The sequence below is a fragment of the Variovorax terrae genome, from assembly GCF_022809125.1.
Lineage (GTDB): Bacteria > Pseudomonadota > Gammaproteobacteria > Burkholderiales > Burkholderiaceae_C > Variovorax_A > Variovorax_A terrae.
In genome coordinates this window covers 551,018-766,607 of record NZ_JALGBI010000003.1, presented here as the reverse complement: position 1 = coordinate 766,607, position 215,590 = coordinate 551,018, and the positions used below count along the sequence as shown (strand labels likewise).

208 protein-coding genes, 3 tRNA genes and 1 pseudogene are annotated in these 215,590 nt (G+C 67.7%); 68 read left to right on the top strand and 144 right to left on the bottom strand.

Translation table 11 applies throughout. The features are described from left to right. From MMF98_RS23030 to MMF98_RS23015, 4 genes are all read right to left on the bottom strand, one after another. Window positions 1-370, bottom strand: a 370-nt coding sequence (locus tag MMF98_RS23030) for a GTP-binding protein (RefSeq protein WP_243308722.1), incomplete at its 3' end; no start/stop codon positions are given. A gap of 79 nt (window positions 371-449) precedes the next feature. Further along, window positions 450-524: transfer RNA gene (locus MMF98_RS23025), tRNA-Thr, on the bottom strand. Window positions 525-556: 32 nt separating this feature from the next. After that, a tRNA-Gly gene (locus MMF98_RS23020) sits at window positions 557-630 on the bottom strand. Between the two features lie 110 nt (window positions 631-740). Beyond that, window positions 741-826, bottom strand: a tRNA-Tyr gene (locus MMF98_RS23015). A gap of 149 nt (window positions 827-975) precedes the next feature. On the opposite strand from MMF98_RS23015, the gene MMF98_RS23010 reads away from it, so the two are divergent. Next, entirely contained in the window at window positions 976-2,049 is a 1,074-nt protein-coding gene (locus MMF98_RS23010; protein WP_243309668.1) for a patatin-like phospholipase family protein, read from the top strand. Window positions 2,050-2,060: 11 nt separating this feature from the next. Here the strand turns inward: MMF98_RS23010 and MMF98_RS23005 are convergent, their stop codons facing one another. The 11 genes from MMF98_RS23005 to trpE all read right to left on the bottom strand — a co-directional run bounded on the left by MMF98_RS23005 (window position 2,061) and on the right by trpE (window position 10,643). Next, window positions 2,061-2,918, bottom strand: a complete 858-nt coding sequence (locus tag MMF98_RS23005; RefSeq protein ID WP_243309667.1) for a class I SAM-dependent methyltransferase — start codon at window positions 2,916-2,918, stop codon at window positions 2,061-2,063. 132 nt (window positions 2,919-3,050) lie between these two features. Next, on the bottom strand, window positions 3,051-3,803 hold the full coding sequence (locus tag MMF98_RS23000; RefSeq protein ID WP_243309666.1) for a uracil-DNA glycosylase: 753 nt from the start codon (window positions 3,801-3,803) through the stop codon (window positions 3,051-3,053). A 26-nt stretch (window positions 3,804-3,829) separates the two neighbouring features. After that, entirely contained in the window at window positions 3,830-4,633 is an 804-nt protein-coding gene (gene trpC / locus MMF98_RS22995) for an indole-3-glycerol phosphate synthase TrpC (protein WP_243309665.1), read from the bottom strand. Window positions 4,634-4,636: 3 nt separating this feature from the next. After that, window positions 4,637-4,906 carry a type II toxin-antitoxin system RelE family toxin gene (locus MMF98_RS22990; protein WP_243309664.1) on the bottom strand — a complete coding sequence of 90 codons (270 nt, stop codon included), beginning with the start codon at window positions 4,904-4,906 and terminating at the stop codon, window positions 4,637-4,639. 9 nt (window positions 4,907-4,915) lie between these two features. After that, entirely contained in the window at window positions 4,916-5,155 is a 240-nt protein-coding gene (locus MMF98_RS22985) for a CopG family transcriptional regulator (RefSeq protein ID WP_243309663.1), read from the bottom strand. Window positions 5,156-5,255: 100 nt separating this feature from the next. Continuing rightward, entirely contained in the window at window positions 5,256-5,744 is a 489-nt protein-coding gene (locus tag MMF98_RS22980; RefSeq protein WP_243309662.1) for a hypothetical protein, read from the bottom strand. Then, complete coding sequence (gene trpD / locus MMF98_RS22975; protein WP_243309661.1) at window positions 5,741-6,772, bottom strand: anthranilate phosphoribosyltransferase; 1,032 nt, start codon at window positions 6,770-6,772, stop codon at window positions 5,741-5,743. Before trpD ends, MMF98_RS22980 begins: the two co-directional genes overlap by 4 nt. A 17-nt stretch (window positions 6,773-6,789) precedes the next feature. Next, complete coding sequence (locus tag MMF98_RS22970) at window positions 6,790-7,455, bottom strand: LysE family translocator (RefSeq protein ID WP_243309660.1); 666 nt, start codon at window positions 7,453-7,455, stop codon at window positions 6,790-6,792. A gap of 9 nt (window positions 7,456-7,464) precedes the next feature. Then, a complete protein-coding gene (ltaE, locus tag MMF98_RS22965) occupies window positions 7,465-8,505 on the bottom strand; it encodes a low-specificity L-threonine aldolase (RefSeq protein ID WP_243309659.1) in 1,041 nt (346 codons plus the stop codon). A 60-nt stretch (window positions 8,506-8,565) separates the two neighbouring features. Next, window positions 8,566-9,138: an aminodeoxychorismate/anthranilate synthase component II gene (locus tag MMF98_RS22960; RefSeq protein WP_243309658.1), complete on the bottom strand. Its 573-nt coding sequence runs from the start codon at window positions 9,136-9,138 to the stop codon at window positions 8,566-8,568. A 5-nt stretch (window positions 9,139-9,143) separates the two neighbouring features. After that, a complete protein-coding gene (trpE, locus tag MMF98_RS22955) occupies window positions 9,144-10,643 on the bottom strand; it encodes an anthranilate synthase component I (RefSeq protein WP_243309657.1) in 1,500 nt (499 codons plus the stop codon). 398 nt (window positions 10,644-11,041) lie between these two features. Between trpE and MMF98_RS22950 the strand changes: the two genes are divergently transcribed. After that, on the top strand, window positions 11,042-11,626 hold the full coding sequence (locus MMF98_RS22950) for a chalcone isomerase family protein (RefSeq protein WP_243309656.1): 585 nt from the start codon (window positions 11,042-11,044) through the stop codon (window positions 11,624-11,626). Between the two features lie 15 nt (window positions 11,627-11,641). On the opposite strand, the gene gph is transcribed toward MMF98_RS22950, so the two are convergent. Beyond that, complete coding sequence (gene gph / locus MMF98_RS22945) at window positions 11,642-12,280, bottom strand: phosphoglycolate phosphatase (protein WP_243309701.1); 639 nt, start codon at window positions 12,278-12,280, stop codon at window positions 11,642-11,644. 141 nt (window positions 12,281-12,421) lie between these two features. Here gph and MMF98_RS22940 point away from each other — a divergent pair, with 141 nt between their 5' ends. Continuing rightward, window positions 12,422-12,616, top strand: a complete 195-nt coding sequence (locus tag MMF98_RS22940) for a type 2 periplasmic-binding domain-containing protein (protein ID WP_243309655.1) — start codon at window positions 12,422-12,424, stop codon at window positions 12,614-12,616. A 70-nt stretch (window positions 12,617-12,686) separates the two neighbouring features. On the opposite strand, the gene MMF98_RS22935 is transcribed toward MMF98_RS22940, so the two are convergent. Together MMF98_RS22935 and rpe are read right to left on the bottom strand one after the other, a co-directional pair. After that, complete coding sequence (locus MMF98_RS22935) at window positions 12,687-13,397, bottom strand: glutathione S-transferase N-terminal domain-containing protein (protein ID WP_243309654.1); 711 nt, start codon at window positions 13,395-13,397, stop codon at window positions 12,687-12,689. Between the two features lie 246 nt (window positions 13,398-13,643). Then, window positions 13,644-14,330 carry a ribulose-phosphate 3-epimerase gene (gene rpe / locus MMF98_RS22930; protein ID WP_243309653.1) on the bottom strand — a complete coding sequence of 229 codons (687 nt, stop codon included), beginning with the start codon at window positions 14,328-14,330 and terminating at the stop codon, window positions 13,644-13,646. A gap of 30 nt (window positions 14,331-14,360) precedes the next feature. Between rpe and apaG the strand changes: the two genes are divergently transcribed. The 6 genes from apaG to thiL all read left to right on the top strand — a co-directional run bounded on the left by apaG (window position 14,361) and on the right by thiL (window position 21,596). Further along, window positions 14,361-14,750, top strand: a complete 390-nt coding sequence (apaG, locus tag MMF98_RS22925) for a Co2+/Mg2+ efflux protein ApaG (RefSeq protein ID WP_243309652.1) — start codon at window positions 14,361-14,363, stop codon at window positions 14,748-14,750. A 12-nt stretch (window positions 14,751-14,762) separates the two neighbouring features. Continuing rightward, window positions 14,763-16,736 (top strand): site-specific recombinase, encoded by a 1,974-nt coding sequence (locus MMF98_RS22920; RefSeq protein ID WP_243309651.1) that lies wholly within the window; start codon window positions 14,763-14,765, stop codon window positions 16,734-16,736. A gap of 202 nt (window positions 16,737-16,938) precedes the next feature. Beyond that, the gene (locus tag MMF98_RS22915) at window positions 16,939-18,192 is read left to right on the top strand and encodes a cation:proton antiporter (RefSeq protein ID WP_243309650.1); all 1,254 of its coding nucleotides are present in this window, start codon (window positions 16,939-16,941) and stop codon (window positions 18,190-18,192) included. After that, complete coding sequence (locus MMF98_RS22910; protein ID WP_243309649.1) at window positions 18,182-19,300, top strand: YbdK family carboxylate-amine ligase; 1,119 nt, start codon at window positions 18,182-18,184, stop codon at window positions 19,298-19,300. The genes MMF98_RS22915 and MMF98_RS22910 overlap by 11 nt, the downstream gene beginning before the upstream one ends. A gap of 93 nt (window positions 19,301-19,393) precedes the next feature. Beyond that, entirely contained in the window at window positions 19,394-20,629 is a 1,236-nt protein-coding gene (locus MMF98_RS22905; RefSeq protein WP_243309648.1) for a cation:proton antiporter, read from the top strand. Beyond that, window positions 20,622-21,596: a thiamine-phosphate kinase gene (gene thiL / locus MMF98_RS22900; RefSeq protein WP_243309647.1), complete on the top strand. Its 975-nt coding sequence runs from the start codon at window positions 20,622-20,624 to the stop codon at window positions 21,594-21,596. Before MMF98_RS22905 ends, thiL begins: the two co-directional genes overlap by 8 nt. Before the next feature lie 36 nt (window positions 21,597-21,632). Here thiL and MMF98_RS22895 read toward each other — a convergent pair whose 3' ends face one another. Next, window positions 21,633-22,088 (bottom strand): hypothetical protein, encoded by a 456-nt coding sequence (locus MMF98_RS22895; RefSeq protein WP_243309646.1) that lies wholly within the window; start codon window positions 22,086-22,088, stop codon window positions 21,633-21,635. Window positions 22,089-22,278: 190 nt separating this feature from the next. Here MMF98_RS22895 and MMF98_RS22890 point away from each other — a divergent pair, with 190 nt between their 5' ends. The 5 genes from MMF98_RS22890 (at window position 22,279) to MMF98_RS22870 (ending at window position 27,428) form a co-directional block, all read left to right on the top strand. Then, window positions 22,279-23,388: a hypothetical protein gene (locus tag MMF98_RS22890; RefSeq protein ID WP_243309645.1), complete on the top strand. Its 1,110-nt coding sequence runs from the start codon at window positions 22,279-22,281 to the stop codon at window positions 23,386-23,388. After that, on the top strand, window positions 23,379-24,551 hold the full coding sequence (locus MMF98_RS22885; protein ID WP_243309644.1) for a hypothetical protein: 1,173 nt from the start codon (window positions 23,379-23,381) through the stop codon (window positions 24,549-24,551). Before MMF98_RS22890 ends, MMF98_RS22885 begins: the two co-directional genes overlap by 10 nt. Before the next feature lie 82 nt (window positions 24,552-24,633). Beyond that, window positions 24,634-25,266, top strand: coding sequence for a hypothetical protein (locus tag MMF98_RS22880; protein WP_243309643.1), 633 nt, complete (start codon window positions 24,634-24,636; stop codon window positions 25,264-25,266). Between the two features lie 70 nt (window positions 25,267-25,336). Beyond that, window positions 25,337-27,007: a CsgG/HfaB family protein gene (locus MMF98_RS22875; RefSeq protein ID WP_243309642.1), complete on the top strand. Its 1,671-nt coding sequence runs from the start codon at window positions 25,337-25,339 to the stop codon at window positions 27,005-27,007. Between the two features lie 73 nt (window positions 27,008-27,080). Next, window positions 27,081-27,428, top strand: coding sequence for a hypothetical protein (locus tag MMF98_RS22870; protein ID WP_423837677.1), 348 nt, complete (start codon window positions 27,081-27,083; stop codon window positions 27,426-27,428). Between the two features lie 127 nt (window positions 27,429-27,555). Here MMF98_RS22870 and MMF98_RS22865 read toward each other — a convergent pair whose 3' ends face one another. Then, window positions 27,556-29,595, bottom strand: coding sequence for an ATP-binding protein (locus tag MMF98_RS22865; RefSeq protein WP_243309641.1), 2,040 nt, complete (start codon window positions 29,593-29,595; stop codon window positions 27,556-27,558). Window positions 29,596-29,993: 398 nt separating this feature from the next. Then, window positions 29,994-30,917: a LysR family transcriptional regulator gene (locus MMF98_RS22860; protein ID WP_243309640.1), complete on the bottom strand. Its 924-nt coding sequence runs from the start codon at window positions 30,915-30,917 to the stop codon at window positions 29,994-29,996. Window positions 30,918-31,047: 130 nt separating this feature from the next. On the opposite strand from MMF98_RS22860, the gene MMF98_RS22855 reads away from it, so the two are divergent. Together MMF98_RS22855 and MMF98_RS22850 are read left to right on the top strand one after the other, a co-directional pair. Further along, window positions 31,048-32,040: a Bug family tripartite tricarboxylate transporter substrate binding protein gene (locus MMF98_RS22855; protein WP_243309639.1), complete on the top strand. Its 993-nt coding sequence runs from the start codon at window positions 31,048-31,050 to the stop codon at window positions 32,038-32,040. An 18-nt stretch (window positions 32,041-32,058) separates the two neighbouring features. Beyond that, on the top strand, window positions 32,059-33,741 hold the full coding sequence (locus tag MMF98_RS22850; RefSeq protein ID WP_243309638.1) for an FAD-dependent oxidoreductase: 1,683 nt from the start codon (window positions 32,059-32,061) through the stop codon (window positions 33,739-33,741). Between the two features lie 30 nt (window positions 33,742-33,771). Here MMF98_RS22850 and MMF98_RS22845 read toward each other — a convergent pair whose 3' ends face one another. Then, window positions 33,772-34,191, bottom strand: a complete 420-nt coding sequence (locus tag MMF98_RS22845) for a tautomerase family protein (RefSeq protein WP_243309637.1) — start codon at window positions 34,189-34,191, stop codon at window positions 33,772-33,774. A gap of 1 nt (window position 34,192) precedes the next feature. Then, window positions 34,193-34,399 (bottom strand): hypothetical protein, encoded by a 207-nt coding sequence (locus tag MMF98_RS22840; protein ID WP_243309636.1) that lies wholly within the window; start codon window positions 34,397-34,399, stop codon window positions 34,193-34,195. A gap of 124 nt (window positions 34,400-34,523) precedes the next feature. Between MMF98_RS22840 and MMF98_RS22835 the strand changes: the two genes are divergently transcribed. The 4 genes from MMF98_RS22835 to MMF98_RS22820 all read left to right on the top strand — a co-directional run bounded on the left by MMF98_RS22835 (window position 34,524) and on the right by MMF98_RS22820 (window position 37,901). Continuing rightward, window positions 34,524-35,432, top strand: coding sequence for a LysR family transcriptional regulator (locus MMF98_RS22835; protein ID WP_243309635.1), 909 nt, complete (start codon window positions 34,524-34,526; stop codon window positions 35,430-35,432). Between the two features lie 5 nt (window positions 35,433-35,437). Beyond that, window positions 35,438-36,010: a phosphatidylglycerophosphatase A family protein gene (locus MMF98_RS22830; protein WP_243309699.1), complete on the top strand. Its 573-nt coding sequence runs from the start codon at window positions 35,438-35,440 to the stop codon at window positions 36,008-36,010. A 31-nt stretch (window positions 36,011-36,041) separates the two neighbouring features. After that, on the top strand, window positions 36,042-36,512 hold the full coding sequence (locus tag MMF98_RS22825) for a CinA family protein (protein ID WP_243309634.1): 471 nt from the start codon (window positions 36,042-36,044) through the stop codon (window positions 36,510-36,512). A gap of 117 nt (window positions 36,513-36,629) precedes the next feature. Further along, a complete protein-coding gene (locus tag MMF98_RS22820; protein ID WP_243309633.1) occupies window positions 36,630-37,901 on the top strand; it encodes an Hsp70 family protein in 1,272 nt (423 codons plus the stop codon). 38 nt (window positions 37,902-37,939) lie between these two features. Here MMF98_RS22820 and MMF98_RS22815 read toward each other — a convergent pair whose 3' ends face one another. After that, on the bottom strand, window positions 37,940-38,590 hold the full coding sequence (locus MMF98_RS22815) for a TetR/AcrR family transcriptional regulator (protein WP_243309632.1): 651 nt from the start codon (window positions 38,588-38,590) through the stop codon (window positions 37,940-37,942). Window positions 38,591-38,712: 122 nt separating this feature from the next. Here MMF98_RS22815 and MMF98_RS22810 point away from each other — a divergent pair, with 122 nt between their 5' ends. From MMF98_RS22810 to MMF98_RS22800, 3 genes are read left to right on the top strand one after another with little or no spacing between them, the layout of a single operon-like run. Further along, window positions 38,713-39,126, top strand: a complete 414-nt coding sequence (locus tag MMF98_RS22810; protein ID WP_243309631.1) for a VOC family protein — start codon at window positions 38,713-38,715, stop codon at window positions 39,124-39,126. A gap of 14 nt (window positions 39,127-39,140) precedes the next feature. Next, entirely contained in the window at window positions 39,141-39,944 is an 804-nt protein-coding gene (locus MMF98_RS22805) for an SDR family NAD(P)-dependent oxidoreductase (protein WP_243309630.1), read from the top strand. A 29-nt stretch (window positions 39,945-39,973) separates the two neighbouring features. Next, window positions 39,974-41,431 carry a DHA2 family efflux MFS transporter permease subunit gene (locus MMF98_RS22800; RefSeq protein WP_243309629.1) on the top strand — a complete coding sequence of 486 codons (1,458 nt, stop codon included), beginning with the start codon at window positions 39,974-39,976 and terminating at the stop codon, window positions 41,429-41,431. A 22-nt stretch (window positions 41,432-41,453) separates the two neighbouring features. Here MMF98_RS22800 and MMF98_RS22795 read toward each other — a convergent pair whose 3' ends face one another. Continuing rightward, a complete protein-coding gene (locus MMF98_RS22795) occupies window positions 41,454-42,359 on the bottom strand; it encodes a DMT family transporter (protein WP_243309628.1) in 906 nt (301 codons plus the stop codon). Window positions 42,360-42,550: 191 nt separating this feature from the next. After that, window positions 42,551-43,564: an NAD-dependent epimerase/dehydratase family protein gene (locus MMF98_RS22790; protein ID WP_243309627.1), complete on the bottom strand. Its 1,014-nt coding sequence runs from the start codon at window positions 43,562-43,564 to the stop codon at window positions 42,551-42,553. A 95-nt stretch (window positions 43,565-43,659) separates the two neighbouring features. On the opposite strand from MMF98_RS22790, the gene MMF98_RS22785 reads away from it, so the two are divergent. Together MMF98_RS22785 and MMF98_RS22780 are read left to right on the top strand one after the other, a co-directional pair. Beyond that, window positions 43,660-44,544: a LysR family transcriptional regulator gene (locus tag MMF98_RS22785; protein ID WP_243309626.1), complete on the top strand. Its 885-nt coding sequence runs from the start codon at window positions 43,660-43,662 to the stop codon at window positions 44,542-44,544. Window positions 44,545-44,564: 20 nt separating this feature from the next. Continuing rightward, window positions 44,565-45,458 (top strand): alpha/beta fold hydrolase, encoded by an 894-nt coding sequence (locus MMF98_RS22780; RefSeq protein WP_243309625.1) that lies wholly within the window; start codon window positions 44,565-44,567, stop codon window positions 45,456-45,458. Window positions 45,459-45,501: 43 nt separating this feature from the next. On the opposite strand, the gene MMF98_RS22775 is transcribed toward MMF98_RS22780, so the two are convergent. Beyond that, window positions 45,502-46,308 carry a YecA/YgfB family protein gene (locus tag MMF98_RS22775; protein WP_243309624.1) on the bottom strand — a complete coding sequence of 269 codons (807 nt, stop codon included), beginning with the start codon at window positions 46,306-46,308 and terminating at the stop codon, window positions 45,502-45,504. Window positions 46,309-46,398: 90 nt separating this feature from the next. Between MMF98_RS22775 and MMF98_RS22770 the strand changes: the two genes are divergently transcribed. Continuing rightward, a complete protein-coding gene (locus MMF98_RS22770; protein ID WP_243309623.1) occupies window positions 46,399-48,018 on the top strand; it encodes an FMN-binding glutamate synthase family protein in 1,620 nt (539 codons plus the stop codon). On the opposite strand, the gene MMF98_RS22765 is transcribed toward MMF98_RS22770, so the two are convergent. Together MMF98_RS22765 and MMF98_RS22760 are read right to left on the bottom strand one after the other, a co-directional pair. Then, on the bottom strand, window positions 48,008-48,442 hold the full coding sequence (locus tag MMF98_RS22765; protein WP_243309622.1) for a putative toxin-antitoxin system toxin component, PIN family: 435 nt from the start codon (window positions 48,440-48,442) through the stop codon (window positions 48,008-48,010). The genes MMF98_RS22770 and MMF98_RS22765 overlap by 11 nt on opposite strands. After that, window positions 48,420-49,649, bottom strand: a complete 1,230-nt coding sequence (locus MMF98_RS22760) for a THUMP domain-containing class I SAM-dependent RNA methyltransferase (protein WP_243309621.1) — start codon at window positions 49,647-49,649, stop codon at window positions 48,420-48,422. The genes MMF98_RS22765 and MMF98_RS22760 overlap by 23 nt, the downstream gene beginning before the upstream one ends. A gap of 301 nt (window positions 49,650-49,950) precedes the next feature. On the opposite strand from MMF98_RS22760, the gene MMF98_RS22755 reads away from it, so the two are divergent. Genes MMF98_RS22755 through MMF98_RS22740 form a run of 4 tightly spaced genes read left to right on the top strand, consistent with a single transcriptional unit; the run spans window position 49,951 to window position 53,721 of the window. Continuing rightward, entirely contained in the window at window positions 49,951-50,481 is a 531-nt protein-coding gene (locus MMF98_RS22755; protein WP_243309620.1) for a MarR family winged helix-turn-helix transcriptional regulator, read from the top strand. Further along, window positions 50,478-51,665: a mandelate racemase/muconate lactonizing enzyme family protein gene (locus MMF98_RS22750; protein WP_243309619.1), complete on the top strand. Its 1,188-nt coding sequence runs from the start codon at window positions 50,478-50,480 to the stop codon at window positions 51,663-51,665. Before MMF98_RS22755 ends, MMF98_RS22750 begins: the two co-directional genes overlap by 4 nt. A gap of 41 nt (window positions 51,666-51,706) precedes the next feature. Continuing rightward, window positions 51,707-52,675: a D-2-hydroxyacid dehydrogenase gene (locus MMF98_RS22745; RefSeq protein WP_243309618.1), complete on the top strand. Its 969-nt coding sequence runs from the start codon at window positions 51,707-51,709 to the stop codon at window positions 52,673-52,675. 44 nt (window positions 52,676-52,719) lie between these two features. Further along, the gene (locus MMF98_RS22740) at window positions 52,720-53,721 is read left to right on the top strand and encodes a Bug family tripartite tricarboxylate transporter substrate binding protein (protein WP_243309617.1); all 1,002 of its coding nucleotides are present in this window, start codon (window positions 52,720-52,722) and stop codon (window positions 53,719-53,721) included. Window positions 53,722-53,818: 97 nt separating this feature from the next. On the opposite strand, the gene MMF98_RS22735 is transcribed toward MMF98_RS22740, so the two are convergent. The 6 genes from MMF98_RS22735 to argS form a co-directional block, all read right to left on the bottom strand. Continuing rightward, window positions 53,819-55,372 (bottom strand): RNA polymerase factor sigma-54, encoded by a 1,554-nt coding sequence (locus MMF98_RS22735; RefSeq protein ID WP_243309616.1) that lies wholly within the window; start codon window positions 55,370-55,372, stop codon window positions 53,819-53,821. Window positions 55,373-55,466: 94 nt separating this feature from the next. Beyond that, complete coding sequence (lptB, locus tag MMF98_RS22730) at window positions 55,467-56,237, bottom strand: LPS export ABC transporter ATP-binding protein (protein WP_243309615.1); 771 nt, start codon at window positions 56,235-56,237, stop codon at window positions 55,467-55,469. Beyond that, window positions 56,234-56,857, bottom strand: coding sequence for a lipopolysaccharide transport periplasmic protein LptA (gene lptA / locus MMF98_RS22725; RefSeq protein ID WP_243309614.1), 624 nt, complete (start codon window positions 56,855-56,857; stop codon window positions 56,234-56,236). The genes lptB and lptA overlap by 4 nt, the downstream gene beginning before the upstream one ends. Before the next feature lie 97 nt (window positions 56,858-56,954). Beyond that, window positions 56,955-57,605, bottom strand: coding sequence for a thiol:disulfide interchange protein DsbA/DsbL (locus MMF98_RS22720; protein ID WP_243309613.1), 651 nt, complete (start codon window positions 57,603-57,605; stop codon window positions 56,955-56,957). An 84-nt stretch (window positions 57,606-57,689) separates the two neighbouring features. Next, complete coding sequence (locus MMF98_RS22715) at window positions 57,690-58,334, bottom strand: SPOR domain-containing protein (protein ID WP_243309612.1); 645 nt, start codon at window positions 58,332-58,334, stop codon at window positions 57,690-57,692. 8 nt (window positions 58,335-58,342) lie between these two features. Continuing rightward, the gene (gene argS / locus MMF98_RS22710; protein ID WP_243309611.1) at window positions 58,343-60,028 is read right to left on the bottom strand and encodes an arginine--tRNA ligase; all 1,686 of its coding nucleotides are present in this window, start codon (window positions 60,026-60,028) and stop codon (window positions 58,343-58,345) included. 116 nt (window positions 60,029-60,144) lie between these two features. Between argS and MMF98_RS22705 the strand changes: the two genes are divergently transcribed. From MMF98_RS22705 to MMF98_RS22695, 3 genes are all read left to right on the top strand, one after another. Continuing rightward, complete coding sequence (locus tag MMF98_RS22705; RefSeq protein ID WP_243309610.1) at window positions 60,145-60,426, top strand: PsiF family protein; 282 nt, start codon at window positions 60,145-60,147, stop codon at window positions 60,424-60,426. A 111-nt stretch (window positions 60,427-60,537) separates the two neighbouring features. After that, window positions 60,538-61,563 (top strand): glycosyltransferase family 2 protein, encoded by a 1,026-nt coding sequence (locus MMF98_RS22700; RefSeq protein WP_243309609.1) that lies wholly within the window; start codon window positions 60,538-60,540, stop codon window positions 61,561-61,563. Beyond that, window positions 61,563-61,928 (top strand): GtrA family protein, encoded by a 366-nt coding sequence (locus tag MMF98_RS22695; RefSeq protein WP_243309608.1) that lies wholly within the window; start codon window positions 61,563-61,565, stop codon window positions 61,926-61,928. Before MMF98_RS22700 ends, MMF98_RS22695 begins: the two co-directional genes overlap by 1 nt. Here the strand turns inward: MMF98_RS22695 and MMF98_RS22690 are convergent. The 8 genes from MMF98_RS22690 to MMF98_RS22655 form a co-directional block, all read right to left on the bottom strand. Beyond that, window positions 61,845-63,440: an ArnT family glycosyltransferase gene (locus MMF98_RS22690; RefSeq protein WP_243309607.1), complete on the bottom strand. Its 1,596-nt coding sequence runs from the start codon at window positions 63,438-63,440 to the stop codon at window positions 61,845-61,847. The two genes, MMF98_RS22695 and MMF98_RS22690, sit on opposite strands and share 84 nt — an antisense overlap. A 94-nt stretch (window positions 63,441-63,534) precedes the next feature. Continuing rightward, complete coding sequence (locus tag MMF98_RS22685; RefSeq protein ID WP_243309606.1) at window positions 63,535-64,365, bottom strand: ChbG/HpnK family deacetylase; 831 nt, start codon at window positions 64,363-64,365, stop codon at window positions 63,535-63,537. After that, window positions 64,362-64,814: a DUF2214 family protein gene (locus tag MMF98_RS22680; protein WP_243309605.1), complete on the bottom strand. Its 453-nt coding sequence runs from the start codon at window positions 64,812-64,814 to the stop codon at window positions 64,362-64,364. Before MMF98_RS22680 ends, MMF98_RS22685 begins: the two co-directional genes overlap by 4 nt. Window positions 64,815-64,817: 3 nt before the next feature. Beyond that, on the bottom strand, window positions 64,818-65,798 hold the full coding sequence (locus MMF98_RS22675; protein WP_243309604.1) for a LysR family transcriptional regulator: 981 nt from the start codon (window positions 65,796-65,798) through the stop codon (window positions 64,818-64,820). Window positions 65,799-65,867: 69 nt separating this feature from the next. Further along, window positions 65,868-66,815 (bottom strand): hypothetical protein, encoded by a 948-nt coding sequence (locus MMF98_RS22670; protein WP_243309603.1) that lies wholly within the window; start codon window positions 66,813-66,815, stop codon window positions 65,868-65,870. A 152-nt stretch (window positions 66,816-66,967) separates the two neighbouring features. Next, complete coding sequence (locus MMF98_RS22665) at window positions 66,968-67,954, bottom strand: Bug family tripartite tricarboxylate transporter substrate binding protein (RefSeq protein ID WP_243309602.1); 987 nt, start codon at window positions 67,952-67,954, stop codon at window positions 66,968-66,970. 5 nt (window positions 67,955-67,959) lie between these two features. Beyond that, window positions 67,960-69,192, bottom strand: a complete 1,233-nt coding sequence (locus tag MMF98_RS22660) for a CaiB/BaiF CoA transferase family protein (protein ID WP_243309601.1) — start codon at window positions 69,190-69,192, stop codon at window positions 67,960-67,962. Next, entirely contained in the window at window positions 69,185-70,126 is a 942-nt protein-coding gene (locus MMF98_RS22655) for a hydroxymethylglutaryl-CoA lyase (RefSeq protein ID WP_243309600.1), read from the bottom strand. The genes MMF98_RS22660 and MMF98_RS22655 overlap by 8 nt, the downstream gene beginning before the upstream one ends. An 89-nt stretch (window positions 70,127-70,215) precedes the next feature. On the opposite strand from MMF98_RS22655, the gene MMF98_RS22650 reads away from it, so the two are divergent. Together MMF98_RS22650 and fabV are read left to right on the top strand one after the other, a co-directional pair. Beyond that, window positions 70,216-70,944, top strand: coding sequence for an IclR family transcriptional regulator (locus MMF98_RS22650; protein ID WP_243309599.1), 729 nt, complete (start codon window positions 70,216-70,218; stop codon window positions 70,942-70,944). A gap of 91 nt (window positions 70,945-71,035) precedes the next feature. Further along, window positions 71,036-72,232, top strand: coding sequence for an enoyl-ACP reductase FabV (gene fabV / locus MMF98_RS22645; RefSeq protein ID WP_243309598.1), 1,197 nt, complete (start codon window positions 71,036-71,038; stop codon window positions 72,230-72,232). A gap of 36 nt (window positions 72,233-72,268) precedes the next feature. Here the strand turns inward: fabV and MMF98_RS22640 are convergent, their stop codons facing one another. Both MMF98_RS22640 and hisC read right to left on the bottom strand, forming a co-directional pair. Next, entirely contained in the window at window positions 72,269-73,240 is a 972-nt protein-coding gene (locus MMF98_RS22640) for a Bug family tripartite tricarboxylate transporter substrate binding protein (RefSeq protein ID WP_243309597.1), read from the bottom strand. A gap of 97 nt (window positions 73,241-73,337) precedes the next feature. Continuing rightward, on the bottom strand, window positions 73,338-74,375 hold the full coding sequence (gene hisC, locus MMF98_RS22635) for a histidinol-phosphate transaminase (protein ID WP_243309596.1): 1,038 nt from the start codon (window positions 74,373-74,375) through the stop codon (window positions 73,338-73,340). Between the two features lie 157 nt (window positions 74,376-74,532). Between hisC and MMF98_RS22630 the strand changes: the two genes are divergently transcribed. From MMF98_RS22630 to MMF98_RS22610, 5 genes are all read left to right on the top strand, one after another. Further along, window positions 74,533-75,282, top strand: a complete 750-nt coding sequence (locus tag MMF98_RS22630; RefSeq protein WP_243309595.1) for a haloacid dehalogenase type II — start codon at window positions 74,533-74,535, stop codon at window positions 75,280-75,282. A gap of 36 nt (window positions 75,283-75,318) precedes the next feature. Further along, the gene (locus tag MMF98_RS22625; protein WP_243309594.1) at window positions 75,319-77,562 is read left to right on the top strand and encodes a malate synthase G; all 2,244 of its coding nucleotides are present in this window, start codon (window positions 75,319-75,321) and stop codon (window positions 77,560-77,562) included. Between the two features lie 276 nt (window positions 77,563-77,838). Beyond that, window positions 77,839-80,316: a DUF1631 family protein gene (locus MMF98_RS22620; protein ID WP_243309593.1), complete on the top strand. Its 2,478-nt coding sequence runs from the start codon at window positions 77,839-77,841 to the stop codon at window positions 80,314-80,316. Window positions 80,317-80,437: 121 nt separating this feature from the next. After that, window positions 80,438-80,662: a cysteine-rich CWC family protein gene (locus MMF98_RS22615; RefSeq protein ID WP_243309592.1), complete on the top strand. Its 225-nt coding sequence runs from the start codon at window positions 80,438-80,440 to the stop codon at window positions 80,660-80,662. Window positions 80,663-80,785: 123 nt separating this feature from the next. Then, window positions 80,786-81,781, top strand: coding sequence for an AraC-like ligand-binding domain-containing protein (locus tag MMF98_RS22610; protein WP_243309698.1), 996 nt, complete (start codon window positions 80,786-80,788; stop codon window positions 81,779-81,781). 7 nt (window positions 81,782-81,788) lie between these two features. Here the strand turns inward: MMF98_RS22610 and MMF98_RS22605 are convergent, their stop codons facing one another. From MMF98_RS22605 to MMF98_RS22425, 37 genes and pseudogenes are all read right to left on the bottom strand, one after another. Further along, window positions 81,789-82,526, bottom strand: coding sequence for an ABC transporter ATP-binding protein (locus tag MMF98_RS22605; RefSeq protein WP_243309591.1), 738 nt, complete (start codon window positions 82,524-82,526; stop codon window positions 81,789-81,791). Further along, window positions 82,523-83,233: an ABC transporter ATP-binding protein gene (locus MMF98_RS22600; RefSeq protein ID WP_243309590.1), complete on the bottom strand. Its 711-nt coding sequence runs from the start codon at window positions 83,231-83,233 to the stop codon at window positions 82,523-82,525. The genes MMF98_RS22605 and MMF98_RS22600 overlap by 4 nt, the downstream gene beginning before the upstream one ends. Next, complete coding sequence (locus tag MMF98_RS22595) at window positions 83,230-84,339, bottom strand: branched-chain amino acid ABC transporter permease (RefSeq protein WP_243309589.1); 1,110 nt, start codon at window positions 84,337-84,339, stop codon at window positions 83,230-83,232. The genes MMF98_RS22600 and MMF98_RS22595 overlap by 4 nt, the downstream gene beginning before the upstream one ends. A gap of 14 nt (window positions 84,340-84,353) precedes the next feature. Beyond that, the gene (locus MMF98_RS22590; protein ID WP_243309588.1) at window positions 84,354-85,223 is read right to left on the bottom strand and encodes a branched-chain amino acid ABC transporter permease; all 870 of its coding nucleotides are present in this window, start codon (window positions 85,221-85,223) and stop codon (window positions 84,354-84,356) included. 42 nt (window positions 85,224-85,265) lie between these two features. Next, complete coding sequence (locus MMF98_RS22585; protein ID WP_341481340.1) at window positions 85,266-86,534, bottom strand: ABC transporter substrate-binding protein; 1,269 nt, start codon at window positions 86,532-86,534, stop codon at window positions 85,266-85,268. A gap of 71 nt (window positions 86,535-86,605) precedes the next feature. Continuing rightward, complete coding sequence (locus tag MMF98_RS22580) at window positions 86,606-88,108, bottom strand: aldehyde dehydrogenase family protein (RefSeq protein WP_243309587.1); 1,503 nt, start codon at window positions 88,106-88,108, stop codon at window positions 86,606-86,608. A 46-nt stretch (window positions 88,109-88,154) separates the two neighbouring features. Next, window positions 88,155-88,556, bottom strand: a complete 402-nt coding sequence (locus MMF98_RS22575) for a nuclear transport factor 2 family protein (protein ID WP_243309586.1) — start codon at window positions 88,554-88,556, stop codon at window positions 88,155-88,157. 9 nt (window positions 88,557-88,565) lie between these two features. After that, window positions 88,566-89,354, bottom strand: coding sequence for a MoaF C-terminal domain-containing protein (locus MMF98_RS22570; RefSeq protein WP_243309585.1), 789 nt, complete (start codon window positions 89,352-89,354; stop codon window positions 88,566-88,568). Between the two features lie 31 nt (window positions 89,355-89,385). Continuing rightward, a pseudogene (locus MMF98_RS22565) lies at window positions 89,386-90,221 on the bottom strand (SDR family NAD(P)-dependent oxidoreductase). A gap of 53 nt (window positions 90,222-90,274) precedes the next feature. Next, window positions 90,275-91,909 carry a GMC family oxidoreductase gene (locus MMF98_RS22560; RefSeq protein WP_243309584.1) on the bottom strand — a complete coding sequence of 545 codons (1,635 nt, stop codon included), beginning with the start codon at window positions 91,907-91,909 and terminating at the stop codon, window positions 90,275-90,277. A gap of 451 nt (window positions 91,910-92,360) precedes the next feature. Then, a complete protein-coding gene (locus MMF98_RS22555; protein ID WP_243309583.1) occupies window positions 92,361-92,606 on the bottom strand; it encodes a DUF2274 domain-containing protein in 246 nt (81 codons plus the stop codon). Next, window positions 92,603-93,889 carry a TraB/TrbI/VirB10 family type IV secretion system protein gene (locus MMF98_RS22550; protein WP_243309582.1) on the bottom strand — a complete coding sequence of 429 codons (1,287 nt, stop codon included), beginning with the start codon at window positions 93,887-93,889 and terminating at the stop codon, window positions 92,603-92,605. Before MMF98_RS22550 ends, MMF98_RS22555 begins: the two co-directional genes overlap by 4 nt. Window positions 93,890-93,891: 2 nt before the next feature. Continuing rightward, window positions 93,892-94,884 (bottom strand): P-type conjugative transfer protein TrbG, encoded by a 993-nt coding sequence (gene trbG, locus MMF98_RS22545; protein ID WP_243309581.1) that lies wholly within the window; start codon window positions 94,882-94,884, stop codon window positions 93,892-93,894. After that, window positions 94,881-95,585, bottom strand: a complete 705-nt coding sequence (gene trbF / locus MMF98_RS22540; protein ID WP_243309580.1) for a conjugal transfer protein TrbF — start codon at window positions 95,583-95,585, stop codon at window positions 94,881-94,883. Before trbF ends, trbG begins: the two co-directional genes overlap by 4 nt. Window positions 95,586-95,597: 12 nt before the next feature. Next, complete coding sequence (gene trbL, locus MMF98_RS22535; RefSeq protein WP_243309579.1) at window positions 95,598-96,959, bottom strand: P-type conjugative transfer protein TrbL; 1,362 nt, start codon at window positions 96,957-96,959, stop codon at window positions 95,598-95,600. Continuing rightward, window positions 96,956-97,288, bottom strand: a complete 333-nt coding sequence (locus tag MMF98_RS22530; protein ID WP_243309578.1) for a hypothetical protein — start codon at window positions 97,286-97,288, stop codon at window positions 96,956-96,958. The genes trbL and MMF98_RS22530 overlap by 4 nt, the downstream gene beginning before the upstream one ends. A gap of 12 nt (window positions 97,289-97,300) precedes the next feature. Beyond that, on the bottom strand, window positions 97,301-98,026 hold the full coding sequence (trbJ, locus tag MMF98_RS22525) for a P-type conjugative transfer protein TrbJ (protein WP_017677040.1): 726 nt from the start codon (window positions 98,024-98,026) through the stop codon (window positions 97,301-97,303). After that, window positions 98,023-100,476 (bottom strand): conjugal transfer protein TrbE, encoded by a 2,454-nt coding sequence (gene trbE, locus MMF98_RS22520; RefSeq protein WP_243309577.1) that lies wholly within the window; start codon window positions 100,474-100,476, stop codon window positions 98,023-98,025. The genes trbJ and trbE overlap by 4 nt, the downstream gene beginning before the upstream one ends. 12 nt (window positions 100,477-100,488) lie before the next feature. After that, window positions 100,489-100,761, bottom strand: coding sequence for a VirB3 family type IV secretion system protein (locus MMF98_RS22515; protein WP_003103993.1), 273 nt, complete (start codon window positions 100,759-100,761; stop codon window positions 100,489-100,491). Next, the gene (locus tag MMF98_RS22510; RefSeq protein WP_003103996.1) at window positions 100,758-101,141 is read right to left on the bottom strand and encodes a TrbC/VirB2 family type IV secretion system protein; all 384 of its coding nucleotides are present in this window, start codon (window positions 101,139-101,141) and stop codon (window positions 100,758-100,760) included. Before MMF98_RS22510 ends, MMF98_RS22515 begins: the two co-directional genes overlap by 4 nt. Beyond that, complete coding sequence (trbB, locus tag MMF98_RS22505) at window positions 101,138-102,190, bottom strand: P-type conjugative transfer ATPase TrbB (protein ID WP_243309576.1); 1,053 nt, start codon at window positions 102,188-102,190, stop codon at window positions 101,138-101,140. The genes MMF98_RS22510 and trbB overlap by 4 nt, the downstream gene beginning before the upstream one ends. Continuing rightward, the gene (locus MMF98_RS22500; protein WP_003111089.1) at window positions 102,187-102,651 is read right to left on the bottom strand and encodes a ribbon-helix-helix protein, CopG family; all 465 of its coding nucleotides are present in this window, start codon (window positions 102,649-102,651) and stop codon (window positions 102,187-102,189) included. The genes trbB and MMF98_RS22500 overlap by 4 nt, the downstream gene beginning before the upstream one ends. Further along, window positions 102,648-104,654 carry a conjugal transfer protein TraG gene (locus tag MMF98_RS22495; protein WP_243309575.1) on the bottom strand — a complete coding sequence of 669 codons (2,007 nt, stop codon included), beginning with the start codon at window positions 104,652-104,654 and terminating at the stop codon, window positions 102,648-102,650. Before MMF98_RS22495 ends, MMF98_RS22500 begins: the two co-directional genes overlap by 4 nt. Window positions 104,655-104,889: 235 nt before the next feature. After that, window positions 104,890-105,168: an EexN family lipoprotein gene (locus MMF98_RS22490; RefSeq protein WP_243309574.1), complete on the bottom strand. Its 279-nt coding sequence runs from the start codon at window positions 105,166-105,168 to the stop codon at window positions 104,890-104,892. Beyond that, window positions 105,165-106,109, bottom strand: a complete 945-nt coding sequence (locus MMF98_RS22485) for a LysR family transcriptional regulator (RefSeq protein WP_243309573.1) — start codon at window positions 106,107-106,109, stop codon at window positions 105,165-105,167. The genes MMF98_RS22490 and MMF98_RS22485 overlap by 4 nt, the downstream gene beginning before the upstream one ends. A gap of 340 nt (window positions 106,110-106,449) precedes the next feature. Continuing rightward, entirely contained in the window at window positions 106,450-107,613 is a 1,164-nt protein-coding gene (locus MMF98_RS22480) for an MBL fold metallo-hydrolase (protein ID WP_243309572.1), read from the bottom strand. Window positions 107,614-107,649: 36 nt separating this feature from the next. Further along, the gene (locus MMF98_RS22475; protein WP_243309571.1) at window positions 107,650-108,714 is read right to left on the bottom strand and encodes an SMP-30/gluconolactonase/LRE family protein; all 1,065 of its coding nucleotides are present in this window, start codon (window positions 108,712-108,714) and stop codon (window positions 107,650-107,652) included. A gap of 11 nt (window positions 108,715-108,725) precedes the next feature. Beyond that, on the bottom strand, window positions 108,726-109,469 hold the full coding sequence (locus MMF98_RS22470; RefSeq protein WP_243309570.1) for an SDR family oxidoreductase: 744 nt from the start codon (window positions 109,467-109,469) through the stop codon (window positions 108,726-108,728). Window positions 109,470-109,524: 55 nt separating this feature from the next. Continuing rightward, window positions 109,525-110,292, bottom strand: a complete 768-nt coding sequence (locus MMF98_RS22465; RefSeq protein WP_243309569.1) for an SDR family NAD(P)-dependent oxidoreductase — start codon at window positions 110,290-110,292, stop codon at window positions 109,525-109,527. Between the two features lie 53 nt (window positions 110,293-110,345). After that, a complete protein-coding gene (locus tag MMF98_RS22460; protein WP_243309568.1) occupies window positions 110,346-110,987 on the bottom strand; it encodes an SDR family oxidoreductase in 642 nt (213 codons plus the stop codon). Then, the gene (locus MMF98_RS22455; RefSeq protein ID WP_243309567.1) at window positions 110,984-111,703 is read right to left on the bottom strand and encodes a dihydrofolate reductase family protein; all 720 of its coding nucleotides are present in this window, start codon (window positions 111,701-111,703) and stop codon (window positions 110,984-110,986) included. Before MMF98_RS22455 ends, MMF98_RS22460 begins: the two co-directional genes overlap by 4 nt. Before the next feature lie 26 nt (window positions 111,704-111,729). Continuing rightward, a complete protein-coding gene (locus MMF98_RS22450; RefSeq protein WP_243309566.1) occupies window positions 111,730-112,071 on the bottom strand; it encodes a cyclophilin-like fold protein in 342 nt (113 codons plus the stop codon). A gap of 230 nt (window positions 112,072-112,301) precedes the next feature. Beyond that, window positions 112,302-113,432, bottom strand: coding sequence for an MFS transporter (locus MMF98_RS22445; protein ID WP_243309697.1), 1,131 nt, complete (start codon window positions 113,430-113,432; stop codon window positions 112,302-112,304). 195 nt (window positions 113,433-113,627) lie between these two features. Continuing rightward, the gene (locus tag MMF98_RS22440) at window positions 113,628-114,620 is read right to left on the bottom strand and encodes an aldo/keto reductase (RefSeq protein ID WP_243309696.1); all 993 of its coding nucleotides are present in this window, start codon (window positions 114,618-114,620) and stop codon (window positions 113,628-113,630) included. 251 nt (window positions 114,621-114,871) lie between these two features. After that, on the bottom strand, window positions 114,872-115,231 hold the full coding sequence (locus MMF98_RS22435; protein WP_243309565.1) for a cyclophilin-like fold protein: 360 nt from the start codon (window positions 115,229-115,231) through the stop codon (window positions 114,872-114,874). A 305-nt stretch (window positions 115,232-115,536) separates the two neighbouring features. Next, window positions 115,537-116,031, bottom strand: a complete 495-nt coding sequence (locus MMF98_RS22430; protein ID WP_243309564.1) for a hypothetical protein — start codon at window positions 116,029-116,031, stop codon at window positions 115,537-115,539. A 68-nt stretch (window positions 116,032-116,099) separates the two neighbouring features. Further along, window positions 116,100-116,660 carry a hypothetical protein gene (locus MMF98_RS22425; protein ID WP_243309563.1) on the bottom strand — a complete coding sequence of 187 codons (561 nt, stop codon included), beginning with the start codon at window positions 116,658-116,660 and terminating at the stop codon, window positions 116,100-116,102. Between the two features lie 191 nt (window positions 116,661-116,851). Between MMF98_RS22425 and MMF98_RS22420 the strand changes: the two genes are divergently transcribed. Together MMF98_RS22420 and MMF98_RS22415 are read left to right on the top strand one after the other, a co-directional pair. Further along, window positions 116,852-117,766: a LysR family transcriptional regulator gene (locus tag MMF98_RS22420; protein WP_243309562.1), complete on the top strand. Its 915-nt coding sequence runs from the start codon at window positions 116,852-116,854 to the stop codon at window positions 117,764-117,766. Window positions 117,767-117,867: 101 nt separating this feature from the next. Beyond that, window positions 117,868-118,938, top strand: coding sequence for an alkene reductase (locus tag MMF98_RS22415; protein WP_243309561.1), 1,071 nt, complete (start codon window positions 117,868-117,870; stop codon window positions 118,936-118,938). A 283-nt stretch (window positions 118,939-119,221) separates the two neighbouring features. On the opposite strand, the gene MMF98_RS22410 is transcribed toward MMF98_RS22415, so the two are convergent. The 9 genes from MMF98_RS22410 to MMF98_RS22370 all read right to left on the bottom strand — a co-directional run bounded on the left by MMF98_RS22410 (window position 119,222) and on the right by MMF98_RS22370 (window position 126,551). Further along, window positions 119,222-121,195 (bottom strand): relaxase/mobilization nuclease domain-containing protein, encoded by a 1,974-nt coding sequence (locus tag MMF98_RS22410; protein ID WP_243309560.1) that lies wholly within the window; start codon window positions 121,193-121,195, stop codon window positions 119,222-119,224. Window positions 121,196-121,583: 388 nt separating this feature from the next. Then, window positions 121,584-122,183, bottom strand: a complete 600-nt coding sequence (locus MMF98_RS22405; protein ID WP_243309559.1) for a S26 family signal peptidase — start codon at window positions 122,181-122,183, stop codon at window positions 121,584-121,586. Further along, window positions 122,180-122,713: a DUF2840 domain-containing protein gene (locus tag MMF98_RS22400; protein WP_243309558.1), complete on the bottom strand. Its 534-nt coding sequence runs from the start codon at window positions 122,711-122,713 to the stop codon at window positions 122,180-122,182. The genes MMF98_RS22405 and MMF98_RS22400 overlap by 4 nt, the downstream gene beginning before the upstream one ends. Continuing rightward, window positions 122,710-122,994, bottom strand: a complete 285-nt coding sequence (locus tag MMF98_RS22395; RefSeq protein WP_243309557.1) for a chromosome partitioning protein ParB — start codon at window positions 122,992-122,994, stop codon at window positions 122,710-122,712. Before MMF98_RS22395 ends, MMF98_RS22400 begins: the two co-directional genes overlap by 4 nt. Next, on the bottom strand, window positions 122,991-123,629 hold the full coding sequence (parA, locus tag MMF98_RS22390) for a ParA family partition ATPase (protein ID WP_243309556.1): 639 nt from the start codon (window positions 123,627-123,629) through the stop codon (window positions 122,991-122,993). The genes MMF98_RS22395 and parA overlap by 4 nt, the downstream gene beginning before the upstream one ends. A 253-nt stretch (window positions 123,630-123,882) precedes the next feature. After that, complete coding sequence (locus MMF98_RS22385; RefSeq protein ID WP_036193270.1) at window positions 123,883-124,740, bottom strand: replication initiator protein A; 858 nt, start codon at window positions 124,738-124,740, stop codon at window positions 123,883-123,885. Window positions 124,741-124,766: 26 nt separating this feature from the next. After that, the gene (locus MMF98_RS22380) at window positions 124,767-125,048 is read right to left on the bottom strand and encodes a helix-turn-helix transcriptional regulator (RefSeq protein ID WP_003107109.1); all 282 of its coding nucleotides are present in this window, start codon (window positions 125,046-125,048) and stop codon (window positions 124,767-124,769) included. 83 nt (window positions 125,049-125,131) lie between these two features. After that, the gene (locus tag MMF98_RS22375) at window positions 125,132-125,893 is read right to left on the bottom strand and encodes a DUF2285 domain-containing protein (protein WP_243309555.1); all 762 of its coding nucleotides are present in this window, start codon (window positions 125,891-125,893) and stop codon (window positions 125,132-125,134) included. 307 nt (window positions 125,894-126,200) lie between these two features. Further along, on the bottom strand, window positions 126,201-126,551 hold the full coding sequence (locus tag MMF98_RS22370) for a DUF2958 domain-containing protein (RefSeq protein ID WP_243309554.1): 351 nt from the start codon (window positions 126,549-126,551) through the stop codon (window positions 126,201-126,203). Between the two features lie 240 nt (window positions 126,552-126,791). On the opposite strand from MMF98_RS22370, the gene MMF98_RS22365 reads away from it, so the two are divergent. After that, a complete protein-coding gene (locus MMF98_RS22365; protein WP_243309553.1) occupies window positions 126,792-127,100 on the top strand; it encodes a helix-turn-helix domain-containing protein in 309 nt (102 codons plus the stop codon). 75 nt (window positions 127,101-127,175) lie between these two features. On the opposite strand, the gene MMF98_RS22360 is transcribed toward MMF98_RS22365, so the two are convergent. Then, window positions 127,176-128,555, bottom strand: coding sequence for a hypothetical protein (locus tag MMF98_RS22360; RefSeq protein WP_243309552.1), 1,380 nt, complete (start codon window positions 128,553-128,555; stop codon window positions 127,176-127,178). 155 nt (window positions 128,556-128,710) lie between these two features. Here MMF98_RS22360 and MMF98_RS22355 point away from each other — a divergent pair, with 155 nt between their 5' ends. After that, the gene (locus tag MMF98_RS22355) at window positions 128,711-129,547 is read left to right on the top strand and encodes a pirin family protein (protein ID WP_243309551.1); all 837 of its coding nucleotides are present in this window, start codon (window positions 128,711-128,713) and stop codon (window positions 129,545-129,547) included. 190 nt (window positions 129,548-129,737) lie between these two features. Here the strand turns inward: MMF98_RS22355 and MMF98_RS22350 are convergent, their stop codons facing one another. The 5 genes from MMF98_RS22350 to MMF98_RS22330 form a co-directional block, all read right to left on the bottom strand. Continuing rightward, on the bottom strand, window positions 129,738-130,052 hold the full coding sequence (locus MMF98_RS22350; RefSeq protein WP_243309550.1) for a DUF736 domain-containing protein: 315 nt from the start codon (window positions 130,050-130,052) through the stop codon (window positions 129,738-129,740). A gap of 809 nt (window positions 130,053-130,861) precedes the next feature. Next, window positions 130,862-131,680, bottom strand: a complete 819-nt coding sequence (locus MMF98_RS22345) for a hypothetical protein (RefSeq protein ID WP_243309549.1) — start codon at window positions 131,678-131,680, stop codon at window positions 130,862-130,864. A 237-nt stretch (window positions 131,681-131,917) separates the two neighbouring features. Continuing rightward, window positions 131,918-132,127 carry a hypothetical protein gene (locus MMF98_RS22340; RefSeq protein ID WP_243309548.1) on the bottom strand — a complete coding sequence of 70 codons (210 nt, stop codon included), beginning with the start codon at window positions 132,125-132,127 and terminating at the stop codon, window positions 131,918-131,920. A gap of 117 nt (window positions 132,128-132,244) precedes the next feature. Further along, window positions 132,245-134,317 carry a ParB/RepB/Spo0J family partition protein gene (locus tag MMF98_RS22335; RefSeq protein WP_243309547.1) on the bottom strand — a complete coding sequence of 691 codons (2,073 nt, stop codon included), beginning with the start codon at window positions 134,315-134,317 and terminating at the stop codon, window positions 132,245-132,247. Between the two features lie 78 nt (window positions 134,318-134,395). Beyond that, window positions 134,396-135,220 (bottom strand): DUF932 domain-containing protein, encoded by an 825-nt coding sequence (locus tag MMF98_RS22330; RefSeq protein ID WP_243309546.1) that lies wholly within the window; start codon window positions 135,218-135,220, stop codon window positions 134,396-134,398. Between the two features lie 309 nt (window positions 135,221-135,529). Between MMF98_RS22330 and MMF98_RS22325 the strand changes: the two genes are divergently transcribed. Next, on the top strand, window positions 135,530-138,073 hold the full coding sequence (locus MMF98_RS22325; RefSeq protein WP_243309545.1) for an ATP-binding protein: 2,544 nt from the start codon (window positions 135,530-135,532) through the stop codon (window positions 138,071-138,073). A 68-nt stretch (window positions 138,074-138,141) separates the two neighbouring features. Here MMF98_RS22325 and radC read toward each other — a convergent pair whose 3' ends face one another. The 3 genes from radC to MMF98_RS22310 all read right to left on the bottom strand — a co-directional run bounded on the left by radC (window position 138,142) and on the right by MMF98_RS22310 (window position 141,336). After that, window positions 138,142-138,648: a RadC family protein gene (gene radC / locus MMF98_RS22320; protein ID WP_243309544.1), complete on the bottom strand. Its 507-nt coding sequence runs from the start codon at window positions 138,646-138,648 to the stop codon at window positions 138,142-138,144. Window positions 138,649-138,973: 325 nt separating this feature from the next. Continuing rightward, entirely contained in the window at window positions 138,974-140,134 is a 1,161-nt protein-coding gene (locus tag MMF98_RS22315; protein WP_243309543.1) for a PDDEXK nuclease domain-containing protein, read from the bottom strand. Further along, window positions 140,131-141,336 (bottom strand): tyrosine-type recombinase/integrase, encoded by a 1,206-nt coding sequence (locus tag MMF98_RS22310; RefSeq protein WP_243309542.1) that lies wholly within the window; start codon window positions 141,334-141,336, stop codon window positions 140,131-140,133. Before MMF98_RS22310 ends, MMF98_RS22315 begins: the two co-directional genes overlap by 4 nt. 252 nt (window positions 141,337-141,588) lie before the next feature. Here MMF98_RS22310 and MMF98_RS22305 point away from each other — a divergent pair, with 252 nt between their 5' ends. Beyond that, window positions 141,589-143,067, top strand: coding sequence for an MFS transporter (locus tag MMF98_RS22305; protein WP_243309541.1), 1,479 nt, complete (start codon window positions 141,589-141,591; stop codon window positions 143,065-143,067). Between the two features lie 4 nt (window positions 143,068-143,071). Next, a complete protein-coding gene (locus tag MMF98_RS22300; protein WP_243309540.1) occupies window positions 143,072-143,836 on the top strand; it encodes a class II glutamine amidotransferase in 765 nt (254 codons plus the stop codon). A gap of 39 nt (window positions 143,837-143,875) precedes the next feature. Here MMF98_RS22300 and MMF98_RS22295 read toward each other — a convergent pair whose 3' ends face one another. The 7 genes from MMF98_RS22295 to MMF98_RS22265 form a co-directional block, all read right to left on the bottom strand. Then, window positions 143,876-144,322, bottom strand: a complete 447-nt coding sequence (locus tag MMF98_RS22295; RefSeq protein WP_243309539.1) for a MaoC family dehydratase — start codon at window positions 144,320-144,322, stop codon at window positions 143,876-143,878. A 58-nt stretch (window positions 144,323-144,380) separates the two neighbouring features. Beyond that, complete coding sequence (locus tag MMF98_RS22290; protein WP_243309538.1) at window positions 144,381-145,547, bottom strand: dihydrodipicolinate synthase family protein; 1,167 nt, start codon at window positions 145,545-145,547, stop codon at window positions 144,381-144,383. A 39-nt stretch (window positions 145,548-145,586) separates the two neighbouring features. Continuing rightward, on the bottom strand, window positions 145,587-146,360 hold the full coding sequence (locus MMF98_RS22285) for an enoyl-CoA hydratase/isomerase family protein (RefSeq protein WP_243309537.1): 774 nt from the start codon (window positions 146,358-146,360) through the stop codon (window positions 145,587-145,589). A 20-nt stretch (window positions 146,361-146,380) separates the two neighbouring features. Then, on the bottom strand, window positions 146,381-147,340 hold the full coding sequence (locus MMF98_RS22280; RefSeq protein ID WP_243309536.1) for a Bug family tripartite tricarboxylate transporter substrate binding protein: 960 nt from the start codon (window positions 147,338-147,340) through the stop codon (window positions 146,381-146,383). A 90-nt stretch (window positions 147,341-147,430) separates the two neighbouring features. Next, entirely contained in the window at window positions 147,431-148,249 is an 819-nt protein-coding gene (locus MMF98_RS22275; RefSeq protein ID WP_243309535.1) for a shikimate dehydrogenase family protein, read from the bottom strand. A 29-nt stretch (window positions 148,250-148,278) separates the two neighbouring features. Then, a complete protein-coding gene (locus tag MMF98_RS22270; RefSeq protein WP_243309534.1) occupies window positions 148,279-149,439 on the bottom strand; it encodes an acyl-CoA dehydrogenase family protein in 1,161 nt (386 codons plus the stop codon). A gap of 20 nt (window positions 149,440-149,459) precedes the next feature. Continuing rightward, the gene (locus MMF98_RS22265; protein ID WP_243309533.1) at window positions 149,460-150,992 is read right to left on the bottom strand and encodes an acyl CoA:acetate/3-ketoacid CoA transferase; all 1,533 of its coding nucleotides are present in this window, start codon (window positions 150,990-150,992) and stop codon (window positions 149,460-149,462) included. Between the two features lie 238 nt (window positions 150,993-151,230). On the opposite strand from MMF98_RS22265, the gene MMF98_RS22260 reads away from it, so the two are divergent. Next, window positions 151,231-152,262 carry a LacI family DNA-binding transcriptional regulator gene (locus MMF98_RS22260; protein WP_243309532.1) on the top strand — a complete coding sequence of 344 codons (1,032 nt, stop codon included), beginning with the start codon at window positions 151,231-151,233 and terminating at the stop codon, window positions 152,260-152,262. 33 nt (window positions 152,263-152,295) lie between these two features. On the opposite strand, the gene gshB is transcribed toward MMF98_RS22260, so the two are convergent. The 15 genes from gshB to MMF98_RS22185 all read right to left on the bottom strand — a co-directional run bounded on the left by gshB (window position 152,296) and on the right by MMF98_RS22185 (window position 170,272). Further along, window positions 152,296-153,243, bottom strand: coding sequence for a glutathione synthase (gene gshB / locus MMF98_RS22255; protein ID WP_243309531.1), 948 nt, complete (start codon window positions 153,241-153,243; stop codon window positions 152,296-152,298). Beyond that, a complete protein-coding gene (locus MMF98_RS22250) occupies window positions 153,240-154,424 on the bottom strand; it encodes a benzoate/H(+) symporter BenE family transporter (protein WP_243309530.1) in 1,185 nt (394 codons plus the stop codon). The genes gshB and MMF98_RS22250 overlap by 4 nt, the downstream gene beginning before the upstream one ends. A 91-nt stretch (window positions 154,425-154,515) precedes the next feature. Further along, window positions 154,516-156,384: a potassium transporter Kup gene (locus MMF98_RS22245; protein WP_243309529.1), complete on the bottom strand. Its 1,869-nt coding sequence runs from the start codon at window positions 156,382-156,384 to the stop codon at window positions 154,516-154,518. Window positions 156,385-156,603: 219 nt separating this feature from the next. Then, a complete protein-coding gene (gene gshA / locus MMF98_RS22240) occupies window positions 156,604-157,899 on the bottom strand; it encodes a glutamate--cysteine ligase (RefSeq protein ID WP_243309528.1) in 1,296 nt (431 codons plus the stop codon). Between the two features lie 100 nt (window positions 157,900-157,999). Next, entirely contained in the window at window positions 158,000-159,292 is a 1,293-nt protein-coding gene (locus tag MMF98_RS22235; RefSeq protein ID WP_243309527.1) for a glutamate-5-semialdehyde dehydrogenase, read from the bottom strand. Between the two features lie 41 nt (window positions 159,293-159,333). Then, window positions 159,334-160,293: an alpha/beta hydrolase family protein gene (locus MMF98_RS22230; RefSeq protein WP_243309526.1), complete on the bottom strand. Its 960-nt coding sequence runs from the start codon at window positions 160,291-160,293 to the stop codon at window positions 159,334-159,336. Between the two features lie 90 nt (window positions 160,294-160,383). Further along, window positions 160,384-161,448, bottom strand: a complete 1,065-nt coding sequence (gene holA / locus MMF98_RS22225) for a DNA polymerase III subunit delta (protein WP_243309525.1) — start codon at window positions 161,446-161,448, stop codon at window positions 160,384-160,386. Between the two features lie 11 nt (window positions 161,449-161,459). Next, window positions 161,460-163,697, bottom strand: a complete 2,238-nt coding sequence (rocD, locus tag MMF98_RS23760) for an ornithine--oxo-acid transaminase (protein ID WP_341481333.1) — start codon at window positions 163,695-163,697, stop codon at window positions 161,460-161,462. A gap of 131 nt (window positions 163,698-163,828) precedes the next feature. Further along, window positions 163,829-164,299: an Lrp/AsnC family transcriptional regulator gene (locus MMF98_RS22215; protein ID WP_243309524.1), complete on the bottom strand. Its 471-nt coding sequence runs from the start codon at window positions 164,297-164,299 to the stop codon at window positions 163,829-163,831. Window positions 164,300-164,430: 131 nt separating this feature from the next. Then, a complete protein-coding gene (locus tag MMF98_RS22210; protein ID WP_423837675.1) occupies window positions 164,431-164,925 on the bottom strand; it encodes an LPS-assembly lipoprotein LptE in 495 nt (164 codons plus the stop codon). A gap of 2 nt (window positions 164,926-164,927) precedes the next feature. Further along, complete coding sequence (gene leuS / locus MMF98_RS22205; protein WP_243309522.1) at window positions 164,928-167,561, bottom strand: leucine--tRNA ligase; 2,634 nt, start codon at window positions 167,559-167,561, stop codon at window positions 164,928-164,930. 73 nt (window positions 167,562-167,634) lie between these two features. Further along, the gene (locus MMF98_RS22200; RefSeq protein ID WP_243309521.1) at window positions 167,635-168,069 is read right to left on the bottom strand and encodes an ExbD/TolR family protein; all 435 of its coding nucleotides are present in this window, start codon (window positions 168,067-168,069) and stop codon (window positions 167,635-167,637) included. Window positions 168,070-168,079: 10 nt separating this feature from the next. Further along, window positions 168,080-168,718: a MotA/TolQ/ExbB proton channel family protein gene (locus tag MMF98_RS22195; RefSeq protein WP_243309520.1), complete on the bottom strand. Its 639-nt coding sequence runs from the start codon at window positions 168,716-168,718 to the stop codon at window positions 168,080-168,082. 132 nt (window positions 168,719-168,850) lie between these two features. Further along, the gene (gene dapB, locus MMF98_RS22190) at window positions 168,851-169,648 is read right to left on the bottom strand and encodes a 4-hydroxy-tetrahydrodipicolinate reductase (RefSeq protein WP_279343771.1); all 798 of its coding nucleotides are present in this window, start codon (window positions 169,646-169,648) and stop codon (window positions 168,851-168,853) included. A gap of 72 nt (window positions 169,649-169,720) precedes the next feature. Further along, window positions 169,721-170,272 (bottom strand): outer membrane protein assembly factor BamE, encoded by a 552-nt coding sequence (locus MMF98_RS22185; protein ID WP_243309519.1) that lies wholly within the window; start codon window positions 170,270-170,272, stop codon window positions 169,721-169,723. An 85-nt stretch (window positions 170,273-170,357) separates the two neighbouring features. On the opposite strand from MMF98_RS22185, the gene fur reads away from it, so the two are divergent. Next, on the top strand, window positions 170,358-170,798 hold the full coding sequence (gene fur / locus MMF98_RS22180; protein WP_243309518.1) for a ferric iron uptake transcriptional regulator: 441 nt from the start codon (window positions 170,358-170,360) through the stop codon (window positions 170,796-170,798). 196 nt (window positions 170,799-170,994) lie between these two features. Here the strand turns inward: fur and hprK are convergent, their stop codons facing one another. The 3 genes from hprK to hpf all read right to left on the bottom strand — a co-directional run bounded on the left by hprK (window position 170,995) and on the right by hpf (window position 172,963). After that, the gene (gene hprK / locus MMF98_RS22175) at window positions 170,995-171,945 is read right to left on the bottom strand and encodes an HPr(Ser) kinase/phosphatase (RefSeq protein WP_243309517.1); all 951 of its coding nucleotides are present in this window, start codon (window positions 171,943-171,945) and stop codon (window positions 170,995-170,997) included. 79 nt (window positions 171,946-172,024) lie between these two features. Continuing rightward, the gene (locus tag MMF98_RS22170) at window positions 172,025-172,492 is read right to left on the bottom strand and encodes a PTS sugar transporter subunit IIA (protein WP_243309516.1); all 468 of its coding nucleotides are present in this window, start codon (window positions 172,490-172,492) and stop codon (window positions 172,025-172,027) included. 141 nt (window positions 172,493-172,633) lie between these two features. Continuing rightward, complete coding sequence (hpf, locus tag MMF98_RS22165) at window positions 172,634-172,963, bottom strand: ribosome hibernation-promoting factor, HPF/YfiA family (RefSeq protein ID WP_243309515.1); 330 nt, start codon at window positions 172,961-172,963, stop codon at window positions 172,634-172,636. Window positions 172,964-173,332: 369 nt separating this feature from the next. Between hpf and MMF98_RS22160 the strand changes: the two genes are divergently transcribed. Both MMF98_RS22160 and corA read left to right on the top strand, forming a co-directional pair. Continuing rightward, window positions 173,333-174,535: a patatin-like phospholipase family protein gene (locus tag MMF98_RS22160; RefSeq protein ID WP_243309514.1), complete on the top strand. Its 1,203-nt coding sequence runs from the start codon at window positions 173,333-173,335 to the stop codon at window positions 174,533-174,535. A gap of 174 nt (window positions 174,536-174,709) precedes the next feature. After that, on the top strand, window positions 174,710-175,696 hold the full coding sequence (corA, locus tag MMF98_RS22155) for a magnesium/cobalt transporter CorA (RefSeq protein ID WP_243309513.1): 987 nt from the start codon (window positions 174,710-174,712) through the stop codon (window positions 175,694-175,696). A 159-nt stretch (window positions 175,697-175,855) separates the two neighbouring features. On the opposite strand, the gene MMF98_RS22150 is transcribed toward corA, so the two are convergent. From MMF98_RS22150 to MMF98_RS22105, 10 genes are all read right to left on the bottom strand, one after another. Further along, the gene (locus tag MMF98_RS22150; protein ID WP_243309512.1) at window positions 175,856-176,554 is read right to left on the bottom strand and encodes a 5'-methylthioadenosine/adenosylhomocysteine nucleosidase; all 699 of its coding nucleotides are present in this window, start codon (window positions 176,552-176,554) and stop codon (window positions 175,856-175,858) included. 73 nt (window positions 176,555-176,627) lie between these two features. After that, window positions 176,628-178,256: an ABC transporter substrate-binding protein gene (locus MMF98_RS22145; protein ID WP_423837669.1), complete on the bottom strand. Its 1,629-nt coding sequence runs from the start codon at window positions 178,254-178,256 to the stop codon at window positions 176,628-176,630. Between the two features lie 78 nt (window positions 178,257-178,334). Continuing rightward, window positions 178,335-179,300, bottom strand: coding sequence for a dipeptide ABC transporter ATP-binding protein (locus MMF98_RS22140; protein ID WP_243309511.1), 966 nt, complete (start codon window positions 179,298-179,300; stop codon window positions 178,335-178,337). Next, window positions 179,297-180,322, bottom strand: coding sequence for an ABC transporter ATP-binding protein (locus MMF98_RS22135; RefSeq protein WP_243309510.1), 1,026 nt, complete (start codon window positions 180,320-180,322; stop codon window positions 179,297-179,299). Before MMF98_RS22135 ends, MMF98_RS22140 begins: the two co-directional genes overlap by 4 nt. 125 nt (window positions 180,323-180,447) lie before the next feature. Beyond that, entirely contained in the window at window positions 180,448-181,359 is a 912-nt protein-coding gene (locus MMF98_RS22130; protein ID WP_243309509.1) for an ABC transporter permease subunit, read from the bottom strand. 1 nt (window position 181,360) lies between these two features. Continuing rightward, on the bottom strand, window positions 181,361-182,377 hold the full coding sequence (locus tag MMF98_RS22125) for an ABC transporter permease subunit (protein WP_243309508.1): 1,017 nt from the start codon (window positions 182,375-182,377) through the stop codon (window positions 181,361-181,363). Between the two features lie 268 nt (window positions 182,378-182,645). Next, window positions 182,646-184,322, bottom strand: coding sequence for a long-chain-fatty-acid--CoA ligase (locus tag MMF98_RS22120; RefSeq protein ID WP_243309507.1), 1,677 nt, complete (start codon window positions 184,320-184,322; stop codon window positions 182,646-182,648). Window positions 184,323-184,469: 147 nt separating this feature from the next. Further along, on the bottom strand, window positions 184,470-185,894 hold the full coding sequence (locus tag MMF98_RS22115) for an NAD(P)(+) transhydrogenase (Re/Si-specific) subunit beta (RefSeq protein WP_243309506.1): 1,425 nt from the start codon (window positions 185,892-185,894) through the stop codon (window positions 184,470-184,472). Beyond that, the gene (locus MMF98_RS22110) at window positions 185,891-186,217 is read right to left on the bottom strand and encodes an NAD(P) transhydrogenase subunit alpha part 2 (protein WP_243309505.1); all 327 of its coding nucleotides are present in this window, start codon (window positions 186,215-186,217) and stop codon (window positions 185,891-185,893) included. Before MMF98_RS22110 ends, MMF98_RS22115 begins: the two co-directional genes overlap by 4 nt. 2 nt (window positions 186,218-186,219) lie before the next feature. Further along, a complete protein-coding gene (locus MMF98_RS22105) occupies window positions 186,220-187,335 on the bottom strand; it encodes a Re/Si-specific NAD(P)(+) transhydrogenase subunit alpha (RefSeq protein WP_243309504.1) in 1,116 nt (371 codons plus the stop codon). 144 nt (window positions 187,336-187,479) lie between these two features. Between MMF98_RS22105 and MMF98_RS22100 the strand changes: the two genes are divergently transcribed. Next, entirely contained in the window at window positions 187,480-187,959 is a 480-nt protein-coding gene (locus MMF98_RS22100) for an NUDIX hydrolase (protein ID WP_243309503.1), read from the top strand. 65 nt (window positions 187,960-188,024) lie between these two features. Here the strand turns inward: MMF98_RS22100 and tcuB are convergent, their stop codons facing one another. The 5 genes from tcuB to MMF98_RS22075 all read right to left on the bottom strand — a co-directional run bounded on the left by tcuB (window position 188,025) and on the right by MMF98_RS22075 (window position 193,407). Continuing rightward, window positions 188,025-189,185 (bottom strand): tricarballylate utilization 4Fe-4S protein TcuB, encoded by a 1,161-nt coding sequence (tcuB, locus tag MMF98_RS22095; protein ID WP_243309502.1) that lies wholly within the window; start codon window positions 189,183-189,185, stop codon window positions 188,025-188,027. Further along, entirely contained in the window at window positions 189,172-190,575 is a 1,404-nt protein-coding gene (gene tcuA / locus MMF98_RS22090; RefSeq protein ID WP_243309501.1) for an FAD-dependent tricarballylate dehydrogenase TcuA, read from the bottom strand. The genes tcuB and tcuA overlap by 14 nt, the downstream gene beginning before the upstream one ends. A 14-nt stretch (window positions 190,576-190,589) precedes the next feature. Beyond that, on the bottom strand, window positions 190,590-191,585 hold the full coding sequence (locus MMF98_RS22085; protein ID WP_243309500.1) for a Bug family tripartite tricarboxylate transporter substrate binding protein: 996 nt from the start codon (window positions 191,583-191,585) through the stop codon (window positions 190,590-190,592). A 45-nt stretch (window positions 191,586-191,630) separates the two neighbouring features. Beyond that, window positions 191,631-192,386: an SDR family oxidoreductase gene (locus MMF98_RS22080; RefSeq protein ID WP_243309499.1), complete on the bottom strand. Its 756-nt coding sequence runs from the start codon at window positions 192,384-192,386 to the stop codon at window positions 191,631-191,633. Window positions 192,387-192,468: 82 nt separating this feature from the next. After that, window positions 192,469-193,407: a LysR family transcriptional regulator gene (locus MMF98_RS22075; RefSeq protein ID WP_243309498.1), complete on the bottom strand. Its 939-nt coding sequence runs from the start codon at window positions 193,405-193,407 to the stop codon at window positions 192,469-192,471. A 66-nt stretch (window positions 193,408-193,473) separates the two neighbouring features. On the opposite strand from MMF98_RS22075, the gene mnmA reads away from it, so the two are divergent. Continuing rightward, entirely contained in the window at window positions 193,474-194,658 is a 1,185-nt protein-coding gene (gene mnmA, locus MMF98_RS22070; protein WP_243309497.1) for a tRNA 2-thiouridine(34) synthase MnmA, read from the top strand. Between the two features lie 65 nt (window positions 194,659-194,723). Here the strand turns inward: mnmA and MMF98_RS22065 are convergent, their stop codons facing one another. Further along, complete coding sequence (locus MMF98_RS22065) at window positions 194,724-196,118, bottom strand: MipA/OmpV family protein (protein ID WP_243309496.1); 1,395 nt, start codon at window positions 196,116-196,118, stop codon at window positions 194,724-194,726. A 232-nt stretch (window positions 196,119-196,350) separates the two neighbouring features. Between MMF98_RS22065 and MMF98_RS22060 the strand changes: the two genes are divergently transcribed. The 4 genes from MMF98_RS22060 to MMF98_RS22045 are packed head-to-tail and all read left to right on the top strand — an operon-like array spanning window position 196,351 to window position 200,604. Continuing rightward, window positions 196,351-197,196, top strand: coding sequence for a shikimate dehydrogenase family protein (locus MMF98_RS22060; protein ID WP_243309495.1), 846 nt, complete (start codon window positions 196,351-196,353; stop codon window positions 197,194-197,196). 13 nt (window positions 197,197-197,209) lie between these two features. Continuing rightward, window positions 197,210-198,487 carry an FAD-dependent oxidoreductase gene (locus MMF98_RS22055; RefSeq protein WP_243309494.1) on the top strand — a complete coding sequence of 426 codons (1,278 nt, stop codon included), beginning with the start codon at window positions 197,210-197,212 and terminating at the stop codon, window positions 198,485-198,487. Window positions 198,488-198,526: 39 nt separating this feature from the next. After that, the gene (locus MMF98_RS22050) at window positions 198,527-200,242 is read left to right on the top strand and encodes an FAD-dependent oxidoreductase (protein WP_243309493.1); all 1,716 of its coding nucleotides are present in this window, start codon (window positions 198,527-198,529) and stop codon (window positions 200,240-200,242) included. A 41-nt stretch (window positions 200,243-200,283) separates the two neighbouring features. Next, window positions 200,284-200,604, top strand: a complete 321-nt coding sequence (locus MMF98_RS22045) for an NIPSNAP family protein (protein WP_243309492.1) — start codon at window positions 200,284-200,286, stop codon at window positions 200,602-200,604. Between the two features lie 89 nt (window positions 200,605-200,693). Here MMF98_RS22045 and MMF98_RS22040 read toward each other — a convergent pair whose 3' ends face one another. Continuing rightward, the gene (locus MMF98_RS22040) at window positions 200,694-201,665 is read right to left on the bottom strand and encodes a Bug family tripartite tricarboxylate transporter substrate binding protein (RefSeq protein WP_243309491.1); all 972 of its coding nucleotides are present in this window, start codon (window positions 201,663-201,665) and stop codon (window positions 200,694-200,696) included. 198 nt (window positions 201,666-201,863) lie between these two features. Between MMF98_RS22040 and MMF98_RS22035 the strand changes: the two genes are divergently transcribed. Together MMF98_RS22035 and MMF98_RS22030 are read left to right on the top strand one after the other, a co-directional pair. Next, entirely contained in the window at window positions 201,864-202,772 is a 909-nt protein-coding gene (locus MMF98_RS22035) for a LysR family transcriptional regulator (RefSeq protein WP_243309490.1), read from the top strand. 227 nt (window positions 202,773-202,999) lie between these two features. After that, entirely contained in the window at window positions 203,000-204,568 is a 1,569-nt protein-coding gene (locus MMF98_RS22030) for an ABC transporter substrate-binding protein (protein ID WP_243309489.1), read from the top strand. Here the strand turns inward: MMF98_RS22030 and MMF98_RS22025 are convergent. Continuing rightward, window positions 204,565-205,515, bottom strand: coding sequence for a LysR substrate-binding domain-containing protein (locus tag MMF98_RS22025; protein WP_243309488.1), 951 nt, complete (start codon window positions 205,513-205,515; stop codon window positions 204,565-204,567). The two genes, MMF98_RS22030 and MMF98_RS22025, sit on opposite strands and share 4 nt — an antisense overlap. 82 nt (window positions 205,516-205,597) lie before the next feature. Here MMF98_RS22025 and MMF98_RS22020 point away from each other — a divergent pair, with 82 nt between their 5' ends. The 6 genes from MMF98_RS22020 to MMF98_RS21995 are packed head-to-tail and all read left to right on the top strand — an operon-like array spanning window position 205,598 to window position 211,570. Next, complete coding sequence (locus MMF98_RS22020; RefSeq protein ID WP_243309487.1) at window positions 205,598-206,563, top strand: ABC transporter permease; 966 nt, start codon at window positions 205,598-205,600, stop codon at window positions 206,561-206,563. A gap of 9 nt (window positions 206,564-206,572) precedes the next feature. Beyond that, a complete protein-coding gene (locus tag MMF98_RS22015) occupies window positions 206,573-207,454 on the top strand; it encodes an ABC transporter permease (RefSeq protein ID WP_243309486.1) in 882 nt (293 codons plus the stop codon). 4 nt (window positions 207,455-207,458) lie between these two features. Next, a complete protein-coding gene (locus tag MMF98_RS22010) occupies window positions 207,459-208,445 on the top strand; it encodes an ABC transporter ATP-binding protein (RefSeq protein ID WP_243309485.1) in 987 nt (328 codons plus the stop codon). Continuing rightward, window positions 208,442-209,446, top strand: a complete 1,005-nt coding sequence (locus MMF98_RS22005) for an ABC transporter ATP-binding protein (RefSeq protein ID WP_243309484.1) — start codon at window positions 208,442-208,444, stop codon at window positions 209,444-209,446. Before MMF98_RS22010 ends, MMF98_RS22005 begins: the two co-directional genes overlap by 4 nt. Before the next feature lie 3 nt (window positions 209,447-209,449). Continuing rightward, entirely contained in the window at window positions 209,450-210,637 is a 1,188-nt protein-coding gene (gene argE, locus MMF98_RS22000; RefSeq protein WP_243309483.1) for an acetylornithine deacetylase, read from the top strand. Between the two features lie 12 nt (window positions 210,638-210,649). Next, entirely contained in the window at window positions 210,650-211,570 is a 921-nt protein-coding gene (locus MMF98_RS21995) for a glutaminase (protein WP_423837666.1), read from the top strand. A 66-nt stretch (window positions 211,571-211,636) separates the two neighbouring features. Here the strand turns inward: MMF98_RS21995 and MMF98_RS21990 are convergent, their stop codons facing one another. Next, entirely contained in the window at window positions 211,637-212,596 is a 960-nt protein-coding gene (locus MMF98_RS21990) for a LysR family transcriptional regulator (protein WP_243309482.1), read from the bottom strand. A 112-nt stretch (window positions 212,597-212,708) separates the two neighbouring features. Here MMF98_RS21990 and MMF98_RS21985 point away from each other — a divergent pair, with 112 nt between their 5' ends. The 3 genes from MMF98_RS21985 (at window position 212,709) to MMF98_RS21975 (ending at window position 215,387) form a co-directional block, all read left to right on the top strand. Beyond that, complete coding sequence (locus MMF98_RS21985; RefSeq protein ID WP_243309481.1) at window positions 212,709-213,683, top strand: Bug family tripartite tricarboxylate transporter substrate binding protein; 975 nt, start codon at window positions 212,709-212,711, stop codon at window positions 213,681-213,683. A 61-nt stretch (window positions 213,684-213,744) separates the two neighbouring features. Next, the gene (locus MMF98_RS21980) at window positions 213,745-214,986 is read left to right on the top strand and encodes an aconitase X (RefSeq protein WP_279343798.1); all 1,242 of its coding nucleotides are present in this window, start codon (window positions 213,745-213,747) and stop codon (window positions 214,984-214,986) included. Continuing rightward, window positions 214,983-215,387 (top strand): aconitase X swivel domain-containing protein, encoded by a 405-nt coding sequence (locus MMF98_RS21975; protein ID WP_243309479.1) that lies wholly within the window; start codon window positions 214,983-214,985, stop codon window positions 215,385-215,387. Before MMF98_RS21980 ends, MMF98_RS21975 begins: the two co-directional genes overlap by 4 nt. The last annotated feature ends 203 nt before the right edge of the window (window positions 215,388-215,590 follow it).

Here is a 215,590-nt window from a genome sequence, read left to right as displayed (position 1 = left end):
GGGCCAGCAGGATGTGCTCGCGGGTCTGGGGCATGGGGCCGTCAGCGGCCGAGCACACCAGGATGGCGCCGTCCATCTGGGCTGCGCCGGTGATCATGTTCTTCACATAGTCGGCGTGGCCGGGGCAATCCACGTGGGCGTAGTGGCGATTCGCCGTTTCGTATTCCACGTGGGCGGTGTTGATGGTGATGCCGCGGGCCTTTTCTTCCGGGGCCGCGTCGATCTGGTCGTAGGCCTTGGCTTCGCCGCCGAACTTGGCCGCCAGCACGGTCGCAATCGCCGCCGTCAGGGTCGTCTTGCCATGGTCCACGTGTCCAATCGTGCCCACGTTCACGTGCGGCTTGGTACGCTCAAATTTTCCTTTTGCCATTTTTTCGACTCCGAAAAAAAATAACTAAACCAATACAACCAGGAACTCAGGCGCATCCTCCGGGGATGCGCCACCAATCTGGTGCCCATGGCGGGAATCGGACCCGCGACCTCTCCCTTACCAAGGGAGTGCTCTACCACTGAGCCACATGGGCAAAACCGTTCGCCTCGCGAAACAACCGACTTGTGGAGCGGGAGACGGGAATCGAACCCGCGTCATTAGCTTGGAAGGCTAGGGTTCTACCATTGAACTACTCCCGCATCGACCACCCCGAAGGCGGACCCGAAGCTCGGCCAGCCCACCGGGCCGGCAAATTCAAGCGCTCTACAAATCAATTCTTTCGCCGCCCCGAGAACACTCTCGAAGCTGTTGGTGGAGGAGGCTGGATTCGAACCAGCGTAGGCGTAAGCCAACAGATTTACAGTCTGCCCCCTTTAGCCACTCGGGCACCCCTCCGGCGAACCTCGAAATATAGCACGGTTTTATGTCACTTGCCATCTGCGGTTACTGGAAAATTGCATTTATCCACGACTTGGCGCATCGGCTTGCGCTGGCCGCCGGGACGCCAGAGCCCGCCGGCCCGCATTCCTTGCCACAATCCCCGCATGAACGCCGTCACCACCCCTGTCACGCGCCCCATCAACCTGGCCCTGCAGGGCGGGGGCTCCCACGGGGCGTTCACCTGGGGCGTGCTGGACGCGCTGCTGGCCGACGAGCGGCTGAGCATCGACGGCATCAGCGGCGCCAGCGCCGGCGCCGTCAATGCCGTGGCCCTGGCGCATGGCTACGCGCAGGCGCTGCAGGAGCAGCGCGACCCGCGCCAGGGCGCGCGCGATGCGCTGGGCCGCCTGTGGGGCGAAATCACCGCCATGGGCAGCCTTGGCGAGATGCAGAAGAACCTGCTGAAGCTGCTGACAGGCGGATTTTCAGAACAGCGAGCGCACACTGACATTCTGACGGGAACGCTGAGCCAGTGGGTGTCGCCCTACCAATCCAACCCGCTGGACATCAACCCGCTGCGCTCGCTGCTGGAGCGCGAGATCGATTTTGCGGCGCTGGCCAAGCTCGCCAGCCCCAAGGTGTTCGTCTCGGCCACCCATGTGAACACCGGCAAGGCCGAGATCTTCCACGGCAAGCGGCTGAGCGCGCAGGCCGTGATGGCCTCGGCCTGCCTGCCCATGCTGTTCCAGGCCGTGGAGATCGACGGGCAGCACTACTGGGACGGGGGTTATTCGGGCAACCCGGCGCTGCTGCCGCTGATCAACCTGTGCGGCAGCCGCGACATCGTGCTGGTGCAGATCAACCCGCTGCGGCGCGACGAGACGCCGCAGACCGCGCACGACATCCTCGACCGCGTGAACGAGCTGACCTTCAACGCCAGCCTGCTGTCGCAGATGCGCACCATCGATTTCATCAACCGGCTGCTGGCCGACGGCCGGCTGCAGGAGGGCGAGAAGTACAAGCGCCTGCTGCTGCACCGCATCGACGGCGGCGAGGCGCTGGAGGAGCTGCCGGCGTCGAGCAAGATGTCCACCAATGGCGCCATGGTGGAAAAGCTGTTCGCGCTGGGCCAGGAGGCCGGCCAGCGCTGGCTGGGCCGCCATTTCGAGGCGCTGGGCCAGCAGAGCACCGTCAACATCCGGCGCGACTACGTGGGCGAGCTGCCGCGCGGCTTCTAGCGGGTCCGCGCTCAGGCCGTCGCGACCAGCAGCTCCTCCGAGTTGTCCGGCGGGCGCAGGCCATCGGCGCGGCCCGCGAAGTAGCGCCGGGCCAGCTCGGCCGCCGGGACATGCTGCACCGCGGCGAAGCCGGCCTCGCGCGCCAGCGCCAGCATCTCGGGCGGCGTGAAGAAGCTGATGAAGGGCGTGCCGCTGGCGCGGGCGCCGGCCGCCGCCCGCTCGACGCCGGGGCGCACCTCGGGGTCGAGCAGCTCGATCGGCAGCATGAACGACATGACCAGCGTGCTGCCCGGCGCCAGCGCCGCCACACGGCGCAGCGTGGCCATGATGGCGTCGCGGGTCAGGTACATGCTGACGCCGGTGGACGCCACCAGCGCCGGCCGCCCGGCGTCGAAGCCCGCCGCCGCCAGCCGCTCCCACCAGGCGTCGCCGGCCTCGAAGTCCACCGGCACGAGGCGCAGGTTCGGCGCCATGCCCCAGCCGAGCGCGGCCAGGCGCTGGCGCTTCCAGGCCTGCGGGCCGGGCTGGTCGATCTCGTACACCTTGAGCCGCGCGGCCAGTTCCGGCCGGCGCTGGACGAAGGTGTCCAGCCCCGCGCCGAGGATCACGTACTGCGCGATGCCCCGCGTCGCCTGCTCGGCCACGAGGTCCTCCACGAAACGGGCGCGCGCCAGGATGGAGGCGCGGAACGGCCGCGTGAACGCGCTCATGTCCGGCCGCTGCTGCCAGCCGGCCTCCGGCGCCGCGAGCTGCAGGCCGAGCCGGTCGTCGAACACATGCGGCGGCGCGTCGGCCTCCACGTGCAGCGCCCGCCACAGGGCGGTGCGCACGGCCGTGGGGTCGGGGGCGGCGACAGGCTCGGTCGGCATGGCGGTCTCCTGGCTCGGGGAATCGGGCTGGCAGTATAGGCCGCGGGCCCGGTGGCCGCCCGCACCGGCCTCCCCCACTCTTTTCACCTTCGAATCAGGCCAATGTCCAGGTCAGGTGGTGATTGTTTGCTATTAAAAAGTGAGCGATTCGCCGCGCTCGGCGAGCCAGGCCCGGGCCCGGGAGAAATGCCCGCAGCCAATGAAGGGCTCGGGCGGCCGCAGCGCCGACAGCGGCGAGGGATGGTTGGCCGTGAGCACGAGGTGTCGCTGTGCATCGATCAGCCCGCGCTTGGCCTGCGCATGTGCGCCCCAGAGCATGAACACCACCGGCTGCGGCCGTGCCGACACGGCGCGGATCACGGCGTCGGTCAGCACTTCCCAGCCCTGTTTGGCGTGGCTGGCGGGCTGGCCGTCTTCCACCGTGAGGCTGGTGTTGAGCAGCAACACGCCCTGGCGCGCCCAGCCGGCCAGCGAGCCACTGGCGGGAATGGCACGCCCGTCTTCGCGCTGCAGTTCCTTGAAGATGTTGCGCAGCGAGGGCGGCAGCCGCACACCGGGCGCCACCGAGAACGCCAGCCCCTCGGCCTGGCCCGAGCCGTGGTACGGGTCCTGGCCCAGGATCACGGCCTTCACGTCCTGCGGCGCCGTGAGTTCGAGGGCGCGGAACGGCTGCGGCGGGTAGACCACGGCGCCGGCTGCCAGCCGGGCCTGCACGAACGCGCCGAGCTGCCGGCCGGTCGCGCCGTCCAGAAACTCGCGGACGAGGGGTTGCCAGCCCTCGGCCACCGGCCACTGCGCCGGGTTCCAGGCCGTCAGGCGCCCGGCCGCCGGCGGGGACAGGGTTTCAAAGGCAAAAACAGCCTGATGTCCAGGCGAGGCGGTCATTTCAAGCTATCAAATTAGTAGCGAATTCAGGCCTTGAATAGGCCCGCCAGCGCCAGCCCCGGGTCGGGCGCGCGCATGAAGGCCTCGCCCACCAGGAAGGCATGGATGTCGGCGTCGCGCATGCGCTTCACGTCGGCCGGCGCCAGGATGCCCGATTCGGTGACCAGCAGGCGGTCGGCCGGCACGTCCTGGCGCAGCGCCAGCGTGGTTTCGAGCGACACCTCGAACGTGCGCAGGTTGCGGTTGTTGATGCCGATCAGCGGCGTCCTGAGCTTCAGCGCGCGCTCCAGCTCGGGCCGGTCGTGCACCTCCACCAGCACCGCCATGTCCAGGCTGCGGGCGATGGCTTCGAGCTCGGCCATCAGCGCATCCTGAAGGCAGGCCGCGATCAGCAGCACGCAGTCGGCGCCCATGGCCCGCGACTCGTAGATCTGGTAGGGGTCGACCATGAAGTCCTTGCGCAGCACCGGCAGGTCGCAGGAGGCGCGGGCCTGCTTGAGGTAGTCCGGCTGGCCCTGGAAGAACTGGCGGTCGGTCAGCACCGAGAGGCAGGCGGCGCTGGTCTTGCCGTCGCCCTCGGCATAGCTTTGCGCGATGTCGGCCGGGATGAAGTCGTCGCGCAGCACGCCCTTGGACGGGCTGGCCTTCTTGATCTCGGCGATCACCGCGGCCTGGCCGGCGGCAATCCTGGCACGCAGCGCGCCGGTGAAGTCGCGCGTGAGCACGCGGCTCTCGGCGTCGGCGCGCATCGCGGCCAGCGGTTTCTTGGCGAGCGCCGCCGCGATTTCTTCGCGCTTCACGGCCACGATCTGGTTGAGGATGTCGGACATGGATCAGAGCTTTCGGTAGATATCTTTGCGATGGCCGATCATGACGACGGTGACCAGCACCACATCGTCCTGGATCTCGTAGACCACGCGGTAACTGCCGCTTCGCACGCGGTACAGGTCCACCTGGCCAGACAGTTTTTCACAGCCCTGCGGACGGGGATTTTGCGCCAGCGCCCCGATGCGTTCCACCAGGCGCTGCCGGTCCGGCTTGCGGCCTATGGCTTCGAGCTCTTTCGCCGCGCTGGCCTTGATGACGATGCGATAGGAAGCCAAGGCGCGGGTTCAGATTTTGCCGCTGGCCTTGAGCGAAACGACCAGATCGGCAAAATCCACCACGGGCTCCAGGGCGCGGTCGCGGTGCGCCTGCACATCGTCAGCATCTTCCGCCAGCGCCGCGCTGACGGCGCGGTTGACGAGGTCGGAGATGCTCAGGCCCGAGGTGGCCGCCTTCAGGCGCAGCGCCTGATGGAGCTCGCCGTCGAAGTAGACAGTGGCGCGCGTGGACGTGGCTGAAGCTTGCATCAAGTCACTATAGCGTCAAAGCGGCAAAACGTCAAACAACAGTCCTGTCCTCAGGGTGGTGCGGCGGTCTTCGCCACCGGTTGCCCCAGCCCAGGGTCTGTCAGCCATTTCTTGAATCCTTCAGCAAGGCCAGATGGTGGCAGGTGCGCCACCAGAACCAGGCCTGGATACCATTGAAAATCACGAAATTCGCCACCTGCCACGCCAGCGAAGGATCGCGGAACGAGCGGTGGTCGAACACCAGCGGAAAAAGCTGCCAGCTCGCCCAGTACAGCGCCTGGCTGGCCAGCAGCACCACGACGCCCAGCGGCACGCCCACCAGCACCACCCTGCGCACGAAATCCTGCCCCGCCGGCCCGCCGTTCGCCTTGAATGCCTCGTTCAGGCCGATCCACAGGATCGCGACGGCGACGGCCACGTCATACAGCACGAACCAGTTGAGCTGCAGGCCGACCCAGCCGGCATGATAGAGGTAGAACAGCCAGATCAGCGACGACAGCAGCCAGTAGCGCAGCTCGTCGCGCTGCGAGACGGCGCCCTCGCGCAGCGCCTCCCGCGTGCGGCGGGCCGACAGCGGGTGAAAGCTCACGGCGCCAGCGCCTGGGTCTTCGCCACCAGTTGTTCGAGCCGGGCCCGGGCCGCGCCCGATTCGATGGCCGTGCGTGCGCGCTCGACGCCGGCCTGGATCGACTCCACCACATTCGCCGCATACAGCGCGGCGGCGGCGTTGAGGATCACGATGTCGCGCGCGGCGCCGGGCTGGTTGTCCAGCACGCCCAGCAGCATGGCCTTGGACTGCTCAGGCGTATCCACCTTGAGCGCGCGGTTGCTGGCCATGGGCAGGTTGAAGTCCTCGGGATGGATCTCGTACTCGGTGATCTCGCCGTTCTTCAGCTCGCCCACCTGCGTGGCGGCGCCCAGGCTGATCTCGTCCATGCCGTCGCGGCCGTAGACCACCAGCGCGTGCTCGGCGCCCAGGCGCTGCAGCGCGCGGATCTGGATGCCCACGAGGTCGGGGTGGAACACGCCCATCAGGATGTTGGGCGCGCTCGCCGGGTTGGTCAGCGGGCCCAGGATGTTGAAGATGGTGCGCACGCCCAGTTCCTTGCGCACCGGCGCCACGTTCTTCATGGCCGGGTGGTGGTTGGGCGCGAACATGAAGCCGATGCCGACCTCGGCGATGCACTGCGCAATGGCCTCGGGCGGAAGGTTGAGCGCGATGCCCAGGTTCTCCACCACGTCGGCGCTGCCGGACTTGCTGGACACGCTGCGCCCGCCGTGCTTGCTGACCTTGGCGCCGGCCGCGGCCGCCACGAACATGGCGCAGGTCGAGATGTTGAAGGTGTTGGCGCCGTCACCGCCGGTGCCCACGATGTCCACCAGGTGCGTCTTGTCGGCCACGTGGACCTTGGTGGAGAACTCGCGCATCACCTGCGCGGCAGCGGTGATCTCGCCGATGGTTTCCTTCTTGACGCGCAGGCCGGTGATCAGCGCCGCCGTCATCACAGGCGAGAGCTCGCCGCTCATGATCAGGCGCACGATCTTCAGCATCTCGTCGTGGAAGATTTCGCGGTGTTCGATGGTGCGCTGCAGCGCTTCCTGGGGGGTGATGGACATGGCGTCTCCTCGAAAATTCAGATGCCGGACGCCGTGCCCGGCGCGTCCGACAGGGCCAGCTTCAGGCCAAAACCGATGAACAGCGCGCCGGCCGCGCGCTCCAGCCAGTGCATGCCGCGGCGCACGGCGCCCACGCGGGCCGCAGCCCAGGCCGCCACCAGCGCCCAGCCGATGTTGACCCACAGGCCGTTGAAGTTGAACAGCAGCCCCAGCAGCAGAAAGGACAGCGCCTTGTGCTCGGCCCCGGGCGCGATGAACTGCGGCAGGAAGGCCAGGAAGAACAGCGCCACCTTGGGATTGAGCGCATTCGTCCAGAATCCCTGGAAAAAGATGGTTTTCAGGCCCAGGGTCCGCGCCGGTGGGTCATTGGATGCTACAAAATCAATAGCATCGGGCGACTGGCGCGACAGCAGCATGCGCACGCCCACCCACACCAGGTAGGCCGCGCCGGCCCACTTGAGCACGGTGAATGCCGTGGCCGACGCCGCCATCAGCGCACTCACGCCGATGGCCGCCGCCCCGATGTGCACGAAGCAGCCCGCCGTGATGCCGAAGGCGGCCACCACCCCGGCCCGCGCGCCGCGGCGCAGCGCATGCGTGACGATGTACAGCACGTCCGGCCCCGGCGTGAGGTTGAGCAGCAGGCCGGCGGCGATGAACAGCAGCAGATGATCGATGCCCATGATCGGTTCCTAGGCGTTGAAGAATTCGCGGATGGCCGCGGCGGCGCGGTCCACGCCGGCCGCATCCACGTCCAGATGGGTCACGAAGCGCAGCCGGTACACCCCGGTGGTCAGGATGCCGCGCGCCTGCAGGTGCGCCCGCAGCGCCGGCGCCTGCTCGCGCGACTCGCCCACCAGGTCGGCGAACACGATGTTGGTCTGCGGCGGCTCCACCCGCAGCCCCGCGATGCCCGCCACGCCCTCGGCCAGCCGGCGCGCCAGTGCGTGGTCGGCGGCCAGCCGCTCGACATGGTGGTCCAGCGCATACGAGGCGGCCGCCGCCAGCAGGCCGGCCTGGCGCAGGCCGCCGCCGGCCATCTTGCGCACGCGGTGGGCGCGCGCGATGAACTCGCGGCTGCCGCACAGGGCCGAGCCCACGGGCGCGCCCAGGCCCTTGCTGAAGCAGACCGAGACGCTGTCGAAGCATTGCGCGATGCGCCGGGCCTCGGCGAAGGCATCGCCGCCCGGCCCGGCCTGCGCCACCGCCGCGTTGAACAGCCGCGCGCCGTCCAGGTGGCGACCCAGACCCCGGTCCTGCGCCAGCTGCGTGGCCTGCTGCACGTAGCCGAACGGCAGCAACTGGCCGCCCAGCGTGTTCTCCAGCGCCAGCAGCCGGGTGCGCGCGAAATGCGCGTCATCGGGCTTGATGGCGGCCTCGATGTCGGCCAGCGCCAGCGTGCCGTCGGGCTGGTGCGCGATCGGCTGCGGCTGCACGCTGCCGAACACCGCGCCGCCACCGCCTTCCCAGCGGTAGCAGTGCGCCATCTGGCCGACGAGGTACTCGTCGCCGCGCTGGCAGTGCGCCAGCAGGGCGCAGAGGTTGCTCTGCGTGCCCGTGGGCACGAACAGCGCGGCCTCGAAGCCCAGCAGCGCGGCGATCTTCTGCTGCAGCGCGTTGACGCTCGGGTCGTCGCCGAACACGTCGTCGCCCAGCGGCGCGGCCGCCATCGCCGCGCGCATGGCGGGCGTGGGGCGGGTGACGGTGTCGCTGCGCAGGTCGATGTCAGCCATGTCGGTCTCCGGGAAAGGTGGAACGGGCGCGGGCAGCGATCCCTGTGATCGCCGCCGCCTTCACGCGCGCTGCTCCAGGAAATTCTTCAGCAGGGCATGCCCATGCTCGGTGAGGATGGACTCGGGATGGAACTGCACGCCCTGGATGGCAAGCTCCCTGTGGCGCACGCCCATGATCTCGCCGTCGTCGGTCCAGGCCGTCACCTCGAGCACCTCGGGGCAGGTGGCGCGCTCGATCGCCAGCGAGTGGTAGCGGTTCACGGTGAACTGCTCGGGCAGGCCGGCGAACACGCCCTGGCGCGTGGTGGTGATGACGCTGGTCTTGCCGTGCATCAGCTGCTGCGCGCGGATGATGGTCCCGCCGAAGGCCGCGCCGATGCTCTGGTGCCCCAGGCACACGCCGAGGATTGGCAACTGGCCGGCAAAGTGCCGGATGGCCGCGACCGAGATGCCCGCCTCGGCCGGCGAGCAGGGCCCGGGCGAGACCACCAGGCGGTCGGGGCGGCGCGCGGCCACGCCCTCGACCGTGATCTCGTCGTTGCGGAACACCTCGACCTCGGCGCCGAGTTCGCCGAAGTACTGCACTAGGTTGTAGGTGAAGCTGTCGTAGTTGTCGATCATCAGGATTTTCATGGCGCTCACTCCAGTCCTTCCTCGACCAGCTCCGAGGCGCGCAGCAGCGCGCGCGCCTTGGCTTCGGTTTCCCTCCATTCGAGCTCGGGCACCGAGTCGGCCACCACGCCCGCGGCGGCCTGCACGTACAGCACCTGGTCCTTGATCAGGCCGGTGCGGATGGCGATGGCCACGTCCATGTCGCCGGCATAGCTGAGGTAGCCGCAGGCGCCGCCATAGAGGCCGCGCTTGGTGGGTTCGAGCTGGTCGATCAGCTCCATCGCATGCACCTTGGGCGCGCCGGTCAGCGTGCCGGCCGGGAAGGTGGCCTTGAGCACGTCGATGGCGGTCATGCCTTCGTTGAGGATGCCCTCGACGTTGCTCACGATGTGCATCACGTGGCTGTAGCGCTCGACCGCGAAGGCCTCGGTCACCTTGACCGTGCCGGTGCGGGCGATGCGGCCGATGTCGTTGCGCGCCAGGTCGATCAGCATCACGTGCTCGGCGCGCTCCTTGGGGTCGTTGATGAGTTCCACCTCGGCCGCCTTGTCCTTCTCGGGCGTGGCGCCGCGCGGGCGCGTGCCGGCCAGCGGGCGGATGGTGATTTTCTGGCCCTCTTCCACCTGCTCCTGGCGCACCAGGATCTCGGGCGAGGCCCCCACCACGTGGAAATCCCCGAAATGGTAGTAGTACATGTAGGGGCTGGGGTTGAGCGAGCGCAGCGCGCGGTACAGCGACAGCGGGCTCTCGGTGTAGCGCTTCTTGATGCGCTGGCCCACCTGCACCTGCATGAAGTCGCCGGCGGCGATCAGCTCCTTGGCGCGCTCGGCCGCGGCCAGGTAGTCGGCCTTGGCGAAATCGCGCTCGGCCGGATAGGCCTGCGAGGGCTTGACCACCGGCGCGCTGACCGAGTACTTGAGCTGCTCCTTGAGCTCGCGCAGCCGCTTCTTGGCGTTGGTGTAGGCCTCGGGCTGGGCCGGATCGGCGTAGACGATCAGGTAGAGCTTGCCCGAGAGGTTGTCGATGACGGCCAGTTCCTCGCACTGCAGCAGCAGGATGTCGGGGCAGCCCAGGGTGTCGGGCGGGCAGCTCGCCTCCAGCTTCTTCTCGATGTGGCGCACGGTGTCGTAGCCGAAGTAGCCGGCCAGGCCGCCGCAAAAGCGCGGCAGGCCGGGCCGCAGCGCGACCTTGAAGCGCTTCTGGTACTGCGCGATGAAGTCCAGCGGATTGCCCGGCGCGGACTCCACCACCTGGCCGTCACGCACCACTTCGGTCACGGCCTGGGCGCCGAAGCCGCTGGCGCGCACCAGCGTGCGTGCCGGCAGGCCGATGAAGCTGTAGCGGCCGAAGCGCTCGCCGCCCACCACGGATTCGAGCAGGAAGCTGTGCTTGCCGCCCTCCTTCGAGTGGGCCAGCTTGAGGTACAGGGAGAGAGGGGTTTCGAGGTCGGCAAACGCTTCCGTCATCAGCGGGATGCGGTTGTAGCCGGCCTGGGCCAGACTTTTGAATTCGAGTTCGGTGATCACAGATTGAGCCTCCAGCTCAGCGGCACCGTGATTCAGGGAAAAGGTGCCGCGTTCATTCTTCGATGTCGGCCCCGCAGGGGCCACGGGCGCACGGCAGCGCCGTGCAATCAGGAACGCACAGAATCAGGCTTGCGCCAGGGCCAGGCTCCCCGGTCGCTCAAACCTGTGATGGTGGTGCGGTGAATGAACATGGAAGGCAGTGTATCAAACAAAAAAGCCGGCGCCGCCATTCCGCTGGCGTCGGCGCGGGAATGGATGGACCGCCGCCACAGGCGGCCTGTACCATGGCGCTGCACAGGGAGGAACGGACTCCGGCAAAACCCTGTTGCCAGCCGATCCGGCGGCCGTAACAATCCCGTAACAAAAAATGCACGATCGTTCTATTTCAGGAGACAACGATGAGATTGCTTGACCAATGGGTGTTGGCCGTGGGCGCCTGCCTGATGGCCGCGAGCGCGGCGGCCGCCACGGTGGAGGTGGGGGGCGTCAAGCTCGAGGACAGCATCGAGGTGCGCGGCACCAAGCTGCAGCTCAACGGCGCCGGCGTGCGCTACAAGGCGATCTTCAAGGTCTACACCGCCGGCCTGTACCTGACCAAGAAGGCCGGCACGCCCGAAGAGGTCTATGCCACGCCCGGCGCCAAGCGCATGAGCATCACCATGCTGCGCGACATCGACTCCGCCGAGCTCGGCAAGCTGTTCTCGCGCGGCATGGAAGACAACATGGACAAGGCCGCGTTCTCCAAGGTGGTGCCCGGCGTGCTGCGCATGAGCCAGCTGTTTTCCGACTGCAAGAAGCTCAACGCCGGCGACAACTTCACCATCGACTGGATTCCCGGCACCGGGACCCTCATCACCGTCAAGTGCAGCCCGCAGATCGAGCCGTTCAAGGAGCCCGAGTTCTTCAATGCCCTGATGCGCATCTGGCTGGGCTCCCAGCCGGCCGACTGGAAACTCAAGGAAGCGCTGCTGGGCAAGTCCTGACGCGCGCGGCCCGGCTCAGGGCAGCGCCATCTCGGCCAGCGAGTCGACAAAGCCGTCGGCGTCCACGGCGCGCACCGGCTCGCCGTGGTTGTAGCCATAGGTCACCAGCACCACGGGGCAGCCGGCGGCGCGCGCGGCCTGCGCGTCGTTGCTGGAGTCGCCCACCATCAGCGTGCGCGCCGGCGCCACGCCCAGCGCCTCGCAGGTTTTGAGCAGCGGCAGGGGATCGGGCTTCTTGCGCTCGAACGCATCGCCGCCGAAGACCCGGCTGAAGAAGCCGTCGAGCCCCTTGGCTGCAAGCAGCGGCCGCGCGAACGCCGCGGGCTTGTTGGTCAGGCAGGCCAGCGCCAGGCCCCGCGCGCGCAGGCGCTGCAAGCCCTCGACCACCCCCGGGTACACCACGGAATGCCGGCCGTTGACGGCCAGGTAATGCCGCTGGTAGCTGTGCCAGGCGGGCTCCAGCATTGCTTCGATATTGATAGCACCAGAAGACCGCCCCGCCTGGACATCGACGTGATGGAGCACGGATTTGATGAGATGCTCCGAGCCCTTGCCGACCAGCCGGCCTACCACCGCCCGGTCCACGCCCGGCAGCCGCAGGTCCTCCAGCATCAGGTTGAGCGCCGCCACGAAATCGCCGAGCGTGTCCACCATGGTGCCGTCGAGGTCGACGATGGCCGCATCAATCGACGACGAGTCCAGGGCCGGCGTGTTCTGGGCAAAGGAATGAGGTTTCAAGCAGGCACCGGGTTCTGGGCAAAAACAAGGGGCGAAGTGTAGAACAAGCCCTCCGTCGTGCTCGACCTGATGGCCTCCGGCCTGGGCCTGGCCATCGTCCAGGCCTCGCTCCAGCGCATCGCGCCACCCGGCGTGCGCCTGCGGCCGCTCCCGAAGCAATTTTCCCTCCGCCTCGACATCCATGCCGTGTCGGGCAGCGCTCCGAATGCGCTGGCCCGGCAGTTGCTGGCGCTGCTCCCTGCCGCGGGATAACAGGCCCCCATGGATTGGGGGCAAAGGGACAAAGCCGTGCAGCGGCCCGGCGCGAGGGCTTGCGCCCCGCCTACGCCGGCTCCTGCCGAGGGATCGCGAGGCCTCTGGCCACCGCGGGGCGCGCCACGAACTGTTCAAGGGCGCGGGTGACATGCGGAAAGTCCGCGATCCCCACCAGGCCGCCTGCCTCGTAGAAGCCGATCAGGTTGCGCACCCAGGGAAAGGTAGCGATGTCGGCGATGGTGTAGGCGTCGCCCATGACCCAGGCGCGGTCGGCCAGCCGCTGGTTCAGCACGCCCAGCAGGCGCCTGGATTCCGCCACGTAGCGGTCGCGCGGGCGCTTGTCTTCGTAGTCCTTGCCGGCAAACTTGCTGAAGAAGCCGAGCTGCCCGAACATCGGGCCGATGCCGCCCATCTGGAACATCAGCCACTGGATCGTCTCGTAGCGGCCGGCGGCGTCCTGCGGCAGGAACTGCCCGGTCTTCTCGGCGAGGTAGAGCAGGATCGCGCCGGACTCGAACAGCGCCAGCGGCTGGCCCCCGGGCCCGTTCGGGTCGAGGATGGCCGGAATCTTGTTGTTCGGGTTGAGCGACAGGAATTCGGGCGACATCTGGTCCTGGGTGTCGAAGCCGACGCGGTGCGGCTCGTAGGGCAGGCCCGTTTCCTCGAGCAGGATCGAGACCTTGACGCCGTTGGGCGTGGGCAGCGAGTAGAGCTGGAGCCGGTCGGGATGCCGGGCCGGCCATTTGCGGGTGATGGGGAAATCGGACAGAACAGTCATGTGGAGTGCTTCGATCGGGTGAGTCGGCTGCGGCGCGGTGGCGCCGCGACGAGTATGGCCGACAAACGGCAACCCTGCTGAGCGCCGCCCTTCCCGCCAGGAGAGGGGCCCGGCCCCTGCTCAAAACGCAGGCATTCCAATGCAGGCCGCGCCAGCCATGGCGCCGCGGCGCTTGTCCCGCGCGTCATCAACAAGCTTATCCACACGAAGCAGGGACAACTTGGGCGCCGGCGCGCCCCGCCGCCCTCAGGCCGCTGCCAGCGCGCCGCGCATGGCGTCGATCACGGCCCGGTAGTCCGGCTTGCCGAAGATGGCGCTGCCGGCCACGAAGGTGTCGGCGCCTGCGTCGGCCACGCGGCGGATGTTGTCGGTCTTGATGCCGCCATCCACCTCGAGCCGGATGTCCTTGCCCGAGGCCTCGATCCGCTTGCGGGCAAGCTCGATCTTGCGCAGCGCGGAGTCGATGAAGCTCTGGCCGCCGAAGCCGGGGTTCACGCTCATGATCAGGATCAGGTCGATGTCGTCGATCACCCAGTCGAGCACGTCCATGGACGCCGCGGGGTTGAACACCAGGCCGGCCTTGCAGCCCTTGGACTTGATGGCCTGGATGCTGCGATGCACGTGGGCCGAGGCATCGGGATGAAAGCTGACGTAGTCGGCGCCAGCCTCGGCAAACGCCGAGGCCAGGGCATCCACCGGCTGCACCATCAGGTGCACGTCGACCGGCACCGCCTGGCCGGCCGCCGTGCGGGCGTGCGGCTTGAGCGCCTGGCAGATCATCGGCCCGAACGTCAGGTTGGGCACATAGTGATTGTCCATGACGTCGAAATGGATCCAGTCGGCGCCGGCGGCAATGACGCTTTTCACCTCGTCGCCCAGGCGGGCGAAATCGGCGGACAGAATCGAGGGGGCGATGCGGAAATTTCGGCTCATGCCGCGATTGTCGCAGTTACCATACCTGCCATGCCGAAATACCAGTTCAGCGTCGACGTCGAACCCCGGTACCTGCCCGAGCAATCGTCGCCGGAGCAGCAGGCCTATGGCTTCGCCTACACCGTGACCATCAGCAACACCGGCGAGGTCGCCGCGCAGCTGATCTCGCGCCACTGGATCATCAGCGACGCCAACGGCCACACCGAAGAAGTCAAGGGCCTGGCCGTAGTCGGCCACCAGCCGCTGCTCAAGCCCGGCGAGTCGTTCCAGTACACCAGCGGCTGCCGCCTGCGCACGGCCAGCGGCACCATGCACGGCAGCTACTTCTGCGTGGCCGAGGATGGCGAGCGCTTCGAGGTCCCGATCCCGCTGTTCATCCTTGATGCCGGGGGCCCGCCCGGTGCCCGCGTCCTGCACTGAAACGGGTGCCGGGTGAGCGACCTCAGCGCACTGCTCTCCGATCTGAATCCGCAGGCCGGACTGGCTGAACGCCATCTCTGGCTGATCCGGCTGTGCGACTGGATTCGCGGCCACCCGGCTTCCGCGCCGGCCGCTGCGAGCCGCGTGCGCCTGCTGCTCGATGCCCTGGAAGCCCGCCCCGAACTGCACTCGCGCCTGCGCGCCTGGTGGCAGGCCCTGGCCCAGACCGTGGACGTGACGATCCTGCTGGCCGACTTCGGCTTCGCGCCGCGCACCGCCTTTGTCAGCGAGCTGGCCGAGCGCCTGCGCCGCAAGCTGCTGCCCGGCACACCCGAAACCGTGGATGCGTCGGAGCTGTTCTCGCTGGCGCTGTCGGGCAAGCAGGACGCGCAGTGGCTGCTGCTGCTCGACGAGTCGATGCTGAACCGGCTGCAGCGCCTGCTGGCCGGCGACGATGCCGCGGACCCGCCCGCCGCCGGCGCCTCGCACTGGCAGGAAACCCTGCTGGAAGCCATCACCTACTGCAGCAGCCAGGTCAGCGCAACGGGCTTCGCGCCGGAGCTGCGGCTGCGCATGAGCGCCAGCGTGCGTAGCACGCAGTTCTTCCATGCCCTGCCGGCCGACGTGGAAGCGCTGCGCGCCGCCGTGCGCCGGCAGCCGCACGACGACGCCGCGCTGGCGGCCGCCGTGCACCGCTTCCGCGAGCGGCTCGACGCCTGCCGCCACGCAGCCTCCAGCGTCTACACGCACCTGGAGGAACACGGCATCTCGGTCGGGCTGGTGTTCCGCCTGCGCCAGCTGCGCGAGCGCGTACTGCGCATCCGCGAGCTGCTGGACTGCCTGCTCTCGCCCACTCCGGCGCTCAGCGCCACGCGCCTGCTGGCGCGGCTGGCCGCGGTGGGGCAGGAGCGCAACAGCCTGCGCGCCCTGGTCACCAGCAACTCGTCGCTGCTGGCGGCCAAGGTCACCGAGCGCAGCGCCGAAACGGGCGAGCACTACATCACGCGCACCCGCGCCGAGTACCGCGACATGCTGGCCAAGGCCGCCGGCGGCGGCGCGGCCACGGCCCTCACCACGCTGCTCAAGTTCATGCTGGTGACGGTGGGCCTGGCGGCCTTCTGGGGCGGCTTCTGGGCCGGCGCGATCTATGCGGGCAGCTTCGTGCTGATCCAGATGATGCACTGGACGCTGGCCACCAAGCAGCCCGCGATGACGGCCCCCGCCATGGCCGCCAAGCTCAAGGACCTGAGCTCGGGCACGGCGGTGGAGGAGTTCGTGGACGCCGTCACCGACCTGGTGCGCTCGCAGGTGGCGGCCGTGCTGGGCAACGTGGGCATGGTGGCGCCCTGCGTGCTGCTGCTGAGCTGGGGCATCCAGGCCGCCAGCGGCCATCCGATGATCGGCCGCCCGGAAGCCGACTACGTGCTGCACAGCCTGCACCTGCTGAACCCGAGCACGCTGCTGTTCGCGGCCTTCACGGGCGTGCTGCTGTTCGCGTCGAGCCTGATCGCGGGCTGGGCGGAAAACTGGTTCGTGCTGCACCGGCTGGACTCGGCCATGCGCTACAACCCGCGCATCACGCGCTTCCTGGGTGCGCAGCGCGCCGACCGCTGGGGCCGTTTCATGCGCGAGCACATCTCGGGCCTGGCCTCCAACATCTCGCTGGGCTTCATGCTCGGCCTGATCCCGCCGGTGCTCGCGTTCCTGGGCCTGGGGCTGGAAGCGCGCCACGTCACGCTGTCCACCGGCCAGCTCGCCGCCGCCGCCGCGGCCTACGGGTTGGAGGCCTGGCGCATGCCTGCCGTGTGGTGGTGCGTGGCCTCGATTCCGCTGATCGGCATGCTCAACCTCAGCGTCAGCTTCTACTTCGCGTTCCGGCTCGCGCTGCGCGCGCACAACGTGAGCGGCGTGGACCGCGCCCGCATCCGCGCGGCCATCTGGGCGCGCTGGCGCCGCAAGCCCGCCAGCTTCTTCATTCCGGCCTGAGCGGCTGCGCCGCCCTCCATGCAGCCGCCGCGGGCGGCAAATGTCGGCACTGTCCTACACCCGCGGGCGCGCCGCTCCTGTAAATTTCCAGACAGAGCTTCGGGCCGCCTGATCCTTCATCAACAGGCCCGGTCAGCCGGGTTTTGTGCGGCAACGCCGCAGGCGGGTCAAGCCCCGCATCCGTCCACCGGGAGACAACGACATGAACGAGATCATGGCCATCTGGGCCGAATGGATCCGCCCCTCCGCGGGGCTGCCGACCGTGCAGTGGTCGATCCTGCTGGCCATTGCCGCCGCCTGCGGCCATCTGCTGCAGCGCTACACCGGCCTGCCCAAGGTGGTGGGCTACTCGGCCGTCGGCGCCCTGGCCGGCCTGGCGGGCTTCTCGGGCACGGCCTGGCCACTGCAGGGCATCAGCCTGTTCCTGCTCGAGCTGGGCATCTCGGTGGTGCTGTTCGAGGCCGGCGGGCGCATTCCGCTGCGCTGGTTCCGCTACAACCCGATGGTGCTGATGCAGAGCCTGGCCGAATCGGCCCTGGCCTTTGCCGCCGCCTACTGGGTGCTGCGCTGGTTCGAGGTGCCCGCGGCCGTGGCCGAACCGCTGGCGCTGGTGGCCATGGTGGCCTCGCCCGCCGTGCTGACGCGGGTGGTGATGGACACGCACGCCTCGGGGCCGGTCACCGAGCGGGCCATCGTGCTGTCCACGCTGAGCACGCTCTACGCGCTGACCCTGGGCAGCGCCAAGGCCGGCCTGATGGACCGGCCGCTGCACCAGCTGTCGGACACGGTGTACCCGGTCGCGGTGGTGCTGGGCATCTCGGTGGTGGTGGGCGCCGTGCTGGCGCTGGCGCTGCGCTCGGCCCTGCGCGTGATGAGCCCGACCAGCGAGAACACCTCCATGCTGCTGCTCGCGCTGATCGCGGCCGGCACCGCGCTGGCGGCCCACTTCGGCGGCTCCGCGCCGCTGGCGGCGCTGCTCGGCGGCATGCTGCTCAAGCAGCTCAACCCGCGCCCCTGGACCTGGCCGCGCCAGCTCGGCACGGCCGCCTCGATCCTGATCATGCTGATGTTCGTGCTGGTCTCCACCGTGGCCGCACAGGCCGACTGGAGCAAGTCCGTGGCCGGGCTGGTGGCCACGCTGGTGCTGGCCCGCGCGCTGGCCAAGATCGTCGGCGTGGCGCTGGCCAACCCGGGCAGCGGCGCGAGCTGGCGCCAGGCGCTGTGGACCGGCTGCGCGATGGCGCCGATGTCGTCGATCGCGCTGCTGCTGGTGTCGCAATTCGTGCTGGCGTCGCCCTCGCTCGGCCGGATGATCGCGCGCATCGCGCTGCCCACCATCCTGCTGATGGAGGTGCTGGGCGCGGTGGTGGCCACCTACGCCCTGTACCGCGCCGGCGAAAGTTCCAAGCCCCTGGAGCCGCTGGGCTCCGCCACCGGAGACCGCCGTGAGTCTTGAGCCCTTCCACCACTCCGCCGCGCTGTCGCTGGGCGTGGAGCTCGAGCTCCAGCTCGTCAACACCAACGACTACGACCTCGCGCCCTACGCCGAGGACATGCTGCGCCTGATGGCCAAGACGCCGCTGCCCGGCAGCGTGGTGCCCGAGATGACCTCGAGCATGATCGAAATCTCCACCGGCGTGTGCCATTCGTCCTCCGAGGTGCTGGGCCAGCTCTCGCAGATCCGCGACGCGCTGGTGAAGAGCGCCGACAAGCTCAACATCGCCGTGGTGGGCGGCGGCACGCACCCATTCCAGATGTGGCACGAGCGCCGCATCTACGACAAGCCGCGCTTTCGCGAGCTGTCCGAGCTGTACGGCTACCTGTCCAAGCAGTTCACCATCTTCGGCCAGCACGTGCACGTGGGCTGCCCGGACGCCGACACCGCGCTGCTGATGCTGCACCGCATGTCGCGCTACATCCCGCACTTCATCGCGCTGTCGGCCTCCAGCCCCTACGTGCAGGGGCAGGACACGGCGTTCGACTCGGCGCGGCTGAACTCGGTGTTCGCGTTCCCGCTGTCGGGCCGCGCGCCGTTCGCGCTGACCTGGGACGAATTCAGCGCCTACTTCGACAAGATGACGCGTACCGGCGTGGTCAAGAGCATGAAGGATTTCTACTGGGACATCCGGCCCAAGCCCGAGTACGGCACTATCGAAATCCGCGTGTTCGACACGCCGCTGACGGTGGAGCGCGCCGCCGCGTTGGCCGGCTACGTGCAGTCGCTGGCGGCCTGGTTCCTGCGCGAGCAGCCCTTCATGCCCGCCGAGGACGACTACCTGGTCTACACCTACAACCGCTTCCAGGCCTGCCGCTTCGGACTGGAGGCCGTCTACGTGGACCCGGCCACCGGCGAGCACATGGCGCTGCGCGACCACATCCTGGCGACCCTGCAGCGGCTCGAGCCGCACGCCGAGGCGGTGAACGCCGGCGCCGCGCTGCACCTGCTGCGCGCCAGCGCCGAGCAGGGCAGCAACGATGCCCGCTGGCTGCGCGAGCAGCAGTCCCAGGAGCGGCTGCTGGCCGAGGTGATCCGCCGCGCCGCGCTCAAGTTCAGGGACCGCTAGCAGGTTCGGCACCCTCGGCGCACACCCGGCGCGCACCCGGTTCGCCGCAGGGCGCCGGTATCATCGGGCATCACGGTCTTTCGAGTGGTGCTCATGGACTTCCTTCCTGGCTGGCCCCTGTCGGTCAACACGCTTTTCTTCTTCGGCTTCCTGCTGTTCTGCGGCTCGCTCGGCGGCTTCGTCGCGCACCACTGGCGGTGGCTGCCCAGCATCACCGGCTTCATGCTGGTGGGCTTCATCGCGGGGCCGAACGTGCTGCACCTGGTGAGCCACGAAGGGTTGGCCAACTCGCGCATCGTGATCGACGTGGCGCTCGGCCTGATCCTGTACCGCCTCGGCCTGTCGCTCGACATCAAGCTACTAGTGCGTGACAAGAGCCTGCTCACGATCTCGGCCGCCGAAAGCGCGCTGACCTTCTTCGCCGTGTACTTCCTGCTTGGGCTCGTGGGCATCGGGGGCCTGAGCGCCGCCGTGATCGCGGCCGTGGCGATCTCCTCCTCGCCGGCCGTGCTGATCCACGTGGCGCACGAGCTGGGCGCCGCCGGCCCGGTGACCGAGCGCGCCAAATCGCTGGTGGCGCTGAACAACGTGATCGCCTTCGTGGTGTTCGCGGCGCTGCTGCCGGCGCTCTACAGCCGCACCGACGCCTCGCTCGGCACCGTCGTCGGCGCGCCGCTGTACCGGCTGCTCGGCTCGGCCGCGCTGGGCGCGGCGGCGGGCTACCTGCTGCACCACGCAGCGCGCAAGACCAAGGCGGCGGCGCAGTACCAGCTCGCGCTGGTGGTCGGCGCCGTCTCGATCACGCTGGGCGCGGCCCTGATGCTCAACCTCTCGGCGCTGTTCGCGCCGCTGGTGCTGGGCGTGGTGGTGCGCAGCATCGAGCGCAAGGACTTGGTGGCCAACATGGAGTTCGGCCCGGCCTTCGAGCTGTTCTTCATCGTCCTGTTCGTCTATGCCGGCGCCAACCTGCACGTGGCCGAGATGGTGCAGTACGCGCCCGCGGCGGCCATCTTCGTGCTCGGCCGCTCGCTCGCGAAGTGGCTGGGCGTGGGCGCCACGGCCCTGGCCGTGGGCGTGCCCAGCCGGCAGGCGGCCACCACCGGCCTGCTGCTGATCCCGATGGCCGGGCTGGCCATCGGCCTGGTCAACACCACCGTGACGCTGTTCCCCTCCGAAGGCGCGATCGTGGGCTCGGTGGTGCTGGCCGCGGTCGCGGTGCTCGAAACCATCGGCCCGCCGATCGCCTCGCGCGCGCTGCGCTGGTCGGGCGACAGCCTCGCCGCCCCGGCGCCCTCCGACACCGCACCCGCGGCAAGCCTCCATGGGTGAGTTCGACCTGATCCGGCGCTTCTTCACGCGCCCCGCCACCCGCGCCGTGCTCGGCGTGGGCGACGACTGCGCGCTGCTGCAGCCGGCCGCCGGCATGCAGCTCGCGATCTCGACCGACATGCTGGTCGAGGGCCGGCATTTCCTGTCCACCGTCGATCCGTTCAAGCTCGGTCACAAGGCGCTGGCGGTGAACCTCAGCGACCTCGCCGCCTGCGGCGCCCGGCCGCTGGCCTTCACGCTGGCACTGGCCCTGCCGCGCGCCGACGAAGCCTGGCTCGAGCCGTTCTCGCGCGGCCTGCTGGCGCTGGCCGACGCGCATGGCTGCGAGCTGGTGGGTGGCGACACCACGCAGGGCCCGCTGAATATCTGCATCACCGTGTTCGGCGAGGTGCCGCGCGGCCAGGCGCTGCTGCGCTCGGGCGCGCGCGCCGGCGACGACCTTTACGTGAGCGGCACGCTGGGCGATGCGCGGCTGGCGCTCGAAGTCTTTCGCGGCACGCTGTCGGCACCGGCCGAGGTGTTCGAGCAGGCCCGCGCCCGCATGGAGCAACCCACGCCGCGCGTGGCGCTGGGCCAGGCGCTGCGCGGCGTGGCCACGGCCGCGGTGGACATCAGCGACGGCCTGCTCGGCGACCTCGGGCACATCCTCCAGGCCTCCGGCGTGGGCGCCCGAGTCGACACTTCGGTTGCTATGAATTTAATAGCATCAAACAACCGCGCCACCTGGACATCGGCCGCTTTCTCCTCTGAAAAGTGGCTGGAACTGGTGCTGTCGGGCGGCGATGATTACGAACTGGCCTTCACCGCGCCGGCCTCGGCCCGCGCGGCGGTGCAGGTGGCTTCGGTGCAGGCGCAGACACGCGTCACGCGCATTGGCTGCATTGAGGCCGAAACCGGGCTGCACCTGGTGGATGCGCAGGGGCAAGCGATGCCGCACCGTTACGCCTCGTTCGACCACTTCGCCTGATCTCAAGCGGCGCTTAGCACGCATCTCGACGGCCAGTCACCGTTCGCCCTTCGCTTTTCGTGAGAGCGGCGGCCCCGAGGCGGCCGCCCGCGCGGCGACGGCCAAGGCCGCCACGACTTCCTGCACCGTCTTGCGATGCATCGGAGGCAGCGCAAGGTATTGCGCCAGCATTTCGCGGTCCTGCAGGCTCAGCCGTTCAGCCCCCGGCTCCTGTTCACGAGCCAGCAACACCCCGGTTCGAGGACCGAACCGCAGTTCGTCGGGATTCACATGCAGCCATTCGCTGAGCGTGCGGATCTTGTCCTGCATGGGGATCGCCACACCGGCCAGCCATGCTCGTGCAGTGTGCGCCGTGATGCTTTTGCCCCAGTACCGCAGGTTGAATTCGCTGGCCACCACGGCCGGCGACGGCCGCACCCCCGCATCCTCCAGTGCCTGCTTCAGCCGGGAGGAAAACGCCTGAGCCTCATCCGCGTGGGTTCCTTTTGCCATGCATGGAACGCTAGGTTCAAGCTCGGTCGTGATTGTTATAATGTTTTACAAATTAGGTAAAAATCATTTACCAACCACACACCGAGGAGAGGCCAGCGGCATGAAGTGTTTGTCGTCCAGATTCGGCAGGCTTTGGACAGGTCTGCTCTTTTTCTGGCTAGCGTCCCATCCAACGGCCTTCGCACAACAGATGGTGGACGTCGCGCTGGCCGGGCTGGCGTACGCCGGATCGGGCGACGAGCAGGTGCTGGATAAGCGCTTCCCTGAGTCGCGGCGCTACGAAAAAGCGCTGCAGGACGCAGGAACGCCGATTCAGTCGCAATTGCTGCGCACCTTGGCAGCCACCCCTCCCTCCCATTTGCGGATCGTTTCCCAGATCGACGAACTCAAGGGGCGAACCCAGGCGCTGGCGGTCGCACTGGTCATCGGCTCGGAAACGGTGTCCGTCGATCAGTTCGGCCCTCTGCACAAGCTCATGGTGCTCATCCGGGGGCAGACCATGTTCTTCGATTTCAAATCGATGACCGTGGTGCGCGCCTACCCCATCAGCTTCGCCTACGTCGACTCGCTGGACCACTACCCCGGCCCCGACGAGATTCAGGAGCGGGTGCGGCTGGTCTTCGAGGGCGCGAACGACAAGCCGGGCCTGCTCGCGCGCTTCGTCAACAACGTGGCCCGGGCGGAAATTCCGGCGCAGGTGCCACGGTACCTGCAGGTCACGTCCGTGCAGATCCAACCGGAGGCGCTGGAGGCCTTGCCAGCCCACATCAAGTCGGAGCCCGGCGCGGCGGAAACCTGGGCGGCCGATCTGGTGAGCGAGGCCATCTCGACACGGGCCGGGGTGCCCATCGTGCCGTACGCCAAGGGCTACGCCATCGGAAATGTGATGTCGATGCGTATTTCGGACGGAACGGTGTGGGAACTGAAGCTGCCCAAACCCGACTATGAAATCAGCACGGAGCTCTCTGGTTTCAAAAAAATCAAGTTCAGCGAAGTCCCCGGTGGAGCGACCAGTTTTGTCTATGGCGCGTATGCACAACTGCGCATTGAAGAGCCGCTGAGCCGCAAGGCGTACCTGAACACAGCCTTGAAGAACGGCGAGACCCGTGTGATCCCCGCCAGCCAAGGCGGTGTGAACGATTTTGAGCATTTCTACGACGCGGTCAACCGCTTGTTCGTGAAGCTGGCCCAGGTGATAGGCGGCACGGGCGATGAGAAGTGGCTCAAGAGCGCCGCCGCCGCAAAGGACATCGAACAGCAAATCTCACAGACCAAGGAGTTGATGAAGCTATGCAAGTAATCAAACACCTCATCGCCGTCCTGATGGCCGCCTTCGCCCTGCAGGCGGGCGCGCAGATCCAGCAGGCGCGCGGCCAGTACACCGCGAACTACAAGGAATCCATCGGCGCCTTCGACCGCAAGGAAGCATCGGGTGCCGTCAAGCAGAAGGCGCGGCAGGAGGCCGCGCTGAAAGCGGTGGAGGCCTATTACGCCGAAGCCGGGCAATCCGAGTCAGCCAATTTCAATGCGATCCGCGGCAAGATTCTGGAAGAGCCGGGGCGCTACATCCTGGACACCACGGTGATCGCGGAAACCGACAACCCCAAGGAATTCGAATACAGCGTGGTGGTCCGCATTTCGCTGAATGTGGCCAACCTGCGCAACGCGGTACAGGCCAGTTCCGCTGTCGCCCGCACGGCTGAAAGCGAAAAGTCGGCGCTGAGCTTCGTGTTCGTGTCGCGGCAGGTGGATTCAACCAAGAGCTACGACGACCGCGTCTTCAAGCGGCAAGACAGTTCGGCGCAATCCTCCGCCGCGCGGCAGGACCGGAACGCCGTGGCGGAAAAAACCAGCGAAGGCGAGTCGGTCAAGCGTTCGCAGGTCAACACCTACGGCTCCGCGTCCAGGACGGTGGATCGCAGCACGGATGTTTCCGTCAAATCCACCGTGACCTCCGAGACCGGCGGCAGCACCGTGAGCCGGGCCAGTGACTCCACCTGGCGCCTGCTGCCGAGCGCCAATCTGAACCAGGTGTTCGTTGCACAGTTCTCGCAAGCCGGCTACGACGTGATCGAGGGTGCCATGGTCGAGTCCCAGGCCTTCAAGGTGGCGGACATCGAAAACGACTACAAGTCGGGCAACGACCTGCAGCCGAAGACGCTGCGCGCCATCGCCGCTGGCATGAAAGACGCGCAGATCCCCTACATCGCCCTGGGCACTCTGGACGTGGGTCTTGCAGCCAAGGACCCGCAAACCGGCCTGATGCGCGTGTCGGTCACGGTCAATGCCAAGGTCCTGGATGTCACCAAATCCATCCCGCGCACCCGCGTGGCGGTAGGCCCGGTTTCCTATGCCGGCGTCGGCCCCAGCGAGGACGAGGCGCGTGGCAATGCCCTCAAATCTGCCGCCAGCAACGCCGCCCAGGAGTTGTCCAGCCGCATGACCACGATGGGCGTGCGCTGAAACGCGTCGTCTCGGCGTTCCCGCCTCGCATCGAGAGAAGCACCTGTTTCCCAACCTCAACCACTGCAAGAAAGGTTTCATCATGAAAAAGACGTTTGCCGTTGCTCTCACGGCCATGGCCTTGGCATCGCCGACCCTGAGTTTTGCCCAATTCGGGAATATGCTGGGCAATCTCACGGGTAACAAATCATCCGGAGGCAACGCCGGCGCCGACATGGGCGCGCAGCAGGACCAGTTGGTGCGCACCTATATGGCGGCCGGCAAGGACATCCAGACGGCCAATGGCCACATGGCAGCGGCCCTGGGCATCAACGCCCAAGCGGTGGACGCAGCAGCAACATCGGACTCCCTGTCGGCCAAGGACATTGAAGCGCAGGACAAGGCTATCAGCGCCAACGCCGCCGCCCAGTCGGAGGCGCTCAAGTCCGGCGCCACGCTAAAGGACGCGGAGGCCAAGACCAGGTACGCCCAGGGCCTTCTCTCGCTGGCCACGGGCGTGAAGAAGTACATGGACTTGGGCAAGGACGCCCAAGGCTTCTCCTCCGGGCTGTCCAGCGTGTCGCCGATGCAATTGGGCAAGCTCGAGTCTGGTGCCTACATCGTCAAGAATCTGCCCGGCAGCGTCTCCAATCTGACGAGCGTGCTCAGGCGCGCCATCGATTTCGCCAAAAACAACGGCGTGGACATCCCGAGGGAAGCCACCAGCCTCCTCTGATCTTCAGAGCCGCAACCGACCGAGGGAGTCCGTGATGCAAAGAATTGGAATCTGCGCACTTGCGTTGTTGATGGCCCTGTTGTCGGCCTGCGGCAAGAAACAAGAGGCCGCGAGCCCCGCGCCCGCGGCCAGCGCGCCGACGCAGGACAAGGCACAGAGCGGCGCCCCTGATGTCGGCGGCGTCACCAAGGTGCGCCGCGAGGTCGAGGCGATCGGCAGCACACAGGAACTGGCCGTGGTCGCCGCCCTGCAGTCGGCCGTGGCGCAAGTGAATGGGGTGCGTGTGGCTAGCCAGTTGCAGAGCGTGCGCTCGGGACTGGATGTGTCGGTCGATGGACAGAACGCGAATTCGGTCCGCTCCGAGGCCTTTGCGCAGAAACTGATGGCTGCCAGCCAAGGCACGGTGACGGGCTTCGAGATTCTGTCCCAAGAAGAGATCGACAAGCTGGATGAGCAGACCATCGCCCGTGTGCGGGCCAGCGACGGGGGTTACAGCTATTCGGCCTTGGCCTCTTCCGAAGCGAAGGCCAGCGTCGACGCCCGCGCCAACACCAGCGTCAGCATCGACGGGGACAGCGGCCAGTCCTCGGGCTCGTACAGCGGCTCGGCCTCGCGCAACGACAAGGCCAAGATCGACGTCAAGCGCGGAGCCAGCTCCTACGAGTCTGATGCCAGCTACAAGAAGATGCGCAGCTACTGGAAGGTGCGCGTGCGCGTGGACGTGGCGCAGTACCGCGCGCCCGACGAACAAGGGCGGCCCAAGATCGTGGTGGCCATGCCGAAGACGTCAGTCGCCAGCTACGCCGTGGGCGATGGCCGCGTGAATGCAGCCGAGGTGGCAAGCGCCGTGCGCGGTCGGCTTTCCGACATCCTGACGCAGACCAAGCGATTCATCGTGCTGGACCGCGAGTTCGGCAGCGACATGCAGGCAGAGATCGACCACATCAACAGCGGCAATGTGCGCCTGCAGGACAGCGCACGGCTGGGCCAGCAATTGGCCACCGATCTGATTCTGATCCCGACCATTGAGCGATTCGAGTATCCGCGCAGCGTGCGGCAACTGCGCATGAGCGACCGGCAATTGGTGTCCTACTCGGGCGGCGGGCGCATTACGCTGCGCCTGCTCAACGCGGCAACCGGCGAGGTGGTGATGTCGGACAGTTTCGATCACCAACTGGCATCAGCCGACCCCAGCACGATGCCACGGGTGATCGATGGCAGGAACATGGCCGCGCAGATGATGGACTCGTTCTCCGGGCAGATCGGCGGCGCCATCGTGACCGGCCTGTTCCCTGTGACCGTCGTCTCCATGGCGGGAGATCAGGTCGTGCTGAGCCAGGGGGGAGAGTCCCTGCAGGCGGGGCAACGCTGGCAGGCTGTGTATCTGGGCGAAGAACTCAAGGACCCGCAGACCGGCCGCTCGCTGGGGCGCAGCGAAACGCCCGTGGGCGTCATCCGGATCGACCGCGTGTCTGCGCAGACATCCTACGGAACCCTGGAAGAGGGCACGGGCCCTCTGGCCGACAAGCCCTTTCGCCCCGGAGCCATCACCTTGCGGCAAAAAGCAGCGCTCAAGACAGCCGCCATCAGCAAAGCGCAAGCCGAAGGCCATGATGCAGCGGCCCCGGCTGCGGTGGCCAAACCCTCTCGCAATGCGGTGCGCCAACAGCCCCAGGGCGAAGCGGCATCGGCAGATGTACCGAAGGCGCCGCAAACCCGTCACAGCGATGACAAATGGTGAAAGCGGGCTCTATCGCTCGCCAAGACAACGCTGAACAAGAGCGCGAAGTGGTGTAGCCACGGCCGCGGTCGACATCAGCGACGGCCTGCTCGGCGACCTCGGACACATCCTCCAGGCCTCGGGCATGGGCGCTCGCGTCGATACCTCGATTGCTATTAATTTAATAGCATCAAACAAATACCCCACCTGGACATCGGCCGCTTTTTCCTCTGAAAAGCGGCTGGAACTGGTGCTGTCGGGCGGCGATGAGGCCTGCACCGCGCCGGCCTCCGCCCGCGCGGCGGTGCAGGCTGCTTCGGTGCAGGCGCAGACCCGCGTCACGCGCATTGGCTGCATTGAGGCCGAAGCCGGTATCCGACTGGTGGATGCGGATGAGGCGCCGGTGCAGGGGGCGTTCAGGTCGTTTGATCACTTTGGGTGAGGGGCGGGCAAGCCGCCCCGTCGGTGAAGATTTCGGTGGGCGACGCCAAGCAGTGGGGCGCTTGTCGCTCGTGGGGAGCAGCGGCTTTCGATCCTAGGCAGACATCAGCGATGGCAAAGACAGACGCTCACAAGTTTGTTGGTAGCCCCAACTTGTCAAAAAAAGCCCGATTGCGTTCTCTCGCCCCATTGAGAAGGCGGTCGAAAGAAGTTACCTCGATGTAGGCCCTGAAATTTGGGTTGTAGCCGAAGTAGCCTTGTCTGTCGCTTGTTACAGTTAATTGAGCCAACTTGCAGCGTCTTTCGACCGAAGGAGTGATATCACAAATGACGTAGCAAAAGCCAGGAATCTCGTCTGAGCGTGGGATCGGTCTACCACTGGCTGTTTGCGTTTGTCCATTGCGGATTCGATCAAGGTAACCCAACGCCTGCTCAATGGGGTCTTTATCCTCTCCGCTGGCAGCGTCGTTCCGCATTGGCCTTTTGATTTCGACCACTATGATCGATGCGAGTGGAAGGCGCTGACCTTCAGCAACAAGTAGAGGTTCATCGAACACGTTAAGTGCGACAAGGTCAGGTTCCTTCGTTTCATCAGTCTGGACGATGGGCATGGACGATAATGGCTTGTCCGATGCAAGGAAGTCGTGGAAGGCCAACCTCTCATCGATCAACCAAAGGTTTGACTTTTCGAGTAGATCGTTCGAAGTCTTACGCATTGGCATGATGATTTCATGAATCAAATCTTCCCGCGCATATTTGCCGTCGTCTCCGCGTTCAATCGCCTTCTGCAATATGTCGAGGATGGTTTTCCGGTGAAATACGTAGCCAGCGAGGTCAGACATCTTCACTGCCTCGACCTTTGACAGATAGTCATTGAGCCTCGCGCGGTAGTGTTCGGTGGTCTCGTCTGATTCCACCGTCATGATGGAGTGGCCCTCAACAAGAAGGCTGCTTTCAATCTCAGAAAGTTGCTTATGCAGTAACAGGTCAAGATCCCTATCAGAGATTGAGGGATCCACGCTCAACTTCTCTTCGCTGATTCTTGCAAGAATGGGGCGGTACCTTGGTGCGCGTTGAGATACGAATTTCTCAACGCGCTCACGCCCAGCAGCACGACTCTCTTGCAAGTACATGGCAAGAAACTCCTTAGAAGAGTCCAGAACCGCAGTGCGAATATCGGTCAAGCTCAGCTCAGTAGCGGCAAAGAGATCGTCGCTGATTTCCTCAATGTCAAAGCCAATGCGCTCAGGTCGCACGTGTTGATCGAGGAACGGCGAAGTCATGTAGCAACCATACAAAAAATCACCATCGTCATCGACGATTCGGCCATGAAGTCCTGACACCTTGCCGGTGATGCCCTCCTCCTTTACGACCCGACCGGCCGCACACCATGCGACAAATGGTTCTCTTGGTGTTGAGGCCTTGAGCTTCAGATGCGTGAGTTCAAATGGCTTGCCCTTGATTGTTAGTGACTGACGCTGGGCAGACGAGTGCATGCATTCCTCGTAAACGTCATCTAAAACAATGGCCTCGTCGTGGTCCACCACCTTGATCTTAGGGGCGCCACCATCGCGCACGAAGTACCAAAGACAGTGCTCAAACAGTGCGTTGGCGATCGTTCTGCCGGTTTTCGGTGCTCGCTCTCGGTATTCCTTCTTGAAACCACGCAGGTGAACTTCTGTCTGCCTCGTCGTTGAAGTCGACGGTGAAACCGTCAGGCCGTCAACACCCTTGGACGCAGTGAAGGTAAAGCTGCGTTTAAGAAGTCTGCTGTCTGGGCCTATGAAGTTGCTGTCGATCTCGACAGAGTCGAAGGCCTTGAGCCATAGAAGGCGACCAACACCACGACAGCCTTCTAATGCTTTGAAATCGGAGTCGAGTGTCTCGAATGATTGCAGGTTTGAATCGTCAAAGCCGCAACCGTTGTCGCGCACTCGAAAGCCAACAATTGCCTCCTGCGGTGGGGCGCCGCGCCGACCAACCCCTTCAAGCTGGAGCGTTTGTTGCGAAGAACGCTCGATCTCTATAACGATCTCGCCGTCATCAACTGACGACATAGTTGATGCAACCGCCTGAATCGAGTTGACCACAGCCTCGAACAGGGGCATCAAGCCGTGGGTTCGCGGAAGGGGAGTGTTTCTCAGTCGTCCAGCAAGGAACGTGTTCATGCTCATAGGTGGCGCCTCTCCATGCGATTGATATTCGTCCTCAAGACGAATAATTATGTGTTTTTATACAGCACTCGACAATGACCCAAACGTCTTGCGTCAATGATGCAGTCTAGCTGGCGCTGTGTTCGGAGGCCGCTCTTTTGGCCCGTCTGAGACGCGCTTGTGCGAGTCGAAGTCCGCACATTCAAGTGAACCGGCAAAACGTGTCAATGTAAATGTCCGTTTGCCGCATTCCTAGTACCTCGGTCAGCTTCTGGCCGAAAGTGACTGTTTGCCCTTGCTCACAATGAATGATGCCGCGCGTGGCTACAAGTATCAAATGCGACCGGCAACGGCCGTGATGTGCAGCGGCGCCATGACCCACATCAACCCCAACTACCCACCCCAGCCGCCACTCAGACCCGCTCCACACCCCGACTCCGCCCCAGCTCCGCCCGCATCACCGCAATAAAGCGCTCGCACGCCGGCGACAGCGAGCGGCCGCGCTTGGTCACCACGGCCACGTCGCGCGAGACGCGCGGCGCCGCCAGCGGCTTGATCACCAGGCCCGGCTGGCGGGCCGCCGCGGCATAGGCCGCGGGCATGATGGAGGCGCCCAGGCCGCTGGCCGTCATCCACAGCGCGGTGGACAGGAACGCCACCTCGTTCACCACCTCTAGCGTCACGCCCGCCTTGGCCGCGGTGGCGTCGATCATCGGGCGGATGCCGTAGCCCGGCCGCACGGTGATGACGGGGTGGCCGGCCAGGTCGGCCCAGCGCACGCTGCGGGCGCGCGCCAGCGGGTGGTCTGGCGCGCAGACCAGGCTCAGGTGGTCGCGCAGCAGCGGCTGCGTGTCCACGTCGGCGCCGGCGCGCTCGGGCGTGCCGATGCCGAACTCCACATGCTCGCCCAGGATGCGCGGCACGAACTGGTCGGGTGCGCAGTCATCCACCACCACGCGGATCTCGGGATGCAGCGCCACGAAGCGGCGGATCACGCCGGGCAGCAATATCTCGCCCAGCGTGGGCGTGACGGCCAGGCACACGCGCCCGCGCCGCAGTTGCGTGAGGTCGCGAAAGCCCGCACCCAGCGCGTCGACGTCGCGCAGAATGCGCTCGGCCACCGCCACGGCCTCGCGCGCGGCCTCGGTGGGCTGCAGCGAGCGCGTGGTGCGGTCGAACAGGCGCACGCCCAGGCCTTCTTCCATCTGGCGGATCAGCACGCTCACCGCCGACTGCGTGACGAACAGCTGCGTGGCCGCCGCGCTGAGCTTGCGCAGCTGGTACACGGCCATGAAGGCGCGCAGCTGGCGCAGCGTGGGCGTGAAGCTTTGATTCATGAAGTTACATCATATTTGGTTTTGAATTTTTCGATTTACGAATGAATCGATCACGGTTCCAATGCGCTCTTCGGAGACAAGGCAGGCCAGCGCCCCAAGGCGCGGCCCGCCGCCACCAGGAGACAACCTCATGAACCGCATCATCCGCACGCTGGCAGTGTTCGCAGCCAGCGCCGCCGTGCTGGGCGCCCAGGCCCAGGCGCAAGCCCCCGCCGCCCGCAGCGACTACCCCACCAAGCCGATCCGCGTGGTCGTGACCTTCCCGCCCGGCGGCAGCAGCGACGCCGTGGTGCGCATGCTGCTGCCGCGCCTGAACGACAAGCTCGGCCAGCAGGTCATCGTGGACAACCGGCCCGGCGCGGGCGGCAACATCGGCCTCTCGGTGGTGGCCAAGGCCCCGGCCGACGGCTACACGCTGGGCGTGGGCGCGGCCGGCGGGCTCACCGCCAATGTGAGCCTCTACGCGCAGATGCCGTTCGACCCGATCAAGGACTTCAAGCCCGTGACCATGCTGGCGGCGATTCCGTTCGTCATCATCGGCCACCCCTCACTGGGCCCGAAGAACCTGCGCGACCTGATCGCGCTGGCCAAGGCCCAGCCGGGCAAGCTGTCCATCGCGCATGGCGGCAACGGCACGGCCATGCACCTGTCGGCCGCGCTGCTGGGCCAGATGGCCGAGGTGAGGCTGGTCGAGGTGCCGTACCGCGGCTCGGGCCCGGCGGCGCTGGACGTGCTCTCGGGCCAGATCCCGCTGGCCGTGGTGGACCTGCCCTCGGCGCTGCAGCACATCAAGGCCGGCAAGCTGGTCGCCTACGCCGTGACCAGCCCGCAGCGCCTGGCCATGCTGCCCGAGGTGCCCACGGTGTCGGAGGCCGGCCTGCCGGGCTACGACTCCACCGGCTGGTTCGGCCTGGTGGCGCCGGCCGGCACGCCGCAGCCCATCATCGCGCGGCTGAACGCGGAGTTCACCGCCGCGCTCAACGACGAAGCCACCAAGGCCAGCATGCGCGGCCTGGGCGTGGAGCCTGCGCCCACCAAGGTGGAGGATTTCGAGCGCTACCTCCAGTCGGAGACCCGCAAGTGGGCCAAGGTGATCAAGACCGCCGACATCAAGCTGGACTGAACAGGAATCAAACAAGTCATGACGAGCAACGAGATGCAGACCGACGTGCTGGTCGTCGGCGCCGGCCCGGTGGGCCTGACGCTGGCGATGGATCTGGCCGGGCGCGGCGTGAAGGTAACGGTTGCCGAGATCCGGCGCTATGCCGAGCCGCCCAATGTCAAGTGCAACCACGTGTCGGCGCGCACCATGGAGCAGTTCCGCCGCCTCGGCGTGGCGCAGAAGCTGCGCGACGCCGGCCTGCCCGAGGACTATCCGAACGACGTGGTGTTCCGCACCAGCGTGACCGGCATCGAGCTCACGCGCATCCCCATTCCCTGCCGGCGCGACCGCTACACCGAGACCGAGGGCCCCGACGCCTGGTGGCCCACGCCCGAGCCGCCGCACCGCATCAACCAGCTGTTCCTCGAACCCATCCTGCTCGAGCACGCGGCGGCCCAGCCCGGCGTCACCCTGCTCAACCGCACCCAGGTCACCGGCTTCACGCAGGACGACGACGGCGTCAGCGCCACGCTGCTGGACCTGGACACGGGCGCCACGCGCACGCTGCGCTGCCGCTACCTCGTGGGCTGCGACGGCGGCAGCTCGGGTGTGCGCAAGCAGATCGGCGCCAGGCTCGAAGGCACGGCCGTGATCCAGCGCGTGCAGTCCACCTACATCCGCGCGCCGCAGCTCAAGGGCCTGATCCCGGGCAAGCCCGCGTGGTCGTACTACTCGGTCAACCCGCGCCGCTGCGGCACCATGTTCGCGATCGACGGCCATGACACCTGGCTGGTGCACAACCACCTGAACGCCGAAGAGCCCGAGTTCGATTCGGTGGACCGCGACTGGGCCATCCGCGAGATCCTGGGCGTGGGCGCGGACTTCGCCTACGAGGTCATCACCAAGGAGGACTGGGTCGGCCGCCGCCTGGTGGCCAACCGCTTCCGCGACCGCAGGGTGTTCCTCGCGGGCGACGCCGCCCACCTGTGGGTGCCTTACGCGGGCTACGGCATGAACGCGGGCATCGCCGACGCGATCAACCTGTCGTGGCTGCTGGCCGCACGGGTGCAGGGCTGGGCCGAAGAGGCCATTCTCGACGCCTACGAGGCCGAGCGCCAGCCGATCACCGAACAGGTCTCGCACTTCGCGATGGACCATGCGCAGAAGATGATCAAGGCGCGCCGCGCCGTGCCGCCGAACATCGAGGCCCAGGACGCCGAAGGCGAGGCCGCGCGCGCGCTGATCGGCCAGGAGGCCTACGAGCTCAACGTGCAGCAGTTCTGCTGCGGAGGCCTGAACTTCGGCTACTACTACACCGGCTCGCCGATCATCGCGAGCGACGAGGAAGCGCCGCCGGCCTACACCATGGGCGGCTTCACGCCGTCCACCGTGCCGGGCTGCCGCGCGCCCCACTTCTGGCTGGCCGACGGCCGCTCGCTGTACGACGCCTTTGGCCCGGGCTACACGTTGCTGCGCTTCGATGGGCAGGCCGATGCCGCGCCGCTGCTGGCGGCCGCGCAGGCGCGCGGCCTACCGCTGGCGCTGCTGGACGTGCGGGCCCGGGGCAACGCCGTGCCCGAGGCCTACCGCCACGCGCTGGTGCTGTGCCGGGCCGACCAGCAGGTGGTGTGGCGCGGCGACCGGCTGCCGGCGCAGCCGCAGGCGCTGGTGGAGCAACTGCGCGGCGCCACCGCACCCGCCGCATTGCCGCTGGCAGCCTGACGCGCCGGCCTGGGGGCCTGTGAACAGGCCTCAGGCGTGCGCCGGCTCGCGCTGGCGCCAGCGCGCGTCCTGGCGCGCCTGCTGGGTCTGGCCGCCATAGCCCCAGTCGGTGGCTGGCAGCTCGCGCACGATCACGTAGCTGGCCGGCTCCAGCGGGCCGCCATGGGCCAGCTGGCGCTGCAGCTCGGCAAACGCGGCCGCGATGAAGGCGGCCTTCTGCGCCGCGGTGTTGGTGCCCTGGGTGATGCTGATCTCGAGCATCGCCGTCGGCTGCTGCACGTCGGCGCCGCCCACATACCAGCGCGCGGCAGGCAGGTCGTCGATGACGACGGCGGTGACCTCGGCGCGCTTGCCCAGCACGCGCGCCGTGATCTCGGTCAGCGCGCGCGCCAGCGACTGGTAGCGCTCGGGGTTCTGCAACGGCGCGATCTTCAGGTGCAGGGTCGGCATCTCAGGCTCCTGCCTGCGGGCGCAGTTGCGCGGCAGAGGTCTTGCGGCCCGGCTGGCGGCCAAGCACCCGCGCCGCACGCGCCAGGACGGCCGGCGCCTCCTGCCAGAAATGCGCAATGGCCTCCCGGCGCAGGCGCGGGGCGCAGGCCTTGGCGGCATCGATCAGGGCCCTGTCGGACAGCGGCCTGCGGGGGGTGGCGGTGTTCATGACGGTTCCTTTCCTGTGGCCAGCCCACTGTAGGCAAGCCGCGGCCGCGCGGAAAGCGCCCGCGCTGCAAATGGGTGTTGCAGCGCCTGCAACACCGGCGCGCCCACCCCGTTACCATGGGGCCATGAGGGACCTGGTTTTCGACGACATGCATCTGTTCGCGCGCGTGGCCGAACTCGGCACGCTGTCGGCCGTGGCGCGCGAGCGCGGCGTGCCGGTGAGCCAGGTCTCGCGCACGCTGAGCCGCATCGAGCGGGCCTGCAGCGCGCGGCTGGTGCACCGCTCGACCCACGGCCTGCTGCTCACCGCCGAGGGCGAGACCTTCCTCGACTACTGCCACCGCGTGGGCGGCACCTTCAGCGAGCTGGAGGCCGAGTTCGCCAGGAAGACGCGCGACATCGGCGGCGTGGTGCGGCTGGCCGTGAGCCCCTCGATGGCGCACTACATGATCGTGCCCAGCCTGGCGGGCCTGACCGAGCGCTACCCGCGGCTGCAGGTGGACATCCATGCCGACGACCGGCTGGTGGACATGGCGCGCGAGGGCGTGGACATCGCGATCCGCACCGGCTCCACCCACACCGAGGCCGTGATCGCACGCGAGATCGGCCACCACAGCCGCTACCTCTACGCCAGCCCGCAGTACCTGCAGCGCCATGGCACGCCGAGCCACCCCGACGAGCTGGCCGAGCACAAGCTCATCACCAACAGCGCGGCGCTGCACCTGAACCGCTGGCCCTTCCTGCTCGACGGCGAGCCGGTGGCGCGGCAGATGCAGGGCCACTACCGCACGGCCTCCACCGGCATCATGATGTCGATGGTGCTCAACCACCTGGGCATCTGCCGCTGCAACGACCTCATCGCCGCGCCGCTGGTGGCCGAGGGCCGCCTGGTGCGGCTGCTCGAGAGCCACACCGACGCCAAGCACTTCCCGATCTACGCCATGATGCAGCCCCAGCGCCACCGCCTGCCCAAGATCAAGGCCTGCATCGACTACTGGGCCGACTGGTTCGGCAGCATCCAGCCCTCCTCATGATGAACATGCCCCTGGACTTTCCCCCACCTCCGCCCTCCGCCGCACCGGCGCCCGCGCCGATCGCCCGCCCCAATGCGCGGTTCCTGCTGTCGCACCCGGCGCACTTCATCGCGCTGGGCTTCGGCTCCGGCCTGTCGCCGGTGGCGCCCGGCACCGCCGGCACGCTGTGGGCCTGGCTCGCCTTCCTGGTGATGCAGCCGCACCTGAGCGAGCGCCAGATGGGCCTATTGATCGGCGCCTCGCTGCTGGTGGGCTGGTGGGCCTGCAGCGTGACGGCGCGGCACATGCGCGTGGCCGATCCCGGCAGCGTCGTCTGGGACGAGGTGGTGGCGTTCTGGCTGGTGCTCTGGCTGGTCACCCCCGCCGGGCTGTGGGGCCAGCTCGCGGCGTTCGCGCTGTTCCGCTTCTTCGACGCGGCCAAGCCCGGGCCGGTGGGCTGGGCCGACCGCCGCTTCAAGATTTCGCCGGCCTCGCACCGCACGGCCGACTGGGCGCGCGCTGGCTTCGGCATCCTGTTCGACGACCTGGTGGCCGCCTTCTGCGCCCTGCTGGTGATCGCGGCCTGGCGCTTCTGGTGAACCCAAATCGCTATCAAAACAGGAGCAAACAATGACCGCAGCACCTGGACCTCTGGCCGATTTGCTTCAAAAACGCGGCTGGATGATGGCCACCGCCGAGAGTTGCACCGGCGGCCTGATCGCCGGCGCCTGCACCGACCTCGCGGGCTCGAGCAACTGGTTCGAGCGCGGCTTCGTGACCTACTCCAACGAGGCCAAGACCGAGCTGCTGGGCGTGGACGCCGCGCTGATCGCGCAGCATGGCGCCGTGAGCGAGCCGGTGGCGCGCGCCATGGCCGAGGGCGCGCTCGCGCACTCGCGGGCCCAGGTGGCCGTGGCCGTCACCGGCGTGGCCGGCCCCAGCGGCGGCAGCCCTGACAAACCCGTGGGCCTGGTCTGGTTCGGCTGGTGCGTACAGGGCCGCACCACCTCGCAAGCGCAGCATTTCGGCGGCGACCGCGCCGCCGTGCGCGCCGCCACGGTGCAGCATGCGCTGCAGCGGCTGACCGAACTGCTGCGTTAGAGCCTGTTCACAGTCTCTTAGAACGGCGGCCCCCCCGCAAAGCGGTTAGTATCCAGCCCCCGGCGCGCGCCCTGCGGCTGCCGCGCGGGCTTTTTCCTTCCTGCACCCATCTCATCCATGACCCGTTCTGAACAGGGCACGCTCGGCATCGACTTCGGCACCTCCAACTCCGCGGCGGCCTGGGCCGGCGTCGAGGGCGATGCCCGTCTGATCCCGCTCGAAGGCGCCGCCACGGCGTTGCCCACCGCGATCTTCTACAACGCGGAAGACCACAGCACCCATTTCGGCCGCGAAGCCATCGGCCTGTACCTGAGCGGCGCCGAAGGCCGCCTGATGCGCTCGCTCAAGAGCCTGCTGGGCAGCCCACTGCTGCTCGAAAAAACCCTGGTCAACGGCCAGCCGCTCAGCTTCCAAGACATCATCGCCACCTTCCTGGCCGAGCTGCGCGAGCGCGCCGCGCGCCACACCGGCCAGCCGCCCGCGCGCGTGGTGCTGGGCCGGCCGGTGCATTTCGTGGACGACGCGCCCGAGCGCGACCGCGAGGCGCAGGCCATGCTGCTGCAGGCGGCGCGCCAGGCCGGGTTCGACGGCGAGCTCTCGTTCCAGCTCGAACCCATCGCCGCGGCCTTCGACTACGAGCGCCGCGTCACGAAGGAATGCCTCGCGCTGATCGTGGACATCGGCGGCGGCACTTCCGACTTCACCGTGGTGCGGCTCGGCCCCGAACGCCGGCGACGCGCGGCCGGGCGCGACCGCAGCGACGACATCCTCGCCACCAGCGGCGTGCACATCGGCGGCACCGACTTCGACCACCGGCTCAACCTGGAACAGGTGATGCCGCTCCTGGGGCTGCGCCACCAGGGGCCGCAGGGCCGCGAGGTGCCAAGCGCCGTGTTCCACGACCTGTCGACCTGGCACCTGATCCACTGGCGCCAGACCGCACGGGCGCTGCGCGAGGCGCAGGCGCTGCGCAGCGCCTACCGCGACACGCGGCTGCACGGGCGGCTGGTGACCGTGCTCGCGCAGCGCCACGGCCACCGCATCGCCAACGCGGTGGAGGCGGCCAAGATCGACTGCTCGGTCTCGGGCGGCGGCGCGGCCATCGACCTCTCGTTCATCGAGCCCGGCCTGGGCGCCGAGATCGGGCCGCAGGCCCTGGCCGACCATTTGCAGGCGCTGCTGGCTCGCGTCGTGGCCTGCGCGCGCGAATGCCTGACGCTGGCCGGCCTGCCGCGCGGCGGGCCCGACGCGATCTACCTCACCGGCGGTTCGTCGGCCCTCAAGCCGCTGCAGCAGGCGCTGCGCCGCGAATTCGGCGGCACCGAGCTGGTGGAGGGCGACCTGTTCGGCGGCGTGGCCTCGGGCCTGGCGTATTCGGCGCCCGCGTAGCGCGGCCGGCGGGCGCCTGAGCGCCTGCTCGCAATCCCTCAGGACAGGCCCTTCTCCACCATGTCCAGCAGGCGCTGGCCCATCGCCCGCGTCTGCGCCCGCGTCATGTTGCGCAGCGGCCCGTCGATGATCAGCAGGGCCAGGCCATGCACGGCCGACCAGGCCAGGTACTCGGCCCCCGGGCGCTGCCCGCCCGGCAGCACGCCGGCCTCGACCAGCCGGTCGAGGGCCGCGCCCAGCAGCTGGAACGGGTTCAGGCCGCTCTGGCCGGCCATGGCCGGATCGGTTTCGCCTTCGACCTCGTCCGGCACCGAGAACGCCGTGCGGAACAGGCCCGGCTCGGCCTGCGCGAACTGCAGGTAGCCGGTGCCGACGGCGCGCAGGCTGGCGCGCGCCGCCTCGGCCGGGCTGCTGCGGCTGCGGCGCAGGCGGGCCAGTTCGGTTTCCATCGACACCGCCACCGCCGCCAGCGCGGCCGCGCGCACCGCCTGCAACAGCTCGAGCCGGCTGGCAAAGTGCCGGTAGGCCGCATTGGGCACCACGCCCGCCTGCCGGGTGGCTTCGCGCAGCACGATCGCATCGGGGCCGCCCGCGCGCGCCAGCGCGATGCCGGCGTCCAGCAGCGCGCGCCGCAGGTCGCCGTGACGGTAGGTGCTGCGCGCGCGGGGGGCGCCTGTCGTGCCTGCCATTGCTTCTCCATGTGGACAGTGTCCATTATCTATGCTATGGTCTTGTGGACAGCGTACACAATTTGAAACCCACAACAGGCAGGCACGCTGTTCGATGCCACAACCCCTCCCCAGGAGATGCCATGCACGTTCAAACCTACCTGTCCTTCGACGGCCGCTGCGAAGAAGCGCTCGAGTTCTACCGCAGCGCGCTCGGCGCCGAAACCACCCTGCTGCTGCGCATGGAAGACAGCCCCGAGCCTGCGCCCCCCGGCGTGCTTGCGCCGGGCTCGGAACACAAGGTGATGCACGCGAGCTTTCGCATCGGCGAGACGACCGTGATGGCGTCCGACGGCCATTGCCTCGGGCGCTCGGATTTCCAGGGCTTCTCACTCTCGCTCGCGGCCTCCAGCGCCGCCGAGGCCGAGCGGCTGTTCGCCGCGCTGAGCCAGGGCGGACAGGTGCAGATGCCGCTCGCCAAGACCTTCTTCTCGCCGTGCTTCGGCATGGTCGCCGACCGCTTCGGCGTCTCGTGGATGGTCATCGTCGAGCCCTGAACCCGGAGCACCCCATGTTGCTGAACCACAAGACCGCCGTGATCCACGGCGCGGGCGGCGCCATCGGCGGCGCGGTCGCGCGCGCCTTCGCGCGGGCGGGCGCCAGGGTCTTCCTCGCTGGCCGCACGCCGGCGAAGCTCGACGCGGTGGCCCGCGACATCCGGGCCGCAGGCGGGACGGCCGAGACCGCGGTGGTCGAGGCGCTGGACGAGCAGGCCGTCGAACGGCATGCCGATGCCGTGGCGGCCCAGGCGGGCGGCATCGACATCGCCCTGAACGCCGTGGGCGTCTTCCATGTGCAGGGCACGCCTTTCGCGCGGCTGTCGCTGGAGGACTACGCCTACCCGGTCACGGTCTACACCCGCACCAACTTCATCACCGCGAAGGCCGCGGCCCGGCACATGGCGAAGCGCGGCTCGGGCGTGGTCCTCATGCTCACGACGCCGGCATCACGCATGCCGGGGCCCGGGTTCCTGGGCCACAGCGTCGCGTGCGCCGGGGTCGAGGCCATGACGCGCCACCTGGCGGGCGAACTCGGCCCCGACGGCATCCGCGTGCTCTGCCTCCGGTCGCATGCGATTCCCGAGGCCACCGCGCCCGCCCTGGGCTCCCATTGCCGCGACGTGTTCCGCCAGGTGGCTGAACCGGCCGGGATGAGCATCGGGGATATGCTCGCGGGTGCCGCCACGGGAACGCTGCTCAAACGCCTGCCCACGCTCGACCAGGTGGCGGCCACCGCCGTCTTCCTGGCCTCGGAGCAGGCTGGCGCGATGACCGGCGCCATTGCCAACCTGACCTGCGGCATGTCCCTCGACTAGGGCCGGCGCACCTCACAAGGAGATTCCTCATGCCCCAACCCCTCGATGCCCGCAAGCGCTGGCTCGCCCTGATGGTGCTGTGCCTCGGCGTGCTGATGATCGTGCTCGACACGACCATCGTCAACGTGGCCCTGCCGTCGATCCGCGCCGACCTCGGCTTCTCCGAGACCGCCCTGGTCTGGGTGGTGAACGCCTACATGCTCACCTTCGGCGGCTTTCTGCTGCTCGGCGGCCGGCTCGGCGACCTGTTCGGGCACCGCCGGCTGTTCCTGCTCGGCATCGCCTTCTTCACGCTCGCTTCGCTGGCCTGCGGGCTGGCGAACTCGCAGGGCCTGCTGATCGCGGCGCGCGCCGTGCAGGGGCTGGGCGGCGCCGTGGTCTCGGCGGTGGCGCTCTCGCTGATCATGAACCTGTTCACCGAGCCCGCCGAGCGCGCCAAGGCCATGGGCGTCTACGGCTTCGTGTGTGCCGGCGGGGGCAGCATCGGCGTGCTGCTCGGCGGCCTGCTGACCAGCACCTTCAGCTGGCACTGGATCTTCCTGGTCAACCTGCCGGTCGGCGTGGCCGTCTACGCGCTCTGCCTCGCGGTGCTGCCGGACGCCCGCGCCCAGGCCGCCGGCCAGCGCCTGGACGTGGCCGGCGCCGTGACGGTGACGGCCTCGCTGATGCTGGCCGTCTATGCGGTCGTGAACGGCAACGAAGCCGGCTGGGCCTCGGCGCAGACGCTCGGGCTGTTCGCCGCGGCGGCGGTGCTGCTGGCGCTGTTCCTCGGCATCGAGGCGGGCGTGCAGGCGCCGCTGGTGCCGCTGGGCCTGTTTCGCCTGCGCAACCTCGCCACCGCGAACGTCGTCGGCATCCTGTGGGCCGCCGCCATGTTTGCCTGGTTCTTCATTTCCGCGCTCTACCTGCAGTTGGTCCTGGGCTACAGCCCGCTGCAGGTCGGCCTCTCGTTCCTGCCCGCCAACCTGATCATGGCCGTCTTCTCGCTCGGCCTCTCGGCCCGGATGGTGATGCGCTTCGGCATCCGCACGCCGCTGGCGGCCGGGCTGCTGCTGGCCACCGTGGGGCTGGCGCTGTTCGCCCGCGCGCCGGTGAACGGCAGCTTCATCGCCGACGTGCTGCCCGGCATGACCCTGCTCGGCCTGGGCGCCGGCATCGCCTTCAACCCGCTGCTGCTGGCCGCCATGAGCGATGTCGATCCCGGCGAGTCGGGCCTGGCTTCCGGCGTCGTCAACACCTCGTTCATGATGGGCGGCGCGCTCGGCCTCGCCGTCCTGGCCAGCCTGGCGGCGGCGCGCACCGACCGCCTGCTCGCCACCGGCGCCGATGCGGCCGCCGCCCTCAATGCGGGCTACCAGCTCGCCTTCGTCGTGGGCGCGGTCTTTGCCGCCACGGCCGCGCTGCTGGGCGCGGCGCTGCTGCGCGCCGGCGCAACCGGCCCGGCCGCCGCGCAGGCCGCGGCCGGCGCGGAATCAGGCCTCTCCTGACGCCGCGCCCCGGCGCCTGCCGCTACGCACGCCGCATCAGCAGCAGCATCGCCAGCCCCAGCCCGGCCGCCCCCAGCCACTGGCGCGGGGCCAGGGGCTCGGACAGCAGCCCGGCCGCCAGCAGCGTGGCCACCAGCGGCTCGGTCAGGGTGCAGATGCCGGCCGCCGTCGGCCCCAGGCGCCGCGCGCCCCAGGCAAACAGCAGGTAAGCCACCGAGGTCGTCACCACGCCGGTGTAGGCCACCCCGAGCCAGGCCGGCCCGCCGTGGGGCCAGGTCGGCAGGCCCTGCCCCAGCACCAGCAGGGCCATGCAGCCCGCGGCGGCCGTCATGCCCCAGGCCGAGGCCGTCACCGCCGTCACCCGCGACGGCATGCGCGCATTGCCCAGCACCACCAGGGCGTGCAGGCCGGCGGAAGCGAACGACCAGGCCAGGCCGGCCAGGTAGTGCTGCGGCCAGACCCAACCGTTGGCGGGAAAGACCATCAGCGCCACGCCGGCGCTTGCCAGCAGCAGCGCCGCCAGCAGGCGCCCGGTGGGCCGCTCGTAGCCGCGCAGCATCGACACCACGGACACGATCACCGGCGCACAGCAGACCGAGATCACGGTCGGCAGGGCGGCGCCCAGCGCGGCAATGCCCGCGAACCAGCAGCTGACATTGAGCGCCATGGCCACGCCGGTGCCGGCCACCATCGCGCGCTCGCGCCACGACAGGCCACCCCAGCGGCCAGCCCGCGCCGATGGCGCCGGCTGGCGCAAATGCCACCACCACAGCAGCGGCAGCCCGCAGGCAAAGCGCGCCAGCGCCAGGCTCTGCGGCGACATGCCGTGCACCATCACGAACTGGGCCACCAGGGCGCCGCCGCCCCACAAGGCGCCCGCCAGCAACACACCGCCCCAGGCCAGGGCGGAAACCGTCGAATTTTTCACAAGGGAGTTCTCCACATGTGCGCCAGCCGGAGGCAGGCGCATCCATCCACACCCAGGCCGCCTTCGCAGGGGGGCGGCCGAGGCGGCTTCAGCGCGCGGTTTCAGGCGCGCGGCTCAGCAGCGGACGGCGGGGGGAGAACGGTGAGAACACATGGCAGGCATTGTAGGAGCCCGCCTGTGGGCGGGGCGCGTCAGGCCTGCCCGGGCAGCGCCGCCGGCCCGGCGCCGCGCCGCGCTGTCAGCCCCAGGCCGTCGGCCGCGCTGCGCGCCGCGGCCAGCAGCGGCGTGTGGGGCTCGGCGCCGAGCAGCGCCACCAGCCGTTCGTTGGCCAGGCCGTGCGGCGTGCGCCAGAGGTAGGCCATCTCGCTCAGCGCCTGCCAGGTGGGCACCACGAGGCCGCCCAGGCGGATCAGCGGCCAGGGGAAGGTGCCGATGCGCAGCGACCCGCCCGCCGGCAGCCAGCCCTCTTCCCAGGCCAGCTCGGTCAGCGCCGCGACCCAGTCCTGCCCGGTGAGGGTGTGGCCCGTGAAATGCAGCGTCTCGAACGCCGGCAGCCGGTCGCGGCGCGCGGCCACCTCCACGAACGTGCGGGCCAGATCGGGCAGGTAGGCCCAGGCGGTGGGCACGTCCAGCGCACCGGGATAGGTGAACCGGCCCTGCGCCAGCCCCTTGGCCATCACCTGGTCGAACCACGAGCCAGTGCCGCTGCCGAAGAAATCGCCGGCGCGGATCACCACGGCCTTCATGCCGCCGTCCAGGGTGGCCTCGCGGATCTGGCGCTCGCTGGCGATGCGCAGCCGGCCCTTGACGGTGGCGGCGGCCTGCGGCGTGTCCTCGCGCAGCCGCCGCGGCATGGCGGCGCCGAAGTTGTAGACGCTGGCCGGCAGCATCAGCGTGGCGCCGAGCGCGCGGCTGATGCGGATGGCCGCGTCCGTGAGCTGCGGCACCTGGACGCGCCAGGCGCTGTGGACGTAGGGCGGGCTCAGCGCCTGCACCACCACCGAGGCGCCTTCTGCCGCCGCGGCCAGCGCGGCCGTGTCGTCCGGCGCCAGCGCGAGCCAGCGCACGCCGGGCACGGCCGGACCGGTGGCGCCGGGACGGACCTGGGCCAGGACATGCCAGCCGGCCTGCGCGAAGGCGCGCACGGCGGCCTGGCCGAAGCGGCCGCGGCCGCCGAGCACGAGAACCGAGGGATTCGAGGTCATGAGAGGCTCCTTCAAAAAAGCGGGTTGATGGATGGATTGTGGAAATTCCACGCGCACTCCACAATTACCTATCGATCGACACTAGGTATTCATCAATGAATAGCACCTTCGACTGGAACCTGATCCGCTCCTTCCTCGCCGCGCTCGAGCACGGCAGCCTGCTGGGCGCGGCGCGCGCGCTGCAAGCCAGCCAGCCCACGCTGGGGCGGCACATCGCCGAGCTCGAGCGCCAGCTCGGCGCCGTGCTGTTCGAGCGCACCGGCCGGGGCCTGCTGCCGACCGCGATGGCGCTGCGGCTGGCCGAGTCGGCGCGGGCCATGGAAAGCGGCGCCCACCAGCTCGCACGCAGCCTGTCCGGGGCCGAAGCGGATGCCTCGGGCACGGTGCGCATCAGCGCCAGCCAGCCGGTCGCCTGCTTCGTGCTGCCGCCGCTGCTGGCGCAGATGCGGCTGGCGCTGCCGCAGGTGCAGGTGGAGCTGGTGGCCAGCAATGCGGTCAGCAACCTGCTGCGCCGCGAGGCCGACATCGCGCTGCGCATGGTGCAGCCGGACCAGACCAGCCTGATCGCCAGACGCATCGCCAAGGTCACGCTGGGCGCCTACGCGCACCGCGACTACCTGCGCCGGCGCGGCACGCCGCGCCAGCCCGCCGACCTGCTGGCGCACGAGCTGATCGGCGACGACCGGGGCGAGGCCGTGCTGCGCGGCTTCGCCAGTTTCGGCCTGCCGGTGGCGCGCGAAGCCTTCGGATTCCGCACCGACGACCTGATCGCCTACTGGCATGCGGTGCGCGCGGGCCTGGGCGTGGGCTTCGTCGCCGACTACCTGGCCCGCACGGACAGCCAGTTGGTGCCGCTGCTGCCCATGCTGAAGATTGCGCCGCTGCCGATCTGGCTCACGGTCCACCGGGAAATCCGCAGCAGCCGGCGCATCCGCGCGGTGTACGATTTCCTGGCCGATGCCGTGCCGCGCGCGCTCTAGGCTGAAGAGGGAGACCGATCATGAGCTGGTTCGACGGATTCGAGACATGCCGACTGCCGGTCGACGGCGCGGAGATCTTCGCCCGCCATGGCGGCGACCGCAGCCAACCTGCCCTGTTGCTGCTGCACGGTTTTCCGCAGACCCATGCGCTGTGGCACCGCGTGGCGCAGCAACTGGCGCATGACTATTTCCTGGTGATGCCCGACCTGCGCGGCTATGGCGACTCGTCCAAGGCGCCCGGCCTGCCCGACCATGACAACTACAGCAAGCGCAACATGGCGCGCGACCTGGTGCAGGTGCTGGATGCGCTCGGAGTGGATCGCTTCTTCCTGTGCGGCCACGACCGCGGCGGCCGCGTAGCGCACCGGCTGGCGCTGGACCATGCGCCGCGCGTGCGCAGGCTCTGCGTGATCGACATCGCGCCCACGCTGGACATGTACAACGCCACCGACATGGCGTTCGCGCGCGCCTACTACCACTGGTTCCACCTGATCCAGCCCGCGCCGCTGCCCGAGACCATGATCGGCGCGAATGCCAGGGCCTACCTGCACGCCAAGCTCGGCGGCTGGGGCAGCGGCGGGCTGGACCACATCGAGCCGCAGGCGCTGGCCGACTACGAGCGCTGCTTCTGCCGCGCCGAGTCGATCCACGCGGCCTGCGAGGACTACCGCGCCAGCGCCGGCATCGACCTCGACCATGACCGCGACAGCCGCGCGCGCGGCGAGCGCATCGCCTGCGACATGCTGGTGCTGTGGGGCGAGCGCGGCGTGGTGCACCAGCTGTTCCAGCCGCTTGACCTCTGGCAGGCGCAATGCGCGGGCACGGTCACCGGCCAGCCGCTGGCGGCCGGGCATTTCATTCCCGAGGAACAGCCGCAGGCCACGGCCCGGGCGCTGGCGGCGTTCTTCCGCTAGCGGGCGCGGCGGCTCGAAAGGCGGCGGCGGGCGCCGGGGCCGCTCAGGCCGCGGCGCCGTGGCACTTCTTGTATTTCTTGCCGCTGCCGCAGGGACACGGGTCGTTGCGGCCCGGCTCGGCCGCACGGCGCACGGTTTCCACGCGCGGGCCGATGCTGCGCCAGAGCTCGCGCAGGTCGTACACGGCCCACAGCGCCGCGGCGTAGGCATCCAGGCGCGCCTCGCTCACGCTCGGGGGGCCGTCCTCGCTGAGGGCCGACAGGGTCGGCTCGTCCTCGTCGTCTTCCGTCAGCGCCACCAGGGCCTCGAGCGAGGCGTTGAGCCACTTGGCGGCGTCGCGGTCGCGCGGCGCGGCCCATTCCTCGGGCCAGTTCTCCACGGCGAACATGAAGCCGAGCGCCCAGACCTGGGCGAAGGCGGGCAAGTCCTCGCCCTCGACCTCGGCCCGTTCCTCGGGCGGCAGGCTGGCGATGGCGCCGCGCACGTCCATGACTTCGGGCGCATAGGCGCTGTCGTCATCCAGCGATTCGATCGGCGTGTCGAGCGCTGCCGCCACCTCGCTCCAGCGCTGCGCCCACAGGGCCTGGAAGCGCGCGGCCTGCGCCGCGTCGGCGAAGGAGCCGCTGTCGCCGGCCTCGCCGGCCTCGCCGGCAGCGTCGTCGCCGATGGCCAGCAGCACGCCGAGGTATTCGTCCACCGGGATCGGCCGGCGGCAGCAGATCAGCGCGGCCATGAAGCCCTCGCAGAACTCCCATTGCGGGGTTTCGTCGTAGCGGGTGCGCAGGTCGTCGAGGATGGCGTCGAGCTCGTCGAAGGCTTCGGGCGCCATGGATTCAGGGGAGGCGGTCATGCGGGAACAATCAAGGGGGGCTTCTATGATGTGCAGTGTAGCTGCCCTCTTTCGCCGCGCGCCGGCGCGCGGCCGACCCGGAGACTCATGATGTTCGATCGACTCCAGGCGCATTTTCCCGTGCGCTACACAGCCTTTGCGCTGTGCATTTTCGGCTTCCTGCTGATGCTGTTCACGGTGGTGGGCTTCGGCGTCGGCTGGCTGGGGCTGCTGGTGTTCGCGGCGCTGATCGCGCTCGGACTGCACGACCTGCGGCAGGTGCGCCACTCGATCCTGCGCAACTACCCGGTGATCGGCCACCTGCGCTTCCTGCTCGAATTCATCCGGCCCGAGATCCGCCAGTATTTCTTGGAGAGCGACAACGAGGCGGCGCCGTTCTCTCGCGCGCAGCGCTCGCTGGTCTACCAGCGCGCCAAGAGCGAGCCCGGCAACCGGCCGTTCGGCACCCAGCTCGACGTGAACACCGAAGGCTACGAATGGATCAACCACTCCGTGGCGCCGAGCCGCCTGGACTCGCACGATTTCCGCATCACGATCGGCCCCGAGCGGGCGCAGCCCTACGAGGCCAGCGTGTTCAACATCTCGGCCATGAGCTTCGGCGCGCTGTCGGCCAACGCCATCCTCGCGCTCAATGCCGGCGCGCGGCGCGGCGGCTTCGCGCACGACACGGGCGAGGGCTCGATCTCGGTGCACCACCGCGCCAACGGCGGCGACCTGATCTGGGAGATCGGCTCGGGCTACTTCGGCTGCCGCCACGAGGACGGCAGCTTCGATGCCCAGCGTTTCGCCGAGCAGGCGCGCGAGCCCCAGGTGAAGATGATCGAGCTCAAGCTCAGCCAGGGCGCCAAGCCGGGCCACGGCGGCGTGCTGCCGGGGCCCAAGGTGACGCCCGAGATCGCGGCGGCGCGCGGCGTGCCGGTGGGGGTGGACTGCATCTCGCCCTCGTCACACCGGGCGTTCTCCACGCCGGTGGAGATGCTGCAGTTCATCGCGCGGCTGCGCGAGCTCTCGGGCGACAAGCCGACCGGCTTCAAGTTCTGCGTGGGCCATCCCTGGGAATGGTTCGCCATCGTGAAGGCCATGCAGGCCACCGGCATCACGCCCGACTTCATCGTGGTGGACGGCGCCGAGGGCGGCACCGGCGCAGCGCCGCTGGAGTTCACCGACCACGTGGGCGCGCCGCTGCAGGAAGGCCTGCTGCTGGTGCACAACACGCTCAAGGGCGCGGGCCTGCGCGGCAAGATCCGGCTCGGCTGCGCGGGCAAGGTGGTCAGCGCCTTCGACATCGCGCGCATGATGGCGCTGGGCGCCGACTGGTGCAATTCGGCGCGCGGCTTCATGTTCTCGCTGGGCTGCATCCAGGCGCAGAGCTGCCACACCGGCCGCTGCCCGACCGGCGTGACCACGCAGGATCCGCAGCGCCAGCAGGCGCTGATCGTGCCGGACAAGGCCGAGCGCGTGTTCCACTTCCAGCAGAACACGCTCAAGGCGCTGCAGGAGCTGGTGCAGGCCGCCGGCCTCAGGCACCCGCAGGAGATCACGGCGCACCACATCGTGCGGCGCGTGAACGAGAACGAGGTGCGCCTGCTGGCCAGCCTCGTGCCGCAGGTGGCCGAAGGCGCGCTGCTGGGCGTCAGTCTCGGCGACAGCCTGCACAACGTCTTCCGGCTGTACTGGCCGCAGGCCCGCCCGGATCGCTTCACGCTATAGATTCAATAGCAGAAGAAGTCCGCACATCAAGGACCTCCAGCCGTTTCTTCATGGAAAGCACGGCCCGGTCCTTGCTCAGCAGCCGGGCCTTGTGCGCCACCGCCAGATCGATGAAGGGCTGGTCGTCCGGGTCGCTGCAGGTCACGCAGGCCTTGGGCGCGGCCTCGACCAGGCAGGCATGGCGGTCGAACGCGGCCAGTACGTCGCCGGCCGCCAGCCCGTAGAACGCCAGGCGCGGCGTGATCTGCGGGTAGGCCAGCACGCGCTCGAGCTCGCTGCGCATCGCCGGCGTGGCCAGCCATTGCAGCTGCGCCGCCACCAGCGCCTGCTTCAGCGGCAGCGCCGCCGCATCGCTGAACACGAAGGCGTCGAGGACGATGTTGGTGTCCAGGACGACCGGGCTAGGGGGCCGCGGGCTTGTCACGGGCGGAGCCTTTGATCATGTCGAAGCGGAACAGCCGGCATTCGATGGGACCGTTCCACATCGGCACGCGGCGCGATTCCTTGAGGCGCATGCGCGACGGCAGCTTGAGGTCGGGCGTGAGCATCCAGGCGGTCCAGCCCGGGTAGTGCTTCTTCCAGTGCGCGGCCAGCTGCGTGAAGAAATCCTGGCCGTCGTCGCCCTGGGCCACTTCGCGGCTGGCACGGGCCTGCCGGCCGGCCACGCCCGCGGCCTCGATGCGCTCGCCGTAGGGCGGGTTGAGCAGCATCAGGCCCGGGCGCTCGCAGGGCGGCATGCGCTGCAGCGCGTCGCCGCCGCGCAGCTGCACCGCCTCGGCCACGCCGGCGCGCTGCGCGTTGCGCTCGGCGAAGTCCACCATGCGGTGCGCCACGTCGCTGCCGAACACCTCGACCGCCGGGCGGGACACGGCGCCGCGCGCCTCCTGTTTGAGCGCGTCCCAGACATGGGCCTGGAACGGCAGCTGCTTCTCGAAGGCAAAGCGGCGCAGCAGGCCGGGCGCGATGCGGCAGGCCATCTGCGCGGCCTCGATGGCGATGGTGCCGCTGCCGCAGCACGGGTCGTACAGCGGCACGGGCGCCGCGCCGTGCGGGTCCCAGCCGCTGGCGGCGATCATCGCGGCCGCCAGGGTTTCCTTGAGCGGCGCCTCGCCCTTGTCCTCGCGCCAGCCGCGCTTGAACAGCGGCTCGCCCGAGGTGTCGATGTACAGCGTGGCGGTGTCGGTGGTCAGGTGCGCGTAGAGGCGCACGTCGGGCCACTGGGTGTCAACGTCGGGGCGCACGCCGCTCTTGTGGCGGAAGCGGTCGGCCACGGCGTCCTTGATCTTGAGCGCCGCGAAGTTCAGGCTCTTGAGCGGGCTGTGCTGCGCGGTGACCTCGATCTTGAAGCTCTGCTTCGGGGTGAACCAGATTTCCCAGGCCACGGCGGCCGCGGCCTCGTACAGGTCGTTTTCATCGCGGTAGGGCGTGAGCGAGAGCTGCACCAGCACGCGCTGCGCCAGGCGGCTGTGGAGGTTCAGGCGCATCGCGTCGCGCCAGGAGGTCTTGGCGATCACGCCGCCGCGGCCGACCAGCAGGTCGTGGCCCGTGAGACCGGTGAGCGCATGCACTTCGTCGGCCAGGTAGTCCTCGACGCCGGCGGCGCAAGGCAGAAAGAGTTGGAGTTGGTTCATGGGTCAGCCCCCGAGGATACGCGGTCCGCCGGGGCGCGCGCCGGCCAGGGTGAAGCGGCGGCGCTGGCTGGCCGGGGCACGGCGGCGGCCCGGCCTCGCGGGCGCCGGGCGTCCGCAGGCCCGCACGCGGCTCCCGCCAGGGAATCCGGCCACTCCAGCCGCTATGAAAAAGAGAGCAAACTATCACCGCACGACAAGGACCCCTGCTGCTTTTGACGTATTTCAAGGGCTTCATGGACCCTTTTGGCCTACCGGGAAAACACCAAGAGCCCACGGTGCCCTCCCGTCACAGAATGTGGACATGTCTACATTGAAACGCAAGAAGACAGAGACTGCGGGCGCCGCCGCCTGCCCCTGGCTCGACACCCGTCTTTGCGGGACGGAGCTGATGCTGGACGACTATCCGAGCGCCCTGCTGATGCGCGTGGCCAACCTGGTGCAGGCGGAAGTCACCAGCGTCTACGCCCGCCAGCATGACTTGAGCGTGCCGGAGTGGCGCCTGCTGGCGCGGCTGCACGAGTCCGCCCCGATGCAGCTGGCCGCGCTGTGCCGCACCTCGTTCTTCGACAAGGCCTATGCCGGCCGCGTGCTGCGCGCACTGGAGGCGCGCGTCCTGGTGAGCACCCGCGTGGACGAGGCGCACCGGCGCCGGCTGATCGTCGACATCACACCCGCCGGGCGCGAACTCGCGCGGCGGGTGACGGCCGTGGCGCGGCGCAGCCAGACGCGGTTGCTGGAGGTGCTGGACGACGGCGAGCGCACGGCCCTCTACGCCACGCTGCACAAACTGCTGGCCGCCGCCCCGGCGCTGGCCCCCAAGGAAACCCCATGAAGATCACACAAGTCGAAACCCTGCACGCCGACGGAGGCTACCGCACCTGCTCCTACATCAAGATCAGCACCGACGAGGGCCTGGTCGGCTGGGCCGAGTTCTACGACGGCTTCTCCGGCGCCACGCTGGCGCCGCTGGTGCTGGCCTTCGGCAAGCTGGCCATCGGCATGGACCCGCGCCAGGTGGGGCGCCTCAGCGAATCGCTGCTGGCCACCACCCGCGTGGCGGCCGGCGGCATCTCGCACCAGGCCGTGGCCGCGATCGAGAACGCCTGCCTGGACATTGCCGCCAAGGCGCTGGGCGTGCCGGTGTACCAGTTGTTCGGCGGCCCGTTCCGCGACCGCGTGCCGGTCTACTGGACGCATTGCGGCAGCTACCGCGTGCGCCACGCCGCGCTGTACGAGAAGCTGGGCTACGAGCCCGTGCGCACGCTGGACGACTTCACGCGGCTGGGCCGCGAGGCCGTGGCGCAAGGCTTCATGGGCGTCAAGACCAACCCGGTGTTCTTCGACAAGGAGACGCCCTACATGTTCAACGGCGGCTTCCGCATCGCGCCGGGCTTTCTCGACCGCAGCATCAGCGACGCGCACCTGCAGGCCATCGTGGACCAGCTCGCCGCGCTGCGCGAGGGCATCGGCCCACACACCGGCCTGATGCTGGACGTGAGCTTCAGCCAGCGGCCCGAGGGCTACCTGCGCCTGGCGCGCCGGCTGGAGCCGCTCAACCTGTACTGGCTGGAGCTGGACATCCGCGACCCCGAGGCGCTGGCCATGATCCGCAGCCGCACCCGCACGCCGATCGCCTCGCTCGAAGGCCTGCACGGCCTGCACGAATACCGGCCCTACCTGGCCGGCCGCAGCGTGGACACCGCCATCATCGACCCGATGTGGAACGGCGTGTGGCAGTCGGTGCGCATCGCCACGCTGGCCGACGCCTTCGAGACCCACATCGCGCCGCACAACCCGGTGGGCGAACTGGGCAACCTGATGAGCCTGCACTTCTGCGCCGCCGTGCCCAATGTGCGCATCATGGAGCTGCGCCCCGACGAGGCGCCGTGGACGCGCGGCTTCCTCACCCACACCCCGGTGCTCGAAGCCGGCCACATGCTGGTTCCCGACCGCCCGGGCTGGGGCGCCGACGTCAACGAAGAGGCGCTGCGCGCCCATCCCGTGCGCGCGGCCTGACACCGCCTTCCACCCCGAACCTATTTCCAAGGAGATTCCTCATGCGCATCCTCTACTGGCCCAAGATCCAGCTCGGCCGGGCCGTGATCGCCGAGCAGCTTGGCGCCGTGCCGGGCGCCGAGCTGACAGTGACCGAGACGCTGCCGCAGCTGCTGGCCGCCCTGCCCGGCGCGGCCGGCGTCGTGCTGGCCGACGCCCCCGAGGCCGAGGCCCGCCAGGTGGTGGAGCAGCTGCGCGCGCCCGGCAACACGGTGCGCTGGCTGCACTTCGTCTCGGCCGGCCGCGAGGGCTTCGAGGCCGCGGGCCTGCCGCCCGGCATCGCGGTCACCTATGCGGCGGGCGCCGCCGCGCCGGCCGTGGCCGAACACGCGATGGCCCTGCTGCTGGCCCTGGGCCGGCGCATCCCCGTCGTGCTGGCGCAGCAGGCCGAACGCCACTGGGACCGCGCGGCACCGGGCTCGCGGGCCTGGGCGCTCGAAGGCAAGACGCTGGTGATCGTGGGCTACGGCCAGATCGGCCAGGAAATCGCCAAGCGCGCGCGGCCGTTCGGCGCCCGCATCGTGGCGCTGTCGCGCTCGGCCCGGCCCGACGCGCTGGTGGACGAAGCGCTGCCGCTGTCGCAACTGCACGAGGCCCTGGGCCGCGCCGACGCGGTGATGCTGTCGATCGCGCTCACGCCCGAGACCCAGCACCTGATCGGCCGCGACGCGCTGGCGCGCCTCAAGCCGGGCACGCTGCTGGTCAACGTGGCGCGCGGCGGCGTGATCGACCAGGTGGCGCTGCGCGAGGCGCTGCACAACGGCCGGCTGGCCGGCGCCGGCCTCGATGTGGTGGACCCCGAGCCGCTGCCCGCCACCGACCCGCTGTGGGACAGCCCCAACCTCATCCTCTCGCCCCACTTCGCCGGCTCCGGCAGCCCCGCCACCGTGGCGCGGCTGGCCGGCGGCGCGGCGGAGAACCTGCGCCGCTTCATCGCCGGCCAGCCCCTGCTGCACCAGGTGGCGGGCTGACGCGCCGGGCCGCCCCTTCCGATCCGATCCAAGGAGACAACTTCATGACCACCCGCCGCCATTTCGTCCGCTCCGTGGCCGCCGCCACGGCGCTGCCCGCCATGCTCGCCCCCTGGGCCGCGCGCGCCCAGAACACCACCCCGCCGATCAAGCAGCTGACCCTGGTCGTTCCGTTCCCGGCCGGCGGCGCCACCGATGCCGTGGCGCGGCTGGTGGCCGAGAACGGCCTGCGCGGCCGCTATGCCGAGAACGTGGTGGTGGAGAACCGCGCGGGCGCCGGCGGACGCGTGGGCGTCGAGTACGTGAAGAACCGCCCGGCCGACGGCAGCACCATGCTCTATACGCCGACCTTCCCGATCTCGATCTTCCCGCACATCTACAAGAAGCTCAGCTATGACGCGATGGCCGACTTCACGCCCGTGGCCCCGACCTCCAAGGGCATGCTGGGCCTGGCGATCGGGCCGGGCGTGCCCGCCAGCGTCACGACGCTGGCCGAGTTCGTGGCCTGGTGCAAGGCGAATCCGGCCCGCTCCAACTTCGGCACGGCCAGCGGCTCGAGCCAGCATTTCGCCGGCGTGATGTTCAGCCGCGCCGCGGGCATCGAGCTGCGCCTGGTGCCCTACAAAGGCGGCGCGCCGGCCGTGGTGGACCTGCTGGGCGGCCACGTCAGCTCCACGGTGAGCCCGCTGCCGGAGATCATTCCACACGCGGCCGACGGCAAGCTCCGCATCCTCGCGGTCACCGGCAGCAAGCGCTCGCGCTTCCTGCCGAACGTGCCGACGATGGTGGAGTCGGGCTACCGCGACGTGGTGTTCCAGGACTGGTCGGGTGTGCTCGCCCCGGCGAAGACGGCGCCCGAGCTGGTGGCGCGCGCCAATGCCGCGATCTCGGGCTATGTGCGCTCGGACAAGGGCATCGAGGCCCTGGCCCAGCTCGGCACCGAGGCCGATGCGCAGGGCGTGGCCGAGTTCGGCGCCGCGGTCAAGTCGAGCTGGGAACGCTACCGCGCGATCGTGCAGTCGACCGGGTTCACCGCGGAAGACTGAGCGGCGCCGCGGCGCGCCCTTCACCTGCTGGAACGTCCTCCCCTCCTCGCTGAGGCGGCGCGCCGGGGTGCGCGACGAGCAGTCGAGCCGGCCGCCGCTACAGCGCCTTGCGCAGGTTGGCGGGCGCGATGCGCAGCGCCTCGCGGTACTTGGCCACCGTGCGGCGCGCGCACTCGATGCCCTGCTCCTTGAGCATCTCGGAAATCTGGTTGTCCGACAGCGGCTTCTTCGTGCTCTCGGAGGCCACGAACTGCTTGATCAGCGCGCGCACCGCGGTGCTGGAGGCGTTGCCGCCAGTCTCGGTGCCCAGGGCCGAGCCGAAGAAGTATTTGAGCTCGAACGTGCCGTAGGGCGTGGCCATGTACTTGGCGGTGGTCACGCGCGAGATGGTGGACTCGTGCAGGCCCAGCTCGTCGGCGATCTCGCGCAGCACCAGCGGGCGCATCGCCAGCTCGCCGTGCACGAAGAAGTTCTTCTGGCGCTCGACGATGGCGTTGGAGACGCGCAGGATGGTGTCGAAGCGCTGCTGGATGTTCTTGATGAACCAGCGCGCCTCCTGCAGCCGCTGCTGCAGCGCCTGGTGGCCCTCGCCCTTGTGCGACTTGAGCGCGTTGGCGTAGATGTCGTGCACCTTCAGGCGTGGCATCACGTCGGGGTTGAGCTGCACGCGAAAGCGCACCTGCGCGCCGCGCCCCGCCTTGACCACGATCACGTCGGGCACGATGATGTTGCGCTCCACGTCGACGAAGCGCCGCCCCGGCTTGGGCTCGAGCCGGGTGATGAGCGGGATCGCGGCCCGCACGTCGGCCTCGCTGTGGCCGCACAGCTGGGCCAGGCGCTTCACATCGCGCCGCGCCAGCAGCTCGATCGGCAGGGCGCACAGCGCCAGGGCGGTATCGCGGTCCGGCACGGTGCGCGGCAGGGCGTTCAGCTGCAGCGTCAGGCACTCGCTAAGCGTGCGTGCGCCCACCCCGGTGGGCTCCAGGTGCTGCAGCAGGTGCAGCGCCACCGTGAAGCGGTGCACCAACTCCTCGCCCTGTTCCAGGTCGTCGCCGGCCAGGCTGACGGCCAGCGCCTCGAGCGAGTCTTCCAGGTAGCCATCGTCGTTGAGCGACTCGATCAGGAAGCTCAGGGCGGCCCGGTCGGTGTCGTCCAGGCGCAGCGCCAGCGCCTGGCGGTGCAGATGGCTTTGCAGCGATTCCTGGCTGCGCGCGAGTTCGGTGGCGTCGACGTCGTCGCCGTCATGGTTGTTGTTCTTGCGCGCGGGCGCGTCGCCGCCCCATTCGCTGTCGTCGGGGGCGATGTCGATGCCGCCATCGCCCTCCCAATCCGGCGCATCCTCGGCCGCCGCCGGGTTTTCTGAATCATTGGGAGCAGAGGTCCCTGTGTCGCCTTGATAGTTTGCTATCGAATCAGGAGCAACCTCGGCCTCGTGGCCGTCGTCCTGCGCCGGCGCATCGGCCTGCGCGAGGCCGAACTCCTCGCGCGGCGCCTCGTCCAGCGTGAGTTCGAGAAAGGGGTTGTCGTCGAGCATCTGCTCGACTTCCTGGCTCAGCTCGAGCGTGGACAGCTGCAGCAGCCGGATCGACTGCTGCAGCTGCGGCGTGAGCGCCAGGTGCTGCGAGACGCGAAGGGAAAGGCCTTGTTTCACGGCAGCTGCGGCCCCGCGGCCAAAGGCAGCGAACGGCCGCTCTCCGAGCAAGTGCGGCGGCCGCGCGCCATGGGCAGACAGCGGGCGGAAGCCATCACATCCTGAAATGCTCGCCGAGGTACACGCGGCGTACGTCGGCGTTGTTGACGATCTCCGAGGGCGTGCCCTGGGCCAGCACGTGGCCGTCGCTGATGATGTAGGCGTGGTCGCAGATGCCCAGGGTCTCGCGCACGTTGTGGTCGGTGATGAGCACGCCGATGCCGCGCGACTTCAGGAAGCCGATGATGCGCTGGATCTCGATCACGGCGATCGGGTCGATGCCGGCGAACGGCTCGTCCAGCAGGATGAAGCGCGGCTGGGTGGCCAGCGCGCGCGCAATCTCCACGCGGCGGCGCTCGCCGCCCGACAGCGCCAGCGCCGGCGAATCGCGCAGGTGCTCCACGCGCAGGTCCTGCAGCAGCGCGGTCAGGCGCCGCTCGATCTCCTCGTGGCGCAACGGCTGGCCGGCTTCGTCGTTCTGCAGTTCCAGCACGGCGCGCACGTTGTCCTCGACACTGAGCTTGCGGAAGATCGAGGCCTCCTGCGGCAGATAGGACAGGCCCAGCCGCGAGCGGCGGTGGATCGGCATGTGGCCGACCGGCTGGCCGTCGATGCTGATGTCGCCGGCGTCGGCGCGCACCAGGCCCACGATCATGTAGAACGAGGTGGTCTTGCCCGCGCCGTTGGGCCCGAGCAGGCCGACGACCTCGCCCTTCTGCACGCCCAGCGAAACATCCTTGACCACCTTGCGGCTGCCATAGGACTTCTGCAGGTGGCGCGCCTCGAGCCGGCTGGTGGCGGCCGCTTCCGCGTTCGCCGCCGTCACCGCTTCTCCCCGCCCAGGTTGGTGCTGGGGCGCAGCGCGGCGGGCGGCGGGGCCGACGGCACGGGCGCCGAAGGGTCGACCTTGGGGGTCAGCATGGCACGGATGCGCCCGTTGCCGCTGGCCGGCGCCCCCTGGGCGCCCTGGGGAGAGCCATCCACGGTGAAGACATCGGTGCTGTTTTCGTAGACGATCAGGCTGCCCGTCATTTCGTCGTTCAGCGTGGTGCCCTTGTAGCGGCGCAGCTCCGCGCGCCGGATCAGCTTGACGTTGTCGGCCTTGCTGTCGTACTCGATCAGTTCGCCCTCGCCCTCGATGTATTCGTCCACACCCTCGCGCTTTTGCCGGTAGAACGCCAGCCTGCCGGGCTCGGCCGTGACGGTGCCGTACTGGTAGCCTTCCGGGTCCTGGCGCACGTCGATGCGCGCGCCGCGGATCACGATGGTGCCCTTGGTCGCCACCACCCGGCCCGTGAAGATGCTGGTCTGGCTGAGATCGTCGTAGCGCAGGGCGTCGGCCTCGACGTTCATGGGCTTGTTGCGATCCGCTTTTTCGGCGCTGGCACCGCCTGCAACCAAGGCACACACGACAAACAGAACAGGAAGGACGTAAGTTTTGTTCATAAAGGCACGAATCTTGCTGCTGATTGTAGCGGCCAGATAGGGCGCGCCCAAGAAAAAGCCCGCTGATGCGGGCCATTTCTCGGGGAAGGTTGGAGCCTCAGGCGCCCTTGCGCGCCTCGCCGATCAGGAAATCGGTGACCTGGAGGGCGCGCTCCATGTTGCCGGCCAGCGAGCCGTCGGTGTAGAAGCGGCCGGCGATGCCCAGGGCGGGCACGCCCTGCACCTTGTAGGCGTCCTGCAGCTGCGTGGCGCGGCGCGCCTTGGTCGTCACCGAGAACGAATTGAAGAGCTCCAGGAACTTGGCCTTGTCCACGCCCTGCTTGGCCACCCAGTTGGCGATCGGCTCCTGGGTGGTGAGCGGCTGGCGCTCCACATGGATGGCGTAGAACACCTTGGCCTGCAGTTCGTCGACCTTGCCCAGGGCTTCGAGCGCGTAGAACAGGCGCTGCTGGGGCACGAAATCGTCGCGGAAGGCCACCGGCACCCGCTTGAACGACACGTCCTTGGGGATGGACTTGACCCAGGCCTCGAGCTTGGGCTCGAAGGCGTTGCAGTGCGGGCAGCTGTACCAGAAGAACTCGATCACCTCCACCTTGCCTTGCGGCGCCTCGACCGGCACGCGCTTGTCCAGCGCGACGTAGTCGGTTCCCTCCGCGGGCTTCTTGCCCTGGGCATGGGCCGCGGGCAGCGCCAGCGTGGAGGCGGCCAGCGCGGAAGCGGCAGCCCAAGAAAATTCACGACGTTTCATTGATTCACACTCCTGTCTGTTTACCAGAGCAACGGCACGCGCCGAAGTTCCCGCCTCGGCCGCCGGATCGATGCAGCCACCCGCTCAACGCTGCACGCGCACCAGCGCCGTCTCCATGCCGCCGCCATCGAGCTTTTCCTTGGTCTTGTCGGCATCTTCCTTCTTGTCGAACGGTCCCACGCGCACCCGGAACACGGTGCGGCCCGACTGCTCGCGCTCGGTCACCTTGGACTCCACGCCGATCAATGACAGCTTGGCGCGCTGGGCTTCGGCATCCTCGGCGGTGCGGTAGGCACCGGCCTGCACGAAATACGTGAACGGATCGGCCCCGCCGCCCGCCGCGGCCGCGCGGGCCTGGGCCAGGTCGCCCAGCGGGTCGGCCGAAGCCGGCTTGCCCTCGGAGCGGCCGGCCGGGACGGCGGCGACCGCCGGCCTGGCCGCGGATGCGGCCGGTGCGACAGGCGCCACTGGTGGCGCCACGCCCACCGCACCCGAGGCCGCCGGCGCGGGCGGACGGACCGGGTTCTTGCCGTACAGCGGCGTGTTCGGGTCCCAGTCCTTGTTCTTCTTGGCCTCGGCCGCATCCTGCTCGGCGCTGCGGGTCTGGCCCTTGTTGACGAACGGCACGGGCACCTTGGTCACATAGACCGCCACGGCCAGCGCCGCGCCCAGGCCGATCACTATTCCGATGACCAGCCCGATGAAAGTACCGCCGCGTTGATGCTTCATGTTGTCACTCACATTTTTGCGGGTGCTGACACGCCCAGCACCGCCAGGCCATTGTGCAACACCTGCGCGGTGGCGGCGACCAGGGCCAGCCGGGCCTGTTTCACGGTTTCGTCGTCCACCAGGATGCGCTCGGCATCGTAGTAGCTGTGGTAGCAGGCCGCGAGGTCGCGCAGGTAGAACGTGACGTCGTGCGGCGCGAAGCCCTGGGCGGCCGCGGCCAGCATGTCGGGGTACTTGGCCAGCTGCAGCATCAGGGCCAGGGCCTGCGGGCTTTGCAGCGGGGACAGGTCGACGCCGCCCAGCCGCGCCGCATCGCCGCCGTCCTTGTCCTTCCAGGCCGACAGCACCGAGCAGATGCGCGCATGGGCGTACTGCACGTAGTAGACCGGGTTGTCGTTGTTCTGGGCCAGCGCGAGGTCGACGTCGAAGGTGTACTCGGTGTCGGGCTTGCGCGACAGCAGGAAGAAGCGCACGGCGTCCTTGCCGGTCCACTCGATCAGGTCGCGCAGCGTCACGTAGCTGCCGGCGCGCTTGCCGATCTTGACCTCCTGGCCGTCGCGCATCACGCGCACCATGGTGTGCAGCACGTAGTCGGGGTAGCCCTCGGGAATGCCCACGTTGGCCGCCTGCAGGCCGGCGCGCACGCGCGCGATGGTGCCGTGGTGGTCGGTGCCCTGGATATTGACCACCTTCTGGAAGCCGCGCTCCCATTTGGCGATGTGGTAGGCCACGTCGGGCACGAAGTAGGTGTAGCTGCCGTCGGACTTGCGCATCACGCGGTCCTTGTCGTCGCCGTAGTCGGTGGAGCGCAGCCACAGCGCGCCGTCCTGCTCGTAGGTTTTGCCGGCCTCCTGCAGCCGCTTCACCGTGGCCTCGACCCGGCCGCTGGTGTACAGGCTGGATTCGAGGTAGTAGTTGTCGAACTTCACCTGGAAGGCGCGCAGGTCCAGGTCCTGCTCGTGGCGCAGGTAGGCCACGGCGAACTGGCGGATCGAGTCGAGGTCGTCCACGTCGCCGCTGGCGGTGTATTCGCGGTCGTCCGACTTCACCGTCTTCTTCGCGAGGAAGTCGTTGGCGATGTCCTGGATGTAGTCGCCGTTGTAGGCGGCCTCGGGCCATTGCGCATCGCCGGGCTTGAAACCCCTGGCACGCAGCTGCGTGCTGTTGGCCAGCGTGGCGATCTGCACGCCGGCGTCGTTGTAGTAGAACTCGCGGTACACATCCCAGCCCTGCGTGGCGTACAGGTTGCAGATCGCATCGCCCAGGGCGGCCTGGCGGCCGTGGCCGACATGCAGCGGCCCGGTCGGGTTGGCCGAGACGAACTCGACCATCATGTGCCGGCCGTTCGCCGGCTGGAAGCCGAACTGCTGCGCCTGCGACAGCACTTCCTTCACGACCTGCTGCTTGGCCTCGGGCCGGAGCTTGAAGTTGATGAAGCCCGGACCGGCGATGTCGATGGACTCGACCCAGCGCTGGAACGGCGCCGCGGCCAGCAGCTCGGCGCGCAGCGCCTCGGCCAGCTGGCGCGGGTTCTGCTTGAGCGGCTTGGCCAATTGCATGGCCGCGGTGGACGCGAAATCGCCATGCGCGGCCACCTTGGGCGACTCGAGAGCCGCCTTGTCCCCGGCGCCGGGGGAAAGCTTTTCCAGCCCAGCGGCCAGGGCCGCGAGCAATTCCTGTTTGACAAAGAGCATCCGCCGATTTTACGGGGGCCGGTCCCGCAGCGGCGTCATCCATCTTGCCGGCTATATCGTTATATGCTGCAATCCCTCGCGGGATTACCTTCCAACCTTCCTTTTCAGGAGACCCCATGAAAAAGCTTCTATCCCTGATCGCCCTGGGCCTGTCCCTGTCGTTCGGCGTGGCCCATGCCGCCGAAGGCGACGGCATGACCAAGCAGCAGTCCAAGATGGCGACCTGCAACAAGGATGCCGGCGACAAGAAAGGCGACGAGCGCAAGGCCTTCATGAAGGAGTGCCTGAGCGCCAAGAAGATGACCCAGCAGGAAAAGATGAAGTCCTGCAATGGCGATGCCAAGGACAAGAAGGGCGACGAGCGCAAGGCCTTCATGAAGGAATGCCTGAGCAAGTAAGACGCCTCGCGTCGGCTTGGAAACCCCGCTGCGGCGGGGTTTTTTCATAGACAAGCACGCCGGCGTACCGCTTCTTACAGCTCGTTGCTCTTTTTTTGGCATGATGCGCGCATGACGATCCGTGCCGACGCGACACCCTCCATCTCCTGCGTGATGCCCGCCTTCAACGAGGCGCGCAACCTGAGCCGGGTGGTGCCCGAGACGCTCGCGGCCCTGGCCGCGCTGTCGCCCCGCGTCGAGCTGATCGTGGTGGACGACGGCAGCCGCGACGACACCGCCCAGGTGGCGCGGGCCCTGAGCCAGTCGCATCCGCAGGTGGTGAGCCTGCAGCTGTCGCGCAATTTCGGCAAGGAAGCGGCCCTCACCGCCGGCATGGAGGCCGCGCAGGGCGACGTGGTGATCCTGATGGACGCGGACGGCCAGCATCCGCTGGCGCTGCTGCCCGACATGCTGCGGACCTGGCGCCAGGGCGCCGACGTGGTCTATGCGGTGCGCAGCACGCGCGACGACCAGTCGCGCCTGCAGGCCGGGCTGACCGGGCTGTTCTACAAGCTGGTCAACTGGGGCAACCGGGTCGAGATTCCCGCCCACGCCGGCGACTTCCGCCTGATGGACCGCAAGGTGGTGGCGGCGCTGAACGCCTTGCCCGAGCGCAACCGTTTCATGAAGGGCCTGTATGCCTGGGTCGGCTTCAACAGCACGGCCATCGACTACGAGCCGCTGCCGCGCGCCGACGGCCAGACCCACTACGGCCTGCGCGGCTCGTTCTCGCTCGCGCTCACCGGCATGGTGGCGTTCTCCACGGCGCCGCTGCGCCTGCTGACGCTGCTGGGCCTGCTGCTGGCCTTTGGTGCACTCGGCTACGGCGCCTGGGTGGTGGGCGAATACTTCATCGCCGGCATCAGCGTGCCCGGCTACGCCACCATCGTCGCCGGCATGATGCTGCTGAGCGGCATCCAGCTGCTGTCGATCGGCGTGCTGGCCGAGTACGTGGGCCGCATCTACGAGGAAGTGAAACGCCGGCCGGCCTACCTCGTGAGCCAGCGCAGCGGCCTCGGGCTGCCGCCGCGCGCGCGCCGGGGCCTCGATGCGGACGACATGGCGCTGCCGTCGCCGCAGGACTCGTCGCTGCTCTGATGAACACCGGTTTCTGGTTCCTTGCCGTGGGGGTGGCCGCCGCGCTCACGCACATGGCGGTCTTCGCGCTGGCCCAGCCCTACCTGTGGCCCGAAGCCGCCAACGCGCTGGGCTTCGGGGTGGCCTTCTTCGTGAGCTTCTCCGGCCACCGGCTGCTGAGCTTTCGCGATGCCGCCACCACGGTGGGGCAGAGCTTCACCCGCTTTGCCGTCACGGCGCTGGCGGGGTTTGCCTGCAACGAGATCGTCTTCGTGCTGCTGCTGCGCGGCCTGCACTGGCCGTCACTGCTGGCGCTGTTCTGCGCCCTGGTGGTCGCAGCCGGGCAGACCTTTGTGCTGAGCCGCTTCTGGGCCTTCCGGCGCTAGGGTGCCGGCGGCCGGCGCACTGCGGTAGAGCACCCAGCGGCTGCCCTGCGCGACCCGCGCGAAACCGTCCACCGCCACGCCCCGGGGCGCCAGCACCCAGTTGCCCGGCTGGCCGCGGGCCGCGGCCAGCGCCTCGGGCGGCTGCAGCACCTGGGCCGCGCCGGCATCGAAATCGGCCCCCTCGAACAGCTCGCGCCGCCAGTTGTCGCCGGCCGAGCGGCGCAGCTCGGGCCAGTCCTGCACCACGATCATCGGGTGCTGCGCCTGGATGTAGAACGGCAGGTCGTAGGGAAACTCGCCGACCGCATAGATCCGGTCGCCGGGCGCGGCGGCGCAGGCCAGCGCCTGGGCCACGTCCAGCGAGCCGGTGCCGCGCGAGTAGCGACCGGCCACGACGTTGGCCGCGACCGCCACGCCGATGGCCAGCGCGCACAGCGCCGCGAACACGGCGCGCGAGGCGCGATGCCCGCCCAGCAGCCGCTCATAGCCCAGCGCCGCCAGCAGCGCCAGCGGCGGTATCACGGGCAGCGCATAGCCGATCAGCTTGGAGTTGGGAATGGAAAAGAAGCCGATGATCGCCGCCAGCCAGATCCAGCAGAGGCTCACCCCGTTCTTGCTTGCTACAGAAACAATAGCATCCGATGACCGCCTGACCTGGACCTTGGCCTGATAAAGCGCAAAAAACACCCAGGGAAACAGCAGCACCAGCAGGCACAGCAGGTAGAACCACCAGGGCCGCGCGTTGTTGAACGTGGTGGCGGTGTAGCGGCCAAACTGCTGGGTGCCGAACAGGTAGGCCAGCATGCCGGGAAAGCGCTGCTCGGCGAGCACGAACCAGGGCACCGCGATCAGCGCAAACAGTGCCAGCCCGCTGAGCCAGGGCAGGTACAGCAGCTTCCGGAACTGGCGCGTCCAGAGCAGCCAGAGGAACAGCGCCAGGCCGGGCAGCACCAGGCCGATCAGCCCCTTGCTGAGCACGCCCAGCGCGCAGGCCACGAAGCCCAGGCGGGCCAGGTTCGCGTGGGGCCGCTCGCCGTGCATGAAAGCGAGCCCGAAACACCAGATGGCGACCCCGATCCAGGCCGCCACCAGCATGTCGTGGTTCACGTACTGCCCGCCGATCAGGAAGGCCAGGCTGGTGCCTAGCATCAGCGCGGCGCGGCGCGCCACGCGCTCGCCGGCGATGCTGCGCCCCGCCAGGTACAGCGCCAGCAGCATCAGGCCGGCATGCAGCGCCGGCACCAGCCGCACGGCCCACACCTGGGCGCCGAACACGGCCAGCGACGCCGCTTCCAGCCAATAGAGGTAAGGCGGCTTGTGGAAGAACGGGATGCCGTTCAGGCGCGGCGCCAGCCAGTCGCCGCTTTGCAGCATCCAGCGGCCGATTTCGCCATAGCGGCCCTCGTCGGGCACAGCCAGCGGCCGCCAGGCGGCCAACACCAGGAGCAGGAGGAACAGCGCCGCCAGCGTCAGCCAGGACAGGCGGCGTTCGGAAGCCGGGGCGCGGGGCACGGAAACGTGGGGGGAAGAAGTGGACGATGACACGGGTGCCAAGTCTAGCGGCTGCCCGGCGGGCGCGATCCGAAGCGTGCGGGCCGGGTGCGGCTCAGGCGCGGGCGCGCACGCCGGCCAGGGCCTCGGCCCCGCGCGCCAGCGCCACGCCATGGCGGGCCAGCGCCTCGGCGAAGCGGGCACCGCCCAGGTAGGCGAACTCGACCGCGCGCGCCGGGCCGATCTCGTCACCCGGCTCGGCCTGCGCCGCCGGGTGGCACATCAGGGCGCTGCCGGCAGGCGCGCGCGCCAGCCAGCCGTCCATCAGCCCGGCATAGCGGGCCTCGTCGCCGCTGAAGTCATAGACACCCCAGAGGCTGGATGTCCCCGTCACACCGTTGTTTTCAGCTATCTTTTTGAGAGCATTCGCCCCGAGCACGGTGATCACCCGCCCTTTCAGGCCGGCCTGGCCCGCGCCCACCCGCGAGATGCGCAGCCAGGGCGGGCGGGCCGCGTAGCGCCGCGCCAGGGCTTGCACCAGCGCCTCGCGGATGCCGGCGAACTGCTGCACATGCTGGTGGCCGTCGATGTGGTCGGGCGGCGCCTGCCAGTGCGCCTCGAAGGCGTCGAGCTGGCGCTCGATCACCGCCTGCGCGGCCGCGCGGTCGAAGCCGCCGGCCGCGGCCCGCAGCATGGCGCGGCCCAGCGGCAGGCCATGGCCGGCGGCCTGCGCGAAATCGCTGGTCCAGTCCAGGTGCAGGCCGACGTCGAGGCGCCCGCGCAGCTCGCGCAGCATCGCCGCGTCCTGTGCCCAGCGCGGCGACAGCACCATGGCGCTGGTGGCGCTCAGGCGGCCCTGCCGCGCCAGCTCGGCGATGCCGCGCGAGGCCGGCTCGTGCAGCGCGAAATCGTCGGCGCACAGGATGAGGGGCTTGCGCTGCGTCACTTGCCGTAGCCGCGCGCCATGAACACCGCGGCCAGCGGGATCAGCGGCAGCAGGTGCGCCTGGATCATGACGAACTTGCGCGCGAGCCGGATCTGCGCCTCGTCGGGCAGGCCGCCGCCGGCGCGCAGCTCGCGCCGCCAGCGGGCGAACATGAGCGTGGGCTTGATCGACAGCAGGCCGATCACGACGAACAGCGTGATCTTGAAGTGCAGCAGCGGGTTGGTCCAGTACCAGGCCAGGCCCTTGGCGCCCCACCAGGTGCGCGCCAGCCCGGTCAGCAGCATGGCCACGGCGGCCAGGCCGTAGATCATGTCGACCCGGCCCAGGCGCTCGACCACGGCGGCGTTGAGCCACTGCGCGCGGCACAGCGCGGCCTCGCTCGCGAGGAACACCACCATGGTGAGCAGGGCGATCAGATGGGCATAGGCCAGCAGGGCTTCGAGCGTCATGGGCTACCTTTCGGAGGACGGCGACAGCGCGGTTTTCCAGAACTCGGGCTGGCCGTAATTGTGCTTGAGGAAGTCGATCCACAGCCGCACGCGCAGCGGCAGGTGCTTGCGCTGCGGGAACACCGCGTAGATGCCGTTGGGCGGCGCGGCGAACTCCTCCAGCAGCGGCACCAGCCGGCCGGCGGCGATCTCGGCCTCCACCTCCCAGGTGCTGCGCCAGGCGATGCCGTAGCCGGCCTGGCACCAGTCGTGCAGCACCTGGCCATCGGAGCAGTCGAGCGGGCCGCCGGGCTTGAGGTAGATCAGCTCGTCGCGCGCCGCGTCCGCGGGGGCGCCTTCCTGCGGCTGCCCCGGGGCGTTGCGCGGCACGCGAAACGCCCAGCCGCGCGTCTGCGAGGCATCGCTCGACAGCGTCAGGCAGTCGAAGCGGGCCAGCTCGTTCGGGTGCTGCGGCGTGCCGTGGCGCTGCAGGTAGGCCGGCGTGGCCACGCACAGGCGACGGTTGTCGGCCAGCCGCACGCTGACCAGCGAGGAGTCGGGCAGGTCGCCCACGCGCACCGCGCAGTCGAAGCCCTCGCCCGCCAGGTCGACCACCCGGTCGGACAGGTTGAGCGAGATCGTCACCTCGGCATGCAGTTCGCGAAAGCGCGGCACCAGCGGCGCCACGTGGCGCCGGCCGAAGCCGGCGGGCGCCGTGATGCGCAGGTGCCCGCTGGCCTTGACGCCGCCGGCGGACACGCTGGCCTCGGCATTGGCGATGTCGGCCAGCAGGCGCTGGCAGTCCTCCAGAAAGGCACTGCCCTCGTGCGTCAGCGTGATGCGCCGCGTGGTGCGCACCAGCAGCTTGACGCCCAGCCGCTCCTCCAGCGCATCGAGCCGCCGGCCCATGATGGCCGGCGCCACGCCCTCGGCATTGGCCGCCGCCGTCAGGCTGCCCTTGGTGGCGACGGAAACAAAGGATTCAAGCTGCTTGAGTTTGTCCATCCGCAGAGATTAGGCGGATAAAAGTCAAAAATCAAGCCGCTCGTTCCTTTTATTCCATCGAAACCAGGATCACTGCAGCGAGGCCCAGGTGGCGGTGTAGCTGGCCGTGGCCGTGCTGCTGCCGCTCGGGTAGAACGAGACGCTGAACTGCGTGCTGGAACTGGCCGGCGTGATGTCGGCCCGCGCGCCCGCGCTGTCGCTCACGCGCATCAGGCCGCCAATGGGGCTGCTGCTGCCCAGCGTCAGGGCCGTCGGCGTGCTCAGCGTGTAGTTGGCGTTGTTCACCGTGATGGAGCCGCCGGCGTTGACGGTCAGCGTGTTGGGCACCGTGGCACGGCTGAGCACCGCGGCGTAGTTGTAGACGGCCGTGCGGCCGCCGCGGGTGACCGAGTAGTTCTGGTAGGTCTGGGTCTGCTGGCTGCCCGAGAACTTCATGTTGACATTGCCGCTCAGCGACATGCTGCCCGCGATGAGGCCGTTCGAGTTGGTATTGAGTTCGCCGCCCACGATCGTGCTGCCGCTCATGACCAAGGGGCTGACGACGCTGATGTTCAGCGTGCCGTTGAGGCCCGGCTGCCCGGAGGCTTCCACGCAATTGGTGAAGAGCAGGCTGATGCTGTCGCCAGCGCTGAGATAGTTGGGATTTGCAACGGTGGCCGTGGCTCGTACCGACCCACCATAGGCGCAGCCCTGCGTCGACGAGCCCGTCGCCTGAGGCTGGTCGCGTATCACGCCCGGCTGGGCATAGCGCTCCACCAGCCGCCGCAGCAGGCTGCCGGCATCCTCCGCCGGTGCGGCGACCGGCGCGGCGTCCGGCACCGAGGCCAGGGAAATTGCGGACGACAGCGCCCCGCTGCTCGACACCGCGGCCGCTCCGGCCGTGCTCACTTCCTGGTAGTTCGCCGTGGCCAGCACGCCCGGCGTCGGTGCCGAACCGCCTCCCCCTCCACCACCCCCGCCGCCGCACGCAGCCAGCAGCGCAGCGACCGCCACGGCCGTTGTTGTTGTCTTCACCATGTTTGGGTTCCCTCTCGAATTTATAGGTATCCGCACCATTGCAGACCCTGGATTTATAGCAGGCTCGGAAGAGCCTCCGGCCGCCGCAGAGGGAACCCCGCAGGACTGCGGCCAAGCCGGGCCACGCGCCCGGGATAAAAGGAAGAAAGCGCTCAGTCGAGCTGCACGCCCGCCTTGCGGATCGCCTCGCCCCAGCGGGCGTGCTCGGCCTTGAGGAACTGGGCAAAACGCTCGGGCGAGCCGCCCAGCGGGACGCTGCCTTCGGACAGCAGGCGGCTCAGGGTGTCGGGCTGGCCCAGCGCGCGGTCGACGGCGGCGTTGAGTTTCTTCACGACCTCGGGCGGCGTGCCGGCCGGCGCCACCAGCGCCTTCCAGTCGCTGGCCTCGAAGCCCTTGTAGCCGCTCTCGTCCACCGTGGGCACATCGGGCAGCACGGGCACGCGCTTGATGGAGGTGACGGCCAGGGCGCGCAGCTTGCCGCCCTTGATCAGCGGGATGGCGGTCTGCGGCGTGGCGAAATAGAAGTCCACCTGGCCGCCCATCAGGTCGGTGGCGGCCGGGCCGGCGCCCTTGTAGGGCACGTGCAGGAACTTGATGCCGGCGCGCTGGCCGAACAGTTCGCCCGAGAGATGGCCCACCGTGCCGTTGCCGGCCGAGGCCATGCTCAGGGTGCCGGGCCTGGCCTTGGCGGTGACCACCAGATCGGACAGGCTCTTGTACGGCGCATCGGCCCGCACCACCAGCACCACGGGCTGGCCCGCCACCAGCGCCACCGGCACGAAGTCCTTGAGCGCGTCATAGGGCATCTTGCGGTACAGCGTGGGGTTGATCGCCAGGTTGGCGGTCTGGCCCATGCCGAGGGTGTAGCCATCGGCGCGGCTCTTGGCCACGGCATCCAGGCCGATGTTGCCGCCGGCGCCGGGGCGGTTGTCGATCACGATCACCCACTGGGTGGCCGTGGCGATCTTCTCCGCCACCAGGCGCGACACCACGTCGGTGCCGCCGGCCGGCGGGAAGGGAACGATCAGCTTGACGGGCTGGTTCGGCCAGGAAGCCTGGGCCAGGGCCAGCGAGGCGGTGCCGGCCAGCAGGGCCGCGGCGCCGGCGGCCAGGAGGGTACGTTTGCGCAGGGATTTCATCGGGGTCAGTCTCCGGTGGTGATGGATTGGGCACACAGCGCCTCGATGTCCGAGGCGCCGTAGCCGAGAGAGGCCAGCAGCTCGCGGGTGTGCTGGCCCAGGCGCGGCGGGTGGCTGCGCACGCCGGGACGATGCCCGTCCAGCATGAGCGGCAGCAGCACGGTCTGCGTTTCACGGCCGTCGGGCAGGGTCATGGGCGCCAGGCCGCCCGTGGCCTGCAGGTGCGGGTCGTCGAAAAGATCCTGCGGCCGCGTGATGGGCGCGTAGGGCAAGGCGTGGCGCTCGAACAGCTGCGACAGCTCGGCCGCGCTGCGCGGCGCCAGGCGTTCGCGCAGGATCGGCATCAGCCAGCTCCGCGCGCGCACCCGGTCGTTGTTGCTGGCCAGGCGCGCATCGGCCTTGAGATCGCCAAAGCCCAGCGCCTCGCAGAAGATCGCCCACTGCGTGTCGCTGACGGCGGCCAGGAAAATCTGCTCGCCGTCCTTCACCTGGAACACGTCGTAGATGCCCCAGGCCGAGATGCGGCTGGGCATGGGCGCGGCGGGCTGGCCCGTCACGGCGTACTGCATCATGTGCTGGCCGACCAGAAACACGTTGTTCTCGAACAATGCGCTCTGCACCTCCTGGCCGCGGCCGGTGTGCGCGCGCTGCATCAGCGCGGCCATCACGCCGATGGCGCCGAACATGCCGCCCATGATGTCGTTCACGCTGGCGCCGGCGCGCAGCGGCCGGCCCTCGGGGCCGGTCATGTAGGCCAGGCCGCCCATCATCTGCACGACTTCGTCCAGCGCCGTGCGGTGGTCGTAGGGGCCGGGCAGGAAGCCCTTGTGGCTCACATAGATCAGGCGCTCGTTGAGCCGCGACAGGGCCGCGTGGTCGAGCCCGAGCTTCTTCATGGTGCCGGGCTTGAAGTTCTCGCTGACCACGTCGGCGGTGGCGACCAGCTTGAGCGCCACTTCGCGGCCTTCGGGTTTCTGCAGGTCCACCGCGATGCTCTTCTTGTTGCGGTTGAACAGCGGAAAGAAGCCCGCGCCCGAGCCCAGCAGCCGGCGCGTGTTGTCGCCGGCGATCGGCTCGACCTTGATGACCTCGGCGCCCAGATCGGCCAGCACCATGCCGCAGGTGGGCCCCATCACCATGTGGGTGAATTCGACCACCCGCACGCCGGCCAGCGGCAGGCGCGCCTCGCCGTCCGGGGCCGCATCGGATGCCGCCGGACCGGATACCTGTTCAACCATGAAGAACTCCTTGTGAAAATCCGCGGGACAGGCCGGCTTCGGGCGTCATGCCATAAAGGGGTTCGCCGGGCAGGCCGGCCTGAAGCGGCGCGCGCGCGGCGATGAGACGCTCAAGGTCGATGCCGGTCTTCACGCCCATGGCCTCGAACATGAAGACCAGGTCTTCGGTGACGACGTTGCCCGAGGCGCCGGGCGCATAGGGGCAGCCGCCCAGGCCGCCCAGCGAGGCGTCGAAGGTGCGCACGCCCACGTCGTGGGCGGCCAGGCAGTTGGCCAGCCCCAGGCCGCGCGTGTTGTGCATGTGGGCCGCGCCAGCCCTGTCGCCGATCTCGGCGAACAGGCGCCGGAACAGGCGACGCACTTGCGCAGGATGGGCATAGCCCACGGTGTCGGACAGGCCCGATTCGTCGGCGCCGGCCTCGATGCACTGCGCGGCCAGCCGGATCACGTCGTCCTCGGCCACTTCGCCCTGCAGCGTGCAGCCGAAGGCGGTGGAGATGCCGGCCTCCAGCTTCACCGCCGGGTTGAGCGCGCGGCGCAGCTCGGCGATGGCCCGCACCTCCTCGACCATCTCCTCGCGCGTCTTGCGCACATTGGCCAGCGAATGCGCCGCGCTGGCCGACACCGGCACGGTGAGCTTGTGCACGCCGGCCGCGAGCGCCGCCTCGGCGCCCCGGCGGTTGGGCACCAGCGCCATCACCGTGAGACCGGGCAGCGTGAGTGCGTGCCGCACCACCTCGGCCGCATCGGCCATCTGCGGCAGCAGGCGCGCCGGCACGAAGGAAGCCACCTCGATCTCGCGCACGCCGGCGGCATGCAGCGCGTCGATCCAGCGCAGCTTGTCGGCTGTGGGCATGGTGCGCGCCACGCTTTGCAGGCCGTCGCGCGGACCGACCTCGCTGATCAGTACATCCATGTCGGGTTGAATTTGCATATTCTGTAAGATAGAACCATATTCTTTCTCATAAAATAATTGACCATCGCCCTCCGGCTGTCAAGCCGGGAGCATGAGGAGTTCCATGTATGCCGCGCAAAGCCCAGACTGAATCGGTGGCCGACGCCCACGCCGCGCCCGGCGGGGCGGCCTCGGTGGACCGTGCGCTGTCGCTGCTTGGCGCCTTCCGCAGCACGGACACGGCCCTCACGCTGGCCGAGCTGGCCCAGCGCACCCAGCTCTACAAGAGCACGGTGCTGCGCCTGCTGGCCTCTTTGATCCATGCCCGGCTGGTGCAGCAGCTCGACGATGGCCGCTATGGGCTGGGCAGCGAGATCGCGCGCCTGCACGGCATCTACGCCGCCTCGTTCTCGCTGGACCGGGTGGTCATGCCCGTGCTGCGGCACCTGGTGGCCGCCACCGGCGAAAGCGCGGCCTACCATGTGCGCCAGGGCGAGGCCCGGCTGTGCCTGTACCGCGTGGACTCGCCGCACCCGATCCGCGACCACATCAAGGCCGGCGACATCCTGCCCGCCAACCGCGGCACCGGCGCGCGCGTGCTGGCCGCCTTCGATGCACCGGCGGCCAAGGCCGCCAGCGCCCGCGACCGCAAGCTCTATGCGCAGATCCGCGAACAGGGCTACTACACCGCCATCGGCGATCGCCTGGCCGAGGTGGCCGGCGTCTCGGCCCCGGTGTTCCACGCGGACGGCCAGATCGCCGCGGCCGTCACGCTGACCATGCCCACGCATCGGTATGACGAGCGCTATGCGAAGCAGGTGCTCATGGCCGCGCGAGCACTGAGCGGCAAGGTGTGACTGTGGACCGGGCTGTTCCGGCCTGCCTACAATGTGCGACGTTTCCTGCGCCTCCTCACTGCAGGCCCGGCCTTCCACCAGCGAACCTTCCATGATCATCCAACCGCGAGTGCGCGGCTTCATCTGCGTCACGACTCATCCCGTGGGCTGCGAAGCCAATGTCAGGCAACAGATCGACTACGTGGCGGCCCAGGGCCGCATCGCCGGCGGGCCCAGGAAGGTCCTGGTGATCGGCGCATCGACCGGCTACGGCCTGGCCGCGAGGATCACGGCGGCCTTTGGCTGCGGCGCCAGCACGCTCGGCGTCTTCCTCGAACGCCGCGGCAACAGCAGCAAGCCCGGCTCGCCGGGCTGGTACAACACGGCCGCGTTCCACCGGTCCGCTGCCGCCGAAGGCCTCTATGCGAAGAGCATCAATGGCGATGGCTTTTCCGACGCGGTCAAGCAAAAGACCATCGACGTGATCCGGCAGGATCTGGGCCAGGTCGACCTGGTCGTCTACAGCCTGGCTGCGCCGAGACGCACCCACCCGAAGACCGGCGGGGTCTTCACCTCGACGCTCAAGCCCATCGGCCAGGCGGTCCACCTGCGCGGCCTCGACACCGACAGCGAGGTCGTCAAGGAGACGGTTTTGCAGCCGGCGACGCAGGACGAGATCGACAGCACGGTGGCCGTGATGGGCGGCGAAGACTGGCGGATGTGGATCGACGCGCTGCAGGCCGCCGGCGTGCTGGCCGACGGCGCCAGGACCACCGCCTTCACCTACCTGGGCGAACAGATCACCCGCGACATCTACTGGAACGGCTCCATCGGCGCGGCCAAGAAGGACCTGGACCGCACCGTCCTCGGCCTGCGCGCGGGCCTGGCCGCCCACGGCGGCGATGCGCGCGTCTCGGTGCTGAAGGCCGTCGTCACCCAGGCGAGCTCCGCCATCCCCATGATGCCGCTGTACCTCTCGCTGCTGTTCAAGGTCATGAAGGAACAAGGCACCCACGAGGGCTGCATCGAGCAGGTCTACGGGCTCTACCGCGATAGCCTGTATGGCGCATCGCCGCTGATGGACGCCGAGGGCCGCCTGCGCGCGGACGGCAAGGAGTTGGACCCGGACGTGCAGGTCCGCGTGCAGCAGCTCTGGAACCAGGTCACCAACGACAACCTCGACCAACTCACCGATTTCGCCGGCTACAAGGCGGAGTTCCTACGGCTCTTCGGATTCGGGATCGGCGGGGTGGACTATGAGGCCGACGTGAACCCCGACGTGCCGATGCCCGGCCTTGTCGAAGCCTAGGGGCTCGCCGCCCCTGCAACATCGCCGCCCGCCCGGCTACTCCGCCTTGAACCCCGACGCCTTGATCGGCTCTTCCCAGCGCTTGTAGTGCGCGGCCTGGATCGCCGCCAGCTGCTCCGACGTGGCATAGGCCGGCACCAGGCCGAAGCCGTAGATTTTTTCCTGCACGTCGGGCTGGCGCAGCGCGTCAGCCACGGCGCGGCTGAGGCGGCTCGCCAGTTCGGGCGCCATGCCGGCCGGGCCGTAGAGGCCGAAGAAGGCATCGGCCTGCACGTTGTAGCCGAGCTCGCGCAGCGTGGGCACGTCGGGCAGCGACTTGCTGCGCGCCTCGCCGGTGACGGCGATGATGCGCACCTTGCCGGCCTTGTGCTGCTCGATGGTTTCGGAGGCGGTGTCCACCATCAGCGGCACCTGGCCACCCATCAGGTCCTGCGCGGCCGGCGCGCCGCCCTTGTAGGCCACGTGGGTCATCGGCACGCCCGCGGCCTGGCCGATGAGCTGGCCCGCGAAGTGCGGCACCGTGCCCGCGCCCGAGGTGGCGTAGTTGGCCTTGCCCGGGTTGGCCTTCATCCAGGCGAACAGGCCCTTCACGTCGGTGCCCGCGGGCGCGCCCGGCCCCACCGTCAACGCGAAGTCGAAGGTGCTGGCCTGCGCGATGGGCGTGAAATCCCTGGCCGGGTCGTAGCCCAGGTTCTTGAACAGCCAGGGCTGGATCACCAGCGCGCCGCTGGGCGAGAACACCAGCACCTGGCCGTCGGGCGCCGCGCGCTTGAGCTCGCCCAGCACCACGCGCCCGCCGGCGCCGGGCTTGTTGTCCACGATCACGTTCTGGCCGAGCGAGACGCGCATCTTGTCGGCCACCACGCGCGCCACCACGTCGGCCGAGCCGCCGGGCGGAAAGCCCACCAGGATCTTGATGGGCGGCTTGTCCTGCGCCCGCAGCGCGGGGGCGGCCAGCGTGAGGGCCGCGAGGGCGGTGGCGGCCAGGGCCAGTTGACGACGTTTCATGGTGCCGTGTCTCCTTCGATGAGGTTGTGGTTGTCATGGGGCCGGCCCGCGCGGCCCGGTGAGGCGGTGCGGGCCGGCCCGGGTGGGGAAACGATGCTCATCCGGCGGCGGCCAGCGCCTGCCCCAGCGCGTCCAGCAGCTGGCTGTTGTGCTCGGGCAGGCCCACGCTCACGCGCAGCCACTGCGGCAGGCCGTAGGGGTCGACCCGCGACACCTCGATGCCGCGCGCCAGCAGCGCCGCGTGCACGGCGGGCGCGTCGCCCACGCGCACCAGCACGAAGTTGCCGTGCGACGGCACGCAGTGCAGCCCCAGGCTGCGAAAGCCGGCCTCGAGCTGGCTGCGGCCCGCGGTGTTGACGTCGTAGCTGCGCGCCAGCCAGTCCGCGTCGGCCAGCGCCGCCCGGGCCGCGGCCTGCGCCGGCGTGCTCACGTTGAAGCGCGGGCGCCGCGCATTGAGCCGCGCCGTGAGCGCCGGCTGGGCCGCGCCGTAGCCGATGCGCAGGCCGGCCAGCCCGTAGGCCTTGGAGAAGGTGCGCGCGACGATCAGGTGGGGAAAGCGCCGCACCCAGGCCATGCTGTCGTAGCGCTGGGCCGGGGCCAGGTACTCGGTGTAAGCCTCGTCCAGCAGCACCGCCACGCCGGCCGGCACCGCCTCGATGAAGGCCAGCAGGTCCGCCGGTGCCAGCAAGGTGCCGGTCGGGTTGTTGGGGTTGGCGATGAAGACCAGGCGCGTGGCGCCGTCGATGGCCGCCCGCATGGCGCCCAGGTCGTGGCCGAAGTCGCGCGCGGGCACCACCACCGCCTGCGCGCGGGCGTGGGCGGCGGCCTGGCCGTAGACGATGAAGCCGTACTCGGAATAGACGATCTTCTGGCCCGGCTCGACGCAGACCTGGGCCGCCAGCTCCAGGATTTCGCTGGAGCCGCTGCCCAGCGTCAGCCAGTCGGCGCCGAGGCCCAGGCGCTCGGCCAGCGCCTGCTTGAGGGCCGTGCCGTTGGCATCGGGGTAGCAGCCGGCATCGCCCAGGCAGGCCGCGACGGCGCGGCGCGCGGATTCGGGCATGCCCAGCGGGTTTTCATTGGAGGCAAGAAGCAGCATGGAGGCGGCAGCCCCCTGGGAAGCAGGGGGTGAAATCATTTAACACATTAAATATATCGCCCCCTCTTGCGCACGGCATCCGGGCCAACCCTTTCATGAAAGCCGGCGCTGCCCGTTCAATTAGCCTCAATCAAGTCAAAGATAATTGGAAAAATTGATACTTAATCAGTGTCAAAGTATCAAATAAAGTAAGGCCATGGACAAACCACGCGCAGCCTCCCAAGGCAGGTCAGCCGCGCCCCCTGCGGGTGCGCCGCGCGCCGTGCTGTTCGATGCCTATGGCACGCTGTTCGACGTGTACAGCGTGGGCCTGCTGGCAGAGCAGCTCTTTCCCGGCCACGGCACGGCGCTGAGCGTGCTGTGGCGCGACAAGCAGATCGACTACACGCGGCTGGTCACCACCAGCAACGACGGCGCGCACTACCGGCCGTTCTGGGAGCTGACCCGCTCGGCGCTCGTGTACGCTATTAAAAAGATAGCGCCAGACACCCAGTACGCCTGGACCTCCGGCGGATTCGAGGCCAAAACCGAGCAGCTGATGAACCAGTACCGGCATTTGAGCGCCTTCCCGGAGAACCGCGAGGTGCTGCAGCAGCTCAAGGCCCGCGGCCTCACGACCGGCATCCTGTCCAACGGCGACCCGGCCATGCTCGGCGTGGCCGTGCGCTCGGCCGGGCTCGAGGGCCTGCTCGACCATGTGCTGAGCGTGGACGCGGTGCGCCGCTACAAGACCCATCCCGACGCCTACGCGCTCGGGCCGCAGGCCACCGGGCTGGAGCCGCGGCAGATCGTGTTCGTGAGCTGCAACGGCTGGGACGCGCTGGCCGCCACCTGGTACGGCTACCAGACGCTGTGGGTCAACCGCTACCGCCTGCCGTTCGAAGAGCTCGGCACCCCACCCACCCGCACCGGCAGCAGCCTGCGCGACGTGCTTTCATTTTTCTGATTTCCATCGCATCGACTCATCAAGGAGAACCCTCTCATGACCGCCCGCACCGCCATCCACCGACTCCAGGTCGCGTCCAACCTCCACCGCTTCATCGAGGACCAGGTGCTGCCCGGCACCGGCGTCGAGAGCGCCGCGTTCTGGAAAGGCTTCGACGCCATCGTGGCCGACCTCGCACCCAAGAACATCGCCCTGCTGGCCGAGCGCGACCGCCTGCAGGCCGAGCTGGACGCCTGGCACAAAGCCCACCCCGGCCCGATCCAGGGCGCCCGCGGCATGAAGGCCTACCGCGCCTTCCTGGAGAAGATCGGCTACCTCGTGCCGCCGCCGGCCAAGGCCCGCGCCACCACCAGGAACGTGGATGCCGAGCTGGCCGCCCAGGCCGGCCCGCAGCTGGTGGTGCCGATCCTGAACGCGCGCTACGCGCTCAACGCCGCCAATGCGCGCTGGGGCTCGCTCTATGACGCGCTGTACGGCACCGACGCCATCGCCGAGACCGGCGGCGCCGAAAAAGGCAAGGGCTACAACCCGGTGCGCGGCGCCAAGGTGATCGAATACGCACGCCACGTGCTGGACCGCACCGCGCCGCTGAAGAAAGGCTCGCACGTCGATTCCACCGGCTATGCGGTGAAGAACGGCCAACTGGTCGTGACGCTGAAGAACGGCGCCACCACCCCACTGGCCAAGGCCGCCCAGTTCATCGGCTACCAGGGCGAGGCCGCCGCGCCGTCGTCGGTGCTGCTGCAGCACAACGGCCTGCACCTGGACCTGCAGATCAACCGCGCCACCCCGATCGGCGCCTCCGATGCGGCCGGCGTGAGCGACCTCGTGATCGAGTCCGCACTCTCCACCATCCTCGACCTGGAAGACTCGGTGGCCGTGGTGGACGCCGACGACAAGGTGCTGGCCTACGGCAACTGGCTGGGCATCCTCAAGGGCACGCTGACCGAGCAGGTCACCAAGGGCGGCAAGACCTTCACCCGCGGCCTCAACCCAGACCGTGCCTACACCGCGCCCAATGGCAGCGGCAGCGTCACATTGCACGGCCGCTCGCTGATGTTCGTGCGCAACGTGGGCCACCTGATGACCAACCCGGCCATCCTCTACACCGCCGCCGACGGCAGCTCCCGCGAGATCCCCGAGGGCATCATGGATGCGGTGGTCACCACCGCCATCGCGCTGCACGACCTGCAAAAGGGCCACGGCCAACAGATGGGAAGCTCCGCCGATGGCGTCGCGGGCATCCGCAACTCGCGCAAGGGCTCGGTCTACATTGTCAAGCCCAAGATGCACGGCCCGGCCGAGGTGGCGTTCGCCGCCGAGCTGTTCGGCCGCGTCGAGAAGCTGCTGGGCCTGGCCGACAGCACCGTCAAGCTCGGCATCATGGACGAGGAGCGCCGCACCAGCGTCAACCTCAAGGCCTGCATCGCCGCCGCCGCCAGCCGCGTGGCCTTCATCAACACCGGCTTCCTGGACCGCACCGGCGACGAGATGCACACCGCCATGCAGGCCGGCGCCATGCTGCGCAAGGGCGACATGAAGACCACGCCCTGGATCACCGCCTACGAGAAGAGCAACGTGCTGGTGGGCCTGTCGTGCGGGCTGCGCGGCAAGGCCCAGATCGGCAAGGGCATGTGGGCCATGCCCGACCTGATGGCCGACATGCTCAAGCAGAAGATCGCGCACCCCAAGGCCGGAGCCAACACCGCCTGGGTGCCCTCGCCCACGGCCGCCACGCTGCACGCCCTGCACTACCACCAGGTGGACGTGTTCGCGGTGCAGAAGACGCTGGAGAAGACCGACGCCGACGCCCAGCGCGACGCCATCCTGGCCGACCTGCTGCAGATCCCGGTGGTCAAGCAGGACAAGTGGACGCCCGAGCAGAAGCAGCAGGAGCTGGACAACAACGCCCAGGGCATCCTGGGCTACGTGGTGCGCTGGATCGACCAGGGCGTGGGCTGCTCCAAGGTGCCCGACATCCACAACGTGGGCTTGATGGAAGACCGCGCCACGCTGCGCATCAGCAGCCAGCACATCGCCAACTGGCTGCACCACGGCGTGGTGACCAAGGCCCAGGTGAACGCCACCTTCAAGCGCATGGCCAAGGTGGTGGACAAGCAGAACGCCGGCGACCCGCTGTACCAGCCCATGACGGGCAACTACAGCGGCGCCGCCTACCAGGCCGCCACCGACCTGGTGTTCAAGGGCCTGGTGCAGCCCAGCGGCTACACCGAGCCGCTGCTGCACGCCTGGCGGCTGAAGGTCAAGGCCCAGGCCTGAGCGGCTGGCAGGCTGAGCGCGGCGCCGCGGATACACCTCGATACATTGAGCAGGGCGCCCATGGGCGCCCTGTCCGTTCCGGTCGGGGTTTCGCCCACAGCTCCCCTGCGCCGCGCGCCGCGTCAGGGCCTTCGCACCACCCCGCCCAAGTCGTAACAAAGTATTGCTTCCCTGGGCCCGGCAGCGTGGCGCCATTGCACAGAGTGCCCCGCGCAGGCGCTTTTGTGGCACAAACGCCATCCACCCCTTTTAAACTCGGGCCAACCGTTTTTCGCCATGGCTTCGCATCCCCCCATTCTTCAGCAGTGCTTCCAGGCCGCCGCCGCCGCCTCGAAACCGGCGCTGGAGCATTGCGTGGACCATGCGGTGTCGGTGCTGCAGCAGGCCGAACACAAGAGTGTCAAGGCAGCGGAGCGCAATGAGCTTGCACTGGCCTGGCGCGAGCTGCTCGCGCAGCGAACCGACTGGGGCCAGCGCTACCCGCGCGACCTGCTGGCGGCCTTCCAGGCGGCCGCGGCCGAGCCGGCCCCGGCCCGGCCCGAAGCGCCGGTGGCGGCCCGCAGCGGAGCAGGCAAGTTCTCGCTGGTGGACGACTCCCAGGTGGTGGAGGCCATCGAATCCTCGCGCCTGCTGCAGCAGGTGCTGCCCGTGGTCGACCAGACGCTGTCGGAGCTCGACACCCTGATCAGCTCGGCCCTGGGCCTCGCCAACGTGGCGCCCGAGCGCAACCCGGTGCGGCCCGAGATCTTTGCGCAGGTGCTGCGCACGCTGATCGGCAGCGCGGCGCAGGCCGAGCCGGCCGTCGGCGCCCTGTGGCTCCGGCACATGGCCGAGCCGCTGGGCCGCGAACTCAAGGCGCTGTACGAGGGGCTGGTCGAACTGCTCAAGCGCGCCAACGTGCGCGCCGCCAGCTACCGCGTGCTGCAGGCCCCGGCCAGCGTGGGCAGCCGGGGCCCGGCGGGTGCCGGCACCGCGCCTGGCACGGCCCCTGGCGCGGCCGGCCCCGGCACAGGGGGCGCTGGCGCCAAGCCGCCGTCCCAGTACGCCGACCTGTCGGCCCACGACATCAACGACGCGCTGTTCCAGGACTTCCTGTTCCACGGCGGCGGCCATGCCCAGCACGGGCTCGCGCCCTCGTACTACGCGGCGGTCGACCAGGAACTGGCCGCGCTGAAGGCCACGCCCGACAGCGCGCAGGACGACTGGTTCGACGAGCCGCCGCCGCAGTACCAGGCCCTGCCCGCGGTCGACCGGCCGCCGCGCTTCGTCGACGTGCTGAGCCAGCTCAGCTCGCAGATCTGGGGCGTCTACGGGCGCGCCCGCGAACGGGCCCTGGTGCGCACCCAGCTGCGCAAGGACGCCACGCGCGTGGGCCAGGTGCTCGGCCTGGAGGTGGTGCGCAAGGTCGTCAACCAGGTGGCGCAGGACCCGCGCCTGCTGGTGCCGGTGCGCGAGGCCATCGTGGCGCTGGAGCCCTCGCTGCTGCGCCTGGCCATGGTCGACTCGCGCTTTCTCAGCGACGAGCGCCATCCGGCCCGGCGCCTGATGGAGCAGGTGGCCCAGCGCAGCTTCAAGTACAACGACGAATTCAGCTCCGAATTCGCCGCCTTCTTCCAGCCCGTCGCCGAGTCGTTCAACACGCTCAACCAGGTCGAGGGCATCGAGGATGCCTCGCCCTTCGCCACGGCGCTGAGCCAGCTCGGCGCGCTGTGGACGGCGCAGGACCGCCAGGAGCACGAGCAGCACGGCGACGTCGTTCAGGCCATGCGCTTCGCCGAGGAGCGGCAGGCCATGGCCGACCAGATCGCCTGGAACCTCAGCTCGCGCACCGACCTCGACAACGTGCCCGGCGTGGTGCTCGACTTCCTGTTCGGCCCCTGGTCGCTGGTGATGGCGCACGCGCGGCTGACCGACCGCCACAACCAGATCGATCCGCAGGGCTTTGGCTCGGTGGTGCCCGACCTGCTGTGGAGCGTGAAGAAGGAAGTCACCCTGCGCCGCCCCGTGCGGCTGATCGAGATGATCCCCGGCATGCTGAGCACCCTGCACACGGGGCTGGACCTGCTGGGGCAGGACCCGCGCGAGAACCAGCCGTTCTTCGACGCCATGATGAAGCTGCACCGCCCGGTGCTCAAGCTGCGCCGCGCCAAGAGCCGGCGCGATGCGCAGGAATCGGCCTCGATGGACCTGCTATCCGCCCCCATGGAGCTCGAATCCGCCGCGATGGTGCTGGAGGATGCGGAAGACCTGCCCATGGCCACCGCCGAGCAGCGCACCCCCAAGGCGGCCGGCCAGCCCTGGCTCGGCCCGCAGGAACTCGATGCCGCCGGCTTCGAGGACACGCTGCCGTCCGACCTCGGCGTGCTGGCCCCCATACCCAACGACTCCGTCGCGGCCGCGCTGGCCCCGGCCCTGCCCGACGCGCCGCCGGCCGCCAGCCCCGGCGACGACGCCCCGCTGGACCCGGGGCAGATCCTGCTGTCGCTGCGCGAGGGCAGCTGGGTCGACCTGTACTCCAAGCGGCGCTGGCTGCGCGCCCAGCTGATCTGGGCCAGCACCAAGGGCACGCTGTTCATGTTCGTGAGCCATGGCGGCCAGCCCCACTCCATGACCAAGCGCAGTTGCGAGCGCCTGATCCGCGACCGCCTGCTGCGCCCGGTGGACGCGCACGAGGTGGTGGCCCACGCCCTCGACGCGCTGGCCCAGCCGGCGGCCGGGCCTTCCTCGGTGCCGGCCGAACTGCAGGCCGCCTGATTACTATCGTTTTGATAGCACCAAAGAACCACCCCGCCTGGACATCAGGCCCATTTGATTCAAAAAAAGCCCTCACGGGCCTGTGCAGGCCCGCTGGCCTACACTGAAGCCCCGTCCCGCCATGTCCACCGCCCCCGATCCCCGCCGCTGCCCGCTGTGCGGCCAGCCCAACGACTGCGCCATGCAGCGCCAGCGCGACACGGGCGAGCCGCAGCCGCCATGCTGGTGCACCACGGTGCGCTTCGAGCGCGTGGTGCTCGAACGCATCCCGACCGAGGCACGCCGCCTGGCCTGCGTCTGCCGCGCCTGCGCCACGGCCGCCACCCCCGCGCCGCCCTCGGCCTGAGCCGCCGCGCCCGGCCCGACTGGTGTTTTCCCTAGCGCCGCAGCGGGGCCGGCCGCCGACAATGAATTACTTAACATATTCATCATCGGCACAGCGCCGGCACCGTGCAGCGCTGCCCGTTCTATCGTGGACGCCCGCCACTTCACCACCCGCCATGCCCTGCCTCAGGAACGCGCCCAATGCTGGGGCGAGGCGGTCACGCGCTATTTCGGCCACCTCGACGCACACTGCGAGGAGCCCGAAGCCTTCGAGGCCCAGATGCAGGCCTACCAGGTCGGCCCGCTGCGCGTGTTCAGCATCAGCGCCTCGGGCAACGACGTGGAGCGCCCGCCGCGCCACCTGCGCGACCACGGCTCGGACTACTTCAAGCTGCTGCTGCAGCTCGAAGGCCGCAGCGAGATCATGCAGCGCGACGCCACCGTCACGCTCGGCCACACCGACTGGAGCCTGTACGACCCGGCCCAGCCCTACTGCATCCACAGCCCGCGCCGCTACAAGCACCTGGTGGTGCAGATCCCGCGGCCCAAGCTGCAGGGCTTCGCCGTGCCCAACCTGCACACCTCGCAGATCGGCGACGTGCAGTTGCAGGGCCTGTTCCGCCTGCTGGCCTCGTTCCTCGGTTCGCTGTCCGACCAGTTGCCCACGCTGCCGGGCGCGGCCGGGCTGCCGCTGTCGGAAACCATCGTCGGCCTGCTGAGCTCCACGCTGGCCGCGCACCAGAACGCCTACGGCGAGCACGTGTGCCTGCCGGCCGTGCTGCGCGCGCGCGTCAAGCAGCACGTGCAGGCGCACCTGGTGGACCCGGAGCTGTCGCTGGACCGCATCGCCGAGCAGATGCGCTGCTCCAAGCGCTACCTGCACCGCGTGTTCGAGGAGGAAGGCGTCACGCTGGACCGCTACATCTGGCACAGCCGCCTGGCGCGCTGCCGCGACGCGCTGGCCGAGGCCGCCAGCAGCGGCGCGCGCGTGTCGATCGCCGAGATCGCGTTCCGCTGGGGCTTCAGCAGCCAGGCGCATTTCAGCCGCGCCTTCAAGGAACGCTACGGCCTCACGCCGCGCGAGTTCCTGCAACGCGGCGAGGCCGGCGACGGCCAGCCCTCATCCCTCACCACACACTGAAGCCCGCTCAGGCCGCGAGATAGCTGCTGTGCAGGATCTCGGGGTGCGCGCGCAGCTCGGCCGCGCTGCCCTCGAACGCCACGCGCCCGCGCTCCAGAACATAGGCGCGGCTGGCCACCGCCAGCGCCACCGTGGTGAACTGCTCGATCAGCAGCACGCCCACGCCCTGGCGCGCCACCGCCTGCACCACGCCGGCCAGCCGCTTCACCACGGCCGGCGCCAGGCCGAGCGAGAGTTCGTCGATGGCCAGATAGCGCGGCCGCGCCACCAGCGCCTGCGCGATGCAGACCATCTGCTTCTGCCCGCCCGACAGCAGCCGGCCCGGCGTGTCGCGCTTGGGCATCAGTTCAGGGAACAGCGCGAACATCTCCGCCACCGCGGCGCGCGCCTGCGGCGCCGGCAGCGCGGTGGCGGCGGCCAGCAGGTTGTCCTGCACCGACAGGTCGCCCAGCACGCGATGGCCCTCGGGCACCACCGCCACGCCCTGCGCGCGCACCGCCTCGGGCCGCCGCAGCGCCAGCGGCCGGCCGTCCAGCCGCACCTGGCCCGCGCTCAGCGGCAGCACGCCGGCCAGCGCCATCACGGTGGTCGATTTGCCGGCGCCGTTGGCGCCCACCAGGGCCGTGACCTCGCCGCGCGCGATGCGCAGGCTCACGCCGTGCAGCACGGGCTTGCCGCCGCGCTGCACCATCAGTTGGTCGAGTTCCAGCTCCCTGCCTGCGCCAGCATCCATCACTGTCGTCATGCTTCCGCTCCCAGGTAGGCGCGCTGCACGGCCGGGTCCTGCAGCACCTCGCGCGTCGGGCCCAGCGCCAGCCGGCGCCCGAAGTCCAGCACCAGCGTCTCGGCGCAGGTGTCGGCGATCAGGTCCACGTCGTGGTCGATCAGCAGCACCTGCGCGCCGCAGAACGCCGGGATGCCGAGCAGCACCTCGCGCAGCCGCATGGCCTCGTGCTCGGTCAGGCCGGCGCCGGGCTCGTCCAGCAGCAGCAGGCGCGGCCGGCCCACCAGCGCCTTGGCGATCTCCACCATGCGGCGCTCGAACAGGTTGAGCCGCGCCCCCGCCCGCGTGGCCGCGCCGGCCAGCCCCACATGGCCGAGCACGCGCGCCACCTGCTCGAAGGCGCTGCCCGCGCCGGCCGGCACGTGGTCGAGCACGGCCTGCACGTTGTCCCACACGCTCAGGTCCTCGACCACCTGCTCGGTCTGGAACGAGCGGCGCAGCCCGAAGCGCACGCGCTGCGCCGGCCGCAGCGCCAAGAGCTCGGTGCCGTCCACCGTCACCTGCCCCTCGGCGGCCCACACCAGGCCGCTAAGCACGTTGACCAGCGTGGTCTTGCCTGCGCCGTTGGGCCCGATCAGGCCGCACACCGGCGCGGCCAGCTCGGCGCTCAGCGCGTCGATGGCGCGCACGCCGCCGAAGCGCACCGTGAGGTTCTCGATTCGGATCATGGCCTCCCCTCCCCCTGCGCCGCCGGCCGCAGCCGGTGCCCCAGCGCCCCGGCCAGCGCCAGCCACTGCCCGGCGATGCCGCCGGGCGCCGTGACCAGCGCATGCAGCAGCGCCGCACCGAAGAAGATCTGCGCCAGGAAACCGTTGACGTTGAAATCGGTCAGCAGCGCCGGCACGGCGCGCAGCAGCAGCCCCGCGACCACCGCGCCCAGCCAGTGGTAGGCGCCGCCCACCACGCTGAGCGCGAACATCATCACCGAGTCGCCCGCCGTGAAGGCGCGCCCGTCGAGCTGGCCCACGCCGCCGGCCAGCAGCGCGCCGCCGGCGCCGGCGCAGAAGCCCGCCAGTCCGAAGGCCCAGGTCTGGTACAGCAGGATGTTGACGCCGGCTGCCGTGGCGGCCGCCTCGCCGCGCCGGATCAGCGCCCAGGAGCGGCCGGCCCGCGTGCGCCGGTGCAGCTCCACCAGCGCCAGCACGGCGGCCAGCCAGGCGGCGGTGTAGCGCAGGTAGGCCGCGTCGGACAGCGCCAGCGCCGGGCGCGGCATCAACAGCCGCTCGCTGCCCATCATGCGGCCGAGCCAGCCAGCGCCGCCGTCGGGAAAACCGATGGCCGTCGCCAGCACCTGGAAGCCGCCGGCCATCATGAGCGTGACCAGCGCCAGGTACAGTCCGCGCAGCCGCAGCGCCGGCAGGCCGGCCAGCATGCCGATCAGCGCCGCGCTCAGGCCGCCGGCCAGCACGCTCAGCTCGAACGGCCACTGCAGGCCGTGGCTCAGGCGCAGCGCCACCCAGCCGCCCGCACCCAGCAGCGCGTGCTGACACAGGCTCACCAGGCCGAGCTGGCCGTACAGCAGCGCCACGCCGGCCACCGCCACCGACAGCGCGAGCGCCGAGGTCAGCGTCTTGATCCAGTAGGCATTGGCCAGCCACGACGCGAGCAGGCCAAACAGCAGCACCGCGCACACCATGACGGCGAGCGAGCGCCAGGCCTGGCGCGACACGCCGGCCAGCGCGCGGTGCAGCGCCGCGGCATCGGGCGGCGCTGGGGCCGCCTCGGCGCGCGCGGCGGTGCCCAGGGCGGCGAACGAGGAGGGAGCGAGCGACATGGGCTGCGGGCGGTTCAGGCCTTGCGGGCCGTGTTGCGGAAGAACAGGATGGCCACCAGCGCCACCAGGAAGGGCGTGGCGGTGCGGTAGGCGGCGAAGCCGGGCACCGTGATGGCCAGGGCCTCCAGCACGCCGATGCCCAGGCCCGCCGCCACCGTGGCCGGCAGCGAGTGCAGCCGGCCCAGGATGGCGGCGGCGAAGGCCGGGATCACGAGAAAAGTCAGCAGCGTGGCCTGCAGCCGCACCATGTTGGCCAGCAGCAGGCCGCACACACCGGCGAAGGCGCCGCTGAGCACCCAGGCCACGGTGTCCACCTGCAGCACGCGGATGCCCAGCAGCGCGCTCAGGTCGCGGTCGTTGGCCAGGGCGCGCATCTTCAGGCCGATGCGCGTGCGCGACAGCAGCAGCCCGATGGCCAGCACCATGAGCCCGGCCAGCGCCAGGCCGATGAGCCGCGTGTAGGTCAGCCGCACGTCGCCCAGCGCGGTGGCGAACTCCACGCCGTCGGCGTCGGTGGGCAGGCTCAGGCGGCGCGGCTGCTCGTCCCAGTACCACTCGGTGAAGCCGGTCACGATGAGCGCGAAGCCCAGCGTGGCGATGCTGCGGATGGTCGGCTCGCGTTGCGCCAGCAGCGGCGCCAGCAGCCGGCCGTAGCCGAGCGACAGCGCCATCGAGCTGGCCACGCAGGCGGCGCAGGCCAGCGCCAGCGGCCAGTCGCGCTCCAGCGCCGACCAGGCCACGTAGGCGCCCAGCGCCCCGATCGCCCCGAAGGCGAAGTTGAGCACGCCGGCCGAGCGGAACAGCACCACCAGGCCGACGCCCGACAGGGCATACACCGCCCCCAGGCCCAGGCCCGAGACGAAGAAGGGAAGAAGCGTGTCCACGGCGGAGGGGTCTCGCGGGGCGGGGATCGAGGCGGCGGCCCGTTACCTGAGGCTCATCTTCTGTTCGTCGGCCCGCACGTCCGCCAGCTCGGGGTCGTCGGCCGTGAGGCAGGGCGCGGTGAGGGTCCAGCCGTTGCCGGCGGACTGCATCATCGGGCCGCTGTTGTTGGCGTTGTGGCGCTGGCCGGCGCCGATGTAGAACGGCTTGCACAGGATGTCGCTCTTGAAGCCGCTGACCTTGCGCAGGGCCTCGCCGACCGTGGCGCGGTCGAGCTTCTTCGGGTCGAGCTTGAGCAGCGTCTCGGTCAGCAGGCGCGCGGCCAGGTAGCCGGCCTGCGAGAAGGTGTCGCGCGGGTCGCCCTTGGTACCGTACTTGTCCATCACCGCCAGCCAGTTCTTGTTGTCGGGGCCGGCCGACTCCAGCGGCTGGAACTCCAGGTTGGTGTCGAAGTTGCCCTTCCAGTAGGCGCCGATGGCCTTGGGCACCTCGACGTTGTAGGCCGGCGCGGCCGACAGGAAGCGGATCTTCTTGCCCAGGTTCTGCTGCTCGGCGGCGCCCAGCATGGGCACCAGGATGCCCTTGGGCACGTTGAAGATCACGGCGTCGGGCTTCTTGGCGGCGGCCTGCAACACCACCGAGGTCGGGTCGGCCGAGCCCGGGTCGATGGTCAGCGTCTCCACCTCCACGCCGTTCTTGCGGCCCCACTCCTTCGGGCCCTCGCAGGCCCAGTTGCCCAGGCTCGGGATGTTGGGGATGATGCAGACCATTTTCTTCGCCTTGTACTTCTGCGCCGCGTACATCGCGGCCACGGTGGCCGAGACGCGCGGGCCGGCGTTCAGCGGCACGTAGTTCTTCGCGAAGAAGCACTCGCGCGGCACGCCGGTGCCGGCGATCACCATCACGTCTTCCTGCGCGTACATCTTGGCGTTGGCGCCGCACTCCACGAAGCTGGTGTTGCCGGCCATGGCCAGTACCTTGCGGTCCTTCACGAGCTTGGAGGCCACCTGCGCCGCCACCTCGGGGTTCCACTGGTCGTCGGCCACGATGTACTCGACCGGCCGGCCGTTGATGCCGCCGTTCTCGTTGACGCACTTGAAGTAGGCCGCGGCCGCCGCGCCCGAGGCGCTGAAGTCGTCCGGCCCGGTCTTGCCGACCACGGCGCCGATCGGGATCGGCTCGCCGGTGGCTTTCTTGCCGTTGTTCAGGCCGCAGGACTGGGCGGCGGCGCTGCCGCCCCACAGGGTGGCGGCCAGGCCCAGGGCGGCCAGGGCCAGCGGACGGGATGCGGGAATGCGGGTGGCGATCGTCATGGTGGTGTCTCCTCTTGGGTGGAGCCCCGGCCGCGGAGCGGGGCGGATGGAACGCGCGGTGTCTTCTCGTCTCAGTACGCGATGCACACCGACTTGAGTTCGGTGTACTGCTCGATCGCGGCGCGCCCCAGGTCGCGGCCGTAGCCCGACTGCTTGTGGCCGCCGAACGGCAGGTTGTTGTCCAGCATGTTGTGGGTGTTGACCCAGACGATGCCGGCCTTCAGGCGCGGCACCACGCGGTGCACGCGCGACAGGTCGTTCGACCAGACGCTGGCGGCCAGGCCGTAGGGCGTGTCGTTGGCCAGCGCCAGCGCCTCGTCCTCGTCGTCGAAGGGCATGACCGCGACCACCGGGCCGAAGATTTCCTCGCGCACGATGCGCTGGTCCGGCGCGGTGTCGGCGAACACGGTGGGCTGCACGAAGTAGCCGCCGTCCAGCGCGCGCCGGCCGCCGGCCACCAGCCGCGCGCCCTCGGCGCGCGCGCCGTCCACGTAGGCCATCACGCGGTCGAGCTGGCGCTGCGACACCAGCGGCCCGATCTGGGTCTGCGGGTCGAAGCCCGAGCCGATGCGCAGCTGCGCCGCCTGCGCCGCCAGCGCCTCCAGCATCTGGGCATAGCGGGCGCGCTGCACGTACACGCGCGAGCCCGCGGTGCAGACCTGGCCCTGGTTGAAAAAGATGCCCATGGCCGCGCCCTGCGCCGCGCGCTCGGGGTCCATGTCGTCCAACACGATCATGGGCGACTTGCCGCCCAACTCCAGCGTGAAGCGCGCCATGCGGTCCAGCGCGGTGTGGCCGATGGCCTTGCCCACGGCGGTGGAGCCGGTGAACGAGATCTTGTCCACGCCGGGGTGCGCCACCAGGGCCGCGCCGGCCTCGCCGCCGCCCGTGACCACGTTGAGCACGCCGGCCGGCAGCCCGGCCTCCTGTGCGAGCTGGGCCAGGCGCAGCGCGGTCAGCGGTGTTTCGGGCGCGGGCTTGAGCACTACGGTGCAGCCGCAGGCCAGCGCCGGCGCCACCTTCCACAGCGCGATCGCCAGCGGGAAGTTCCAGGGCACCACGGCCGCCACCACGCCCGCGGGCTCGCGCTGCGTGTAGGCGTGGTAGCGGGTGCCGGGCGGCACGCCGATCGAGGTGTCGAGCGTGCTGCCCTCGATCTTGGTGGCCCAGCCCGCCATGTAGCGCACATGCTCGGCGCCGGCGCCGACGTCGATGGCGCGGGCGATGCCCAGCAGCTTGCCGGTCTCCAGGGTTTCCAGCGCCGCCAGTTCGTCGCCGTGGGCCTCGATCAGGTCAGCCAATCGGCACAGCAGGCGCTCGCGCTCGGCCGGGCGCAGGCCGGTCCAGGCGCCGTTGTCGAAGGCGCGGCGCGCAGCCTGCACGGCGCGGTCGATGTCGGCCGCCCGGCTGTCGGCCACCTCGGCCACCAGCAGTTCGGTGGCAGGGTCGCGCACCGGCAGGTAGCCGCCGTCGTGTGGCGCCACCTCGACGCCGTCGATCCAGTTGCCGAGCCGGCCCCGGTCCAGCAGGCCCAGGCTGCGCAGGTGCTGCTGGGTCAGGTCATTGAGTTTCATGGTGGTAACGTCCCCTGGAAATGAGATGGAAGCGGTGGCGCGTTCTTCAGGCCACGGCCTGCGCCACCAGCAGCGTGTCGGTGAATTGCTCGAAGGCCGTGACGCGGCCGCCGTGTAGCTGCCAGACATGGGCCACGCGCGCGGTGAACGACCGGCCGCTGGCGCGGTGCGTGCCGCTGTACTGCCCGGTGGCCAGCACGGTGGCGCCGGCGTCGTACAGCCGCTCCAGCGTGAAGCGGTAGTCCTGCCAGTCCGCCGCCAGGCGCTGGAACACGTGTTCGACCACGGCCTGGGCGCCCACATAGGTGCCGGCGCAGGGAAAGCCCGCCATCTCGGTCCAGCGCACGTCGGGCGCCATGTCGGCCAGCATGCCGTCGAGGTCGTGGCGGTCGGATGCGGCGTAGTGGTCCGCGATGATCTGGTGGGGGGTGCGTGCGGTGGTGCTCATGGGGTTCGTTCAGGCCGGCTGGATGCCATCGGGGTAGACGCTGCGCGAGAGCTCGTGGATGAAGGCGCCCGCGGGGTTGTTGGCCACGCAGCCGGCGCCCGTGACGCCGAGGAACTTGCCGGTCGAGCGCAGGGTGTCGAAGTTGAAGAAGAAAGTCGAGGCCACCGGGATGATGAACTCGCGGAAGGTGAACAGGTACTGGTTCTCGGCGAACTGGAACACGGTGGACAGGTCCACATCGCCATGGCCGCGCTGCTCGCCCTTGAGGCACTGCCAGGCGTAGCGCGTGGAGCTCAGGTAGGTGTGCTCGTAGACGTGGTGGGGGCTATACGTCTGCAGCGTGCGCAGGCCGATCAGGTCGCGCGAGGGGTGCGGCACCAGGCCGCTGGCCGCACTGGCGTCGCGCCCGAGCGTGCCGACCAGGAACTCCTGCGCCACGCGCGGCTCGGCGCCGGCTTCCTCGGCGCTGCGCACGCGCGCCGGCACGGCCAGCGCGCGCCGCGTGGCACTGTTGAACACCAGCGTCAGCGCCTCCAGCGAGCGCTGCTCGAAGGTCATATCCACGAACCAAGTCTGTGGCGCCACTTCGATCACCTCGCACCAGTCGTGGCCGCGCTCGCCGCGCCACGACCAGCCGACCCGATTCGGGCCCTCGATGTCGAGCGCGAGTTCGCTGCCCGGCAGCGCGAACAGCAATGGCTGGCCGACCAGCGCCGCGCTCGGCGGCAGGCGGTTGGTGTCGATGCCGGCAGCGAAGTCCTCGTAGTTCTTCCAGCCAGCGGGGGCGTTCTGGGCCATGGGGGGTCTCCTTGGGGTCGGGTTGCGTGGTTCAGTCCGGCACGAAGGCCAGGGTGGGCAGGTCGACGACGCTGGCGCCGCCATCGACCATCAGCGAGGTGCCGGTGACCATGCGCGCCTGCGGCGACGCCAGGAACAGCACGGCGTCGGCCACGTCGGCCGGTTCGGCCGGCTGGCGCAGCGGCACGTCGCGCGTGACCAGGCGGTAGGCGTCCTCGCGCGAGGCCAGGCCGCGCAGCGCGCGCAGGGCATCCATCTGCTCGTCGGCCATGGCGGTGCGCACCCAGCCCGGGCAGACGGCGTTGACGCGCACGCCCTGGCGGCCGTAGTCGCGCGCCAGCGAGCGGGTCAGGCCGATCAGCGCGTGCTTCATAGTGACGTAGCCCACCACGTCGGGGCCGGCGAAGTGGCCGGCCAGCGACGACAGGATCACGATGCTGCCGCGCCGCGCGATCAGGCCTGGCAGCGCCTCGCGGGCGCAGACGAACGCGGTGTCCAGGTTCAGCCGCGTGGCCTGGGCCCAGCTCGCGTCGTCGGTCTGCAGCGCGCTGCCCAGGCCGTGGCCGCCGGCGTTGGCCACCAGCAGGTCGACACCGCCCCAGCGCTCGGCCGCGGCGGCCAGGCCGCGCCGCACGTCGGCCGCATCGGCCGCGTCGCCCTCCACCACCAGGCCGCCCAGCGGCGCGGCCACGGCTGCAGCGGCGCGCGCCGGCGCCCCATCAGGACCACGTGGCCGCCGGCGGCGGCGAACTGCGCTGCCACCGCGGCGCCGATGCCGGTGCCACCGCCGGTGATGAAGGCGACCCGGCCCTCGAACGGCCGCGCGGCAGGCGCGGATGATGGTTGTTGTTGTGCTTGCGGTGACACGGTGCTGGTCCTCCTGCTCCTGGGTGTCGGTAAAAACGTAGGCTCAATCACCGTCATGCCGCATCGGCCAGCGCGAACTCGGCGCAGCGCTCGGCGATCATGATGGTGGGGGCGTTGGTGTTGGCCGAGATCAGGCGCGGCATGACCGACGCATCGGCCACGCGCAGCCGCCCGACGCCCTGCACGCGCAGCCGGGTGTCGACCACGGCGCGCGCGTCACCGCCCATGCGGCAGGTGCCCGCCGGGTGGTAGACGGTCTTGGCGTAGCGGCGCACGTGGGCTTCGATCTGGGCGTCGCTGAGTTCGTCCTCGGCCGCGGGCAGCAGTTCGTGCGCGATCAGCCGTGCCAGCGAGGGCGCGCGCAGGATGCGGCGCGCCAGCCGCACGCCGCGCACCAGGGTGGCCACGTCCTCGGGCACCTGCAGATAGCCGCCGTCGAACAGGATGGGGGCCATCGGGTCGGCGCTGCGCAGCCGCACCTGCCCGCGCGAGCGCGGGCGCAGGAAGCAGGGGTTGAGCGAGATGCCGTGCCCCGGCAGCGGCTCGCGCCCGACGTCGCCCGCCAGCACGGGCAGCACGTGGAACTGCACGTCGGGCCGGCCGCTGCCGGCGGTGTCGAAGAAGCCGCCGCTCTCCACCACCGTAGAGGTCAGCAGGCCGCTGCGGCACAGCTCGTACTGCAGGCCGTGGCGCAGCGCCTTCAGGCCGCGGTCCTGCCCGGCCAGGCTGATCGGGGTGCGGCAGCGGCCGTAGACGGACACCTCCAAGTGGTCCTGGAAGTTGGCGCCGACCTCGGGCGCCTGCACCTGCGGCGCGATGCCCAGTGTCTGCAGCGATTCGCCCGGGCCGATGCCCGAAAGCAGCAGCAGCTTCGGGCTGGCCAGCGCGCCGGCGCTCAAGATGACTTCGCAGCGCGCCGTGGCGGCGTGCTGCGAGCCGTCGCCGCAGCGGTAGTCCACGCCCTCGGCCTGGCCGCCGCGCAGCCGCACGCGCAGCACGTGGGCGCCGGTCACGACCTTCAGCAGCGGCGAGCGCCGCACCGCCGCCAGGTAGGTGGCCGCCGTGCTGCCGCGCCGGCCCTCGAAGGTGGTGGACTGGTAGAAGCCCACGCCCTCCTGGCGCGCGCCGTTGAAGTCGTCGTTGTAGGGCACACCGGCCTCCTGCGCGGCCCGCACGAAGGCCATCGACAGCGGGTGGCGGTGCCGCGCGTCGCTCACGCGCAGCGGGCCGTCGGTGCCGTGCAGCGGGCCAGACAGGCGCTCGTTGGCCTCGGCGCGGCGGAACGCCGGCAGCACGTCGTCCCAGCCCCAGCCAGTGCAGCCGCCGGCGCGCCAGTCGTCGTAGTCGGCCGGCGTGCCGCGCGTGTAGACCATGGCGTTGACCGAGCTGCCGCCGCCCAGCGTGCGGCCCTGCGGCACATGCATCACGCGGCCGGCCGCGGCCGGCTGCGGCTCGGTCTCGTAGAGCCAGGTACGCTCGGTTCCGATCACGCGCACGAAGGTGGCCGGCATGTGCACGAAGCGGCTGTCGTCCGCCGGCCCGGCCTCCAGCAGCAGCACGCTGCGGCCGGCCTGCACCAGCCGGCAGGCCAGCACGCAGCCGGCCGATCCCGCGCCGACCACGATGAAGTCGAAGCTGCCGGCGTCCGCGGTGCGCGGCCCGGCAGCGGTGTTGCCCGTCTGTTCCATGGGTGGGGAGTCTGGCCGCGCCCGGGGCTGCGGCGATGCCCTGGTCACTGGCGGTCAAGCAAATGTGCGCGCGGGATAAAAAGCCCCCACGCTCGCCCACTGCGTGTAGCCGCTGCTCCCCGGGAGGGGCCGCTTTTTGCCCTGGGAGTGGCCCCGCGGCAAAAAAGTGCCGGTGTCAAGTCCTTTGCGCAAATCACGCAGAGCTTGAAACCGTATATGGGACAGTAGGTTAGCTCGTTTTCAGACCACTTCGCGGAAGTGCGGCCTCGTGGGCTAGGAGCCACATAGGAGCGTCGGGAGAGAAAGCCGGATCGCGCTGGGGCGTGCGAGATTGCCGAGGAACGGCGAGCTTGTCTGGCCATCATAGCCCCAATGGCTTGGCAGCATCCAGAATGACGAACGCGCAGCCCCAGGCTGCGCGTTCGATGGATGACGTTGGGATGCGACGCCATCATGTCGGCTTCGATGGCGCGCTCCGCGTGGCCGTGCCCTTCCTGAATCCCCGATCCCCCGCCATGAACGCCTCCAGCATGTGCGGGATCAACTTCTCGGCATCGACGGCTTCGCCATACGCCTGCGCGTGCAGCGCGGCGTAGCGGTCGAGGTCGGCTTTCAGGCTGGCCGGGCAGGCAAAGGTCAGCTTGACGTTCTCGGTCTTGGGCAGCGGCCCGAGCCGCAGTTTCTTGGTCGTGCTCATTGCGAGGATCCGCGGTTGAAAAACAACGGCTGGTAAGGGCGCAATACCAAGTCACGCCCCACGATCACCCGAACCGGCAACCCCGGCCGCGCCGTCAGGGTCGGCTGGATGTTCATGTTGCGCCGGGTGATCTCCTGGCCGATTTGGTTGATGCTGTCCTGTGCGCTGTCGCGCCCGGCGATGATGATCCGGTTGCCGTCCTGGCGGCTCTCCGGCGCAGCCAACTCGGCGCCGACGCCCAGCAGCGTCGTCAGCACCGCACCCCCGACGATGCGTTTCCAGTGCCAGTCCACATCGTCTTCCAGGCCGGCATAGCCGGCCGGGTCGGTGCCCACAAGGTTGTCGAGCGTCAGCGATGACGTGTCCGGCAGGATAATCCGGTTCCACACCACCTGAACTCGGCTCTGCCCATAGCTCACTTGGCTGTTGTAGCGCCCGAGGATGCGCGATCCCTGCGGGATCAGCAGGAACTTGCCCGTGGCCGTGTCATAGACCGGCTCCGTCACCGTGGCGATCACGTCGCCGGGAAGATCGGACTTGATGCCTGTCACCAGCGCACCGGCGATCACCGTTCCGGCCATGACCTGATACGGCGACGCCGGCAACGCCAGATTGCCGGAATTGCGGGTTTCCGTAGAGCCAGCTTTCAGGAACGCCTCTTTCTGGTCTTGCCGGTTCTGCACGGTCGTCGGGTCGGCGGGCTGGGCCGCCGTCGAGGCAGGCCCGGCAGCGAGAGGGTCGAAGGCCGCGAGTGTGTTTGAAACACCAGGCGCACCCGGTGCAGCTTGCGCGACCGTGGCGGCGGCCTGACCCTGGCCGCCCGAGCGGAAGAACACCGACGAGGCCGCCGCCGCGTCCGCCTCCTTGCGCAAGGCATCTTCGGGATCATGGCCTGGCGGCGAATAGCCCGGCATCACCGGCTGCTGCGACGCGACGATGGCCGGGCCAAGGTCGCCGGGCAACGGCGGTCCCAGCTCGGGCACATCGGGCGGCAAGGCTGGCGGCAGCTTCGAGTAGTCCGTCGGCAGCGCATCCAGCCCTTCGGACTTCGAGACGCGATCGACGTTGTAAAGCTCGGTTTGCTCGCCCGCACTGCGTCGCTGCGGTTGTAGCGACCAGATCGTGGCCCCAAGGACGGCGACCGACAGGCCGCCGACGAGGATGGCCAGCGTGCGCCGGTTCAGGCGAGTGACCGGGCGCGGCTGGGCGCGCAGCGCCACCGCTTCCGGCGCGACCTTGCCTGCCTGCGGCGTGGCGAGGTCGGGGGTGTCATCCTGGCTCATGGTCAGTTCCTCCGCGCAACGCCGTCCGTGCGCTCAATTCGCACCACGTCGCCCTTGTCCCCGCCCAGGCGCAGTTCGGCGGCACCGAACAGCCGATCCACGATGTAGTACGGCGAGCGGAAGCGGTAGTTGACCAGTTGCCCGTCACCTTCCGGCCCGATTACGAACAGCGGCGGCAGCTCGCCTTGCGCGATGCCGGCGGGGAACTGGATATAGACCTTCTGCCCGTCGTCGAACGCGCGCAGCGGCTTCCACGGCGGGTTGCTACCGCTGACCACGTAGCGGAAGCGCAGGTTTTCCAGCGACAAGCCGGAGTCCACCGGCGCGGCGGCGCTGGCCGCCTGCGCCTGGCGCTGCAAGGCCAGCATCCGGTCACGCGGATACTCCCAAGAAGCCGACGCCATCCACGTCTTTTCCGTCGAAGCCAACTCCAGCAGGTACGTCCTGCGGCTGGTGGTGATGACGAGATTGGTCTTGAGGCCCGAGCGGATCGGCTTGACCAGCACATTGACGCGCAGGTCGGCACCGCTGCCGCTCGACGTATCGCCCACGATCCAGCGCACGGTATCACCAGCGGCCACCGTCACCAGCTCCTCGCCCGGCTGGAGCGAAACCACGGTCACGCGGCCCACGGCTGCATAGACCTGATACAGCGCGCCATCGGTGAAGGGCCACACCTGAATCGCGTTGACGTATCCCTCGCGCGTGGGTGCGACGCGCGCCTCGGCATTGGCCCGTGAGACGCGCACCTTCTCGTCGGCCGGCTCCGGCGTAGGCTTGGCGTCCTCGGCTTCGGGCAATGGCTTCAACTGCGCCGGCATCGGCAGCACCTCGGGTACGCCCACCACCTCCACCGGCGCAGGCGGCTCGGGCAGCGGCTCGGCCTGCACCGGCTCATCGAGCGAGATGGTCGGCGGCGGTTTGCCCTGCGTGGCGCAGCCCGCCAACGCAAGCAAGATCACCGGTAAAGCGGATTTACGGAAAAGATCATTCATGGCTTGACTCCTTCGGAAGAATCCAGTTCGCGGCTCCACGACAGGCCGTTGACGTAGATGCCCAGGGGGTTCTTGCGCAGGCGTTCTTCGGTGCGCGGCGGCTGGAGCACGATGGACACCACGGCCGTCCACCGCTCCAAGCCCGCCGCAGCGCCGTTGACATAGCGGCGTTCCGTCCAGCGCACGTTGAAAGACGTGTCGCTGGCGCGCACGACGCTGGTGATCTGCACCGTCACCGACTCCTTGCCGATGCGCGCGAACGGGTCGTTGACCCGTGCGTAGTCGTTGAGCACGGCCGCGCCCTTGTCGGTCGTGTAGTCGTAGGCGTCCAGCCAGTTCTGGCGGACGACGATGGGGTCGATGGACAGTGAGCGCACCAGCGTCACGAAGCGCGCGATGTGGTGCGCGGTCTGCGCATCGTTGGGTCGGTACGGCGTGGCGGCTTCGCCCACGGCGCGTACCTGGCCCGCGTTGTCCACCTCCACCACGTAGGGCGTCACGATGGACTGCGCCGAGCGCCACACCAGGCCGCCAGCCATCAGCAGCGCAAGCGTCAGGCAGCCAAAAGCCATCAGGCGCCAGTTTTTCGCCTGGACGCGCGGCGAGCCGATGCGCTCGTCCCACACCTGGCGGGCAGCTTGGTACGGCGTGGCAGGCTGCGGCGTGTCGGCGTAGCGCACCTGCGGTTTCTTGAATCGCATGGTCAGTTCTCCTTATGAATCGGAATCGCGCAGGCTCGGCCCCTGGCCGGAGCCGCCGCCATCGCCGCCGCGCAGCGCGTGAGCGGTGGTGGTTGCGGCATGGGTGAGTTGCTGGCGGCGATGCAGCCGCTTGGCCCAAGCGGGCTGCTCCTGCGTCTGTGCAGCGGCAGCGCCTGCGGGGGCTTCGCTGGTGCCGGCTGATGCGCCAACGTCGCCATTCCATCCCTCGCGGAATGGCGCAGCCATGCGCTGTCCTGCCGCAGAGGCGCGGGATGCAGCGCCTCGCCCGGCTGCCTGCGCGCCGGTCTTGGCGACGTTGCCCAGGCCCGCGATCGCGCCCTTTGCGCCTCCGCCAGCGGCGGCGGAACCGGCCTGGAACGCCGACTTCGCACTGCTGGCCGCCGACGTGGCGGCGCGCGCACCGCTACCGGCCAGCTTGGCGGCAGCCGGAGCCATGCGCGCACCAGCAGCCACGGCGCCACCCACGCCCGTCGCGGCGGCGCCAATGGCGACGGCCGTGCCGGCAGCGCCGACAGCAGCACCGGCCATTGCGCCAGCGCCGAGCTGCGGCGCACCGGAGACGAGGCCCGTGGCGATACCGGGGCCGAAGATCCCTAGCGCCAGCAAGGTGAGCGAGGCCAGCATGATGACCAGCGCGTGGTCGATAGACGGCTCGGCGGGATGGACTTGGAACTGAGCGAACAAGCCCGAGCCGATACCGACGATCACGGCCAGCACCAGAACCTTGACGCCGGAGGCCACCACGTTGCCCAAGACCTTTTCGGCGAGGAACGCGGTCTTGTTCCAGAGCGCGAATGGCACCAGCACGAATCCGGCGAGCGTGGTCAGCTTGAACTCGATCAGCGTGATGAACATTTGGATCGCCAGTACGAAGAAGCACAGCACCACGACCAGCCACGCGAGGAACAGCACCACGATGGGATCGAGATTGGCGAACACCTCGGGAAAGCCCGCCATCTCGCCGATCTGCTTCAAGATCGGCGCCCCGGCGTCGATGCCAGTCTTGGCGAGTCGGCCCGGCTGCAAGAAGTTCTCCATCGTGATGGCCGAGCCGGTGGCGGTGATGCCCAGCCCCGCAAACGAGCGGAACACGATGCTGGCCAGCCAGTTGAAGTTGTTGAGGATGTAGGCGAAGGCACCGACGTAGAGCACCTTGCGCAGCAGCTTGGCGATCACGTCCTCGCCCTGGCCGGTGGCATGGCTCATGGCCCAATACAGGCCGGCGATCGTCATGTCGATGACGATCAGCGTGGCCGTGAGAAATGCCACTTCGCCGCGCAGCAGCCCGAAACCCGAGTCGATGTAGGTGGAGAAGGTGCTCAGGAACTGGTCGATGATGGTCACGTCATTCATGGCGTGTCCTCCCGTGGGGCGGGAACGGCTGGCGCCATGCCATCGGCCGGCTCCTCGAAGCTGGGCGGGATCGGCGGCAGGTCGGCCAGCGTCTGGTATTCATCCGGCCCGGCCTGGCCAGAGAAGAAGCGCCGCCGGAAGGCTTCGGCGGCGGCGCGGCAAGCGTCCTCGCCCGTGGCCTGCATGACCTGTTGCGGATGGGCCGCGCATTGCGCGCGCAATGCCTTGAGCCGCACGGGATCGGCGGCCAGGGCATCGGCAAGGTGGTCGGCCGGCTGCTCGCCGCAAGCGGCCAGCAGCGCGACACACAGGACGAGGACGCATCGCATGGCGGCCTCCCGTCAGTTGCCGTAGAAGTTCACGGACTGCGGCGTGTACGGCGTGCCGTCGCCCAGGAAGCGCCGCCGTACCTCGCGGGCGCGCTCCGTGGCTGCCGCCTGCCGCGCCAGTTCCAGCGACGCCGCCCGGTCTTGCGTGATCTGGAGCCGCTGCGACTGGATCGACTGCTTGGCCTGCAAGGCCAGCAACTGGTTCATGGCTTGCATCGCCTGCAACGCACCTTCGGCCGACTGGCTCTTGCCCACGAGATCGGCCAGCACGCTTTCGTCTTCGCCCAGGTTCTGCGATACCTGCGCCTGCATCTGCATGGTGGTCTGCAAGCCGTTGAGCGTGTTCCGCCAACGCTCCTGTGCGTCGCGGTACATCTGGTCGCCGCTAACGGTGGCGGCGTACTGCTCGGGATACAGGCGCGCGAACTCCCGATCGAGGTTCGTCACGTCGTAGGCAAGGCCGCGAGCCTGCGCGATTAGCCGCTCGGTCGTCGCCAGGTTGGCGCGCAACTGGTTCACCACGCTGGACGGCAGGCTGGCGAGGTTGCGCGCCTGGTTCATCAGCATCTGCGCTTCGTTCTGAAGCTGCTGGATCTGATTGTTGATCTGCTCCAGCGTGCGGATCGCGGTCAGCGTGTTCTGCACGAGGTTCGTCGGATCGACCACGACCCATTGCGCATGGGCGGTGGCAGTGCAAAGCATGGCCGCAATGGCGGCGGCGATGAGGCGCTTTTTCATGACAAGTTCTCCAGGGGTTGGTCAGCGAGGGAACCCGGCGCGAGGCCGGGGAACGAGGGCAGCAGGTCGGCCGCCCAATCGAGGCCGCGATGGCGCAGCCAGGCACCCGCGAAGCCGGGCACGCCGGCGTCCAGCAGCACGCGGTCTATGTCGCGCTGGTCTTGCGGCGTGGAAGCGCCCGCAAACGCCAGCGCCGCCGGCCCCAGGTCGAGGTCGAACAGGCGGTTGCCGAGGCGGGATTGGTAGTAGTAGTCGCGCTTGGGCTGCGCGGTGGCGACGATTTCGATCTGCCGCCTGTTGAGGCCGAAGCCCTCGTAGATCGTGCGAATCTGCGGCTCGTTCGCCTGCGGGTTGGGCAAGAAAATCCGACTCGCGCAGCTCTCGATGATCGCGGGCGCGATGCTCGAATCCTTGATGTCGGCAAGGCTCTGCGTGGCGAAGATGACGCTCACGTTCTTCTTGCGCAGTGTCTTGAGCCACTGGCGGATACGCGCGGCAAACACCGGGTCATCGAGGAACAGCCACGCTTCATCGAGGATCAGCAGCGTGGGCGCACCGTCAAAGCGTTCATCGAAACGCGCAAAGAGGTAATGCAGCACGGCCATGACGGCGGCCTTGCTGTGCATCAGCTCCTCCATCTCGAAGCACTGCACGTCGGCCATGCCCAGCCGGTCGTGGTCGGCGTCCAGCAGCTTGCCGTGGGCGCCACCCAGCACATAGGGCGAAAGCGCCTGCCGCAGCGTGTTCGATTGCAGCAGCACGAAAAGTCCCGTCATCGTGCGCTGCTCCACCGGCGCACCGGCGAGACTTCCCAGCGCCGACCAGATAGCCGCCTTCTCGTCGGGGCCGACCGCCACACCTTCGTGCAGCAAGCGGCCTTCGATCCATTCGGCGGCCCAGGTGCAGTAGCCCTCACGGTCGATGCGCGCGAGTGGCTGGAAGGCGATTTCGCCATCCGTGCCCAGGTCGTAGTGTTCGCCGCCCAGGCCGAGGATGGCGGCCCGCATGGAGCGGCCCATGTCGAAGGCGAAGATGCGCGAGCCGCGATAGCGGCGGAACTGCATCGCCAGCGTGGCGAGCAAGACCGACTTGCCCATGCCGGTCGGGCCTGCGACCAGCGTGTGGCCCACGTCGCCGATGTGCGTCACCAGCCGGAACGGCGTGGCGCCATCGGTGCGCGTGACGATCAGCGGGGGGCCGTCTAGGTGTTCGTTCTTCTCCGGCCCAGCCCATACCGCCGACACCGGCATCAGGTGCGCCAGGTTCAACGTCGAGACGATGGGCTGGCGCACGTTGGCGTAGGCGTTGCCGGGAATCGAGGACAGCCACGCATCGACTGCATTGAGCGTTTCGGGAATCGTCACGAACCCGCGCCCCTGGATGACGCGCTCCACCATGCGCAGCTTCTCGTCTGCGACGGCGGCGTCCTCGTCCATGACGGTGACGGTCGCCGTCAGATAGCCGAAGGCGACTTGATCGCTGCCCAGCTCCTGCAAGGCAGCGTCGGCATCGGCGGCCTTGTTGTTGGCGTCGGTATCGACCAGCGGGCTTTCCTGCTGGAAGATCGTTTCGCGCAGCAGCGCGATGACGTTCTTGCGCTTGGCGAACCACTGGCGGCGCAGGCGGGAAAGCTCTTTTTCCGCCTCGGCTTTGTCGAGGCAAAGAAAGCGCGTGCTCCAGCGGTACGCAAAACCGAGGCGGTTGAGGTCGTCCAGAATCCCCGGCCAGGTCGAGGTCGGGAAGCCCCGCACCGACACCACCCGCAGGTGCTGATCGCCCAGCATGGGCGCCAGGCCGCCGACCAGCGCGGAATCGGTCAGCAGCGCGTCGATGTGGAACGGCACTTCGGGCACGCCCACGCGATAGCGCCGCGTCGAGACGGTCGCGTGCAGGTAGGTCAGCGTCTGCGCGTCATCGAGCCAGGCGATTTCCGGCATCACGCCATCGAGCAGGTCGAAGACGCGATCCGTTTCCGCCACGAAGGCATCGAGCCGGCCACGCCAATCCACGCCTTCGGTGGGCCGGTTCTCGTACAGCATCCCGGCCGCACGGGCGCGAGATTCTTCCGGCGGCAGGTAAAGCAGCGTCAGGTGATAGCCGCTCTCGAAGTGATGGCCCGACTCCTCGAAGGCGGCCCGGCGTTCTTCCTCCACCACCCACGAAAGCGGCTCGGGAAACTCCGAGTGCGGATAATCGGCCGCAGGCCGGCGCTCGGCTTCGATGAATAGCGCCCAGCCCGATCCCATGCGGCGCAGCGCGTTGTTCAACCGCGCCGACGTGGCGATCAGCTCGCCTTGCGTCGCGCTGTCGAGGTCAGGCCCGCGAAACCGGGCCGTGCGCTGGAAACTTCCGTCCTTGTTCAAGACGACGCCCGGTGCGACCATCCCGGCCCAGGGCAGCCAGTCGGCAAGCAAGGCCGGGCGCTGGCGGTATTCGGCAAGGTTCAGCATGGCAGCGTCCCCTCACACGTCCAGCAGCGGGCGATGCTTGATGTGCCGGGCGAAGACCTGCATGAACTGCGGATCGACGCGCGCACCCCACACCGCCAGCGAATGGCCGACGATCCAGAGCACCACGCCGGGAATCCACAGTTGCAGGCCCAGGCCGACAGCGGCGGCCAGCGTGCCGTTGGCGATCGCCACGGTGCGCGGCGCACCGCCAAGCAGAATCGGCTCGGTCAGCGAGCGATGCAGCGGCACCTCGAAGCCGTCCGCGAAGGTGTCCGGGGCACTCATACGACCGCCCCCCCGGAGAAGCTGAAGAACGACAGGAAGAAGCTCGAAGCGGCGAACGCGATGGACAGACCGAAGACGATCTGGATCAGCTTGCGGAATCCGCCGGACGTATCGCCGAACGCGAGCGCGAGGCCCGTGGCGATGATGATGATGACCGCGACGATGCGCGCCACCGGCCCCTGGATGGATTCGAGGATGGATTGCAGTGGGCCTTCCCACGGCATCGAGGAACCGGCGGCCTGCGCGGTTCCGGCCAGGAACAACAGCAGCGCGGCCAGCAACAGCCCTTGCCCCGCAGGGCGGGCCAGGCAGCGCAGCCGCGCAAGACGCAAAGCCGGATTTGCAGAAAAACGGAAAGCAGGAATGGTCATCTGCGTCATGGCAGTTCTCCAAGTGAGTCAGGGGCTGGGGAAGTCGCCGCAGCGGGTGCGGCATCGGGACGTGGCGGCAACGCAGGAAACGGCGTTTCCAGCGCGTCCGCCAGTTGGTAGCCCACGCCGTCGAAGCCGACGACGCGGGCGATGCTCTCGATGCGGCGCTTGCGCCCGCGTCCGGCGATGTGGATCACCACGTTGACTGCCTCGGCGATCAGCGCACGGGGCGGATTCACCGCCACTTCGAGAATCAGTTGTTCCAGGCGCAGCAGCGCGCCGAGCGCGGAGCCGGCATGGATCGTGGCGATGCCGCCCGGATGGCCTGTGCCCCACACCTTGATGAGATCCAGTGCCTCGGCGCCGCGCACCTCGCCGACGACGACGCGATCAGGCCGCAGGCGCATGGACGAGCGCACCAGCTCGGTCATCGACACCACGCCTGCGCGGGTGCGCAGGGGAACGTGGTCGCGGGCCGCGCATTGCAGCTCCACCGTGTCTTCGAGCACCAGCACGCGGTCGCCGGTGGCGGCGATTTCGGCGAGCAAAGCATTGGCGAGCGTGGTCTTGCCGCTGCTGGTGGCGCCGGCAATCAGCACGTTCTGCCGCTCGCGCACGGCGCGAACGAGAAAGCCCGCTTGCGCGCTGGTCATCATCCCGTCGATGACGTACCGCTCCAGCGGAATCACGCCGATGGCGCGCTTGCGCAGCGCGAAGGCCGGCCCTGGCGCTGCCGGCGGCAAGATGCCCTCGAAGCGTTCGCCGGTTTCGGGCAGCTCGGCGGACAGCAGCGGCTGGCCGCGATGGACTTCTGCACCGACGTGGGCCGCGACCAGGCGGATGATTCGCTCGCTGTCCGCCTCGGGCAGTTCCACGCCCATCGGCGCGCGTCCACTGGAAAGCCGATCCACCCAAAGGGTGCGATCAGGATTCAGCATCACCTCCACCACGTCCGGGTCTTCGAGCGCGGCGGCGATCAGCGGCCCCATCGCCGTGCGCAGCATCTGGATGCGGCGGTCGAGCGACATGGCACTCATGGACTGCGGAACGGCGCTCATGACGCACGCTCCTGCGCTTGCGCGGCTGCCGCCGCGTCTTCCATCCGCATCGGGTCGGGATGCAGTTCCTCCACGACGTCGCGCACCAGGCTGCGGCCCCGCAGCAGGTGGCGGCCAAGCTGCTCGGTGAATTGCTCGAAGCGCGCTTTGCCCTGCGCGCGTGCCGCGTCTTGGTGCGCCTCGGGAACCGGCGTGCTCACGGTCAGGTAGTAGCGGATGAACAGCGCCAGCGTTTCGATGGCGATGTTCTGGTCGCGCTCCATGCGCTCGGCTTGGCGCGACAGGCGATCAAGCCGCTTGGCAATAGCCGCCTCGCGCTGATCGGCAGCATCGGGCGACAGCCACGATGCGAGCGCCGCCGCGACGATGGACGACTTGGACACGCCTTTCTTGGCGGCCAGCTCATCGAGCCGCTTGGCGTGCTCGGGCTGGATGAACAGGTTGAGGCGGTAGTGGCTCATAGCTCGATTCCGTCGTTGGGGTCGAGGGAAGCCAGCCGGGCCGTGCGCTGCATGGCTGGATCGAGCTGGCGCGGAAGGGGAAGCGGCAGGTCGTCGTCGTCATCGAGCAGACCGAGGTCGGCCGCGGGCGCGGCCAACTCGGGGTCGTAGGCGACGGCTTCGGAGAGTTCGGGCTGACGGCGCGGGCCGCCGTCGTCGGCGGTCAAGCTCCCCAGGCCATCGGCGGATGCCGTCGCCGGTACGGCAGGCGTTGGCGGAATCGCCAGCCCGCTCCAGTCATCCGGGCGCAGCGGCGGCGCGTCGGCGTACTGCCCGTCCGCCAGGGTGGGCGGTGGCAGCACGCGACGCTTGAAATTGGCGTCCGCGTAGTAGCGCAGCTTCTTGGCCTTGATCGGCGCGACGCTGGACACCATCACCACCGCCTCGTCAGGCGGAAGCTGCATCACCTCGCCCGGCGTCAGCAGTGGGCGCGCTGTTTCCTGCCGCGACACCATCAAGTGGCCGAGCCACGGGGCCAATCTGTGGCCGGCGTAGTTGCGTTGCGCGCGCAGCTCGGTGGCGGTGCCGAGGGTTTCCGAAATCCTTTTCGCCGTCCTTTCGTCGTTCGTCGCAAACGTCACGCGGACGTGGCAGTTATCGAGGATGGAATGGTTCTGCCCATACGCCTTGTCGATCTGGTTCAGGCTTTGGGCGATGAGGAAGCTGCGGATGCCGTAGCCCGCCATGAAGGCCAGCGCCGTCTCGAAGAAGTCCAGGCGCCCCAGCGCCGGGAACTCATCGAGCATCAGCAGCAGCTTGTGGCGACGCTCGATACCGTCGGAGCCATCGAGCGATTCGGTGAGGCGCCGCCCGATCTGGTTGAGGATCAGGCGAATGAGCGGCTTCGTCCGCGAAATGTCCGAAGGCGGCACCACTAGGTACAGCGACACCGGATGCTCCGCAGCGATCAGGTCGGCAATGCGCCAGTCGCAGCGCGAAGTGACTTCGGCTACCGTCGGGTCGCGGTACAGGCCGAGGAACGACATGGCGGTGCTCAACACGCCGGAACGCTCGTTGTCCGACTTGTTGAGCACTTCGCGCGCCGCCGAAGCGACAACAGGATGCGGCCCATCGCTCAGGTGGGACGTGGTCATCATCCGATGCAAAGTCAGCTCGAACGGGCTGGCCGGTTCGGAGAGGAAGTTGGCGACGCCGCGCAACGTCTTGTCTTCGCCCGCGTAGAGCACATGCAGGATGGCCCCGACCAACAGCGCATGGCTGGTCTTCTCCCAATGGTTGCGCTTCTCCAGCGCACCTTCGGGATCGACCAGAATGTCCGCGATGTTCTGCACGTCGCGCACTTCATGCGCGCCGCGCCGCACTTCCAGTAGCGGGTTGTAAGCCGCCGACTTCGCATCGGTCGGGTTGAACAGCAGGCAGTGGCTGAATCGGCTGCGCCAGCCGGCGGTGATCTGCCAGTTCTCGCCCTTGATGTCGTGGATGACGGCCGAAGCGGGCCAGGACAGCAGCGTCGGCACTACCAGGCCCACGCCCTTGCCCGACCGCGTGGGCGCGAAGGTCAGGACGTGCTCTGGGCCTTCGTGACGGAGGTACTGGCGATCATGCTGGCCCAGGAACACGCCGGCAGGCTGCGTGAGGCCGGCCTTGCGAATGTCTTGCGCGTTCGCCCAGCGCGCAGAGCCGTAGGTCGTGACCAGGCGCGCTTGGCGCGAGCGCCATACCGACATGGCAATGGCGACGACCACCGCGACCATACCGCTGGCGCCGGCAATGGCGCCGCCGGTGTCGAAGACCTCCGGCGCATAGGCACCGAAGAAGAACCACCACTCAAACAGCTTCCACGGGTGGTAGATCGACGTGCCAAGGAAGTCGAACCAGGGCGAGCCAAGGCGTACTTGATAGCCAAGGGCCGCTGCTGTCCATTGTGTGGCGCCCCACACGCCGGCGATCACGATGCCGAATACCACGGCGATCTGACCGAACAGCACGTTCGTCCCTTGCATGACCTGGCCTCCGATTTCTCCTGAGCTGATTCCTCATGGAAAGAGCGGCACAAAGGCGTGCCGCAGGCGTCAGGATCGGTGCCGGGTCAGTGCCGGTCAAAGACCGTTTTCAGCAGAAAGGTCGAGCAAAAAGACAGAATGAGTGCGACGGCGAGCCAAAGAAAAACGCCGCAAGCGCGGGCGCATTGCGGCGTATCGAGCAAAAAACTAAGGCGATTCGGCGAACCGCCAACAATCAGAACTTGGGCGGTTCTTTCGGCGGTGTGTATGGGGTTTCGCCGTCGCCATAGAACCGCTTGCGCGTGGCTTCCGCCACCCGATTGCACAGCACGTCGCCCAGCTTAGGACGATCCGTCTTGCACTGCTGGCGCAGCTCTTTGAGCCGTTCAGGATTGGCCGCCAGTTCTTCCACCATTGGGATATTCGCTTCCGAGGTGTCGGCCTTCTGAGGCGTTTCGGATTGGCCGCAGGCAGTCAACGCGGCCACCAGCAAAAACGGGATGCTCTTCTTCATGGCGGAGGCTCCTCCAGTGAATCGGAATGATGGCCCGACTTGGGCCTTGGGGGTTCCGGTAATTCGATGGCCTGCACACGTTCAATGAACCGCGCCAGCACATCGGACGGCTCGCCGTCGGGATACAGCAGGTAGGTTGTCAGCGGTGGCACGCGCACCGCCAGCGGTCGGGCCACCACGCCTAAGTCGGGGTTGGCGGCAATGCGCGCGGCCCCCGTGAACCCAAGTGCGAGGCCGGCCGATACCAAGGCCATCATCAGATCGCACGAAGCGACACGCTCTGCGACCAGCGGCTCCATGTCGGCCCGGCGCAGCACCCGATCGACGAATTTGGCATGGCCTTCGCCCACTTGTGGATCGCATAGAACCAGCGGATAGCGCAGCAGTTCCTCCAAAGGAATGCGCTTGTGTGCCAGCAGCGGATGCCGCGCTGGCACCGTCACGACGAGAGTGTCTCTCCAGGCAGGTATGGTGGCAATGCCATCGCCCACTTCATCGGACTGCGCAAACCCCACGTCGTACAGGTCGTCATGCAATCCTTTGATCTGCTGCGACAACGGCACCTCGAAGAACCGGAGTTCAACTTCTGGTTCTTCCTGGCGGCAAAGCGCGAGCAATGCAGGCAAGCGCGACGGCGTGATGCCATCCGACAATGCCACGCGCAGTTGTCCGTGGAACCCGTTGGCTGCCGCCTTCACGCTGTCCCGCGCTTGTTCCAAGGTAGCAAAGACGCGGCGCACGTGCTCCAAGAACAGTTTGCCAGCACGGGTCAACCGCGTGCTGCGCGTGGTGCGGGCGAACAGCACCGCGCCCAGTTCTTCCTCAAGTTCTTTGATGGCTCGCGAGAGTGGCGACTGTTCGATGTGCAGTCGTTCGGCGGCGCGCGCGAAATGGAGTTCTTCGGCTACCGCCAGAAAGCAACGTAGATGACGAAGTTCCACCCGGCTATCTCCTAGAGTGATAGCACCTCTAAACCGTTAGGCCGACGGTGGCTGCCATTCCTAGCAGCCCGAGGGGCGCTGAAAGCGCCTGCGTGCCCTCCGACAACAGCAGACCTGAGCAATGAACGCAGATGCTTTCCTTTTTTGCCTATTTGCCTTTAATAGTTTGATGAAGAACGACGTCTGTTACTAGATAATGAATTCTTAATAGGCATATAAGTCACGCTAATCAATAACGGTAACTATTTCCCTAAATCCCCATGGTGTCGCATGCTGCGGGTCGGCTCACTGACCTGCCGGACGCTGCTAAAGGGGCGGTACGGGGACTGTTCTGACCGCACTATTTCTCCTTGTTATCAGCCGCAAGCTGGGGCGGCGTATTCGACACACCGTTCTCCCACCACGCCGTGAACGATTGTGGGCGGCCGTCCAGATAGATGGGCTGGCCGATCTGCGGCGTCCACAGTTCGTAGCTGCGCCCCGGGCTGGCGGCTGTGATGCGCTTGAATGGGTCGTCCCAGTCGTGCGGGGAAATCGAGAAGCGACCGGCGTGCGCGGGGGACAACACTTTCGCCTGCAGGTCTTCGGCCGCCTGCGCCGCCTGCTCGGGGTTCATGTGGACGTTGGCCCAGCGCGGGTCGTACTGGCCCATGTCGAGCGCCACCCAGTCGAATGGGCCGAGTCGCTGGCCGATGTCTGCGAAATGCGGCCCGTAGCCCGAGTCGCCGCTGAAGAAGTAGCGGCGCTCAGGAGACACGAGCGCGAAGCCAATCCACAGCGACTGGTCGCGGGTCAAGGTGCGCCCGGAGTAGTGCCGGGCCGGGGTGACGTGTACCTGCACCTGCGGCGTCAGCGCGACGACCTCGTTCCAGTCGGCTTCACGCACGATGCTTCTGTCATAGCCCCAGCGCTCAAAATGCGCCCCGACGCCGAGCCCCACGATCACCTCCCGCACTTTGGACTTGAGGGCGTGAATGCTCGGATAGTCCAGATGGTCGTAGTGATCGTGGCTGATGAGTAGCGCATCGACCTCGGGCATGTCGTCTGCCACATAGATGCTGGTGCCCTCGAACGCCTTGTTCGCGCCGGGGATCGGCGCGGCATTGATGCTGAACACCGGATCGATCAGGACGCGCTGCCCGCCCAGTTGCACGAAGTACGAGGAATGGCCCAGCCAGACCACGAGGTCGTGCGCGGGGTCGAGCGCCTTGAGGTCGATCTTTATTGCGGGAATGGCACTTGGCGGGCGAACCTGGCCTTTCTCGCCAAAGAGGGTTTGCATCCACATCGACCACTCGGACTGGTCGGTCGTGCGCATGGGCGTGTCAATCTGGTTGTGGAACACGCCATCGGCATGGTTGGGCGAGCGCTCGATGCGTGCCAGGCGCTCGCCGCTGGGCAGCTCCCCGAACACGGGTTGCTGCAGATAGGTCATGACCGCCACCGCGCCGAGGATGGCGATGCCGACGAATGCCAAGAGAAAACGACGCCAGAATCTTTTCATGTTGGGGATACCTTGGTTGCCATCACGCCAGCGTCGTTATTGAGATGAAGCCGGCGGCAGCCCCTTGCTGAACACCTTGGCATGGAACACCGTCGCGCCTTCTCCGCCATTGCCGTCGTTGGTCACGGCGTAGAGGTCATTGCGGGCGGGGTGGATCGCCAGGCTGGTGGAGGCCAGGTTGTGGCCGCGCTCGCGACCGGGCAGCAGCACCTGGCCGATGGGGATGCCGCTGCGGTTGAAGGCCAGCACGCGGCCCTGCCCATAGATCGCCACGTACACGTTGCCGTCGGCGTCCGCCCGCATCGAGTCCGGCGCCGGCCCGGTGAAGTGGTAGGCAATGGCCGAGCCGATCGGCGCGATGGTGGTCGCGTCGGCCAGGTCGATGCGGTGCAGCAGGTTGCGGCCGAACTCGGTGGCCCACAGTTGCTTGCCGTCGGGGCTGAGCGCCAGGCCGTTGGCCATCGCAAGGTGCGGCAGCACGGCGGTGATCGTCGTCAGGTCGGGGCCGGTGTAGTACACCCCGCCCTTGGGTTCGGTCGCGTTGCCCTTGAAGTCCGTGAAGTAGAAGCCGCCCTTGCGGTCGAACACGAGGTCGTTGGGCATGTAGCCGGCGACCGCCGGGATGATCGCCTGCAGGCCCGATCCATCCGGGTTCACCGCGAAGATCGCACCGCGGTTGTTCGGGATGTCCAGCGCCGCGATGAAAAGGCGCCCGTCCGGATGGAAAGCCAGGCCTCCCGGCGAGAGCGCATCCAGGCTGACGACAGTGGACAACTGTCTGTCCGGGGTGAGCCGCAGCACGCGGCGGCCGCTCACGTCGCAGAACAGCAGATTGCCGCTGCGGTCGAAGATCGCCCCTTCGAGGATCAAGCCCTCGTTGGATACCTTGAACCAGGGTTCGGCCACGGCGGTCTGCAGGGTGCGCTCGGCCGGCGGGATCGGCACCGCGCCCTGCGTCTGCGCGTCGTAGGCCAGCGCCGCGACGTTGCCTGGCTGGGCGGATGCGGCCGGCATGAGGCCCACGCCGATCGCCAGGCAGGCGGCGATGAGAGCTGCTTTCGCTTTGGCGCCCGTGCGGGCGTCGTGAATTGCTCGGGTCATCGCAACGCCCTTTACCAAGGTTGATTTGCGGGGCCGACGGTGAACTCGTTGATCGTCGTGTCCTCGGGCTGGTCGATTGCGAAGGCCACGACGTTGGCGATCCGGTCCGGGGAGATGCCGTAGGTGTCGTAGACGCCCTGCATCTGCTCAAGCGACGCCTTATCGGTGAACGTCTTCAGCAACTCGGTATTGATGGCCGCCGGGTAGATCGTCGCGGTGCGGATGTTGGAGCCCTCCATGGCCGACTCCATGCGCAGGACTTCCATGAAGTCGCGCACGAACCACTTCGTGCCGCCATAGACCGCGCCGCCCGGATAGGCCTTGAGCCCGGCGACCGACGAGGTGGCGATGACGTGACCGGACTTCTGCACCAGGAACTCGGGCAGCACGGCGGCCACGCCGTTGAGCACGCCCTTGACGTTGACATCGACCATCTGGTGCCACTCGGCGGTCTTGAGCGCGGACAGCGGCGAGTTCGGCATCAGGCCGGCGTTGAGGAAGATGGCGTCCACGCGGCCAAAGCTGTCCTTGGCCAGCTTGACGATGGCGTCGTTCTCGGACTGCTGGGTGACGTCCAGTTCCTGGTACACGGCCTGGCCGCCGTGCTGCTTGATCTCGTCGGTGATCCGCTTCAGGTTGTCAGCCCGCCGCGCGCCGAGCACGACCTTGGCGCCTTTGCTCGCAAGTAGTTTGGCCGTGGCCTCGCCGATGCCCGACGACGCACCGGTGATGATGACGACTTTGTCTTTGATCATGTTGTGATACCTTTCTCTTTGTCTAGGTGGCCGGCAGCACCTGCCGGGATGAGATTCAGTACACGGTGAAGCCGCCGTCCACGGCCAGGGCCTGGCCGGTCACGAAGGTCGAGCCCGAACTGCATAGCCAGAGCACCGCGTCGGCGATTTCCTCACCACGCCCCAGGCGCTTCATCGGCAGGTCGCGCAGCAGGTCGTCCATCGCCAGCATCCCCTTGTCCAGCATGGACGAGACCATCGGCGTATCGATCGTGCCGGGGCACACGGCATTGACGCGCACGCCGCGCGTGGCGTATTCGAGCGCCGCGCTGCGGGTCAACCCGATCACGCCATGCTTGGTGCCGTGGTAGGCGGCGATCAGTGCCCGGCCGGTGAGGCCGCCGATGGACGAGCAGTTGACGATCGCGCCGCTGCCTTGCTGGCGCATCTGTGCCAGTTCGTGCTTCATGCAGGCCCACACGCCGCGCTGGTTGATGGCGCTGATGCGGTCGTAGTCCTCGATGGACTGATCCGCGATCTCCGAAGCGGGAATCTGGATGCCTGCGTTGTTGAACGCGGCATCCAGACGGCCGAACTCGTCCACCGTGCGCTTCACCATCGCCGCGATCTGAGCCTCGTCGGATACATCGCACACCACGCCGATCGCCTTGCCGCCAGCGGCCGTGATTTCATCCACGGCTTTCTTCAAGGCCGCTTCGCTCACGTCTGCCAGTGTGACGGCCGCTCCGGCCTTGGCGAATGCACGCGCCGTATCGAGGCCCATGCCGGATGCCGCGCCGGTGACCAGCGCGACCTGTCCCTTGAAATCGTAGGTAACTTTCATGAATGTCTCCTGGTGAGTTACGACCAGCAACGAAGCGTTGTCGGTCAGCGAAATCAACGATAGGCGGCAGGCCTGTCGCCGTCAGTGTTGGGCTGGCTGATGCCCAAGTTCTGGTTGGCGTAGCGCTGCGGGTCTTTCACGAGGTCGGCCACGAAGCGGCCGATGCTCGCGCGGGAGGTCTCCGTGCCCTTGAAGGTCTCACCTTTGCGGGTCAACTGGATTTCCTCGGTCGGTTTGTCGGTCAGCCACACGGGACGCAGAACCGTATAGGTCAGGCCTGACTGCTCGGCGACTTCAGCTGCTTTCAGGTTGATGGGGCGGTACTGGCCGACCACGCCCTTGTCCCAGGCATTGAAGGCCGGGGGCAGTTCGTCATAGATGCCGCCGGCGCTGATGACGACCAGGTGGCGCGCACCGGCTTCCTTCATGGCTTGGACGATGTTCGCGGTCTTGGCGTCCAGGTCCATGCCGCCCATGGTGCTGATGACGATCTCTTGCCCGCCGATCGCGCGCGTCAGGTCCGCGAGGTTGGCGGCATCGCCTTCCACGACATTGACGCGATCGCTCTGCATGTCCCGCATGCGGCTGGCGCGGCGCAGGAGCAGTGTCAGCTTCACGTCCTCCTGTTCGAGCAGACGGGGAATGATCTCTTTTGACGTGCTGCCATGGGCACCGATCAGAATCACGTTCTTCATGGGTTCACCCGGTAGCGCAGCCACACTGTGCTGTCCCTCAAGGGCTTCACGTCGATCAGCGTGAACGAACGCGGTGCGATCCGGGTCAGCGGCGCCTTGGCCGTGAACAGGCCTGGCGCATCGGGCGAGGCGTCGGAGACAGGCGCCAGCAGCAGACTCACTTCATCGACCAGGCCGTCCTGCATATAGGACCAGTTCAGCACGCCGCCGCCGCCGATCATCACGCGCTGCATGCCAAAGAGCGTCGCCAGCTTGTGCAGCGCCAGGGCGTTGTCCGGCGCGTCCTTGCCGGCGATGACGTAGGAGATGCCCAGGCGCCGCAGCAGATCCTTGTAGGCGTTGCTCGCCTGTTCGGTGAGCACCGACACCACGTGCGAGCGCACACCGCCGTAATCGACGTGGTTCTCTTGCCAGCCCAGGCGCCCAGCGGGGTCGAGCGCCACGTAGTACATCGGCGCGTGCGCCTCGGCCACGAAGTCGCCCGCGGGAACGGTGTCCGCCGACTCGTTCAGATTCGGCTCGCGGTAGTGCGTGAAGTTGTCGTCGGTCGAGACGCGGCCGTTCAGGTAACCCTGGATGTTCAGGACCTGCTGATCGGCGTGCAGCGCCAGTTGCTCGTATTGAAGCGCCGCCGAATCGAACTCGGGCAGTTCGATGTTGTGGATTCTTCCGTCGAGCGACGTCAGGGTATGGACGATGACGTAAGGTTTTTGCATGGAGAGCGCCTGCATTGCTTCGCCGATCAGTTCTTGGAGAACGTGATGTGCGCACTCCCGCTGCCGAGCGCCTGGGCCAGGCCATCGGGAGCATCCACGCGGCCGAGGCGTGTGTACGAATAGGCCGAGGGGAAGGTCTTGTAGAAAACGACCAGGGTGGTGGACCCATACAGCATGAGATCGCCGTTGCGGATCACACCGGGGCGGCTGTCGCTCGTCGGCAGCGCCCTGGGCAACTGCGCGTGCTTCTCGTTGCTGTTGAGGTCGGGCATGTCGATCGTGAGCGGCAGCATGCCGGCAAAGGCGCGCGCCGCTTCGGTGTCGGCCAGGGTGATGGCGAAGCGGCGTTCGCCGACGGTCATCCACATACGAGATTCCTCCGGTTGGGTGGTTGCCGCAGCGGCGGCGGTAGGAGCGGCCGAAGCGCCCGGCTGGGCGGCGTCGCATCCGCCGAGGACGAACAGGCCGCATAGCAGGCCCAGCACACGCATGGCCCCCAGGCCGCGCGCGGGGCGGTGTTCAATGGCCGTCTGACAGGGGCCGCTGCGAGGGGTACTGAGGCTCATGGTCATGGGAGTCTCCGGGTGTGACGCGCGGCTCAGGCGGCTTGCCGTCGTTGCGAACGCGAGGTGAGGAAAGCGAGGAAGGCCGCGAACAGCAGCACGGCGGCACTCGCCACGAAGGTGCTGCGGTAGCCCGTCGAATCGAACAGCAGGCCGCCAACGGTAGAGCCCAGGGCGATGGCCATCTGGATCACCGCCACCATCAGGCCGCCGCCGGCCTCGGCGTTATGCGGCATGGCTTCGGCGATCCAGCTCCACCAGCCCACCGGGGCCGAGGTCGCCATCAGGCCCCACAGACCCAGCAGCACCACGACCACCGCAACCCATGCCCCAGAGGGGATTAGCGCCAGGGCGATGACCGCCATCAGGACCGGAATCGTGATCAGAGTGCCGTACAGGCCGCGCTTGAGGATGGCGCCGATCAGCGCTGTGCCGATGAAGCCGGCCACGCCGATCACCAGCAGAATCAGCGAGAGCGTGGACACGTTCACGCGCGTCACGGTCTCCAGGAACGGGCGCACGTAGGTGAACAGGGCGAACTGCCCCATGAAGAAGGCGCCGCAGGCCGCCATACCCAGGGCCACGGGTCGGTTCGCCAGCACCTTGAAGACGTTGCCCGAGCCGGCCGTGCGTTCCTGGGCCTGCATGGCCGGCAGGCTGATCCACTGCCAGGCCATGGCGATCGCGGCCACCGGAACGAGGCAGAAGAAGGCCCCACGCCAGCCCATCACCGAGCCAAGCCAGGCACCCAGCGGCGCGGCGATCACCGTCGCCAGCGCGTTGCCGCCGTTGAAGATCGCCAGGGCCTTGGGCACTTGGTTGGCGGGCACCAGCCGCATGGCCGTTGCCGCCGACATGGACCAGAAGCCGCCGATCACCACGCCGATCAGCGCGCGGCCGACCATGTAGGTCGCATAGTTCGACGCGAGCGCGACGACAGCGCCGGAGACGGCCATCAATGCCGTCAGCGCCAGCAGCAGCGTCTTGCGGTTCATGCTGCCGGCCAGCCACGAGATCGACAGGCTGGTCAGCACCGCGAACGCGCCGGAGATCGCGATGCCTTGCCCTGCCATGCCTTCGGTGACGTGGAGGTCGGCCGCGATCGGCGTCAGCAGGCTCACGGGCATGAACTCGGAGGCGATCAGCGCGAAGACGCATAGCGACATCGCGAACACGCCGCTCCAGTTGGCCGGTTGCGCTTCGGTATCGCGCTGAGTGGAAAAGGCGGCTATCGAGGCCTCGCCTATTTGCTTCGTCATGGGGTTCTTCGTTCTCTGCCCTGATGTCTATGGAAAACGCCGTGCTCGTCCAGCGAGCACGGCGGAGAGGTCGGCGCAGGGTTGGGTCGGCCCTGCTTGGTTTCAGTCCTTGCCGATCTGGTCCATCTGCTTGGCGTCCATGCGGCCGCCGTGGACGGTGATCTTCGCCATGCCCGCCTCGATCTCGCGCAGGTCTTCCGGCGTGAGGTGGACGTTGATCGAGCTGAGGTTCTCGCGCGAGTGGTCGAAATTGGTCGTGCCGGGGATGGAAACGATCCAGGGCTTTTGCGCCGCCAGCCAGGCCAGGGCGATCTGCGCGCGCGTGGCGCCCTTCTTCTCGCCGAAGGCCTTGAGGAAGTCCAGGATCGGTTGGTTGGCCTTCATGACCTCCGCGCTGAAGCGCGGGAAGGTCTTGCGTAGGTCGGTCTTGCCGTCGAAGTTGGCTTGCGCATTCAGTGGCAGCTTGCCGGGCAGGAAGCCCTGACCCAGCGGCCCCCATGGCACGAAGCCGATGCCCAGCTCCTCGCAGGCCTGCAGTACGCCATTGCGCTCAACGCTGCGCTCCATGATCGAGTACTCGGTCTGGATCGCGGCCACGGGCTGCACGGCGTGGGCGCGGCGGATGGTGCCCGCGCTCGGCTCGGACAGGCCGAAGTGCAGCACCTTGCCTTGCTGGATCAGGTCCTTGATGGTGCCGGCCACGTCCTCGATCGGCACGGTCAGATCGACGCGGTGCTGGTAGTACAGGTCGATGCGGTCGGTCTTCAGGCGCTTGAGCGATTCCTCGACCACGCGGCGGATGCGCTCGGGGCGGCTGTCCAGGCCGTTGGTGCCGTCGATCTTGAAGCCGAACTTGGTGGCGATGGCGACGTGGTTGCGTACCGGGCCCAGAGCCTCGGCGACGAGTTCCTCGTTGACGTAGGGGCCATAAACCTCGGCGGTGTCGAAGAAGGTGATGCCGCGCTCGTAGGCGTCGCGGATCACGCGGATGCTCGTCGCGCGGTCCACGCCCGGGCCGTAGTGGCCGGGGCTGTTGCTCATGCAGCCGAAGCCCAGCTCCGACACCGTGAGGCCACCCAGCTTGCGCGTGCCCATGGTGTAGGTCTGGCCGCTGGCGGTGCCGGTGCGTTGCGCGGTTTGCGCCGCAGCGGGTGTTGCCAGCGAAGCGGCACCGATGGGCAGGGCTGCACCAGCCGCAGCGATGCCCGCCACTTTCAGGAAGCCGCGTCGATCGGCAGCCACAACGGACTCGTTTGCGATTCCATGATCATTGGTGTTCTGCGTGCTCATGTTCGATACCTTTCAAGTTGAAGTGATTGCGATGAGGGTTAGGACTCGGGAGACGGTCAATCGAGCAGGCGCTCGATCGTGACCTGCAGTGGCCCGGGGCGCTGCAGCGCGGGCAGCCCCATCTCCACTGCGCCGAGGCGCATCAGGTCGCCCGTGTAGTTGCCTGAGCCGTCCTCGACGAAGATCGCCAGGTTGCCCCAGGGCGCGTAGTAGGCGAGATCGCCTGCCTTCACCGGAACTGCGCTTTCCGCGCTACCCCGGGTGAGCCTTTGCGGGAGGTCGGCAATGCGCTCAATGCGCGCGTAGTCGGTCAGCGTCAGGGTCAGCGGCAACAGCGCCGCAAAGTCTCGCGCGGTGGCGTTGTCGTACAGCGTGGCGGTGGCCACCTGGCCATCGACCGTCAGGCGAATCTTCATGGCAGCCTCCTGTGTGGATGCGGGCGGGTCGCTGTCGGGCGACCCAGTTGCCGAAGCGCCGCCGCCGCATGCCGCGAGTACCAGGGCCGAGCCAGCCAGCAAGATCAGGGTCTTGCGCCTCAGCCAATTCAGGGGCATTGGGATTGACTTCTTCATGCCCTGAATATTGGCGCGTACAAGTCAACTTGACTAGCTAATGAAACCTTCTAAGGCATAGTAGCTGTGCTAATCAATCGGTCGCCTGTAGCTGCCGTCAAGGTCAAACAGCAGATGGAGGTTCGGAGTTGATTCCGACGCTCCGAAGGTTATGTGTAGGCGAGGAGCCGGCCGGCGAAGATCACGCCTGTCCATGCGATCAGTGACACGCTTGCCCCAGCGCGGGCGGCGATCGGGGTCACGGCGGCATCCGTCCACTCATTGACGCGGCGGTAGATGCCGCAGTGGAACACCAGCACGTTGACGCAGGCGAGGATCAACAGGCCGAACTTCCACGGCGCAGCTCCGGTGCCAGCGACCACGGTGGCCTGCGAGCTGAGTAGCGCGATGCCCGTGATCATGACGATGGCAAAGCCGATGTGGGAGACGGGCAGCAGATGGCGCGCGGCGGTGGTGACCGGCACGATACGGTGTCCGAATCCCAGCAATCGGAGGTCGAAGGTGAAAGCCGGGCCGACCAGGAGCGCGATCCCGAGGATGTGGCTGGCCTCCAGTACGGGATAGAGGAATTCGGCGTTGCGCACCGTCTCTCCGAGCGCGGAGTCCTGCAACAGCCTTAGTAAAGAGTTGAGCAATTCAGGCATAGACCATTCCATTCCGGCGGGTGCGAGGGCGCAGGCGGCGTCACCCGCCCGCGCCTGTCGCGCAAGCCTTATTTCGGCAGCGGCGCTCGTACCGGGAGCGTGTTACCCAGCACCTGGTTCACAGGCACTGCGTCAGGCCCGTACCAGAACACCACAGGCCGAAACAGGCCGTCGTCTGTCCGATTGATGTAGCCGACCGCCTGGACACGCTCACCGATCTTCAGCGGGCGGTCCAGACCCCATCGGCCCGACCACGCCGGCGGCGCGATGATGATCTTCAGTTCCTTGCGGGAGCCTTTGTACGAGGGGGCGGCATTGACCCGGATACTGTCCTCGGGGTGTTGCAACTCCTTCGGAATCGTCAGCGTGGGCGTGCGGGCAGGCAGGTTGCTGTCCACGGCAATGTCGAAGAGCGAGTGTGGATTGCCCCAGACGCCCTCCGAAGAGACCGTTCCCGCGACGTAGGTGAGGCGGTCGGTGTCGAAGCCGGGCCACCCGTGATGCGCGAACGCCGGCAGGGCCGGCAAAAGCGAGGCCGCAGCCAGCGCGGCAGCTCCGAGGATCACGCGCCGGCGGCTGCGCGATGCGACTTCATTCCCATGGATGCATTTCCGGTCGGTATTGGCCATTCTTCATTTCTCCGCTTTCATCGGTTGCGCCACGAGACCGGCGAGGATTGGCGTCTTGGCCACTCCAAGGCATCGGTATCGACTTCTTCGGTTCTCGAATGTTGGGGCTTGGAGGTCAGCTTGACTAGCTAATTTGTTCTTCTAAGGCATATTAGTTGCACTAATTAATGCTCCATGGGACACTTCTTCCCATGGTCAAACGCAACCTCAACGATCTGCTGTACTTCGTGACCGTGGCGCGGGAAGGCAGCTTCACGCGCGCGGCCTCGCTGCTGGGCGTCACACAGTCGGCCCTCAGCCAGGCCATCAGCGGCCTGGAGGCGCGGCTGGAGATCCGACTGCTCACGCGCACCACGCGCAGCGTGTCGCCCACGGCTGCCGGCGAGCGCCTGCTCAAGGCCATCGGGCACCGATTCGATGAGATCGACGCAGAACTGGATGAACTGACGGAGATGCGGGACAAGCCGGCTGGCACGGTGCGCATCACCTGCGGCGAGCACATTCTTCGCACCACGTTGCTGCCCAAGCTCACGCCCTTGCTGCTCGAGTATCCCGACATCAAGGTCGAGTTCGACATCAACTATGGATTCCGGGACATCGTTGCCGACCGCTTCGATGCGGGCGTGCGGATGGGCGACACCATCGACAAGGACATGATCGCGGTACCGATCGGGCCGCAGTTGCGCATGGCGATCGCGGCTTCGCCTGCGTACTTCAAGACGCATCCCATTCCCAAGACGCCGCGCGACCTGCTCAAGCACAATTGCATCAACATGCGCATGCAGACGGCCGGCGGCCTCTACACCTGGGACTTCGAGCGCCGCGGCCAAGCATTGAACGTGCGGGTGGATGGACAGCTCATCTTCAACACCTCACCCAGCATGGTGGATGCGGCGGTGGCCGGATTGGGAATCGCCTCGCTGCCCGAAGAAGAGTTTGCCCCCCACCTCGAGCAGGGCCGATTGGTGCGCGTGCTGGAGGACTGGTGTCCACCGTTCGCTGGCTATTACCTGTACTACCCCAGCCGCAGACAACCCTCCCATGCGTTCTCGCTGGTACTTGATGCGCTGCGCTGGACTGCGCCAACTGGTTCCAAAAAGCGATAAGCCCGGGCAGGCTGCTTCGTCCAATCCATGGGCGCGGGCTGGAGCCGCTGTCTCCGGCATTGCCACGCCCTGATCAAACCAATATGAATTGAAGAAAACCAATGAACGAACTCTTTACTCCGGTACAGATCGGTCGCTACACCTTGTCCAATCGATTCGTCATGGCACCGATGACGCGCTCGCGCGCGCAGTACGACGGCACGCCTGGCGAACTGGCCGCCACGTACTACGGGCAGCGCGCCAGTGTTGGCCTGATCGTGACCGAAGGCACTCAGCCCTCCGACGACGGCCAGGGCTACCTCGCCACCCCTGGCATCTACACCGATGCGCACATAGCGGGCTGGAAGAAGACCACTGAAGCAGTGCATCACAGTGGCGGGCGCATCTTCATTCAGCTCATGCACGTGGGTCGGATGTCCCATCCCGACAACACGCCTCATCATCGCCAGGGTGTCGCACCCTCGGCCATCTCACCGGGCACGCAGATCTTCACGCCGACCGGGATGCAGGACATCCCCGTGCCGCGTGCCTTGGCCGCCGAAGAGGTCAGGCAGACTGTCCAGGATTTCCGCCACGCGGCCCGCTGCGCCATCGAGGCCGGCGCGGATGGCGTCGAGATCCACGGCGCAAACGCCTACCTGATTCATCAGTTCCTGGCACCCAGCGCCAATGCACGCACCGATGAGTACGGCGGTTCCATCGTGAACCGCGCTCGCTTCGCCATTGAAGTTGCGAAAGAAGTTGCCAGTGAAATCGGCGCGGATCGCACAGGCATTCGCCTTTCACCGGGCTCCACGATGTGGGGCATCGATGAAGGCCCCGAAAGTTCCGACCTGTACCGCCACCTGGTGGCCGAACTCGATGCCCTGGGCTTGGCCTATCTGCATGTGATGCACCTGGGCAACGAGACGCTGATGGCCGACCTGCGCAAGCTCTGGCGCGGTCCCCTGATCCTGAACCGGCCGGGGCGTCCGCGCGAGCAGATCGGCGAGGATGTGAAGTCGGGCCTGGCCGATTTGGAAGCCTATGGCCAGAAGGTACTTGCGAACCCGGATTTCATCGAGCGGATCAAGGCGGATGCGCCCTTGAACGAAGCGCAAAGCGAAGGCTTCTATGGTGGAACGCAACGGTTCTATACCGACTATCCCACCATGAGCCTGATGAGCATTTGATGGCTGCATTCCACGCAGCACTGCCCACGCTCGCGCTTCATGCTGATCAGCGACTTTGGTAGTACCGGATCACGAACTCGGCTCCTTGAAGCGCGTTACCCCATCCGCTGTAGAGGGCGACATCGGCCAGCAGTTCTCCGGTCTCCTACTCTGTGACACCAAGCGTTAGCGCATGGGAAAGGCAGGCCGACAGTGACGCCGCCCTTGGGCCGCATGGGCAGCGATCACCACCAGCGAGCGGTCGCGTACCGCCTAATGTTCTGGCGGAGCACACTGATTGACACTAGCCGATAGTGGGGCCACGCTGCCGACCAATCTCCCATGACACCCCGCCACCGCGTACCGTCGCAGCGATTTGCTGTCCCAGCCGCTGTTCTATCAACGGCTTCCACGGCACCAAGCTGAATCCCATGCCGTCATCGAGCATCGCGTAGCGCCCGCTGGCGAGCATGACGGAGCGCCGGTAGATGCCGGCCACTCGCTGACCGTCAGCCACCGAACGATGCTCCAGGCCTGTTTCGGCGGCAATATCCTTAGCGGCTTGCGCCAATTCCCGGCTGCGCAACGTGCCCAGCAGGTTGCGCGCCAGGATCACGCGCTGCCCGCGCCGCTCTGCCAGCCCCTGTTCGGCCAGGAAGTCGGCGCGGTGCTGCATCGCCTGTTTGGCCTCGCCGCCAAAGCCCAGGTCGCCCAGGCCCGAGCCGCCGCCGATCAACTGCTGGTCGAGCCAGGTGGCCCCGATCATGCGTGTCTGCCGCTCGATGGGCAGGTGCGATTTCAACTCCACGGCCACGCCGCCCAGGCGCTGCGCATCGTAGCGTCGGCCCTGCTCGGACAGGTCGTCCGGCACCTTCCACAGCCCTTCGGCCACGCGCTCCACGATGCCGGCTCTGCGCAGGGCTTCGAGCCGGCGGACATGGGCGGCGACGACTTCCTGCGGATCGCGGCCCGGCACGGTCTGGCCCTGCGCGATGGCGAGGTGGTGGTCGGTGCGGTACAGGCCATCGCTCGCCAGCGCGGCGATGTTCTTGTCGGCTGCGCGCACGTCGGCCGATCCCTTCACTTCCACCACGGCGCCAGTCGGATAGTTCGCCAGCTCGTCGTGGGCATTGAGCGCGACGTAGTGGGCTTTGCCGTCCACCCCGTCGATGACCAGATAGCCCCGGTCGCGCAGCTCGTCGGCCAGTCCCTTCGCAGCCACGCGGCCGAGGATGGTTCGGCCATCGTCACCCGGCTCGAATACCGCCAGCTCGCGCGGCTCGCCGCGCATTGCCCGCTGCATGGTGCGGATGATGTCGCCACGCTCGCCCAGGGCGCGCAGGGTCTTTTCCGCGTCGGCATGGACGGCCCAGGTGCCGGGCTGCATCTCGTCGGCCAGGCCTAGGCGCTGCAAGCGTTGCAGGCGACCGATCAGCAGCAGGCGCTGGCGTTGCAGCCGGGGTTCGTTAACGCGTTCGATCTGCACCCGGCCATCCTCGTCGGCCTCGCGCTGCAACGTGCGATCCAGGCTCGTCCATCGCTCTTGCTCCACCTCGCGCTGCAAGGTCTGCTGGATCTCCAGCTCGGTGCGCGGCCCCAGCCATTCGGTCGCCAGTTCGGCGGCGCGATGGCGGAAGCCATCGGCGATGTAGTCGCCGGCGATGATGAGGTCTTTGCCGGTGTCGTCACGCCCGCGCACGACGATGTGTGTGTGCGGGTTGTCGGTGTTCCAGTGATCGACGGCCACCCAATCCAGCCGCGTGCCCAGGTCTGCCTCCATGCGGCCCATCAGGTGCCGGGAGTAGGTGCGCAGGTCTTCCAACTCGGCCCCATCCTCGGGCGAGAGGATGAAGCGGAAATGGTGCCGGTCGTCGGCGCAGCGTTCCTTGAAGGCGTCGAGGTCGGCAGCATCGGTCTGCTGCCCGTAGGCTTGGCCCGGCTCGCCATCGCGGCCCACGCCATCGCGCTCGATGTAGCGCAGGTGCTTGGCGAGCGACTGCGGGCTGGCCCTCTGCTGGTTGACCAGCAGGGTTTTGATGGTCACGCGCCGGGATAGGGACGTGAGCTTCGCCCCGGCGAAGCGCGCCGCCGTGTGGCCGCGCCCCAGGCGCGAGCCGGGCCGTTGGCCGGTGCCGCTGGCAGCACCAGGACGGTGCACCGCCGACTTGCCGCCGCTGGCCTTGCCTGCCTGCTTGAGCACCTTGGCGATGAAACCCTGGCCCCGGTTTTTCGGGGCGCTGGGGCGGATACGGAAATCGTCATCACGACGCTTGGTCATGGCCGTTCCCCAGTGAAGCTATGGCGTGTCCGGTCGTGCGAAGCACGCGGACATGCCTGCATTGGCGCGGGCCACGCGCCCCCTGCGGCACGGCGGCGAAGCCGCGCCGTGCCGCGCCACCCCCACGTGCAGACTGGCTTTGCGGGCCGACAGGTGCCGCCCCCTTTTGTCTTGCCTTCCGCCTTTGCCCTTCGCTGGCGCTCAGGGCAGCGGCGGCCCGGCGGCGCTGCTGCGCGAGCAGCCAGCGCGCCGGCGAACGCGCGAATCAGCGCGATGTGCGGTGCGAATGCACCCGCACTGCACGCGCGACGACACGGCGACGGACAGCAGAACGACACGCCCGATGGCACGATGAGATGCACGGCAACGTGCAGCGAATCGACGGCCATCATGGGCGGGATTCCAGCCAGACCGGATGCGCAATGCCGATCACGGCGGACGCGCTGACCGGGCCGAAATACCGGCTGTCGAACGACGCCGGGTTGGTCACGCTCAAGAGGAACAGTTCGCCAGGCCGAAGCTGGCGGCACTGCCGCCAGGAAGGCAGCAGACGGCCCAGCCGGTCGGCGGGCAGGACGGCGGCCACCGGCACGCCGTCGATCCAGACCAGCGCATCGAACACGCACACCGTTTGCGGCGGGACGGCGCCCACACGCTTGAGCAGCGGCACGCGCGCCGGCAGGTAGCCGCGCTGCGCGGCCAGCGCGGCGGCATCTAGCGGCAGCGTGGTCAGAACGATGCTGCCCACGGACAAAGGACGTGGCAGCGGGCCGGTGCCGTCGCCCAGCGGATCGACGCGATACCAGCCGACCGCCACGCTGTCGGACGGGTTGTAGACCAGGCGCGGCATTGGCTGCACGAAGGACGCCCAGGCGAGCGCCGCGAGGCCGCAGGCAGACAGGAAAGCCAGCACGATGCGAGCGCGCAAGCGCGAGCGAGGACGCGGCGGGATGTAGGTTGCACCGGCAACGGCGGACGGATGCGTCATGGCAGCGCCCTCCCGGTCAGCCAAGCGGCGTGCCGCTCGGTGGTGTATTCGGGCAGCGGCAGGCGCGCAGCGAGCCGGTTGGCGAGCGTGCGCCAGTACGCGGGCGAGGCGCCGACAGGCGCGATGCCCAGAGCCTCAATGGCATCGATGCGCTCTAGCACGGCACGCACCTGGTTCTCGCCTTCTGCGTGCAGCAGCAGGCGCGCGCCCGGCTGTACACCGGGGATGCGCTGCGCCGCATCGAGCGGCGTGCAAGCCTGCATCACCATGAGCTGCCAGCGGATCGTGCCGTAGTCGTTCGCCTGCCAGCGCATGCGGCAGAATACCGCGCCCGGCAGGAACACGGCGCAGCGCCGCCAGCGGTCGAGCTGGTGCGTGCGTGCGGGTTCGCCGAAGCGCAAATAGAGCTTGAAGCGCGGTTCGATGCAGGCCAGCGCCACGCGCGTCAGCGGCGCGCTGGCAGGCTGGCCGGAAGGTGCTGCGAGCGCAGCCGTGGCCGCGCCAGCGGAGGGCGAAGCGGATGCGGTCATGGGGTGTTCTCCCTGCGGTGTTCTGGAAACTCCCGTTCCAGCAGGCCGCGCAGCAGGTCGGCGACGGTCACGCCTTGCGTGAAGGCCGACACCTTGATGCGCGCCCGCATGGCGGGCGTGATGTCGAGGGTCAGGCGGGCCGTGTAGAGGTCGCCCTTGCCCAGCGCATCGGCGTCGCCCTGGCGAATCCACGCCTCGGCGTGCGGATTCGCGGGTGGACGTGCGCCGATGCCGACACGCTTGCCCGTGCGTTTGCTGTTCGGTGGCGGCTTCGCGGTCATGTCGGCCACCGCAGCAGTTCGTCCACCAGTGCGGTGATTTCGCGCGCAGCGGCGCTGTCCGGTGCCGTTTCGCAGGCGAGCCGGCCGGCGGCCACGCTGTCGGCGAACACGATGCGCTGGCGTACTTCCGCGCGCAGCGCAGGAAGGGGCTGCTCGGCCAGCGCCCCGCGTGCTTCGCGTCCGATCACGGTGGTACTGACGCGCCGGTTGATGACGAAGGCCGCGCGCAGCGCAGGCCGGAACACCTGGGCTTCCCGGATCAAGGCCACCATCTCGGCGCTGGCCCACAAGTCGTAAGGGCTGGGCTGCACGGGGATCAGCACGCGCTCGGCCGCCAGCAGCGCGGAGCGCGCCAGTGCCGCGATGCGTGGCGGGCCGTCGATGATGACGTGATCGGCCCGCCTGGCGAGTTCTGGCGCCTCTTGGTGCAGCGTTTCGCGTGCAAGGCCCACGGCGCTGAACAGCCGTGGCAAGCCTTGCTGGCTTCTGCGCTGTGTCCAGTCCAGCGATGAACCCTGCGGGTCGGCGTCCAGCAGGACGACGTGCTGGCCGCGCATCGCCAGCTCGCCGGCGATGTGCGTGGCGAGCGTGGTCTTGCCCACGCCGCCTTTCTGGTTGAGCAGAGCGACGATCATGGCGCGGCCCTCCGTGTTGGAAAGCCGGGCTTTTGCTGCTGCGCTTGTGGCCGCATGGTGGTTGTCCACCGCAGCGGCGTTTCTCTACTAAAAGTTAGAGAAATTAAGTTAGGGAAGTTAGAGGCTGCGCAAACCCTATGCTGGCGCGGGTTTGCGGACGATCGGCACGCCTGATAGCACGATAGTCCCACGCCTGATAGCACGATACCCCGCACGCCTGATAGCACGACACCATTCACAGGCTTTTCCGAAGTTATCCCCGTGCCGTCTGCGGCACGGGCCGGAACGTCAGCAGCTCCATGCCGTTGTCGGGCATCCGCTCGATGCCCAGGACGTAGCCGGGCAGCGACTGCCGCGCGACGAGCGCGCGCAGATCGCAGGCGAAGTCGTAGGGCTTCGCGGTGCTGCCGGACTTCTGGTGCAGATAGCGAAAGTCGAACTGCCAGCCGTATGCCTGCTTGCCGCCGTGCTTGCGCACCAGGCGGTACAGCCACCGCTCGATGCCGCCAGTGAGCCGGAAGTACGCCGGGTCGATGGTCAGCACCAGGGCGGCGTCGAGCACGCCCGCAAAGAACCAGTCCGGCAGGATCAGCTCGATGCCCAGTGGCGTGCCGCGGGCATCGGCCAGTTCCTTCCATTCGTTGATCCACGAGAAACGGTGCAGGCGCCGCCCGGTCGTCTCGCGGATGGACGTGGCCACCGTGGTCGATTGCAGGCGATCCAGCGCGGCCTTGAGGCGCTGGTAGTCGCGCAACGACTTGCCGCGCCCGATGAAGCGCAGGATCTCGTAGGGCGTCGCACGCATCAGCCGCGACGGCCGCAGGCCCGCGTCCTTCGCCTCCACGATCTGCGAGGCCGCCCATATCAGCACGTCCGCATCCCAAATCGTGGCGATGCCGTGCTCCTGCGTGCCTTCCACGCGAATCGTCACGTTGCCCGCACGGAAGTCGATGGGCTTGACCCGCTTGGACTTGCCGAGCGAGAAGAACGGATAGGCCATCAAATCCTGGCTGTCGCGCGGCGCCATGTCGCCGGGCAAGGCGCGGAACAGGTCGAGCTGTTCGCGCTCCTGCAACGGCCGCTGCCGGGACGGCAGCGCGGTGCTGGACATGGCGATGGCCTGCCGCGCGCCGCCGATCAGCGCGCACGGCTGTCGGCCGAGTGGTGCTCGGCGTATTCGGGATCGGAGGTCGTCTCGAAACTGCGGTCGGCGGCCCAGGCATCGAGGTCGGCCACGGCGTACATGACGCGCCGGCCGAACTTGCGAAAGCGCGGGCCGCCGCCGATCACGCGCTGCTTTTCCAGCGTGCGCGGCGACAGGCGCAGGTACTCGGCGGCTTCGTCGTTGGTGAGATAGCGTTGGGGCTGCGCGGCAGCGGTCGAGACAGTGGCGGCAGGCCGCAAGGGAGCGGGACGCATGGTGTGAACCTCCATAGCTTTGAAAGCTCCGGCCACACAGCGCAACCGGATGGAGGCAGTCTCAGAAAACGCGGCCCGCGTGCTCAGGGTCGTTTTGCGTCGCCATCAAAACGACCCTTCTCAAGTGGTGGAAGCTGTGCTAAGCGGCGGTAGCCGCCGCGCATCAGCGCATCGCCGCGCCGCGCCAGGCGGCGCACCTTCGAGCGCAGGCCGCCGTCGCTATACCAATCGGCCACAGCGTCGGCACCGAACAGTCCTTCGCCCACATCGCGCAAGGACGCGCCCGCGAGGGTCGCGTCAAGCGCCTGCAAGGTGTGCAGTTCCAGCAGCGCGGAAGGTGTTGGCCTGGGCGTGATGGCAGCGAAGGTCGCGCCGCGTGCATGACCGCGCACAGGCGCGGCAGTGCCGTTCCGTTGGGCATAGGCCACGGCCATGCCGTCTTCCAGGCCGGGCGCCAGCGCAAAGCGCAGGCAATGGCCTGGGCTGCGCGCGATCAGCGCCAGCTTCTTGCCGTCGTGGAACAGTTGCTTGTGGCCGGGGATGCGCCAGAACGCGAAGGCGGTGGCATCCTGCGGCGGATCAGCGTCGGGGTAGAGCTGCACCACGGCGGCATGACCAGGCAGCCAGGCTGGATGGGCGTCACGCGCATCCAGCATCGGATCTTCCAGCAGGCGCAAGCCCCAGCGATGCGCTGCTTCAGGCCGGCGATGACGGCGCAGCCAGTCGAGCCGGTAGTCGGGATGCCTGCGCAGGTACTCCCAAGCGAGCGCGAGCGCATCCAGCCAAAAGACATACAGGTATGCGGCAGTGGGATACCAATGCGCGAGGTGATGAGGATTGACCATGACGCCTCCTCCTGCGAACAGGACTCGCCGCCACGGAAGAACTACGCGCTACATCGCCCTCGTCGGAAGTCATGGGTAAAAAAGGCGGATGGTGCTGTCAAGACCGATTGGCTCCGATGTGTTGCGGTATTCGTCTCAATGCTGCGGCGGCAGCGCCCCGACCGGGGCTACTGCACAAGCCAGCCTGCGGCAGCCAGCGCCACGGATCATGTCTATTTGGATCAGACTGGTGCGGCTACGCCGCAAGAATCTCGATTGAGACTTACCCGGTATGACACCAGACTAAAAAAGTCACAGTAGGTCGTATTCAGTCCGGGATCGCTCCGTCTCGCTCGGCCAGCCGGGTGTATTCCGACAGCGTGCACGTGGGGCGGAAATAGAGGTCGCGCATCACGGGCTGCTGGCGCGGCCCGACGATGCTGGCCAGCTCGGACAGCTTGACGGTGCCCTGAGCGGGCATCCCGATTCCCAAGTCGATGAGTCCCCAGGCGGTGTCGCCATCGGCGGGATCAAGCGCGGCCAGCAGCCAAGTCACATGCGCGTCCGGTGTGAACAGCCGCACCACGGGCACCGGGTCGATGGCCCGGCCAGCGGCGCGGGCCTCGCCGTTGGCGAGCAGTTTCGCGCGCTCCGAGGCGGTGGCGAGTGGCTGGGGCATGGTCGGCAATCCCACAAATCCAATGATGCACGGATACGGTTTCACGCCCAAGCGCAGAACCGCCAAACCGGATTTACGCCTTCGTGCGCAAGCACGGATGCGCTTGCGTGGCTTTGCTGAAACCCGCCGATGCGGACTTCCGTAAAGGCAGAAAAACGCAGAACACCAAATGAACACTATAGATTGTAGCCCTATAGGACGCAATGGGATGTCATCTTGGTTTTTGAAGGGAAACCATAGGTGGCGGCTGGGAACTCATTGGCGAAGGCGTTGAAGACCGTTAGAAAGGCGCGTGGCTTGAGCCAGGAAGCCTTCTCTGACGTGTCCAGCCGCACCTATATGAGCACCCTTGAACGCGACCTCAAAAGCCCGACCTTGAACAAGCTGGCCGAGCTGTGCGCGGTGATGGAGATCCATCCGCTCACGCTGCTGACGCTGGCCTACGCGGGCGACAGCCCGCACAAGGCCAACGAACTGCTGGCGCAGGTGCGCCAGGAACTGGAACTCATCGCGCAAAGCGCTGTAGAAAACCCTCAGAAGAAGCGTTGAACAGGGCTTTTATAGGCGAACTTTCCACTTGTGTTTGTAGAGGCGGCATTGACGGGTAACGCGGCCCAATGACGGTCATGCGTCCACGAAACCCGTTTGATCGGTGATTTCGCCGTCGCTTTGTTGCAGGGCCTTGCCGGCCTTGGCAGATGCCCGCACGTTGGTCAGCGGCGTCGAACCCTTGTCGGCGACCAGCACGGCATTGGAGCCTTCGCCGTTCGCCAACACCTTGCCCTTGATGTCCAGCGCGAGCACCTTGCCGCCTTCGACGGCATAGGTATTGACCTTGGCACCATGCGTCACGAGGTCGCCGCCGACGATGAGCTTATCGACCACGCCGCCGGGCTTCACGCTGAACGCCTCCGCGGGCAGTTGCATGATCACGCCCTTGACCAACGTGTTGCCGACCGAGCCGTGGGTCGTGACACCTTCATCCACCGTGATCGTGCCCACCGGCTTGCTGACCTGGATGCCGATGGAGCCGTCGCCAAAGGTCTCGATCGACTTGAAGCGGATGTTGCGCACGGTGCCGTCGTACTGGTTGAAGCCACGCGCGCCCAAGCCATAAGTGGTGATGGCAGCCTCTGCCAGAAAATCGCCCACGGTGCCGAAGTTCACGAAGCCGATGCCGCTCGGCCCATACGAGGTGACCGGCGCGTGCGCGATCCACTCATCCACCGTGCCCCAGGTGTCCAGCACCATGTCGTTGACCCCGTAGGTGACCATCTCGCCGAAATGCTCGACGCGCTTGGCGTGGATGCCGTACACGACGAACACGCCACCCGTGATCATGTCGGCGGTGCCGTAGGGCAGCATGCCGGTGGAGTGGACTGCGCCGGTGGTGAGGATGTCGAGTTCCACCTGCCCACCCACATCGCCGAAGCCGCTGGCGAAGACGCCCGAGCCCAGCACCGGCGCGTGCGGCGCGCCCACCGAGACGTTCTTCAGGCTGGCGCGCATCAGCGAATCCGCGTCGCCGTTGAAGTTGTAGACCGTCAAGGCGCCCTGGTACACGTTGACGCCGTACTTCTGCGGCTGCTCGCTGTAGCGGCGGGCGTCGCAGGCCGCGACGTGCAGCCCGTCCACCGAGACGTTCAGCTTCTTCGTGCCCGAGCGGATGATGATCGAGACCTGACCCGTCACCACGAGGTCGGAAAGCGTGATCGTGCCCATGTCAGCCAAGCCCGCCTGGGTGTAGATCGCGCGGGCGCTGGCCGGCGCGATGACCGTGAGGTTGGAGACGCGGTTGTTGGCGGTCAGGCCGATGCCGTCGCCATTGCCGAAGCTGAGGATGCAGCGGCTCTTGTCCGCCCCCGTCAGCGAGCATCCGGGCGGCAGCGTGATCGAATGGGGGCAGGCCACCGAGGTCTGCAACTCCAGGGGGCCAGGCTCCGGTGCGGCAAGCGCTGACATCAGTTCCACCAGGGAGGTGATGGGCCGGCTGGGCTTGTTCATGTCTTTTCCTTCAGGTATCAGAATACTCGTCGCTGGACGACTATGCGCCGACCCGACGGCCCTGCATAGGCACGTCATCGAGCGTGGATGACGACCGGCATCCCGGCTTCGTTTCGGGATATTCTCATGGACAAGCTTTATTCAGGGGTATTCATATGAGCCAGCGGCCAATCGAAACGGCATTGCCCGAGGATCGCGTCATCGACGATGGCGACATGCTGCTGCGTCGCGCGCTGCCCGTGGAGCGGCGGCCTTCGCTCGGCCCCTTCGTGTTCCTGGATCACTATCGCCACCACAGTCAGCGCGGCATCGGCGACAAGCCGCACCCGCATGCCGGCATCGAGGTGATCAGCTACCTGCTCGATGGCGGCGTGGAGCACCGCGACAGCGCGGGCTTCCGCGACCGTCTCGGCCCCGGCGACGCGCAGTGGATTCGTGCCGGGCGCGGCATGCTGCATGCGGAACAGCCGATCGGCGGGCGCCATGGCCTGCAACTGTGGACCAGCCTGCCGCCGGCCATGAAGTTCGCCGAGCCGGACTACGCCTCGTTCCGCGCCGCCGACATCCCGGAGATCCGCCTGCCGGGCGCCAGCGTCCGCGTCATCGCGGGCACGGTGGACGGCGTGACCGGGCCGATGAAGAACGCCACGCCGACGGTGTTCGCGCACGCCCTGCTGGACCCCGGTGCCCGGATCGCGCTGGACGTGCAGGCCGAAGAACTGGGCTGCTACGTGCTAGAGGGCGCTATCGAAGGGCCGGACGGCGAAGCGCTGGGGCCGGGCACGCTGGCGCTGTTCGGGCCAGGCACGCAGGCCGTCGTGCAGGCCGCGGAGGGGCAGTCGGCCAGCGTCGCCGTGCTCGGCGGCGCTCCGGTCGAGGGCGAACTCATTTTCGACGGCCCCTTCGTGATGGACACGCCGGAACGCATCGTGCAGGCGAAACGCGATTTCCTCGGCGGCAAGATGGGGCGACTGGACGGCGTACCGTATTGAACGGCTCTACAGCCATCTGGCCTACGCGGGCAATAGCCCGCGCAAGGCCTCCAGCTGCTGGCGCAGGTGCGCCAGCAGCTGGAGGCGATGTTGAAGGAACGCAACGCGGCGAAGCCGCGCGCGTGACGCGGTGATGTGCTGCGAACAGCAGCACAGCGCCCCGCCGCAGTGGGCGGGGCGTTGGGGGCCGTCAGGCCGCCTGGGGCTTGCTGCGCGACCAGATCAGGTCGTGCGAGCCGTCCTCGCCTTCGATCAGGCGGGCGTAGACCGTGGCCGGGAACGAAGGATCGTCAAGGGTCACGGAGATGTACTCCCGCCCGGCTTCGCTGGTCTTCTTCCACGCCGCGCCGATGTCGTGGCTGGCGGCCTGCAGGCGGAAGTCAGGGGCCTTCTCGTTGTCACCCTTGTCGTTGGGCACCAGCTTGACCTTGACATTGAGCGTCAAGGTGCGGAGCGTGCCGGTGAAGCCGTCTTTGTCTGCGGTGAAGGTGCCGATGTTGGCCATGATGGATCTCCTTTTGGTGGAACAAGGTTCGCGCCCATCGCGTCCTTGTTGTGATCCGGCCGGCGGGGGACGGGCTGGCTGCACCGCTTGCGGGCGCAACGCAGTGGAGAGCCGGGAGGCGAAGACAATTTGGCCCGCGAGGAATCTGCGCAGCAGAGGGGAAATTGTTTTCGCCGGACGGTTGCAGCCATGAAGCCCGAGGCGCAGCCGCGCCACCGCCAGGATTCACAACAACACAAGGACGCCTTGGGCCGAACCGCTCCGAAAGGAGACAGGGCCGACTCGGCATCCCCGCACGAAGGCTGCACCGGCTCGCTCCCGGACACGGGCCAGGTCAACACCCCAACGACGGGCGAGAACGCCCCTGCCGCACCTTGCGACGCCAGTCTTGAGGCGTGGCGTGGAAGCTCCATAGCGATGCCGGGCGGGATGTCCGTGAACCGTCCTTCGTGACGTGATGGGCGAGAACCGTCAGCGTTGAGGACGGCACGCATTCGCACAACCTGCCGCAGCAAGCCCCGGCGTACCCGTCCCAGCCCTGCCCACTGCGGCAGGGCGCTGGCCGGGCCGATCCGGCATCGCCGGTTCGGAGGCATCGAGGGGCGCCAAGCTGTGCGCGGCGGGGATAGCCTGCAGGGCTTTCCCCTGGAGGCAAGCGAAGCGCGCAGCGCCGCAGGCGCGAAGGCGTGAGTGGATTGAAGCCGAATGGCCGTGACGGCGAAGTCGGCACGGGGCACAGCCCGAAAGCCCGGCGGCGCATTGCGCCGACACGCCCAAGGTATTCAACCGAACAGTGCAGACGGAAAGCGCTATGCCTTGCTGGCCTTCCACTTGGCAAACCAATGCGTGGCCGAACGAAGCGAAATCCTCATCAGGTAAGCCGCAGCCAACGGGGTTGCATGGGCTTCAAAGAGCTGGAAAACGCAATCCGCTCCACGCTTGCTCAGGGCACCGTTTTCCTTGATGTTCCTCGGGTGGCCGGGCTGGGCCGATTCCATGACCGACTCCGGGATGGCCTTCATGATGCGGTTCGTTTCCGCAATCACCTTGTTGGCCTTCACGATGCCCTGGTTGACCCGCTTCTTCAGCCGCTCGATCTCCGCAACGTAGGTCTTCTCCGCCGCTTCAAAGGCCAGGAAGTCGAGCGACGCCATCATCATGAACTTCTTCATCATGCCTTTGCTCACCTTCTGCCGCAGCGCTTTGGCTCGTTTGGCGGCCGTGTAGTCATACAAAGGCATCGGCTTGAAGGTCTTGGAGTCTCGCTGTCTGGTCAGATCAGAATAGGCGCCCACATCCACGGTCAGGTCATGGATCGTGTGCCCAATGATGTTGCGGTAGTCCACCAATTCCTTGAGTTCATCGCTCTCCGCCTGGTCAATGACCCCTTCGGAAACCAGCACGGCGCGGGCCAGCTCCAGCTTCTTGCCTTCCCTGGTCTTGGGTTTGCCATCACTCAGCCGATTCAGCCCATGCAGTTTGTCGGTCGCCTCGATGGAACCCATGATGAAGCGCCGCAAATCTTCCATGTAGAAAAGGATCAGCACCATCTCAAAGGCTCGGATTTTGAGAATGTCGGCTTCCCATGCGGTAGGAGCCTTGCCATGCGGACGATGTTCTTTGCTCATTAGATATTGCCCCCAATATCACTTCACTTTAATTGCTCTCGTCATTCATGGGGGCAATGAAAGAAGGCATCGCGCGGTATTGCGATGCCTTCAACGCCGCCGCCTGAGCACAAGCGAAGGCGGCGGCGTGGTGTTCCGGCTGTTCGCCTTCGACACCGGGCGCGGCCACCGCCGCGCCCGGATTTTTGAGTTCACCGCGCCAAGGGCGGAACGGCCTGGGCGCGGTGCTGATCGTGGTTATTCCTTCGTCTCGATGATCCACCACGCGGCACGCGGCAAGGCGCGGCCCGTGATGGGGTGAATTTCGGTGAGGTCGGCGCGGGCCGTCCAGCCCGATGGCGGACGGTAGCCGCGCACATCGTCTGCGCCGTGCCAGCGGCGCGCGCGTACCGTGCCGGGGGCGTAGATCGCCGCCATGCGCGGGCGGTTGGTGGTGGTGCGGGTCATGGGGGCTTCTCCTTGGAGCGAAGCGCCCCGGTCGAGGTGAACTGACCCCAAGAAGTTGGATGGCTATCCAACTTCTTGGGGTCAGTTCAGGGCCGGGGCGCTTGCCTTCGGCACGGGTCAAGCGGCCAGTGCCTCGGCGGGTTCATCCGCCATTGCTTCGGCATCCTCCGGGGCGTCCTGCTCCGCGCCTGCCTCCTGCGCGCTTTCCTGCACTGCCTGCTGCGGGCCTTCCGCCTTGAAGATGGCGGGCATCCAGCCCGTGCCATCGGCCAGCCGCTCCGCTTCGCTGGCAATGTCGGCCTTCTTGAGCTTCGCCAGCCGGGTGACGGATTCCGGTGCAAACGCGCCCACGGCATCCAGAATCACGGCCTTGGAAACGTGCTTGAAGTAGCCTTCTGCGGTCGGCTTCCACCATGCGGCCATGTCGAGGCCCACGGCCTGCGCCAGTTCTTCGCCGGGCTGGTGCGGCGTGGCGCGAGGCGTCACCACGTCCACCGTGGAAGCCACGCACACGGCGAGCAGTCGCACCAACTCGTCTTGCGACTTCGCCAGCAGCGCGGCGAACAGTTCGGCGCTGTCCTCCGGCAAGGCTTCGCCCGCCACCTGTTGCAGTTCGCGCAGCGCCACGGCGGCAGGCGATTCCGGCCAGTCCGGGGCCATGCCTTCCAGCCGGTCTTGCAGTTTCAGGCCCACGCCCAGCGGCAGAGAATCACGGCTGAGGCCGTAGCGGCTTTCCTGCAAGACGGTCTGCACCATGCCATGCACCAGCGCGGCCAGCGCAACATGCGGATGCCGGGCGACTTCGATTTGCAGCGCCGCCGTGCGGTGGGCGCTCAACCGCTGCGCCAGCCGGTCGGACAGGCTCGCGGCCTTGGGCGCGTCGTCGGCGTCCTCGTGCTCGTCGTTGGCGGCTTCGCCTTCGGCACTGCCGAAACCGCGCCGCAGCTTTTCCAGCGTGCGCAGCGCCTTGGCCTCGGCTTCGCGCAGCAGGCCGCGATGAATGACGGCCTCGCCGTTGCGGTCAATGGTGACGATGGCACCGGCCACCTCGCGCACCTCGGGGGCATAGCCTTGTAAGGCGTCCTCCGCGTCTTGCAGTTCCCCGACTACCTGATCGCGCCGCTGTTCCAGCTTCTCGGCCTTGGCCTCGTCCTCGGCGTCGCAGGCGTCTTCCAGTTCGGCGTCGATCTTTTCGAGGCGGGTTTCCAGCGAGGCGATGCGGCGGGCCTCGCGGGTGGTCGGCTCGCGGCGGTGGCGCGGGGCGTTCTGGAACGCCTGCCGTTCCTCGTAGGCCAGATGCGGCACGGCCTCCACCCATGCCCATCCCTCGGCGCGCACGTCCTCGGCCAGCGTTGCCAGCTTGTCGCGCACCAGCGTTTCCAGCACTGCGGTATCGGTGAGGTAGGTTCCGGCATCGCCTTCTGCGAACAGGTCGCGGCGGATGCCGCCGCCTGCCTGCCGGTAGGTGTCCAGCCCGACGAAGCGCACCAGCGCGTGCGTGGCGTCGATTTCGCGCTCGGTCAGGCGCTCGCGCAGCTTGGACGGGCTGCGCTGCCATTCCGGCGCACCATAGAACGCGGCCTCCTGCGCGGCGTGGTCGTCGGTGATGGTCAAGGCCATCAACTGTTCCAGCGTCACGCCACCGGCCCGGTAGTCGGCCATCAGGCGCGGCGAGACATTCGCCAGCTTCAAGCGGCGCTGCACCACCAGCGGGGACACGCCGAAGTCGGCGGCAATGTCTTCGACGGGCCGGCCTTCCTTGACCAGTGCGGCGAAGGCTGCGAACTGGTCGGCGGGGTGCATGTTCTCGCGCTGCACGTTCTCCGCAAGGCTGACGGTGCGGGCGGACGCATCGGCCACCAGCAGGCACGGCACTTCGTAGTCGGCGGGGATGCGCTTCTTCTTCGCCAGCAGCTTCAAGGCGGTCAGGCGGCGGTCGCCTGCCACCACCTCGTAAGCCTCGCCATCGGCGGAAAGGATGACGATCAGGTTTTGCAGCAGGCCGATGCGGGCAATGCTCGCGGCCAGTTCGGGGATGGACTGGCGCGGGGTCGTCCGCACGTTGCGCTTGGAACGGCGCGGGAGCAACTGCGAGAGGGGAACCAAGATCAGGTTCTTGGTCGGGTCGGCCACTTCCAGCGGTGCGGCGGCTTCGATGGCGACGGTTTCGGTTTTGAGTACGGCGTTCATGGTGATTTCTCCTAGCGGTTGGGATGCAGCAGCGAGAGAAGCGGCAAGGGCTGCTGCCTGCCCCTGCCGCGTGGGGATTCAGGCTTTCAACTGGCGCAGGCCATCGGCCAGCAGCCACAGGGCGCGGTTCAGGCGCACGCTTTGGTCGATGCCCTGCACGGGCCGGGTGGTCTGGCGGCGGCCATTCGCGGCGCGGGCGGACAGGCCGCCTTTGGTCAAGTTCTCCTGCGTGCGGTTGAACACGCTCCACAGGTCGCGGCGGTCGTCGTCATGGCGGCGCGGCATCAGGATTTGCGATTCCGTGATGGGCGCGGGCGTGGCCTCGTCGTACTTCAACGCCAGCGCAGCGCGGGCGAACACTTCCGATTCCCCGGCGTCGAGCGTGATGGCGCGCATGGCATCGCGGGATTCCTGCGCTCGGTCGAAGCCGTGCAGGACTTCGTAAGCGCCTTCGATCACCTGCGCCGCCACGTCGCCCTTGTGCGGCACGCGCACGTCGGCCACGGTGTCGCCGCAGACAAGGCCATTGCTGCAAACGAAGCGGAACATCCCGGCCAGCATCTGATAGCTGCTGGTGCCGTCATGGGAGTTCAGCAGGATGATTTCGTTGGCCTCGCGGCCGTTGATCTGGCTGGCGTGGCGCAGCCGGATCATGTGCTTGGTGTAGTCGCGGCGGTCGTCGTGGCGCACGCGGGTTTGCGTCACCATGAAAGGCTCAAAGCCTTCCCCGCGCAGTTCTTGCAGCACGGTCGCGGTGGGGATGTAGCTGTACCGCTCGGAGCGGCTTTCGTGCGGGGCTTCCGCGAAGATAGACGGGGCCACGGCGCGGATTTGGTCGTCGGACAAGGGACGTTCCGAACGCAGCACCGGGGAACGGGAAGCGAAGCGGGATGCGAGTTGCATGGTCTTTCTCCTGACAAGAAAAGGCTGTTGAAGAAAACCGCACACCGGATTCCTAGATTCGGAGCCCAGCCTTTCGGCTGTTCGGTGCGGTCGGCACGACGAACCCGGTTGGCCCTGTTGCCACCGTCTTTCCTGAGTTCATCGCCCGCGACGGTCAGGAGCGCGCGGACGGGTGCCGTCAAGGAGACAAGCGCAGGGTTGGTGCGGCCCGCAGGCGCAGCCGAGGACACGGCCCTGCGCGCCTTGACGGCACACGGCCGCGGGCTACAGTCGCGGACAAGGTGATGAAGTCAGGGAAGACGGCTGGACATGGCAACGGCCCTCCCTGTGTGCCGAACCGCACGGCAAGCGGAGCGCGCAGGCCCGAAGCTGGAAGCCGGGCCGAAGGCGTCAGTGATGCGGAAGGCTGGCGAAGCCAGTCGCGCCAAGGATGAGCGACTAGCGAACCTGGAGCAGCGCGATCCGCGAAGCGGAGACGCAATGGGACTCTTCGTTTACCATTTGTTTTGCAAGCAAATGTTGCCAAGGCAGAACAAGGAGGTCCCAAGAATGATCGTCTGCATTAACCGTCTCAAGCAGTTCGGTATCTTCAATGATTTCAATGGGACGAAGATCCAGAAGTTCGGCCGGTACAACCTGGTCTATGGCTGGAATGGAACAGGCAAGTCAACCCTATCGAATCTATTCTCTTGCTTTGAGCTTCGTTCGATGGTTCCTCGCTTCAGTGCGGGCCAGTTTTCAGTCGTTTTGGAGGACGGCTCAACGATTACGGAGGCGACTCTCCCTTCATCCCAACTGAATATTCACGTTTTTAATCAACGCTTCGTGCACGAGAATATTGATTGGGATAAGTCTGTAAAAAGCATCCTTCTCATTGCAAAAGAGAAGATTGATGAGTTGCAGAAGCTGGAGAAGCTAAAAGGCGAGCTTCAGTCGAAAAAGAAGGCTCACGACGATAAGCAAAGCGATATCAAAAAGCAGCGTGAGGCATTGGAGAAATTTCTGACCAATGCTGCCAAGAAAATGAAGCTAGGACTTCAGGCGATTGATACGAGCGACAGCTACTACTTGAATTACGACCGCCGTAAGCTCGCCAATTTCATTCAGAATAACGGCGAGGCTATTGTCAAGGTTGAGTCGGTTCTTCCAGATGAGAAGGTTATCGACCTTACGAATGCCGCCAAGCCAGATCAGCTTCCAAGCATCAATTTCTCCTCAACGGCCATTGAGCCGGATTACTTTAAGAAGGCGGCGGGCCGCATCAGAGACTTGATTGGGACTACAGCGGTCAATCAAGCTGTCCAGCGACTGACTGATAACCCGGATATCCGCGACTGGGTTCAAACCGGCTTGGAAATCCATAAAAACCATGACTCGCAATCCTGCGAGTTCTGCGGCTCTCCGCTCACCCAACTTCGTGCCGAGGCACTTGCTGCCCACTTCAGTAAAGAGTTCACAGAGTTCCAAAACCGGCTTCAGAACGCCGCAACTTGGATTGAGTCTCAAGGCGCTCCAGCCAATCAGTTGCCCGCAGCGGCCGAGTTCTATAAAGAACTATCTGCCGAGGCGGAGAAGCTCCAGAAGGAATACGCATCGGCTGCTGAGAAAATCGACCAGCAAATGGAAGGATGGCGGGAAGCGCTGAAAGCTAAAATTACAGACCCCGGAAAGACAGATATTCAGATCGCAGATGTGGTTGAAGACGATGTCACGAATTTCAATGAGATCCTGAAGTCGATTGCTGCGCTCGTCGGAAAGCACAACAATAAGACTTCAAACTTCAAATTCGAGACCTCAAAAAGCAAGGTGGCACTGGAGCTCCACTTTGCGGCGGCTGAGGTGCAAGAATTTGACTATGCGGGAAGTGAGAAGAAATGCAATGATCTTGAGTCAGAAGCAAAGACTGACTACAAGGAAATTGAAAAACTTGGTCAAGAGGTGGGAGCCATAGAGGCGCTGCTCTCAAATGAAACAGTTGGGGCGAAGGAGTTCAATGACATCTTGCATCGCTTCATCGGCCGATCTGAGCTTTGCCTGAGCTTTAATCAGAAGAAGAAAGGCTATGAGATCATCAGAAACGGTGTGGGTGAGCATGATGGGAATTTGAGCGAAGGTGAGAAGACCGCGATTGCATTTGTCTACTTCATCACAAAGCTCAAAGAAAACGGAAACAACATTAAGGACACAATTGTCGTCGTTGATGACCCGGTTTCAAGCTTTGATTCAAATCACTTGTTTCATGCCTATTCGTTCCTGAGAACTCAATGCGCTGAAGCCAAACAACTTTTTGTACTGACCCACAACTTCACGTACTTCAAGCTAGTGAGAGACTGGTTCACGGGAACCAATAGAAACCGAGTTGCCAAAGGCAAGGCCGAGAATTGCTTCTTTTATCGCTTGGATGCACCGCCTGGCTCCCCCCGCCACTCCCTACTTGTGGATGCCGACGACTCTCTGAAGAATTACGGTTCAGAGTACCACTATATTTTCAAGAAGCTCTATGAATACAGGGCGCATACGACTCTTAACCGGGACGAAGCATTCTTGACGGCGAACCTTGCGCGCAAGCTCGTTGAATCGTTCTTTACCTTCAAATATCCAAAGCGGAGAAGCGACATCAGTCAATTAATGGATGTTGGCCTGAAAGACTGCACCATCACGACGCCGGAACTAAAGGAGAAGATCTACCGTTTTATCAACAAATACTCGCACAGCGATGTAATTGAAATAACCGAGGAATCGGCAGAAAACTTGGCGGGCGAAAGTCATAGCGTTATCGGACACATCTTTCAGTGGCTAGAAGAAGTGGACAAGAAACATTACGACGAAATGATTCAGGTTGCGACTGCCTGAGCGCCAGGCCCGTGCGGGCCAGAATTTTGCCAACAGGCGCAGCAAAGAAGGGGCCGAAGCCCCTTGGGCTAGATCAGCCCACGCTCGGCGAATGATGCCGTTGCGTTGCCAGCGACGATGATGTGATCGAGCACGCGCACGTCCACCAGACCCAGCGATTCCCTGAGCCGTTGGGTCAGCGCCCGGTCAGCCGCGCTTGGCTCGGGGTTCCCGCTCGGATGGTTGTGCGAAACAATGACCGCCGCCGCGTTGAGCCGAAGCGCCTGCTTGACGACCTCACGCGGATGCACCTCGGCGGCGTCGATCGTGCCGTGGAACATCTCCACGTAGTCGATCAGCCGATGGCGGGTATCGAGGAACAACACCGCGAAGACTTCGTGCTCGAAGCCGGCCAGTTTGGCGCGCAGGTAGTCCTTCACCGCTTCCGGCGAAGTGAACGCCTCGCCACGCTGCATCTTCTGTTCGATGACCTGACGCGCGGCTTCCAGAATCTGGTCAGCGTCCGCCGGCCGATAGCGCCCACGGCCATCGCGCACCATCAGCGGGGTATCGAGAGAGAGAGTCAGTTGCGACATGATCGTTCTCCGGTTGCTCGGGCGGAATTGCCCGGAACCGGCGCCAGCACGGCGCAGCGCAAGCAGTCAGGGGTCGCAGACGGCCGCCAGGTCGCAAGCGCGCATGGCGCGCGCCGCCCTTGACGGCGAGAACGCCGTGATACGGTGAAGGGAACAGCAAGACCGCCCACACCCGCCCACTGCGCACAATCGGCTTTGGGGGCAAGCGGAGCGCGCAGGCCCGAGAGGGCCGGAGGCGTCAGGGGTCAAAGCCGAATGGCCGCGATTCGACACGAAGCGTGGGGCGCAGCCCGCGAACCCGACGGCTGCACACCGGGACGCCCGGCTATTGCGGGAGCTTCCTGGGCTGCTTCGCCGCACGCGACTCCAGCAGTCGCCGCGTGGTTTCCAGTTCTTTCTGCAACAGCTCGGCATCCGGCAGCACGGTGCGGTAGTTCGCCGCCATCACCTTCGTCGGCAAGCCCTCCAAGGCATACCGCGCCAGGGCATGGCCCTTGTCGGCGCAGAGGATCAAACCCACGGGCGGGTTTTCATCGGGATAGGCCCAATGCTCTTTGGCGTAGTTGCAATACATGTGCATCTGTCCCACGTCCGCATGGGTCAGGCTGCCCAACTTCAAGTCGATGATGACCAGGCAGCGCAGCCGCCGGTGGAAGAACAGCAGATCCACCCGATACCACGTCTGGTCGATGCGCAAGCGCCGCTGCCGCCCGACGAAGGTAAACCCTTCGCCCAGCTCCAGCAGAAAATCCTCCAGCCGCTGGATCAGGGCCGCTTCGAGGTCGGATTCCGAATACTCGTCCTTGAGGTTCAGGAACTCCAGCACATACGGGTCTTTGATCGCATCGTCCGGCCTGACGGCATCCTCCGGCCTGGGCGCAGCGCCCTTGACCAGCATCGCCGCCTTGTCCTTCGACAAGGCGGTGCGCTCGTAGAACTGGCTGCCGATCTGCCGATCAAGCTGGCGCACGCTCCAGCCGCCGCGCAACGCCTCGGCTTCGTAGAAGCGGCGGGCGTACTCGTCCTTGACCGACAGCAGCCGCACGTAGGCCGACCACGGCAGCGTGAACACCTGCGCCAGCTCGCCCAGGGCGAATTTCCGAGACACTGTCTCGGATTTCTCGGCGGGCAGCCCGTCCCCCGATTTCCGAGACAGTGCCTCGGAAATCACCGGCCGGGGATAGGCGGCGAAGAACCGCCGCATGTTCTCCAGGTTGTCCGGGCTGAACCCGCGCCCGAAGCGCGCGGTCAGGTCGGCGGACAGCCGGGCAATCAACTGTTCGCCGTACCCTGCGCGCCGCTTGCCCTGTTGCTCTGCCTCCACGATGCGGCGGCCAATCTCCCAATAGCTGGCCGTCATCAGTGCATTGACGCTGCGCGCCGCCGCCTGGCGGGCGGCATCGAGCAGTTCCACGATGCCGCCGTGGATGCCGGCGTAGCCGGCAGGCAAGGCAGCGCCTTTTGCCTTGGGCGTCCGGGCATTCATGCCGTGGCCTCCTGGGGCTGCTGCAGCCGCGCCCCGGTAATGGTCTGCCGCCGGGTCGCTACTAGCTCCGCCGCATCGCGCACGGGTTTGTCCTCGGTATGGACATAGTGCATGAACATCGCCACGGTCTTGTGCCCCGTCAGCTTCATGCCCACTTTGGTCGGCACACCCGAATTGGCAATGTCGGTGGTCGAGCGATGGCGGATACCATGCGTGCCGACGTGCGGGACGCCGGCGGCTTTGAGCACCCGGCACCAGCCGCCATAGTGCTCGCCAAAGGTCAGGTGCTTGGTCGAGTCGTTGGGCGATGGCAGGACATAGGGGCAGCCCTCCCGGCGCGGCGCCGTCGAAAGCAGCCGATAGGCTTCCTCGCTCATGGGCTTGGAAATGCCGCCGACCTTGCTGTCGGGCCACACCACGCGCCGGTTCTCGAAGTCCAGCCAGCTCCATTCGAGCGGGCAGATTTCGGAGCGCCGGGCAGCAAACTCGAATTGCAGCCGGATCGCCAGCGGGATGACGTAATTCTCCAGCCCTTCCGCCTCCAGCTTCTCCAGATGGCGGAAGATCCGCACCATTTCCTCGTCCACGATGAGCCGGGTTTCCCTGCCCGGCGGGTACATCGGGACGTGGCGGCACGGATTCGTGCCGTCCGGGCGGAAGCCCCACACTTCGGCCAGGTTGAACATCTTGCGCAGCACGCCGAAGGTCTTGTTCGCCTCGGTCGGCTTGTAGGCCAGCTTCTCCATCAGCCCGGCAATGTCGGGCCGCTTCACGTCATGCACCTTCTTGCGGCCCAGCAGCGGGATGATGTTGCGGTCGATGACGCCCTGATAGCCGTCCTGCGTGCTGGGCTTGTTGCGCTTCTTGGAGTAGCCCTCCATGAATTTCTTGCACAACTCGGCCATCGTGGGTGCCTTGCGCGCCTCGGCCTTGGCGCCGCCGGGGTCGCCACCCCGGCGAACCTCGGCCAGCCAGTCCTGTGCCTTAACTCGTGCCTGTTCGACGGTCAGCTCCCCGTACAGCCCCAGCGAGGGCTTGCGGGGCTGGCCGGAGTTCGTGCGGTACTGGAGCATGAACACCCGGCGGCCCGCCGGGGTAATCTTGCACAGGAAGCCGGGCACCACGGTATCCCGCAGTTCAACATCCTTGGCTTGGGGCTGGGCCGCCTCCACGGCGGTCTTGGTGAGCTTGATCTTTGCCATGATGACTCCTTGGAACGCCCCGGATTCCAAGAGCCAGATAGGAGCGGCGCGAGGGAAAACCGGGTCAAGTTTCAGAAAGCACCGGCATATGATGGACGCGCGTAAGTTATTGATAAACCTGCTGTATCGAGCTTCGGCGCAGTCCAGCGAACTACCGGGCTGGAGTCATCGTGAAACAAAAAAAGGCGGGCACAATGCATGGGTCGGGCCGCCTTGCCGGCGGCCCGCCGCCCGCTCCCACGTCCGCCCCGCATGTCCTCCCCCACCCCGTCGCTGAACACCCTGCGCGAGCGCTACGGCCCGCGCTACCGTTGGCTGCTGCTGCTCTCGGTCATGGTCGGCACCATGGCGTCCATCATGTCGTCCACCATCGTCAACGTGGCGATCCCCGACATGAGCCACCACTTCACCATCGGCCAGGAGCGCGCCCAGTGGGTCAGCTCGGGCTTCATGGTGGCGATGACGGTGTCCATGCTCACCACGCCCTGGCTGCTGGCGCGCTACGGCTACCGGCGCACCTATGTCGGCACCATGCTGCTGTTGCTGGCCGGCGGCATCGTGGGCGGGCTGTCCAACCAGTTCAGCCTGGTGCTGGTGGCGCGCGTGGCCGAGGGGCTGGCCGCGGGCGTGGTGCAGCCGATCCCGGCCATCATCATCCTGCGGGCCTTCGACTCGCACGAGCAGGGCCGCGCCAGCGGCATCTTCGGCATGGGCGTGGTGCTGGCGCCGGCCATCGGGCCCAGCATCGGCGGCGTGTTGGTGGACCTGTTCGGCTGGCGCTCGATCTTCTTCATGGTGGTGCCGTTCTGCCTGGCCTCGCTGTGGCTGGCCTACAAGTTCGTGCCGGTCACCGCGCCCGGCGGCGTGCCGGCCCGGCGCGACGGCGCGGCGCTGGACTGGCGCGGCCTGCTGCTGGGCACGGTGGGCACGCTGTGCCTGCTCAACGGGCTGGTGGCGCTGCGCGGCGGCACGGTGCTGGAGGCCGTGCTGCTGCTGTCGGGCGCGGCGGCGGCGCTGGTCGCCTTCATCGGGTGGCAACGGCGCCTGCAGCGCCACGGCGGCAGCCCGCTGATGAACCTCGCGCTGTTCGGCCACCGCCAGTTCGCCATGGGCAGCATGGTGGCCGTGATCTACGGCACGGCGCTGTTCGGCTCCACCTACCTGCTGCCGGTCTACATGCAGACGGCGCTCAAGCTCTCTGCCTCGCACGTGGGCACCATCCTGCTGCCCTCGGGCTTCGTGCTGGCCGCCGCCATCGCCATCGTCGGCCGGCTGGCCGACCGCCAGCCGACCTACCTGCTGGTGAGCATCGGGCTGGCCCTGCTGGCGGCCTCGTTCGCGCTGATGACCACGGTAGACCTGCACTCGGCGCTGTGGGTGCTGGTGGCCTGGGCCATCCTGGGGCGCATCGGGCTGGGCTTCATCCTGCCCTCGCTGAACCTCGGCTCGATGCGCGGGCTGCACAAGGACCTGATCCCGCAGGGCGCCAGCGCCATCAACTTCGTACGCATGCTGGGCGGCGCCGCGGGCGTGAGCCTGTGCGCCATCGTGCTCGAGTGGCGGCTGGCCGCGCATGGCGATTCGCTGGCCAACAGCGCCACCAGCCCCGAGCGGCTGGCCGCGTTCAACGAATCCTTTCTGATGCTTGCGGCCCTGTGCGCGCTGGCCCTGGTGGCCGCCTGGCAGCTGCGCGAGAACACGGGCCGCCGTCCCGTCCGGGTCAAGGAGTGAGACCATGTGCCAGCTGCTCGGCATGAACTGCAACACCCCCACCGACGTGATGTTCAGCTTCACGGGCTTCGCCGAGCGCGGCGGCCGCACCGACCACCACGCCGACGGCTGGGGCATCGCCTTCTTCGAGGGCAAGGGCCTGCGCCATTTCGTGGACCACCAGCCGGCCTTCGAATCGCCGGTGGCCGGGTTGATCCGCCGCTATCCGATCAAGAGCCGCAACGTCATCGCCCACATCCGCAAGGCCACGCAAGGCGAAGTGGCGCTGGAGAACTGCCACCCGTTCGTGCGCGAGCTGTGGGGCCGCTACTGGGTGTTCGCGCACAACGGCGACCTGAAGGATTTCCACCCGCGCCTGCACGCAGGCTTCCAGCCGGTCGGCACCACCGACAGCGAGCGCGCGTTCTGCTGGATCATGCAGGAGCTGGCCAAGTCGCACGCAGGCGTGCCCAGCGTGCAGGAACTCACGCTCACGCTGCGCGAGCTGAGCGCGCGCATTGCGCAGCACGGCACCTTCAACTTCCTGCTGTCCAACGGCCAGGCGCTGTGGGCGCATGCCTCGACCCATCTCTGCTACGTGGAGCGCCGCCACCCGTTCAACCAGGCCAAGCTGGCGGACGAGGACGTGAGCATCGACTTCGCTCAGCACACCACGCCGAACGACCGCGTGGCCGTGGTGGTGACCGCGCCGCTCACCACCAACGAGACCTGGACCACGTTCCAGCCCGGCGAGCTCAAGGTGTTCGTGGACGGCGCGCTGCAGGCCTGAACGACGGTGGGCTGAATCGCCCCGGATCGCCTGCCCGCTTCAGCCCGGACCTTCCGCACGCGCCAGCCACTTCAGCACATGCTCGGCCACCGCCACCACGGCGCCGTCCTGGTTGGTGACGGTGATCGCCGAGCGTGAACGCTGCCGGGCCGGATCGACCTCGACGATCCGGTACGCCACCTTGACCGTGTCGCCGATGAACACGGGCTGGAGAAAACGGATCCGGTCGTAGCCGAGCGAGACTGGCGTGCCGCCGCAGCCGCGCTCCAGCGCACGCGCCACGAGCAGGGTCGAGGCGGTCGACATGAAGCCCACCAGCAAGACCCCGTGGGCCACGCGCCGGCCGAATTGCGAGGTCTTCATGAAGGCCTCGTTGACATGGTTGGGCGCGAGATCGCCCGTGATGCCGGCAAAGAGATAGACATCCGACTCGCCCACCGTTTTCTCGAAGACGGCGGCGTCTCCCACCTCGACAAAGCGGTTCAAGGCCGGCCCCTTCCCGTGCCTGGTTGTGCAAGGCCTGGACGTTGATGGGAGCGGGCCATCAGTTCACGCCGCAAGCCACGCTGAGATACGAGGCCATGCGCCGGCGGGCCAAGTCCGGGTCGCTCAGCACGCCGCTCTGGTCGGCCAGCTCGAAGACCTTGGCATAGTGCGCCGCGCCGCGCGCCGACTGCGCACCGGCCACCATCGAGAAGTGCGATTGATGCCCATTGAGCCAGGCCAGAAAGACGACGCCGGCCTTGTAGTGGCGCGTGGGTGCGCGGAAGATCTCGCGCGACAGGGCCACCGTGGGGTCCAGGATCTCGCGGAACCGTTCCGCGCGGCCGGCGGCGAGCTCCCCCAGCGCGGCCGCGGCAACCGGGGCAATCGGGTCGAGGATGCCGAGCAGGCCGTGCGAGTAGCCCGACGCATCGCCGGCCATCAGCTCGGCGTAGTTGAAATCGTCGCCCGTGTACATCTTGACGCCGGCCGGCAGGCGCCGGCGCAGCTCCAGTTCCAACTTCGCGTCGAGCAGGGACACCTTGATGCCTTCCACATGCCGCGCGTTCTCGCGTATCAGCGCCGCCACGGTGTCGAGCGCGCCGGACAGGTCCGGGCTGCCCCAGTAGCCGCGCAGCGCGGGGTCGAACATCTCGCCCAGCCAGTGCAGGATGACGGGCTGCGACGTGTCGCGCAGCAGCCGGCCGTACAGCGCCAGGTAGTCGTCCGGGCCCCTGGCGCAGCGGGCCAGGGACCGGCTCGCCATCAGGATCGCGCGGCCGCCCTCGGCCTCCACGACGGCAAGCTGCTCGCGGTAGGCGGCCTCCACGTCGGCCAGGCCGGTGTGCTCGCTGACGATCAACTGGTCCGTGCCCACGCCGCAGGCGAGGTCAGCCCCGGGAATGCCGCGCGCATGGCGGATGCTGCGCTGGATCAGCTCGCGCGCCACCGGCCAATCGAGTCCCATGCCGCGCTGGGCCGTGTCCATGGCCTCCGCCACCTTGAAGCCCAGCGACCACAGATGCTCGCGAAAGGCCAGGGTGGCGTCCCAGTCCACGCACGGCGAGCTGTCCCAGGGGTCGCGGGTGGCCAGCGGGTCGATCACCACATGCGAGGCCGCGTAGGCAGTGCGGCTGAAGGCGGGCGCGCCGGCGGGCGGCCGGATCGGCTGCGCCTTCATGCGGTAGTCCAGGAGCGAGCCGTCTTGCTGGGGGAGTTGAATCTTCATGGGTTTCTCAAATTTCAGGGGCCTGTCGCCGGCGCGGACTCAGGCGTCCGTGAACACCGGCTTTCTCTTGTCCTTGAAGGCCTGCACGCCTTCCCGCCCGTCTTCCAGCGAGGCCGCAAAGCCGGCGGCCAGGGTCTCCGCCGGCAAGCCGCCATGGGGCGAATCCAGCAGCTGTTTGATCATGCGGACCGCAAAGGGCGCGTTGCGGACGATCTGGGCGGCCATCGTCCGGGCCTGCGCCAGCGCCGAATCCGAATGGACCCACTCCTGGATCAAGCCGATCCGCAGCGCCTCTGCCACGTCGATCATGGCGCCGGAGAACAGCAGCCGCTTGGCTTGCGGTACGCCCACCACCGTCGGCAGGCGCAGGGTGCCGCCCCAGCCGGGCACGGCGCCGACCGTCGTTTCGGGCATGCCGAACCGGGCGGCGTCGCCGGCGATGCGAATGTCGCAGGCCAGCGCCAGCTCCAGGCCACCGCCCAGGGCCAGTCCGTCGATGGCGGCAATCGTGGGCTGCGGCAGGCGCGCCAGCCGGTCGAGAACGCGATGGCCCAGGCGGGTCGACAGCCGCCACATGTCGACCGCCGGCAGCGCGCCCCACTCGGCGATGTCCGCGCCGGCGCAGAAGGCTTTCGGGTTGGTGGAATGCACCACCACTGCCCTTACCTCGCGCCGCTGCTCCAGCTCGCCGCAGGCGCGGTCCAGCGCCTCCAGTGTGGCCAGGGTCAGCACGTTGAGCTTGTCGGGCCGGCACAGGGACAGGAAGGCGATAGGCCCCTCCACCTCCAACTCGAGATGCTTCGTCGATGTCATGGCAGGCACTTCTTCACTGCTTACTTTGTCATTTGCAGCATCGGGACGATGCGCTTGTACTGCTCGTCGCCCTGCTTCAGGAACGCTGCGAACTGCTCGCGGTTCTCAAGAATGCGGCCGAGATTCTGGCGCTCCAGAATCTGCTGGTAGGCCGGGTCCGCATTGACCTTGGCCAGCACCTCGCCGAGCTTGGCAACGATCGCGTCGGGCGTGGCCTTGGGCACCACCAGCCCGCGCCAGGTGCTCATGACCAGGTCGATGTTGCGCTCGCGGAAGGTCGGCACATCCTCGAAGCCCTTGGCGCGCTCCTTGGACATGACGGCCAGCAGGCGCATCTTTCCGGCCTTGACGAAGCTGCTGACTTCGGCAGGGCTGATGACGGCCGCATCGACCTGGTCGCCCAGCAGGGCATTGATCATGGGGCCCGAGCCCAGGTAGGGGATGTGGTTGATCTTCAGGCCGGCCTTGTCCTCCAGCGCCGCGGCGCAGACATGGTTGATCGACCCCGCCCCGGAGTTGGCGACGTTGACCTTGCCCGGGTTGGCCTTCACGTGCTGGATGAAGGCTTCGATGGTCTTGAACGGGGAATTCACCTGGACCGCGACGGTGCACGGGTCTTCGTTGAAGCGGCCCACGGGCTTGAAGTCCTGGTAGGTCACCTTGCCGATGCCGAGGTAGGGCGTGATCAGCAGCTCGGGCGAAACCACGGTGATCTTGTAGCCGTCCGGCTTGGCACTGGCGCCTTCCGCGAAGCCGATGGTGCCGGCGGCGCCGGGCTTGTTGACCACGATCATGGGCTGCGGCATTTGCCGGCTTGCCGAATCCGCAATGCCGCGGGCCAGCGCATCGCTGCCGCCGCCGGCGGGGAAGGCGACCAGCAGTTCGATGGGTTTGTTCGGAAAGTCCTGCGCCGAGGCAAGCGATGCCGTGAAGACGAAGAAGGCGCTGGCAGCGAGGCGAACGAATGAGCTGGGTTTCATGGTGATGTCCTTGGATGGATTTGAACTGTGGGGTGGCGGTGGCGCAGAAATGCCGGGGGCTTCCTGGCCCTGGGTGATGCGGGGGCTACGTCATGGCGGAGCCTGAGGACTTGGAACGCCGGGCGGATCGGACGCCGCGCCGCCCATGGCGAGAAAACGCCAGATCGCCTCGGCCTGGCCGTCGAGCATGTGCCGGCCCTCCTGGACCGGGTGGCCGCGCCGCACTGCTTCCGTGAGCAGGCGGGTGCGCGGCGGCTTCATGATGGCATCGGCCACGAGCGCACGCGGATCGAGCTGCTCCAGCACAACGGGCAAGGCATCGCCTTCGTTCATGCCGATCGGCGTTGCATTCACGACCAGATTGTCCGCCTTCGTCGGGCCGCGCCGCTGGACCCGCCCGCCGTAGGTGGCCGACAGGCGCGTACAGGCGTCCTCGGCACGAACGCGGTCGATGTCGTCGATCGCGACGCTGCCGACGCCGGCATCGAGCAGCGCGGTGGCAATGGCCATGCCCGCGCCGCCCGCGCCCACGACGGCGGCGCTTTGGACCCGAACCTCATGGCCGCATTGGCGCAGCCCCGCGACGAAACCCTCTCCGTCGAACAGGTCGGCACGCCAGCCCGAGGCGCCGGGCCTGAGCACGTTGGCCACGCCGGCGACGGCCACGCGCGCCGAGCGCTGCACCGCGACGCGAGCCGCCGCGGCCTTGTGCGGGATCGTGATCACCGCGCCGCCGAAGTTGCGCAGGGCGGCCAAGCCTTGCAGCGCGGTCTCGAACTGGTCGGCGCCGACATGCAATGCCACCATCTCGGCGTCGATGCCGCGTTGCGCAAAAAGCTGGTTGAAGACTTCCGGCGACCGCGCCTGGGCAATGGGGTCTCCGATGATGGCGTACAGCGTGCGGGTCATGATGAGGAGGTCCTGAGGTGGCCCGCGGTTCAGCGATGCAGGTCGAACACTTCGGCGCCGCGCTTGAGCACTTCGCGCGCGATCACGCTGCGGTGGATTTCCGAGGTGCCGTCGAAGATGCGGTACACGCGGGCGTCGCGGTAGTAGCGTTCGATCGGAAGCTCCTTGCAAAAACCCATGCCGCCGAAGATCTGCACCGCGCGGTCAACGACCTTGCCGAGCACTTCCGAGGCGTGCAGCTTCACCATCGAGATCGGGATGCGCGCGTCGAGCCCGGCGTCTATCGTCCAGGCGGCGTGCAGCACCATCAGCCTCGCCGCATGGATCTCGACGGTGCTGTCGGCCAGCATCTGCTGGATCATCTGGAACTCACCGATCCGCTTGCCAAACTGCTGGCGGTCGTTCGCATACGTCGTCATCATCTCCAGCACATGGCTGGCCTTGCCGACCGCGCGCGCGCCGACGAGGGCCAGGCGCACGCGCCCCAGCATGTTCATCGCGAGCTTGAAGCCTTCGCCTTCCTTGCCGATCAGGGCAATGGGCTCCAGCGCAACGTTGTCGAAGAACAGCTCCATGTGGGGCGTGCCGCGCAGGCCCATCATTTCCTGGTCCTTGCCCACCGTGAAGCCGGGCAGGTTCTTGTCGACGGCGAACAGCGATATCTGCCTGTCGCCGGTGCGCGCGGAGACCAGAAAGAAATCGCTGAACTCGGCATCGCTGATGAAGTGCTTGCTGCCGTTGAGCACCCATCCGTTGTCCGTCCTGCGGGCATGGGTCTTGATGGCCTGCGCGTCCGACCCGGCGCCGGGCTCGGTGATCGCCAGCCCGCAGGTTCTCTCGCCGCGCACCGCCGGCGCCAGCCAGCGCGGCACCTGGTCGCCCTCGCACGCCAGCAGGGCGTCGTACACGTTGCCGAAGGCGCGCCGCACCAGAATGTCGGTGCTGTGCCCGAACTGCTCCTCGCACAGCATCCAGTCGACCGCGCTGAGCCCACCGCCGCCGTGCTCGGCCGGCATGTTGAGCGCGTAGAGGCCGATGGCGCGCGACTGGTCCATCAGGCGCCGGGCGAGGTCCGCATCCAGGCGGCCTTCGTCCTCCACCCTCTGTTCCAGGGGCTGCAATTCGGTCTTGATGAAACGCCGAACGGTGTCGATCATCAGCTTCTGTTCGTCGTTGAGCGCAAAGTCCATGGTCTTCCTTGTGGGCGGTGTCAGGCCGCCGGGCCGGCCGCGTCGGCGGGCTCACAGAAATAGGCGGCGTTCATGAGTCGCGGCGCACGCACGATGGGCTTGAAGTCCATTCGCGACAGGATGTCACGCTCCAAGTCCACGCCGGGGGCGATGTCGGTCAGCTCCAGGCCTTCAGGCGTGAGCCGGAACACGGCGCGCTCGGTCACGTAGATGACCTCCTGCCCGCGTCGCACGGCCTCCTTGCCGCTGAACGTGATGCCGGCCACTTTCTTCACGAGCTTGCGCACTTCGCCGTGGCGCTGGATCGTCAGCGCCCCGTCGGCGACCGTGAGCCGGGTGCCCTTGGCGTCGAACGAGCCGCAGAACACGACTTTCTGCGCACCCTGCGAGATGTCGATGAAACCGCCGGGGCCGCTGATCTGGCCGCCGAAGTGGGACACATTGACGTTGCCCTCTGCATCCATCTCGGCCATGCCGAGAAAGGTCTGGTCGAGGCCGCCGCCCGAGTACAAATCGAACTGTTCCGCGGCCGAGAGAATGGCCGCCGGATTGGCCGCGATGCCGAACATGTCGCCGGTCAGCAGCCTGCCGCCATGCACGCCCTGCTCGATCGTGAACCAGTAGCGGCTGGCATCGCCGCGCCGCGCGATGACCTCGGCCACGCCGGACGACATGCCGAAGCCGAAATTGACCGAAGCGCCGTCGATCAGTTCCTCTGCGGCACGCAGCGCCACGGCGTGCCGCACCGGATCGCGCTCGGGCGGGTGGGTCGCCTCGGGCTGGCTTTCGCCGAGCCCGGCCAGCGACACGTCGTAGCGCCCGTGGTAGGTCTGCGGCTGGTCCGGGCAGGGCAGCACGAAATCGACCAGATTGCCCGGCACCGAGACCTCGCGCGGGCGCAGCTTGCCGACCGGCACCACCTCACGCACCTGCGCGATGACGATGCCGCCGCAGCGCTTGGCGGCCAGCGCGACCGCATAGGAGTCGAGGTCGGCGGGCTCTTCAACGGCGCTGATGTTGCCGTTCTCGTCGGCATAGGTGCCGCGGATGACCGCAACGTCAACCTTGAAGGGCCGGTAGCGCAGCACGTCCTGGCCGTCGATCTGCATCAGCTCCACCAGTTCTTCCTGGGCCGCCTCGTTGCAGCGCCCGCCCTGGTGGCGCGGGTCCACGAAGGTGCCCAGGCCCACGTGGGTGAACAGGCCCGGCCGGCCGGCGCCGATTTCCCGCAGCAGGTGGGTCAGCGCGCCGGAGGGCATGCAGTAGGCCTCGAGCTTGTTGTGCTGCGCCAGCGCGAGCATGCGCGGCGACCAGATCCAGTGGCCGCCGATGACGCGCTTGACCATGCCTTCGTGGGCGAAGCGGTTGATGCCCTTGTCCTGCCGGTCGCCCATGCCCAGCGTGTGCACCAGGGTAATGCCCCTGGGCTGACCGCCCTGGAGAAAAGCCTCTTCGAAGCAGCGAAGGACTTCCTCGGGCTCAAGCAGGCCCCCGCCGGCCCCGGAGACGGCCGTCACGGCGCCTTCGCGCAAGCCTGCCAGGACTTGCTTCAATTGCCCAAAGTCGAGAACGCGCATCAAAAATCTTTCTAGTAGATCGTTCTACTTGATTTTAAAGAAGGATTTTTGTCAGTCAACGGCAAATAATAGGTATTAACCCTACATCTCTCATCTGTAATCTCACTTCTCGGAGGGAAAACAAGCCCTTTTCGGTAAAGGTGTTCAGCCAAAAAGGTAAATCGTTCTACTTTTCACCGGTCAATGGCCAGGGAATAGACGGGAGAATCGACCCATGGACAAACGACGCATCACCATCAACGACATTGCGGCGCACGCTGGCGTTTCGCGCTCGACCGTTTCGCTTGTGCTGCAAAAACACCCGCGCATCCCGGAGGAAACAGCAGAGAAAGTGCGGCAGTCGATCGCTGCGCTCGGCTACACCTACAACCGCAACGCCGCCAATCTGCGGCGCAGGACGTCCCAGGCCATCGGCCTCGTCATCAACGACATCCGCAACCCCTTTTTCGCCCAGCTGACGTCGGCCGTGGAAGAAAGGGCGGCCGAGGCCGGCTACATGGTGTACCTCGTCGAATCGGCGGAGCAGCCGGCACGGCAGGAGCGCCTGCTGGAGTCGTTCATCGAACATGACGTCGCGGGCCTGATCGTCTGCGCCGCCACGGGCACGCCACCGCAGGCCTTCGACCGGTTCCTCGCGGCCGGCATTCCGATCTGCATGGCCGTCCGGCCCTACCCGGACGCCCGGCTGGATTTTGCGGGCTCCGACAACTACGGAGGGGCAAAGATGGCCACCCAGCACCTGATCGACCTCGGGCACCGCCGGATCGCCTTCCTCGGCGGGGAGCGCGAGAACCCGGTTCGCATCGACCGGCTGGCCGGCTACTTCTCGGGGCTGGATGCGCGCGGCATCGCTTTTGATCCGGCGCTGGTGGTTGAAAGCCGCCCCTCCCTGACCAGCGGCGTCGCCGACGTGAACGCCGTCATGCGCCTGGAAGCGCGCCCCACGGCCATGCTCTGCTACAACGATTTCGTGGCCATGGGCGTGATGCACGCCCTGCGGTGCGCCGGGCTGACGCCGGGCGAGCACATGGCCGTCGTCGGCTTTGACGGCATGCCGGAAACGGAGATCACGCATCCGCCCCTGTCCACGGTTCAGCTGTACGGCCGCAAGATCGGCAGCGATGCGGCCGAGCTGCTGATCTCACGCATCGGCGACCCCGCCCGCCCGCCCACCCGGCGGGTGGAACAGGCGACCCTGATCGTCCGGGCCTCGTCGGGCCGCCCGCTCAACGCCAACGGCGAATGAGCCGCGGCCGTCCGCCAGACACCGGCATGGGTTCTAGGCTTTCAGCGCCTGCTCGAGCGCGTCGATGAACATGGCCGGCACGTCGAAGCCGGTCTGCTCGGTGATTTCCTGGAAGCAGGTCGGGCTGGTGACGTTGACTTCGGTCAGGCAATCGCCGATCACGTCCAGCCCCACCAGCAGCAGGCCGCGCGCGGCCAGCACCGGGCCCAGCGCTTCGGCGATCTCGCGGTCTTTGGCCGTGAGCGGCTGGGCCACGCCCTTGCCGCCCGCCGCCAGGTTGCCGCGCACCTCGCTGCCCTGCGGGATGCGCGCCAGGCTGTAGGGCACGGGCTGGCCGCCGATCACCAGGATGCGCTTGTCGCCCTGCGTGATCTCGGGCACGAAGCGCTGCACCATGATGGTTTCGGCGCCGTCCTTGTTGAGCGTTTCGATGATGGAGCCGAGATTCAGGCCATCGGCCCTGACGCGGAAGATGCCCATGCCGCCCATGCCGTCCAGCGGCTTGAGGATGATGTCGCCGTGCTCGGCGTGGAAGCGCCGCACCTCGTCGGCGCTGCGCGTGACCAGCGTGGGGCTCACGTACTGCGCGAACTCCATGATCGCGAGCTTCTCGGGATGGTCGCGCAGCGTGCGCGGCTGGTTGAAGACCCTGGCGCCCTCGCGCTCGGCCTGCTCCAGCAGGTGGGTGGCGTAGAAATACTCGCTGTCGAACGGCGGGTCCTTGCGCATCACGATGGCGTCAAAGTCCTTCAGCGCCTTGAGCGGCGCGGCGTCTTCGCGGAACCAGTCGTGCGCATCGCCGGAGAGCGTGATCTCGCGCACCGTGGCCACCACGGGCGCGCCGGAGCGCCAGACCAGGTCGCACGGCTCGCAGGCCGCGATGCGGTGGCCGCGGCGCTGCGCCTCGCGCATCATCGAAAAAGTGGTGTCCTTGTAGATCTTGAAGGTGGAGAGCGGATCGGCGACGAAGAGAATGTTCATGCGGCAGGCTTTCGTTTCCCATACTGTTGCACAAACAGCGCCAGGGCGCCCGCCACCACGCCCCAAAACGCCGAGCCGACTCCGGCTATTGACACGCCGCTGAGCGTGACCAGGAAAGTGATGAGCGCGGCCTCGCGGTGCGGCTCCTCCCTGAGCGAGGTGGCCAGCCCGCCGCCGATGGTGCCCAGCAGCGCCAGGCCCGCGATGGCGGCCACCAGTTCCTTGGGAAAGGCCGTGAGCAACCCGGTCACCGCCGCGCCGAAGATGCCGATCACCACGTAAATCGCGCCGCAGGACACGGCCGCGGTGTAGCGCCTGGCCGGGTCTTCATGCGCCTCGCGGCCCATGCAGATGGCGGCCGTGATGGCGCTCAGGTTCAGCGCGTAGCCGCCGAACGGCGCCAGCACCAGCGTGGCCACGCCGGTGAGCGTGATGATCTTCGAGATCGGCATGCGGTAGCCCGCGGCCTGGATCGCCGCCACGCCCGGCAGGTTCTGCGAGGCCATGGTCACCACGAACAGCGGGATCGCCAGGCTCACGAAAGCGGCCAGCGTGAAGCGGGGCGCAGTGAATACCGGTTTTGCGAAGTCAAAAGTGACGGAGGTCCAGGCCAGCTGGTCATTGATTGCTACATAAATAATAGCAATCCCCAGTGTGAGCACCACCGCGTAGCGCGGCAGCCAGCGCCGCCCGAGCAGGTAGCTGGCCAGCATCAGCAGCACCAGCGGCAAGGCGGTCTGCGCCGCGGCGAAGGCCGAGAGGCCGAAGCGCGCCAGCACGCCGGCCAGCAGCGCCGAGGCGATGGCCATCGGGATGCGGTTCATCACGCGCTCGAACCAGCCCGTGACGCCGAACAGCGTGATCAGCACCGCGCAGGCCATGAAGGCGCCCACGGCCTCGGCCATCGAGAAGCCGCCGGCCAGGCCCGCCGTGGCCAATACCGCCGCGCCGGGCGTGGACCAGGCCACCATCACCGGCTGGCGCAGGATCAGCGAGGGAATCGCCGAGCACAGCCCCATGCCGATGCCCAGCGCCCACATCCAGGAGCTGATCTGCGCCGGCGTGGCATCGAAGGCCTGCGCGGCCTGGAACACGATGGCCACCGAACTCGTGAAGCCGACCAGCACGGCGACGAAGCCGGCCGTGAAGGCCGACAGGCTCAGGTCTTTGAAGAAACGCATGGGGTGGGATTCTGGCAGTTCGCCGGCCTCGGCTGCTGGCGAAGGGGGCGGGCTCGCCAGCCGCCCGCAAGCTCAGCCACCCCACGGCATGTCAGATCTCGATCTTCGACCCCAGCTCCACCACCGAGTTGTTGGGCAGGTTGAGAAAGTCCGCCGCGCCGCTGGCATTGCGGTGCATCTGCGCGAACAGCTTCTCGCGCCATGGCGCCATGCCGCGCCCGATGGTGGGGATGACGATGTCTCGCGACAGGAAGTAGCTGGTGCTCATGGCCTCCAGATCGCAGCCGCGCCCACGCATCATGGCCAGGGCGCGCGGCAGGTCGGGGTCGTTCTTGAAGCCGTAGTGCACCACCACCTGCCAGCAGTCGTGGCCCAGCGGCTCGATCGCCAGCCGCTTGTCCATGCCGATCCACGGCACCTCGTGGTGGCGCACCGTGACGAACAGGTTCTGCTCGTGCAGCACCTTGTTGTGCTTGAGGTTGTGCAGCAGCGCGTTGGGCACGGTGCCGGGCTCGGCCGTGAGAAACACGGCCGTGCCGCCCACGCGCGTGGGCGGCTCGACGAACACGGCCTCCAGGAAGCCCTTGAGGTCGATCGCGTCGGTGTGCATCTTCTCGTTGAGCAACTGGCGCCCGCGCTTCCAGGTGGCGAGCACGGTGTACAGCACCGCCGCCAGCAGCAGCGGGAACCAGCCGCCCTGCGCGATCTTCATCGAGTTGGAGATGAAGAAGGCCACGTCCACGATGAAGAAGCAGCCGGTGGCCAGGAGGCACAGCCACAGCGGGTAGCCCCAGCCATAGCGCACCACGAAGAAGGTCAGCACCGTGGTGATGACCATCACCAGGCTGACCGAGATGCCGTAGGCCGCGGCCAGCGCGCTGGACGAGCCGAACAGCCCGACCGCGGCGATCACGCCGACTAGCAGCATCCAGTTCACCGCCGGGATGTAGATCTGGCCGGTGTCGCGGATCGAGGTGTGCAGGATGGTCAGGCGCGGCAGGAAGCCGAGCTGGATGGTCTGCTTGGTGGCCGAGAACGCGCCCGAAATCAGCGCCTGCGAGGCGATCACCGTGGAGGCGGTGGCCAGCACCACCATCGGGATCAGCGCCCACTCGGGCGCCATCAGGTAGAACGGGTTCTCGACCGCCTTGGGGTCGGCCAGCACCAGCGCGCCCTGGCCGAAGTAGTTGAGCACCAGCGAGGGCATGATCAGGGTGAACCAGGCCAGCCGGATCGGCATCTTGCCGAAATGGCCCATGTCGGCGTACAGCGCCTCGGCGCCCGTCACGCACAGGAACACGGCCCCGAGCGTGATGAACGCCAGCGCATAGTGCTGCGCCGCGAACTCCACCGCATAGCCCGGCCAGATGGCCAGCAGCACGCCGGGGTTGCCGATGATCTGGCCCACGCCCATGAGCGCGATCGCGATGAACCAGATCACCATGACCGGGCCGAAGAACTTGCCGATGTCGCCCGTGCCGCGCCGCTGCATCATGAACAGCAGCACCAGCACCACCAGCGAGATCAGCACCACGTAGGGCTTGGCCGCGGGGGTGACGATCTCCAGGCCCTCCACCGCCGACAGCACGGAGATGGCCGGCGTGATGACGCCGTCGCCGAAGAACAGTGCGACGCCGAAGACGCCGATCATCAGCAGCACGCGCCGGCTGCGCGGGCGGTTCCTGACCGACTGCGAGGCCAGCGCGAGCAGCGCCATCAGGCCGCCTTCGCCGTGGTTGTCGGCGCGCATGATGAGCGCCACGTACTTGATGGAGACGACGATGGTCAGCGTCCAGAAGAACAGCGACAGCACGCCCAGCACATTGCCGTGCGTGAGCGGCACATGGCCGCTCGCGAAGACTTCCTTGAAAGCGTAGAGGACGCTGGTGCCGATGTCGCCGTAGACAACACCGATGGCGCCGAGCGTGAGCGCCGGGAGCGAGGATTTCGAGCTTTGCACTGAGATCCCCCGTCTTGGTGGCTGGCGGCCGGCGGGGTTCCGTAACCTTTGGGATGCGTATTGTGCGCCTCGACCACCGGCTTGCAAGGCGGGAACCACGACTAAAGCGGAGAACTGGCGCAGTTGTTGCAGCGCAGCAACTGGATATCCAGCCAGTCTTGCCAAGGGGCCGGCGCCTCGATCTTGCGGCGCGGCCCCGGGGAGACGATGAACAGGCTCCTAGTCGTAGATCTCGGCGTCCGGGTCAGTGGCCTCGAGCTCGTAGCTGGCCGCCAGCATGGCCAGCCGGCCGATCACGCCATACATGTAGAAGCGGTTGGGCGCGCTGGCCCCGGGCTTCTGGCCGGGCTGGGGCAGGTGGCTGCTTTCGGCGAACGCCAGCGGCACGAAGCTCGCGCCGGGGGCGTTGAGGTTCTCGTCCACGCCGCGCTCGGCGTGGATGCGGTAGAAGCCGCCGACCACGTAGCGGTCCATCATGTAGACCACCGGCTCGGCCACGGCCTCGTTCATGCGCTCGTTGGTCAGCACGCCTTCCTGGATGATGACGTCGCTGACGGGCTGGCCGTCCTTGATGATCGACATCTTGTTCTTGGTCTTGCGGTTCAGGACTTCGAGGTCCTTGACGTCGCGCACCGTCATGATGCCCATGCCATAGGTGCCGTTGTCAGCCTTGACCACCACGAACGGCTTCTCGTTGATGCCGTATTCCTTGTACTTGCGCCGCACCTTGGTCAGCAGCGCGTCCACGTTGCTGGTCAGGCAGTCGAGCCCCGAGCCTTCGGCGAAATTGACCTCGCCGCACTTGGCGTACAGCGGATTGATCAGCCAGGGGTCGATGCCCAGCAGCTTGCCGAAGCGCTTGGACACCTCCTCATAGGCCTGGAAATGCCGGCTCTTGCGCCGCACCGACCAGCCCGCGTGCAGCGGCGGCAGCAGGTACTGCTCGTGCAGGTCTTCCAGGATGCCGGGTGCGCCGGCCGACAGGTCGTTGTTGAGCAGGATGGTGCAGGGATCGAAGTCCTTGAGCCCCAGGCGGCGCCTGCTGCGGATCACGGGCTCCAGCGTGATCTGCTCGCCGGTCGGCAGGTCCACCGTGGTGGGCTGCTTGATCTCGGGGTCGATCGAGCCGATGCGCACGTTCAGGCCGGCCATGTGGAAGATGCGCTTGAGCTGGGCGACGTTGCTCAGGTAGAAGGTGTTGCGGGTGTGGTTTTCCGGGATCACCAGCAGGTTCTTGGCCTCGGGGCAGATCTTCTCGATCGCCGCCATGGCCGCCTGCACTGCCAGCGGCAGCATCTCGGGCGTGAGGTTGTTCCAGCCGCCGGGGTACAGGTTGGTGTCCACCGGTGCCAGCTTGAAGCCGGCGTTACGGATGTCCACCGAGCTGTAGAACGGCGGCGTGTGCTCCATCCATTCCAGGCGGAACCAGCGCTCGATGGCCGGCATGGAGTCCAGGATGCGTTGTTCGAGTTCGTTGATGGGCCCCGTCAGGGCCGTGATGAGATGCGGAACCATGCGGCCCTCGTGTCGTGGCGAATCGGAATATTCGAGTGGAATTGTAGGGATTTGAGGGCGGCTGCGGAGCTTACAAGAGCCAGCGCGCAACCGCGCGCGCTCAAAGGCGGACTTCGCCCTGCCCCAGCACCACCCACTTGAGCGAGGTCAGGCCTTCGAGGCCGACCGGCCCGCGGGCGTGGAACTTGTCGGTGCTGATGCCGATTTCCGCGCCCAGCCCGTATTCGAAGCCATCGGCGAAGCGGGTGCTCGCGTTCACCATGACGCTGGCCGAATCCACTTCGCGCAGGAAGCGCTGCGCGTGCATGTGGTCGCGCGTGAGGATCGCGTCGGTGTGGTGGCTGCCATACCGGTTGATGTGGGCAATGGCCTCGTCCAGCCCCTCCACCACCTTGATGCTGATGATGGGCGCGAGGTATTCCTCCGACCAGTCCTGCTCGCTCGCGGGAACGACGGTTGCTACTGAATTGATAGCGGCTTGTGACCGCAGGATCTGGACTGCGGCGTCATCTCCTCGCATTTCCACGCCCTTGGCCGCATAGATGGCCCCGATCTTCGACAGGAACGCCTGCGCCACGCCGCGCGCCACCAGCAGGCTCTCGCTGGCATTGCAGGGACTGTACTTCTGGGTCTTGGCGTTGTCGGCCACGGTCACGGCCATGTCGATGTCGCAGGGATCGTCCACGTAGACATGGCAGTTGCCGTCCAGGTGCTTGATCACCGGTACCTTGGCCTCGCGGCTGATGCGTTCGATCAGGCCCTTGCCGCCGCGCGGGATGACCACGTCCACGTACTGGGGCATGGTGATGAGCTGACCCACGGCCTCGCGGTCGGTGGTCTGCACCAGTTGCACCGCGTCCTCGGGCAGGCCGGCCTCGGCCAGCGCCTGCCGCACCAGCAGCGCCAGCGCCTTGTTGGACTCGATGGCCTCCGAGCCGCCGCGCAGGATGCAGGCGTTGCCGCTCTTGATGCTCAGGCTGGCGGCCTCGATGGTCACGTTGGGGCGGCTCTCGAAGATCATGCCGAACACGCCGATGGGCACGCGCATCTGGCCCACGCGGATGCCGCTGGGCTGCTGCTTCATGCCGATGATCTCGCCGATGATGTCGGGCATGGCGGCGAGCTGTTCGCAACCCTGGGCGCAGGTGTCGAGCACCTTGGGCGTGAGCTTGAGCCGGTCCACCATCGGCGCGGCCAGGCCGGCGGCCACGGCGCGCTCCAGATCCCGGGCATTGTCGGCCTGCAGGGCCGCCACGTTCTCGCGCAGCAGCCGGGCCAGTCCTTTCAGCGCGCGGTTCTTGGCGGCGGCGCTCGCCCGCGCCATCTGCGCCGAAGCGACCCTGGCCTGCAGGCCCAGCGTCTGCATGTATTCGGCGATATTGAGGGCGTTCATGCGCTGGATTTTCGCATGGCACCGCAACGCCGCGCCGCTCTTCAGCCTTTCAGCCCTTTGGCCGCCAGGTCAAGGATGTCCTGCGTGGGCGCTCCCTGCAGGCATTTCGCGCCCACCTGGCGGCCGGAGCCGCCCAGGGCATGCCGCTGCCCGTCGCTGCCCTCGCCGGTCAGCACCTGCGTGTCCACCCCGATGGCGCGCAGGCGCTCGGCCAGCGGCGTCTGGGTGTGCCAGGGCACGTTGGTGTCCTTGGGGTCGCCCAGCACGAAGACGCGCAGGCCGCTGTGGGCGACACCGGGCCGCAGGTGGTCCACCGGCTCGTAGGAATCCGCAAAGCCGGTCAGGTCGCGGTCGCGCCCGAAGGCCTGCCAGCGCAGCCTGGGCGACGAGACGGACGAGGCCGGGACGGCGCAGAGCACGTCGGCGCGCCACCCGAGCAGGGCCGCCACCAGATGGCCGCCGCCGCTCAGGCCCACCAGCCCGAATTCGGCGACCCCGTGCCGGGCCTTGATCGCGTCCACCGCCGCGTCGGTCAGCCGCGCCTCATGCTCCCGCCGGCGCTGCCGGTGCTCGCCGGACGAGCCGAAGGTGCCCGGCCGCGACAGCACGATCAGCGGCACGCCCAGCGTCGCCTGCATATCACCGGCAAGCTGCTGCATCGCGCGCGGATGGCGCGAGGCATAGCCTCGCTCCGGTTCGTCGAACACCAGTTGGTCGCCAGGAATGTAGACCAGCACGCGCGCGGCCTGGCCCGAGGCGGGCAGGCCCGCGGCCCAGTAGCGGATGCATTCGGGCTGGCCCGAGGCCGGGCGCGCCCAGACGGCGTCGCGCACCCGGGCGCAGGCGGCCTCGTCGGCTGCCACCCCCTTCACCAGCCCCTCGGCGCTGAAGTTCGCATCGCCGGAGTCGAAGGGGACCCGCTGGGCGAACGCGGGACATGCCGCCGCAGCGGCGAGCAGCACCGCCCAGGCGCGGCGCAGAATCCATTGGCCAGTTTGCATGGCTTTGTCTCCTCGGGTCTCCGTGGAGCGGCCAGTGTAGGCAAGGGATGCCAACAAAGCCTGACAGGTGAAGGAGCTCAGTTCCGGGATTCAGCCGGCCCGGGCCGGCGCCGCGCATTCCCGGCACAGCATCATCGCGAGCCGGTGCAGCGCCTGCCAGCCCTCGGTGGGCCAGCCAGGCGCTTTCAGCCCCTTGACGATGCCGTCGACCTGGTGCGCGGCATGCAGCAGGTTGTCCACGGTGGTGGACGACAGGCGGGGCAGCACGCGCTCGAACAGCCGCTCCTTGAGCCCCCAGATGCGCTGCTCGCGCAGCGCCATGGGCAGCGGGCGGCCCTGGCCGACCGCGTCCTTGACGCGCTTGAGCGCGCGGATGTCCTCGGCCAGCGTGTAGTGCACCAGCACCTCGGCCTCGCCCTCGGCCTGCAGGCCGTCGAGCATGCGCTGCACGCGAGCGGCCTGGCCACCGAGCACGGCTTCGGACAGCTTGAACACGTCATAGCGCGCCACGTTGAGCACGGCGCTTTCCACTTGCTCGAAATTCAGCTCGCCTGGCGGATAGAGCAACGCGAGCTTCTGGATCTCCTGGTGCGCGGCCAGCAGGTTGCCTTCGACGCGGTCAGCAAAGAACTGCAGCGTGCGCTGGCCCTCCTCGCCGGCCGTCACGCGCTGGCCCTGCAGGGCCAGCCGCTGCGCGATCCAGGGCGGCAGCGCGGCGCGCTCCACCGGGTCCACCTGCACGGTGACGCCGAAGCTCTCGAGCGCCGAGAACCAGGCGCCGCCCTTGGTCATCTTGTCCAGCCGCGGCAGCATGAACAGGGTCAGCGTGCTGTCGTTGCCCTGCGCGCTTTCGGCCAGTTGCTGGATCGCCGGACTGCCTTCCTTGCCGGGTTTGCCGGAAGGAATGCGGATCTCGACGATCTGCTTGTCCGCGAACAGGGACAGCGAGCCGCCGGCGGCCAGCACCTCGCTCCAGTCGAAATGGGCGCCCGCCACGGTGTGCGAGCTGCGCTCGGTGTAGCCCTGTGCGCGCGCGGCCGCGCGGATCGCATCGGCCGCTTCCTGCACCAGCAGCGGCTCATCGCCGTGCAAGGTGTACAGGGATTTCAGGCCGCGCTGCAAGTGCTGGCTGAGTTGGGGAGCGGCGATCTGCATGCGCCCCGAGTTTACGCGGCCCGGCGCTCGCCCGGCTCCGGCAGGCGGGGGTGCGGCACCCCGGCGGCGCGGCCCCGGTAGCGGTTGTTGAGCGTGAGGGTGAGGCAGTAGGCCGCGCCGCCCGAGCGGTTGAAGGCGCCCAGCGGCACCACGTGCACGCGGTAGCCGCGCGCCTCGATCTGGGCGCGCAGCCCGGACGAGCAGTGGCACATGACCACGTCGCGGCCGATGCAGACCGAGTTGACGCCCAGGTGCTCGGCGTCCTCCAGCGGCGCCTCGATCAGTTGGCGGCCCGCCAGCGCCCTGATCTGCGCGCGCCCCTCCCCGGTGAAGGCCGCCGGGTGGTAGACGATCTCGCCGCCCGACAGCAGGCAGAAACAGGTGTCGAGGTGGTAGTAGCGCGGATCCACCAGCTCCAGCGGCAGCGTGGGAATGCCGAACACCTGCTCCACCGTGTGGTGCGCGGCGCGGCACGAGCGCTGGCCGTAGCCCATCCACATCAGGCCGCGGCCGGCGTCGTAGATGGCGTCGCCCGCGCCCTCGAAATACACGCCCTCGGGCGTGCGGTGCAGCGAGTCGATCTCGCCGCGAGCCTGCAGCTGCTCGAACATGTGCCGGCCATGCGCCTCCTCGCCAGCGCGCTCTTCCCGCAGGTAGCGCGCCAGCAGGGCCTTGCCATCGAGCACCACGGCGCAGTTGGCGGTGAACACCAGGTCGGGCAGGCCGCGCGCGGCTGGCTTGACCACCACCTGCGCCCCCAGCGATTCGTAGGTGGCCTTGAGCGCGGCCCAGCCGGCCTGCGCATCGCGCGAGAGCCGCCGCGCGTCGAGCGACCATTGGTCGGGATTCATCCAGGGATTGATCGAGTAAGCCACCTCGAAATGGTCGGGCGGGCTCATCAGCAGGTGCGGCGCGGCTGGGTCGGGGTTCACTCGGGCGCTCACTCCATCGGCAGGCGCCACGACTCCGGCAACAGGCTCGGGCAACGCGGGCGCTCCCGAATTAATAGCAAGCTCGCGCCGTTTTTCAAGGACCACGGCTTCAAAAGCATCCAAAGCCCGGTCCAGCAGCGCTGTCGTGATGGTCAGCGGCGGCGCGAAGCGGATCACGGTCTCATGGGTTTCCTTGGACAGCACACCGTGCTGCGCGAGCCGCTCCACCAGCTCGCGCGCGCTGGCCTGCGCCGGGTCGATCTCCACCCCGGCCCACAGGCCGCGCCCGCGCACCGCGCGGATCAGCGGGCCCGCCTGCGCCTGCACGGCCCGCAGCCGCGCCAGCAGGTGGGTGCCCAGCACCGCGCTGCGCGCCACGAGGTGCTCGTCCTCCATCACTCGCAGCGCCTCCAGCCCCACGGCCGCGGCCAGCGCATTGCCGCCGAAGGTGGAGCCATGGCTGCCGGGATTGAACACGTCCATCACCGCGTCGTCGGCCAGGAAGGCGCTGACCGGCAGCAGCCCGCCGCCCAGGGCCTTGCCCAGGATCAGCCCGTCGGGGCGGATGTGCTCATGCTCGAACGCGAACCAGCGGCCGGTGCGGCCGAGGCCGGACTGCACCTCGTCGAGGATCAGCAGCACGCGCTCGCGGGTGCACCAGTCGCGCAGTTCAGCAAAAAAGCCTGCGGGCGGCAGCACGATGCCGGCCTCGCCCTGGATCGGCTCGATCAGCACGGCGCAGGTCTCGATCGTGGCGGCCGCGCGCACGCTGGCCATGTCGCCAAAGTCGAACCAGCGGAAACCGGGCGTGAACGGGCCGAAGCCGGCGCGGTAGTCGGGCTCGCTGGAGGCGCTGATCACGGTGGTGGTGCGGCCATGGAAGTTGTTGCGCGCGACCAGGATCTCGGCCTGCCCGTCGGCGATGCCCTTGACGCGGTGGCCCCAGCGCCGCGCGGCCTTGATCGCGGTTTCCACCGCTTCGGCGCCGGTGTTCATGGGCAGCGCGCGGTCGAAGCCGGCCAAGGTGCAGAGCTTTTCGAGGAAGGGGCCGAGCGTGGTGCCGTAGTAGGCCCGCGAGGTGACTGCCACGCGCTCCAGCTGGCGATGCGCGGCCGCCACCAGGCGCGGGTGCAGGTGGCCGTGGCTGACAGCGGAATACGCACTCATCATGTCGATGTACTCGCGCCCCTCGACATCCCACACCAGGCAGTCGCGCGCGTGGTCGACAACGACCGGCAGCGGGTGGTAGTTGCGGGCACAGTACTGCGCCTCAATGCCGACGAATTCTTGGGGAGGTGCTATCTTTTTTGCAGTCATGGCCGTTCTCCTTCGATAGGAGAAGTCTAGGCAGGCCCGGGCTGCGGCAGCGGTGAATCGGTGGGGCGGGCGCGGCCGGGGCAGCCGTCTTTTGGCGGTATAGCTTCCGAAACGGAAGCGTATTGCAGCAGTCAGCTTCGCGGCAGCGGGAAGCCGGCAAATTCCTTGATGGTCTGCAGCTCGGTGCTGGTCACGATCTTCTCGATGCCCAGGCCCACGTCGTCGAGCCAGGCGCTGGTGAGGTCGCGGTACTGCGCGAGGTCGCGGCAGGCCACGCGCACGAGGTAGTCGTAGCGCCCGCTGACCAGGTAGCAGGCCACCACCTCGGGCGCCGCCGCCATGCGTTTCTCGAAGCGCTGCACCGTGGCCTGGCGCTGGTCCTTCAGCGCGATTTCGGCGAACACCGACACCTGCTCGCCCAGTGCCGCGCGGTGGACCAGGGCGCGGTAGCCCTCGATCAGGCCCTGCGCCTCCAGGCGGCGCACGCGGTTGAGGGTGGCGCGCGCCGAGAGGTTCACCGCTTCCGACAGCGCCTGGGCGGTGGCGCGCCCGTCACGCTGCAGCAGTTCCAGCAGCTTGAGGTCGGCGCGGTCGAGCGGCATGGCTCAGGCCGCCTTGCAAGCTTGATCGGTTGGGGACAGGGCTGCGCGCTGCGCGCTCCGGTCCGCCCCACAAGCTTGATCAGTTGGGGACAGAGCTCCGCGCTGCGCGCTCCGGTCTGTCCCACAAGGTCTCATAATTCCTTCACCGCCGCCAGGCGGCGCATGAGCTGCTGCACCAGGTCGCTCTGCATGTCGCGGTACAGCAGGCCTTCTTCGGCCTCCTTGGACAGCACAGCGGACTCGCTGAAGCTGATGTCGCGCTGCAGCAGGATTTCGGTGTCCGGGATCAGCTCCTTGCCCTGCGGCGTGCGCAGCCTGAAGCGGAAACGCAGGCGCAGCTGGAACTCGGTCACCTGGCCGGCCGAGTTCATGCCGACCACCACCTTCTCGCGCTGCTCCTGCAGAACGTCCAGGATCACCTGCGCCGTGTTGATCTGCTTCGGGTCGTTGACCACCTGCACCGAGCCGACGGAGGCCAGGTAGCGCTTGAGCTCGTTGCCGACCGGGGAGTTGGGGGCCCCGACGAACAGGGAGGTGAACACGAATTTTGGCGCCTTGCGCAGCTCGAAGCCGCAGGCGGCCAGAACCGCGACGGGCGCGAGAGCGAGAAGCAGGCGGCGTTGCAGCATCAGATCACCACGTTGACCAGGCGCCCGGGCACCACGATCACCTTCTTCGGATGGGCGCCGCCGGCCTGCTTGGTGAAGGCCTCGCTGGCGACGGCGATTTTCTCGATCACGTCCTTCGTCGCACCGGCCGGCACCAGGATGGAGCCGCGCAGCTTGCCGTTGACCTGCAGCATCAGCTCGATCTCGTCCTGCCTGAGCGCCTCCTGGTCGACCTGGGGCCAGGGCGCGTCGAGCAGGTCGCCGGACCGGGCCGCGTAGCCGAGCTCGGCCCAGAGCGCGTGGGTGATGTGCGGCGTGGCCGGGTAGAGGCAGCGCAGCAGGATGCCGAAGCCCTCGCGCAGCGCGGCGTGGCTGCCGGGCGTGCCGTCGCCCTGGAAGTTTTCCAGGGCGTTGAGCAGCTTCATCGCGCCCGAGACCACCGTGTTGTACTGCATGCGCTGGTAGTCGTAGTCGATCTGCTTGAGCACGCTGTGGATCTCCAGCCGCAAGGCCTTCGCTTCCTTGCCCAATGGGCCGGAGGTCCCCGCGCCGTGGTCAAACGATGCTATGTTTTTTGCAGCAAACTGCCAGATCCGGCGCAGAAAACGGTAGCTGCCCTCCACCGCCGAGTCGTTCCACTCGAGCGTGGCCTCGGGCGGCGCGGTGAACATGGTGTACAGGCGTGCGGTGTCGGCGCCGTATTTCTCGATCAGGTCCTGCGGGTCGACGCCGTTGTTCTTGCTCTTGCTCATGGTGCCCACACCTTCGTAGTTCACCAGGCTGCCGTCGCTCTTGCGCCGCGCCCCCACCACCTTGCCGTTGGCGTCGTGGACGTCGTCCACCTCGCTCGGCCAGAAATACTCGATGCCGCCCTTCTCGCCCTTGCGCGAGTAGATGTGGTTGAGCACCATGCCCTGCGTCAGCAGCTTGGTGAAGGGCTCATCGACCTGCACCAGGTGCAGGTCGCGCATCACCTTGGTCCAGAAGCGCGCATAGAGCAGGTGCAGGATCGCATGCTCGATGCCGCCGATGTACTGGTCCATCGGCATCCAGTAGCTGGCGCCCTCGGCCACCATGGCCTGCTCGTTCTTCGGGTCGCAGTAGCGCATGTAGTACCAGGACGAGTCCACGAAGGTGTCCATGGTGTCGGTTTCGCGCCGCGCCGGCTGGCCGCAGACCGGGCAGGCCACACCCGCGTGGAAGCCCTCGTGCTTGTGCAGCGGGTTGCCCGAGCCGTCGGGAATGCAGTCGGACGGCAGCACCACCGGCAGGTCCTTTTCAGGCACCGGCACCGCGCCGTGCTGGTCGCAGTGGATGATGGGAATCGGCGTGCCCCAGTAGCGCTGGCGGCTCACGCCCCAGTCGCGCAGGCGCCAGGTGGTCTTCTTGCCGCCCAGCCCCTTGGTCTCGAGCGCATGGGCCACGGCATTCACGGCGTCCCGATAGGACAGGCCGCTGAAGCTGTCGGAGTTGATGGTGACGCCGCGCTGCTTGTCGCCGTACCAGTCGTGCCAGTGGTGGTAGTCGTAGTGCTCGCCGTCCACATGCACGACCTCGGTGATGGTCAGGCCGTACTTGAGGGCGAAGGCGAAGTCGCGCTCGTCGTGCGCGGGCACGCCCATCACGGCGCCGTCGCCGTAGCTCATGAGCACGTAGTTGCCGACCCAGACGTCGATCGCGTGGCCGTTGAGCGGATGGATCACCTTCAGGCCCGTGGGCATGCCTTCCTTCTCGCGCAACGCGAGTTCGGCTTCGGTGGTGCCGCCCTTCTTGCAGTCCTCGATGAAGGCCGCGAGCTTCGGGTTGGTCTTCGCGGCCTTGGCGGCCAGCGGGTGCTCGGGCGCCACCGCGCAGAAGGTCACGCCCATGATGGTGTCGGCGCGGGTGGTGAAGACATACATGCGGCCGCCGCCGATCAGCTGGCCGTCATCGCCGCGGATGTCGTGCGTGAACGCGAAGCGCACGCCCTCGCTCTTGCCGATCCAGTTTTCCTGCATCAGCTTGACGCGCTCGGGCCAGCCCGGCAGCTTGTGGCTCACGCTGTCGAGCAGTTCCTCGGCGTAGTCGGTGATCTTGAGGTAGTAGCCGGGAATCTCGCGCTTCTCGACCACGGCGCCGGTGCGCCAGCCCTTGCCGTCGATCACCTGCTCGTTGGCCAGCACGGTCTGGTCCACCGGGTCCCAGTTGACGACCTGGGTCTTGCGGTAGGCGATGCCCTTCTCCAGCATCTTCAGGAACAGCCACTGGTTCCACTTGTAGTAGCTCGGATCGCAGGTGGCGACCTCGCGCGACCAGTCGATGGCCAGCCCCATCGCCTGCATCTGCTTCTTCATGTAGGCGATGTTGTCGTAGGTCCACTGGGCCGGCGGCACGCCGTTCTTGAGCGCGGCGTTCTCGGCCGGCAGGCCGAAGGCGTCCCAGCCCATGGGCATCAGCACGTTGTAGCCATTCATGCGCAGGTAGCGCGTGAGCATGTCGTTGATGGTGTAGTTGCGCACATGGCCCATGTGCAGCTTGCCGCTGGGGTAGGGCAGCATGGAGCAGGCGTAGAACTTCTTCTTGTTCGCGTCCTCGACGACGCGATAGGCGTCGCGCGCGGTCCAGTGATCGTGCGCGGCGCGTTCGACGTCTTGGGGAGAGTATTTGTCTTGCATGGAAAGTAAAGGCTCGCAACGGAATGCGGCCCCTGGGGCCGCCTGGCAAGGATTTTAGGCGCTGGGCGCCGGCTCAGCGCGCGGCCGCCGCCGCCGGGGCCGGATCGGCCACGAAACCGATGCGGTTCAGGCCGGCTTTCTGCGCCGCCCCCATGACCTCGACCACCCGGCCGTAGGGCACGGCCTGGTCGGCCCGCAGCTGCACTTCGGTGTCGGGATGGCGGCTGGCGGCCTCGGCCAGCCGCGCGGCCAGCTCGGCCGGGGTCACCGGCTTGTCGTTCAGGAAGGCCTGGCCGGCCTTGTCGACCACCAGGGTGACGAATTGGGGCGCCTCGGTCGGCTGGGCCGCATCGCTGCGGGGCAGGTCGAGCCGGATCGAGCTGGCCAGCAGCGGCGCCGTGATGATGAAGATCACCACCAGCACCAGCATCACGTCCACCAGCGGCGTCATGTTGATGTCGCTCATGGGCTGCGGGCCGGGGCTGCGTTCGAGGCGACCAAAAGCCATGGCAGCCCGCTCAGTGGTTTGCCAGCAGCTCGCGCAGGTCGCGCGCGAAGCCTTCGAGGTCGGCCTCGATGCGGCCGATGAAGCGGCCGAACACGTTGTAGGCCAGCACGGCGGGAATCGCCACGGCCAGGCCGGCCGCCGTCATGATGAGGGCCTCGCCCACCGGGCCGGCCACCTTGTCGATGGTGATCTGGCCGGCGCTGGCGATGCCCGTGAGCGCGTGGTAGATGCCCCAGACCGTGCCGAGCAGGCCGACGAACGGCGCGGTCGAGCCCACCGTGGCCAGCAGCACCTGGCCGAACTGCAGCTTGTCCAGCACCTCGTGCAGCGCGTCGCGCAGCCGGCGGGTGAGCTGCTGGGCGCGGTCGCCGGCCGCGGCCAGCGTGCCCTGCGCTTCAATTTTCGTAGCAGCAATCAACGGCAGGACAAGGACTTCCCGGTCAAATGCCGCCACTTTGGGTTGGGCTTCCTCGACCGAGGGCGATTGCCAGAAGGCCGCGGTGCTGCGGGCCACGTCGCCGGTGGCGCGGCGCAGCAGCCAGGCCTTCCACAGGATCACCACCCAGCTGGCCACCGACATGGCCAGCAGCAGCACCGCCACCAGCCGGCTGACGGCGTCGCCCTGCGTGATGAGTTGCAGCACATCCATGTCAGTGGCTCCACCGCCCGCACCGCATGAAAGCAGCGCGGCCCAGGCCAGGGCCACCGCGGAGCCGGCTTTGCCGGGCCGCTGGTGGCGCCCCCTTGAGGGGGAGGCGCCGCAGGCGCTTCGGGGGTGGGTTCATCTCAGGCCCAGCACGTCGAACATGTCGAACAAGCCTCGGTCCCGGGTCGCCAGGAAGCGCACGGCGCGCAGGCCGCCCTGGGCGTAGGTGGTGCGGCTGGCCGACTTGTGGGTGATCTCGATGCGCTCGCCGATGCCGGCGAACAGCACCGTGTGGTCGCCCACGATGTCGCCGCCGCGGATGGCGGCGAAGCCGATGGTGGAGGGATCGCGCTCGCCGGTGATGCCTTCGCGCGCATAGACCGCGCAGTCCTTGAGGTCGCGGCCCAGGGCGGTGGCAATCACCTCGCCCATCTTGAGCGCGGTGCCCGAGGGCGCGTCCACCTTGTGGCGGTGGTGCGCCTCGATGATCTCGATGTCGTAGCCGGTGGACAGGGCCTTGGCCGCCATCTCCAGCAGCTTGAGCGTGACGTTCACGCCCACGCTCATGTTGGGCGCAAACATGATGGCGATGTCTTTCGCGGCGGCGGCGATCTCGTCCTTTTGCGCCGCGCTGAAGCCGGTGGTGCCGATCACTGCCTTGACGCCCAGTTCGCGGCACATCTTCAGGTGCGCCAGCGTGCCCTCGGGCCGGGTGAAGTCGATCAGCACCTGGGCGTCCTGCAGGCCGGCGCGCAGGTCCGCCGTGATGGGCACGCCGCTGGCGTGGCCCAGGAAGGCGGTGGCGTCGGAGCCGATGCCCGGGCTGGCGGGCACGTCCAGCGCCCCGGCCAGCTCACAGTCGTCGGAGGCGCGCACGGCCTCGATCAGCATGCGGCCCATGCGGCCGCTGGCGCCGGCAATGGCGACTCTCATGATGGTTCTCCTGCGATGGCCACGTATCTCAACATGCCCTCGTTCGTCGTATGGTCTGTGTGCGTGTGGCCGTCAGCGCGCCGGCGCTTCCAGCGGCGGGTAGCTGGCCGGCGCCGGCGGCAGGGGCGCGGCGGCTTCGGTCGATGCCGCGGGCGCGGGCGCCGGGAATTTCTTGAGGCTCTCTTCCGACGCCTCCAGCTCGGGCACCTTGCCCTTCTTGCGACGCGAGTCGAGCTTGCTCACGAACTCGGCCTCGCTGGGCATGTCGTCGCCCTCGAAGCGCTCGAGCACGTCGTTCTTGAAGAAGACGGTGAGGCGGCGCGACTGCGGCTCCACGCCCTGGCGCCGCAGCGTGAACACGTAGTCCCAGCGGTCGGCGTGGAACACGCTGGCCAGCAGCGGCGTGCCGAGGATGTTTTTCACATCGTTGCGGCTCATGCCGGGCGACAGCGCCGCGACCTGCTCCTTGGACACGAAGTTGCCCTGCACCACCTCGATCTTGTAGGGGGTGACGACGCTGGCGAGCTGGGTGCTGGCGTTGTTGAAGCCGCCACATGCGGCCAGGGCCGCGCAAGCCATGAAGGTCAGGCCCAGACGGGCGCTGCGGCGGTGGAAAGCAGGCATGAGCAAGGGTGTAGCGATATGATCGGGCCATTGTAGCGGCTAGGCCTGCGCGCCCCAGCGCAGGCGCCGTGGGAGAAAGGCACGCATGGCCAATATCGACGAACTCAAAAGCACCGGGCTCAAAGCCACCCTGCCGCGCCTGAAAATCCTCGAGATTTTCCAGAAGGGCGCGCAGCGCCATATGACAGCCGAGGACGTGTTCCGCGTGCTGCTGGAAGACCGCTCCGACATCGGCCTGGCGACGGTCTACCGCGTGCTCACGCAGTTCGAGCAGGCCGGCATCCTGAGCCGCAGCCACTTCGAGAGCGGCAAGGCCGTCTATGAACTCAACGAAGGCCAGCACCATGACCATCTGGTGTGCCTCGATTGCGGCCGGGTCGAGGAGTTCTACGACGCCGAGATCGAGAAGCGCCAGCATGCCGTGGCCAAGGCCAAGGGCTTTGTCATCGCCGACCACGCCCTGAGCCTGTACGCCAACTGCACCAAGGACAAGTGCCCGAACCGTCCGGCATCGGGCCGTGGCTGATTTTTTGAAGAAAATCAGTCCAATGTCCGCGTCGGGCGGTCATTTCTTGCTCTCATATTAGGAGCAACCCCAGGGCCCGCGCAGCGCGGCCCTCATCGCAGGACGCCGCGGAACCGGCTTTGCCGGGCCGCTGGTGTCGCCCCCTTAGGGGGGAGGCGAAGCGCACACCGTGCGCGCAGCCTGGGGGTGAGCCTTTCTACCCATCGCGCTCCATGGCGCGGCGGTGCCGCTCGACGAACTCCTGATAGGTGTCGATGCCGCGCAGCTGCAGGATGGTGTTGCGCACGGCGGCCTCCACCAGCACGGCGATGTTGCGGCCGGCCACCACCTGGATCACGACCTTGCGCACCGGCACCCCGAGCACGTCCTGCGTGAGCGGCTCATAGGGCAGGCGCTCGTACTCGCGCTCCAGCGTTTCGCGGCGCACCAGGTGCACGATCAGCTTCAGGCGCATCTTGCGGCGCACCGCGGTCTCGCCGAAGATCGCGCGGATGTCCAGCAGGCCGATGCCGCGCACCTCCAGCAGGTTCTGCAGCAGCTCGGGGCAGCGGCCCTCGATGGTGGTCTGGTTGATGCGGTACAGGTCCACCGCGTCGTCGGCCACCAGGCCGTTGCCGCGCGAGATCAGCTCCAGCCCCAGCTCGCTCTTGCCCAGGCCCGATTCGCCGGTGATCATCACGCCCAGGCCCAGGATGTCCATGAACACGCCGTGCATCGAGGTGCGGTCGGCGAAATGCTTGGACAGGTAGGCGCGCAGCACGTCGATCACGAAGGCCGACGATTCCTGCGTCGCGAACATCGGGATCTGGGCCCGCTCGCACATCGACAGCAGCGCATCGGGCGCGACCTGGCTGTCGGCCAGGATCAGCACCGGCGGCTCCAGCGTGACGATGCGCGAGATGCGGCGCGCGCAGTCTTCGGGCGTGGCGTTGGTGAGGTAGGCCACCTCGCGCTCGCCCAGGATCTGCACGCGGTACGGGTGGATGTAGTTGAGGTAGCCGACCAGATCGGCCCCCGAGCGCGCGGCCCGGATCACCACCTCGTCGAAGCGGCGCTCCGAGGCGCCGAGGCCGGCCACCCACTCCCACTTGAGCGCCGCGCGGAACTCCTCGAACAGGACGTCGGCGCTGACGACCGTCGGCTTCATCGCAGCTTCACCGGAACAAGAGGGATGTCATGCCAGCCCGGCGCCGTACCCGCAGTGACAGGCGGGGAAGCCACATGCTTCAGGCCGGCTGGGCCGACTGCCAAGTGGCGATCATGCCGTGCAGCTCGGTGGCGTCGGTGCTGGCCTTGATGCGCTCGCGCAGCGCGGTGTCGCTCAGCAGCTCGGCGATCTCGGACAGGATTTCCAGGTGTTTCTGCGTTGCCGCCTCGGGCACCAGCAGGAAGATCAGCAGGCCCACCGGCTGTTCGTCGGGGGCGTCGAAGCCGATCGGGCGGTCCAGCTGGAACACCGCGGCCATCGGCGCCTTCAGGCCCTTGATGCGCCCGTGCGGGATGGCCACGCCATGGCCCAGGCCGGTAGAGCCGAGCCGCTCACGCGCGAACAGGCTGTCCGTGACCAGCGCCCGGGACAGGCCGTGCAGGTTTTCGAACAGCAGCCCTGCTTCTTCAAAAGCACGTTTTTTGCTGGTGGCATCGACGCTCACAAGCACTTGAGCGGCAGGCAGGATGGACGCGAGACGATTCATGGTGTCGGGTTGCCGATTATGCACCTGCCGCGCCGGGGTGCAATAAAACACAGTCTTCCTGCGGGAAAGCGCACAAAAAAGCCGCCGGGTTGCCCGGGCGGCTTGTGTTGGCGTCTTGGCGACGGGGTGGGTGGCGCGGCCTTACATCAGGCGCTTGGGCGCTTCGTGATGGTGGTCCTGCAGGCGGTCCTTGTGGCGCACCACGAGGCGGTCGAGCTTGTCGACCAGTTCATCCACGGCGGCATAGAGGTCGGCATGCGAGCTTTCGGCGAACATGTCGTTGCCCTTGACGTGAATATTGCATTCGGCGCGTTGTCGTCGTTGCTTTTCCTTCAGTTTCTCCACGGTGAGCAGCACCTTGACATCTACGACCTGGTCAAAGTGCCGGGTAATTCGATCAAGCTTGGTCTTCACATAGGTACGCAAGGCGGGGGTGACTTCGAGGTGGTGACCGCTGATCGTCAGGTTCATGAGTAGCCTCCTGTTGCTCTCTGGGTTGAAATCGCCACCCTTGCGAGGTGGCAGCCGAACGCTGAAGGTCGAACCACTATGCGCCCTCTAAAACCGAAATGCAATCGGTTTTCCGCCAAGCCCGCGCCACGACGCTGCAACCATTTGTCAGGCCGGCCGCAAGTGGTTGAAAAGGCTCGGGTTTTCATCGCGGCCACAACGGCGGGCAGCCCCAACCCGAGCGTGCGGCAGGGTCAATCCGCGCGCCGGCACTCCACCTCGGTGCCGGCGACCTGCCCCCAAAACCCGTTGAGGCCCTAACATCGCGACACCCGCGGCATCCGGCCGCAGGCCAGGCCCGCAAGGCCGGCCCACCGCGAAGCGTCATCCATGAGCCTGAACACCATCATCAACGCGGGCCTGACCCGCCCCTCGCGCCCCACCACGGCGCTGGTCCTGATGGGCGGCGGCGCCCGCACGGCCTACCAGGTGGGCGTGCTGCAGGCCCTGGCGGCCATGCTGGGACTGCAGGGCGCGCCCGCGGCGAAGTTTCCGTTCCAGGTGCTGGTCGGCACCTCGGCGGGCGCGCTGAACGCGGCCTACCTGGCGGGCGCGGCCACCACGGGGCTGCAGGCGTTCGAGCAGCTGGCGCAGTTCTGGAGCCGGATCCGTTCGTCCGCGGTCTATGAATTCAAGGTGTCGCCGCTGGTGCGCGCCAGCAAGCTGCTGGCGGCGCTGAGCCTGTCGCGCCATGCGCGGCGGCACGGCGCCCTGCTCGACAACATGCCGCTGGTGGACACGCTGCACCACGCCGTGTCGCTGCCGGGCATCGAGGAAGCCCTGCGCACCCGCACGCTGGATGCCCTCGCCGTCACGGCCTCCAGCTACACCAGCGGCGTGCACTGGACGTTCTGCCATACCGCCCACGACGAGACCGCGCCGCCCTGGAACCGCCCGGGCCGGCGCGCCGATTTCCAGCCCATCACCATCGAACACCTGATGGCCTCCAGCGCCATCCCCTTCCTCTTCCCGGCCACGCCGCTGTGGGTGGACGGGCAGCGCGAGTTCTTCGGCGACGGCTCGATGCGCCAGATCTCGCCGCTGTCGCCGGCCATCCACCTCGGAGCCCACAAGGTGCTGGTGGTCGGCGTGGGCCAGCCGCAGCGCTCGGGCTTCGCCAGCGCCGCGCCCAGCGGCCCGGCCCGCATGCCCTCGCTCGGCAACATCGCCGGGCACGCCATGGCCAGCGTGTTCCATGACACGCTGCAGGCCGACGTGGAGCAGGCCCAGCGCATCTCGCAGACCCTGCGCCAGCTGCCACGCGAAGTGGCGGCCGTGCTGCCCTACCGCGGCGTGGAGGTGCTGGCGCTGCAGCCCTCACAGTCGCTCGACGCCATCGCGCAGGCCCACCTGCGCGAGCTGCCGGTCTCCGTGCGCAACGCGCTGAGCGGCCTCGGCGGCCTGCGCGGCGGCGCCGGGCTGTCGAGCTACCTGCTGTTCGAGCCGGGTTTCGTGCAGACGCTGGTTGCGCTGGGCGAACAGGACGCCTATGCGCGCAAGGCCCAGCTGCTGGCCTTCTTCGCGGGCTCGTGAACCGGGCGCGGTGAGATAATTGCGCTGTCATCCTTTGTTGCGAGCATTCCCTTGGAAACCTACCCCAGTCGGTAGCTTTCGAAATGGATTGGGCCTGTGCCTGATTTGTTCGAAAGCGCCCCACCCCAGCGTCACCGTTCTTTCGAGTCATCAGGCCTGTCCCCTTTCATTGCCATGCTCAACATCTTCACGCTCGCCAACGGCCGGCTCTTCCAGGAAGAGATCGAGTCGCTGGAAGAGCTCTCCAAATTCCAGCCGATCTGGGTCGACCTCGAAGCCCCCACCGTCGAGGAAAAGCGCTGGGTCAAGCAGTACTATGGCCTGTCCATCCCCGAGGACGCGATGGACGAGGACATCGAGGAGTCCGCGCGCTTCTATGAGGAAGACAACGGCGAGCTGCACATCCGCAGCGACTTCCTGATCGCCGACGACGAGGCGCCGCGCGCGGTGCGCGTGGCCTTCATCCTGAACCAGCACAACACCGGGCTCAGGAGCCGCGGCGTGCTGTTTTCGATCCACGACGAGGACGTGCCGGTGTTCCGCCTGCTGCGCATGCGCGCACGCCGCGCGCCGGGGCTGATCGAGGATGCCAAGGAAGTGCTGCTCAAGCTGTTCGACGCCGACGCCGAGTACTCGGCCGACACGCTGGAGAACATCTACGACGAGCTGGAGGAGGCCAGCAAGCTGGTGCTCTCGGGCGACGTGACCGACTCGCTGGCCGGCGAGGTGCTGGGCGCGATCGCGCGCCAGGAAGACCTGAACGGACGCATCCGCCGCAACGTGATGGACACGCGGCGCGCGGTCAGCTTCATGATGCGCAGCAAGATGCTCAACGCCGAGCAGTTCGAGGAGGCGCGCCAGATCCTGCGCGACATCGAGTCGCTGGACAACCACACCGCCTTCCTGTTCGACAAGATCAACTTCCTGATGGACGCCACGGTCGGCTTCATCAACATTAACCAGAACAAGATCATCAAGATCTTCTCGGTGGCCAGTGTCGCGCTGCTGCCGCCGACGCTGATCGCCAGCGTCTACGGCATGAACTTCAAGATGATGCCCGAACTCGACTGGGCCATGGGCTACCCCTATGCGATTGCGCTCATGGTGGCCAGCGCGCTGGTGCCCATGTGGTATTTCCGCCGGCGCGGCTGGTTGAAATAGCCCACCCCCGAAGGGCTCCGCCCTTCCCCCTCAAGGGGGCAACGCAGCGGGCCGGCAAAGCCGGTCCCGCGCGTTCCCGCCGGCGCGGCCGGTTGAAGTAGCCTTTTAGGTCAAATCAGGCCGACGTCCTTGTCGGGCGGTCATTTCTAGCTATTAAATTCATAGCATCCTGAGCAGCGCCGCGACCATGGCGGCCGAATGGCGGCTGGCCACCTCCTCGACGAACCGCGTGAAATCGCCGTGCGCCTCGTCGTCGGCGCGGTCCGAGATGGTCCGCACCGCGGCGAACGGCACGCCGTAGTCGTGGCAGACCTGGGCGATCGCCGCGCCCTCCATTTCCACCGCCAGCGCCTCGGGCAGCGCCGCCTGCAGCGCGCGGCTCTCCACCGTGGTGGCCACGAAGCGGTCGCCGCTGACCACCAGCCCCCGGTGCAGCGCGGTGCCCGGCAGGGCGGCGCGGGCCGCGGCCGCCAGCGTGGCGGTGAGCGCGCCGTCGGTGGCGAAGCGGCTGGTGCCGTAGAGCGGCACCTCGTAGCGCGGAAAGATCGGCGAGGCGTCGAGGTCGTGCTGCAGGAAGCTGTCGGCCACCACCACGTCGCCCACATGCACGCCCGGCGCCAGCCCGCCCGCCACGCCGGTGAAAACGATGCGCTCCACGCCGAAGCGCTCGATCAGCGCGGTGGCGGTGGTCGCCGCCGCCACCTTGCCGATGCGCGAGAGCACGACCACCACCTCGTGGCCGTGCAGGCGCCCGCGCCAGAACTCGCGCCCCGCCGCCACCTGCCGGTGCTCTTCGGGCAGGAGCCGGAGCACGGCGGCGAGTTCCTCGTGCATGGCACTGACGATGGCGATGGTCATGGCAGGTCGCTCCCAAAAGAAAAAGGCCCTGGCGCCGCGAGGCGCCAGGGCCGAGGATACGCGCGTGCGCCGCCTATTCCTTGATGTCCACACCGTAGAAGGTGTGGCGCCCGAACGGGCTGAGCTTGTAGTCGATCACTTCCTTGCGCACCGGCTTGAGCTGCACCGCGTGGGCGATGGTGAACCAGGGCGCCTGCTCCTTGAAGATCACCTGGGCCTTCTTGTACAGGGCATCGCGGTCGGCCTGCTTGGACACGTTCTTGGCCTTGAGCACCAGCTCCTCATAGGGCTGGTAGCAGAACTTGGCCACGTTGCTGCCGCTGGCCGACTGGGCCGAGGCGCAGCCCAGCAGAGTGTAGAGGAAATTGTCCGGATCGCCGTTGTCGCCGGTCCAGCCCAGCATGCCCATCTGGTGCTCACCGGCCTGCATGCGCTTGCGGTACTCGCCCCACTCGAAGCTCTTGATCTCGGCCTTGACGCCGATCTTGGCCAGGTCGGCCTGCATCAGCTCGGCAATACGCTTGGCATTCGGGTTGTAGGGGCGCTGCACCGGCATGGCCCAGAGGTCGGTGGAGAAGCCGTTGGGAAAGCCGGCCTGGGCCAGCAGCTTCTTGGCGGCTTCGGGATCGAAGGGGTCGTCCTTGACCGCGTCGTTGTACGACCACATCGACGGCGGAATCGGGTTCTTGGCGGCCACGCCGGTCGACAGGTAGACGCCGTCGATGATGGCCTTCTTGTTGATCGCCATGTTGATCGCCTTGCGCACGCGCACGTCGTCGAACGGCTTCTTCTGCGTGTTGTAGGCCAGGTAGCCCACGTTCAGGCCGGGCTGCTCGAGCACCTGCACCTTCGGGTCCTTGCGCATGGCATCGAGATCGGCCGGGTTGGGGTAGGGCATCACATGGCATTCGCCTTTTTGCAGCTTGGCCCAGCGCACCGAGGCGTCGGGCGTGATCGAGAACACCAGGTCGTCGATCTTGGCCTTGCCGGCCCAGTACTGCGGGAAGGCCTTGAAGCGCACGATCGCGTCCTTCTGGTATTGCACGAGGTAGAACGGGCCGGTGCCGATCGGCTCCTGGTCGATCTTCTCGGGCGTGCCGGCCTTGAGCATGGCGATCGCGTATTCCTTGGACTGGATGCCGGCATAGGGCATGGCCAGGTTGGCCAGGAACGGCGCCTCGGGCTTGTTGAGCGTGATCTTGACCGTGTACTCATCCACCTTGTCCACCGACTTGAGCAGCTTGGGCATGCCCATGTCGTTGAAGTAGGAGTGGTTGGGGCTGGTGACCCGGAAGTAGGGATCGTTCTCCTTCCACTGCCGCTCGATGGAGAAGATGAAGTCGTCGGCGTTGAAGTCGCGCGTGGGCTTGAAGTTCTTGTTGGTGTTGTGCCACTTCACACCCTTGCGCAGGTGGAAGGTGTACTCCATGCCATCGGCCGAGATGTCCCACTTCTCGGCCAGGCCCGGCACCACCTTGGTGCCGCCGCGCTCGAACTCGACCACGCTGTTGTAGACCTGCGTGGTGGCGTCGAAGGACGTGCCGGTGGTGTTCACCGCTGCGTAGAAATTCTCGGGACTGCCCTCGGAGCAGAACACCAGTGTCTTGGCCGACACGCCAGCCGTGGCCAGCAGGACGGGCAAGGCCAGGGCAGCGAGCGCGAAACGCTTGCCAAACGACTTGTGATGATTTGACGGTTTCAAGGTTGACTCCTTCGATGGTTAAAGCGGCCCGCGGGCCAGGGGAACATTATGGGCAGGCGGGCCCAAGGGAAAACCCGGCTACACGAAGCGCTCGGCCTCGTGGCAGGCCACCTGCCGCGCATCCAGCAGCCGGGGCAGCGGCCGCTCCTCGCGGCAGCGCGCAACGGCATAGGCGCAGCGCGTGGAGAACACGCAGCCCGGCGGCGGATTCAGCGGCGACGGCAGCTCGCCCTTGAGCACGATGCGCTGCGCCGGCGGCGTGCCCACCGCCGGCGTCGAGGCCAGCAGGGCCTGGGTGTAGGGATGCAGCGGCCGGGCGAACACCCGGGCCTTCGGGCCCTGCTCCACGGCATGGCCCAGGTACATGACCAGCACGTCGTGCGCGATGTGGCGCACCACGGCGAGGTCGTGCGAGATGAACAGGTAGGCCAGCCCGAGTTCGGCCTGCAGGTCAGCCAGCAGGTTCAGCACCTGCGCCTGGATCGACACGTCGAGCGCCGACACCGGCTCGTCGGCCACCAGCAGCTTGGGGCTGAGCATGAGAGCGCGCGCGATCGCGATGCGCTGGCGCTGCCCGCCCGAGAACATGTGCGGATAGCGGTTGGCGTACTCGGGCCGCAGGCCCACCCGCGCCAGCATCTCGCTCGCGCGGCGGGCGCGCTCGGTCTTGTCCAGCGCGGTGTTGATGGCCAGCGGGTCTTCCAGCACGGTGCCGATGCGCTTGCGCGGGTTGAGCGAGCCATAGGGGTTCTGGAACACCAGCTGCACGGTCTGGCGCAGGCGGCGGCGCTCACTGGCCGGCGGCTGCACGGCATCGGTGTCGTCCAACACCAGGCGGCCCGCGCTGGGCTTCTCGATCAGCGCCACCATGCGCGCCAGCGTCGACTTGCCGCAGCCGGACTCGCCCACCACGGCCAGCGTCTGGCCCGCCTGCAGCGAGAACGACACGCCGCCCACCGCCTGCAGCTGGGCCGGCGCGCGCAGCAGGCCGCGGCGGATCGGGTACACCCGCCGCAGGTCGTGGGCTTCCACCACCACGCTCATGGGGCCCGCTCCACATCGGCCGGCAGCGGCCCGTCGCGCCGCCGGGCGGCTTCGCGCTGCGGATCGCCCAGCGGGTAGTGGCAGCGCACCTGGCCGCCCTGCCAGTCGCGCAGCTCGGGGCGCACCGCGCGCGAGTGCTCGGTGGCGTAGGCGCAGCGCGGCGCGAACAGGCAGCCGGCGGGCCGGTCGTACAGGCCCGGCACCACCCCCGCGATGGTGGCCAGCCGGCCATTGGCCGCGCCGCGCTCGGGCAGGGCCGCCAGCAGGGCCTCAGTGTAGGGGTGCTGGGGCGCGGCAAACAGATCGGCCACCGGGCGCTGCTCCACCACCTGGCCGGCATACATCACCGCCACGCGCTGCGCCATCTCGCTGACCACGCCCATGTTGTGCGTGATCAGCACCAGGGCCATGCCGCGTTCCTTCTGGAGGTTGCGCAGCAGATCGAGGATCTGGGCCTGGATCGTCACGTCGAGCGCCGTGGTCGGCTCGTCGGCGATCAGCAGGCGCGGGTTGCAGGCGATGGCCATGGCGATCATGACGCGCTGGTTCATGCCGCCCGAGAGCTGGTGCGGGTAGTCCTTGAGCCGCATCTCGGGCGCGGGAATGCCCACCTGCTCCAGCAACTCGACGGCGCGATGGCGCGCCGCGCGCCGGTCCAGGTGCAGATGCAGGCGCAGCGTCTCCATCAGCTGGAAGCCGATGGTGAAGCAGGGGTTGAGGCTGGTGGTCGGCTCCTGGAAGATCATGGCCACGTCCTTGCCGGTCAGGCGCCGGCGCGCCGCATCGGACAGCCCCAGCAGGTCGTGCCCGGCAAAGCGCAGGCGCGCGGCTCGCACCCGGCCCGGCGCGGCGATCAGGCCCATCAGCGCCATCATGGTCACGCTCTTGCCCGAGCCCGACTCGCCCACGATGCCCAGCACCTCGCCTTCTTCCAGGCGCAAGCTCACGCCTTCGACGGCGTGCATCACCGCGGCTTGCGTAGGAAATTCGACGTGCAGGTCTTCGATGTCCAGCAAGGGCATGTCAGCGGCTCCTGCGCGAAAGGTTTGTCGCGGGAACACCGCGGAACCGGCTTGGCCGGGCCGCTGGTCTTGCCCCCTGCAAGGGGGAAGGCGCAGTGAAGCGAAGCCTGGGGATGTGCTTCATGCTATCGCTTCAATTTCGGGTCGAGCGCATCGCGCAGGCCGTCCCCGAGCAGGTTGAAGGCCAGCACGGTGACCAGGATCATCAGGCCCGGGAAGGTCACCACCCACCAGGCGCGCAGCACGAATTCGCGCGCGTCGGCCAGCATGGTGCCCCACTCGGGCGCCGGCGGCTGCGCGCCCAGTCCCAGGAAGCCGAGCGCGGCCGCGTCGAGGATGGCGGTGGACACGCCCAGCGAGGCCTGCACGATCAGCGGCGCCGCGCAGTTGGGCAGCACCTCGCTGAACATCAGCCGCAGCGTGCCCGCGCCGCTCACACGCGCGGCGGTCACGTAGTCCTTGGACACCTCGGTGATCACCGCGGCGCGCGTGATGCGCACATAGTGCGGCAGCACCACGATGGCCACGGCGAGCATGGCGTTGACCAGCCCCGGCCCCAGGATGGCCACGATCACGATGGCCAGCAGCAGGCTGGGCAGCGTGAGGATGATGTCCATCAGCCGCATGATCGCCACTTCGAGAATGCCCTTGAAGAAGCCCGCCACCAGCCCCAGCACAATGCCGGCGGCCACCGAGATCAGCACCACGGCCAGCCCGATCGACAGCGACAGCCGCGCCCCGTGCATCAGGCGCGAGAGGATGTCGCGCCCGATCGCATCGGTGCCCAGCAGGTAGGTGCTGGAGCCGCCGGCCTGCCAGAACGGCGGCTGCAGGAAAGCCTCGCTGTGAGTCTCACCCGGCGGGTGCGGTGCGATCCAGGGCGCGAACAGGGCCACCAGCAATACCAGCGCGACCACGGCCAGCCCGAGCAGCGCGCCGCGGTTGGCCGAGAACGCATTCCAGAACTCGCGCAGCGGACCGGGAGGGCTGTGGCCCTGAGCCTCTGCGTCAACGCGGGGAGACAGCACGGTCGCCATATTAGTGCCCGGCCTGCTGCCGGATGCGCGGGTTGATGATGCCGTAGGTCAGGTCGACCAGCAGGTTGACCAGCATGACCATCACGCCCAGCAGCAGCATGCCGCCCTGCAGCACCGGGTAGTCGCGCCGGCTGATGGCCTCGATCAGCCACTTGCCGACGCCGGGCCAGGAAAAAATGGTTTCGGTCAGGATCGCGCCCGTGAACAGCACGCCCACCTGCAGGCCAATCACCGTCACCACCGGGATCAGCGCGTTGCGCAGCGCATGCATCGCCACCACCCGGAAACCCGACAGGCCCTTGGCGCGCGCGGTGCGGATGTAGTCCTCGCCCAGCACTTCGAGCATGGCCGAGCGTGTCATGCGCGCCACCACCGCGAGCGGATTGGTGCCGAGCACGATGGTCGGCAGGATCAGGTGCTGCACCGTGGACAGGAAGGCGCCCTTGTCGCCGCTCAGCAGCGAGTCGATCAGCAGGAAGCCGGTGGTCGGCTCGATGAAGTACTGCACCGACAGCCGGCCCGACACCGGCGTGAGGCCCAGCTGCACCGAGAAGAACAGGATCAGCAGCAGGCCCCACCAGAAAATGGGCATGGAGTAGCCGGTCAGCGAGACCGCCATCACGCCGTGGTCGAACAGCGAGTTGCGCCGCACCGCCGCGATGATGCCGGCCGGGATGCCCAGCAGCAGCGCGAACACGATCGCGCACAGGGCCAGTTCCACGGTGGCGGGGAACAGCGTCAGGAACTCGCGGATGACCGGCTCCTGCGTGATGATGGACTTGCCCAGGTCGCCCTGCAGCACGCGCCCGATGTAGATGCCGTACTGCACCAGCACCGGCTGGTCCAGCCCGTATTCCTTGAGCAGCATGGCGTGGCGCGCCGGATCGATGCCGCGCTCGCCGGCCAGCGTCTCGATCGGGTCGCCCGGGACCATGCGGATCAGGAAGAACGCGAGCAGCGTCATGCCGATGAAGGTCGGGATGACGAGACTGACCCGCGTCAGGAAGAAACGCAGCATGCCTGCTCCGGCCGGAATCGCCCGTTGAATGGAAACATCTGCCTCATGCGGTGAAAAGCCTTGAAAACCTCTTTGGAAACAACCCCGCCGGCACGCGGCCGCGCCCTGCGAAGGGCGCTAGTATGCAAGATCAATGCCGCCTGCTGGTTCAGGGTTTTCCAAGCCATCGCCGGCCCGGCCGGTAGGCCGGGCGACAGAAAATGGCCGCACTTGCGCCATGCCGGACGAGCGCCGGCCTGGCTGTGCCGCGAACGGGCGGGCGGGTAGGCTACTTCTTGTCCCGCAGCTCGCGTCGCAGGATCTTGCCCACCGGCGTCTTGGGCAGCTCGGTGCGGAATTCGATGATGCGGGGCTGCTTGTAGCCGGTGAGGTTGGCCTTGCAGTAGTCGCGCACCTGGGCTTCGGTCAGGGCCGGGTTCTTCTTGACGATCACCAGCTTGACGGCCTCGCCCGACTTGTCGTCGGCCACGCCCACGGCGGCGCACTCGAGCACGCCTTCGAGCCCGGCCACCACATCCTCGATTTCGTTCGGGTAGACGTTGAAGCCGCTGACCAGGATCATGTCCTTCTTGCGGTCCACGATCTTGAAGTAGCCGCGCTCGTCCACGGTGCCGATGTCGCCGGTCTTGAAGAAGCCATCGGCCGTCATGACCTTGGCGGTCTCGTCAGGGCGCTGCCAGTAGCCCGCCATCACCTGCGGGCCCTTGATGGCGATTTCGCCGGGCTGGCCTGCCGGCACCTCATTGCCGTCATCGTCGAGCAGCTTGAAGTACGTGCCGGGCAGCGGCACGCCGATGGTGCCGGTGTACTCGGTGCTGGTGGTCGGGTTGCAGCTCGCCGACGGAGAGGTTTCCGAGAGGCCGTAGCCCTCGCAGATCGGGCAGCCGGTCTTATCGAGCCAGAGCTTGGCCACCGCCCCCTGCACCGCCATGCCGCCGCCGACCGAGACCTTCAGGTGGCTCCAGTCCACCGTGTTGAAGTCGGGGTGGTTGGCCAGGCCGTTGAACAGCGTGTTGACCGCCGGCAGGCTGTGGATGGTGTGCTTGGACAGCTCCTTGAGCACCGCGGGCAGGTCGCGCGGATTGGGAATCAGGATCAGCTTGCCGCCGGTGCGCATGGATAGCATCATGCCGACCGTGAACGCGAAGATGTGGTACAGCGGCAGCGCGCAGACGCTGGTGGGCTGCTCGCCGGCCGGCACCTTGTCCATCACGGGCTGGTTCCAGACCTCGGACTGCAGCACGTTGGCGATCACGTTGCGGTGCAGCAGCACGGCGCCCTTGGAAACCCCCGTGGTGCCGCCGGTGTATTGCAGCACCGCCACGTCGTCCGCGGCAATGGCGGGCGCCTTCAGCGTGCCGCGCGTGCCCTGGGCCACCGCGTCGTTGAAGCGCACCGCGCCGGGCAGGTTATAGGCGGGCACCATCTTCTTGACGTTGCGCACCACGTAGTTGACCAGCGCGCCCTTGAGCATGCCGAGCTGGTCGCCCATGGCGCACAGCACCACATGCTTGACCGGCGTGGCCGCGATGCACTGCTGCAGCGTGTTGGCGAAGTTCTCGATGATGACGATGGCCTTGGCGCCCGAGTCCTTGAGCTGGTGCTCGAGTTCGCGCGGCGTGTACAGCGGGTTCACGTTCACCACCACGAAGCCCGCGCGCAGGATGGCAGCCACGGCCACCGGGTACTGCGGCACATTGGGCATCATGATCGCGACGCGGTCGCCCCGGGCCAGGCCCAGGCCCTGCAGGTAGGCCGCCAGCGCCCGGCTCAGGGAGTCGGTCTGCCCGTAGGTCACGTCCTTGCCCATGAAGCTGTAGGCCGTGCGGGCGGCGTACTTGCGGAAGCTCTCTTCCATCAGCGCCACCAGCGAGGGGTATTGCGAGGGGTCGATATCGGCGGGCACGCCCTGCGGATAGCTGGCCAGCCAAATGCGGTCGGTCATGTCTGTCTCTCCAAACTTCATGCGGAACGCGGCGATTGTCTCCGCCTGTTCAGGTCCCGGTTACTGTGTTTTCCCTAGGGGTTTCAAGGGAAGCGGCTCTAATCCGAAACGAAAACGCGGCCGGGTGGCCGCGTCTTGCTGGGGCGATCACTCGATCGCTTTCCCCATGTCCTCCACTACTTTCTTCGCATCGCCAAAGACCATCATGGTCTTGTCCATGTAGAACAATTCGTTGTCCAGGCCGGCGTAGCCCGCGGCCATGGAGCGCTTGTTCACGATCACCGTCTTGGCCTTGTAGGCCTCCAGGATCGGCATGCCGTAGATCGGGCTGCCCTTCACCAGCGCGGCCGGGTTCACCACGTCGTTGGCGCCCAGGATGATGGCGACGTCGGCCTGGCCGAACTCGCCGTTGATGTCTTCCATCTCGAACACCTGGTCGTAGGGCACCTCGGCCTCGGCCAGCAGCACGTTCATGTGGCCCGGCATGCGCCCGGCCACCGGGTGGATCGCGTACTTGACGGTGATGCCCTTCTCGGTGAGCTTGGCCGCCAGTTCCTTCACGGCGTGCTGGGCCCGCGCCACGGCCAGGCCGTAGCCCGGCACGATCACCACGGTCTCGGCATTGCCCAGCACGAAGGCCGCGTCGTCGGCGCTGCCGCTCTTGACGTTGCGCTGCACCGCGCTGCCGGCCGCGGCCGCGCCGGCCTCGCCGCCGAAGCCGCCCAGGATCACGTTGAAGAACGAGCGGTTCATGGCCTTGCACATGATGTAGCTCAGGATCGCGCCCGAGGAGCCCACCAGCGAGCCCGCGATGATCAGCATGCTGTTGTTCAGCGAGAAGCCGATGCCCGCCGCCGCCCAGCCCGAGTAGCTGTTGAGCATGGAGACCACCACCGGCATGTCGGCGCCGCCGATCGGGATGATGATCAGCACGCCCATCACGAAGGCCAGGGCCAGCATCGCGAAGAAGGCGGGCCAGTTGCCCGTGAACATGAAGACCAGGCCCAGCCCGATCGTCACCAGCCCCAGCACCAGGTTCAGCTTGTGCTGGCCGGCGAACTGCACCGGCGCGCCCTGGAACAGGCGGAACTTGTAGGTGCCCGAGAGCTTGCCGAAGGCGATGACCGAGCCGCTGAACGTGATCGCGCCGATGGCCGCGCCCAGGAACAGTTCGAGCCGGTTGCCGGTGGGAATCGGCTCGCCCCGGGCCGCGATGCCGAAAGCATGGGGCTCGGCCACGGCGGCCACGGCGATGAACACCGCGGCCAGGCCGATCATGCTGTGGAAGAAGGCGACCAGCTCGGGCATCTTGGTCATCTCCACGGTCTTGGCCCGGTAGGCGCCATAGCCGCCGCCGACCACCAGGCCCAGCAGCACCCAGGCCATGCCCAGCGCCTTGCCGCCGGAGATCTCGACGATGAGCGCGGCCGTGGTCAGCATGGCAATGGCCATGCCGATCATGCCGAACACGTTGCCGCGGATCGAGGTGGTGGGATGCGACAGGCCCTTGAGCGCCTGGATGAAGCAGACCGAGGCGAACAGGTACAGCAGCGTGACGATGTTCATGCTCATTTTGCGGCCCCCTTGTCGGCTGCGGGCGCTTTCTTTTCCTTCTTCTTGAACATCTCGAGCATGCGCCGCGTGACCAGGAAGCCGCCGAAAATATTCACGGCCGCCAGCGCCACGGCCAGCACGCCCATGGTCTTGCCCAGCGGGGTGTCGGTGAGCGCGGCCGCCAGCATGGCGCCGACGATGACGATGGCCGAGATCGCGTTGGTCACGGCCATCAGCGGCGTGTGCAGCGCGGGCGTGACGGTCCAGACCACGTGGTAGCCCACGTAGATGGCCAGCACGAAGATGATGAGGTTGATGATGGTGTGGGAAACCGGATCCATGGTTATTTCCTCTTGACTTCGCCGCCCTGGGCCATCAGGCAGGCCGCCACGATGTCGTCGTTCAGGTCGATGTTGAGCGCGCCTTCCTTGGTGATGATCAGCTTGAGGAAGTCCAGCACGTTGCGCGCGTAGAGCGAGGACGCATCGGCGGCCACCAGCGCCGGCAGGTTGGTCTCGCCCACCAGCGTGACGCCATGCTTGACCACCGTCTGGCCGGCCTCGGTCAGCGGGCAGTTGCCGCCCTGGGGCGCGGCCAGGTCGACGATCACCGAGCCCGGCTTCATGGCCTTGACCATCTCCTCGGTCACCAGCACCGGTGCGGCGCGGCCGGGGATCAGCGCGGTGGTGATCACCACGTCGGCCTGCGCCACACGCTTGGCGACCTCGGCCTTCTGGCGGTCGAGCCAGCTCTGCGGCATGGGGCGCGCGTAGCCGCCCACGCCTTCGGCCGCCTCTTTCTCTTCCTGCGTTTCGTAGGGCACGTCGATGAACTTGGCGCCCAGCGACTCGACCTGCTCCTTCACGCTCGGGCGCACGTCGCTGGCCTCGATCACCGCGCCCAGGCGCTTGGCCGTGGCAATCGCCTGCAGGCCGGCCACGCCGACGCCCAGGATCACCACGCGCGCCGCCTTCACGGTGCCGGCGGCGGTCATCAGCATCGGGAAGAAGCGCTGGTACTTGTCGGCCGCGATCATCACGGCCTTGTAGCCCGCGATGTTGGCCTGCGAGGAGAGCACGTCCATGCTCTGCGCGCGCGTAGTGCGCGGCGCGGCCTCGAGGGCGAACCCGGTGAGGTTGGCCGAGGCCAGCCGCTGCAGCCCGGCCGCATCGAACGGGTTGAGCATGCCCACCACGGTAGCGCCGGGCTTCACCAGCGCCGCTTCGTTGTCGAACAGGTTGCGCACCTTGAGCACCAATTCGCAGCCGAAGGCGCCGGCCGCATCGGTGATCTCGGCGCCGACCGCCGTGTAGGCCTCGTCGGGCGCGCTGGCCGCCACGCCCGCACCCGACTGGATGCGAAGGGTGTGGCCCTGAGCCTTCAGTTTCTTGGCCGTCTCGGGCGTGACGGCAACACGTGTTTCACCCACCGTGGTTTCGGCGGGTACGCCAATCAGCATGGGCGTCTCCTCGTTTTTTAAATGGCTGTGAACGGTTTCTGACCCTTAGCTTACATGAAGAACGCCGGGTTTCCAGGTCGCCAGGGCGATTCGGCCGATATTAGAGGCCTCACCCGCACGCCGGCAAAACTGAATAATGCGGGCATGAACACACGATGGAAACCCAGCGCCACCGTCGCCGCCATCATCGAGCGCAACGGCCGGTTCCTGCTGGTGGAAGAACTCACCTCCGACGGCCTGAAGCTCAACAACCCGGCCGGCCACCTCGACCCCGGCGAATCGCCCGCCGACGGCTGCGCCCGCGAGGCGCTGGAGGAAACCGCCCACCGCTTCCGGCCGACCGCGCTGGTCGGCGTGTACCTGTCGCGCTTCCAGAGCACCCGCACGGGCGAGGACGTCACCTACCTGCGCTTCGCCTTCTGCGGCGAGGTGGAGGGCGACGCCGAACCCGGGCGCGCGCTGGACGACGGCATCGTCCGCACGCTGTGGATGACGCCCGACGAGATCCGCGCCAGCGCGGACCGCCACCGCAGCCCGCTGCTGCTGCGCTGCCTGGAGGACTACCTGGCGGGCCGGCGCTATCCGCTGGAGCTGGTCTACACCGATGCCAGTGTGACGGCCTGATGCTATATTTTCAATAGCAAACTATGACCACCCGGTCTGGACCTTGAGCCTATTTGACCTGAAAATCAGTCGTCCCCCAGGCCCAGCTTGCCCGGCCGGCGCCGTTCGACGGCCCACTTGAGCAGCGCCGCGCAACGGTAGAGGCCATGGGCGAATTTGCCGTAGGGCAGCGTCAGGAACAACGCCATCACCACGCCCAGGTGCACGGCCAGCAGCAGGCCCATCGCGCCCGTGTCGCGCCAGGCCAGCAGCGCCAGGCCGCTCAGGCTGGTCAGCAGCAGCAGGCCGATGAAGCCGCGGTCCATCGGCCTCTGGGCGGCATCGCCGTGCTGCGGATCGCGGCGCCAGTTCAGCCAGAGCAGGCCGGCCGGCCCGGCCAGCAGGCCGATCCCGCCCAGGGTGCCCAGCAGCACGGGCCAGCTCGTCAGCGCATAAGGCGCCTTCAGGCCCAGCCCGTAGTGGTACAGCGTGGCCACGCCGGTGGACGCGAAGCACAGCATGAAGCCATAGAACGTGGCGTGGTGAAAGCGCCGGCGCCACAGCGTGAAGCGGTCATCTTGGTCGTTGCAGCCCTCGCCGTGGCCGCCGTCCAGGTACTTGAGTCGCAGCGCATCGGAGGCCGCCTCGGCCGCGGCCTGTGCCCCGGCCGCGCCGGGCGTGATGCTGCGCCAGAAGCGCGCCACGCCGAGCCCCAGCGCCAGCACCGCCCAGCCGAAGACGCCGCCGAACAGCGCCACCATCAGGTTGTGCGGAAAGACCGCATAGAAATTGCCCGCCAGCGGCCGGCCCAGCGCGTCGGCCTTCCAGAGCAACGCCAGCGCCAGGAACAGCGCGAGCCCTGCGGCCAGGGCCATCGCCACGGTCAGGCCGTTGCGCCGGTACAGCGCGCCGAAGCCGGGCGGCCAGGCGTAGTCGGCATAGGTCTGCCCGCGCACCTGCGCCATCGCCTGCGGCACGTTCACGGCAAACTCGTGCGGCGGCGCGTACTGGCAGGCGTGCAGGCAGGCGCCGCAGTTGTGGCACAGGTTGGCGAGGTAGTGGATGTCGGCCTTGCCGAACTCGAGGCGGCGCGCCATGGCCGGGAACACGGCGCAGAACCCCTCGCAGTAGCGGCAGGCGTTGCAGATCTGCAGCGCGCGGTCAACCTCGGCCTCCGGCCGCGTCAGCGCCAGGGTGCCGGCGGCGAGCGCGCGGGCCTCCTGCGTGAGCGCCTCAAGCTGCTGCATGCGCCACCTCCTGCAAGGCCGCCGCCGCGGCCGACGTGCCGGCAATGCGCCCGAAGGCCGTTCCGATCGACATGCCGACACCCGCCGTGTAGCCCTTGCCGAGCACGTTGCCGGCCATCATCTCGCCGGCCACGAACAGGTTGGCGCTGGGCTGGCCGCCAAAGTGCACGGCCGCCCGCGCGTCCACCTTCAGCCCCAGGTAGGTGAAGGTGATGCCGGGGCGCAGCGCGTAGCCGAAGAACGGCGCGGTGTCGATGGGCCTCGCCCAATGCGTCTTGGCCGGTGCCAGCCCCTCGGTGTGGCAGTCGTCCAGCACGGTGTGGTCGAAGCGGCCCACGCGGCAGGCCGCGTTGTAGCCGTCGATGGTGTCCACCAGCCGCTGCTCGTCCAGCCCGAGCTGGCGCGCCAGTTCGGGCAGCGTGTCGGCCTTCGCGCCCGGAAACACCGGCGGCATGAAGCGGCCGACGGCCTTGGCGTCGATGATCGAGTAGCCGATCTGGCCCGGCTGCTGCGCCACCAGGCGGCCCCAGATCGCGTAGCGCTTGGGCCAGAAATCCTCGCCTTCATCGTAGAAGCGGCGGGCGTCGCGGTTCACCATGATGCCCAGCGACACGCAGTCCACGCGGGTGCAGATGCCGCCGTCGTACAGCGGTGCGCGCGCGTCGATGGCCACACAATGCGATTGCGACGGGTCGCCGATGCTGTCGGCGCCCGCGTCGATCAGGTGCCTGAGCAGCACGCCGCGGTTGAAGCGCGTGCCGCGGATCAGGAAGTTGTCGGCCGGCCACTCGCCTTCGGCGTTCCGGCCCCAGGCTTCGCGCAGCCATTCGCGGTTGGACTCGAAGCCGCCCGCGGCCAGCACGCAGGCCCGCGCCTCGATGCGCTCGCCCGCGATGCGGGCCGCGACGAAGCGGCCGCCGTCCAGCTCGAGGGCGTCGACCGGCGCGCCGTAGCGCACCTGCACGCCCAGCCGCTCGGCGCTGCGATAGTAAGCGTTGACCAGCGCCTTGCCGCCGCCCATGAAGAAGGCATTGGTGCGGCTCAGGTGCAGCGTGCCCGACAGCGAGGGCTGGAAGCGCACGCCGTGCCGGCGCATCCAGTCGCGGCAGCGCGAGGATTCGCGGATCACCAGCCGGGCCAGCGGCTCGCTGGTCTGCCCGCCGGTGACCTTGAGCAGGTCCTGCCAGAACTCCTCTTCCGGGTAGGCCCCGGTCAGCACGTCCTGCGGCGCCTCGTGCATGCAGCGCAGGTTGCGCGTGTGCTGCGAATTGCCGCCGCGCCACTCGCGCGGCGCGGCCTCCAGCAGCAGCACCGAGGCGCCCGCTTCGCGCGCCATCAGGGCGGCGCACAGGGCGGCGTTGCCGCCGCCAATGACCAGGACATCCACCATCCGCGACACGCCTCTCAGTCTGCCTTGATCTGGGCGCGCCTGACGATGTCGCTCCAGATCTTCTGCTCGCGCCCGATGAAGGCCGCGAATTCCGGCGACGGCCCGCCGCCGCCGACCGCGCTGTCATGCGCGAAGCGCTCGGTCACGGCGCTGGACTTGAGCGCCTTGAGCGACTCCTCCTGCAGCCGCCGCACGATGTCGGGCGGCGTGCCGGCCGGCACGAGGATGCCGTACCACTGCGAGGTCTCGAAGTCCTTGAAGCCCATCTCCGTCACCGTGGGCACCTCGGGCAGGGCGGCGATGCGCTGCTGCGTGCCGACCGCGATCGCGCGCAGCTTGCCGCTCTTGATGTGGGCGCTCAGTGCCGGCAGGCCGGCCGACGAGGCTTGCGTGCGCCCGGCCAGCAGGTCGGTGAGCTGCGGGCCGGTGCCGCGGTACGGGATGTGGGTCATGAACATGCCCGTGACCAGCTTGAGGTATTCCATCGCCAGGTGGCCCGCGCTGGCGTTGCCGGCCGAGCCGTAGCTGAGCTGGCCGGGGTTCTTCTTGGCGTAGGCCACGAATTCCTGGAAGTTCTTCGCCGGCACGTCGGGGTGGATCACGAACACGTTGGGCACCTTGGCCAGCAGCGTGACGGGGATGAAATCCTTGTTCACGTCGTAGGGCTGGTTGGCCAGCATGTACGGGTTCACCGCGAGCGTGCCCACGTGGCCGAGGATGAGGGTGTGGCCGTCGGGCGCGGCCTTGGCCACCTCGGTCATGGCCACCACGCCGGCGCCGCCGGGCTTGTTCTCCACGTAGACGCTCTGGCCGAGCTGCCTGGTGAGCTCGGCCGCGACCGAGCGGGCCACGATCTCGGACGTGCCGCCGGGTGCGAACGGCACGACGAAGCGCACCGACTTGGCCGGCCAGGCGGGCTGGGCGCGCAAGGCGGGAACGGTGGCCGCCAAGCCCGCCGCAGCGGCCGTGCCCAACCATCGGCGCCGGCTGAGCGCGAAGCAATCTTCCATGGGGTTGTCTCCTTTTTAAAAGGGCTCCAGTCTGGCGCCTGCCGCTCAGAACTGGTATCGACGCAAACCCCCATCGACCGGGATCACGGTACCGGTGATGTAGCCGGCCAGCGGCGAGGCCAGGAAGCACACCAGGTTGGCCATGTCCTCGGGCTCGCCGTAGCGGCCCACGGGGATTTCGTTGTCGGCCTGCCACTGGCGGTATTCGGGCGTGTAGTTGCGCAGGATCTGCTCGGAGTGGATGCGCCCCGGCGGCACGCTGTTGACCGTGATGCCGTGCTTGCCGACCATGCGCGACAGGCCCTTGGCCCAGCTGTGGATCCCGGCCTTGGCGCAGAAGGCGCCGTTCACGTGCTCGGGCTCGCTCTTGCCCGTGATGTTGATGATGCGGCCCCATTGGCGTTCGATCATCTGGTCGATCAGCGCATCGGCCACCTGGCGCGGGCGGTGGAAGTTCAGCGTGATGGCCTCCTGCCAGCGGTCCTCGCTCACGTGCAGCTCGTTGAAGCTGCGCGAGCCGCCTGCGTTGTTGACCAGGATGTCCACATGGCCCAGGCCGGCGACGGCCGCCGAGGCGAGCCGCTGCGCCGCGTCTTCGGCATACAGGTCGGACTCGATCACCACCGGACGGTGGCCGCCGCGGGCGACGATCGCGTCGGCCACCTCCTCAAGCAGCGCCACGCGGCGCGCCGAGATCGCGAGCTTCACGCCTTCGGCGGCCAGCGCCAGCGCAATGCCCTTGCCGATGCCGGCGCTGGCGCCGGTGACCAGCGCGGTCTTGTCCTTGAGTTGCAGGTCCATGGTGTCGTCTCCTCGTGTGCAATGAGGAGGCACTCTAGACCTGAACGCCGCGCCTGCCCAGGACTGCGGCGGCATGGGGGCATCACGAATCGTGATGGATCAGCCGCGCGCCGACCCAGCGGCCCGAACGCACCAGCGCGCGTGCGCAATCGGCCAGCACCACGCGCGTGGCCAGCCCTGCGGGCGAAAGCTCGTCATCCGAGAGGCTGCACAGCGCATTGGGGCGCCGCGCCTGCGATTCGGCAATCTCGGCCATGTGGAAGCGCTGCGCCGCGTCGGGAAAGCGGCCCACGGCCGCCCAGGGCTGCAGGGTGCAGCCCAGGCCCGCGTCGACCGCGTCCATCAGCATCGCCAGCGAGTCGATCTCCGTCACGAGGTGGGGCTTGAGCCTGGCGCGCGCGAAGGCCGCGTCCAGCGTGCTGCGCAGGCCGTGCGGGCCGGTCGGCAGGATCAGCGGCACGCCCTTGAGCTGGGCCATGCGCAGAGGGGCCGCCGGCTCCTCGGCCAGGCCCCGGCGCGAGCGGATCAGGAACAGCTTCTCCTCCAGCAGCGGCGTCACGCTCCAGCGCCGCGCCGGATGGGTGTCGAACAGCACGGCCAGGTCGAGCTGGCGCGCATTGAGCATGGTGGAGAGGTGGCCCGAGAGGCTTTCGACCATGTGCAGCCGCACGTCGGGGTAGCGCTCGTGCATGGCGCGCATCAGCGGCACGCCCAGCACCGAGGCCGTGGTGGGCGCCAGCCCCACGCTGACCGTGCCGCTGAGGCGCGACTGCTGGGCCGCGCGCGCGGCCTGCTCGGCGTGGCGCAGGGCGAGCTGCGCCTCGTGGAAGAAGGCCAAGCCCGCCTCCGTGGGCGTCACGCCCCGGGTGGAGCGCTGCAGCAGCCGGGTTGCCAGCTCGCCTTCGAGCCGGCTGATCTGCTGGCTCAGCGCCGACTGCACCATGTCCAGGTCGAGCGCCGCCCGGCTCATGCTGCCAAGCTCGACCACCCGGACGAAATAACGGAGCTGGCGCAGTTCCATGCGGATTCCTCGGACGATTCCCTTGCACGCATCACGGCTTGTGATGGCTGGGATAATCGCATACCTATGGCAAAGCAGCGTGTGGTGGTCGGATTGAGCGGGGGGGTGGACTCCGCGGTGAGCGCGCACCTGCTCAAGCAGCAGGGCTACGACGTGGTCGGCATCTTCATGAAGAACTGGGAAGACGACGACGACAGCGAGTACTGCTCGTCCAACGTCGATTTCGTGGACGCCGCGAGCGTGGCCGATGTGCTCGGCATCGAGATCGAGCACGTCAATTTCGCGGCCGAGTACAAGGACCGGGTGTTCGCCGAGTTCCTGCGCGAGTACCAGGGCGGCCGCACGCCGAACCCCGACGTGCTGTGCAATGCCGAGATCAAGTTCAAGGCCTTCCTCGACCATGCCATGCGCCTCGGCGCCCAGAAGATCGCCACCGGGCATTACGCCCGTGTCCGCTGCGTCGCCGCAGACACGAGCGAGCCCGCTGGGCGGGAAGGAACATCGCACGCGACCGCGCGCGATGGCGCCCGCGTCCGCGAAAGCGAGGGCCGCTTCGAGCTGCTCAAGGGCCTGGACCCGTCCAAGGACCAGAGCTACTTCCTGCACCGCCTGAACCAGGCCCAGCTCTCGAAGACGCTGTTCCCGGTGGGCGAGCTGCACAAGACCGAGGTGCGCCGCATCGCGGCCGAGATCGGGCTGCCGAACGCGAAGAAGAAGGACTCCACCGGCATCTGCTTCATCGGCGAGCGGCCGTTCCGCGACTTCCTGAACCGCTACATCGCCAAGGAGCCCGGCCCGGTCAAGGACGAGCGCGGCCGCACGCTCGGCGAGCACCAGGGCCTGAGCTTCTACACGCTGGGCCAGCGCCAGGGCCTGGGCATCGGCGGCATCAAGGCGCGGGGCGCGCAAAAGGGCGGCGGCGAGCATGCGCCCTGGTTCGTGGCGCGCAAGGACATCGAGCACAACACCCTGTGGGTGGTGCAGGGCCACGACCACCCGTGGCTGCAGTCGCACACGCTGCAGGCCGATGACGCGAGCTGGATCAGCGGCGCCGCGCCGCTGCCGCGCGCGCTGGCCGCCAAGACCCGCTACCGCCAGGCCGATGCCGCCTGCACGCTGGCGGCCGGCGCCGGCCAGGCCTTCGGCCTGAGCTTTGCCGAGGCGCAGTGGGCGGTGACGCCGGGCCAGTCGGCCGTGCTGTACGACGGCGAGGTGTGCCTGGGCGGCGGCGTGATCGCCTCCAGCCGCTGATTGGGCATCAAATCGGCCCGATGTCCTCGTTGGGTGGTCATTTTCAGCTATCTATTTGATAGCAATCAGAAAATGCTCTCAAGGTAGGTGTAGATGAAGTTCGAGCCGCCGTTGACGTTGCCGAGCAGGTTCGAGGTGCCGAAGATGCCCGAGCGGTGCGACACGCCGACGCCGAGATAGGTGTCCTTGAGCACGCGCGAGCCGATCAGGTCGCCCACGCTGAAGTCGATCGTCGGGTCCAGGTAGTTCAGCAGGCGCGAGGTCGTGCGTCCGCGCTGGGCCTGGCTCACGACCTCGACATACGGCACCCGCTGCGCCAGCGACAGGCCCACGCCCAGGCCGAGCCGGGTGCGCACGCGGTGGCTCCATGGAAACCCGTCGTAGTAGGCCTTCATGAACGCGTCCACCTGCAGGCTGTTGGGCTGCAGGCCGTGCTCGTCGTGGTAGGTCAGCCCCAGGTAGCCGACGAGGTCCAGCGGCCAGCCGTTGAGCCGCTCGATGAAGGGCTTGCCGATCTGCACGCCGGTGATGGTGGTGACGTTGACGTTGGCGGTCGAGGTGCAGCGCAGCGTGATGATGCGGACCAGCGTGCAGGCGTCGTCCGACACGGTGCCGTGCAGCAGCTTGACGTAGGTGGGTGAGCGCTCCTCGGCCCAGGGCTTGCGGTAGCTGCCGAAGTCGTAGGCCGCCCCGATGAAGAGGGCCGGCTGCGCGCCCTTCGGAACGATCGGGCTGTCGGTGATGCGGTGGTTCAGCATCGTCACCGAGACGCCGCCCAGCAGCCGCCAGCGCTCGGTCAGGCCGTAGCTGCCGTACAGCGCCAGCGAGGTGTTGACGCCGGCGCCGGGCGCATAGGCGGGCCGCGCCGCCGTGGCCTCGCCGGGCAGCACGCCGTAGTAGTAGTCGTTGAGCTTGGCATCGCGCGCCGCCACCGTCAGGCTGGAGCGAAGCGCCAGGCGGCCCGAGCGCCAGTCGTAGCTGTAGCTCACCCGGAACTCGTTGCCGTTGGAGGCGCCCCCGACGTCGTGCAGCAGCTCGGCCTGCAGCGTTCCCCAGGGCTGGCGGTAGCGGTACGACAGGCCCAGGTCGATGCTCGCGCTGCGCTCGGCCATGCCCAGCAGGCTGGCCGGGACGTTCTCGACGGGATAGCCCTCGAAGCGGCGGTCCAGGAACAGGTCGACGCGCTGCGCGTCGTCCTTGAACAGCTTGACGCCCGCGCGGCTGGCGTGCAGGAACAACCGGTCGCCTTCGTACAGGTACAGCGGCAGCAGGTCGTAGCGCGTGCCGCCGCCCAGGTAGGGCGAGCGCTCGACGCGCGTGACGAATCCCAGGCCGGCGCTGCCGGGCACGCTCAGCAGGTCGCTCAGGGGATCGGTGTTGGCGCTCGCCGCCGCGGCCAGGCACAGGCCGGCGATCGTGGTGGCCAGTCGTATGGCAGTCTGGGCGCGGTGAAGGGGCATGGCGTTTTTTCCGTCTATCGTAGCCATGAAAGCGGGCGGCGTCTCCAGTGAAATGTAAGAAAACCCGGCGCGGACCCCACCCTCCCATACCTATAAATGGTGTTTATGGACGAGGCAGAAAACGGTATTTGCCATCCCGAGCCCCGGCGCCAGATACTCGCGCCAGCCTCCCCACGCGGCAGGCAGCCACTGCATCAGACAAGCGCCTCGCAGGCGGAAACGGGAACCCACCATGCTCAAGGGATCGACTCAACTGGTCGCGATCGTCGGAACGCCGATCGCCCAGGTGAAATCGCCGGAAAACTTCAACGCCTGGTTCGAGCGCGAACAGCAGGACCTGGCGATGATCGCCATGGACGTGCGCGCGCCGGACCTCGGCCACTGCATCGCGCTGATGCGGGGCTGGAACAACCTGCGCGGCTGCGTGGTGACCGTGCCCTACAAGCAGGCCTTCGCCGCCCAGATCGACGGCCTCAGCGCGCGCTCGGCCGCGCTGCGCGCCGTGAACGTGGTGCGCCGCGAGCCCGATGGCCGCCTGGTCGGCGACATGGTGGACGGCTTCGGTTTTCTCAATGCCGCGCGCCAGCACCGCTTTCGCGCGGCCGGCCGCCAGGCCCTGGTGGTGGGCGCCGGCGGCGTGGGCGGCGCGATCGCCCATGCGCTGTGCGAGGCCGGCATCGCCCGGCTGGCGCTGATGGACACCGACGCCGCACGCCAGGACAGCCTGGCCGCGCTGCTGGCCCAGGCCTTCCCCGCCGTCGAGCTGCTGCGCGGCTGCGCCTCCTTGGCGGACTTCGACCTGGTGGTGAACGCCACGCCGGTGGGCATGGGTGGCACCGGCGAGCTGCCGCTGCCGCGCGAGCTGCTGGACAGCCTGCGCAGCGACGCGCTGGCCGCCGACGTGGTGACCTCGCCGCCGGTCACGCCGTTCCTGGAGCTGGCCCGCGCCCGCGGCTGCCGCATCCAGACCGGCGCCGAGATGGCGCGCGCGCAGCTCGAATTTCTGGGCGGCTTCATCGGCGTGATGCCGCCGGTCGACCCGGCCGCGGTGCTGGCCGCCGAACTGCCGGCCGGCTGAAGGAGGCCCTGCGATGACTCAACCAACTGCCGAACACTATGACGTGGTGGTCGTGGGCGGCGGCGCCGGCGGCACCGCGGCCGCCGTGGGCGCGGCCCGCCTCGGCGCGCGCACCCTGCTGATCGAGCGCTATGGCTTTCTCGGCGGCGCCGCCACCAACTCCCAGGTCCTGGCCTACTGCGGCTTCTTCGCCAGCGGCGAGACGCCGCGCCAGGCCGTGGCCGGCGTCGGGCAGGACCTGCTGCTGCAGCTGCAGGCGCTCGGCCTGCCGATCGCCCCGATCCGCTCCAAGAGCGGCGCATGGATCATCCTGCTGGAGGTCGAGGCCGCCAAGCTGGCCTTCGACCGCCTGGTGCTGGCGCATGGCATCGAGCTGAGCCTGCACACGCGGCTGGTGGCGGTGCAGCGGCAGGCCGGACGCCTCGACGCCCTCACCGTGGCCGACCACCGCGGCCTGCGCGAGATCACGGCGGGCTGCTTCGTCGACGCCAGCGGCGAAGCCAGCCTGAGCACCTTTGCCGGCGTGCCGCTGAGCCAGAGCGGCGGGCCGCTCGCGCACCTGCAGCCGGCCTCGATGCCGGTACGCATCGGCGGCGTGCCGCCGGGCGTGCAGCTCGACCGCCCGCTGATGGCCGAGCTCGTGAAGCGCTACAACGAGACCGCCGAGATCCGCATCCCGCGCGACGACGGCGGCGTGCTGATGCGCCTGCCACTGTCGCAGGACATCTGGTGGATGACCATGGACCTGGACACCGACGGCGTGTCCGGCCCCGACCTCACGCGCGCCGAGACGCGGGCGCGCGAAGCCGCCTGGCGCTTCGTGGATGTGCTGCGCCAGCACCCGGGTTTCGAGAACGCCTACCTGCTCGCCACCGGGCCGCAGCTCGGCATCCGCGAAAGCCGCCGCCCGCAGTCGCTGCGCGACCTGACGGCCGACGACGCCCTCACCGGCCGCCGCGACCCGCTGGGCATCGCATGCGCCTGCTGGCCCATGGAAGTGCACGAGGCCCCGGGCCGCGCACGCTTCGTGCCGCTGGGCGGCGAAGGCTTCTTCGACATTCCGCACGGAGCGCTGCAGGCCCATGGCGTGGCCAACCTGCGCCTGGCAGGCCGCGTGATCGGCAGCGATGCCCAGGCCTACGGCTCGGTCCGCGTGATGGGCACGGCCTTCGCCACCGGGCATGCCGCCGGCATCTCGGCCGCGCTGGCGGCCGGCGACCCGGCCCTGGCCGAAGAAGAAGCCGTCACCCGCGTGCGCCGGGCGCTGGCCGAACAACATGCGCTGATTTGAGGCCGCCTCGAAGCCGCGGCCCCTTGGAACTCCCTCTTCATGACCTCCTCCACCCCCATCCACGCTCCCTCCGACACCACCTATGACGTGGTCGTTCTCGGCAGCGGCGCCGCCGGCCTCGCCGCGGCCCTGACCGCCTCGCTGCGCGGCCTGCGCACCCTCGTCGTGGAGAAAGCCGCCAGCTTCGGCGGCGCCTCCGCGATCTCGGGCGGCGCGATCTGGATTCCCGGCAACGACCAGGCCGTGAGCGCCGGGCTCGACAGCTCGCTGGACAGCGCCCGCGACTACCTGCGCCACACGGTGGGCGCGGGCTTCGATGCCGACCTGGTCCAGACCTACCTGGAGCGCGGCAGCGAAGCCCTGCGTTTTCTGGAGCGGAACTCCGAACTGAGCTTTCGCGTGCGGCCGTTCTCGCCCGACTACCACCCGGAGCTGCCGGGCTTTTCCACCGGCGGGCGCACGCTCGAAATCGCCGAATACGACGGCCGCCGGCTGGGCCGCCATTTCCGCCACCTGCGCAAGCCGCCCGAGGGCATGCTGGTCTTCGGCGGCATGATGGTCAACCGCGTGGACATCCAGCATTTCCTGAACGCCAGCCGCTCCCTCGCCTCGGCCTGGCACTGCGCCAAGCTGCTGGCCCGCTACGCGCGCGACCGCCTCAGCCACCCCCGGGGCACGCGCCTGACCACCGGCAATGCGCTGGTGGCGCGCCTGGCCACCTCGGTGCTGGCGCGCGGCGTGCCGCTGTGGCTGGACACGCAGGCGCAGTCGCTGATCGTCGAAGACGGCGCGGTGCGCGGCGTGGTGGTGCTGCACGAAGGCCGCGAAGTGGCGCTGCGCGCGCGCGGCGGCGTGGTGCTGGCCACCGGCGGCTACGGCGCCGCGCCCGAGGCCGCGCAGGACCGGCCCGCTACCGGCCAGGCGCACTGGTCCATGTCGCCCGACAGCAATACCGGCGACGGGCTGGCGCTGGGCCGCGCGGCCGGTGCCGCCGCGGGCGAGCACCTGGCCTCCAACTTCTTCTGGGCGCCGGTCTCGGTGCTGCGCCATGCCGACGGCCGCATCGAGAAATTTCCCCACCTGGTGACCGACCGTGCCAAGCCCGGCATCATCGCCATCAACCGGGCCGGCCGGCGCTTCGTGAACGAGGCCAACTCCTACCACCGCTTCGTGCAGGCCATGCATGACGACCCGGCGGCGAACACGCCCTGCCACCTGATCTGCGACGCCACAGCGCTGAAGGCCTATGGCATGGGCCTGGCGCGCCCCGGCCCCTCGGACAACTCGCCCCTGGTGAAGGCCGGCTACCTGCGCCAGGCCAACAGCCTGCCCGAGCTGGCGCAGGCCATCGGCGTGGACCTGGCCGCCCTCCACACCACCGTGCGGCGCTACAACGAGCAGGCCGCGCAAGGCCAGGACCCGGATTTCGGCAAGGGCTCCACGCCTTACAACCTGTCCATGGGTGACCCGAACCACCAGCCCAATGCCTGCCTCGCGCCCCTCTTGAAGGCCCCGTTCTACGCCATCGAGCTGCATCCCGGCGACCTGGGCTCGGCGCGCGGCCTGCGCACCGATGCGCAGGCCAACGCGCTCGGCCCCAACGGTGTGCCCGTGCCCGGGCTCTATGCCGCGGGCAACGACATGAACTCGGTGATGGATGGGGCCTATCCCGGCCCCGGCATCACGCTCGGCCCCGCGCTCACCTTCGGCTACATCGCGGCCAGCCACATCGCCGACCGGCTCTCGGCCGCGTGAGCCGGCCTTCTCCCGCCTCCTTCACAGAAAGTCGACCGACCATGATCTACGAACTCCGCACCTACACCCTCAAGCCCACCCGCATGGCCGACTGGCTCAAGCTCTACAAGGCCGAGGCCCTGGCCGTGCAGCAGGAGCACCTGGGCCAGCTCGTGGGTTTCTTCACCACCGAGTTCGGCACCGCCAACCAGGTGGTCCACCTCTGGGCTTTCAGCAGCCTGGACGACCGCGACGCGCGCCGGGCCCGCATGGCCGCCGACAGCCGCTGGCAGGAGTTCGGGCGCAAGAACAAGGAGCTCGACGCCGTGGTGCAGCTCGAATCGCGCGTCCTGCGCCCGACCGATTTCTCGCCGCTGGCCTGAGCACACTGTTCGCACGGAAAAAAGGCCGCCATCGGCAACGATGACGGCCTTTTTTTGCGGCCCCGGGGCAGTGACGAAGCACCCGTGCGCTATTCGGGCAGCACGCCCGCGGCCTTGATCACCCTGGCCCACTGCTCGCGCTCGCTCTTCATCAGGCTGGTGAGCGCCGCGGGCGCCGTGCCGACGGCCGTGAAGTACTGGCCCAGCATGGTGGTGCGCACGTCGTCGCTCTTGATGATGCGCACCAGCTCGCTGCTGAGCCGGTCGATGACGGGCTGCGGCGTTCGGGCCGGGGCCAGCACCGCCTGCCAGGCGATCGCCTCGAAGCCGGGGTAGCCCTGCTCCACCAGCGTGGGCAGCTCCGGCAGCGAGGCCACGCGGTTGAGCGTGGTCACCCCCAGGGCCTTGAGCTTGCCCGCGCGGACCTGGCCGATGGCCGCACCCGGCACCATGAAGCCGGCGTGGATCTGCCCGGCCAGGATGGCGTTGACCACCTGCGGCAGGCCTTGATAGGGCACGTGCACCATGTCCAGCCCGGCGCGCGCCTTGAACAGCTCCATCGCGAGGTGCGCGGCGCTGCCATTGCCGATGCTGCCGTAGTTCAGCTCGCCCTTCTTCGACTTCACGAGCTGCACGAACTCCGCCACCGTGTTGACGCCCAGGCGTGGATCGACCACCAGCACGTTGGGCGAGGTGGCGGCCAGCGTCACCGGGGCGAGGTCCTTCACCGGGTCGTAGCTCAGGCGCTTGACCAGCAGCGGCGCCGTGACCAGCGGGCCCTGGGTAGAAAACAGGAAGGTGTAGCCGTCGGGCGCGGCGTTGGACACCACGCCGGCGCCCAGGTTGCCGCCGGCGCCGGAGCGGTTGTCCACCACCACGGGCTGGCCCAGGACGGGCGTCAGGCGGTCGGCCAGCAGCCGGCCCATGATGTCGGGTGAACTGCCGGCCGGGAACGGCACGACGAGCTTGACCGGGCGGGCCGGCCAGGCCTGCGCCTGCGCGGCCCCGCCGAAGCCGGCCGTGGCGGCCGCGGCGGCCTGCAGGAAATGACGGCGTTGCATGGAATGGATCTCCTTGAGGGACAGTGGGCGCCAAGGCGCACGGGCGCGGCCCCTGAAACTTTGGTTTATGGGGCTGTGGCCCAGGCCGCGCAGACGATGAAGATCAAGTATCAAATGCACGGAAAGACACAGCAAATACTTTTTGGCGCATCATCCATAATGCGGGTTTATGGAGACCCCCTCCCGCGGAAAAGCGCCATGACCCTCGGAAAGATCAGCGAACGGCAGATCGAGGTGTTCCGCACCCTGATGATTGCCGGCACCCTCAGCGCGGCGGCGCGCAAGCTGTACGTGTCGCAGCCCGGCCTCAGCGTCACGCTGCGCCGCTTCGAGGACCAGCTCGGCATCACGCTGTTCGAGCGCATGGCGGGGCGGCTGGTGCCCACGGAGGAGGCGCACCGGATCTTCGAGGAGATCGAGCGCGTCTACGGCCAGTTCGACCAGCTCATCGACGCCATCCACTCGATCGCGCGGGGCGACACGGCGATGTTCCGTTTCGGCTGCTCGCCCAGCGTGGGCCTGCGCCTCGCGCCCAAGGCGCTGCGCCTGATGACCGCGCAGCACAGCGAGCGGCGCTACTACTGCGACGTGCTGGCCGAGAAGGACATCCGCGACTATCTCGGGTTCGGCCGCGGCGCCTGCGTGGCCTCCATCGCCACCCTCGACGACCCGGCCGTGGCCTCCACGGTGGTGGCCACCGGCCGCCTGGTCTGCCTCATGCCGAAACGCCACCGGCTGGCCCGCCGCGCCAGCGTGGCGCCGCGCGAGCTGGAGCGCGAAACCCTGATCTCGTTCGAAGCCGAGGTCACGCACGGCCGCTTCATCGAGGCCACCTACAAGAAGTCCGGCGCCAGCCGCAACGTGAAGATCTTCGTGCGCTTCGTGGAGTCCGCCATCTCGCTGGTGAGCGAGGGCCTGGGCCTGGCCCTCATCGACGAGTTCTCCGCCATCGGCTGCGGCCCGCTCGGGCTGGTGGCCGTGCCGCTGGAGGACAGCGTGGACATCCCGGTCTACGTCTATTGGTCCAAATCCAGGCCCCGGCCGCGCAGCGTGGAAGAGTTCATCGAGGCGCTGGGCGCAGCCCATGCCATGACGCGCCCGGCCTGAGCGCGCGCGAATCGCCAAGACTTGGCAGCGGCATGATTCCCGCCGGCTCCAGGTGGGTGGCGGGCACGCGCGTTCGCATTACGACTGCCTTGCCAAGTTGGAATACCACGGAGACCAAAACTCGATTGTGTGCGGATGGGGGGCCCAAGAGACTTGGCACCTCATCAACCAGTTTGGAGACTCTCGTGAAAGTTCCTCAACTCCGGGCCCTGTGCCAATCACTGTGCTTGGCCGCAGCCGTGGCGACGGCACCGCTGCCGATGCTTGTTTCGTCCGCGCTCGCGGCGCCCCTGTCCATCGGATTGGCCGCCGACGTGACGTCGATGGATCCCCACTTCCACCTCTACGTTCCCAACCAGAACATTGCCGACCATGTCTATGACCGGCTGATCCACCGCGACGAAAAACTCTACCCTTCGCCCGGGTTGGCCCTCTCATGGAAGACGGTCGACGATCTCACCTGGGAAATGAAGCTGCGCCCGAACGTCAGGTTTCATGACGGTTCGCCCTTCACCGCGGAGGACGTCAAGTTCTCGATCGAGCGCGTCCCCACGATCAAGGACAGCCCGGGCCTGATGACCACATACACCCGCGCCATTGCGTCCATCGAAGTGGTCGATCCCCTGACCATCCGCTTCAAGACCGCGACGCCCTATCCGCTGGTGCCCAATGACCTGGCCATCATTCCCATCGTCAGCAAAAAAGCGGCCGCCAACGCCACTTCCGCGGACTTCAACAGCGGGAAGGCCGCGATCGGAACGGGGCCCTTCAAGTTCGTGCGCTTCAGCCGCGGCGACCGTGTGGAACTGGCACGCAACGAGGCCTACTGGGGACCGAAGCCGGCGTGGGAAACGGTGACCTTCCGCATCCTGACCAACGATGCGAGCCGGGTCGCCGCCCTGCTGTCCGGAGACGTCGATGCCATCGACAACGTGCCGGTCCCGGATCTTGCGCGCATCAAGAAGGATGCCAATCTGCAGGTGGTTGCGAAGACCGGTTATCGCCTGATCTACTTCGGCTTGAACCAGACCGAGGCCGCGGCAACGCACTTCAGCACCAAGGCCGGCGCCCCTCTGGGCACCAACCCGCTGCGCGATCTGCGCGTGCGCCAGGCCATCAACAAGGCGATCTCTCGCGATACGATCGTCGGCCGCGTCATGGAGGGTGCCGGCACCGCCACGGCCCAGCTCGTGAACTCGGGCCTTCCCGGCTACATGACCGATCTCCAGCCGACGAGCTACGACCCGAATGGCGCCCGCGACCTGCTGGCCAAGGCGGGCTATCCAGAGGGCTTCAGAATGGACCTGAACGGCCCGAACAACCGCTACCTGATGGACGACCAGATTGTCCAGGCGGTCGCCCAGATGCTGGGCCGCGTCGGCATCACGGCTGCCGTCGATGTGATGCCGGCAGCCACGTTCTTTCCGCGGAACAACAAGGGCGAGTTCGCCATGTCGCTGGTCGGATGGGCGCCGGATTCGGCCGAAGCCTCCTCGCCGCTGCGCGCACTGATCGCCACCAAGGACGCCCAGAAGGGACTGGGCAACTTCAACGTCGGCTACAGCAACAAGAAGGTCGATGAGCTGATCGAGCGCGCTGTCGTCACGGTGCAGCCCCAGGCGCGCGAAAAGCTCCTGCAGGAGGCGACGCGCGCGGCCGTCGATGACGTTGCCATCGTTCCCATCCATCACCAGGCCACCGTGTGGGCCATGAAAAGAACCGTGCGCTACCCCGGACGCGCGGACGAGCGCACGCATGCCATGGAGTTCACGCCAACGGCCGGCACGAAGAACTAAGCAGCCAGAGGCTCCCTGCGCCCGATCAGTTTCGTTTGTGTATGCCGGGCTTCCTCGCGCAGCCACAAACGAAACGCCTGCACCGATGACAGTTCGACCTTGTGCTCAGGCACGACGAAGTAGTACCCGTACTTGCTCGACACGCCCAGGCACAGCGGATTGACCAATTCACCCGAAGCCAGTTCGTTGCGCACCCATACGCGCGGCACCAGGGCCAGGCCCAGGCCTGCGATCGCGGCGCGGATGAGAACGTTGTAGAACTCGTACATCGACGCCTGCGGCGCCGGCCCGGCCTTGGTGGCGGCGGCCAGCTCCGGTGTCGACTCGATCAGCTCGTCCCACGCATGCGGAACCTGGAAGTGCTGCAGCCACGGGTAGCGCATGAGGTCGAACGGCGTGCGCAGATCGCCGACGCGCTTGAGCAGGGAAGGGCTGGCCACCAGGAGCATTTCGCGGCCAAAAAGGTAGTCGGCTTCGTGGCCCTGCCAGAGGCCGTTGCCAAAGCGGAACTCCCCGTCGATTTCGGATTGCCTGGCGCCATCGCTGGAGAGCATGGCCGTGAACCGGACCTCGATATCCGGGTGCCTTTCCGCGAACGAGGGAAAGCGTTCCAGCAGCCAGCGCTCGCCCAAGGTCGCAAACACATGAAGCGTGAGTTTGCTCACGCTGGCGCAATCGACCACGCGTTCCGTGGCGCGTTCCAGCCCGACAAGCAGCGGCGCAATCTCGCGGTAGTAGGACTCGCCCACGGACGTCAGGGCCAGCCCTCGATTGAGCCGGATGAACAGCGTGCGGCCGAGCTGGTCTTCCAGCGCCTTGATCTGCTTGCTGATGGCGCTCTGGGTGAGAAACATCTCGTCCGCCGCGCGGGTGACTGAAAGATGCCTTGCCGTGGATTCGAAGATCCGCAGCATCGTGGTGGAGGGAATGTGAATGCGCGCAGCCATGAAAAAACGGAATAGCAACCCGACTCTAAGTCGCTCGACGGCTCATCGTCAATTCACATAATCCCCAGCAAGGAGACAAAAAATGCTTGCATTCGTGATCCGGAGGATTCTGCAATCCTTCGCAGTTGTGTTGGCCATGTCGGCCATCGTCTTTGGCGGAATCTACGCGGTCGGCAACCCCGTCGAGATACTGGTCAGCCCCACCGCCTCCGAAGCCGAAAAGCTCGAAACGACCCAGCGGCTCGGGTTGGACAAGCCGCTTTACGTCCAGTACGCGCGCTTCGTCAGGAACGCCTTGCATGGCGACCTCGGGCAAAGCTTCGCATTCGGGGCGCCCGCCGCGGATCTCATCTTTCAGCGCCTGCCGGCCACGCTCGAGCTGGCATTGAGTGCCATGCTCATTGCGATCGCACTGGGCATTCCGCTGGGCCTCTGGGCGGGGCTGCACCCGCAGGCCAGAAGCGGAAGGTTCATCATGGGCACATCGATCGTCGGCTTCTCCCTTCCCACCTTCTGGGTCGGTATCGTGCTGATCATGGTGTTCTCCGTGCTGGCAGGGGTCATGCCCAGCGGCGGCCGCGGGGCCACCACACCGCTCTTCGGCGTGCCCGTGAGCTTTCTGAACTGGGATGGCCTCAAACACCTGGTGCTGCCCGCGCTGAACCTCGCGCTTTTCAATATCAGCATGATCATCCGGCTCACCAAGGCCGGCGCGCAGGAGGCCATGCTCTCCGACTATGTGAAGTTTGCCCGGGCCAAGGGACTCGGATACGGCCGCATCATCGGAGTCCATGTTCTGAAGAACATCCTCATTCCGATCATCACGGTCATCGCATTGCAGTTCGGCGCGGTGGTCGCGTTCGCCATCGTGACCGAGTCCATCTTCTCCTGGCCGGGCATGGGCAAACTGCTCATTGACTCCATCGGCGTCCTCGACCGGCCGGTGGTCGTCGCCTATTTGATGATGACGGTGTTGATGTTCATTGTCGTGAACCTGGCCGTCGACATCGCCTACTCGGCCCTTGACCCGCGCGTCAGGCTTCATTGAAAGCACCCCATGTCTCAAAACTCCTCACGCGACGTCCTGCGGGCGTACCTCTCGGACCGTGTCGCCCTCATCGGCGCGCTCGCACTCGCCGTCATGGTTCTCGCGGCGTTGCTGGCGCCCTGGGTTGCGCCGCAGAACCCCTACGACCTCGGCACGCTCTATCTGGAAGACACGAAGCTGCCCCCCGGGTCGCGCAGCGAGATGTCGGGCATGTTCTACATCTTCGGCACGGATGAACAGGGGCGCGACATGCTGTCCGCGATCCTGTACGGCCTGCGCACCAGCCTGCTGGTGGGGGCCGTGTCGACGCTGCTGGCCTTCGCGGTGGGCAGCGCCCTGGGCTTGCTGGCCGGCTACTTCGGAGGCAGGCTCGATGCCATGCTGATGCGCATCGCGGATATCCAGCTGTCTTTCCCGGCCATACTGATCGCGCTGATCCTGGTGGCCGTGCTGGGGCAGGGCCCCGGCAAGATCGTCGCCGCCCTCGTCGCCGTGCAATGGGCCTTCTACGCGCGCACCGCTCGCGGTGCCGCCCTGGTCGAGCGGAACAAGGAGTATGTCGAAGCCGCGTCATGCCTCGGGCTGTCGCGCCTGCGCATCGTCTTCGGACATGTACTTCCGAACTGTATGGGCCCGCTGATCGTGGTAGCTGCCTTGCAGGTGGCTTCGGCGATCACGCTGGAGGCAACGCTGTCGTTTCTCGGTCTCGGCCTGCCGATCACGGAGCCTTCACTGGGCTTGCTGATCTCCAATGGCTTCAGCCAGATGCTCTCCGGAAAGTACTGGATCAGCATCTACCCCGGCTTGGCACTGCTGCTGACGATCATGGCCATCAATCTGGTGGCCGACAAGCTGCGTGACATCTTCAATCCGCGCCTTCAGACGCTGTAACGCCATGAACCCCACCATCTTGAAGATCGACGGCCTGACGACAGAGTTCGAGACCCGCGCCGGCCGTGTCGTCGCGGTCAATGGCGTGAGCCTGAGCGTCAAGCAAGGCGAAATCCTCGGCCTGGTCGGCGAGTCGGGCTCGGGCAAGAGCCAGACCGGCTACTCGATCATGAACCTGGTCGATCGCCCGGGACGGATCACCGGCGGCAGCATCCTGCTCAACGGCACCAATCTGCTTGCGCTTTCCGAGAGCGAGTGGCGCCACATCCGCGGCAAGCGGATCGCGATGGTCTTCCAGGACCCGATGCTGACGCTCAATCCGGTTCTGCGCATCGACACGCAGATGATCGAGACCGTGCAGGCGCATGCGAAGGTCAGCCGGTCCCAGGCCCGCGAGATCGCGCGCGCCTGCCTGGTCAAGGTGGGGATTGCCGCTCCGGACGAGCGGCTGAAGTCGTATCCCCACCAGTTTTCCGGTGGCATGAGGCAACGCGTGGCCATCGCGATCGCGCTGGTCCAGGAGCCGGAGGTGCTGATCGCCGACGAGCCGACCACGGCGCTGGATGTCACCATCCAGGAGCAGATTCTCTATGAGATGCAGCAGCTGGCCAGGCAGTCGGGCACGGCCATGATCTGGATCACGCACGATCTGTCGGTCGTGGCCGGACTCGCGGACCGTGTCGCAGTGATGTATGCAGGCCGGATCATCGAACGCGGCTTGACGCGGGATGTGCTGTCACGGCCCACCCACCCCTACACGGTGGGGCTTCTGCGCAGTGTTCCAGCCCGCAACCCGCGCGGATCGCCCCTGTTCCAGATTCCTGGAGCGCCGCCCAATCTGCTGGCCCAGATCGACGGGTGCGCATTCCGCGCCCGCTGCACACAGGCCGGCCCGCGTTGCACCACTCTGCCGCCCGTTCAACAGTCCCCAAACCGGGAAGTGCGTTGTTTCTATCCGGTCATGCCCCTTCAGGAGTCCGTTGCAGCATGAATCCTCTTCTGGAACTTCGCGGTGTCTCCAAGACGTTTCACCGCCCTTTGGATCTCAGTGCCAGGCTGGCGAATACCGTGGCCCGGCCCCTGGGCGGCAAACAGGCCAAGGAAGAAATCTGCCGCGCCGTCGACGCCGTGGACCTCGTCATTCCGCAGGGGCAGGTGGTGGGCCTTGTAGGCGAATCCGGTTGCGGCAAGTCCACCGTCGGCCGCATGGCCGTCGGCCTGCACTCCTTGACGGGCGGCGAGCGGTACTGGAAGGGCGTGAACCTCCATTCCGCGCCGCCCCGGCAGCGCAAGCAGTTGCAGCTGCAAATGCAGATGATCTTCCAGGATCCCAACGCCAGCCTGAATCCGCGCAAAACGGTCGTCGATCTCATTGGCGAGGCACCCGTTGCGCACCACATGATCCCGGCGAACAACAAAGCCGATTTTGTCGCGGAGCTGCTTCAGAAGGTCGGGCTGTCGAGCACCGTCATGCATCGCTATCCGCATCAGTTCTCGGGTGGCCAGCGCGCCCGCGTGGGCATTGCGCGCGCCCTGGCGGTCAAGCCCGAGCTTCTCGTCTGCGATGAGTCCGTCGCAGCGCTCGACGTTTCCATCCAGGCCCAGGTTCTGAACCTGTTCATGGCCCTGCGCGAAGAACTGGGACTCACCTACCTCTTCATCAGCCACGACCTCAGTGTCGTGCGGCACATCAGCGACGAAGTGGTGGTGATGTACCTTGGGCGCGTGGTTGAGTCCGCGCCGGCAGCCGAATTCTTCGAACGGCAGCTCCACCCGTACTCGCAGGCACTGGTGCGCGCCGCGCCAATGCTCGAGTCCGGCAAGAAGCAGTTCCAACCCGTCGCCGGCGAGATACCGAGTCCGCTGAACCCGCCAAGCGGCTGCCACTTTCACCCGCGTTGTCCGCACGCCATGCCGAAGTGTTCGAGCCAGGTGCCGGAGCTGCGCCTGGTCCAGCTCGGCCGCCTGTCGGCCTGCCATCTGAACGGGTGAACCATGCCCGCGACGACGACTCCGAGCGACCAGACACTGGAGCTGATCTGCAGGCTCCTGCAGTTCAACACCGTCTCCAGCAACTCCAATCTGCAGCTGATCGAATGGGTGGAGGCCTACCTGAAGGCATACGGCATTGCATCGCGCCTGACCTACGACCCAAGCCGGCAGAAGGCCAATCTGTTCGCCACCATTGGCGAGAGCCGCAGTGGCGGCATTGTGCTGGCGGGCCACACGGACACCGTTCCGGTGGCCGGGCAGCACTGGACCCAGCGCCCCTTTGAGGGCACGGTGGCGGACGGCAAGCTGTACGGCCGCGGTTCGGCCGACATGAAGTCCTTCATCGCGACCTGCCTGGCGCTCGTGCCCGAACTGTTGCGCGCGCCTCCCAGGCGGCCGATTCACCTGGCCTTGACCTTCGATGAGGAAACCAGCATGTTGGGGGCGCGCACCCTGATCGCCGACCTGCGCGACCAGGGAATTGCTCCACTCGCCTGCCTGGTTGGAGAGCCGACACTGCTGAAGGCCGTTGTCGGCCACAAGGGGCGCCGCGCGATGCGTTGTTGCGTGCGAGGGCGTAGCGCGCATACTTCGATTCCCATGCAGGGCGTCAATGCGATCGAGTACGCGTCGCGCATCATTGCGCACCTGAGGAACATGGCCGAGCGCCACAAACAGCATGAAGCCAGGCACTATGGCTATGAGGTGCCCTACAGCACGATTGTGACGACACAGATTGCTGGCGGCGTGAGCACCAACACCGTCCCCCCGGAATGCTCCTTCAACTTCGAGTTCAGGTACCTGCCGTGGACCGACCCCGACAAGCTCGAGGCCGAGGTTCGCGCCTTCGTGGACACACAGATCAGGGGCGAGATGGCTCGCGAGGCTTCCGACTGCGCCATCGACTTCGAGACGGAATCGAGCCTACCGGCGTTCGGCGCCGCGAGTACGGAAGAGGGGTTGGCGCCGGGAGCGTCTGAATTGCTGTCGCTCCTGGGCCGCCGCGATGCGCCGCTCAGCTACATGGGATTCGGCACGGAGGCCAGCTGGTTCCAACGCGCGGGCATTCCCACCATCATTTGCGGGCCAGGCTCCATTGAGCAGGCGCACAAACCTGACGAGTACATCGAACTGAGCCAGATCGCTGCCGGTGAACACCTGCTGCGCGAGTTGATCCGTTTGAATCAGTAGGAAAAACCCGCCGTGTCGGATCTGCAAGATTGCCTGGACCGCATCGCGACCCGCGTCCGCCCGCTGGCCAAGCGAGGTCGGGTCGCGGACTACATTCCCGCGCTCAAATGCGTGGACCCACAGCGGTTCGGCCTGGCGGTGGCCACGCTGGATGGGGAGGTGCATCAAACCGGCGACAGCATGGAGCCGTTCTCCATCCAGAGCATCTCCAAGGTGTTCTCGCTGGTGCTCGCGTGCAACCTCGTCGGGGATGAACTGTGGCAGCGCGTCGGGCGATTGCCGAGCTCGAATCAGTTCAACTCGCTCGTGGAGCTTGAGCTCAACCAAGGCAAGCCGCGCAATCCGTTCGTCAACCCGGGTGCCCTGGTGATCGCAGACCTGTTGACAAGCCGCCACACGCAGATGGAGCGCGCGATGGTGAGCTTGCTGCGCGAGCTGTCGGGAAATTCCACCATCGACTACAACATGGAGGCCGCCGCCGGCGAGTTCGCCACGGCGCACCGCAACAAGGCCGCGGCGTACCTGATGAAGAGTTTCGGAAACTTCCACAACGGTGTGGATGAAGTCGTGGGAGCCTACTGCGCGCAATGCGCGATCACCAGCAGCTGCAGGGACCTTGCCGTGGCCGCCTTGTTCCTGGCCGACGCCGGAACTCACCCGATCACGGGCAGGCAAGTCGTCGCGCAACAGCAAGTCCGGCAGATCTGCGCGTTGATGATGAGCAGCGGCACCTACGAAGTTTCGGGCGAAACCGCCTTCAGCATCGGCTTGCCGATCAAGAGCGGTGTCGGGGGAGGAATCCTGGCCGTCATTCCCCGTTTTGGCGTCATGTGCGCCTGGTCCCCGCCGCTTGACGACAGCGGATCATCGGTCGCCGGACTGAAGGCCGTGGAACTGTTCGCGGTCAAGATGAACAAGACCGTCTTTGCCTGACGCAGGCCCTGGCGCCCGGCAACGGTTGCCGAAGCAAGCGGGCCGCCAGCACGATGAAGCTGCGCTTCACTTCAACGACAAGGTCTTGGCCGTCTGAAGAATGCTGCGCTCGAAGGCCGCAATGATGGGAGGCGTCTCGAGATCACCGCGCGTCATGATGCTGATTGGTGCGACTTGAGTGGCCTGCTTGGGTCGCAGCACGACCAGGTCACCGTCCGACATGGCTCGCCGGGCAATGGACTGAGGAAGCACTCCCAGCAGGCTGCCCGATGCGATGACGTATCGCATCTGATGGAAGCTGCTGCAGGCGATGGAAACCACCGGACGAAGGTCGCCACGCGCTGTGAACATGCTGTCGGCAATCTCGCGCAACGGACTGCCAACGGCTGGAAGCACCCATCTTTCTCCCGCAAGCTCTTTCCACCTCACATCTTCCTGCTTGGCGAGCCGATGGTGGCATGCACACACGATGTCGAATGCTTCCGTGTAGACCCTGGTCACGCGCAGCATTCCGGAATGGCTCACGTGCAGCACCCGGCCGAACGTGAGGTCCAGATGGTTTCGGCTCAACTGGCCGAGCAGCTCGTCGGTCGTTCCCTCGTGTACCGAGAACTGCACGCGCGGATGGTCTTCGAGGAAATCGTTGATGCAGCGCGCAAGAAGCGCCGAGGACAGCGAAGGCAGGATGCCAAGCCGCACGATCCCACCGCCGCCGCGCGTGAACTGGTCCAGTTCGGAACTGATGTTGCCGATGTCGGCCAGCACGACGCCGACGTGCCGCCGCAGGATCTCGCCATGAGGCGTCAGTTGCATTCCTCGCCGATTGCGCTGGAACAGCACGACGCGGAACATATCCTCCAGCTCCTGGATCAGCTTGGTCGCGGCTGGCTGGGTCATGTTGGATGCTGCCGCCGCCTTGCGCAACGTGTGCAGCTCGCAGACGTTGCGAAAAACCTCCAGGTGCCTGAGCCGAAAGCGCGAGCGGATCACCGCGTGCAGTGGATCGTCATCGTGATTCTTGGGCATTGCATGTTCACAGTCTGGTGATAACCAAAAATTAGCACATTCATGCTATTTGTGATTATCCAAGAATCAATTGAGTAGGCACAGTATGCTCATCACCACCAGGAGACGCACAATGTCCAGAAGACGCACCGTCATCGGCGCGCTTGCCACCGCCTGTCTTGCGGCCACGATGCCGCACGCGTTCGCGGCCTTTCCCGACAAACCGATCCGCATCATCGTGCCGTTCCCCGCAGGCGGCGCCACCGACGTCGTCGCCCGCGCGCTGGGTGTGCGGCTGGGCCAGGCCATGAAGCAGCCCGTCGTGGTCGAGAACAAGACCGGAGCGGGCGGCAACATCGGTGCCGATTTCGTGGCCAAGTCGGCCCCGGACGGCTACACGATCCTGGTCGCATCGCCGGCGGAAGTCGCGATCAACGAGTTTCTCTATCCCAAGCTGAGCTACAACGCAGCCACGGACCTCGCGCCCGTCGCCAAGCTCGCATCCGCTCCGCTCGTCCTTGCCGTCAACAGCAAGTCACCGGCCGACTCGGTCCAGGGACTGGTCCGCTACATCCGGGCCCAGCCGAGCGGCGTGAATTTCGCATCCTCCGGCACGGGCGGGCCTCAGCACCTCGCTGGCGAGCTGTTCCGGCTCATGTCCGGGACCCGGATGACGCACGTTCCCTACAAAGGCGGCGCTCCGGCGATGACCGACCTGCTGGGCGGCCAGGTCGACCTGTTCTTCGCAGGGCTGCCGCCCGCCCTGCCGCACATCCAGGCGGGAAAGCTGCGTGTGCTGGGGGTGAGCACCGTGCAGAGGTCACCGCTGCTTCCGCAGGTGCCGACGGTGGCCGAGCAGGGTTTTGCCGGTTTCGACATCGAGAACTGGCAGGGTGTGTTTGCGCCCGCCGGCACGCCGACGCCAGTGATCGACCTGCTGGCCAGGCACATTGGAGAGATCGCGGCAGACAAGGTCTTTGCGGAGCAGTTGCAGGCGCAGGGCGCATCTCCGGCATTCATGGCCCCGCGGGAGTTCGGCGAGTTCGTGGCGGCCGAGCGGCGCAAGTACTCAAAGCTGGTCAAGGAATCCGGCGCCAAAGCCGATTGACGTGGAGAAGAAAAAGATGAGAGCCACCCTGATTGAAGAAACGAGCCGCCAGACCGGCAGCATGCAACTGACCCCGGAAGAACAGGCGATGCTGCGTGGCGAGAAGGGGCCTGCAGTCCAGGAGGCAATGGAGTTCCAGATCGAGGTCGGAAGTTTTTTTGAGGCCAGACGATTTGTTCCGATCACGCATGCCCATGTCATGGGCGACATCGAGGTGATGGGGGACGGCGGTCTCGACCACCTGCGCGGGATGGGAGAGAAGCACGCCAGATGCTCCGTGCCGACGTCGAGCAACGCGCAGTGCATGCATTTTCACGACGACGCACGGCTTCGCCAGGACGAGGACGAAGCCGACAAGGAGCGCGAGATCCTGGCCCGCTACAAGACCATGCGCATCGCCACCACGGACTCATGCATTCCCTACCAGCAGGTCTATCAGCCCAAGCTGGGCGAGCACGTGGCGTGGGGCGACACCGGCACGGTTATCTATGCGAACTCCGTGCTAGGCGCGCGCACCAACTTCGAGGCAGGCAAGGCGAGCTTTGCCGCGGCATTGACCGGGCGCACCCCCGAGTACGGGTTCCACCTGGACGACGCGCGCGCCGGCTCGATTCTGGTCAGCCTTCAAGCCTCGATGACCGATTTCGCGGACTGGGGTGCGCTCGGAAAAATCGTTGGCCACCCGCACCAGGACTATTTCGCCGTACCTGTCTTCGACGAATTCAAGCGCATGCCGTCGTCGGACGAGCTGAAGCACCTCGGAGCCTCGCTGGCGAGCTATGGCTCGATGGCCATGTTCCACATGGTCGGCGTGACACCGGAAGCACAGACCCGGGAGATGGCCTTCCGGTCCAAGGCGCCGCAGCACACCATGGTCGTTACGGACCGGGACATTCAGGCGGTCTACGATGCCTACCGGTACCAGGACTCGGCGTCCAACATCGTCGTCTTCTCGGGGCCACAGCTGTCTCTCTTCGAGATGCAGGGGCTTGCCGAGCTGTTCGAAGGGCGCACGGTGGCGCCTGGCATGGCCGCAGTGGTGACCACCAACCACATGGTCTACTGCGACGCCAAGCGCCTCGGCTATGTGCAGACGCTGGAGAACGCAGGCGTCACGATTCTGCAAGGCGTGTGCTTCTACATCCTGCAGCGACTGTCCAAGATTCGCGAGGAGAACGGATGGACCAACCTGATCTCCAATTCGGGGAAACTGGTCAACACCATCACAGCCCATCGATTCAATACCGTCTTGCGCCGCACACGCGAGTGCGTGGACATCGCCTGCACGGGGAGACTGGCATGATACGAATCAACGTGAAGCGCGCATGGGGCCTGCCGGTGAGCGGGCGTGCGCTGGTCATGCGCGAGGGCTTCAGTCCGCGCTACGACCTGGACCGCTGGACCGGCGTCATCTCTCGCATTGGCCATAGTGCCGAGGGTGAGTCCATCCGGGACCGAGTGCTCATCATCCCGACGACGAAGGGTGGCGTCGCCGGCGGATGGGCTTTCCTGGACCTGCTGAACAAGGGAATCGCCCCGAAAGCCCTGGTCTTCGGCAAGCTCAATCCTGTCATGGTGCAAGGAGCGGTGCTCGCGCGCATGCCGGTCATGGAAGGCTGGGATCAGAATATTCTGGAGATGGTCCAGACCGGCGATTCGATTCATCTCGATCCCGCAGCGAAGAGCATCACCGTTCACGCTTGAGACGATCGAGTTGTTCTTGCTGGTCTTCGGTGCCTTCGCCGGGCACGTTTCGCATGAGAGGCCGTCCTGGAGCCTGCTGCCCCATCACCCTCCGGGGCGCTGCTTTGGCCCCCCTTGCGGGGGCGGCGGTGCAGGGAAGGCACATAGAGGGGGATGCCCCTCTATCTCCGCCAAAAAAACTGTTGCAGGCCTCTGCCCGCAAA

Bases quoted from the DNA above. Each gene is read 5' to 3' on its own strand.
- MMF98_RS21975 (WP_243309479.1), top strand. From the start codon at position 214,983: ATGATACGAATCAACGTGAAGCGCGCATGGGGCCTGCCGGTGAGCGGG.
- MMF98_RS22460 (WP_243309568.1), bottom strand. From the start codon at position 110,987: ATGAAGAACGTGATTCTGATCGGTGCCCATGGCAGCACGTCAAAAGAG.
- MMF98_RS22195 (WP_243309520.1), bottom strand. From the start codon at position 168,718: ATGGATGTGCTGCAACTCATCACGCAGGGCGACGCCGTCAGCCGGCTG.
- MMF98_RS22470 (WP_243309570.1), bottom strand. From the start codon at position 109,469: ATGATCAAAGACAAAGTCGTCATCATCACCGGTGCGTCGTCGGGCATC.
- MMF98_RS22355 (WP_243309551.1), top strand. From the start codon at position 128,711: ATGAGCCAGCGGCCAATCGAAACGGCATTGCCCGAGGATCGCGTCATC.
- MMF98_RS22960 (WP_243309658.1), bottom strand. From the start codon at position 9,138: ATGAAAATCCTGATGATCGACAACTACGACAGCTTCACCTACAACCTA.
- MMF98_RS21980 (WP_279343798.1), top strand. From the start codon at position 213,745: ATGCAACTGACCCCGGAAGAACAGGCGATGCTGCGTGGCGAGAAGGGG.
- MMF98_RS22675 (WP_243309604.1), bottom strand. From the start codon at position 65,798: ATGGACAAACTCAAGCAGCTTGAATCCTTTGTTTCCGTCGCCACCAAG.
- MMF98_RS22510 (WP_003103996.1), bottom strand. From the start codon at position 101,141: ATGACGCAGATGACCATTCCTGCTTTCCGTTTTTCTGCAAATCCGGCT.
- MMF98_RS22655 (WP_243309600.1), bottom strand. From the start codon at position 70,126: ATGCAAATTCAACCCGACATGGATGTACTGATCAGCGAGGTCGGTCCG.
- MMF98_RS22705 (WP_243309610.1), top strand. From the start codon at position 60,145: ATGAAAAAGCTTCTATCCCTGATCGCCCTGGGCCTGTCCCTGTCGTTC.
- MMF98_RS22380 (WP_003107109.1), bottom strand. From the start codon at position 125,048: ATGCGTCCCGCTCCCTTGCGGCCTGCCGCCACTGTCTCGACCGCTGCC.
- trpD (WP_243309661.1), bottom strand. From the start codon at position 6,772: ATGTCCATCACCCCCCAGGAAGCGCTGCAGCGCACCATCGAACACCGC.
- MMF98_RS22125 (WP_243309508.1), bottom strand. From the start codon at position 182,377: ATGCTGCGTTTCTTCCTGACGCGGGTCAGTCTCGTCATCCCGACCTTC.
- MMF98_RS22065 (WP_243309496.1), bottom strand. From the start codon at position 196,118: ATGCCCCTTCACCGCGCCCAGACTGCCATACGACTGGCCACCACGATC.
- thiL (WP_243309647.1), top strand. From the start codon at position 20,622: ATGGGTGAGTTCGACCTGATCCGGCGCTTCTTCACGCGCCCCGCCACC.
- MMF98_RS22250 (WP_243309530.1), bottom strand. From the start codon at position 154,424: ATGCGTTTCTTCAAAGACCTGAGCCTGTCGGCCTTCACGGCCGGCTTC.
- MMF98_RS22580 (WP_243309587.1), bottom strand. From the start codon at position 88,108: ATGAAACTCAATGACCTGACCCAGCAGCACCTGCGCAGCCTGGGCCTG.
- MMF98_RS22555 (WP_243309583.1), bottom strand. From the start codon at position 92,606: ATGAGCACGACCAAGAAACTGCGGCTCGGGCCGCTGCCCAAGACCGAG.
- MMF98_RS22315 (WP_243309543.1), bottom strand. From the start codon at position 140,134: ATGAATGCCCGGACGCCCAAGGCAAAAGGCGCTGCCTTGCCTGCCGGC.
- MMF98_RS22270 (WP_243309534.1), bottom strand. From the start codon at position 149,439: ATGGACTTTGCGCTCAACGACGAACAGAAGCTGATGATCGACACCGTT.
- MMF98_RS22440 (WP_243309696.1), bottom strand. From the start codon at position 114,620: ATGGGCACGCGCAAGCTGGGTGGCCTCACGGTGTCGGAGCTGGGCTTC.
- hpf (WP_243309515.1), bottom strand. From the start codon at position 172,963: ATGAACCTGACGATCAGCGGTCACCACCTCGAAGTCACCCCCGCCTTG.
- MMF98_RS22040 (WP_243309491.1), bottom strand. From the start codon at position 201,665: ATGCAACGCCGTCATTTCCTGCAGGCCGCCGCGGCCGCCACGGCCGGC.
- MMF98_RS22660 (WP_243309601.1), bottom strand. From the start codon at position 69,192: ATGGTTGAACAGGTATCCGGTCCGGCGGCATCCGATGCGGCCCCGGAC.
- MMF98_RS22640 (WP_243309597.1), bottom strand. From the start codon at position 73,240: ATGAAACGTCGTCAACTGGCCCTGGCCGCCACCGCCCTCGCGGCCCTC.
- tcuB (WP_243309502.1), bottom strand. From the start codon at position 189,185: ATGCAGCAGCTTGAGGCGCTCACGCAGGAGGCCCGCGCGCTCGCCGCC.
- MMF98_RS22080 (WP_243309499.1), bottom strand. From the start codon at position 192,386: ATGGACCTGCAACTCAAGGACAAGACCGCGCTGGTCACCGGCGCCAGC.
- MMF98_RS22550 (WP_243309582.1), bottom strand. From the start codon at position 93,889: ATGAGCCAGGATGACACCCCCGACCTCGCCACGCCGCAGGCAGGCAAG.
- MMF98_RS22150 (WP_243309512.1), bottom strand. From the start codon at position 176,554: ATGACCATCGCCATCGTCAGTGCCATGCACGAGGAACTCGCCGCCGTG.
- MMF98_RS22455 (WP_243309567.1), bottom strand. From the start codon at position 111,703: ATGCAAAAACCTTACGTCATCGTCCATACCCTGACGTCGCTCGACGGA.
- MMF98_RS22495 (WP_243309575.1), bottom strand. From the start codon at position 104,654: ATGCAAGGGACGAACGTGCTGTTCGGTCAGATCGCCGTGGTATTCGGC.
- gshB (WP_243309531.1), bottom strand. From the start codon at position 153,243: ATGAACATTCTCTTCGTCGCCGATCCGCTCTCCACCTTCAAGATCTAC.
- MMF98_RS23010 (WP_243309668.1), top strand. From the start codon at position 976: ATGAACGCCGTCACCACCCCTGTCACGCGCCCCATCAACCTGGCCCTG.
- tcuA (WP_243309501.1), bottom strand. From the start codon at position 190,575: ATGGTGGATGTCCTGGTCATTGGCGGCGGCAACGCCGCCCTGTGCGCC.
- MMF98_RS22385 (WP_036193270.1), bottom strand. From the start codon at position 124,740: ATGTCCAGCACCGCGCTGCCGTCCCGGCAGCGGCCGTTGCAGGAGCGC.
- MMF98_RS22340 (WP_243309548.1), bottom strand. From the start codon at position 132,127: ATGACCCGCACCACCACCAACCGCCCGCGCATGGCGGCGATCTACGCC.
- argE (WP_243309483.1), top strand. From the start codon at position 209,450: ATGCCCGCGACGACGACTCCGAGCGACCAGACACTGGAGCTGATCTGC.
- radC (WP_243309544.1), bottom strand. From the start codon at position 138,648: ATGTCGCAACTGACTCTCTCTCTCGATACCCCGCTGATGGTGCGCGAT.
- MMF98_RS22800 (WP_243309629.1), top strand. From the start codon at position 39,974: ATGCCCCAACCCCTCGATGCCCGCAAGCGCTGGCTCGCCCTGATGGTG.
- MMF98_RS22285 (WP_243309537.1), bottom strand. From the start codon at position 146,360: ATGACATCGACGAAGCATCTCGAGTTGGAGGTGGAGGGGCCTATCGCC.
- MMF98_RS22115 (WP_243309506.1), bottom strand. From the start codon at position 185,894: ATGAGCATGAACATCGTCACGCTGCTGTACCTGTTCGCCTCGGTCTGC.
- MMF98_RS22860 (WP_243309640.1), bottom strand. From the start codon at position 30,917: ATGAATCAAAGCTTCACGCCCACGCTGCGCCAGCTGCGCGCCTTCATG.
- MMF98_RS22985 (WP_243309663.1), bottom strand. From the start codon at position 5,155: ATGCAAGCTTCAGCCACGTCCACGCGCGCCACTGTCTACTTCGACGGC.
- MMF98_RS22560 (WP_243309584.1), bottom strand. From the start codon at position 91,909: ATGGAACAGACGGGCAACACCGCTGCCGGGCCGCGCACCGCGGACGCC.
- MMF98_RS22325 (WP_243309545.1), top strand. From the start codon at position 135,530: ATGGCAACGGCCCTCCCTGTGTGCCGAACCGCACGGCAAGCGGAGCGC.
- MMF98_RS22670 (WP_243309603.1), bottom strand. From the start codon at position 66,815: ATGGTGAAGACAACAACAACGGCCGTGGCGGTCGCTGCGCTGCTGGCT.
- MMF98_RS22170 (WP_243309516.1), bottom strand. From the start codon at position 172,492: ATGAATCGTCTCGCGTCCATCCTGCCTGCCGCTCAAGTGCTTGTGAGC.
- MMF98_RS22935 (WP_243309654.1), bottom strand. From the start codon at position 13,397: ATGACTGTTCTGTCCGATTTCCCCATCACCCGCAAATGGCCGGCCCGG.
- MMF98_RS22310 (WP_243309542.1), bottom strand. From the start codon at position 141,336: ATGGCAAAGATCAAGCTCACCAAGACCGCCGTGGAGGCGGCCCAGCCC.
- MMF98_RS22160 (WP_243309514.1), top strand. From the start codon at position 173,333: ATGAGCCTGAACACCATCATCAACGCGGGCCTGACCCGCCCCTCGCGC.
- MMF98_RS22435 (WP_243309565.1), bottom strand. From the start codon at position 115,231: ATGAAGATTCGCCTGACGGTCGATGGCCAGGTGGCCACCGCCACGCTG.
- mnmA (WP_243309497.1), top strand. From the start codon at position 193,474: ATGGCAAAGCAGCGTGTGGTGGTCGGATTGAGCGGGGGGGTGGACTCC.
- MMF98_RS22260 (WP_243309532.1), top strand. From the start codon at position 151,231: ATGGACAAACGACGCATCACCATCAACGACATTGCGGCGCACGCTGGC.
- MMF98_RS22135 (WP_243309510.1), bottom strand. From the start codon at position 180,322: ATGCCCTTGCTGGACATCGAAGACCTGCACGTCGAATTTCCTACGCAA.
- gshA (WP_243309528.1), bottom strand. From the start codon at position 157,899: ATGGTTCCGCATCTCATCACGGCCCTGACGGGGCCCATCAACGAACTC.
- MMF98_RS22515 (WP_003103993.1), bottom strand. From the start codon at position 100,761: ATGAGTGCCCCGGACACCTTCGCGGACGGCTTCGAGGTGCCGCTGCAT.
- MMF98_RS22775 (WP_243309624.1), bottom strand. From the start codon at position 46,308: ATGACCGCCTCCCCTGAATCCATGGCGCCCGAAGCCTTCGACGAGCTC.
- holA (WP_243309525.1), bottom strand. From the start codon at position 161,448: ATGCAGATCGCCGCTCCCCAACTCAGCCAGCACTTGCAGCGCGGCCTG.
- MMF98_RS22235 (WP_243309527.1), bottom strand. From the start codon at position 159,292: ATGAACGCCCTCAATATCGCCGAATACATGCAGACGCTGGGCCTGCAG.
- MMF98_RS22005 (WP_243309484.1), top strand. From the start codon at position 208,442: ATGAATCCTCTTCTGGAACTTCGCGGTGTCTCCAAGACGTTTCACCGC.
- MMF98_RS22595 (WP_243309589.1), bottom strand. From the start codon at position 84,339: ATGTCGCTCGCTCCCTCCTCGTTCGCCGCCCTGGGCACCGCCGCGCGC.
- MMF98_RS22585 (WP_341481340.1), bottom strand. From the start codon at position 86,534: ATGACGATCGCCACCCGCATTCCCGCATCCCGTCCGCTGGCCCTGGCC.
- MMF98_RS22790 (WP_243309627.1), bottom strand. From the start codon at position 43,564: ATGACCTCGAATCCCTCGGTTCTCGTGCTCGGCGGCCGCGGCCGCTTC.
- rocD (WP_341481333.1), bottom strand. From the start codon at position 163,697: ATGACTGCAAAAAAGATAGCACCTCCCCAAGAATTCGTCGGCATTGAG.
- MMF98_RS22720 (WP_243309613.1), bottom strand. From the start codon at position 57,605: ATGAAACGTCGTGAATTTTCTTGGGCTGCCGCTTCCGCGCTGGCCGCC.
- MMF98_RS22570 (WP_243309585.1), bottom strand. From the start codon at position 89,354: ATGGCCCAGAACGCCCCCGCTGGCTGGAAGAACTACGAGGACTTCGCT.
- MMF98_RS22085 (WP_243309500.1), bottom strand. From the start codon at position 191,585: ATGGAAGATTGCTTCGCGCTCAGCCGGCGCCGATGGTTGGGCACGGCC.
- MMF98_RS22500 (WP_003111089.1), bottom strand. From the start codon at position 102,651: ATGAGCCACTACCGCCTCAACCTGTTCATCCAGCCCGAGCACGCCAAG.
- trbE (WP_243309577.1), bottom strand. From the start codon at position 100,476: ATGCTGAACCTTGCCGAATACCGCCAGCGCCCGGCCTTGCTTGCCGAC.
- trbG (WP_243309581.1), bottom strand. From the start codon at position 94,884: ATGAATGATCTTTTCCGTAAATCCGCTTTACCGGTGATCTTGCTTGCG.
- MMF98_RS22850 (WP_243309638.1), top strand. From the start codon at position 32,059: ATGACGAGCAACGAGATGCAGACCGACGTGCTGGTCGTCGGCGCCGGC.
- MMF98_RS22755 (WP_243309620.1), top strand. From the start codon at position 49,951: ATGTCTACATTGAAACGCAAGAAGACAGAGACTGCGGGCGCCGCCGCC.
- MMF98_RS22330 (WP_243309546.1), bottom strand. From the start codon at position 135,220: ATGCAACTCGCATCCCGCTTCGCTTCCCGTTCCCCGGTGCTGCGTTCG.
- MMF98_RS22600 (WP_243309590.1), bottom strand. From the start codon at position 83,233: ATGATCCGAATCGAGAACCTCACGGTGCGCTTCGGCGGCGTGCGCGCC.
- MMF98_RS22805 (WP_243309630.1), top strand. From the start codon at position 39,141: ATGTTGCTGAACCACAAGACCGCCGTGATCCACGGCGCGGGCGGCGCC.
- MMF98_RS22680 (WP_243309605.1), bottom strand. From the start codon at position 64,814: ATGACGCTCGAAGCCCTGCTGGCCTATGCCCATCTGATCGCCCTGCTC.
- parA (WP_243309556.1), bottom strand. From the start codon at position 123,629: ATGATCGTCGCTCTGCTCAACCAGAAAGGCGGCGTGGGCAAGACCACG.
- MMF98_RS22015 (WP_243309486.1), top strand. From the start codon at position 206,573: ATGTCTCAAAACTCCTCACGCGACGTCCTGCGGGCGTACCTCTCGGAC.
- MMF98_RS22430 (WP_243309564.1), bottom strand. From the start codon at position 116,031: ATGCCTGAATTGCTCAACTCTTTACTAAGGCTGTTGCAGGACTCCGCG.
- fur (WP_243309518.1), top strand. From the start codon at position 170,358: ATGGCCAATATCGACGAACTCAAAAGCACCGGGCTCAAAGCCACCCTG.
- apaG (WP_243309652.1), top strand. From the start codon at position 14,361: ATGCCGAAATACCAGTTCAGCGTCGACGTCGAACCCCGGTACCTGCCC.
- MMF98_RS22740 (WP_243309617.1), top strand. From the start codon at position 52,720: ATGACCACCCGCCGCCATTTCGTCCGCTCCGTGGCCGCCGCCACGGCG.
- MMF98_RS22375 (WP_243309555.1), bottom strand. From the start codon at position 125,893: ATGGTCAATCCTCATCACCTCGCGCATTGGTATCCCACTGCCGCATAC.
- MMF98_RS22140 (WP_243309511.1), bottom strand. From the start codon at position 179,300: ATGAGCGTGGTGGTGGAAGCCCACGACCTGCGGCGGGTGTACCCGATC.
- MMF98_RS22395 (WP_243309557.1), bottom strand. From the start codon at position 122,994: ATGACCGCGAAGCCGCCACCGAACAGCAAACGCACGGGCAAGCGTGTC.
- MMF98_RS22445 (WP_243309697.1), bottom strand. From the start codon at position 113,432: ATGTCGCTATGCGTCTTCGCGCTGATCGCCTCCGAGTTCATGCCCGTG.
- MMF98_RS22785 (WP_243309626.1), top strand. From the start codon at position 43,660: ATGAATAGCACCTTCGACTGGAACCTGATCCGCTCCTTCCTCGCCGCG.
- MMF98_RS22110 (WP_243309505.1), bottom strand. From the start codon at position 186,217: ATGGATCCGGTTTCCCACACCATCATCAACCTCATCATCTTCGTGCTG.
- MMF98_RS22845 (WP_243309637.1), bottom strand. From the start codon at position 34,191: ATGCCGACCCTGCACCTGAAGATCGCGCCGTTGCAGAACCCCGAGCGC.
- MMF98_RS22425 (WP_243309563.1), bottom strand. From the start codon at position 116,660: ATGGCCAATACCGACCGGAAATGCATCCATGGGAATGAAGTCGCATCG.
- hprK (WP_243309517.1), bottom strand. From the start codon at position 171,945: ATGAAGCCGACGGTCGTCAGCGCCGACGTCCTGTTCGAGGAGTTCCGC.
- MMF98_RS23000 (WP_243309666.1), bottom strand. From the start codon at position 3,803: ATGACCGCCTCGCCTGGACATCAGGCTGTTTTTGCCTTTGAAACCCTG.
- trbF (WP_243309580.1), bottom strand. From the start codon at position 95,585: ATGCGATTCAAGAAACCGCAGGTGCGCTACGCCGACACGCCGCAGCCT.
- MMF98_RS22230 (WP_243309526.1), bottom strand. From the start codon at position 160,293: ATGCAAACTGGCCAATGGATTCTGCGCCGCGCCTGGGCGGTGCTGCTC.
- MMF98_RS22060 (WP_243309495.1), top strand. From the start codon at position 196,351: ATGCTCAAGGGATCGACTCAACTGGTCGCGATCGTCGGAACGCCGATC.
- MMF98_RS21990 (WP_243309482.1), bottom strand. From the start codon at position 212,596: ATGCCCAAGAATCACGATGACGATCCACTGCACGCGGTGATCCGCTCG.
- MMF98_RS22970 (WP_243309660.1), bottom strand. From the start codon at position 7,455: ATGGGCATCGATCATCTGCTGCTGTTCATCGCCGCCGGCCTGCTGCTC.
- MMF98_RS22410 (WP_243309560.1), bottom strand. From the start codon at position 121,195: ATGACCAAGCGTCGTGATGACGATTTCCGTATCCGCCCCAGCGCCCCG.
- MMF98_RS22750 (WP_243309619.1), top strand. From the start codon at position 50,478: ATGAAGATCACACAAGTCGAAACCCTGCACGCCGACGGAGGCTACCGC.
- MMF98_RS22480 (WP_243309572.1), bottom strand. From the start codon at position 107,613: ATGAAAAGATTCTGGCGTCGTTTTCTCTTGGCATTCGTCGGCATCGCC.
- MMF98_RS22275 (WP_243309535.1), bottom strand. From the start codon at position 148,249: ATGACCCGCACGCTGTACGCCATCATCGGAGACCCCATTGCCCAGGCG.
- trbL (WP_243309579.1), bottom strand. From the start codon at position 96,959: ATGAATGACGTGACCATCATCGACCAGTTCCTGAGCACCTTCTCCACC.
- MMF98_RS22760 (WP_243309621.1), bottom strand. From the start codon at position 49,649: ATGAACCAACTCCAACTCTTTCTGCCTTGCGCCGCCGGCGTCGAGGAC.
- MMF98_RS22100 (WP_243309503.1), top strand. From the start codon at position 187,480: ATGAACACACGATGGAAACCCAGCGCCACCGTCGCCGCCATCATCGAG.
- MMF98_RS22345 (WP_243309549.1), bottom strand. From the start codon at position 131,680: ATGAGCAAAGAACATCGTCCGCATGGCAAGGCTCCTACCGCATGGGAA.
- MMF98_RS22045 (WP_243309492.1), top strand. From the start codon at position 200,284: ATGATCTACGAACTCCGCACCTACACCCTCAAGCCCACCCGCATGGCC.
- leuS (WP_243309522.1), bottom strand. From the start codon at position 167,561: ATGCAAGACAAATACTCTCCCCAAGACGTCGAACGCGCCGCGCACGAT.
- MMF98_RS22915 (WP_243309650.1), top strand. From the start codon at position 16,939: ATGAACGAGATCATGGCCATCTGGGCCGAATGGATCCGCCCCTCCGCG.
- MMF98_RS22370 (WP_243309554.1), bottom strand. From the start codon at position 126,551: ATGCCCCAGCCACTCGCCACCGCCTCGGAGCGCGCGAAACTGCTCGCC.
- MMF98_RS22820 (WP_243309633.1), top strand. From the start codon at position 36,630: ATGACCCGTTCTGAACAGGGCACGCTCGGCATCGACTTCGGCACCTCC.
- MMF98_RS22745 (WP_243309618.1), top strand. From the start codon at position 51,707: ATGCGCATCCTCTACTGGCCCAAGATCCAGCTCGGCCGGGCCGTGATC.
- MMF98_RS22450 (WP_243309566.1), bottom strand. From the start codon at position 112,071: ATGTGGATGACCGTCGGCGAACGCCGCTTCGCCATCACCCTGGCCGAC.
- MMF98_RS22865 (WP_243309641.1), bottom strand. From the start codon at position 29,595: ATGAACACGTTCCTTGCTGGACGACTGAGAAACACTCCCCTTCCGCGA.
- MMF98_RS23005 (WP_243309667.1), bottom strand. From the start codon at position 2,918: ATGCCGACCGAGCCTGTCGCCGCCCCCGACCCCACGGCCGTGCGCACC.
- MMF98_RS22890 (WP_243309645.1), top strand. From the start codon at position 22,279: ATGGTGGACGTCGCGCTGGCCGGGCTGGCGTACGCCGGATCGGGCGAC.
- MMF98_RS22810 (WP_243309631.1), top strand. From the start codon at position 38,713: ATGCACGTTCAAACCTACCTGTCCTTCGACGGCCGCTGCGAAGAAGCG.
- MMF98_RS22770 (WP_243309623.1), top strand. From the start codon at position 46,399: ATGTTCGATCGACTCCAGGCGCATTTTCCCGTGCGCTACACAGCCTTT.
- MMF98_RS22615 (WP_243309592.1), top strand. From the start codon at position 80,438: ATGTCCACCGCCCCCGATCCCCGCCGCTGCCCGCTGTGCGGCCAGCCC.
- MMF98_RS22020 (WP_243309487.1), top strand. From the start codon at position 205,598: ATGCTTGCATTCGTGATCCGGAGGATTCTGCAATCCTTCGCAGTTGTG.
- MMF98_RS22835 (WP_243309635.1), top strand. From the start codon at position 34,524: ATGAGGGACCTGGTTTTCGACGACATGCATCTGTTCGCGCGCGTGGCC.
- MMF98_RS22630 (WP_243309595.1), top strand. From the start codon at position 74,533: ATGGACAAACCACGCGCAGCCTCCCAAGGCAGGTCAGCCGCGCCCCCT.
- MMF98_RS22605 (WP_243309591.1), bottom strand. From the start codon at position 82,526: ATGACGACAGTGATGGATGCTGGCGCAGGCAGGGAGCTGGAACTCGAC.
- MMF98_RS22715 (WP_243309612.1), bottom strand. From the start codon at position 58,334: ATGAAGCATCAACGCGGCGGTACTTTCATCGGGCTGGTCATCGGAATA.
- MMF98_RS22130 (WP_243309509.1), bottom strand. From the start codon at position 181,359: ATGGCGACCGTGCTGTCTCCCCGCGTTGACGCAGAGGCTCAGGGCCAC.
- MMF98_RS22530 (WP_243309578.1), bottom strand. From the start codon at position 97,288: ATGCGATGCGTCCTCGTCCTGTGTGTCGCGCTGCTGGCCGCTTGCGGC.
- MMF98_RS22415 (WP_243309561.1), top strand. From the start codon at position 117,868: ATGAACGAACTCTTTACTCCGGTACAGATCGGTCGCTACACCTTGTCC.
- MMF98_RS22215 (WP_243309524.1), bottom strand. From the start codon at position 164,299: ATGCCGCTCGACCGCGCCGACCTCAAGCTGCTGGAACTGCTGCAGCGT.
- MMF98_RS22875 (WP_243309642.1), top strand. From the start codon at position 25,337: ATGGCCCTGTTGTCGGCCTGCGGCAAGAAACAAGAGGCCGCGAGCCCC.
- MMF98_RS22105 (WP_243309504.1), bottom strand. From the start codon at position 187,335: ATGCTGATTGGCGTACCCGCCGAAACCACGGTGGGTGAAACACGTGTT.
- MMF98_RS22625 (WP_243309594.1), top strand. From the start codon at position 75,319: ATGACCGCCCGCACCGCCATCCACCGACTCCAGGTCGCGTCCAACCTC.
- ltaE (WP_243309659.1), bottom strand. From the start codon at position 8,505: ATGGCTGACATCGACCTGCGCAGCGACACCGTCACCCGCCCCACGCCC.
- MMF98_RS22305 (WP_243309541.1), top strand. From the start codon at position 141,589: ATGTCCTCCCCCACCCCGTCGCTGAACACCCTGCGCGAGCGCTACGGC.
- fabV (WP_243309598.1), top strand. From the start codon at position 71,036: ATGATCATCCAACCGCGAGTGCGCGGCTTCATCTGCGTCACGACTCAT.
- MMF98_RS22290 (WP_243309538.1), bottom strand. From the start codon at position 145,547: ATGAAGATTCAACTCCCCCAGCAAGACGGCTCGCTCCTGGACTACCGC.
- MMF98_RS22885 (WP_243309644.1), top strand. From the start codon at position 23,379: ATGCAAGTAATCAAACACCTCATCGCCGTCCTGATGGCCGCCTTCGCC.
- MMF98_RS22420 (WP_243309562.1), top strand. From the start codon at position 116,852: ATGGTCAAACGCAACCTCAACGATCTGCTGTACTTCGTGACCGTGGCG.
- MMF98_RS22950 (WP_243309656.1), top strand. From the start codon at position 11,042: ATGAGATTGCTTGACCAATGGGTGTTGGCCGTGGGCGCCTGCCTGATG.
- MMF98_RS22035 (WP_243309490.1), top strand. From the start codon at position 201,864: ATGACCCTCGGAAAGATCAGCGAACGGCAGATCGAGGTGTTCCGCACC.
- MMF98_RS22335 (WP_243309547.1), bottom strand. From the start codon at position 134,317: ATGAACGCCGTACTCAAAACCGAAACCGTCGCCATCGAAGCCGCCGCA.
- gph (WP_243309701.1), bottom strand. From the start codon at position 12,280: ATGGTGGACACGCTCGGCGATTTCGTGGCGGCGCTCAACCTGATGCTG.
- MMF98_RS22665 (WP_243309602.1), bottom strand. From the start codon at position 67,954: ATGAAATCCCTGCGCAAACGTACCCTCCTGGCCGCCGGCGCCGCGGCC.
- MMF98_RS22075 (WP_243309498.1), bottom strand. From the start codon at position 193,407: ATGGAACTGCGCCAGCTCCGTTATTTCGTCCGGGTGGTCGAGCTTGGC.
- MMF98_RS22055 (WP_243309494.1), top strand. From the start codon at position 197,210: ATGACTCAACCAACTGCCGAACACTATGACGTGGTGGTCGTGGGCGGC.
- MMF98_RS22300 (WP_243309540.1), top strand. From the start codon at position 143,072: ATGTGCCAGCTGCTCGGCATGAACTGCAACACCCCCACCGACGTGATG.
- MMF98_RS22400 (WP_243309558.1), bottom strand. From the start codon at position 122,713: ATGACCGCATCCGCTTCGCCCTCCGCTGGCGCGGCCACGGCTGCGCTC.
- MMF98_RS21985 (WP_243309481.1), top strand. From the start codon at position 212,709: ATGTCCAGAAGACGCACCGTCATCGGCGCGCTTGCCACCGCCTGTCTT.
- MMF98_RS22200 (WP_243309521.1), bottom strand. From the start codon at position 168,069: ATGGCTTTTGGTCGCCTCGAACGCAGCCCCGGCCCGCAGCCCATGAGC.
- trbJ (WP_017677040.1), bottom strand. From the start codon at position 98,026: ATGAAAAAGCGCCTCATCGCCGCCGCCATTGCGGCCATGCTTTGCACT.
- MMF98_RS22855 (WP_243309639.1), top strand. From the start codon at position 31,048: ATGAACCGCATCATCCGCACGCTGGCAGTGTTCGCAGCCAGCGCCGCC.
- MMF98_RS22905 (WP_243309648.1), top strand. From the start codon at position 19,394: ATGGACTTCCTTCCTGGCTGGCCCCTGTCGGTCAACACGCTTTTCTTC.
- hisC (WP_243309596.1), bottom strand. From the start codon at position 74,375: ATGATTTCACCCCCTGCTTCCCAGGGGGCTGCCGCCTCCATGCTGCTT.
- MMF98_RS22465 (WP_243309569.1), bottom strand. From the start codon at position 110,292: ATGAAAGTTACCTACGATTTCAAGGGACAGGTCGCGCTGGTCACCGGC.
- dapB (WP_279343771.1), bottom strand. From the start codon at position 169,648: ATGAGAGTCGCCATTGCCGGCGCCAGCGGCCGCATGGGCCGCATGCTG.
- MMF98_RS22050 (WP_243309493.1), top strand. From the start codon at position 198,527: ATGACCTCCTCCACCCCCATCCACGCTCCCTCCGACACCACCTATGAC.
- MMF98_RS22350 (WP_243309550.1), bottom strand. From the start codon at position 130,052: ATGGCCAACATCGGCACCTTCACCGCAGACAAAGACGGCTTCACCGGC.
- MMF98_RS22280 (WP_243309536.1), bottom strand. From the start codon at position 147,340: ATGAAACCCAGCTCATTCGTTCGCCTCGCTGCCAGCGCCTTCTTCGTC.
- MMF98_RS22490 (WP_243309574.1), bottom strand. From the start codon at position 105,168: ATGAAGAAGAGCATCCCGTTTTTGCTGGTGGCCGCGTTGACTGCCTGC.
- MMF98_RS22185 (WP_243309519.1), bottom strand. From the start codon at position 170,272: ATGCCTGCTTTCCACCGCCGCAGCGCCCGTCTGGGCCTGACCTTCATG.
- MMF98_RS22825 (WP_243309634.1), top strand. From the start codon at position 36,042: ATGACCGCAGCACCTGGACCTCTGGCCGATTTGCTTCAAAAACGCGGC.
- trpC (WP_243309665.1), bottom strand. From the start codon at position 4,633: ATGTCCGACATCCTCAACCAGATCGTGGCCGTGAAGCGCGAAGAAATC.
- MMF98_RS22575 (WP_243309586.1), bottom strand. From the start codon at position 88,556: ATGAGCACCACCGCACGCACCCCCCACCAGATCATCGCGGACCACTAC.
- argS (WP_243309611.1), bottom strand. From the start codon at position 60,028: ATGCTCTTTGTCAAACAGGAATTGCTCGCGGCCCTGGCCGCTGGGCTG.
- MMF98_RS22120 (WP_243309507.1), bottom strand. From the start codon at position 184,322: ATGACCGACCGCATTTGGCTGGCCAGCTATCCGCAGGGCGTGCCCGCC.
- MMF98_RS22650 (WP_243309599.1), top strand. From the start codon at position 70,216: ATGCCGCGCAAAGCCCAGACTGAATCGGTGGCCGACGCCCACGCCGCG.
- rpe (WP_243309653.1), bottom strand. From the start codon at position 14,330: ATGAGCCGAAATTTCCGCATCGCCCCCTCGATTCTGTCCGCCGATTTC.
- MMF98_RS22780 (WP_243309625.1), top strand. From the start codon at position 44,565: ATGAGCTGGTTCGACGGATTCGAGACATGCCGACTGCCGGTCGACGGC.
- corA (WP_243309513.1), top strand. From the start codon at position 174,710: ATGCTCAACATCTTCACGCTCGCCAACGGCCGGCTCTTCCAGGAAGAG.
- MMF98_RS22405 (WP_243309559.1), bottom strand. From the start codon at position 122,183: ATGACGCATCCGTCCGCCGTTGCCGGTGCAACCTACATCCCGCCGCGT.
- MMF98_RS22010 (WP_243309485.1), top strand. From the start codon at position 207,459: ATGAACCCCACCATCTTGAAGATCGACGGCCTGACGACAGAGTTCGAG.
- MMF98_RS22815 (WP_243309632.1), bottom strand. From the start codon at position 38,590: ATGGCAGGCACGACAGGCGCCCCCCGCGCGCGCAGCACCTACCGTCAC.
- MMF98_RS22620 (WP_243309593.1), top strand. From the start codon at position 77,839: ATGGCTTCGCATCCCCCCATTCTTCAGCAGTGCTTCCAGGCCGCCGCC.
- MMF98_RS22360 (WP_243309552.1), bottom strand. From the start codon at position 128,555: ATGAACAAGCCCAGCCGGCCCATCACCTCCCTGGTGGAACTGATGTCA.
- MMF98_RS22695 (WP_243309608.1), top strand. From the start codon at position 61,563: ATGAACACCGGTTTCTGGTTCCTTGCCGTGGGGGTGGCCGCCGCGCTC.
- MMF98_RS22025 (WP_243309488.1), bottom strand. From the start codon at position 205,515: ATGGCTGCGCGCATTCACATTCCCTCCACCACGATGCTGCGGATCTTC.
- lptA (WP_243309614.1), bottom strand. From the start codon at position 56,857: ATGAACAAAACTTACGTCCTTCCTGTTCTGTTTGTCGTGTGTGCCTTG.
- MMF98_RS22700 (WP_243309609.1), top strand. From the start codon at position 60,538: ATGACGATCCGTGCCGACGCGACACCCTCCATCTCCTGCGTGATGCCC.
- trbB (WP_243309576.1), bottom strand. From the start codon at position 102,190: ATGAGCGCCGTTCCGCAGTCCATGAGTGCCATGTCGCTCGACCGCCGC.
- MMF98_RS22895 (WP_243309646.1), bottom strand. From the start codon at position 22,088: ATGGCAAAAGGAACCCACGCGGATGAGGCTCAGGCGTTTTCCTCCCGG.
- MMF98_RS22830 (WP_243309699.1), top strand. From the start codon at position 35,438: ATGCCCCTGGACTTTCCCCCACCTCCGCCCTCCGCCGCACCGGCGCCC.
- MMF98_RS22475 (WP_243309571.1), bottom strand. From the start codon at position 108,714: ATGACCCGAGCAATTCACGACGCCCGCACGGGCGCCAAAGCGAAAGCA.
- MMF98_RS22840 (WP_243309636.1), bottom strand. From the start codon at position 34,399: ATGAACACCGCCACCCCCCGCAGGCCGCTGTCCGACAGGGCCCTGATC.
- MMF98_RS22880 (WP_243309643.1), top strand. From the start codon at position 24,634: ATGAAAAAGACGTTTGCCGTTGCTCTCACGGCCATGGCCTTGGCATCG.